The sequence below is a fragment of the Sphingobacterium sp. xlx-130 genome (genome assembly GCF_011007405.1).
In the GTDB taxonomy this organism is placed as follows: domain Bacteria; phylum Bacteroidota; class Bacteroidia; order Sphingobacteriales; family Sphingobacteriaceae; genus Sphingobacterium; species Sphingobacterium luzhongxinii.
The window spans coordinates 288358-519043 of the sequence record NZ_WFKN01000006.1 but is presented as its reverse complement, the minus strand read 5'-3'; the positions used below and the strand labels follow the sequence as shown (position 1 = coordinate 519043).

Here is a 230686-nt window from a genome sequence, read left to right as displayed (position 1 = left end):
ATGCTAATAGTTTTATGCATTTTCTATCCCCGATAACCGCTAATTTTTATCGCTCTAGGAATCAAAATATTGTGGTTCGAAGGCTGTTAAATAAAGAAAGAGGACCATTTAATTTACTGTTTCTTTTAGCTATACGCCTTCGAATCCCTACTTTTGTATATGAATAAGATTGAAGAGATTAATGCGTATATCCAAAATGAACGCGAACAACTATTAGCACATCCGTTATACTCCAAAATTAGTAGTATTAACGATTTACGTTTATTTACCGAAGTACACGTGTATGCCGTTTGGGATTTTATGTCTTTATTGAAAAGTTTACAAAGGCGCCTTACATGCACACAGGTACCCTGGGTAGCTTCAGAATATCCAAATACAAGATACCTTATTAATGAAATTGTGTTGGCCGAAGAATCGGACGAGTATATTGACGGAAGACGGTTAAGTCATTTTGAAATGTATTTGGATGCGATGATTTCAATGGGGGCAGATACCGCTGCTATCGATCAGTTCGTCACCCTTATCAAGCAAGGTGTACAGGTTCGAGAAGCTATAGGTGGACTGGAGGCTGATCCACGTATAAAAGCTTTTTTAGACTATACCTTTACTGTTATTTTTGATGGAGGAGATCACGAAGTTGCTGCTGCTTTTACTTTTGGCAGAGAAGATTTAATTCCAGGCATGTTTAGTGCTATACTCAAAGAAATCCAGGTTCGTTTTCCCGATACTGATTTGCAGAAATTTATCTATTATTTTGAACGTCATATCGAATTGGACGGCGATGAGCATGGGCCTCTTGCTATGCAGATGATCATGGAGCTAGCGGGGGAAGATGAAGCAAAATGGGATACCATAAAAAAGGTGTCAAAAGAGGCTTTAACAAAAAGAATAGCTTTGTGGGATGCCATTTACGATCGTATTGTAGGATGAAAAGTCGGTCGGAGACAACAAAACTTTCATGATTCCATTGAATCACCAACAGATATGAAAGTTCTTGGTGGCCTCTGAAAACATACACTTTCAGAAAAAAAGTAAAGGCAGCTTCGATAAGCAATTTATATATTCAGACCTGTAAAATAATAAACAAAAAATACTAATGGAGTTGAAATGCCCATTAGTATTTACATACACAAGTTATAGTATAGAACTTCACTATTTAATAGTAAATTCTGCAGTCACCAATATTTTCTGCTCAGGCTTACTCTTAAACCAAAGCTCTTTACATAACCTATATCTGCCAGCTTTTTTAAATTCATCATCTAATATGAATGGAATACCATATGGTTGTGAATTTTTCGATTTAGGCCTGACAACTCCAAGATAATCTGGCCATCCAAGATTTTCGAGTAAAGGCACATTCTGCCATCTTCCATTTACAAATCGTTCTATTGTAACCGGATCGCCAAAATACAATATTTCTTCCGTCTTATTCATTATTACACATTGTACTATCTTTTTATCCTCGGTTCGAAGTAGCACATTTGGTAATAGTTGCATCTCAATACTATCTGGACTATTATAGCCACCACCCGTTGCCTGTGTTTTATAAATGTTTAAATTTTCTGTAACTATAGCGGAGGGGTTAACGCTACTACTAGCGTAACTTGACTGAAATAATAGGGTAAAAAAAAACAAGAAATTTATTCGTGTAAACATATCTTAAAATTTAATCTGTAATTAATACCTAGCTAATCCAAAGGTAGTTAAAATATTGTCTGCTTTCCTATTTCTCTGTACTCCAAAACCTTCTATTAACGTGGTCAATTTTTGATTAGCCACTTCTTGTGGAGAGGCGAATTGGACGGCGATGAGCATGGGCCTCTTGCTATGCAGATGATCATGGAGCCAGCGGGGGAAGATGAAGCAAAATGGGATGCCATAAAAAAGGTGTCAAAAGAGGCTTTAACAAAAAGAATAGCTTTGTGGGATGCCATTTACGATCGTATTGTAGGATGAAAAGTCGGTCGGAGACAACAAAACTTTCATGATTCGATTGAATCACCAACAGAAATGAAAGTTCTTGGTGGCCTCTGAAAACATACACTTTCAGAAAAAAAGTAAAGGCAGCTTCGATAAGCAATTTATATATTCAGACCTGTAAAATAATAAACAAAAAATACTAATGGAGTTGAAATGCCCATTAGTATTTACATACACAAGTTATAGTATAGAACTTCACTATTTAATAGTAAATTCTGCAGTCACCAATATTTTCTGCTCAGGCTTACTCTTAAACCAAAGCTCTTTACATAACCTATATCTGCCAGCTTTTTTAAATTCATCATCTAATATGAATGGAATACCATATGGTTGTGAATTTTTCGATTTAGGCCTGACAACTCCAAGATAATCTGGCCATCCAAGATTTTCGAGTAAAGGCACATTCTGCCATCTTCCATTTACAAATCGTTCTATTGTAACCGGATCGCCAAAATACAATATTTCTTCCGTCTTATTCATTATTACACATTGTACTATCTTTTTATCCTCGGTTCGAAGTAGCACATTTGGTAATAGTTGCATCTCAATACTATCTGGACTATTATAGCCACCACCCGTTGCCTGTGTTTTATAAATGTTTAAATTTTCTGTAACTATAGCGGAGGGGTTAACGCTACTACTAGCGTAACTTGACTGAAATAATAGGGTAAAAAAAACCAAGAAATTTATTCGTGTAAACATATCTTAAAATTTAATCTGTAATTAATACCTAGCTAATCCAAAGGTAGTTAAAATATTGTCTGCTTTCGTAAAATAAGCTGTTTTTGTACTTCCAACTGTTTGAGAGCCAGTGTGTATTCCGACAGTCGGACGTGTACCTGTAGCACTGATGTAGGTGTAGACTATCCCACCACTGTCTCCTTTTGCACTCGTATATGTTGCTGTTGTCATATCTGTAATTATATTATTATTTAAAGGAGCTGGCCATGACGCATTAGTACTTAATATTACTCCTGAAGTATGATTCGTTACGTATCCTATTTTATTCACAACAGTTCCTGCTCCCGGTTGGCTTGTAGAAACAGATAATAAATCTGATGCCGTACCCCATAATAAATTTGACGCGGCATAAGCGGGATTAAAAATGGTAACAAACGCCGCATCAATCGTTCCTTCGATCTGGGTTTTATAACATCCACCTATGATAATCGAATTAGAATTTTCATAAAATGCGGCCTCAGCTTGACGTATTACATGCCCTGCCGTAACTACTCCTTCTTTTCCATCCGATATGCGCTTTGCTCTAAATCCGATTGATCCCACCTTTAAATAACTAGATATGGACTGTCCTGGTTGGAGGCTGGATTCAAACATAGGTTCACCTTCAGATTTTTTAAAAATTATAGCGGGAGAATTTAAAACGGAAGCCTTAAATTCATTTATTTTTGTTTCACCAATATCTTTTAGTTCCATCACAATTCTGTTTTCACTGTCCATTAATGAGAAAACACTGATATTCTCCACAATTGCTGATTTTATATTCTTAGCAGCAAATGCATTAAGCTGATTCATAATATCCGAAAGATATGCGTATGAATAATCAGCTACCTTAAATTCAAGTTTACTTTCTCCGACTGCTGAAATTACTCGTTGCATTCCAAGCTGCATATCTCCGAAGATATAGATTGTCAAGTTTCCTTCTTTGCTTATATAAGCCCCTCCATAGTACTCAGGATAATCCGGTACCTCTTTATTCAGTCTGTTTCTCTGTACTCCAAAACCTTCTATTAACTTGGTCAATTTTTGATTAGCCACTTCTTGTGGAGAGGCGTCTCCTTCTACAGCGAACATGGCAAAAGGTTTATTGTTCGCAAGTTTGTCACCAATACCGACTTTATTGAACTGAAATTCATCAAACTGACTTCTATCAGAACAAGCGTTCAATAATATTAAAGCCAAAAATGTCAATCTCACTAAGATTGCTTTTCTCATAATAAAATAGTTTAAATTTATAAATATAGAAATGTACCGTTTTTTTTGACGCTATGAAACGATTTAGTGTAAAAAGAAAATTACAAAGCGCTAAAAATCAGCGAAATATGTTGATGTTCGGGATTGTCAGCTGCATTTAAACTCCATCTGATCAATGATCTCATTTGGCAAGAATCCGCCTTATATGCCTCTTCAAAACAGCCCAGTGCAAAATAAAGTCTGTAAACTATTTTAAGGTCGCATCAGAGTTTGGCACCCCAAGTCTTGCTTCGAGCTGTACACGTCCTACCAAATAAAAGATCGTCGCTTTTTTGGTGGTTAGACTCCCCGTAAAAAAACTGATATCAGACGTTTAAGAACCAAAAGTTGATGCCTTTAGCGCTCGAACAAAAAATTATACTCTTGTTTTTATTAATCAAGTCCTTTTCATGATAAATAATCATACAAAAGAAACAGAAACGAATTAGTCTGTACAAGAAAATAGGTCCATGAATAATCACTGGTCTAACATTGTATTGCAATATTATTGATAAACAGCAAAAACTTTCAGAAAAAAAAAGGTTTTCAAACGGGGAGAATGAAAACCTTTATAACCAATTATAAACCTAAATTATGATAGCACAAATATAAGTGTAATCTGTACACTATGCAAGGGGATAGGAAGTTTTTTATCTGAAATGACACATCTTTGACATTTTATCTGTAAAAAATCTAAATAGATGAGGATAGCTACAAAATTCGTTTTTATATTTAAACACTTATATTGGGTATAAGGGCGAATTTGTTTGGGGTTGAAAGTTAACTTTAATTTTATTTTGATATATATGCGAATAGTATCACTCTTGATAATGATTTTGTTGGGGACAATATCCCTACAGGCACAAACCAACCGCTTGGTATTCCAAACGGATTTTGGAAATATTAAGGTACTACTTTACGATTTTACACCCCGGCACAGGGATTTGATTTTACAGTCTGTTGAGGACGGAGTCTATATGAAGTCTTTTTTTAATCGGGTTATAGCTGATTTTGTTGTGCAAGGTGGTGAGCATGATGTCGATATAGCCAATAGAGAGGGAGCTGATCCCTCTGGTGCAAAGCCTAGGTTAGGGCCCGAGTTCGACCAGAGAGCTTTTCATAAAGTTGGAGCATTAGGTGCTGGACGGGACGATAATCCCGCGAAAGCCTCATTTTTAAATCAGATTTATTTCGTGGTAGGCAGACCCGTCTTAGAGAAAGATTTGATTCAGCTGGAAGAAAAGAAAGGGCGTAAATATACGCCGGAGCAATGGGCCAGCTACCTTAAATTTGGAGGGCAGCCTCGGTTGGATGGAGATTATACTGTTTTTGGTGAAGTTTATGAAGGAATGGACGTGCTCCTCGAAATCAGTAAAGTCAAGACGGATAGTTTGGATTATCCAGTACTTCCCATTGAATTTAAGTTAATACGGCTAGATTAATTTTAATTCTCTAGCCACTCAATGCCACATCAAGAGCCATCATAATGATGAATCCGCCTATAAATCCCATGGTAGCCATATCTGAATTCTTATTTTGCTGTGCTTCCGGAATTACCTCTTCTACGACTACAAATATCATAGCCCCAGCTGCAAATGCCAATGCATAAGGTAAAATAGGCGTAAAGGCCGCCACGGCAATTGCTCCAGTAACCCCTGCAACTGGCTCGACAATAGCCGAAAGCTGTCCGTAAAAAAAGCTTTTTCGGCGGCTCATCCCCATCCGTCGCAATGGCATAGCAACGGCAATTCCCTCTGGAAAATTTTGTAATCCTATACCTATGGCTAGTGCTATTGCACCACCGATACTTGCGGCAGGAATACCAGCAGCGACACCACCAAATAATACCCCTACAGCCAATCCTTCTGGAATGTTATGTAAGGTGATGGCTAATACGAGCAGTGTTGTTTTTTGCCAGGGTGTCTTTATACCTTCTACTTGTTTAAAGTTGACATGTAAATGAGGTAATACTTTGTCCAAGACAAATAGAAATGCTGCTCCTGCCAAGAAGCCTAGTACGGCGGGCATTACTTTTGTAAAGCCTTCGCCATCACTCATATCGATAGCAGGTATAAGTAGACTCCATATACTGGCAGCTACCATTACTCCTCCTGTAAATCCGAGCATACCATCCATAAATTTCTTGTGGTTTCCTTTGAAGAAAAATACGAAAGCAGCACCTAAGGCGGTCAACAACCAGGTAAACATGGTCGCATAAAAGGCTGCCCAAATTGGATCAGTCTGCTCTAAAAATGAAATAATGGATTCAAACATGTCGGAAATTGCTTAACGTGAGCTAATTTATTTTATCAAAAGTAATAAGTTAGATTATTCTAACAAAATTATTCTCAACAAATATGTTTGCATACTCTAATAATTTGTAGATTTGTGTATGAACACGCCCATAGAGGAAAACTATCTGAAGGCTTTATTTATGTTGTCTGCAACAAAGGGAGAGGCTACGGTCAATGAGGTCAGTCGGTTTCTGGATATAAAAATGCCGACCGTAAACAGCATGATGAAGCGGCTTGCCGACAAGGGGTTTGTCATTCATGAAAATTATAAACCCCTGAAGTTGACTGACGAAGGGCGTTTACAGGCTGCATTGGTAATTCGGAAGCACCGTTTGACCGAGATGTATTTGGTCGAGAAAATGGGATTTGGATGGGACGAAGTACATCATATTGCAGAGCAGATAGAGCATATACACGCCCCCGATTTTTTCAATAAGATGGACGAACTTTTGGGATACCCTACCGTAGACCCCCATGGGTCTCCAATCCCTAACAAGGAGGGTAATGTCGCAGAAGCCCCATATTTAAAACTTAGTGAGTGTCAGGTGGGAGATGAGGTAGAATTGATGGCTGTCGGACAGTCGTCGTCGTCTCTTTTGAAATACCTTGATGCGCGTGAGCTAGGATTAGGGATAAGTATCCGCATCGAAGATATTGAGGATTTTGATAAGAGTATGCATGTGAGTTATTTGGGAAGAGTAGGCGTTATGTTGACTTCGTTGGTCTGTGATAGCCTCTTGGTGAGGAAAGGATAAAGGAGAGGAAAGGATAAAACACCCCATCACATAATTTTAAAATATTCCTTACTTTTAAGCTTCAACAAAGCTATTCTATGTCCGAATCCATTATTCAATCCAGTTTTTCAAGTTATGAAAAGACCGTTTTTTTATTGGCTTGACACCGTTTACCGTTGTGCTGGATTTTATGGTAATGCCCCCCTTAGGTGATATGCTTTTCAAAGCCGTGGATATCAGCGCTTCTTCTTTTGGGAATATTGTATCTGCATGTGCCTATAGTGCCGGTATATTTGGTTTGCTTATTGTCGGTTATGTAGGAGCCGTTTGTGTCGTTTTATCCTAGCTATTGATGGAGAAGGTTGATCGTTATGTAGCCGCAAAAAATAAGATCACAGCAAATTAGTATTTTTCCCTGCACTATTGAGGTTTAGATAGACAGGCTTTTTAACATTAAATCAACAATAGCTTCTGGTATTATCCATTAATAATAGATATGTTTGCCACTTTTGGCATATTGATAGGGTTTATTTCAGTATGTTTTATTCAAAAAAAGAATAAAAGGAAACATGATAGCAGATATTCAGGACAAGGAAGTTGAAGACTTATACCGAACAGGCATTATTCAGCAGACAGCATATTGGTCAGCAGTTAAGAAATTACAGGGATTGCAGTCCAAAGCTTTTAATTTTGAGACCAAGTTATCCGATTTGTATGTAGATACAACAGATACAGGTTATTTGATAGGCGATTTTTTAGTTATCATACAGGCGATAGATAAGGAACACTGTATTGCTTATGTACCTTACGGCCCAGAAGTGGAACCTTCTGAAGAAAATCAAGGTTATTTTCTAGAGCAACTTTCCGAGAGTCTGCGATCTTATCTACCGCAGAATTGTATCATGATTCGGTATGATTTATCTTGGGAATCTCATTGGGCAAAAGATGATGATTGTTACGATCTGCACGGCAACTGGTTGGGTGTGCCTGATAGACGTATTCAGGAAATGCGACTTAATTTCAATACAACGCATTGGAATCTACATAAAGCCAATACAGACATTCTACCATCAAATACCATATTCATGAATCTGAAGCGAGATGATGAAATGCTGCTTGCACGAATGAAGCCTAAGACGCGGTATAATATTAATCTTGCCGCACGAAAAGGCGTTCGTATTCAATCGCTAGGTTTAGAAAGTATAGATGTCTGGTACGATTTGTACCGACAAACGGCCGAGCGCAATAACTTTTTCCTTCACGATATTAATTATTTCAAGATCGTGCTTTCCGCACGGGCAAATGATACGCTATCGCCAGCGGATGTATATCTTTTGGTTGCTGAAGTTGATGAAACACCACTAGCGGCTATGTTCTTGGTCGTCGCCGCGAATAGAGGAACATACCTCTATGGGGCGTCGGCAACGGAGAATAGAAATTATATGGCAACCTATGCGTTGCAATGGCGAGCCATGCAAATTGCACGAGAACTGGGGTGTACCGAGTATGATTTTTTTGGAGTAGCTCCTCAGGCAGATCCCTCGCATCCACTTTATGGACTTTATAGGTTCAAGTCTGGATTTGGAGGGGATATTTATCACCGCTTAGGCTGTTGGGATTATCCACTTGATAAGCAAAAGTATCAATACTACATTTCAATGGAATTTAAAAATCAAAGCTATCACCTAAGTTGATTTTAAACTAGCTATAAAAAAAGCCTGTGACGTATAGTCACAGGCTTTTTTTATAGCGATAACTTTAGATACCTATCTAAGTTATGTTTCAACTGTTATTGATGTATAAAATTTGTCCAATCGCTACCTTCTTCGTAGTCCATTAATGGATCTGCCTGTGTGCCTGCTGACCATTGCCCTGCCAACATGCTCAAGTCCATTTGTATGTGCTGGCGGGTTATCTCGGTCATTTCATTGTTGAAACCGCGATGGTTAGAATGTACTACAAACTGGAAGCAGACTACACGTGCAATCATTCTCCCCAATGTAACCATCTGGCGTTGTTTAGTTTGATCCGGGAGGTTAATGTTCAAAGTACTACCGAATATTTCTGCTGCATCTTTTGTAAGCTCGTAGCTTTTTAGATAATCGAGCAGATTGCCGACTTTCGTTTTGCGCATCACCCGTACTACAGCATCAGCGACCTGCGAATAAAGCATTTCATTAGATCCTTCAAAAATTTGGAAGGGTCTACTGTCTACTACGCTTCGACCAGCGATATGATCTAGGCGATATCCATTTGCCCCGGCCAGCTGTAGTGCTATTTGAGCGGATTCCTGCATCAAATCAGTAACTAGTGCTTTCACACTATTGGCATCAACTGCATTACCAAACAAATCCTCGGCTATAGAACTAATGCTGCTACTGTAGGAGCACATGGCCGAGCATAAGGTGTAGGCCGCTTGGATACGTGATAATTGAAACTTTACAGCATCTATCTCACTCAATGGCTGTCCCGAAACGCGTCTTGTCTTACAGTGTAATAAAGACTCATCCAAAAGACGCTTTATGAATCCCATACCCATACCAGGAAATTGCAACCTGCTACGGTGCAACGTATCCAACATCAATTTGATACCCGTGCTTTCAGCTACCAACTTCTGTACAGCGGGGACTTTGATGTTAATATCATTCAGACCGTATGGAATGGCATAAAGACCTAGGTTATTAAATTTCCTTTGAACGATGATCTTTTGGTCTTCGATAGCGTTATCCGTTACAAAGAAATCAATATCTCTTGCTAATTCACCATTAGCCACAGTTTTCCGGGCAGTGACTAACCAAAAGTCAGCAGCACCCGTTAAGCCTTGCCAGTGCTTTTGTCCTTTGATGGTATAGGTGTCACCTTGCAGTTCATGGGCAGTGCGCATGCTCAAGGCATCACTGCCATAACCGGGTTCTGTAATCATCAAGCCGCCCATAGCTTTATCTTCTAAGAAACGTTTGAAGACGCTAGCGTGTAAAGATGGGTCAGCATATTTAGCAAAAGGCTCCAGGAATAAAGCGATATTAATACCAAACATGAGCGATAGCGATAGTGACTCATAAGATGCGGCGGATAATACGCCCAGACATTCCTTGACGTGCACGCCTCTGCCACCATGTTCTTCAGGAATAGCTACTGAAAGTGGGTTCATCGCCATGATCTCACTCAAAAATGTGGGAGGGAGCCCCCTAGACAAACTGATAGAATTATAATCATATTCAGTATTGAATAAACTAGACAACCGCTCCTTAAAGGATTTTATATACAGATTGAAATCTTGATGAACACCGATTTGTTCCGTTAGATTAAGCATAACAAACGTTTTTTAATTGAAACATTGAGTAAACAAATTTAAGGACAATCCTAGCACAAAACAAAACAATGTTCTTACGGGCATTGATAAGTATTGCTGCGTTAAATTTCCTTTAATCGTTTCCTTATTACAAAAATAGCGGATAATGTGTCGTGTTATGTGTCTTATCTCGTACCAATACTAGGACAAATCGTGCTTTTTTTATTTAGCATTATTTCGATATTCTGTTGGAGAGAGTCCAACTATCTTTTTAAAAACACGTGAAAAGTAAGAAGGATCAGAAAAATCCAATTCGTAACAGATATCCGAAATGCTCTTGTTGGATTCAAAAAGAAGTAATTGGCTATGCATAATACACACCTCGAGTATAAGCTCTTTAGACGAGCTATTGAAAACAGAAAAAACACATCGGTTTAAGTAGTTGGTCGAGACAGCAAGCTTGTCAGCATAAAAACCTATATGCTTATGTTTTTTAAAATTCTTGTGAACAAGATGTTTAAACCGCATCGCAATCTCTTGTTTTCTATTCAATAGCTTATTCGAAGAGGAAAGTTTAATTACTTTTAGAAGTACAGATTTTAACAGACTATCATTTAGCTCTTTATAGGGATGATCTGCATAGAGTTCTTTACGCAGAAGTTTACATAACTGATCGATATCTCGGCTATCTTCCGTTGATAAGTTGATCAGTGGCGAAATGCTAAATATGTTCAAAATTTCCTGGGCTCTGAAAATCGAAGTCATAGCCGCTTCATTGATCAGTATACAGTGTCCATTTACTGATTTATCAGCAGCCTTTACTGCAGAGATGTTGCCATAGCTACTGATAAGGATAGCAGGTGCCTTCACCATATATTCCTTAGGGCCGATCTGGTGTGTAAAATATCCCTCTGTGAGATGGACAAGTAGATTGTATCCTAAAAAAATAGGCGGAGTAGGAAACTTAATATAAGGAGCAATTTCGCTGAGGGGGAATATTTTGACCGGAAATTGTTGATGTTTTAAGTGTTCCTGACTACCTATCATGAAACGTTCTACAAATTCATCCGCATTAACTTGTTTTTCCATTTTTTAAAAAAACTGTTGTATGATTCATGCATACCGATAACTAAAATTAAAAAAACTTTGTGGCATATTCATAGGAAGACTACATATATAAGGTGTTATTCTCAGGAGGTGAGATATAATTTATTCCTATGTAAATAATTATCTTCGACGACCTCGCAAGTTCGGTTCGTTAAAGCCCATTCTTTAATTCATATGACTGGCATGCTGCATCGCGGTCATCAGTGGTTGTACATTTTTTTACATGGATATTTCATATATTAACCTTAACGTGCTAAAAAAGCGGTTAATTTGCGAATTGAATACATAACACAAGCATTGATGGACTATTTTAAGGATCTACTGGAATTATTACAACTTGAGCTGACATATGACAGACAGCAGCACCAATCGTTGCTTTTAGAGCGTGGAGTCAATGCACGTAAATCTTTGGGCGTTTCTTGGTATCCTATCCAGATTACGAATAGTGAATTGGGGCGAGGAGATTATCTTACCCTCACGATCCATAAAACCACTGACTTAGAAAATAGCCATAAGTTTAGGTTTGGTATGCCTGTTTCTCTGTTCTCGAACCACAATCCGCATGAAGATCGGATTTCAGGTACAATAGCTTTTGTTAGTCAGTATTTAATGCGTGTGTCTTTCCGCACGGATGATCTCCCCGAATGGAGTCGTAAGGGAAAACTGGGGATAGATCTCTTATTTGACGAAAATTCCTACCGGGAGATGACGGGTGCATTAGTGGAAGCCGAGTCTCGAGCCATAGATAAGGACAATGGACAGTTGATACGTCAACTTATAGGAATTGAACCTCTGCGTGTTGGTTCACAAAATACGTTTTACGAGAATACTGCCCTAAACCTCAGTCAAAACAGTGCTGTAAGACAGGTGTTGGCCGAGGGGCCGTTGACCATACTTCACGGTCCCCCAGGTACAGGCAAGACGACGACATTGATTAGCGCGATATATGAGCTAATACAACGTACAGGGCAGCAGGTACTCGTCGTTGCACCCAGCAATACAGCTGTAGATGTGTTGTCCGAAAGACTTGATTTAATAGGACTTAATGTGTTACGGATAGGCAATCCCGTAAAGATTTCCGATCATCTCATGGAGCTAACCTTGGATGAAAAAGCTAATAAGCATCCTGCTTATCGAGAAGTCAAGGTGCTGGGTAAACAAGCCAGAGCGTACACCGATATGGCTCATAAGTATAAGCGTAACTTTGGACGATCCGAATATGAACAACGTAAAGCTTTGTTAAATGAAGCCCGCAAAATACGAAAGGAAATTGACAGGATCCAAGATTACGTAACCGAAGATATATTAAACAAAGCCCAGGTAATTACAGCGACCTTGGTAGGAGCCAATAACCCCTATATTAAAGATCGGTATTACAAGACTGTTATTATCGATGAAGCTGCACAAGCACTAGAACCAGCTTGTTGGATTCCTATTTTAAAAGCCGACCACTTGATATTGGCTGGAGATCATTGTCAGTTGCCTCCTACGGTCAAGTCCAGTCAGGGGCGGAGTAACGCTCTGTTTCATACGTTGTTTGAGAAGTTAATCAAATTATACCCCGAAGCGGTTTCTTTCTTGGACACACAGTACCGTATGAATAGCCAGATAATGGCTTATCCATCTACTGTTTTATACCAGGGAATGTTAAAGGCAGCGCCGTCTGTGTCACAATGGACTTTACAGGGAGATTCCCAACCGATTATTTTCATCGATACAGCCGGGGCCGGATACGAAGAGTCTGAAGCAGATGATACCCTATTGAATAGGGAAGAGGCACTTTTTTTGAAAAGCCATCTTTCTGAACTATTGTCTCAATGCCGTGATCTGCATCGCGATGCTGTTTTACCGGACGTAGGTGTCATCACGCCCTATCGCGGTCAGGCCACCTTGCTGAAAGACATGTTGGCAGAAATCAATAATAAGGATTTCGGTAGCCTTCAAATCACTACCATAGATGGTTTTCAGGGACAAGAGAAAGATATTATTTATATAAGTCTTGTACGTAGTAATAGCGATCAAGCTATTGGTTTTCTATCCGATATTCGTCGTATGAATGTGGCCTTGACAAGAGCTAGAAAGAAGATTGTCGTGATAGGAGATAGTGCTACTATAGGGGCTCACCCTTTTTACAAGGGATTTTTAACATATGTTGAGTCAGTAGGAGGTTATCACAGTGTTTGGGAGTGGGGAAGCTTATAGATTTTTCTCTTTTCGGCGTAGGTATTTTTCTCTTTAGCCTCAGGTTCCTTGTCCATAGTTTTAGGGCAAGGAAGTCCAACTGTAAATATAGAACCTTTATTTGGTATGCTATTGATATGGACGATGCCGCCGTTTCTTTCGATGAGGTCTTTACACAATACTAATCCCAAGCCAGCCCCCGGTTCGTCCACTGTTCCAAGTGATTTGTGCTGTATGACATTAAATAGCAATACTGATTTCGAAGGGTTAATGCCCACTCCTTGGTCTTTAATGTGTATAAATTTGAAGTTTTGGTCCTTGGACGTGAAAATTTCGATTTCACCCGTGACATAACTGAATTTTATAGCATTACTGATCAAATTACGTAATATAATGATAAAGTGATCTTTATTTACAACAACATGCTCTTCGTTCGAAACATGTAGCGTTATCTTTAATTGCTTCATTATGGTTTGTTCTTCAAAACCATTTAAAATATTTTGGATGATAGGTTTGATCAACACCTTTGTAGGAGGGGTGGCGATGCCCTGTAGACTGCTACTTCCCCATTGCAAGAGATCATCCAACACTTGGTTTTGTTGAACGATTCGGAGGTGGAGCTGATGGATAAAATCAGCAGAAGTTTCGTTGTTTAGTACTTGGTCTCTCAAGGCTACAACCATAGTTTCCAGCGATGCAAAAGGACTTTTGATATCGTGGGCGATTATAGAAAATATCTTCTCATTATCCTTATTGATGGCTTGTAATGAGCGACGTTGATCTTCTATTTTCCTTATGTTTTTGTAAATGATCCTTAAAAAAAAATTTACAGAGGCTATAATGAATATAAGCGCACAGATTATGTTATAAAGAACACGAAGTAGGGGTACGGGTTTTTCAAGCGAATTGATGTTTGGGAAAAGATAGATTAATACTACAGCTAAAGTGACTGCTAGTCCAAAGATAATATGAATCCGACGCTCATCATAAAGAAGTGTTGAAGATATAAGTATACACACTAGAAAATATTCTGCCCCATTGTGATAGAGAACAGCTCCCAAAAAAAAGAAAATAAAGTTGCTTGTTAGGAGCATTAACTTGGCATGATTTGGTTTGCAGCGGTATTGAAGCAGCAGCACTGCAATATCACATAGCCCATTTGAAAAGTTAATCAATGCCAGTAGATAACGATGTTCGAAAAAGTTGGTAATCGAAAAGAGCATGGCAGGAAGAATACAGAACCATGCAATCATGTTCACCATCTGCGCTCTTTTGAACTCCATGTAGGACATAGACGGATCTGTACCGATATGCGTTAGCATTTCCCAATAATATAGGATACGTTTCATAGGTCTATATATTCAAGTGGCAAAATATGGATACAAAAGGATTATGTTTTCAAGATATTCTATTCACTGTATAATGTCAGATTAAAGGGAGTCTATTTCAGTTTTTTCTTAGCTCAGCCCATTTTTTATCAAATATAAGTAGCAAAATGTATTTTTAAAATTAAAAAAGATTAACCAATTTTTACCCGTCCAAAATTACGGAGCTATTTATCTCCGATACCCCCTCTATCACTTTCTGACCAAAAGTGGTGACTCATTTGTCCGGCCATCGAAAATTTCATTGGGCCGGATCATAGATTAGTTCTACAATCGGAGCAAGCCGATACGGCTTATTTTAGGGTTAGAAGCCAGGCCGTTAGGATTGCATCCTAACTCGCCTTCAGGTATTGCCAATCCCTGTTTAGCATAAAACCCTATCCAAAAATCGTCAAAATCACCTGTTTTAGGATTCTTAAAGGTCATAGGTTCCAAAACAAATAGTTCGACGTGCCTGAAAGCCCTTTCTACAAAATCCGAACAGTAATAGGTACTATCGTTCAGTTTATAGCTCCAGTTGTAAGGCTTCCCCAGCATTCGGTTTGCTTTTGTTATTGCCTCCGGGATAGCAGACCTATATTGGCTATCGATTCGATATATGACATACAGCTGCTCTCCACTCAGACTATCCAAAGGCTCTTTTACTGACCCTTTACGACTACTTGCGTGGAGAATGTACGGGATGCCTTCTGCTATTTCAATTAAACCTACATGATCAAAAGAGATGCTCTCCGATCGTTGTGTGACCCTATTGATCGCTCCGGAGAGATTTTCTGATTCAGCGCCGACAAAGAGAAGATCACCTTCAAAAATAGTCACTCCGTTATAGATTACACTGTCTTGCGCACGAAGCGTTAGTATGTTGAGTATGAATACGAGTAGAATCGTTATTTTTTTCATTTTATCTGCTAAAGGGTTAAATTAACTGCTACCTTTCTTCTTTACGGTAAAGCCTGTTCTTTTCAAGAATAGAGACAAGCATCGAGGAAGAAGCTTTGTATAGCGTCGTAAAAGTACGAAATTCCATAAGGAATAGAATGGTAGATAAAGGCTTTTATGAAGCAGAGTATTCTCAGCGGTAGTCACAAGTTTCATGTTTTAGCGGATAAATCGAGAACTTAGAATATTTTTTTTATAAATATATTGACCAAAATATTTTGATAACAGCAACTAAATACGGTTATTTATCCCTAAATTCAGATGGATTAACCTTTTTTAGTGTTTCTCTTAAATTATAATACACATGATTCGATCTAAAATAGTCGGTACAGGGGCCTATATTCCTACAGAGGTAATAGGGAATGAGGTTTTTTTAAACAATACATTCTATACCGATGAGCATACGCCGATCCAGCAGCCTGTGGAGACGATAATACGCAAGTTTAAGGCAATCACTGGGATAGAGCAGCGTCGATACGCACCCCTAGGTATTGCCGCTTCCGATATAGGTGCCTTTGCAGCAGAAGAAGCTATTAGACAATCGGGAATAGATCGCGAATCTATAGACCTGATTATTGTCGCACATAACTACGGAGAGATGAAATATCCCGGTGCTCCGCGCGATATGGTTCCATCGATAGCCTCACGTATAAAAAATAAACTGCGTATCCAAAATACGGCGTGCATTCCATATGATATCATATTTGGGTGTCCAGGTTGGGTACAGGGATTGATTCAGGCGGATATGGCGATCCGGTCTGGCGATGCGCAGATCTGTCTAGTAATAGGTGCAGAGACACTCTCGCGGGTACTGGATCCTACAGACCGGGATAGTATGATTTTTTCCGATGGTGCAGGAGCCTGTATCGTGAAGGCTACTGAGACAGGAAAATCAGGTATCATAAATACAGCTGTACGATCTGACACCGGATACGAAATTGATTATATCAGTTCGTCCAACAAAAATAGTGGAGAAACAGGAGAGCCGCAGTACATCAAGATGAAAGGAAGAAAGGTATATGAATATGCGCTCAAATATGTACCCCAGGCCATGAAAGATTGTTTCGACAAAAGTCGTGAAGCGATAGGTGATCTAAAGATGATTTTCCTGCATCAGGCCAATGACAAGATGGATGAAGCTATAGTCAAAAGATTTTTTGAACTCTATGGAATAGAAAGTCTTCCGGCAGATATCATGCCGATGAATATCGCACACATGGGTAATAGTTCGGTAGCCACGGTGCCGACACTACTACATCAGGTATTAAGCAAAGAGATCGATTCATTCACATTGAAGGAAGGCGACTTGATCCTATTTGCGTCTGTAGGTGCTGGAATGAACATCAATGCAGTAACCTATAGGTGGTAATGCGGGATTAAGCCTTAATTTCTAATCTTAAAAATGAGTGAGAAGCAACTTTGTAATCAAGAATTTCGACATTTTTTTCTTTCGTTTGTGCAGTTTTATGCGTCATTTCATTGTTATTGAACACCACATTGGTGTCTATGCTGAAATGAAAAAGGGGGAATTCGTCTAAAAAGGCAAACATAGTCTTTCAAACTTATGGGAATATCTGATGCTTATGTAACAGGTATTCCCATCCCCTGTAAATCACAAAAATAGGCCTAAGTATTCGACACCGCCTTCAATATCGAATACGCGCATGGTCGTTTTCGATATCTCTCGCCAATTTAAGGATATAGACTTCTTGCTGTATGCCAGGTTTCTCTTTTCAATTCAAACCAGTCCGTCATATCGCCTTCATAGTCAAATGTCTCTCTGAGATCAAACCCTAATTTAGACAGTACCCTTTTTGAATTCAGGTTTTTGGGATCGGTGATCGCATAAATAGAATCTATACTTAGCTTTTCAAATCCAAAACTTAGAATAGCTCTAGAAGATTCGGTAGCAAAACCCTTTCCCCAATGTTTTCTCTTAAAACGGTATCCAAGCTCATAAAAATTAGTTTGATTATTCAGTGGTCCTTCAAAATACTTTAATCCCGACCAACCGATACATTCATTTGTTATCTTATCTACAACAGCCCAGCGAGCAATCCCGTTTTTTTGATATTGTATTTTTAGCATGTTGATTACTTGAGTAATTTCGGATATTGAAGTTACGGGCCTATTCTCTAAATACAAATGAACTTCAGGATCAGAATCCATTTCAAATAAATCATTTGTGTCAATATGATCGAGCTCTCTCAAGAGAAGGCGTCCTGTTTCAATAATAATTTTCATAATTTAGTGTTTGATTACCCTATATAATAGCATTTTGAAAAGTAAATATAAAGAATTCTAACGTATCGTTCCCACTAGTAGAAGTTCATGGGGCCATGCACGCTTTTGATTTTTTTCTGTTCGTAATCAGACAGTTTTTACAATCGGCAAGTACATCCTGCCGCCGGTACCTAAATTATCCAGATACTCCCTTACAATAGGTATATCCGCCTCTGCCCAGTCATAGCGCAGCATCTCCGCCGCTTCTACCCATATGGCCTGTACATGCTCTGTAGCCTTTACAGTGCCGGACTTCAATTCACAGACGAATGGATATAGGCAGATCGAAAAGGTAGGGTAGTGGTGTTCTACAGGCGTCAATGCTTGGTCTATACCGATGTTGACACCCAGTTCCTCTCGCACCTCCCTACGCAGGCCATCTTCTAGTGATTCGTCCTTTTCGAGCTTTCCTCCCGGAAATTCCCATTTCAGCGGCAGCTTCATGCTGGCCGATCGTTGGCAGATCAGGACCTTACTTTTATGGACTATTATAGCACAGGTTACATGTAGCATATGCGCCTAAAGATAGAGAAAGTAAATAATAAAAAAATAGCTACAGATTGACAACTCGATATTTCCCCCCTTTCCTTGTGTTGAATTTGTAGCGATTGCCTTCCTTGTTTACTACAGCTTCAGCCCCTATAATTTTTGCCTTCTGTGGCATTATAATATCACATTCTTTTCCTCCATGAGATATGATTTCAACTTCTTTCAAATTTCCATTCTCCCATTGTATACACAGTTCAAAATTCCCACGGGCCTTTATGCCATTAATATTCCCCGTTTTCCAGGCAGTTGGTAGTGCCGGTAATATACGTATGAAGCCCTCGTGGCTCTGCACAAGCATTTCTATAATTCCTGCTGATACACCAAAGTTTGCGTCAATTTGGAAAGGAGGATGTCCGCTAAATAAATTAGAATACACCCCTCCACCAGGCCTACGCTTAACATTTTTTTTAGCTGCAGGCTCTATAAAGACGAATGATTTATTTAAAATGCTATAAGCACGGTCTCCGTCCTGCATTCTAGCCCACCAGTTTATCTTCCAGGCCATACTCCATCCGGTACTCACATCCCCTCGGTGCTCAAGAGTTTGTCTAGCCGCCTTTACCAAATCTGCATTATCATCATTGCTGATCTGTGAGCCTGGAAAAAGCCCAAACAGATGAGATATATGGCGGTGCGAATCGTTGGGATCGTCAAGATCTTCTGCCCATTCTTGAAGCTGCCCGTATCTGCCGATTTTGAAGGGGTAGAGCTTAGCCATTGATTTTTCAACTTTATTCCGGAATTCAACATCTACATTTAACTCCTTTGATGCAGAAATAATGGATTTAAAAAGCTCTCTGACGATAGAAATATCCATTGTTGTGGCTTTTCCTATACTATATTTCTTCCCTTCAAACGTGTATACGTTTTCGGGAGAAGTAGAAGGTGCTGTTACCAAAAAACCAGACTTTGGATCTTCCACAAGCCAGTTTAGCATAAATTGAGCAGCACCTTTCATCAAAGGATAAGCCTTTTCACGCAAGAAATGCTTGTCCTGCGTATAATTAAAATGTTCCCATAGGTGTAAGCTTAACCATGCACCACCCATCTGCCAGCAAAATGCCTGGGGATAATACGTTTTGTCGGCTTCAAAATGACCTACAGGCGATGTTTTTGCCCACAGGTCTGAATTATGATGTGCTACCCAACCTTCGTGTATACCATAATTTACCCGAGCAGTTTCTTTTCCGTTGATTGACAGTTCTTCGATAAACGATAGCAAAGGTTCATGACATTCGGACAGGTTTGTGTTTTCAGCCAACCAATAATTCATTTCTGTATTAATGTTAATCGTATAATTACTGCCCCAGGGAGGTTGTACTTTGTCATTCCATAGCCCTTGAAGGTTGGCGGGTCTACTGCCTGGTCTCGAACTAGAGATAAGCAGATAGCGTCCATATTGAAAAAATAAAGCCTGCAAGTGCAGATCAGATGGATCTTTTTCAAAGTTTCTAAGTCTACTATCTGTCATCAATTGCGCTTTCTGCGCAGGAGCTTCGAGGTAGAAGCTTACCCTGTCAAAAAGTTGCCGGAAATCTCTTGTGTGGTCATCAGTCAGCTTTCCTATTTTGTTTTTTAAAGCGTTGGTCATTTTTGCTTTAGCTTCGTTAGATGCTTTTTTATCCCCATTTTTTGGAAACCTGTTAAAACCATTAAAGTTCGTGCTTTCTGTCAAAACAAGAGTCACCTCATCGGCACCGATAACCTGGAGGAAGTCACTACCGACCTGAATCTTTCCCCCTTTATTACGGATAGCTAATCGAGCTTCAAATTCCAAGCCTTCATTGGGATCGTAAGTCACTTGTTCTGGAAAGTAAGTTCTATGGGCTACATATTTAGGTGCTTTTCCCTGCAGCAATAGCTGTTGCCCTTCTACATGGCTTGTAGCTTTCAGTTCGCTGCTCAATCTTGATTTAAAAGTTATTTTTCCTTTTTTGTTGGCTTTAAGGTGGATGACCAATGCTTTTGCCGGATGACTTACAAAAGCAGTTCTGGTATATTTAACCTGATCTATTGTATACGTTGTCGTGCTGATCGCCTTTTGAATATCCAATGTCCTTAGATAGTCCGTAGCCTTTTGTCCATCGTGTTCAAAATCTAACCATAAGTCTCCTAGCGGAAGGTACCTGGCAGAGTAAGGGCCCTGCATTTTACGCCATGTTTTTTCGGCTTGGTCAAATTTATTGTCAAATATTTGTTTGCGCAAGACGGGCAGGAGAGAGGCCGCTTCCGGATTATTGCCTGGTTCCGGATATCCAGACCATAAGGTATGGTCATTCAACTGGAATCTCTCTTGTTGCACACCACCAAATACCATTGCTCCTGTTTGACCATTTCCAAGAGGCAGTGCCTCTTCCCAGTATTCCGCTGGACGGTCATATTTTAGCAGCAGTTCAGTTGCGGACTGCGCCTGTAATCTTGGTATTTGAAAAAGACAAAGAGAAATAATTATAAAGCAGTACGATTTCATTATGGTATTCGATTAAATTTTAATTATAGCCAAGATTTTGGACGAGCATACGCTCGTAGTTTGTTTTAATTTCGCGGGTTGGCATAGGTACCCTATTCCAATGATTGTCAAAAACAACACTAAATGTTAAATGACAGCCATGCCATAAATTCTTAATTGCATTACATTCCATTTTAGAAATTACTAAGGTGACAAATTTATAATTCGGTCGCTTCAACGTATCGGACAAAGCTTTTTTTAAAATTAAAAAAAATGTAAGCCCTATTTGAAAGAATTTACGCAATCGATTTAGATAGATCTTATAAAATATTCTCCATTTGGACGATGAACTATGAAACTCTCCAAAGAGTCGATTTTATCACAGACAGACAGACAGACAGCATGTCAAAAGCTTTTATCCTAAATACCCTGATGACGAAATTAATTACCCTTCATTAGTTAAAAGAATTAATTTTGTATGAAATTTTATCATTATGGGAAGGCCAATTTATTCAATAGAGGACGACTCTCTATGCTGTCCGATTTGCGGAGCAACGGCGGAATGGGTATATTACGCTGATAGCAAACAAAAACTTGTCCAGCATTATATCTGTATGAATGATAGTTGTCAATACAGTTTTCTTATTGGAGCGGATTGAAAAAAAATCCAGGTGTAAACAGGCCTTCAATTTAGATTATAGGTCTATCTACTCTTAACTGCTGTAGTACGACTAAGGCTTATTACCCGTTCTTATTATTTTGATTCTGTTCATTTTTCATTGCGATTGTTCTATATTATCTCCGGAGCAGCATCCTTATCATTCGATTCTCTGATAGCAGAAGCTATTTCCTTCAAAGCTTCACTCTGCTCGCGTAGGGCAGAGGCATGTTCTCTCTTTACTGCGAGGTACCTCTCCAGTAATGCAGCCAACATCAGATACACAGCATAAATAATGAGCACTATTATGGCAGCCCAGACCAAGTACATTAAAATTGCAGTTATAATCATAATTGTGTTATTTATATTCCTAGTTTACCACGGCCACTTTTACCAAAGGCCCAATATGCCAGCATCCCTAAAAGATTTGTTATAAGAAGGAGCACAATCCATAAGGCTCTTTCACTGTCCTGTAATACGGGGTTTTTAATAGCGTGGTATATCGTGTAGATAAAGGTGCCGAACAGGGGAACCATAATAAAGAACTCTTGGAAACTGATGAAAAGTAAATTCATAATTTTAAGTCTGTTTTATGATTTGGTTTTTATATGTTTAATAGATAGTCATCACATCGTTTTCTGATATTGGCCCAATATACAATACACAGAAAAAAAGTATGTAGATATCAACTATTCAGCCTGATACCTTAAAGATACATAGAATTTTCTATTCGTACAAATTTATTTGCATGCAGTACACAGTGCGGCAGGCCGCAAGTTTATGATACAAGACCATCTCCATAATTCCTTGCAGACGAGGTATTTTGGAGAGCAGGAGGTCTATCTTATCCAGGCACCTATTTCATTCTTTGTTATTCATAGATGTTATTCCAGATAAAGTCTTGATCTAACTATATACTCAGTCTCTTTGATATAGCGCTCCATTATTAGTTTCGAATTCTTGAGTTCGTATTTGAATACCGCATTTTTACCATTGATATTTAAATGTATAGAATCCTTGGATACAGTATAGCTGCCGTCGCCTTCAGGTGACTTAAAAGCCCCATCGGGCAGAAACTGTACAGTCATGTTTTTGACCGAATCCAGCCTATCTTTGCCTCCGTCATAGGGCGTACGATCCATATTCAGGTAAGTTATCTGTTCGGCCACGAGCTGCCATTTTTTATGTAAAGGGTGCTTTAGGCTGTTGAACGAAAGAAAAACTATACTTGATAGGACGATTAAATAGCTGAATAACCTCATAGTAGCAAATTTAACATTTTAAGTTGTCGATTGCATCCAATAGCGCATTACCTGACAAAAAAATCCCTCGAGTGGGGAGCTTCAGGGATTTTTAACTAACCAATTATTAACCTAAATTATGAATACCTATATAACGTCAAAACACATGCCGATAGTATATCCGTTTCAAATAATACATAGACGTTACGACCGTTTATTTCCTGCTACCCTTTACAGCCGCGATTGCCCCTTACATCGTTAGCTTTTCTAACGCCGCCTCCCCCTTATACGTAGATGTGCAATTTGATATTGTAAGCTATGTTCCTTATCTTTAGGTACTACTAGTTTTTTTAACATACCATATTATGATTAAACCACTCTTACAGGACCTAAGGTATTCAATGGTTTATAAAGTTATCTTAGGGATATTGAATCTATTAATGCTTGCTATTATTATTTTTTTATGTACCAGGATATATTTTACACCCCTTGCATTTGACGCACCCATCACTATCCTTATCAGCCTACTCGGATTTTCTATCTTCCTTTATTATCGATTGACACAGTACAGTCGTTATGTCCTCCAGTGGCATGCTTCGCTCAGCGATCAGGGGATTTGTATTTTTGATCCAAGACTGGGTAGGCTAGATTATTATTGGGACACAGATTTTATTGGAATAGATTCATTTAATCTGCTTTTGGAAATTGGGCCCTATGGGCCACCCGAGCGAATGAACAGGACATACGGTGATTATAAGATCAGCAAGTGGTTGACAGGGCACAGGCAGATCGTGGATTCAAATGTCGCATTTGTAATTCAAAGGGACTTCAAGCACATCAAATTAGATGAGATAGACCAAACCCGATTAATAGATGAAGGCAAAAATACATATTACCGTTTTCTTAATACCAATAAGTGGAATATGCTTTTCTTCAAATTTTGTTTTTGTTACATCACTACCGCACTTTTGGTGTTTTATGTGCTTACTTTCGATATGTTTTATTTTAATCCTTCAATAGCATTAGCCATCTGTATTATGGTGAGTATACATTTGACCATCAGTTTTCAATATTGGAATTATGTGAGGTACATAAGTAGTTTAGCACTAATGGCGAGTAGCATTATTTCGGTAATAGCCTTTTCTTACATTATGTTTGATAATGTTCATTTTAAGAATGAAATGTTCTTTTTTATTTGGGGAATAATATTTGGCTTTATTTTGACCCTCAGTATATGCGTGTTCGTTTATTTCCATAGGCCGCTTGTGTTTGTTTTAGCGCCCAAGATTAGGTACGGCATTTTATTTAGCTGTTTTATACTCATTAGTTTATTTAGTGGAGCATTTCTAAAAGTCGGCAATATCGCATTTTCGGAACAGCCATACGTATGGGAGAAAGGTACAGCAGATTCCCCCCTTATGATTTTCATCTTCGTGGGAGAAGATCCTGATTACGTAAAATTTGACGACAAGGACTGGGGAAGTCATCATATGGGATTGTTTTTCCTGAATTGGGCAGAAATTGACCAAAGCACCCAACGTGTCGAGATCTTGACCTATAAAGGGCGGTTAGGTATCCCTTGGATGTATAAGAACTATTCCAAAGACGAAAAACATAAAGCGAAAGTTATAGCAGGCTCAGAATAAAACATAATTAGTGTACTGATATTATCCATTCCGCTAGTATGCATGGTCATGATGTTAACGAAGAGGTTACATCGCTAGTTATCTTCTATACATCTATTTCATCAAGTCCTCCTACTTGTAGTGCTCGTAGAATCTATTGCTGAATAGTACTGTAGGGTCATATTTTAGTTTCATACCAAAGAAACTGTCTGCCTGCGGATACGCTTTACGCATCTTTTCTCTGTCGATATGCAACCTATAAGGCAGGTAAAACGTTCCTTCATTTTTCAGGGCTGCATCCACAAGCTCATTAGTCAGCTCTTTCATTGCCTCTTCCTGTTCTTTTGTTTTCTTTTGATTGAACAGGATCACAAATCCATATACATCTTCTTTAGCATAGTTCAGGTAGCTGTCCCTATCCTCACGGACACCACGTATTGTGATATTTAATAGATCAATTGTAGACCGTTTTAAGATCGGTTTGATATCCTGTATAAAATGATTGAAGTGTCTTTCTGGAATAAAGTACTCCTGCAATAGATCTGTAGAAGCAGTATCTTTGTTTTCAATCAGCGATACATGATCATTTAAGAGTTCATTTCGGGTGTAGACAGTATTTTTAGAAATCTTATTCTTGCCCGTTTCCAGATCCCATCGCAGTCTCTTTCCGTATTCACTACCTACACTACCTCTAAATACCAGCCGCTGTGTTTCAGTGCTTTTCGTTTGTTGGAGAGCAGGTATATCCGTCTTTACTTCCTCAAAATAGTTAAGTGTAGCCTCTTCTAGAAAGTGTTTATCCGAGATCCGTAACCTTCCAAATACAAGATTTACATTTGGGTTATCAGACACATATTTCTTATAGGAGCTTACATAGTTGGCAGGAGATAGTCTGATATACTTATAGGTCAGTGCTGCATTGTCGACAACATGGAGCTTAACATCCAGTATTACACCAAACAAACCATATCCACCCAATACCAGCTTGAATAATTCCTGATTTTCGCTTCTGCTACAATTCAACACCTTACCGTCAGCCAGCATTATCGAAAAGGAGTGAACACTTTTCGATATAGGAGGTAGGTCTTTCTGCCAGCCATGTCCATTCACACTGATCGATCCTCCGATGGAGAAAGAGCTAAAAGCCTGCATTATCGCAATAGATTTACCATACCTGTCAAGATACTTCAGGGCATCCTCCCATAAAGCGCCAGAACCTATCGATAAGATGTTCTTCACTGTGTCAAGCTCCATATGCTTATAGGGGAGCATATTCAATAAGATACCATCAGGTGATATCGTGTGGCCTCCCATGCTATGTTTGGCGCCCGAGATCGAAATTTTTAAACCTTTCTCTCTAGCATATTTGAAGATGCCCTTAAGCTGCGCTTCAATTTGGTTTCTATCTGCCGGAATGGCAATAATAGTATCCATCTTTGTGAGATTCAACTGACTGGCATCATTAGTATATCCTCGCGGAATTTCGACTTTGGTTCCAGCTTCCTTCCACCTTGTTCTCAGTAGGTGAAAAGAAGGTATAGACAAGAAAAGTATCAAACAGACTGCCCCAATGAGCCAAAAGTATTTTGTTTTCATTACACTGCAAATTCAATTGTACAATATACCTTATTGTACCGTTTCTTTTATACCAAGACATAGAAAAGTTCTATTTTTCAGTGAATTTGTACCCCGTATAATACAAAAAAATCTCTGAGACGATACCTTTGGACATAAACTTCAGGATTTCGATTTATTGTAAGATGGTGGTTAATAAGATGGATATGCCAGAGATATAACTTCCTGCGTTTACAATAGAAATCTAATTACTTGTTAGCATCGTTTTTTTAGCGCAGTGTAAGAAGTCACTTTATCAGAATACGCCAAACGAAGCCATTTAAAAAGTAGCGATATGCAAATTTCTTTTTATAGACTGTTACACAATACCACTATGAATATTTAGATTAATATTAACATAATGTTAATATTTTATATTACCAATTTACTTTAATATTTGTTTTTTATGTTTGAGAAAATCTTATTCGACGTTCATTTGGATGTTTTGTTTTGGTGTAAATTTTAACTTTTTTTTTGTGCATGCGTTTTATTTACTACTATTACAGGCTTTTCTATGCTCATTTTGAAACCCATGACAATCCTCTTTTTAAGAGCATAGTTGCTATGGGGATGGCATTTGTTCTCATGCTAGGGATTGTTTATTCTATTATTGAATATTTGAATCCCGGCTCCATCAAGCATACTGAATATAGTAGGGGAGAAAAAACCATATATATCCTGTGTTTCTATTTCCTTTGGCATTACTCTTTGAAATACATTTTAATCCACTTTGCCAAAGTGGATCCTAACACTGGTGTGTCCAATTTATATAATTACACCCCATCTATCCGAGCCTCTAAATATAACATGGGGGTACATGCATTTCTAATTGCATTACTTCTTTTTTTGGGTTATTTAAGAGTTCAGTGATCCGGTATTTTGATTAGAAACCTTATGGACATTTTATTAAAACTTCTATTTTGTTTGCAGATAGTTATATTGTTGAGTAGTAAATCTGGTCCAAGAAAGCCCCATGCTGATGAGTATCTCTATTCGGTCATAGATACAGCAGGTCCGGTGGATCGGTATAGAGACAAGGCTATAAGTATGATTGAACCGTACTGTGTTTTCACTGCCAATAAATAGAAACTTTGAAGAATATATGAAAGGAACTATCTATCTGATACTATGTGTTTTTTTAAGTGCCACGAGTATTTTCTTAAGCTATTTATGGATATCAACGACAAAATACAAAGTTAACAACAAAGAATATGTACAGCTTTTTGGTTTGCCCTATGGACTGCAGTTTGCATACCATGATTACATTTACGGTGGGATAACTATATGTGATAAAGATGAGAAAATCATTTTGTCATCAGGAAAAAAAATAGGTATGGAACAGGTCGAGGTAAGGCAGTTGTTGTGCTATACTGTATTACCTCGGGAAAAAGTGCTTTTCAAATTCTTAGATGGGACTAATAAAATTCAATATTGTTCCATCAATAGATTTCATAGGGTGACTTATGAGCAAAATGAAAATTTGGGTAATTGTACGGACTTATTAAGTGTTTTGAGATGGATACGGTTTGAAATCTCGCCGCTAAGTACCCGCTATGCCCTGTTTACAGGGATTTTATCGATGATTTTAATGACAAATATTGTTTTGATTATAAGGCTTTTCTCAATGTTGAAGTATAAGCTAACGTTAAGGTCTTAAAAAGTAGATGCTTGTTGAAAAAGGGAAATATTTAGTTGCACAAAAAAAATCCCTGGAGCGGGGAGCTTCAGGGATTTTTAACTAACCAATTATTAACCTAAATTATGAATACTGTTATAACGTCAATTCCTATGCCGATAGTATATCCGATCGTCATAATAACATAAAGGTTACATTCGGATTATATTTTCTTCTATCAATATTCTATACTTGACGATACTTTTTTATCGAGTACCTCTGATGGATATAGCGGTAAAAAAAGCCCCCCGCAACATAACAGACAACATCCCAGATATCTGCCGTATGGTGATCCGTAGTTCGCGGCATGATATACTCAAATACGTAAGCGGTTAATACCGAGATCAACAGGATTTGAAATAGGGGATAGCGGTATGGTTTGGAAGTGCCCAGTATGCAAAGACTTACCGATTGCGCTACGTGGATAATCAGCGGTACGAATACAAAATCCGTCAACCAGTTGTTCAGAACCGGAATCGGGTGTCCGGAAACTCTTGTAAAACGGATCAAAAACCAACTGATACAATAGAATTGGAAATAACAGTCGTCCAATAGGTATACTAATGAACGAAAGAAACCGCGATAAGCATAGCTAAGCCGCCACATAATAGTAAGATTAAGAACATGTACCAACCAACCGCTTTCTGTTTCTTTTTAAGGGGCGAATCATTTGGATCCGGGGCAAATAAAGTTTCCCGTATTTCGTAAATGTTTCTCGATAACCAACTTCCTGAATTCTTAGCCATAACAACCATTATTTGTGGCAAAATTACAATATTTAAAACAACGTCTCGAAGATTTAACCCCACATTGATCACTCCATGCAGTCCATCTGCATGATCCCATTTGGTTGTTTGAATTTATTCTATTCCTCATTTATATATCCCTTCAATTCCTCTCTAAGTTGATAGTATCGCTCGAGTTCCCGTTGCAGGTCACTTTCTTCGGATATTGCTTTGTCTTCTGTAGGCAGTGGCGCATCAAATGATCCTTCGATGACTTCTAATGTGATCTTGTCGTCTAGAGATATATGATCAAAGTACCAGCTGACGTGTTCGGATGCATCAGAATCTAAACCTCCTATTGATAGCGTGCGACCTTCGCTTCCGCCTTCTCTGTGTACAAGAGACGTGATAGCCGTCAATACAAAGTTCTCTTTGTCAAAACCAGCTTTACAGATCTGCCTGCCATTGATTTTTACATTAATTCCCAGGTTGTTCATCTTTGATTTATCCATTGATGTAATCTTTGAGTTTTTCCTTTAGGTAATGGAATTCCTCCAGTTTGTATTGCAGTTTTTCTTCTGGCGATGTTGTACTTTTGTGACGTTCGATGGGCGGATCAAAAGAACTGTCGATCAGCTCAATTTCTATGGTATCTCCTAATTTGACATCAGTATTATACCAGCCCAGGTGATCATCTTCATCTGAATCCAAGCCACTCACATTAAAATTATAATATTCACTACCGTCGTTTCTGTGTACAAAAGTTACACATCCGGTTACCACGTAATTCTCTTTGTCAATTCCAGCGTTAGTTACTACTTTGTCGTTGAAGCTGACCTTCAAACCGTATGATTTATTCATGATTATTTAGTCTTTTCATATATAAAATGTTTTTTTAGACTTTACTGTTTCAGCTATTACGCGCAATTGAAAATTACTCACACAGCATTGTGTCAAAGTCTAGCTGCAATTGTGTCGTACCATCTTTATCAACCCGCACCCACTTGAAGCTTTTTAATGCATAGGCATTTCCCTTATCTAAAGTCACCCATTCATCAATTCCCCTGGCTCCGTTTCGGAGATCGTTATGTGTGCCTAGCCCCACAGGTGCGGTGTAGCTTCGGTCCTTAACGAGAAATTTGCAGCCACCTGCGTTTACAGCTTTATCGGCATCTGTTTGTGACAAATATCTCGACTTGGTGTAGTTGGGCAAGGTATTATGCACCATCATTGGAGACATAGACGTTGCACAAGAATTGAGCAGTATTATTACTGCTATGCAGCATATTTTTAAAAAATTCATAGCTTTTATATTTTTCTCCTGCACAGAAATATAGTAGATGGATATCAACTATTTGATGTGCCATCATTAAAGATAGCTATTACATTCTATTGCTACAAATGGATTTGAAAGATAAAAGTATCTCGACAGGATGCCCATTTAATTTTTTAGCTCTGTTGGAAGCTATGCTCTACAAAAAGGCAGACAATAAAAAATACCTTGAGCGGGGAGCTTCAGGTATTTTTAACTAACCAATTATTAACCTAAATTATGAATACTGATATAACGACAATTCCTATGCCGATAGTATATCCGATCGTCATAATAACATAAAGGTTACATTCGGATTATATTTTCTTGTATTAATAGAGGAGGAGCTAGATTAATTCCTATGTATCTTTAATATACTGCGCCTATTTCAATTTTTTGATAGCCTCACTCTGTAACTACCACCAATTGTTCTATAGTGGCATCGTCTCGCATATTTAACTTCGTTGAGGACTTCGTCGTTCCTTTCAGATCGGGGTTCGCTTCCCGCCATTCCTTGGCCGTAACGCCAAAAAGAGCCACGTTGAGCAGGTCTGCTTCTGTAGCATATACCAGACCTACCTGTTGTTTGGTGATCTGCTGTGGAATTAGATTTTCTCTAATAGCATCGGTGTGTATTTGATAGTTTACTTTTGCCAACGTACGTTGCAGACTCCAGTCTAATTTAAGACGGTCATTTTCTTCATCTTTGAGACATTGATATTCTTTGACTAGCAGCAGCTGAAATTTCGGGCTGATCCACATTCCAAAATGAAATGCAATGTCTTTATGTGCATAAGTTCCGCCATATCTTCCTGGCTTGGCTGTAATTCCAATTGCATTGGTTGCCTCAATCCAATTTTTCACAGACAAAACGAAATTATTACTTCCTGCGGAATTTTTAATTGTACCGAATTCGGTATAATTAAAATTGGGATTGTATAAGGCTTCCCATTCGCCAATATATTCAATAGTGCTTTTGAGTGTGAGCCATTTTATGATAATGGCTTCCTGCATTTGGCTCTTAGCCATATCAGTAAGTGAAATAAAATCATCTTGCTTTTGCGAGATGATACTTATTTCTTTACCTCCGATTTCTATTTTCTTATTCTTACTCATAATTTATCCCCGAATTTATAAATTGGTATGGTGTTTATTCACCATAATTACGTTGTCAATTAGCTAATCGAAAAGGTCTTATCGATTTACATCCACAGCCAGATCCATATCACGCAGGTATACTTCCCTCATATAGCCATCCCATTCCGGCTCATCCCGCATGATAACTCCGTATACACACATTCTAGCTTCTTCTGTAAGTGGGGGATAGCCTTCGGCTATAGCGTCTTCATCCAAGAATAAGCCGTTGCGGTCATTCCATGCCAGCCATTCGATTAGTTCGGTTCGGGACATGCTATTGACTTGTTCTAGTAACTTTTCGTCTTTCAGCTCTGATAACTGATACCGCCAATCCGAGTCCCGTTGTATTAAAGATTCGTTCATAACTTTAAGATTTACAAAACGAATATACTAAAAATATTAGTTTTGTGAAAATCTTACGGATACAATCTTTGGTATCCAGAATAGACGGTTGGATTTGATACGCTCGCGGTTGGTCTTCCAGTCGAAGCCATGCCAGAACTCCGCATCCACAAATATTGCCAGTTTATACTTTTTGATCACGATATCGGGACGGCCAGGGAGCGATTTGTCATGCAGGCGGAAGCGGATATTTTTAGACCATAGCGCTTTTCGGAGGAGCATCTCAGGTTTAGAGTTCTTGCCCTTGATACTAGACATATTATAGCTGCGCTGCTTCAAGGTATAGAAGCCAGCGGATTCCTCAAATCGAGGAACTATTATTTTATCATCCTCTTTATCGTAATCAGTCATATCACAAAGTTATCAATGTTAACTATACAAAATATCATATAAAGCCCAATTAAGTTAGGCGTAGCAGTTATTTAAAACTTTAAAAATTAATTTCAACCAAAAGTTGTACTTTGCTGCTCAAATTTATATTCAAAATAAGATGACGACTCTGTTTATTATTCTCATAATACTAGCAAGCGTAATACTTACATTCTTCGTTCTAATTCAAAATCCTAAAGGTGGTGGTTTGTCATCCGGATTTGCAGGAGGAGGAAGCTTTTTGCGCATTGTTCAAAAAAGCATATGGTGAGGATTAAGTAAAATATTATCAAAAATTAAAAGAAATGAAAAGAATCCGTGGCATACTATTATTGGCCGTAATTTTAGTAAGTAGCTGCAAGACTAAAAGCCATCTTGTAAACCTTGAGTATGAATACGACAATGGGGGAAATAGAGATACTGTAAATTTGCAGGTCGAAATGGGGAAAAAGAAAAAAAATAGAGAAAGAGACGTTAAGGTAGTACAAATATCCCCTGATTTGTATAGTATACAATATGGCATAGCAGCTAAGATTTACGGCGGCATTTATTTTACACATCCTATTACGCTACTTTCCGTATCAGAAACTGGTACATTTATCATAAAGCGGAATACAAAGTATAAAATGGGTAGTCAAAATTAACTCTTTCGTAGTCGAAATATCGTTTCCATAAGCTCCACCAAACTAACAGCAAAGCCCGTTATCTTAAAGAATTTATTGCTTTTCAACTGATCCGATCCGTGAAGTAACAGCTAATGGATCTTGCAGAAAGATATCCTACGCGAGGATTTCAGATCTATTACGGCAAAATACGCCTAGAAGGCATTGTGTGGAACCGAAAAAGGGTGCTCCGAGTTTATCGAAATATCAATCTTAAGCTTAGAACCAAACGCAAACGTCGCATTCCTTCTAGGATTAAAGAGAAACTCCAAGTCCCTGGTTCAATTAATGATACTTGGTCAATTGAGTTAGCTTCGCTGCTACTTCGTGGTTATGAGTGATTCGCTTGCGAATGGCCGAAGGTTTAGAGTGCTCAATGTCATGGATGATTATAATCGCGAATCATTGATAAATGAAGCGTTCTACTCCATCCCTGGCGTTAGACAAGTGCAACAATTAAAGGAATTGATTACATCTAGATCTAAACCCAAGCGTATAAGAACGGACAATGGCCCGGAATTTCTATCTAAAGTCTTTACAAATTTCTGTGCAGAAAATGGGATTGAACTGCACTATATACAACCGGGAAAACCAGCTCAAAATGCTTACATCGAGCGGTTAAATCGTACGTTCAGAGAAGATGTACTCGATGCATATCTATTTGGTTCTATAACAGAAGTTAATGCCATTGCTTATGAGTGGCAGATCGAATACAACAGTAATCATCCGCATAAGGCCCTAAATGGACTGAGTCCGTGGTTATACGCTAAAGAAGCTTTGGTATCTTGAAGCGTATTTTTATATTTATTCAATGTTTGAAAACGGGGAAGGCTTCATACCCACTGGCGCTTTTTTAATGTTAGAAGATAAGACTGCCAAAAGAAATTTATCCAGAATCTTTATGTATAAAAATAAAAAGCTCATTTGGTATTAATGAAAAAAGCTTTGACTAACACATTAAAGAGAAGATAGAATCACTTTTTAAACGATAAAAAGTCATAAATAAGTTATTTTATCAAATGCAAGCTTTCCTTGTTTTACTTGAGCTAGTTCCTTAGCACTATAACCAATAGTATGGAGAACATAGTTTGTACTGGCCAACTGTCTTTCTACTTCGCTTTCCCCAAAATCTTCATAATTCTTTTCTGCTATAACTCTTTTTTTTAGTTCATTTTCAATGTTTTCAATGTTCTTCTTCGGGAAAACAGAAAAAAGGTTCATAATACGCGTTCCGAAATATACTTCTGCTGGTCTAAGATTTTTAGAATCAAAATACAGGATTACAAAAATAACCTGTTTAGGATTTAGTTTTTCATCATCTATATTTTTTGGAATATTCGCTATCAAAATAGATGCAACCATCTCTTTATACGTTGTTTTTAGGATATTCGGATCATAACTATAATCTTTATCATTCTCTAAAAGTTTATTTGAACGTTTACCAATGGTTTTAAAATCCTGTCTTAGCTTTTTTTTAAGTGCCTCCAACTCTTTATCCTCCGATTTCTTATTTTTTGTATTTAGGGGGTTGTAAAAATATTTATAATCAGCACATGAAGTGCATAGGATAATAAGTAAGAGAAGTTGAAGAATTTTCATTATTGATAACAATTAGTGTTTTCTAAAAAGTGCTGTAGGTAAAGTTCCCTGTTTTGGTAAAGTTCCCTGTTTTTCAAACAACTTAAAATTATTAAATTAGTTTGTTAAACATTATGAAGAAGAGCAAATTTTCGGAACATCAGATTGTTAATATTCTCAAAGAATATGAGTCGGGGTAAAGCTACAAAGGATATTTGTAGAGAACATGGTATTTCAGCGCCTACTTTCTATCAATGGAAGCAGAAATATGGCGGTATGGACGCACAGCATCTTAAGGAGTTAAAGGCCCTTCAAGAAGAAAACGCTCGTCTAAAACGGATGTTTGCCGATTTGAGTTTGGATCACCGCATTTTAAAAGATATAATAGAAAACCGACTGTAAGGAGCTCATGAATACCTAAAATATAAATACTAATGAATAAAAAGCGCTAAAGCTCTGTGAACGTAAAGAGCTGGTTAATGGAGTGATAGAATAGCATGAAATCAGTATTCATAGAGCCTGTAAAATTGTCTGCATGAGTCGCAGTATGTACTACTATGCGTATAAAAAGGATGATAACGCTATTATTTCAAAGCTAATGGATCTTGCAGAAAGATATCCTACGCGAGGATTTCAGACCTATTACGGCAAAATACGCCTAGAAGGCATTGTGTGGAACCGAAAAAGGGTGCTCCGAGTTTATCGAAATATCAATCTTAAGCTCAGAACCAAACGCAAACGTCGCATTCCTTCTAGGATTAAAGAGAAACTCCAAGTCCCTGGTTCAATTAATGATACTTGGTCAATTGAGTTAGCTTCGCTGCTACTTCGTGGTTATGAGTGATTCGCTTGCGAATGGCCGAAGGTTTAGAGTGCTCAATGTCATGGATGATTATAATCGCGAATCATTGATAAATGAAGCGTTCTACTCCATCCCTGGCGTTAGACAAGTGCAACAATTAAAGGAATTGATTACATCTAGATCTAAACCCAAGCGTATAAGAACGGACAATGGCCCGGAATTTCTATCTAAAGTCTTTACAAATTTCTGTGCAGAAAATGGGATTGAACTGCACTATATACAACCGGGAAAACCAGCTCAAAATGCTTACATCGAGCGGTTAAATCGTACGTTCAGAGAAGATGTACTCGATGCATATCTATTTGGTTCTATAACAGAAGTTAATGCCATTGCTTATGAGTGGCAGATCGAATACAACAGTAATCATCCGCATAAGGCCCTAAATGGACTGAGTCCGTGGTTATACGCTAAAGAAGCTTTGGTATCTTGAAGCGTATTTTTATATTTATTCAATGTTTGAAAACGGGGAAGGCTTCATACCCACTGGCGCTTTTTTAATGTTAGAAGATAAGACTGCCAAAAGAAATTTATCCAGAATCTTTATGTATAAAAATAAAAAGCTCATTTGGTATTAATGAAAAAAGCTTTGACTAACACATTAAAGAGAAGATAGAATCACTTTTTAAACGATAAAAAGTCATAAATAAGTTATTTTATCAAATGCAAGCTTTCCTTGTTTTACTTGAGCTAGCTCCTTAGCTCTAAAAGCAGCAATATGTTGGACATAGTTTGTACTGGCCAACTGTCTTTCTACTTCGCTTTCCCCAAATGCTTCATAATTCTTTTCTGCTATAACTCTTTTTTTTAGTTCATTTTCAATGTTTTCAATGTTCTTCTTCGGGAAAACAGAAAAAAGGTTCATAATATGTGTCCCGAAATATACTTCTACCGGTCTAAGATTTTTAGAACTAAAATACAAGCGAACAAAAATAGTCTGTTTAGGATCTAGTTTTTCATCATCTATATTTTCAGGAATATTCGCTATCAAAATAGATGCAACCATCTCTTTATACGTTGTTTTTAGGATATTCGGATCATAGTCTTTATAACCTTCATTATTCTCTAAAAGTTTATTTGAACGTTTACCAATGATTTTAAAATCCTGTCTTTGTTGCTTTCTAAGCACCTCCAACACTTTATCCTCCGATTTCTTATTTTTTGCACTCAGTGGGTCATAAAAAACTCTATAATCAGCACATGAAGTACATAGGATAATAAGTAAGAGAAGTTGAACAATTTTCATTATTGATAACAATTAGTGTTTTCTAAAAAGTGCTGTATAGTTGTTGCTGGTAGGTATTATATTCTTAAATATAGATCTTCCGTGTATATTATCCGGTAATAAAAAGTTTGATTTCATGAGTCTAATATCCATAATATATTGCATATTATTACCTGTTCACTTCTACGGTTTCCATTAGCTTCCTTAACTATATTGTCTTTCTACATCAGCTCATAAATTATATTTCATTTATTTTCAAAAATTACGCAACAAAAAACGATTTCCGTGTATAATATCTTTAAATAGATATTAAATAATAATGAAACAACTACTTTACATTCATGGAATGGGGTCAGGCAGAGACTCCCGCAAGTACAAGCTTATTGAACAATCATTTCGCAGCACACACCATTGCACCTGTGCCGAGTGGCACAACGATACCGATATCAAGCTCTTTCTCTTTAACCTTTTCAAGCGTTATCTCGGGAGCAAAGAGCTGGTGATTATAGGAGATTCTACAGGCGGCAACTATGCCTGTCAGTTGCGTGACCTCTTGATCAGCAATTCGGTGAGCGTAAGACTTGTCTTGCTCAATCCCTTGTTGAATATAGCCAATCGTATCGCCGACCACCCATTCCCCGATACGTTGCGGGATAGCTTGGCGGCCATAGATCAGGTAGATCACTGCTTCCTATTACAAAGCTTATCCGATGAGGTGATCGATCAGACCAAGGTCAGGCTGGGAGAGCGTGTCGTGCAGCTCAAGGTCGATGATAGCCATCGACTCTTCAGCATTGGCGACTATGTACCTACTATAAAAGCCTATATTCACGATAACGAGGTGTTTGTATAGCCATATCGGCCACCTCGTTATTTTCTTTAACAATTACTAATCTCATGCTCCCTTTGGGGAGCTCAATTACATTTTATATGCGTATTATTTTAATCGTGATCACCATCTTTATAAGCGTGATCGGACAATACAGTTTTGCCCAAGATCTTAGTCTTGGCAATATTTACAATTATGTGAATAGCCGGGAGCAGTTGTCCAAAGAGCAAAAGACATTGCGAAAGGAACTTCGCGCCGAGGCAAAACAGAATACAGCTTCGCTTCAAGACAATCTAACCCAACTCAGAGATAAAGGGTATTTCAAATATATCCATAACAATGTCCAGAATGACAATGCAAAATATCTACTGGCTATAGATAGGAGGCTATTGGTATTGCAAGCTTCACTAGACTCTACCTTACTTACTCTGCAAAATTCCTCCTGGATCGACAGTTTGGATGTGCCCGTGCCACATCTGACATATTACGGGGACAAGGGGAGTAGCAGTCAGTACTACTCGAGCATTGATATACTCCGTCATTTCAGAAAGCGGTATACCTCCTTGGTTCAAAAGTATCCTCGCGATTTTGAACCTTTGTCTATCCAAACAAACGAGAAGTTTGCTTATACGATTCTCGATTTTTGGAAACCTACCGATGGAGATAACTTGAAAAAGTTAGAGCAGGCATTACTAGCAAGAGAAGAGGACTATAAAAAAAGCCAAATGGTTATTGCAGAGCATAGAGCCAAGGAAGCCGAGCGGTTGAAGAAAGAAGCCGAAGCAAGAGCCCAGATCGCAGAAGAGCAACGCTTGGCAGAAGAGAAGCAGCTCAACTTTGAGAAAAAGAGAGAGGCACAGATTGCGCAATTACCCTCAACCTCCGCGATCAAAGCAAAGTTTCGAAGCTACAAACATAAGACTGGGCATACTTTTGAGCTTTTTCCCGTAGGATTTACGCCAAAGCCCAATAAATCAACCTATGACAAGGTCCGGATGTTCGGTAAGGTATATACGGCCAGATATAGAGAGTATGACGCTAATGGGATTAATTCCCTAATCATAGAGTTTTACGACTCCGGTCATATCCTCAGTGTTACCGTATATAAGGGCGGAGGTTCCATCTATAGCGCCGAATACAGAGACGGTGCCAACAGGCCATATGCCGTATATACGAAGACTGCAGACGGCAAATACCACATCACATTCAAGAGAATCTACGATATGTACCTGGATAGGACTACAGAAACATATCGATACTATGCGGCTGAGGCCGATTATTATTATCCATAATGACTATTAGCTATGAAATATATCACAGATAATGGCAGACTATTTCCCAGATCTACCTCCACAACTTTCTCGTTTCCAAGAAGAGCTCGATCTGGTTGAGCACCATCGGCAGCTTCTTCAGTACATCCTGCGACCAGAATCGGAATACCGTATAGTCCATTTCCCGTAGGGCACGGTTTACCCGTTCATCCTTCTGCATATTGCGCTTATTCAGACAGAATAAACTGCGCTTCTTTCGTTTAAAAAACTACTTTTGCATCAAATATTTAAAATTATGAACCTACCTATTTACTCAATGGGAGAACAGCCCACATGCTGCCCGATTTGCGGAGCAAGGACGGAGTGGGGCTATTACGACATTAACAAACAGAAACCCACACAACATCACATCTGTACGGATGATAGCTGTCAGTACAGTTTTCTATCGATAGAGGAGGAGGCAGATTAAAGCTCCATCGCCCTTTTATGTTCCTCCCTCACCAAATCAACCAAAGACTGCGGGGCTAATACTTTCACCTGAGCACCCACCGACAATATCTCCATGATCAGATCCCGTGTCACGTATAAGTTCAAGCTGATACGAACCTCATCCGCGTTATCTACCAATATCTTCTGCGACTCATGTAGCGGCATAGATTTTATATAATTGCCTTGGAAGGACGAATACGATAGTACAATATTCTCCACCTCTTGATCTTCCGTAGCTAGTAATACACCAAAGCTATTCTTAAAATACAACTCTACATTCTTGGCAAAGCGGCTTGCCGGCTGCTTCTTACCAAAGTCCAGTTTAGACATCCTGTCCACAGCAAATACCCGCATGGCGTTTCTGTCCAAGTCTTGTCCTACCACGTACCAACGGTTCTTGGCCTCCTTGATAGCAAGCGGGAGCAATTTACGCTGTTCAGCCTCCGCCTCATAATACTTCTGATATTCAAATTTCAAGAGCAGGTTGTTACGTATAGCGTGAAATATTCCTGCCAGATGTTCCGTGCCCATCGGCCTTCTCCGTTCAAATAGCACCACGTTCGAACTATTGTCGCCCATGCGGAGCAGGTTCAGGATATCGAAAGCCTGCATAGATCGATCCACATGACCTTCATCTGCTTCAATATAATACCTTCTCGTACTGCGGTCACTTTTTATAGACACCCCATAGATCTCGAGAATATCATTTATATGACGTTGGAACGTACGCTGCACAAAGTCAAGCTTTAAATCCTGTATTTCCGATTCCCGTTTTAGGTAAGCATCTAGCTCCTTCCAAGTCAGTGGACTCCGTCGTAGCTTATTAATAATCAGGTTGTGCCGTATCAATGTTTCTTTCTCCGCCATACGCTTTTTTTTAATGGTATCATACAAATATATCACCTCATCACGACAATGTGTGTCGCTATCTCAAATAAAAAAAACATATGCAGCGCGACACAGGCCGTCGCTATGCCCGCCCATCTTTGTGGCATTATGAAAGAAAACCACATACCACACGAGCTCGATTTGCAGTCCTACTGCCTGTCAGGAGAAAAGAGAAAGATCAGCTTAGCAGAAGTAAGCATGATCAGAACTAGCGATTATGGCACTATCGCGAGCTCCAGATTCTTTGTTCATTATTTTGGTACGATGCCACACAGTGAAAAAAGATATGATTTAGATTGTTCGCAATGCCTGCCTTGGCTTTTACAACAGTTTAGTGGTCAGATCATCGACTGCCATTATGAAAAGTCCTTCGATGACGAGCAGCAAAGGATGACTTACGAAGTAGTATACCTATTCATCTCAGGAGGTCTTATGCTTATTATAGACTTTAATAGGAATAGCATCCACTTGTATTACCATAACTATCCACAGGAGCAGATCCATCAGCTATGGGACGCACTACAACAATTCCAGCGGGTAGAAAAATTCGATGATGCCAAAGTATCCTTTATGGTTCAGTACCGGAGCGGGCTCGATACCCAACGTATGGAGATCAAAAATACCGAAATAGATATCAGCCGTCATTACAATGACGATTTCGAGGCCGTAGACCAGCTTATACAGTCACGATTACGTTTAGAAAAAGATAAAGGCATCGTATTGCTTCACGGCAAGCCAGGTACCGGCAAGACCAGCTACATACGGCACCTCATACACCACATAGACAAAGAAGTCATTTTTGTACCCGTACAGTTGGCACAAGACCTAGCAGGCCCACAGTTGCTAACCTTTTTCATCGAGCATCCCAATTCCATTTTCGTTATCGAAGATGCCGAAAATCTGGTGATCGACCGCGAGGTGCAAGGCATGTCGGCAGTATCCGCACTGCTCAATTTTACCGACGGCTTACTGGCCGATAGTCTGGGTATACAGTTTGTCTGTACCTTCAATACCGATCTATCACGGGTCGACAAAGCCCTATTGCGCAAAGGTAGGCTCATCGCCCAGTACGAGTTCGGCCTATTGGCCAGAGACAAAGCGCAAGCCCTTTCCGATTCCCTCGGCTACGATACACACATCAGCGAAGCCATGTCGCTAGCAGCTATTTTCCATCAGGAGGAGCAGCCACAGCAGCGCACGAAAAGTAGCCACAGAGCCGTAGGATTTAAGATAGCTTAATGATAAGATATAGATCTATGTTAATGAACATAAAGTTTTATTTAGATAGTGCCGGGCTGCCTGATTTTGGACAGATACGTTACATCGGCATAGGTAGCGATGGTGTACAGATATGCCAGCTACTATATCAGGAATACCGAATCAACGAGTTGGCATATTTTCATCATACTGAGAATTATAGCCTTCCGCCCGATATACAATTTTTACCATTCCCCGCCACCGTACAGTGGCGGGTAGGAGATACTGCCTTTCCCTATATGGGAGAAGGGATGTCCTCTTTATTATTGCAGCTCAAAGAAGAAGGAGGCCTTAAATATAATATGGCATATATAGATGACGAATATCTCGCCAGACTTTTTGCAACGATGCACCCCGAAGCCGTTTTAGTAGGATTATGGGGTGAGCCTATGGTCAGCTATCTATTGAAGCAATCCTATACCCGCGCTTTTCGCTGGCTATTGCGTATCCCCTTTAGGTTTGAAGGATACGATGTCCTCTCTGATATAGATCGTCTACAGTTGTCCGAACAGTCTAATATTAGCCTTATAGACAGTCAGTCATTGGTACACGCCCAGCAGCCTGATGGTATGGCCCTCGACCAGGCATTCGATCTTGTACATCGCTATACCTGCCAACAGATGATGAATCTCGGCTAAAATATTTATAGAAATCAGAATTTCGACGACATACATTGACGCATAGGTATGGTACTTTCGCTAACAACAGATTAAAATTATGGAAACAAATACAAACCAACAAAACGAGAAGACAGCATCATACGGTCAGAGTACATATAGACCAAATCGAGCGGGGCAATGGATCAAGGGGATCCTTGTTATCACCGTATTTTTTATGCTTTCATTTCATTGTATGCCCGATCACGGGCATATCTTTCCAAAGCAACAGCTTTCTTTTACGAATACGTTTATAAGCCACTCAGAAATTGACAAATTGATAGAGCGGCACAACCAGGCTTCTGGATTTGAAAGAGCTCTGATTCGCCAGGAGTATTTACACCGAAAGTTTGTAGAGCTAGGTGTTATTTTCGAAAAAGGAGATGATGAATAGTTTTTGATATCAATATTATATTGTATAATTACGGGTTGCCGTAATACTTAAATTAATTAAAACCGATATTTATAATTTCTATTATCTAATCATTAAAAGAATCAAATTATGCCATTATTTATTTTAACATTAACACAGCGCAAAGCTGCAAATGGAGTTATTCTTGAAAAGGGGATGAGTGTAGAAGTCGTAGCTTTCCTTGAGTCTGACATCTATGCCAATGGAGGCGGAAAACTTGCTGACGCATTCATGCGGACGTATGGAATAGATATCAAACCCTTAGGTGGAGCTCAGAGTGTGAGGCCGTATCTTCAGGTTACTAAAGTGTGATCTATAGAGAGGTTGTCTTTTTCAATATCTTTTGATTTATTGTTTAATTTCAATTATACTTGCATCCGAACCGTTAGATATACAGCATCAATTATGTTTGATTTATTTTATGCCTAAAGATATTATATGAAAGATTTTATTTTCAGCGTAAGTTCAATATTTGAACCAATTTTTTTTAAAGAACTAGAAACTAGATTTTATTACATTGCAGCTTATCAAAGAGGGTATAAATGGAAATCTCAACATAAGAATGATCAAGTACCATTGTTATTACTCGACACCTATGATGCCTATGTTCAAAAGCAAAATGAATATTATATTCAATACATAACTGTTAAACAAACGTTGCTCCCCGGCGATGAAAGAATCCCTGTTTTAGAGGTCATAGATGGTCAGCAGCGTTTAACCACGATTAGTCTTTTGTATTACGTAGCAGAAAGGCATCTTGCAGAAAAAGGGAAAGAATTTACTTATGTCGAGTTATTTAAAGACAAAGTGAAATATCAACGACATATAGGTGTAGATATTTTTGCAGAGATTCTTGCTATTGAATATGATTCAGACCCTCGACTAGAAAAAAATCAAGACTATTACTATTTGTATCAAGCAAAAAAATGTATGCAAGCTTTTCTACAGACGTTGACTCTAGATGATGCTTTAAATTATCTTACATACTTTTCAAAACAAGTAAAGATTATCATCAACAAAGAAAGTAAGTTGACAAAAGCCGAAGAGGTGTTTTCTAATTTGAATGATAATAAAGTCGAGTTAACAGACGAGTTTCTTATCAAAGGCTTATTATTTACAAAGTCTACACGCAAAGAAAGTAAGCAGTCTAGTTTTAAGGAAATACAGGAACAAAGAGCCCGGATAGCTTTCAAATGGGATGAAATTGACACTTGGTTCTCTATTCCTGAGCATTATCAATTTTTCTTTGTTATTCCTGGTTTTAAAGGTGAGACAAATGATAGAGGACTTCTCCAGCTCTTGAGATTATTAGCACCTCTAAATCAAGAATCAGAAAGCCACATTGCTTCATTAGATAAATTTTTAAAGAACTTCCCTCAATTAGGCTCGAAAGATTATACGCACAAATATGAGTTATTCAATTTATATAACGATCGACTAAAAAAAGCTATTGATATAGAAAAAAAACTGATTGAATTAAATAATCTTAGCAACCGGCTTCAAGATTGGTACGGTGATAACTATATACATAATCTTTTGGGTTTTTATATTTATACAAAAGGAGAGCTGTCAGTAATAATTGAAAAAGGAAGAGAGGAACTTTTAAAACATTTACATAACCATGTCCTTAAAAGCATTACAGTAGGTGATGAAAGTGTAGAGAATCTAAATTATTTTGAAGATGGGAGTAAATTAAATGTTATTCTTTTAGCACTAAATGCTTTCCAGTTAAAAATTCAGGACAATGTGGTTGTTATTGATTCGTCATATCGCTTCAATTTCAATGAAATGAAGAGTAATAATTGGAGTATTGAACATATCTATCCGCAGAAACCGGATGTAAAAAATATAGTTGATTTTTTGGAATATCCAAACTGGTTTGAGAAGCGACTGTCAAAAGATAAGTATATGTTCATCCGTGAAGAAGCTGTACGGGTGGGGCAGTTGAGTGATGATGATGAAAAAACAATTCTGAAAGCGAGTAGAATTGATGTGCATGGTATAGGGAACCTTGCATTATTGGAAAAGGGGGCAAATAGTGCGCTTAGTAATAATATATTTCCAAGTAAACGAAGAATTCTTTTAGATAAAATTAATAGAGGGTCATTTGTGCCAAAACATACTATAGAAGTCATTTCAAAATTATTGTCTCCTGTCGAACATCATATGGAAAATGATGTAGTTCAATTTGATTCCGATCTATTAGATTGGAATGAAAAGGATTGTGAGGCGAATAAACAATGGATCGTAAATACATATACTAGTTTAGTAAAAGTTTTAGATAGTAAAATATAATATGAAGTCAGGAAGCTACAATTTGAAATCATTGCTTACTCATAATGAGATTGATCAGTTTATTATACCTGAACTTCAGCGAGACTATGTCTGGGGCGAACAGCAGGTTCAGGCCGTATGGGATTCTATTTTTAACAACTATGAACGTAAGTTGACAGAAGTCAATCAGTTTAAAATTAGCTATGTAAATAATTCGGAGCAATTTGAAGACTACCTATTAGATCATTTACAAGAGCAGGTAAATTTAGTGAAGTTTTCACAGAAGTTTGGATTTATATATGCATATCATGACAAGGAGTTTCCTGGGCGATTTTTTCTCATTGATGGACAGCAACGTTTGACAACATTTTTCTTGTTATTACTAGCTTTATATATAAAAGCTGGAAAAACAGAAGAATTTAGAAAGCTATACTTTCAAAATGAGATGCCCATCGTTGATTATAAAGTACGTGAATCTGCATACGATTTTCTCAGATTATTTTTGAGAGATGTACTTGCCGGAAGAGATTTTGAGCAAAATATCAACTACTTTCATCGTGCATACGAGAATGATGTCACAGTTTCAAATATAAAAAACAACTATAATCTTCTTCAAGAAAACGTCGAAAAAATTGCTTCCAATGTGGATGTAGTCAATATGATTGATTACATCGAAAACTACATTGAATTCAATTATTTCGATACCAATTTAAGTGAACAAGGGGAGAAATTATACTTATATATGAACAGCCGTGGCGAATCTTTATCATTTCAAGAAAGGCTTCGTGCTAAGATTATTCAGAAGAGTAGCGACAAGATTGAAGCGGGAAAGAAGTGGGAAGTTTGGCAAAACTATTTCTTCGAAAAAAGTAGTGAGCTTAAGAACGCAGATAGTGGGTTTGAGTGGTTTTTGTATATGGCCCTGATCGTTTATAAGAGCGAAAATAGCAAACTGCTTGATGAAGACATTGAAAAACCGTTGAATGATAGAGATGCTGAAGCGAAGTTTAAGATAGTTAGAAAACATAAGTCAGAACAAGAAGGTTGCCTGGATATTAAACTATTAGATCGATTATTTAATGCGCTTGAATTATATTATCAATCACCTTCGAAGGGGATATACCGCTATCAACCAAGTGATTTTTTGAAAGGTAAAACGACTATTATAACGTTATATAGAGTGTTATTGCCTGTATATTATCGTTATTTGTTTCCAGATGTGACTGAATCGATAGCTGAACAGTTTGATATGTTTATCTTGAATGAATCTCATACCCAGAGTGTAGGGAACAAGACCAGCGAAAATTTGGTCTGGGCTCTTGATTTTGTTAAGAGACTGACTCAGCCAGACGTTCTTGATCCAGTGAATAACATGGTTTTAAAAGACTTCCTAAATCAGTCTTTTGAACACGAATTTCAGAAGTTAACCTTGTTAAATGATGGAGGTACTAGTAATGGCTTAAAAACATTCTTATACACACTTTATAGTGACCTCGGTTATAATAAGTTTTTAGAAGGCCGGACGGATATTTTGTTCGAGATGGCTAAATATTGTAGTGAACAAAGTGGTGTTGAGGTAGACTTGCTATACAAGGTTAAGAAGGCTATAGCCCAGATTTTTGCCTTTGACGGTGAAAAATGGAATTTAAGGTCGCACGAATTGCGTCGTTATCTAATGACTTTTTATGATTTTAGTAATCAAGACGGCTATAGTCATTCTAGAGAGAGATGGACTTGGGTGCGGGATGATAGAACTTGGCTAAATCGGGTCTTAGCGTCAGAAGACTTCAAAGAAAAAGTATTAAGTTATTGGTTAGATAACAGTATTGACAATAGGGCAGATGATTACATTACAAGACTCTCTAGTTTATCAAAAATAAGTTGGGAGTATTATATCTGTCAGTATCCAACACTATTTGATATGTGCCGTGATTACTGCATTGCTTGGAGTCATGATAAATTTGCTAATAGCGTGTTGATGAAAGGTGTTGCTGCTTCATGGGCCGATATATACGTTGCATGCAAATTATTTACAGTAATATCAAAGGAGAAAAGCTATGAATTTTCTAATTATGGATTGAATGTTTGTTACATCGATTTGAAAAGTAAGGCTGGGAATATATTCCCAGCAGAGAGTGAAGATAGTACAGCAACAATAGAGCTACATTATAGAGAAGAGTTACGTTGGGATATTGCAGTTTACTACAGAAACGGTAATGTTCCCGAGATAATCAAGACACTAGGTTGGGTACATATGCATGAAGACACAAGTATTGCGAGGTTTGTCAAGATAGATTTCAGCTTTGATTACAGTAGTTCCCTTGATTTAGAATCAAACACATTAGCATTTTATGCTTACGTAGAGAAGTTAATTGGTGATTTAGGTCGAGAAGGTGTTATCTGATATTGTAAATAGTATTTATTTTCAAAAACTACGCAACAAAAAACGATTTCCGTGTATAATATCTTTAAATAGATATTAAATAATAATGAAACAACTACTTTACATTCATGGACTGGGATCAGGCAGAGACTCCCGCAAGTACAAGCTTATTGAACAGTCATTTCGCAGCACACACCATTGTACCTGTGCCGAGTGGAACAGCGATACCGATATCAAACTCTTTCTCTTTAACCTTTTCAAGCGTTATCTCGGGATCAAAGAGCTGGTGATTATAGGAGATTCTACAGGTGGCAACTATGCCTGTCAGTTGCGTGACCTCTTGATCAGCAATTCGGTGAGCGTAAGACTAGTCTTGCTCAATCCCTTGTTGAATATAGCCAATCGTATCGCCTACCACCCATTCCCCGATACGTTGCGGGATAGCTTGGCGGCCATAGATCAGGTAGATCACTGCTTCCTATTACAGAGCTTATACGATGAGGTGATCGATCAGACCAAGGTCAGGCTGGGGGAGCGTGTCGTACAGCTCAAGGTCGATGATAGTCATCGACTCTTCAGCATTGGCGACTATGTACCTACTATAAAAGCCTATATTCACGATAACGAGGTATTTGTATAGCCATATCGGCCACCTCGTTATTTTCTATAACAATTATTAATCTCATGCTCCCTTTGGGGAGCTCAATTACATTTTATATGCGTATTATTTTAATCGCGATCACCATCTTTATAAGCGTGATCGGACAATACAGTTTTGCCTAAGATCTTAGTCTTGGCAATATTTACAATTATGTGAATAGCCAGGAGCAGTTGTCCAAAAAGCAAAAGACATTGCGAAAGGAACTTCGCGCCGAGGCAAAACAGAATACAGCTTCGCTTCAAGACAATCTAACCCAACTCAGAGATAAAGGGTATTTCAAATATATCCATAACAATGTCCAGAATGACAATGCAAAATATCTACTGGCTATAGATAGGAGGCTATTGGCGTTACAGGCTTCACTAGACTCTACCTTACTTACTCTGCAAAATTCCTCCTGGATCGACAGTTTGGATGTGCCCGTGCCGCATCTGACATATTACGGGGACAAGGGGAGTAGCAGTCAGTACTACTCGAGCATGGATATACTCCGTCATTTCAGAAAGCGGTATACCTCCTTGGTTGAACAATACACCCGTCACTTTAATCCCTTGTCCAGCGAAACCAATGACAAGTTCTCCCTTACCATACTTGACTTTTGGAAACCTACCGATGGGGATAATTTGAAAAAGCTAGAGCAGGCATTATTAGCAAGAGAAGAAGACTATAAAAAAAGCCAAATAGTTATTGCAGAGCATAGAGCCAAGGAGGCCGAGCGGGTGAAGAAAGAAGCCGAAGCAAGAGCCCAGATCGCAGAAGAGCAACGCTTGGCCGAGGAGAAGCAGCTCAACTTTGAGAAAAAGAGAGAGGCACAGATTGCGCAATTACCCTCAACCTCCGCGATCAAAGCAAAGTTTCGAAGCTACAAACATAAGACTGGACATACCTTTGAGCTTTTCCCTATAGGATTTACGCCAAAGCTCAATAAATCGACCTATGACAAGGTCCGGATATTCGGTAAGGTATATACGGCCAGATATAGAGAGTATGACGCTAATGGGATTAATTCCCTAATCATAGAGTTTTACGACTCCGGTCATATCCTCAGTGTTACCGTATATAAGGGCGGAGGTTCCATCTATAGCGCCGAATACAGAGATGGCGCCAACAGGCCATATGCCGTGTATACGAAGACTGCAGACGGCAAATACCACATCACGTTCAAGAGAATCTACGACATGTATCTGGATAAGACTACAGAAACATATCGATACTATGCCGCAGAAGCCGATTATTACTATCCATAATGTTGAAATAAAGCAGGTTGAAAATTCAATTTGCTTTGTTACAACATTTCTTTTTCATAAGGAATATTGTTAGCAATACAGTATTCTTCTATTTCCGAATCATTCTCAAAAGTATGATCGCAATAGTTGTTGAATTCTTTTTCAGAAGCTGTATGATAACGCTCATCTGCTTCTAACAATCTTTCAGAGTATCCTATAAATCGACTGAATTCAGAATTCATGATACAAAGCTTATCTAGGGTTTTAAAATCAATATCCTTATAACGAGCGGGATAAAGTATTTTACTTAAATAAGGATTAGGAGTCAGTAAAATTACTCCGATTCCAAAAGATTGGTTAAGCCTGTCCAGTTCATCTTGCAAATTTTCGCCAATTTCAAACGCCACTAAATAACCGTAATTAGCCCAGCTTGAATTAGAAACAGCTTGAAAATAAGCTTGCTTTAATTCATTGTCTGTATTGATGACTCGTTTTAATTCATACGAGCGTAGTTTGAACGTATCTCCCTTGTTAATAGATTTTAGTAAGTTTTGACTGGCAGAGCTTTTGAGTTTTAAAAAGTCAATGCCTACCATGTCAGGATGAGTCCATACTTGATTATTGTCTTTCATGTTGGATTGTTCATGAAAAATTGTTTTAGTATAGATTCCTGAGGCTTTTAAAAAGCTTGCTAAGAGTTTGTGCAGGTTACGTTCTGAATAGCCGTTTATCTTGCTTTTAGTCCCTACATTCACTTGGTCTTCTAACTGATCGAGTTGGATTTGAGATTCATACTTTGTTAGGTAATATGCATAGGTGCCACCTTTTCTATTGATGCGTTTTACTCGAGCATCTCCCTTTCTTATAAAATTGCCTAATTCTGCAGATACAGTATCTTTAGGGGTTAATGCATTTTTAAAGTCATAATAGCCGTTATCTATAATGTGTTGCGTAACAGATGTATGATTTGTTAAAAATCGGATGTCTTCTAGACTCAATAATATCGCCTCCTTTATAGTCATAGTTTGCTTAATGATAGTAGCAAATATAATCAAATAAGAATAGAGATTATTCTAATCTAGTTTTAGATCAAAGCTTTAAAAACTTTATCTTTTATCAAGCAGCTAGCGGAACATTCATAGTTCGATTATTCGTTTTCAATTGTGCATGAAAAGCTCTATATTAGCCAATAATTGTCAAGTCAAATTTCAAAAGCAAAAGATTATGATTGGAGAGAAAATCCGGGAACTGCGAGAAGTGAATAATGTACTGCTCCGGCAGCTTGCTGCTCAGTTGGATATGGATACGGCCTTGTTGAGTAAGATGGAACGTGGTGATCGCGCGTTTAGGAAGGAAGATCTGTTGAAGATAGCTTCGATCTTTAAGGTTTCTGATCGGGAGTTACTGACTTTGTGGTTGGCGGATCGGGTGATTCGAACCATTGAGGCTGAATCAAATCAAAAGGAAGCTTTGGAGTTGGCGTTAAGGACTATTAAATAATCTATATCAATAGACGAAATGAGTGTAGAAAAAATGGATATGCAGTCACCAAATTTGGTGAATCAAAATATAGAGAAGTTGGCGGAATTGTTTCCAAATTGTGTAACGGAGAGTGCCGAGGGTAAAGCTATTGACTTTGATTTGTTGCGACAAGAGTTGAGCGATGCTGTCATCGAAGGCAATAAGGAACGTTATCGTTTGGAATGGCCAGGTAAGAAAGAGGCTATCGTTATGGCGAACGTTCCGACGACAAAGACATTGCGTCCTGTCCGTGAGGATTCGGTTGATTTTGATAATACGGAGAATATCTATATCGAGGGTGATAATCTAGAAGTGCTAAAGCTATTGCAGGAAAGTTATCTCGGTAAGGTGAAAATGATCTATATCGACCCTCCGTACAATACGGGTAAAGACTTTGTATATAAAGATAATTTTGCAAAGGAAGCGCAAGAGGAATTATTTGAAAGTGGTCAAAGAGATGAATACAATCAACGATTAGTTGTAAATCCTGAAACAGCAGGTCGCTATCATTCAGATTGGTTAAGCATGATGTATCCCAGATTAAAGTTAGCTCGAAACCTATTGACGGATGATGGTGTGATTTTTATTTCTATTGATGATAATGAGGTGCATAATCTTAGGAAGATTTGTGATGAAATTTTTGGAGAAGCTAATTTTGTAGGAAAAATTACTTGGAAACATACACAACAAAGTAAAAATGATGAAAGATTTTTTTCAAGGCAATCTAATTATAACATAGTCTATTCCAAAAGTATAAATTGTACAAAGAACTTTAAGTTTAATAGGACTGAAGAAGACAATAAAAATTATTCAAATCCGGACAATGATTCAAAAGGTGATTGGAGAACGGGAGATGTGAGAAGCCCTAACCCTAGACAAACTTTGAAATATTCAATTACGGCTCCAAATGGTAATATAATATTTTCTCCAGAAAATGGTTGGCGGTGGAGTGAGGAGACTCTAAAGTTGAAGATACAAACAGGAGAAATCGTTTTCAAGAAAGATTATTCAGGAATTATAAGGAAGATTTATTTATCTGATCAAGAAGGACGAACACCAGAAAATCTTTGGATTGGAAAGGAGTTTGGCACTACGAGAATGGCCAATAGCGAACTGAAAGAATTATTTGGCGAGAATGTACCTTTTGATACACCTAAACCAACTGGATTAATAAGTAAAATAATTGAATTATTTAGAGGAGAAGATGACTTTCTTGTATTAGATTTCTTTTCAGGTTCTGCTACCACTGCTCATGCTGTAATAAATCTTAATGCGGAAGAAAAAGAAAGTAAGCGAAAATACATTATGGTCCAACTCCCCGAAGCTACAGATGAAAAAAGCGAAGCCTATAAAGCTGGTTACAAAAACATCTGTGAAATAGGTAAAGAACGTATTCGACGTGCAGCTAACAAAATCAAGGAAGAGACTGGAGCTGATATCGACTATGGTTTCCGTGTGTATCGACTCGATGAAAGTAATATGCAGGATGTCTATTACAAACCACAGAACTACAGTCAGGCCAATCTTGATCTATTTGCAGATAATGTAAAATCCGATCGTACATCGGATGATCTCTTGGCTCAGGTGATGCTGGATTGGGGACTTCCTTTGAGTTTGAAAATTAAGCGTTTAGAAATATCCGGGAAAGAGGTATTTCGTGTAGCGGAGAATTCGCTTTATGCTTGCTTTGACAAGGGGATTAACGAAGATTTCGCTAAGGAACTATCGAAAGATAAGCCATTGCGTGTAGTGTTTAGAGATAGTGGATTTAGTGATGATACGGCTAAGGTGAATGTAAAGCAGTTATTGAAGCAGTTGAGTCCGGAAACGGAAATGAAAGTAATTTAACAATTGTTAATGGTCAGTTGTTAATGATGGATTATATAGTGAGTGAGATTAAAATGTACGCCTTATGAAAAGTGCAGTAGAATTGATACAACAGCTTAATTATACGGATGAGTGTAATTGGATTGAAGCTAAACGCGGTAGTTCTGTAGATCGTTCGATCTTAGAAAGTGTATGTGCCTATTCAAATGAACCTGGATTGGGCGGAGGATATATTGTACTTGGCGTAGAGCAAGAGGCGTTATCGTTGTTTCCTACCTATTACGCTTCGGGTGTAGAACAATCGGACAAAATACAATTGGATCTTAGTTCGCAGTGTGCTTCGATGTTCAATCAGCCAATAAGGCCTACCATAACTGTAGAGTCTGTAAATGGTAAAAATGTTATTGTAGCCTTTGTTCCTGAATTGCCGGACGGTCAAAAACCGGCTTATTTTCGAAATGAGAACTTGCCTCAAGGAGCTTATCGACGGATAGGTTCTTCGGATCAGCGCTGTACCGATGATGATTTGTTCGTATTCTTTAATAAGGAAGATAGTTTCGATAGTACTGTAGTGAAAGGCTCTTCAGTAGATGATATTAGTGAGGAAGCAATTGCTCTCTATAGACAGTTGCGTAGTAAGGTAAATGCTTTTGCTGAGGAGCTGCAATATGATGATGCCGATTTGCTTCATTCCTTAGGCTGTATCCGTAAAGAAAAAGGCGAGATTCGATTGACTTATGCCGGACTGTTGCTTTTTGGAAAAAGAGCTGCACATCGTCGGTTGTTGCCTATGGTACGTGTTGATTATGTACGGGTACCAGGCAATGAATGGATGGAAGACCCGGAGAATAGGTTTACCACGATTGATATGCGGGGTTCGCTCTTGGAAATGGTGCAGCGTGTGTTTAGCCAGATTACAGATGATCTTCCTAAAGGTTTTGTATTGCCGGAAGGAGAATTACAAGCGGAAAGTAATGGTTTGCCTACACGCGTGTTACGTGAGGCCATAGTGAATGCTTTGATCCATCGAACTTATAGAGAGAACCAACCTATACAGATTATTCGGTACGGAAATCGTATAGAGATTAAAAACCCGGGATTTTCTTTGAAGCCTGAGGATCATTTGGGCGAACCGGGATCCAAGAATCGTAACCCCTATGTAGCAGCGGTATTCCATGAGACCAACTTGGCCGAGACCAAGGGATCGGGAATACGGACGATGCGTGCTTTGATGGAGAAAGCAAATTTGATGTTGCCTACTTTTGAAAGTGACCATGGACGGAACCAGTTTACCGTACGCTTGCTGTTGCATCATTTTTTGGGAGTGGAAGATGTCAAGTGGTTATCCTCTTTTGCAGACTATAAATTAAATGAAGATCAAAAGCGTGCATTGATATTTACCCGTGAGGTTGGCGCTATCGATAATTCCTCTTATCGCCAGTTAAATGGTGTCGATATACTAAAAGCCAGTGTGGACCTTAGGGATATGCGTACTAAGGATTTATTGGATCAAAAAGGTAAAGGTCGTGCAACTTATTATGTTGTGGGTAAGAACCTATTGGTTAAAACTGAAAGCCTAATAGAGGATGTTGTTAAGACTGAAATTGAAGCTTTTAGTGCACCAGTTGATACTCTTAGTACACCAGTTCGAGACGCTAGTGCACCAGTTCAAGACGCTAGTGCACCAGTTCAAGATGCTAGTACACCAGTTCATGCCGAATATGCTAGCATTATGGCTCGTTTGGAAAAAAAGACTGCTGATAAGATAAACAATCTTCCGGTTCGCGTGTCTGATCCTTTGGTGATTGAAGAGGTTATCGCTGAGATATGTAGTACGGATCATTTTAAAGCATCTGAATTTGCATTGCTTCTGGGGCGTAGCGAGGATTATGTGAAGCGTAAGTTTTTAACACCAATGATTAATAGTAAAAAATTAAAGTATAAATATCCGGATATGGTGAATCATCCTGATCAAGCTTATATAACTGCAAAGACTGATAAATAATGAAATTACAATTTAAAGAACAGGATTTTCAGGTACAGGCGGTAAAAGCTGTGGTGGATTGTTTTCAAGGACAGGCTTTGAAAACGAATCGGTTTACACTGGAACGAAGTAAAGAGCTGATCCGTAAAGCGAAACTTGCCGCAAGTGGTGCTATACAGACGTCGGCCTTTGATCAGGAGGTTTTGGAAGATATCGGTTATCGCAATAGTGGTATTCAGCTATTGGATAACCAAATATTGAATAATATTCAAGAAGTACAACGAGAGCATCTGCTCAATGAGAGTGTGGGGATTGAACGTCCTAAAGGTGTTAAGCTGGGGTTTAATCTTACCATTGAGATGGAAACAGGTACGGGGAAAACCTATACCTATATCCGAACGATGTATGAACTGCATAAGCATTATGGTTGGAGCAAGTTTATTGTTATCGTACCCAGTATTGCTATTCGTGAGGGTGTTTATAAATCCTTTCAGGTGACACAAGATCATTTTCAGGAGCTTTATGGGCATAAGATTAATCCATTTATCTATAATTCGAAAATCCCAGAAGATATCGAGAGTTTTGCTTCGGATAGTCGCATATCGGTGATGATCATCAATACGCAGGCATTTAATGCCAGTGGTGCTGATGCTAGACGTATCTACATGGAGCTGGATCAGTTCGGTTCAAGAAGACCCATAGATATCATATCGCAGACTAGTCCAATTCTTATTATTGATGAACCCCAGTCTGTGGATGGTGATAAGACATTGAAGAGTATGCAGGATTTTAATCCGCTATTTACCCTTCGGTATTCTGCAACACATAAAGTAGAATACAATAAGATATTTCGACTGGATGCTTTGGATGCTTATCATAAAAAATTGGTTAAGAAGATCCAGGTGAAAGGTATTAACCTCAAAGGATCAACGGGAACTACAGGTTATTTGTATCTGGAACAGATAAGCTTGAGTACATCCAAACCACCGTTTGCTGTAGTGGAATTTGAGGAACGGTCTGGTGAAGGTGTAAAAAAAGTCCGTAGGAAATTGGCCGAAGGTGCGAATCTCTACGAACTATCGGGAAATCTACCTGTTTATAAGAACCATACCATTACGGAGATAAATGGTTATCTCAACAAGATCGTCGTGAATGGTGAAGATATCTACCCCGGAGATATTGTGAACGATAAGGATGAATTGGCTTTTCGTCGTATTCAAATCCGTGAGACGATCCTTTCTCACCTGCAGAAGGAGAAACAATTATTTGACAAGGGAGTCAAAGTGCTGAGTCTTTTCTTTATTGACTCGGTGGATAAATATCGCGTGTATGATGATGGTGGTGATACGGTGTTGGGTGAGTATGCTCAAATCTTTGAAGAGGAGTATAACAAGGTTCGTAATGACTTCCTGGACTTGTTTCAACAAGATTATAATGATTATCTAAAAGATACGGATCCTGGTCAGGTACATAAAGGTTATATGCTTAGCAGTTATTTTGACTACTTGCAACGTGACGGTGCAGATAAAATACATGATGGCTATTTCTCCCGTGATAAGAAAGGGAAATCTATCGATCCTACTGTAAAACGTGGTAAGGAAGATTCGGATGATATCTCGGCCTACGATCTGATCATGAAAGATAAAGAGCGCCTATTGAGCTTTGAGGAGCCTACGCGTTTTATCTTTTCGCACTCGGCACTGAAGGAAGGTTGGGATAATCCGAACGTGTTCCAAATCTGTGCATTAAAAAATTCGGATGATGGTGGCAGTCCAGTTCGGAAAAGACAGGAAGTGGGACGTGGTATGCGTTTGTGTGTGGATCGACGTGGTGTTCGCCAGGATTTTGAGTTGATTGGGGATCAAGTGCATGAAGTGAATAAATTGACGGTCATCGCTTCTGAGAGTTATGAGAATTTTGCTAAAGATCTACAGAAGGCGATTGCAGATACATTGGCGGATCGTCCGCAAAAGGCGGAGGTCGAATATTTTGTTGGTAAAACTATTACCAATGCCCAGGGTGAATCCAAACGATTGACGGAAGATGATGGTAAGCGGATTAACAAATTGCTTTATAAGCATGATGTAATTGATGATGATGATAAGATTACGGCTGAGGGTAGAGAGCTGATTGAAGAAGGGAAAGTTCCTTTTCCTGAGCATTTGGAAGTTTATAGAGAATCGCTGACTACTCTGTTAAAATCAATCTACACCGGCGAAGGTTTCAAACCGGAAGATGAACGCCAAACAGTGGTGTTGAATACCAATCCTAACTTCAAGAAAAAGGAGTTCCAGGCATTGTGGGACAAAATCAATCTGAAGACTGTTTATGAAGTTCGGTTTGACACAGAGAAGTTGGTCTACGAAAGTAAAACACTGATCAATGCTAGCTTGCATATCAGTAGTCGTGTCTATGAGGTTAAGACTGGTGAACTGGAGGACGGGACGAAAGAGCAAATGGAACAAGGTACATTGATCCGCGAATCTAAGCGTCAGTACCTGAAGCTGGATAATGACCTTTATACGAATACGCTGTATGATATTGTAGGTGAAATTGAGCAGAAGACACATTTGACCAGACGCACTATAGTCGATATCCTGAAAGCTATACGTGAAGAAAAGTTTTTGATGCTTCGTAAGAACCCGGAAGAATTTATTGCGAAGTGTAGTAAGCTGATCAATGAAGCAAAAGCAAAGTTGATCATCAATAATATCGTGTATCATAAGCTGGAGGATCGACACGATGCGAAAACAGTATTTACAAATGATAAATCTGCTTTGCGTAATTCGGATCTACTGAAGAAGCATATTTATGATTATTTGACCTCGGACTCAAAAATTGAAGCAGACTTTGCGGAGGCCTTGGAGAATAGTGTGGAGGTGATTGTATATGCTAAATTACCTAAAAGCTTCTACATCCCTACTCCAGTAGCTAATTATAGTCCGGACTGGGCAATCGTATTTGATAAAGATAAGGTTCGTCATATTTATTTTGTTGCAGAAACGAAGGGTTCTGATTCGGAAATGGATTTACGCGAAATCGAAAAGCTTAAGATACATTGTGCACAGGAACACTTTAAAGAGATAAGTGGTGGTATCGTGAAATTTGACACGGTGAGTAATTACGGTAAATTGTTAGATATAGTACAAGTGATATAATATATGGAGCTCATCGATAATGTAAGACATCGATTAGGTGATGATCTGCGTGAGAATATTCGTAAAGGAAGCCGGTTGAGTATAGCCGCTTCGTCATTTTCTATTTATGCATTTGAAGCATTACGTAAAGAATTGAACGGGATCGATGAGCTTCGCTTTATATTTAGTTCGCCTACATTTGTGGAAGAGGGCCTGAAAAAAGAGGTTCCTAAATTTTTCATTCCACACCTGTACAAAGAAGCCGATCTTTGTGGTGGTGAATTTGAGTTGCGCCTTAAAAATCAACTCAACCAACGTGCTATAGCTCGAGAATGTTCTAAATGGGTGCGTGAGAAAGTGACATTCAAGTCGAACAAACATTTTGACCAGCCACTTCATGGTATGATCCATGTACAGAATGATCAACAGGATTCGGTAAACTATGCTCATAATGGAAGTTTTACGACGTCTGACCTCGGCTTCACCCCTAAAAAGGGATTCCCAACTTTGATTCAAAAAACAACGTATCCAGATAGTGCTGCTTACTTGACTTGGTTTGACCAGGTTTGGAATAATGCGGACGATTTAAAGGTAGTGACTGATGAGGTGCAGCGCTATTTTGAAACAGCTTACAAAGAGAATAGTCCTGAGTTTATCTACTTCATTACGTTGTACAATATCTTTAATGACTTTTTGGAAGAGATTTCGCTGGATACTTTACCAAACGATCAGATTGGCTTTAAAGAAAGTTTGATTTGGAGCAAATTGTATAATTTTCAACAGGATGCGGTTATCGGTGCTATCAACAAGTTGGAGAAATATAGTGGTTGTATTCTAGCAGATAGCGTTGGACTAGGTAAAACATTTTCGGCGCTGGGTGTTATCAAATATTACGAGATGCGTAACAAGGATGTTCTTGTATTGTGTCCAAAAAAGCTGGAGGCAAACTGGAATACCTATAGGCAAAATGATAAAAATAATTTCTTAGCGTCAGATCGCTTTCGCTATGATGTACTCTTTCACACGGACTTGAGTCGTGATCGCGGAATGAGTAATGGACGGAATCTGGAAAACGTTAATTGGGGGAACTATGGTCTAATTGTGATTGATGAATCTCACAATTTTAGAAATAACAATCCTTATTCAGATCGTGAGAACAGGTATCAAAAATTGTTACGTAAGGTAATCAAAGAAGGTATTGAAACTAAAGTCCTGATGTTGTCTGCTACACCTGTAAATAATAGGTTTGCCGATTTGCGGAACCAATTGGCCCTAGCGTACGAGGGAGAAGCGGCTATTATCGATCAGAAGCTGGAAATAAAGAGTTCAATAGAACAGGTGTTCCGTAAAGCGCAGCAGGCATTTAATACCTGGAGTAAATTTGATGCCGGATACCGAACCACAGAAAAGCTCTTGGATATGCTCGATTTTGACTTCTTTGAAATATTAGACTCATTGACGATCGCTCGTTCGCGAAAGCATATCACAACCTATTACGATACATCTGCTATAGGTAAATTTCCGAGGCGTAATGAGCCATTGTCTATCCAAAGCCCCTTGACTAAAGATGGCCACGCGAGTTATGTAGAGATAGCTGAAGCTTTGACATTGCTGAATCTTTCAGTATATACTCCGCTAAACTACATTCTACATAGTAAATTGGAATTTTATCGCGATTTGTACGATAAAGACGTACGTGCAGGTGCTGGCCGCTTGTCGCAAAAAGATCGCGATAATAGTTTGCGGATTTTGATGCGGATAAATCTTTTGAAACGTTTGGAAAGTTCTGTCGATTCTTTTCGTATTACACTGGAAGGGATTATTCGTTTGATGGAACAAACTTTAAAGATCATAAAGGACGGCGTAAAATCGGACTACGAGGGTATTCAGGCAAAGATTGATGATGAAAACTTTGATTGGGATGCTGACTGGGGTGAAGAGGAACATTTTATTGGAAAGAAGATCAAAATTCATATCGCTGATATGGATTTGTACCAGTGGCAAGAGGATTTGCAGGATGATTTAAAGTTGCTGCAAGGTGTTTGGCAAAGTATCGAAAAGGTACGTGGTGAGGATGACTGCAAGTTGAGTCGGTTGATTGATTTGCTGGAGAAAAAGATCAATAATCCATTTAATGGTGGAAATAAGAAGGTCATCGTATTTACTGCTTTTGCAGATACAGCAAATTATCTCTATGAGCATTTGCATAGCTATTTTAGCGATAGGTACGGTATTCATACGGCTTTGATCACAGGATCTCGAAAGATAAGCACCGCAAGTAAAGTCCCTTCGGATATCAATCCTCTATTAACTTGTTTTTCTCCAAGATCGAAGGGGAAATCTTTAATTTACCCTGATCTGCTGGAAGAGATTGATATTTTAATTGCTACAGACTGTATTTCGGAGGGGCAGAATTTGCAGGATTGTGACTATTTGGTGAATTATGATATTCACTGGAATCCTGTGCGAATAATTCAACGCTTTGGTCGTATAGATCGTATAGGATCAATTAATGAATCTATTACTTTGGTGAACTTTTGGCCAGATGTTACGCTGGATGCATACATTAATTTAAAGCAAAAAGTGGAAAGTAAGATGTTAATTTCCAATATGGCCAGTACTGGTGATGATAATATTTTGAATGCGCGTGAACAGGATCTGGAATACCGTAAAATTCAACTTCAGAAATTGAAAGATGATGTTATTGATTTGGAGGATTTGCGGGAAGGGGTCGACATTACGGATCTTGGCCTAAATGATTTTAGAATTGATCTGTCTAATTTTTTCAAGTCGTATGGCAAATTGACCAATATTCCTGAAGGGCTGCATGCTGTTGTTCCGTTTGGAAGTTTGTTACCTCCTGGGACCATATTCGTGCTTAAGAATATTAATGCTTCCGTTAATATTAATAAGACTAACCGTTTGCATCCCTACTATTTAACATACATTGCTAATGATGGTGATTTACACCTTAGACATGTGGAGCCTAAGAAAATCTTGGACGCTATGCGGATGTTGTGCAAGGGAGTAGCAGAGCCATTAGTGGATCTTTGTAAAGTCTTGAGTGATGAGACTGACGAATATCATGCTATGGATAAGTATTCGCATTTGCTGAAGGATAGTATTCAATCGATTATTCATACGGAAGAAGAAAGTGATATTCAAAGTCTTTTCAGAGCTGGAGGGACTACTGCACTGACAGATAAAATTAAAGGGCTTGAAGATTTTCAGTTAATTACATTTTTGATCGTTAGGTAATGATAGATTTTTTTGATTTGCCTGACAGCTGCCATTATGGAAAGGTAATTCCGAAGAATTCTTTTGATAAATATGGGTCGGCTAAAGAAAAGAAGATGCTTACTGACCTGGTCGCTCGTATGTCCTGGACTCATAAATTGGCTCCCTATACGATAAATCTTCCTGGAAAGAATATTATTGAGCTTCAGGTGATTCATATCGAACTGAAACGTAAGGTGGATATTGATGAGATTCTATCTTTAGTTGATAAATATGCTCCTTATTCTATTGTGTTTGTTGTACAGTTTGGTGAGGAGGTGTATGTATCAGCTACTGTAAAGCACACTAATCCTAGTTTTTCGGATTGCTGTGTATTAGATTTGACTTTTAAATCTGATTGGATTTCTGTGGAAGATTTCAGATTTGTACTTAATCTATCGTATAACCTAGACTTTGTGTTTTTTGACTTGTGCAAGCAGCTTTCTCCGTTTGCATCTAGTGCTATAGATTCGTTGGAGGATCTGATAGCTAAGACTTCACTTTTTTTTAAGCTTGATAAAGAGGTTAAAAGATTGCGTGCTGCTGTTGCTAGCTGCAAGCAATTTAATAGAAAAGTGGAGTTAAATTTGGAGCTCAATCAGATACAGCAAGAAATTTCAAAATTGCTTTTTTAGATTCTTTGCACTAGTTGGTCAAATACTTTATGCAATTCGGTATTCACTATCGCTCCACAGCACATATGTCAGATCAGGTGTGGTTATTACAGCTGTTTTAATTATTTTAGTCATAATTGTTCATTTTCTATTACTAATCCAATTGAAGGAATGCACCGTCAGATCCGTAAAATAACGAAGTCGATAGGCTCAAACTAAATAAAGGCTTGTATGAAGTAGTCAAGACTTTATCTGACTATTAAGCATTCCTTATCAATATAGTAAGTCTGCTATTATTTTCTTAAATTTTTTTGTGATAAATCTTTAAATTCAATAACTCTTCCTTTAGGTTGCCATCCATATTTTATTTTACTAGAACCAAATGTATCAAAAGCATCTAGACAAAGTGAAGTAACTTCTTTTGCCATGTCAACGACTGGAGGTGGAACTATTGTTTTAATCACATATTCTACAGTTTTGCCTATAATCTTTGAATAGATGAATTTTATGATTTTATCTGACTTTTCGATAAGCTCATAATCTTGTGTTAGCAATTTGTTGAATTCGCCTACTATATTTTTATCATCGGAAAGTTCATGAATATGATTCCTAAATTCTTCTGTCGACTTATAAATTGCAAGCAACATATCATAGCTTATCTTTTTGTCCATATAAGCTCTTCCTGGGGAGTTTAAACCTTGTAATATATACTCTTCAAATGACTTAAGTTGATGATTAGAAGTTACATTTTTATTAAACAAATCGAAAGACATTTCTTTAAGAATAGATACGTTAATTGGATTTGATATTTCAGAATCAAGATCACTTGATATTAGCAAGTCGCCTTTGCTAACTCCAAAATTCAAAAGAAAATCACTAATATGAAATTCATAGCCACAAACCTTTTTAAAATATTCCTGAAAGCTGTTAAGATCCCCCTCATACCTTACGTTATACAAGTCTCTGTTAAGAAAAATCTTTCCATTTGATTCAAATTTTAGATTTATAGGAGCCTGATTAATGATTTCTTCAGACTTCGAATTTGTAAATACTCTAAAGTACTGATTAAGTTTTCTTTCGTTTTTTAAATCATTATATATACTATCTGTTAACTCTAAAGGGTATGAGTACTCTCTAAAGTATGGAATATGATGATTTGCGAACTGGTTGTTTATTGTGGAGTTTCTTACAAAAGCTCTATTATAATCATATAATATAGCTCGTAAAGTTTTACTTTTTGAGCTATATGTAGATAGGTAAATATCATTATCACCCACTATTCCTGGACCGAAAATATTTTCTTGATATAAAAGAATAACTCTACCTTGGTCTGATAATTCTCTAAGCAAATCGATACCTAAAACATGCAATAAGCGATGGACACTTGATGAGTTGGTCATTAGTATGACTTTCTTGTAAAGTAGAAGAGTGTCAAGAAAGTCTACAAAATCTTCTTTGGTCTCAAATTTGGAATTTATTGTAATTGAATCTAGCATATTCCTTAGGGAATTTGAATGTAATTATTCTTGTATTTAGATTATTATTAGTACCTAATACGCCCCCTTACTGGGTATGACATGTCTGACACCGCCTCGTGGATTTTCCATATCACCAGCGAATCGAGGTATCAGATGACAGTGAAAATGAAAGACCGTTTGGCCTGCAGTTTCACCGCAGTTCATACCGATGTTATAGCCATCTGGAGTAAACTCTTTTTCAATAAGTGATTTAGCCAGCATGATAGCATTATCTAGATCTGCCTTTTCATCAACAGTAAGCTCAAAATAATCCTTACGAAGTGATTTTGATATTATTAACGTATGTCCAGGACTTACAGGAAAGCCGTCTCTTATCAGAAAAAAATATCTAGTCAGACCAATATACCTGTCTTTACCGATCTCAAAAAATGTCTTAATACCCATAATTAAAAATTCCCCCGCAGCTCTATCTCTGGACTCCATTCGTGTTAGAGTAGGAGAGCGCGAGGTTATATTGTGTTTGCAGAAAGTTACGTCTTTTTTCTAATGTTTTACCTGTTTGGTTGATGATCGTTTCGGCCAATGGATGTTTACTTTCTATATAAAATTCATTACGATTGAATAATCGTTGCAGATACCTTCTATGAGGCACGCGTGCGCTTTTACTGCCGTTGACCTTTGGATCTGTCAATACAAGGTTCCCGACACCATTGATATTAGCTTCATAAGCAGTATGTGCTTTCTTGTTCAAATGAGGTAAGAAATGATCAACAGCACAGATGTTAGGATTGCCCTTGTTTACGAATATATCCTGAAAAGAGTAAAAGCACTTTCCTTTTTGATATCCGCTGAGGGAATCTCTCACCGAGGTGATATCAATGCGACGCATAAGACCATGATCTAAGTATAGTTCCTGTTTTAATGCATCATGTTTTACTTCTAGTAGGTTTGGGTTGATCTGTAGGTTCCAAGCAGTTTCGACGAGGTTTCATCGTGCATCCACCTCTTGATCTAAGTTCAAGAACTGTGTGGCTTCTTTCAATTGGAAGATACTATCCGTAAGAATAATCTCTTTCCTTCCCTCAGCATAATTCTTCTCATAGAAAGGATCATGTATTATTAGAAAGGATCATGTATTATACCACCATTGACATTCTGAAAAGCGTCAATCACATTAACGAATCCCAGTTTAACAGTCGCTTGCAATAATTGATCATGACTGATCTTACCATTTATATGGTCTCGACAAGTATTCAAAAACTTGCTCGAGGAAGAATTTCCTTGCTTGTCACTCTTTTTAAGATGCTCAATAATGTTTCTAGAAAAAGGATCAGCTAGTTCCTCTAAGCTCAATACACTACGTCCAGACTCCAAAAGCTCAATTATAGATTTGGCGAATGCAAACTTATAAGTAGCCGAGTTCTTACCAAAAAGGATAAGAGCTCGCCATTGAGATTCTAGTGTAGGATCATCTATTTGAAATTTAGTCAGCATAACGATTAAGTGCTTTGTGAATGATCAAGTATATTATCGAGTTCTTTCATCAAAACTTCTTTTACTCGAGGAATGACGCTTTTTGAAAGTGGGATACCCAGAATGAATATTTTATTTTGGGTGTTGTTTAATGAATTGTGGTAGTCGATATGTTTACATTCGACGACATTCGCTGGGTAACACAGAAAACCGTATTTTACAAGACCATTGCTGAAGGAATTATAGGCAAGGATCTGGTGTAAATCCTTACGGTGTTCTTCTTTTAGCTTATCACTTTGGTCGTATTTATTGAATAACTGTGCTTTGTATTTTGCATCAATAAATACATCGATCGTATCCTTTTTTAAGATCGCATCAGGTTCAAGTTGCTTTAATTCCCACGAGAATGACTTGGATTTGTTTGATCGAAATTTGAAGTTTGTAAATAGTTGCCCTCCCGATTCTTTTGCATATTCTTTAAATATATGTTGAACAAACTTTTCAAACACCTCGTTAAAGTCTACCCGCCACGCAATTGAATCAACTAATTGATGTTTTAAGACCCTATTTGCAATTGCTTTACATTCTTTTATCACCAGACTGTCTGCATGATGTATTTGTATTTCACTGGTCTTTTGCGGTTTGTGGAACTTCATTTTGCTGTTTATAAAATCTAATTTGGATCTTACAGCACTTTTGATTTTTATCGGAGTTGTGTTTGCCGATAGACTCTCCGAACAAATATCAAAGACATAGCGAATTTGAGCATATTCGGAATGCAGCTCCGTTAGCAGACTTTGCCTAACCGGATATTTTAACTTGTTCTCTACCTTGTATTCATTTTGGATGTATTTATTCCAATTGACCTGCCCCAGAGGTTCATCTTTTACGATCTCTTTATTCGTGAATTTCCGCCATGGGATCTTCACTAATTTTTCTAAAGCATGGATAAATTTAATCGCCTCCAAATAAAGTGGGGGACGGAAGTTTTTGCCTGATGCTAAGGGCAAAGAGTCTAAAAAATCAATTTTTAGATCAGTTTCCAGTAAGTTTATGATGTCAACGTACTCTTCAAATATATGCTTATTCGTAAATCGAGGGACGACCAAGAAGTCTCCGATCTGTTTTCCGGTATCGGAACTTCTCAAAGGAATTGCGCCAATGTAATGACTGCTTTGGAAACCAATTTCTACGTGCTGGTCATTACCTACAATGAATGGATTTACACCTAAAAAATCAAAGCTCTTTTGGTTATATGAAACAAATTTCTGAAGATATTGTCCCATCATTCTTTTATCTGCCGTCCTAAACCATTTTTTTTGAATAGCTGTCCCAGTTAACTTTGTCGAAGACTCAGTTAAACAAGGTATTTGATAAAATATGTCAAGATATTTATGCATTAATCCACCAAGCTTAGACTTATTCGATTCATAAAATATGTATTAAACTCTTCTTTAGCTGATCGCAATAGACCTTCCTGCAGATATTCCTTTATTAGTGGAAAGATTTCGTATTTGATTCTAGCGGTCATTTCCTCATCATTTGACGCAATAAAATATCCCTGTCCAGGTTGTAATGATAATTCATCACTGGATGCATACCAATTGAATATGCTGTCTATAGCGTTATAATCTTCGTTATAAAAGGAGTTAATGTCGTCTATTTCTGTTTCTTTTTTTGAGGATTTTCCACCTATGGGTTGAGGAGATACGGTGTACCATGCAAATCTACGTCTAAGTGCAAAATCAACAACAGCTAAACTTCTATCAGCCGTATTCATGGTGCCAATGACGTAAAAATTATTAGGAAGCTTATTAATCTTTAATCCAGGTGCGATTTCAATCTCAACATCACTGTCTTCCATCTTGTGCTCAAACAAATAAAATACAGGACCAAGAACATTAGCCAAATTGGCTCTATTAATTTCGTCGATAATCAACACTACATCGTCTTCTGTATTTAGTGCATGTTGAATAGCGTTATAAAAAATGCCGTATGCATCTTGATATAACAAAGTATTAGATGCAGTATTAGGTCTTAAGCCATATATAAAATCGGAGTAGCTAGTTTCTGCATGAAATTGCGTAAAGAAAACTTTAGCTCTTATTCCGTCGGCAAGCTTTTTTGCTAATCTAGTCTTGCCAGTGCCTGGGGGTCCTTGTAAGATCACAAATTTTCGGTCTGTCATCAGTTCAATAACTTCATCAAATTGATTTGACACATTTTTCTTTTCAAAAGCAGATAACGCAATTTCTACCGCTTTCCGATGTTCCTTATTATTAGGCCAATTTCTTAGTCTTGCGTAAGCAGCGGTAAATGCAGCAATCACTTTCTTTCCTTCCTCACTAGTAGGTTTATTCACTATTTCACAAACAGGTAGAAACTTAGTGTATCTTATAATTGTACTTTTTAAATGAGAAAGTTCTGGTTTACCTGTAAATGATTTTGGTAAGGATGTTTCAATATCTGTAAAATCTGATTTGCAGTAACCATTTTCTGATACCAAACTTTTGAACAATCTCCGTACACCTGGATATGTAGCAAGCTCATAATCATTTTTGAAACCTAAGGAACCTATCCCTAGACAAATAAGGTAAGATTTATCTTCTTTGTCTGGGAAAATAACTAATGAGAAATCATGGTATTGTCCGCTAGTACTTTCTTCGGGTTCAACGAAGCCAAAGTAAGCTCCGTTGTCATTAAGTGCGTCATCTCCAATGTTCTTTCTTTCTATGTAAGAATTTCCGTGCTCTTGGCCGACTTTTGCCCCAAATGATATTGCTAGGGCATTAATATAATCTCTAACTTCTTGTATCTTGCTCATTTGCGTAATTATTTCTTTTTTTTCTGTTGTTCAGCAAATCTGAGAAATCCCTGCTCATAGGTAAGTCCTTTGCAAGCAGGGGAGAATATGTAGTTGATCAATGAAATTGGATCAATATTTTGGCCATCTGCTTTATTAGCCAAGGTTGTTAAAGGTTGAATCGCTTTTTGTTTGTCTTTTATATCTATTGTTTTCTTTAGATGTGTATAAGCAAATTCCAGAGATTTACTTACTTCCGTATACTCTGGTTCTTTTTTCATCAAGTGAAACTCTTTGATAAGTTCACCTATGGTTTTTGAAGGTACATCAGATACTGGAGCATGTTTTGCAATATTAGATAACCCCACAATCTTTATCATGACACTATCTGCGCTTGTTACTCCTGCACACTTGTAAATAGCACGTTGGTACTTCTTTAGAATCGTTTCTCGATTCGAGTCTGTGATTTGGATCTTACTCAACTCTTCATACGATATTTCCTGTGCTTGTGCTGTCAAAGGTCTTATCATCATTAGCATGCCTAAGACAATTGCAAAGGGTAAAAAATAGGTCTTCATTACTGCCATCACTTCTTATCCAATACTATTGTCATCGGAAGCAAGTACGCTATCCGTTGTGGTTCTCCGTTAATCACTGCAACGCTCCAATTTTTGGCCGTAGACAATTGCTTTATGATCTGTTCATCTATTCCGTATCCCATACTATCCTTTACAGCTACTTTACTTAGGGAGCCGTCCAGCTCGACGACGAACGAATACTTGCCGGATAACTTCTTCTTACCCGCTTCCTTTCTAGTGGGGAGCTTAAGCTCTTTAGTAATACTTTCTGTAGCCGATTTGGGGTCAATCTGACTATATCCTGTCAAAGTGAGTAACAGTAGGCAGGTCAAAGACGAAATCTGTTTTATTTGATTCATGATTCTATATTAATTTTTAAAATATATCCCTAATTACCACCATCATATCAAACTGATAAACAATACAAACTCATAACCATTCATATCTATTTCTGGGGGAGCCTTCCATTTAAAAGCTGTAGCATATTCGTTTAGTATTTTTATAAAGTTTTTATTCAGTGAATTGCGATATCCAAATGCTTTGATATCAGTCAGCTGTCCTTCGTTTGATACTTTGAATTTCACCATTGCATCACCCAGCTTGAAAAGAGATCCCCCAGAAAAATCCAGGCTTAAGTTTTTGGCAAATAGTCCACAGATCTCATTTGCAAAATTCTGAAATCCACCTGCCGGTAGCATATTTGAAAAGTTTGTTTGGATCCCAATATAGGTGAGGTCTACAAATAACTTTCTCTCTGCGTTCATTACACCTGCTGTGGATGCCCCGTAAAGACCCTTAGGACTAATTGCTCTAAAATCTTCTGTGAATAAGAAAAGAGGGAGTTGGAATAGATAATTACTGGCAGTGTCGCCTTTGAGTAACTTTTCTCTATTCATACCACTTCGCTTCCTGTTGTAATCCGTAAGCGTTTTTATCAGGTTATCCTCTGTACCGTGACCTGTGTTTGATTTTGCAATAATAGATTCAATCTTGCTGTCATTCGTAAATAAGATATCCACTTGCATAATCGGATTGCTATTATTCCATTTCGAATCCTTAGGGAATTTCAAAATCCTCACGATATCCGATTTCAGCAACAGTGCATCCTCATTATAAGGTTGGATCTGATAGGTAGTGGCTGTACTAGTTTTTATTTGGCATTTCGCTACAACGCTAATACAAACTAGTAAAGGTATAATCGTGAAAAAATGCTTCATACCTATGGTTTCTTAACAACTTGCCAATAGCCTTTAATTCTGTAAGCCGCGAGATTGTCTATTGCATCGTAAATAAAATTCTGCTTAATATTTTCTCCAGCTTGATCTTGGTTGTAATCAAAGGTCAAATGGATCGCCTCTTTAGTCGTTTCTATCTTAAGATTTTTTTCGCTTAATGGCAGATCATCAGATATTTCAGGACTATGCTTAAAGAAAGTAATAGATTTAGAGTCTGGACTGATCGTATAAACTCTAGATTCATAAAGTGGGAGGGTGTCTACTTGTAGAAATCCATTGTAAGATCGATTAATCGATTCCACTTCCCTTTTGTATTCTTCTTCACTTAATGGCGGTAATTGATCGATGCTCTCTTTGATTAATTTCGCATAATATTGTTTTATTTTCTCTTTGCCAGAATCAGAATATGCAAAATAGAGCTTTACAGATTTAGCTTTTGTATCGAATGTAAACTCCGAAATGGATTGTGGGTCATAGAAGTTTCCATGCCTAACAGTAAGTTGATTGTTATTTCTGTCATAGTATTGCCCTACGAATTTGAAATTATATGTCCCATCTTCCGGAAATTTCAAATTAGAGTTTTCTATCACAGGTTCCGTCTTGTCACAGGAGGTAAGAAACACTGGCGATAAAGCTAGTCCTAGGTACAGTATAATTCTATCTAACGTCATTATTTGTTGTTTTTATTACCCTGCTCATAATCAATTTTAAACAGATGCGATTGCTGCTTATCTCTATTCAGTTTATCGTAACTATCTCTCGTAAACGCAAAGTACACCACATAGAACCATCCGAATATCCCGTGCAGTATCGCCCACATGATAGACTTGTTGCGATCCCACGAGGTAACAACAGCGATAATAGAACCAAGGCCTACGCCAGATTGCGTTACAGTTTTCGTGGTTGTGTTAACTACTTCTTGTCCAAAGATCATAGTGATCAATGACAAGAAAAATATCGTTGTTGCTAGTTTTTTCATATATCAAGATGTTTTACTTTCTTTCTTGCGTCTCCCTCAACCTCATCTTTATTTTTCGTCGAAGCTAGGGTATTACTCAGATGATTCTGCCTCTAGTAAAAGAAGTTTTGTTAACGTCCATTCTTTTTCCATATTATGAGTGCTTTAGTTATTTTTAATATTTCTCTTTTCTAAGTTTTTCCTATTAGCTACTGTTACCCAGTTTTTCCAATCATCGAACTTCTTATAGAGACCTACCGTGCTAATAAATTCTTCAATCACCTGATCTTTCATCTCAGGGTTTTCCCGACAGAATAGCAATAATCCACAAAGCTGCAGGGAAGTAGTTAAACAATGGTTTCTACTAGTAGCGTATGGAAGCATCTGTTCTGGAAACGAAGGAAGGTTACGTTCAGATAATGGTAATTCCCTGTAAGTATTGACTATAAGTATTCCTTTTGGCAATATTTCGTTTTCTGCAAAATGATTAGAAACCCATTTTTCCAATTGGGCCGCATGTTTTTCCGCAGCTGACTTCGTTTGTCCTTTTATTTCTACGACAATCTTTTGATCTTTCCAGTCCAATAGTAGGTCATCCCTGTTCGCTTCTGTATTGAGAACTTTGAATCCCAATTCCACAAACACCATTCTCACAGTGTTCTCTAGGGTTGATCCCGTGGATGTCCAAAGTTGTTTTAGTGGTAAAAAACTTGAAAGGCGAAGTTCAGTTTCTTCCCTTTTTTTTATCAAGTTTGTTATTTCATCATCAATCTTGACCAGCAATTCTCGTTCTTGCTTTTCTCCTGGTAAATTGTATGTCGCTGTCCATTCAGGTAGGCCTAAACCTTCTTCATCTCTTCTAACTTGTTTACAGAATTTATACAAGTCAGATAAAAATTCATCTTGCTCGAAATCTGCATCTTCATCGAAGTCAGGTAATAGTACGATATCCTTAGTGTAAAAACCAACTGACATCGCCTTCTTTGATTTGGCATTTCCAATACTGCTTCCTGGATGCTTTGAAAAACAAGCGCTGTAGGCAAAATTTTGAAAATATTTGCCAAAGAAGGCTGAAGATATATTTTCTTTATTGATTTCAATTTTTCTCCCCTCAGCCTTGACCTCGTCGATTTCAATTTCAAATAGAGAAGAAAAGGGGTGGTGGCCATGTAGCGCAAAATTTAAGTGGAAGAATTTGGGTGTAGAGCAAATAAAAACAATAGGTAAATTTTTAACAGCTATAAATTCTTTTAGATCTTTTACTCTTCGCTCAACATCATCAGGTCTACTATCTTTAAGTTCACTAGCCATTGTTTTTGTGTCAATGATAATGAAATCATATTCCAGCATGTTCTGATTGGACATAAAATCAAACCCATCTTCGTTTATAAAATACTCACCTATTTCTCCGATATGCAGTTCATCCATAATCTTACTCATTCCTTATTCCGCAACCAATCAATTCTTACTTTTATCCTCTTCAGATTTTCCTTTAATTTTCTTAATGCCTTCTCGTATTCTCTTTTGCCATGATTTTGGGTAGTCTTGTTATTTTGTAACAGTCACTACGTTCTTAAAATCCTCGACTGTATACCCATATCCCGGTCCCATTCCAAAATCAGTACTGTAAAATCCTAACGCGCGAATCTTATCTCTAATTTTCTTTTGCTCTTCCTTGCCTGCTTTCAGTTTGGCTTCTATTAAAGCGATTATTTTGGTCGCTTCTTCTGTTGTAAAGGTATCTTTGCCTTTCATGCTTTCTATCTTATCTTAAATTATCTCAGGTGGCGTTCCGTTCTTGTCGTTAGATTCACGGATTGCTGAAGCAATTTCTTTCAGCGCCTCGCTTTGTTGGAGCAGAGCAGAGGTGTGTTCTCGTTTCGCTACCAAATAGCGGTTTAATAAGATAGATAGGACTTTATATAGCCCGTAGAATAAAGCAGCTATTAATAACCCATAGAATAATGGGACTAGTATGAATAGTTCTTGTATACCCAAAAAAAGTAAGTTCATAATTTAAGTATCTATATAATTGTTCGTGTTTATTTCTTTTGTACTTTCTTAGGAAGTTCTAAGGATACGATCTCGTAATATTCTTCAGGTCTTCCTGCACTAGATTTTCTTACGCTATTACCAGTCTTCTTAACGTTGTTTTTGAGCTCGTTGGAAAAGAGTCCAGTGACACGAGTAGCTGAACCTATTTTTTCTTGAAGCTCTTTGGGGAGACTTTCGTAAACATTTGAGGGAAGAAATTCTTTCACACCAACAAATGTTGTAAGTGCTCTTAGGATTTCGTTTTTTAAATCGATCTTCTTGTAGTTTTTTGTTTCTGGAGGTCCAATTTCGCTTCTAAAAGCGATTCTTTCCTGAGTTGCTAGTGGAAGATTCTCTATTTTGGGTAACGCGAAATCAGGATCGCCAAATTGGTAGTACGTTAAGCCGAAAAGACCAGATACAGCATCTAGCTTTTTTAACGTAGGACCGTTGACGGCAGCTTTTGTGTCTTTTACAAAATCTGTTGTTCCTCCCAATAAATGCTTTATGTCAGCACTATACAGACCATAAAAGTTCATGTAATACTCGAGTGTTAAAATATATTGTTCGACGACATTTTTGCTACCAACCATTTATTGAAAATATTTTTATATTTTGTATATAATTGTTTATCTTTGTATTAGTTTGTTGAAATAGCGACACGTAGGGCAGAGGTAATACTCTGCTAGCAACGATGTTACTCTCGTCCAAAAACCGGTAAATGAACACGAGAGGACTGCGGTTCGCCAATTTCTACTGGAAATACTATCTTTACGAAATATTACCAGTAGGGGCAACCGTCTATAGGTCTTCTTGGGTTCAAGATACTGGTCTCGTGTAGGCCAGTTGACTGGTTTCTTAGCGGTTTCCAGGGCAAGAAGCAGGATGGTTTCCCCTATTGGTTTCAATCAACCTAGGCACCTTCATGCTTTCTGAGTCACATCGTTTCATAAACTTTTAAAATTATGATGAGACGATTAAAAACCACCACGCGAAACCACCCAGACCCGATCCAAGATCGAAGTCATCGGTTTTCCCTTTCGCTATTTATTAAGAACGTTCCTTGTGCGCCAGAGTAAAGTTGATATTCACGTATACAGAAAAAGGGGTAGGAGAGATTGCCACGTCGTATTTTATGCTGTAGGCAAAATACTCCTCGTAATGACGTTATAATCTAAAAAACGCCATTACCTGCTTTCTGCTTACCGATCCTTTTTACTGTGCATTACAATAAAAAGAAAGGCTTATCAGCATACTCTGAAACTAGACATTTTAAAGATAGCCATAACTTTCTATTGGTACAAATTTGTTTGTATTTTATGTTGTATTAATATGCAATATGTAGGTCGGTTCTTGTATTTTTCTTTTTGAAATGCCACGTAGCTAACGTTTAAACCAATTATAATCAAGATCGGTGGCATTCAAAAATCAATTTGATTTTTGAATCTGTAATAGCTATGTCTATTGCGATATTACCTTAAGAAATGACAAATTTTAATAGGGGTGGGAGAGGTATGTCCTCATCGCTCGAGCCGCGAGAGGCTCATACTTTCTTTCTTGATAAAGAAAGTATGCAAAGAAATCAAGGCGTTGAATGCTCGCCTAAATTTGGATTGAGAGTCCTAAAATCAAAATTCTTAACGGCTGTGCATCCAAAGGTCGTGTCTGTAGACGGATTAATAAGCTGCATTTTTAGAAGATGTACTGAATATACCTTACTTATCCAGTGCTTGCCCAAACTCAAATCCACTGATTTAGGCTAGCAAGTTCTATCATGAGCACAAGTCTTTTTGGATATCTTATTGGGTTTAGAGTACTCTATCTTTCAGAGATAGAGCACTTCAGCCATTGAATCTGATGAGATTCAAAAAGAAGCAAATAGAAATGCCCCTTAATATAACAACTACTAGTAATGTTATCAAACCTATGCTGTTTGGTTAAAGAATTTTTTTGAACATGTTTAGCGTCTACTTCAATCTGCTTTCCAGAATTGTTTTCACCTGTTCTACTGTAGGCGATACCGCTAATATTGTTCCATCCGTATCCACAAGAAAGAGACCACCACCAGAAGTTTCTATACCGTACTTTCGCCATATAAGCTGGTTGTCATCGAGTTCCAAAAGGTTAATCCAAGGATATCCGTCCATTTTGGCAGCTTGTTCAGCATTTTCTTTTTTTCTTTCCCTAGCGACGCCTACCACTTCAAATCCCTTGTCCTTATAAGCTTCATATATGGGGATCATATCTTTACCATGTTGTCTGCAGGGACCACACCATGATGCCCATAAGTTAATTAGTGCAATTTTTCCTTTTATTTTAGTTGAAATTTGGATCGGGTTATCCTCAAAATCCGGCGCGGTGAAGTCAATGTACTTACCACCGACTTTGATTATTTGCATTGATTTTATTAGATCATCTGCTCTTTGGGTGTAGGGGTGGTTGGGAAAAGCCGGCTTATAATTTTTATGGTACAAGGTAATAAGTTCTGGAATACTGATAGGAAGCGGACTTTCTGATGGGTATTGCGCCATTTTGAGAAGGCTAACTAGTTCTGTGTACGTTATTATGGTAGTTTGTTTACGTATTTGTTGCATTTTCCAGATGATTAAATCTCCAAAACGTTTTTTTTGAAGATTTACAATTTCGGTAGCGGCAGGGGTCAATAATCTTTCTTCTCTTTCCAAATGATCATACACAGTCATTAGGCTGTCTCTTAATTCTTTTTCTTTGATTGTATCCAGTTCTCGATATATCGAATAAGCTTCTTCTGTCAAGAATAGCTCTTCTTTTCTTAATTTTTCAGCTTCTTCATGCAATTGCTCAAATTCAAATTTTTCATCCTGTACTTTTTGATACTTGACGAAGTCTTGGTTAATAGTACCTCCTTCAAGTCGGTTCAACTTAAAGAGGTGCATAGGGTAAAGCGTGAGGTGAATCGTATCAGCTTCTGCAAAGAATGGAACAGGTTTCATTGCTCCCAGTTTTAATTCATCATCAAATGTCAAAGAATAAGTTTCAATCTCTTTTACAGTTAGTTTGTATTTAAATTGATTGTTTTCAATAGGGATTTTAATTCCTGATACGCGGAGGTCCTGTCCATCTTTTATTAAAATTAGCTCTTTGCTGTACGGCCGATCGATTACCGTTCCGAGAATTGTACACTGAAATGTTTTTTCTTGTGCCAAACAGTTGAGTGTGGTTACCATTAAAAGAATAAAGGAAAGATATTGTGATATGATCATTTGATAGTTGTTTTTCATTGTTTTTATTTGGTTAATAATTAGCTGTACTTAAAGACACTCCACCTTGGTTGGATATAATGGTGATATTGACCCCTCCGCTGGACATACTGACCTCTCTATCGAGTTAGTATCTCAGTCCAATTGATGACCTGACAATATTACTTCTTTTTTCTTAGACTTTCACCTTTTAGTTCAATCCGATATGAGCTATGTATCAGTCTATCAAGTATGGCATCTGCAATTGTATCTTCACCGATCACATCGTACCAGCTGGCCACGGGCAACTGACTGGCAATTATGGTCGATGCCTTTGTAATCTTCCCTTAAAACAGCTACGATTATTAATGTAGTTTTATAATTTAGGGTAATGAACAAAAGTAAGTTTAGCGAAATACAGATCATCCAGATTTTGAAAGGACAAGAGTCTGGACAATCTATTCCATAAAGCCGTATTCGGATTTGAGTATTAGTGGAATCAAGTAACGTAACAGTATCACCATCGGCGACTCTCACTACTTTTCCTATAATTTGAGTGAAAGAGATGAGGGGAACTAAAAATAAAAACGCAAAAAGAAGATTGTTCATTCTATTCCCATTTTGTTGGATGCAATAATTCTCTAATATCCACCTTTAAAAATTTTGCAATTTTATGAAGGTCTTCAAGTGGTGGTTGTCTATGATTGTTTGCCCATCTTGAAACTGTTTCTTCACTCTTTTCTACATATTTAGCAATATCTCTGTTGGATACTTTTTTTTCCTCTAGAACTTCAGCTAGTCGATTAATTTTGGTCATGATCAAATATTCCTTAAAATAGTTTGACGTTTAACGTCAAACTGTTATATTTGTATAAATTAAATAGCGAATTATACTATACAGTGTAACACTGTGTAAGAACGAGTCTCTCTATAGGAAATAAATCCGGCTTAAAACAATGACCCTAGAGAGTACAGTGGATCGTCTATTTATTACTGGAAATGCATATCTTTACAGCATATCCAGTAGGACGGTCCTTGCGCTTGTACTCCTGTGGGGTGAGTAATGGTTTACTATTACTCATTGGTTTTTTCCATTAAGCCGGATTTTCCACCCTAGCAGGAGGAGTAAGGACCGAAACCGCTGGGCCATACTACTTGCTTTAGAAGTTTCTCGTTCACATAAACTTTAAAAATTATGAGAACGAAAATTAAAACCAACAAAATCCGCCCAAGACCGATATTCCATCGGTCGTCATGGTATTCCCAATTCTTACACATAAAGAACGTACCGGCCTCGCCGGAGTAAACCTTGTCAAGTTATTACAGACAGAGGGGGGCAGTAATTACACTAATTACAAAAAGTGCCATCCTATATCAGACAAAGTCTAATAGGATTAAATACGCAATCAGCCCATCTAAAGTCTGTAATCCGACCTCTGTATATGAAAACAATTAGTCCATATAGGTCAAGAGAATCGGTTTATCTTATTGTTTCGCACCTTAAAGATAAGACAGATTTTATTGCCTACCAACTAAAATGCTTTGTATTTGATATTGTTTGTCAATATCGAGAGAGGTCGGTGTTTTATTTATTTCGTGAATGGATGGTATAAAAACCGATTATAAACCAAGAATAACCAATTAAATCCATTCAGAAATCACACTAGATTTTTGAATCTGTAATAGCTATGTCTATTGCATAATCCCTTAAAAAAATGAACATTCTTTTAAAGGCTGGGAGAGGTATTGCCTTTGGCCAAAGTGAACGAGTTAACATGTTAACAAGTTATCAAGACCTTTCCAGTCGCCCGATAGAACCAGATAAGTACGTGCTAGCATGTGCGAGATTCCTCCGCTACGGTCGGAATGACGGGAGGAAAATATGTAATAATTTATTAATGATTTTCTGTGTTTTGTTTAGTGGCCTTTTGGCTTCTCCTGCCTTCGGGCAGGAGGCCAATGGCTTAAATACTGTTATACCCGTCAGAGTGGGAGATAAGGTTCCGCCTGAATTCTGGACAAAGGAGCATATACTTTACAAAGATGGTGACACCATCACAATGACCTTAGAACATCTTCGTGGAAAACCATTTATTCTTGATTTCTGGGCTACATGGTGTGGAACCTGCATTCAAAACTTTAAAAAAATTTATGGCTTTAGAAAAGACGTATACAACAATATTGATATTGTGCTTGTCAATAGTGATTTGAAAAAAGATGATCTAAAGGGAATTGGAAAAGTATTGTCAGAATCGAACCACTTTCAAGGAGATCTGGGGCAGTCCATAGTCTTTGATACTTATTTGAAGCAGCTTTTCCCTCATCAGGCCATCCCTCGTTACATCTGGATAGACCATACCGATAGGGTTCAAGCGATTACTGGTTTTGACTTTGTGACGTTAGATCAAATTCAGAGATTGGTTAGACGTAGTAGAGGCCTTTATTGGTAGTATATGAATAGGTTATTTATAACAGTACTGCTGCTAAATCTATCAATGATAGGTTATGCACAAATGAAGTTGTCCGGTAAAGTAAAGGACAAAATGGGCAGGGGAGTGGATCATGCTACGGTTAACTATCTACAAGATATAACCAAGACAGACTCTTTAGGTTATTTTGAAATAAAGGTATCAGAGTCATCAGGAAGCATTACCATTCATAAGATAGGGTATCAGGATCAAACGGTTGGCTTTAATGCCGCTAATCTTGCTAATGGTATCATCGTGGAGCTGTCGACTATGTACGCGGAGATTGAAGAGGTGGTGATCAATAACGGCTATCAGTCCATAAATAAAGAGCGATCCGCAGGTTCGTTTTCGGTTATTTCCCGAGAGCAATTGGACGCTCGCCCATCAATTAACCTCATGGATCGTCTAGACGCTGTAGCTCCAGGATTACAGTTTGATAACCGTACGGGCGGTGCAAAAATCAATATCCGAGGTATTAATACCTTAACAGAAGGACTTATGGGACCATTGATTGTTGTTGATAATTTTCCGTTTGAAGGGTCTATGTCGGATATTAACCCAGAAGATGTGGAGTCGGTTACGCTTTTGAAAGATGCTACAGCAGCTTCGATATGGGGCTCCAGGGCGGGGAATGGGGTTATTGTCGTAACCACAAAAAAAGCAGCGGCTTTAGCCGGGAAAGCAAAGATTTCAGCCACGACCAATTTTAGGATGAAGGATAAACCGAATTTCTTTTATGAACCGACTATATCACCTCAGGATTTTATCGGGGTCGAAAAGATGCTTTACGAAAAAGGGTTTTATGATGATGTAATTAATGATTTAAGTAATAGACGTACTGTATTATCACCTGTAGTCGATTTACTTGTCCAGCATTCAAAATCAATAATTACACAAGAAGAGTTGGATAGCGCTTTAGCCGATCTAGGTAAAAATGATTATCGAAATGATTATCAGGATTATTTTTATAGAAATGCACTGGATCAGCAATACCATGTGCGCATGGAGAGCCCAGGCGTAAAGCGTAGCCACAGTACGGGGATAGGTTTCGACCATTCCAAGGCTCCGGTTATTACGAATAGTTCAAGTAGGATTTCGCTGTTGCACAACAGTACATTCCGGCCTTTAAATAATTTTAGTATAGGGGTAGATATTGGCTACACCTATGCCAATGCCAATACCGGTGGAAGCACTACACTTCAGAATGTATACCCTTATACGGATTTGGTTAAAGATGGGGTGGCTCAGGTAGTGCCTTATCAGTATAACCCGTCCTTTCTGGATACCGTAGGTAAAGGTCGGTTTTTGGATTGGAGATATAGGCCCTATGATGAGCTACGGGCCACCATGAATAAATCGAGCAGAAATCAATTGAATACTACCGTAAGGTTACGTTACGAACCCTTGCTAGGATTATCTACGCAGTTGGTTTACCGATTTGATAATACAGACGGGATTCTGCAAAATATGCGTACCCAAGAGAGTTATATGGTACGGGATTTAATAAACAGTTTTACGCAGGTGGATAAAAATGGAAAACTTACCTACCCCGTACCGTTAGGTGCTATTTTGGATCGGAGTTATACGGATGTATGGGCGCATAATTTGAGGGGACAGTTAAATTTTGATCGAAGCTATGGTTCTCATGGTATTTCCACCTTGTTGGGTGCGGAGCTGAGCCATCGGTCTAATTTTTCAAACGCTTATCGCTTGTACGGCTATAACGAAGATCTCTTGTTGAGTACACAGGTGGATTACCTTAAACCGTACCCATTATCTGGGAACTTAGGAGGGCAAGCCTATATACCGGACTATGTAGGTGATGAAGGAACTGTGACGCGCTTTGTGTCCTTGTTTTTCAATGGATCTTATCATTATAAGCATAAGTACATATTTAATGCCTCTATGCGACGTGATGGATCAAATCTATTTGGCGTAAAGACCAATGCAAGATGGAAGCCGCTATGGTCAACAGGAATAGCTTGGGTATTATCCAAAGAATCATTTTTAATACATAGCCCGTGGATAGATAATTTAAAACTTCGCTATACACTCGGTCATAGTGGCAATGCGGGAAGTGGAAATATCGCTGACCCTATTATGCAATATCTAGGTAATGCCATGTATACCAATTATCCATATGCCATGGTAACACAGCCTTCCAATCCAAATTTAAGATGGGAGGATGTACAGATGATGAATTACGGGTTGGATTTTGGATTTTGGAAAAGTCGTCTTTCCGGATCTATAGAATGGTATAATAAAATTTCTACCGATCTGATCTCTGCCGAACGGATAGACCCAACATCTGGATTTTCAACAGTAAGCCGTAATATAGGTGAAGTTAAAGGTAGAGGACTGGATATGGAGCTGAATACACGGTTCAGAGTTGGGAATGTAAACGTCCAGTCTGGCTTTGGTTATTCCTATGCGACGAATAAAGTCACGAAGTATGATGGTGTAGTCCAAGACGCCAGTTGGTACACAACCAATAAAGGGACTAATTTTGACCCTATAGTCGGGAAACCACTTTATCCAATGTTCTCTTATGCTTTTGAGGGGCTCGATGGGGCTAATGGTGATCCAATTGGTTTGTTGAATAAGCAACAATCAAAAGATTATAAGTCCATTTTGAAGGATTCCATCGGGAATATAAATTTTCATGGATCTGGATTGCCCACTTCGTATGGTTTTTTCAGGAGTACGCTTAACTGGCGAAACTGGTCGCTGTATTTTTCTATCTCCTATAAAATGGGGTATTATTACCAGACTTCTTCTATCGCCTACAATTCATTGTATTATGGTCGTTCTGGTCACTCTGATTATTATGACCGTTGGCAAAAGCCAGGTGATGAACAACGGACATCAGTTCCATCGCTCCAATACCCAGCTTCATCAGAAAGAGACCAGTTTTATTTGTACTCCGATGCAAATACCAGAAAAGGGGATTTGATCCGTATGCAGGATCTGCGCCTATCCTATAACTGGAAAAATATTTCGCTCAGTACATCTGTAAATAATCTGGGCTTACTTTGGACAGCGAATAAGGAGGGGCGAGATTCAGATTATTTAGGTATGCCACCTCAAAGAGTTTATAATCTAGGTTTAAAAATTAATTTCAATTAGCCATGACAAAATATGCATTATATAAAATGGGGAGTATCGCTCTTCTATTACTTTCTTCAGTCTTCTATGGCTGTGAAAAGTTCTTGGATGAAAAGAGTACGATGTCATTGATGTTACCAAAAACCTACGACGATCTGCAGGCTTTGATGGACAATAACGGTAGTGTTAATACAGGGATGGGACCAGGATTACTAGAAGTCGGTACCGATGATTACTATTTGCTTCCTACGGTTGCAAACAAGTTACAAACTGTGGATAAGGATCTGTACTTTTGGAATGAATTTCCGGGGTACACCACTTCAATTACGAATACCCAGTGGAAAAGACCGTACATTCCTGTTTTTGTTGGGAATACCGTGTTGGATTATGTAGATCGTATCAATGAAAAAAATCCATTGAAATATAATATGGTTAAAGGATCCGCTTTTTTTATTAAAAACTATGCATACCTCCTAATTGCACAGACGTTTGCTCCCCCATATAATTTAAGTGGTACGAATGAGGATCCTGGTATTCCATTAAAGATGAGCAGCGATGTGGCAGAAAAAACGATTAGAAGTACGGTAAAAGAGACCTATGAGCATATTGTAACAGATTTAAAGAAAGCAGTAACTTTACTGCCTGCAGATATCGATAGCAGAATGCGTCCTTCCAGACCGGCAGCATATGCAGCGTTATCTCGCACCTATCTTATTATGGGTAGGTATCAGGATGCCATGGAGAATGCTGAGCTCGCTTTAAAGGGTTATGATGTGTTAATAGATTATGCGAACTGTGATTCCAATGCGACTTTACCATTCAAGATACTTAATGAAGAAACTATATTTCATGCGGTTAGTGTGGGCTTAAAACCATTGAATCCATCTCGTGCAACTATTGATAAAGGATTATATAGTAGTTATCAAATTAACGACTATAGAAAGAAGTTATTCTTTAATAAACGAGCAGACGGCACCTATTCTTTCAAGGGAAGCTATACAGGTTTCAATATACAGAGCACCTTTATTGGCTTGACCGTCCCTGAGCTCTATTTGACACTAGCTGAATGCTATGCGAGATTAGGGAAGGTAAGGGAATCGGGGGAGGTGTTGACTAAGCTGTTGGTGAAAAGATATAAGTCTGGTTTTGTGATGCCTATTTTTGATAACAAAGAAGACCTTTTAGATTATGTCCTTTTAGAACGACGTAAAGAGATGTTGTTAAGAGGAGTGCGGTGGTCTGATCTAAGAAGATTGAATCAGGAACCACGACATGCAAAGGTGTTAGAAAGACAGGAAGTGGTCGGGAGCGACACGATTAAACATGTATTGAATATTGATGATAAACGGTATACTTACCTTATTCCTAACGAGATTATTGAATTTACGGGTATTCCCCAAAATCCAAGATAAAAGAAAATGCGGGCTAAGCCCGCATTTTACTATTCGCTTCGGAAAGCTTTTACTGCTTGATTTGTGTTTTCAGAAGTTAAAGCTTCTGATATTAAAATTTTAACAGTTTTACCTCCCGTGCCTGGTACCACATGATTCAAATCAGGGATACTTGAATTACTTGGATCTGCCGGAGCTGTAAGCATGCAAATGGTCTCTGGATTTGTATCACAATCCTGTGTCGCAAACAACGAATACTGTGAAGCATCCTGCGGATTGTTATTTGCTGGATTCGGAGCTCCATTAAAATACCAATCCTGATCGGCAAGGACTACTTTTGCAGTAGTATTTTCTTCTGATAATTGATGCGCACGAACCGAAAGGTAGGTGCCCGATGCAATGACGATGGCTGCCAAAGCCATTGCATAATTTTTGATGTTTTTTAGCATAACGCTATAGTTTGTTGTTTATAATTTCTTTCCATTTTTACCTCTGGAAAGATGAAGAGGGGTTTGTTATCCAGATCGACCTGCATTTTGGTTCGACGCCCCAAGTCGTATCTATTAGATAGTCGAAAAGGTCTTTTGGCCGACACGCCCTGCACCCAGTGGCCTAGCCACCGAGATTCGTTGTGGTACCTGTTATCAAGTTATCCTGTTATCAAGTTATCGTGTTAAAAAGTCCATCTTTAGCATTCGTATTGTTATCCTGTCTGAGTTGCTTTTTGTCAAATTTTGTAGATAGAAGATAGCCGGTAATACTGATGGCTAAGAAAAATAGATTGAACCAGAGGTGATTTGTCCAGCCCATCTGCGGTATCGCCAGTCCGCAACTGCAGGGAGGCTTGCCCCATACCTGGAGCAGAACCAGTGCGATATAGCCCGTGAAGAGTATCAGCTGTATGCTGGATAGCAGCAGACCCACCTTGCGAAAGCGCTCGGCTACCAACAAGATCGCCGTCACCAGCCCTAGAGCGGGCAGGCTATAGATCAATGACCAGGCGACGGTATAGCTTAGCGGTTGCTGCAGGATCCCTGATTTAAAAGCCTCATAATGCATAATCTTGTATAGACTGCTCGGTATCCATAGGGCCAGCAGCAGTACGACTAGGGTGTTAAGTAGGTAGGTGTTTGTTTTCATTTTGTTATCTAGTTATCGTGTGAACGGGTTATCAAGTTATTTTTCGTTTGCACTGATGTAGGCCAGTACTTCGTCTGCCGGTTGTGCCCGGGGTATGCTTCTCTTTACATCTTACAGGCATTGTTGCATATTTCAAAGGTAGCGCGAATACCGATGAAAGCCGGTGTCCTCATACGACCAGTTGCGTGTTATAATCCGACTTTTGTGCTGATTTAAAGCTTGTTATTAGCTTGTTTCGTTTTTATTTGTTAATTTACGATAACAAATTAAGCCTTAAGGTATGCGTTTCGAGGTCAATACATGGGTATGGGTGGCGCTTTCGAACAATCGGAAGCTGGCATTTGTATTGGCGGTACGTAAGCATACCGTTATGGTCAGGTACTACGATGTGATCGGGCATAAGCTCTCTGCCAATCGGGAGGTTTTCACCAAGCGTGTGGTACTGCCTGCAAACCTCGAACGGGAGCAGCTCGAAAAGCTGCCCTGCGGAAAGCGCCCCCTCGCCCTCAATAGGGCCAAGATGATCGTAGCCACCAATATGATCTTTAAAGATATCGAGCAGCGGCTCGAGCGCCGGGTATATTACTGCCACAGGTGCCGTGCCTTCCATACTACGGCACAGTTTAGACTGCCGATAGCATTCATGAAGACACTGGCCGAAAATCCCTATCAGAGTGATGGTTATGAAAATTACCTCAAGATAAGCCACCGCAAGCGGGTATGGTACTGGTGGCACCATACGTTGGGGGTTAAGGTTCCATTCGCCCTGTTCGAAAGGATCGTTGCCGAATATGGGCCTACACCCGAAAAGGCCATCGTCCGGATCAAACTGGATCCTTTGGCCTTTATGCATTTCATGATGCTCTTTCTGTATAAGGAGCGGCTCAAACGTAGTGCTACCGATGCCTAGTGTTGAGTAGGGATATAGGCACTGGGATACACCTTATGGTATTTCTTAAAAGCCTTCCGGAAAGCTGCGCTGTCACTGTAGCCCAATTGCTCAGCGATAGTGCTGACGGCTACTTTGTTCGATAAGAGTTGGACGGCACGTTCGTGCTTCAACCGGTAGATATAGTGGGCGAGGCCTTCTTTTTCAGTGCTTCGGTACGTACGGCCCAGATAATCCTTATCAACATAGAATCGATTGGCCAGCACGCTGATAGGCGGTACCGGCTGATTTTTAGCGATACGTTTTTGGATATAGTACTTTACAGCCTGTATCTTGTTCTGGATTGGTGATAATGAAGGGTCGTCCAAGGTCCGCATCTGTTCGACTAGATTGCTGACGGGGACATAGATCTGGCTATCCTGTAGGATATGCCGGCCGGGACAAAGGCCTAATAGGTAGTACAGCTCGGCTCGGTCCTGATCAGTTATGGCACTCGGTACAGACTGGTAGAGGGTATCCCTTGCTAATTCGTGCGGTAGTAACGCTGATCCTAGAGAGAGGTCCTCGGGATAACGGTCCAGCCAGCTCGCTGCCACATTGAAGCCGACGATCCAGTGGCGGCCCTGGCCCACCTCGATATCAAAATTTTCCTTCTGGCCGCGGATAAGATGTTTACGATCCTCGCTCAGCACGGGGATAGCCCCATGATCATCTTTCAGGCTATAGCCGCCTTTCAAGGCATACTGCCAGTGGATATCGGGATAGCTTACCTCTATAGGGATTTGTAGTTTCCGTTTTGTCTCGATCTCGATACTGTATAGGTATACATGCTTTGCATTGTACCATTGCATACTGTACCAGTTGTCTTTGTCGTACCAGCTGCGGCTCTGGGCATAGGCTATTGCAAAAGAGATATCTCTCGGTAGGCGGGACTCCGCTGTGGAATCGGGATTCAGGTCACCGAAATGTATATGGAAGCTGCGTATCATAAGCTGTTGATTTGGGGTGTATAATTGTTAATTTGCAAATAAAAGCCTTTAGGCCGCCGCTGTCAAGAGACAGGGGTGACACCATACAAGCGGTGAGGGCTTATCGCTGTGCTTAATCGATAGTGGTTGGCGTATTAAAGGCGTGACTAAGGGTGCAAAAAAAAATATATTTTCTTTCGTTCGTGGATTTTTAGAGGGCTTTCGTGGATTATTTCCATTTATAGATTTTTGTTTCCTAGTTTGGCGGTAAGATCTATAATTGTTGAGCGCTCAACTATGTTAAACTTTTAATAAAAATAACATGGTTAAATTAACTTTAAATCAGCAAGCAGACCTGATACAGGAAGTGATCAGGAAAACAAAACGTAATGCCCCCAAGGGCAACACAAAAATGAAGTCTACGGTAGACCGCATAAGGAGTAAGTCGTCCTTGTGCGATGTAATATTGCCTGGCATCGATCCCTTTTAGCGGATGGCAATGCGTATATCTGACACGGGGCGGGGCAAGCTGTCCCACCCCGTGTACGCGGCGCCGGATTGGAACGATGTGGAGGCACTCAATACCTACGCACTAATGTCGGCCAATCTGTCCAATTTTATGCCGCAGCTGCAATCGCATCAGGAGTTTTTCCAGCGATACCGTTATCAGCAGGTATTAAATGGGAATGATCTCTTACACTTTGAAAGGGATTATCCGTCGCCGGTAGAAGGATGGGATGCTGTGCTGGCGCTAGTGAAGGCCCATCGTGGCATTATTGCAACGTACCACTTTGGACCCTTTCAATTAATCAATTACTTGTTGATGCGGGCCAAGATCCCTTATGTGCTATTGGTGGCAGGGCAGGTGATAGCCGACTGGCGCGCCAAGTATCCACAGCTTTTGGCACGTATGGAGCTGGCCGCCCGACAGGGGGGATTTCAGCTCTTGGATGCCAATGATCCTGCCGCACTTAGAATGCTATACCGCTTGCTGGATAAGGGCTTCAGTCTATTGATCTATACCGATGGTGTAGAAGGGGTGGCGCATAATCGGGCGGCACGGATGACGCGTGTCAATTTTTTAGGACAGCAAATCTATGTGCCACGGGGTACGGCGACACTGGCTTATCGCTTTGGCTTACCGATCTATCCCTGCCTACTGTGGCGTGAGGGTGACCGTATTAGGGTGGAGGCGGCAGATACGATAACGGTGGCCGAGGGTGTAGACCCGCAACAGTATGCCCGCATGGTCGCAGATCAGTTATTTGCACTCTTGGCCAAATATGTCATGCACTGGCCCGAGCAGTGGACCAACTGGTCGGTATTGCACCGCTTTTTGTTACATAAACCGCCTATCGGTGTTGCTGCGGGTACAGTAGCGGATATGGAACGGCACTATGGATTGGTGCGCGTAGATAATAACCCCTATTTATTGGAAAAAAGGAATTACAAGATGTTTCCCTTGGATGAGGTAGGGTTTAAATTGTTGAAGAACAGTTGGTTTTGAATATTTTTTTTTGGATGATACACGAAATATTTATTAGCTTAAGGAATTTAACTAACCTAAAAGTGATGAATTCGAGTTATTTAGCCAAGAATGGGTTACGCCTTTTCGTACAGTTTGCACCTGCTTATGGTTTGATCACTTACTTGCTGAACCGTATACTGAAACCGGAGAACACGGTACCCACCGTACTGACGGGGCTGCTACTCCTGCTGTTGTGTATTGTATTCGGTGTCGCCCTGATCCAGCTCGTAGTTTATAGTTATACGAGGTGGAGCCGGTTGTGGATGTTGACGGTATGCTCTGTCGCGTTTATTGCAGTGCTCCTGTTTCTGCTGTATGTGCTGCTGCCGAATATCGGTTTTTTTGACTACCTGGAGGTCGATTCGACGATTACGATGACATCTTTTGCACAGTTGGTACTACGTTATACCAATGCCCTGGTGATGGCGGGTTTTATTTATTACCATATCAGCGCCCAATATCATCATGAACAGATGCTTCAGGCAAGGGAGGAGGCGCATCGGCAGGATATCAGGAATAGGGAGTTGCTGCATCAAAAGGAGGTGATGGCCAAGAACCTGGAGATCGCTTTTCTGACCGCGCAGATCAATCCGCATTTTTTGCACAATACGATAGCTGCGCTACAGGAAGAATGTATAGTGGATAATCCGCTCATGGCCGAGCAGCTGGCCAATCTATCGGATCTGATGCGCTACAAATTGGAGTGTACCGATGCGAATATAGCGACGATGCCGCACCGTACGGAAGTGGATGGACTTAAGAAATATTTAGCGATCATGCAGTGGCGATTTCCGCAGGCGGATATTCGGTTGTCCTGTACGGGAAGGGACAATGGGCAGCAGGTATTGCCTACGGTACTGCTGGTATTGGCCGAGAATATGTTTAAGCATGGACGCTTCCGGTACGGCAATTATCCCCTCAGCATTGTGGCTGAGCTAGGTGATGCCACCGTGACGTACCGCTTTAGGAACAAGATCGATCCGCAGAGTGAGCGGCGACAGGTGGAGGGGGTAGGTATTGCAAATATCGTACGTCGTCTGGATCTGGTCTATCCGCTGCGGTATGAGCTCAGGAGCTGGAGAGACGAAGAGGAATGCTACAACGTGTACTTGCAGATCAAACAAGAAGGCCATGGACAATAGAACGACAACATTTATTGTGGATGACGAGCCTCGGGCGATAGAGAGCCTGAGACGGCAGGTTGAAATGCGCGACGACCTCTATTTGGTGGGTACGGCCACGGATCCTTATGAGGCTGTCACGGAGATCGAGCGCGTGGATGCCGAGCTGGTATTTGTCGATATGAAGATGGAAGGGATGAGTGGCCTGGAGCTGATCAAGATGCTGGGGCCGGAGCGTACGTATATCTGCTATACAGCTTACAACGAGTATGGACCTCATCTATCTCCACTGGATGTGCCATATTACCTGCTAAAACCGACTAAAAAGGAACTTTTTGATACGATAGTGGACTTATGCCTTAGGAATATGTATATCAAAGAGCAGGGGAAAAATGCCATAGCTGACAAGGAGTTGCTAAAAGAGGGCCAACTGTTGGTGCATGTGCTCAATAAGAATGAGGACCGTAGTCTGCGCATTGAAGATATATGGGCACTGCGGGGCAAAGGCGATGATACCTGGATCTATTACCTAGAGGAATGCATTATAGGGGCAGGGCGGCTCCGCTTGTACGAGCAACGCTTGCCCAAGTCGCTATTTGTACGTACGCACCGCAGTTATCTGGTCAATAGGACGTGCGTCCTGTCGTACAGTAGGCCCAATCGGCTCCGCCTGCAGCAAAGCGGCTTACTGGACTACGTACGATTATCGGAACGCTACAAGCATAAATTGCTAAAAGAGCTTGATTTAAAGGATAAAAAGAATGATAAAAAAGGAAAACCAACATACTAGATTTTTGAAAATATTGGCGCTTGTGGATAGACCAACGGACGATGCTGCTCTGCAGGCCAACAGGATGCTTGATGTACTGGAGATTACGCGGAGCTACCTCATGGAATTTGCAGCCTATATCGCTGTGCAGCTGCAGCTCGTGGAAGAACGCCTGCTGATGCAGCAACATTACGAAGAGACGGCGCTGGATGCAACGCTGAAAAATCACTTTGATGCCGATCAACGCGGTTTTGTGCAGCAGTGGCTGCACTCCTTTGAACAGGTGGTATATCCCTCGGATGGAGAATGTCTGGTCAAGTTGTCTTCCAGAGAGATGCTGTACCTGGTACGGCTGATAAGGGATGCGGGGCTGTTGGAATTGACAGAATTGAAACATACATTTCGCTTTCTGAGCCGACATTTTTATACCAAACAACAGCGTAGACTCTCTACGGAGAGCTTGCGTAAGAAATATAGTCAGCTGGATAGGCCACTGATGGTACGGATGGAGCAGCACTTGCGGCACCTGCTGGATATCAATAGATACTACCTGCAGCGTCTGGAAAGTAGTGGAAGCTAGCACACTATGAATAATACTAATTTTATTATTAAACAGTTGTAATCATGAATTTACATGCACATTTTGGGAGGGTACAGCTCTCGTCCCCATGCTATGCGCTGGGGCAAAACATGTACGTTGAGATGCGCTGGATGCGCGAACAGATTATGGAGATATTGGAAGCGATTTATAAGTTGAGCGGGCGGCCCAAACCGCTCCTGCGGGACAACAGGTATGTAAAGGACAGGCTGGGGGTCTGTGATCGAACGATCAGGCGGTTTATTGAAAAGGGGGATCTGCGGGTGGCACAGACGATCAATAAGTTTAACTATTACCTCGCTGATGATGTCGAGAGACTGTACATGATGTACCGTTGCGGACGCTAATCTATACCGTTACAAAAGCTACCTCGAATCGATGGTAGCTTTTTTTTTCTACAACACCTACCTTTTACCTGACCACCGACCTACCTGGGGCTACTTAAACCGGGTGAATCCCCGATCAACTTCCGGTCGTTTCCCGATGCTGATGCGGTACTGACCGGGGATCCATCGGGGATCGATGCGGTAATGCTGCTCGTTATGGAGATAGAAGACTGGTGATGGAGTAGGCCCAATTAGGAGATCGGTAGCTTTTTCGATCTGTTTTTTTTTTTGCTGTGTGGCCGGTATCGGACTATTTTACGGTGGATAGCGGACAGATAGCGGTCAATCGATGTGTAGCTATATGTTTCTTTGGTATAGGTGATTATGTTTGTTTTGTCAAAGCAATGATATACCGGTATGAATGCTCTTTGGCTTAACAGATTTATTCATTTTTTTAAACAAAAACAAAAATGGGAAGAATACGACAGGGTGCAAATGGTGGATTCCGCGGGAAAGCGGGATCTGTAGTGGGCAGCAGCTGGAAAGGTATAGATTATATCAAAGGGCTGCCCAAGAAGAGCAGTAAGCCGCCTACAATGGCGCAATTGGAGACGCAGGCTAAGTTCAAACTGCTCATGCGGTTCCTGACTTCGGTCAATATGTTCCTGCAAGTGGGATTTGGCCATAAACAGAACAGTAAGAGTACGCCGGCAAATGTGGCGTTTCAGTTTAATCTCTTCAAGGCGATTGCTGGCGCCTATCCGAATTATACGCTGGACTATGCCAATATCAGCTTTTCGGATGGGGGCTTGTTTTCAGCAGGTACGGTGACGGCAGAATTTGATACGGACAAGATCAATGTGACCTGGGACGTTTCAGCTTCTAAAAGGTTAAACAAACTGGGGGATGACCAGCTTTTTATTCTGGCATACCATCCGCAGAAGAATGAGTTCCTGACAACTGATGATGTGCCTCTACGGGAAGATGGTACGGCTGTAATGGCGGTACCGCAACATCTGCGTCAAGGGGATATTCATGTCTGGTACTTTATGACGGATCGGACCGAAAAGCAGGTGTCGAATACGTCGTATCTGGGGCTGATCACGATCTAGGACCGATCGTGTGATTTTTATCTTTTAACCAATGGGAGCCAGGTTGCTGGTTCCCATTAACAGACCTATAGCAATGACTTACTCAAATATGGAAAGAAAGCAGAAAATAGTGTCAACGCGGCTCAGGTTTCTGTTGGCAGCGAAGGCGCTTCGGCCACTGTTACCGCTCTTAAAGGTGGGGTATAAAGAGAAATACCGCCGGGATAGGCGGGTGCGCCCGTTTAACCATGCGATGCAGCAGGTGCTCAAGAATGGCATCGTCGGGGAGTATCCGGATCTACAGGTGGACTATAGCCGCATATTGCTGAGTGATGGAAGCTACGATCGGCTGTCAGCCGTTGAGTTGTCTCGCGATGAATCTGGACTACAGATCAAGTATGCGATAGATGCTGCTGGAAAGGCCGATGATGTCGTGCTATGGACAGCGCTGTGTGTGGAAAAGGAGGAGGCACTGGCAGTGCAGGGCAAGCGATCGAACGGGACTCTGCAGTCGGCTGTACCTTCTCATCTGATTGAATGTCGGTTTCACCATTATATAACGGTATGTGACCGTGATTATAAGCGCTTTTCAAGGTCGCAGTATTTGGGGATGATTTAAGGATGGTTGTCCCGAATCTAATGATTAAACACTAAAAAATGACTACACTTTTAAACACACAACCTGCTTCACATCAAGGATGGAGGTGGGGAGAAAATTTTATCTTTTCAAATATTAAATATTACTTATTCAGATGGTTAGTGTTATTTACCTTGTTTTTATATTTAATAGGAAAAGCCTTGGTATTCGTAGATCCCGCAGTAGGAGTACTCGATCTGGGCGTCCTTACGGTGGCGATATTTGGCTTACTGGTTGGGGTCGCTGCGATATTGTGCAGCCTGTGGTTGCAGGAGCTGCTCTGGCAGCCGTTCAAAGTATTCCGCCAACACTTTAATAACCACTTTAATCAATTGACAGCATGGCAACAATGTATTCTTTATTTCTCGGTTTTCTTCTTGCTGCTCTATGCAGGGGTAATGTTGATGGGGGGAGTGTTGTAGGCTCGCTTAAGCCGCGAGTGGCTCATACTTTCTTGCTTGATCAAGAAAGTATGCAAAGAAATCAAGGCTTGGTTGCTCGGCTAAATTGTCTTCTTATTTCTGGCAATAAGACAAACTCACTTCGCTCGAACAAGTCTGATTGCTTATCAGAAATAATCGACAATTCTTTACGCCTTGCGCAACCTAGGCCGTTTTTTTGGGATAATACTAGTAGTACTTCCTTACAATTACTCAATTTATCGCCTGCAAAATTTTTGACAATTGCAGTGGGATGCAGAATCTTTGTGTCAAAAATTTTAAGCGATGAGTTTTTTGCTTCCTTTTTTGCGGAAAAAAAGGAAGAGCCCCGCCACGGCTTGAGTGGCATAAGAGGTAATCGTTCTGGCATGGAAGACAAAAGAAACTTAATAATAGTTATTGCTTCAAATGAGCTAGGCGTAAAAGAAGCTACTGGCCATAATGACGGCCCTCGCGTTGAACAATACCTCCGCTATACAAACCTCGGCCCCGGCTATGACTGGTGTGCGGCCTTTGTAAGCTGGGTATATGGACAGGCGGGACTTGTACAACCTCGCAACCCTTGGAGTCCTGCTCTATTTCCGAAGGCCCGAAGCTATAAGGATGAAGGGAAAATACAGAAAGCAGATCTCTTTGGCATCTACAGCGCTAAGCTAAAGCGTATCCATCACGTGGGACTGATCAAAGAAAAACAAGGACAGTACATACTCAGCATTGAAGGCAACAGTAATAACCGTGTCGAATCCAGACGTCGACATCAGAGAACTATACACAGCTATGCGGATTGGATTGATTGATAGTATTTAGATATTAGTGAAGCTTTTGACATTAGTAGTGGGAGGCACTACAATACAGTCAAACCGAGTCTACGAGCTCAGCGCAGCTAAAGGTTCGAGCGACGAGTTTTGGACACTTTTGCGGTCAAAAGTGTCACGCCTGTCCGGCATGGAGGACAACCTTTCTATAAATTTATTCAGCTATGAAAACCAAAATATTATATTTCCTGCTCCTCACAGTATGTTTCGGCTGCAAAGTAAACAAAGAAAAAAGCGAACGGCTGCAGGAAGACAGGCAGATGCAAAGCCGTCTGGAATCTACTACTTCTTGGATGCAGTTCCATAGTCAGGACAGCAGTTTACGCTATTGGTACTATAGGGGAGACAGCACGTTCTTCTTTCATCCTGATATCGGACTGTGGAGCCGTGCCGGTGAGTTACGCTATGGCGAGCAGCGTGCTGTACGGACACAGCTCGATGAAGGGGTACAGCGGTATGATAGCCTAACGGCGGAGCGTAGCAGCAAGCAGCGGGAGGCGCGCTTTAGAAAATACAGCGACCTGCTGTCCCACTGGCGCTGGCTATTGCTTGGCATTCCTCTGCTGCTAGGAATCTATTGGTACTGGCCAAAGAAATGAATTTTGACAGTAAATATTGGGTGTAAAAGCGAATTTATGTAGGTTTGTATCTGTAGACCGATTATCTGCAGCTTTGTAAGCGAAGCTGTAAGGACTGAAGAGCTAAAAATATCATAAATTAGAAATATGCCTGTTATTGGTAGTTCAGGAAAAATCAAGGCAATGATCAATTAAAATTATGTTTTGCAATGAAATATTATGGAAGAATCACTTTTTAACTATTTAGACACTATTGGTAAGTTTTCTGAAGAGGAAAAACTCGGTATTATGGAGTTGATCCAGCTCCGCTATTTTAAAAAAGGAGATACGGTGCTCGAGGTCGGAAAAAAAACCGAAGATAGTTATTTGGTAATAAAGGGGTGTCTCAGATCTTTTTACATCGTAGATGGAGAAGAAAAAACGACTGAATTTTTTACCGAAGAAGATATTATTACCCCCGTATGTATACGTGATAACGCTCCTTCAAAGTATAGCATAGCCTGCCTGGAGGATACGGTACTGTTGGTTTCTAATCCCCAGTTAGAAGCGATTGGTTATTCCAGATTTCCTCAATTTGAAATGTTGTGTAGGGTGGTGTCTGAAAAAGAGCTCAACAAAAAACAGCAGCAATTAGATTCGTTCAAGATATTGAATCCCGAAGATCGGTATAAAAAGTTTTTAATAGACCGCCCGCAACTGATACAACGTGTCCCTCAATACCAGATCGCGAGTTATCTGGGAATCACACCGCAGTCGCTCAGTAGGCTACGGAAGCGGATTGTCTTCGATAAATAGAAATTTCATCAACCGTCATTTATTAACTTAAGTGAACGGATTTTACTTTCATTTCAACGTAATATTGCGGTAATAGTAATAGCAAAATTAAATAGAGATGATGATGAGCTTTTCAAAAATTAAAATAGCCGCTGTGCTGTTTGGCCTGGTACTCCTGCAAATATCGACCAGCTGTAGCAAAGATGAGGAGCCGACAGGTTCTTCTAAAAAGGTAGTCTTTAAGGCCGAGGCGTCCTCGGGTGTTTTGGTCAACTTGGTGGTATATGGCTACGACAACAACCTGACTACTATTTCTAAAGCAAATGTCCAGACCTGGACTAGCCCGGAAATAACGGTACCTGCCAATACCTCTGTAGCTACCATCTCGGCCAATGCTATGGGCGTAAATGCTTCCTCTACCTTGAAAGTGAAGGTTTTTGTTGATGGGGTAGAAAAAAGGGAGAATACCAGTACCGGAACTGCCTTATCTGCAACAGCACAGGTGAATTTGAAATAGGTTTTTACTTGGGATATAACTTATACTGGCTATAGACAAATTGCAACGCGTACGCTCGAATTGAGTGCATAATGTAGTCGAATAGCACAGGAGAAAAATCGACCTTCGATCAGTCGTGGGCCGATTTTTTGCCATTAGCCCTGCTCAGCTCGGAGCGCGCTGTGATCAATGTCAATTGTAACATGTTTTACATCGTTTGCAATAGGATTCCTTTGGATCGTACTTCACTAGGCCGATAGCTGTAATGTTGTAAGAATAATTGGCTAAAATGATGTGGGTACTTAAAACCACAAGAGTAAGAGATCGTCTTGATATCGAGATCGGTATGTAACAATAGGTGCAAAGCGTATTTTAATCTGGACTTTCGGATATAACCGAATACGGTGTCTTCGTACCGCTCTTTAAAGGCCTTCTTAAGTTTAAACTCATTGATGCCAAAAGTCCGGCTTATTTTTTTAAGACTTAGTTCTTCGGCAAAATGGCTGTCCAGGTAAGATTTTACTTCAGACAGCGTGCGCAGATCTTGACTGTTCCAAAGACTTGCCTCAATAGTCTCTGTCCCTGCTGTAAAAACCGATAGAATAATCTCTATCGCTTTGCAGCGTATGTATTCTTCGGCGAATCGCCCATGATACGAATGATCTATAAGGTTACTGATCAGAACGCTCTGATCAACAGTTATGGGAATAGCTTTTTTGAAGAATGTCCATCCATTTTCTTGAAAATGTTCCCTGAGCTGGGGCTTTGTAAAGCCCTGTGCCCGGAGCAGATCAAGTAGAAAGTCAAAGTCGATATGTATGTCGAGTACGCTGCGTGAGGAGGGGTAGAAGATGCTACCCGCTGTGGGGGGCAGATAAATAAACTGTTGTTGGCCCGAACATATCGCTATCTCTGTACCACGCGTATCGGAAAATATAGAATGACCCGCTATTTCGAACTGAAACTTGATGAGGTCTTCGGGGTGGTCTATCAAAAGCCGAAAGGGCTTAAGGACAGTCCAGTCCTGATAGCATACCACAAATTGACCAAAGTGGTGATAGTACATGTCTCCTCGTACTACATTGTTGGATAGTGATTTACGTTTAAACCCTTTTTGAAATTCTTGTTGGGTATCCATGGAAAATACTGTTTTCAAAATAGTATCCCCATAAAACTCCCGCAAAGTGAGACTCTTCATTTTGTCCTTTTTTTGATTCTTATAATCCTTGATCTGTTATCGCTGGAGTAACAAAGTTAATACTTTTGCGCTTGTTATTTGTACTTATTCTAAATAAAAACAAGATGCTTTATAATTTATCGAAAATACAATGCATGCTATTGACGGTGGCATTATTGATCTTTGCTCCACTTTACGGACTTGCACAAAACCGGATAGCATTATCAGGTGAGGTGTATACGGCAGATGGTCGACCGTTGGCTTACGCAAATGTTAAATTGACGGGTACACCGTATACGGCACGTGTCGATGAACAGGGTAAATTCGCTATGCAGATACCCGAGGGTACTTATGTTTTGTTCGTCAGTTATGCCAACTATACCGTTACAGAGCAGGTCATCCATGCGAAAGGCCAATCGTCATTAGTCTTGCCCCGTATCGTGGTACCATCTAAGGCCAACGAACTGCGCGAAGTAGTGGTGTCCGATATTCAGAAAAATAAATTTGCACGTAAAGAAACGGACGACATTGCCAGAATGCCTTTGGCTAATCTACAAAATGCGCAGGCTTATTCCGTGATCAGTAAAGATTTTATGCAGGAGATAGCGGCAACAGATTACAACAGTGCCTTGTCGCATGTGCCGGGCGCAATCGTCACGACTGGGGTAAATGACAACGGGAATGGAATAAGCCTAAGAGGCTTTTCTAATAGTGGTACAGGAAATACCAATATGGTACGGAATGGCTTACCGATTAATTCCAGAGCCATATCAGAAATCTTCAACCTCGAGAAAGTGGAGGTGATTAAGGGACCTTCGGCGACCTTATTCGGGGCAGAGGTGACCTCCTACGGTGGTATTATAAATAATGTGACTAAGCGCCCTTACGAGTCTTTTCGGGGTGAGGTAAATTACATTACCGGGAGCTTCGGTATGAATAGACTGACTGCAGATATCAACACTCCGCTCAATAGTGACCGAACAGCATTGGGAAGGTTCAACGTGATGGGTACGCTTAATAATGGGTTTCAGAATGCGGGTAAAGTGACGGCCATGGGATTCGCGGCGAGTCTCGCTTTTAAGGCTGGAGAAAAAACTATTGTCCGATTCGATGCAGACGTGTATAACACGACCAAGCCATTGGTCGCTTACCTTCGGAATACGCATAAGTTGAGTTTTGCAAATCTTAAAGAATACGGGATGCCTTATGATCGTTCATTGACATCAAATGATATCACAACCAACCGGACAAATGTCAATATCAGCGCCGAAATAGAACATCAGCTATCGGAGAATTGGTCGTCGCGTACCTCTTATCTTTTTAATAATAGTGGGGATAAGGGATCTGTATTCATGGTGCCCATGGTGGTCGATGATACCCGTATCGAAAGACGCTATCGTATCTTTGATGACTATAACCTCAATTTTTCGGTTTTACAGCAGAACTTTAACGGTAACTATACCATTGCTGAGGTAAAGAATAAGGTGTTGCTCGGTGTCGATGCGACGCTTTATACGGAGAAAAACATGTTTATGGTACCTTATTTTGCTATATATGATACGGTGGGGGTGCATGATCAAGTTTGGAAGCCGCTAACACGGTCGGAAGTGGAAAACTCACGAGGAAAGCGTAGTTATGGGGATGGTGTGGACAATACGAAATACAATGTGGTTAGTGCATATTTTTCGAATGTGACCAACATAGCAGATCGGTTGTTTTTGATGCTGAGTGGGCGGGTCAATCGATTTCATCAAGGTAAACGGATGTCTTATTCTCCAGGACAACCCCAGGTCGTAGACGAACAGGGCAACATCGAACAAAAGGGAACGGATCCCTCATACCGGGAGGTGGAAGGCTATAACCAGGTTAACTTCTCGCCCAAGATAGGACTGGTATACCAGCCTATCAAAGACCAGGTTTCCCTATTCGCCAATTATATGAATGGATTTACAAATGTAGCGGCTTCTGACGGGCTTAGTGATCCAAATAATATAGACTCGGAGGTGATCAAGAAAAACTGGCGCCCCGAGGAAGCCAACCAACTAGAGGTAGGTACTAAGGTAGAACTGTTTAATCGACTGCTGAATGCCACGGTATCGTATTATGATATAAGGGTTAAGAATCGCCTGCGCGAAGTAATAGATTATGTCTACGTGCAGGACGGAACATTTAATTCTAAAGGTGTGGAGATCGATCTTATTGCAAATCCTGTCCGGGGTTGGAATATGATATTGGGCTATGGCTATAACGATAACAAGTACGTGAAAAGTGAAGACTATTCCCAAGGATTGCGTGATGCGCATTCGCCAAAACATATCGCTAACTTTTGGACATCGTATAAGTTTTTGGGAAGTGCTGCTAAAGGGCTGGGATTTGGAGCTGGAATGAATTATGTGGGCACGGCATTGATGGATTATGAGGATGATTTTGAAATACCTGCGTATACGGTAGTCAACGCTACGGCATTTTATGATCAACCGAAATACAGGGTTGGGCTTAAATTCAACAACATCGGAAATGTAAAGTATTGGGACATATTTGCAAGGCCTCAACGACCTTTTGAGTTCTTGGCAAATATATCGTTCAAGTTTTAAATCCAGTCAGAAAGATGAGTTATATACCTAAGAGAGTACCTAAGCCGGCGGCAGAAGAAATGCCGCCAAAAAAAGCAGGTAAAACTTGGTTTGCGAAGGTTAATGCTTGGCTACACCTGTGGCCAAGTATTGTATCAGGCCTGGTAGTTGTATTTGTATGCCTGACGGGAACATTGATTGTCTATTGTGACGAGATTTTGGAATGGAGTGCTGGGGATGCTCGGTACGTCGAAGTGCAGAATCAACAGAGCACATCGGATCAATTGATTCAAGCTATTCATGATTTTGATCCCGAGCTGGAACTGTCCGAGTTGGTGTATTTTAATGATCCGTATCGCAGTATCCGCGTGCGGGCTTTTCATAAGCAGACACATAAGCTTACTTTTCTATATGTAGATCCCTACAGTGCTAAGGTACTGAAGGCCGATACACTGGCTCATTTTTTTTATATCACGGCACACCTGCATTCTGCTTTGCTGGCGGGCCCGGTAGGCAGTTGGATTGTTTTAATAGCCACCGTTATTTTCTTTATCAGCTGTGTCACAGGGTTGGTTTTGTGGTGGCCCAAGCGCTGGACCAAGAAGACGGTGCAAGATAGCTTTACCATCAAGTGGAAAGCGCGATTTAAAAGGTTCAATTACGACCTGCACAATGTCTACGGCTTCTATTCGCTCCTGTTGTGCTTTGTATTGAGCCTTACGGGTATTATTATATTTTTCCATTCTTTGGGAGATCTTATTACCTCTGCTTTTGGTGGGGTAGATGAACATATTGAAGAGGTGTTGGGCGAATATCAACCTGATCGTCCCTCGCATGATATTAACGCTTTGGCCTATCATGCGTTGGCCGATCATCCAAAAGAAAAAAATGCAGCGATATGGGTGTATGCCTTGGACGAAGCGGGTGTATATGTGTTCCGTCTCGGTGTGACGGGACTGAAGAGTACCGAAGGACAAAAGCTTAGCGTATACGACCGATATACGGGCTTATCGTTGGCTGTACCCGCGCCCCAGCGTATACATGAGGAGGTCGAAAACGTGATATGGCAACTGCATATGGGCCAGTGGTGGGGGCAGTTCGGAAAGCTATCCACCTTTCTCGCAGGTATAGTGGCTACCTCATTACCGATCACGGGCTTTTTGATCTGGTGGGGCCGTCGGAAAAAGAAAATCAAGAAAAAAACAGTAAAGACGACCTTGTCTTAGTATTTATATTCATTTAAAGATAATATGATTTATTCAACTGCTATAATTACTACACTCCTTGTCCTTTGTACGGCCCTGGGGATCTATGCGCAGAGCGGGCTGCAAGGTTCTGTGCTTAATAGCTATAATCAGCCTATTTCTAAAACCAGTGTAACCGTTTTGTCCCAAACAACCGGGGAAAGCTATCAGACCTACAGTGACAATCAGGGCCTGTTCAGGATAGATCTCCCAAAAGGAAAGTATCTGTTGGATATTTATCATATGGGCTATCAGAGACACAAGGTATTGGTCGATGTACTACCGCGCATTTGCACCGTCCTCGGTACGGTACAGCTCGTGACGGAAAGTCAGCAATTGGAAGAAATTACGGTACAGGGAACAAGGAGACTTATCGAGCACAAGAACGATCGGACGGTGATCAACGTAGAGAATAGTATTCTGGCCACTGGAGCTACTGCGCTGGAACTACTAAAGCGAGCACCATCACTGCGGGTCGATGAGGCGGATAATATCCATATGAGAGGCAAATCGGATATTGGGATTATGATCAATGGTAAGCTTTCTTATCTATCGGACAAAGAGTTGACCAACATGCTAAAAAGTATGCCGTCGGAATCGATAAAAAGCATTGAGTTAATAAGTAGTCCTTCGGCAAAATTTGATGCCCAAGGGGTAGCTGGAATGATCAATATCGTCATGAAACAATCACCCTCCCAATCCATGTCTGGCAATGTGCATACCTTCGGCGGTGCAGGTAGGAAGGAACGTTACGGACTAGGTGCCACCCTTGGGGGGCAAAGAGATAGGTGGCGGTGGCAAGGGGCAATGGAATATGCGTACCGGGGGGAGGAGGAGTATCGAAACTTTGATCGGTTTTATACCGGAATAGAAGGAGGGAAGTCGCTTCAATACGCTATAACAGATGAGCCGCTGCGTACACAACAGGCAAGAGCAGGACTGGAATATGTGCCTACGGATAGAACGAGTATCGGTGTGCTCTGGACGGGCAATTTTGGTGTATATAAAAGTGCTAGTAAGGGGTATAACGATGTCTATGCGCTGACTGGCGATCGAACTGTACATACCCTTACAGATAATACAAATGATAGCCGTTGGCAAACGCATAATGTAGGGTTTAACCTAATACAAAAGATCGGAAAAAAAAGTGAACTGAGTGCGGATTGGGATATCCTGTACTCGACTTACAAAGCGGATCAGGTACTGCGTTCCTCCATTCAGAAATATAAAAATGGCAATTCCCAAGTTGAAGCACGTCGGAACGCGACCCCGTCAACAACAGGTCTGCAGGTGGCAAAGGTAGACTATCAGTACCGATGGAATGCGTCATTGACAGCGGAAGTCGGGGGGAAGAGCAGCTGGGTCAAATCCGACAATAATAGCCTATCGGACACCCTGAAGACTGAACAATGGGTAGCGGATTTACAGAATAGTAACCACTTTGTGTACAAAGAGCAGATTCATGCGGCCTATGCGAATTTAAACCTATCATTTGACCAATGGGGAATAAATGCAGGGGTACGTACGGAACATACCAAAGCGGATGGCGTGTTGAAAACGGATGGAACAACGCTGAACAAGGACTATATAAATTTTTTTCCAACTGTTTCAGTTCGATACGAGATGAATGACAAGAATCAGGTACAGTTGTCCTACAGTCGCCGGATTAATCGTCCAGATTACGAGGATCTTAACCCGTTTCGGTATTATGTGGATGCGTATGTCTATTGGGAAGGCAATCCACTATTGCAGCCTGAATTGGCCAATGCTTACGAACTGAAATATAGCTTTAACCGGGATCTGCTGTTTTCGTTTTACTATACGGATGTAAAGGATGTTATGACTTCTGTGCTGACACAGCTTCCTAATGAAAATAAAACTATACGTAGTGTGCATAATATTAAAGGCTTTCAAAATTATGGGGTCAATATGGATTATTCTTTTTTGTTAATGCCTTTCTGGTCTACCCAGTGGAATGTTAATGCCTTTGAAAACAACTATTTTGGTAGCTTTGGAGAAGAGCAGATAGCTAATCGGTTATGGTCTTATACGGTACAGACTAACCACAATTATCGTTTGCCCAAACGCTGGTCTGCCGAATGGACAGCTGCCTATGAGAGTCCACAGACCGATGGCGTCTTTCGCCAGAAAGCAAGTGGTTATGTGTCGTTAGGGCTGATGAAAAAAATGTTGGACGATAAGCTTAATCTGAAGTTAGCTGTGGATGATATATTTAAGACAAGCCTGTACCGTACTACTTCTTCCGTGGCGAATGTTGACATGGATCAGCGAATAGATTTGGATAGCCGTATATGGCGCATCAGTATTAATTATTCCTTCGGTAAAAATAGAAATGATAGGAAGATGAAAGATAATGAGCAACAACAGCGGGTGAGGGGGATGTAACTGTCTTTACTACCTTTGAGATCCTTACTTGCGGTAAGGGAAGTGACCGTATGCTCCGGAATACGACCTGTCTGATGTAACCCAGATGATTAGCCGCTACACCAATTTATAATTATCGCAACCGTGGTTACAGTAATGCTGGTTGCGATAATAAGGGTAGTTGTTCCTTCGCTGTCATGGGTAACCGTTCGGATATATCGGACTATTTTCAGTACGCGGAATAGCGGCCTTCTTACTTATACAGCAGCGCTTACTTACAAAGTCGCTGAGAATAGTGGTATGCAATGGTCGTGTTTTAAGAAATGTGTTGATTTTCTTGTTTTTACAAAAATTAGTTGTACCTTTGTGGTATTATAAGGCCCTGCCTACGCTCTTTCTGACTTTGTTAAGTTAACTCTTCACTTCTTTCAGTCCAGCTTTCTCAGATGCCATTTTAAGGTTATCAAGCATATATACAGCATTTGCTGAGTGGTATTGGATAAGTTATTTTAATTCCCCATATATTTCTGCTAACATGTGATACATGGTGTATACCAGCAATTTTTTGGTATAGTCTTGTGTTATTTATCCAGGCTTGATCGAGGATTTGCGATCTGTGGTTAGAAGATTGCTGAAACACGAAATAATAGCCTTAGATCTGCTTTTAAATGCAGATAACGCAATAGTCAAATAATTTTTTATCAATAATAGTTAATACAATGCAAGAAGGAATAGTAAAGTTCTTTAACGAAACAAAAGGTTTTGGTTTTATTACACCATCCAACGGTGGTGCTGATGTTTTCGTACACTCGACAGGTTTAGTAAGTCATATACGTGAAAATGATACGGTAACATTTGATGTAGAAAACGGCAAAAAGGGAATCAACGCAACGAATGTTCGCGTAGCAAGATAATTTGTTCATTTCATTTTTTTTACCTTCATGCGGCAGACGAAAGTCTGTCGCATTTTGTTTTGATTATCAGATATATAATCGTATATTTACCAATAGCAAGACTGTATATAAACTTAACCCCATTAGCAGGCTTGTTCCTTATGTCAGACGAATCGTTTTATACGCCTGGTCCCCAACAGTGAATTATCGTCTAGAAACGTCGACTACCCTCTGTATTATTACAATTTTTTTTAAACAAAAGTAATTAATCCATAATATCATGAGTAAAGATCAGAAAAAGCCAAAGAGTACAACCGAGAAAAAGCAATCATCTTACCAAAAGGAAAAGAATTCCTCCTCGAAAGAAACAACGACAAATTTTTTTGATAAAAAGAAAAAATAGTATTTTAAACCTAAGAGTATACAGCAATGATACAATTTGAGAAGATCACGCATGCGATATTACGTGTCCTTAAGGATAAGGGCTATAATGTACTGACATCGAATAATCGGCTTACAGACCCAGAAATCTATTGGTATCCGGAGCAGGTCATCAGTATAGCAAAATATCGTTTTAATCTAAATGATAGGGGGTACAAACACGCATTGGGGCATCCGGTAATCGTACGTATACAATATGCATTGGATAATATGAAAGATGATGAGCTGCACGGTATGGTATATACCACGTCCAGAGATGTGCTATTTGATTAAAAGTCAAAAGTTGTTGATTCGGAGTTATCCTAACCGGCAAACCTTTCGCATTCCAAAGCCTAATGCTTGGAAGTTGAAGATCAATGTCCTTTCCTTTTACAGGGTTAATTATTTTTTTTTTATTGCTGCTATTTTTTAATTGACAAACTCCGTTTTACAGTAATCAATTTTATAAGCACCGCTCTCGCGCACGAGGGTTACTTCATTTTGTGTTTTTATGCCCTCGCCGTAATCGATAAATACACGGTACAGCCCCGCTTTGATCTTGTTGATCTCTAATTCCTGGAGTTCGCCAATATCGCCATTACCTCTCCCGAATAGCCATATTTCGCGTGCCTCGATCGGATATATGTCGGTCCATTTCTCGCTGTATTTCTTTTCCGCTATAGGATATTCCTCATCAGTCAGGTTTGAAGCGCCATACAGTTCGGCGGATTCGGCTAGGAATTCCTGAAATCGCTTGGTACAGAGTTTTTCTTCTACATTGTATTGGGGGAAGTACTTGTCTGAACTTTTTGTTTTGAAGACGCTTTTTAACCATTCTAGCGCCTGATCAATAGGTTTGTCAGCGGCATTTTCTTTTTGAACGTCAGTAGTATGCTGCAGCTCTTTAGCCCGTGCGACATGGTCCGAAACAGCTGTTTTTTGCGCAGACGCATTGTTTTTCTGACCGCAGGCACTTATCAAAAAAGCGAATAGGTAGATGGGCAAATATTTTATGTACATAGTTATCGAAATAGATTCCAATATTAAAAACATTCGGAGACAAAAGCAATCCCTGTTATCGGCTATCTGATAGGCTATACCCTGAACAGATCTTAGACAAAAAGCCCTCTTGTCTGTCTTATTATTAGCAACTGATTTTTTATAATAAACACGAATGTTAAAAATGGACACGAAAAAACTGACTATTGCCGCGCTGGCACTGATAGGCACTGTAGCCTGCTGTACGTCTATCAATGAGGTAAAGGCACAAGAGATGGCAAAGACTGAGCAGATAACCCCGAAAGCGCTCAAAGAGCTGCAGAAAAAAGTGAGGAATAATGTTGATAGCGTAAGTTATCACATGGAGCTGATCGAGGCCATGGGAATAGAGAATCCGGCACTTTTCAGTCTTTATGAGGGTTGGATGAAGGAAAGGCCTACAAATGCTAACATTCCATTGGCCTTGGGGTCAACACTGGAAAAGCAGTACAGTTCGAAAGCTAAAACATATCTATTACGGGCTATCGCCATAAACCCGGACCTGAAAGAAGCCTATGAGGCCCTGTGGTCCGATGCTTCGCGCTGGGGTGAAGAGGACAAGAAGAGGGATTATTTAAAGAAAATTACGGAAATAGATCCGCAAGATGCCAGTTACGCATTTTACTATGCAAGCTCCTTCAAGAACGTCGATCGGGAGAAACACAAACAATTGAGTTTGGCTGTGGCGGATAGGTTTAATACGAGCGAGCGTGGCGCACAGGCATTGTACTGGCTGGCGCATCAGACACAGGATCTTCAGGAAAAAGAGGCAATATACGTGCGCCTAAAAAATGACTTTTCGCCTGCCGGATTTAACTGGTCGCTGAGTGGTATGACTGCATACAGCGACTTATTATTGCAACAGCAGCGCTATATGGAGGCTGCAGCACTCGCTGCGGAACTTTTTGAAATGACGAAGCAGGAAAATTGGCAGCGGAGTGCGGAGACGGCTTCCAGGTTTGCACAGTACAAACAGGCGCAGGGTTATAAGGAATGGGAGAAGGCCCTGGCGATATTGGACGGGATTAAAGTATCGCGCTACTCGTCTGCGTACAAATTGATTCCGGTGGCCAAGGCCGAAGTGTTGCACCAAAACGGACAGACGGATAAAGCGTTCGCTACATTGATGGAATGCTATGTGAAATCTCCATCACCGAAGATCAAGGAATCGCTCACAACTTATGGACATACCCTTGGTAAAGATAAAGGTGCGGTGCAGGCTGCTATATCCAACGCTCTGAAGACAAATGGTCGGGTAGCGACACCTTTTGAACTGAAAAACTATGCTGGAAGTAGCAACAGCTTGGCAGACTTTAAGGGAAAGGTAACATTTATTACCTACTGGTATCCGGGCTGTGGTCCGTGTAGAGGCGAGTTTCCGCACTTTGAGAACGTGGTGCGTAAGTTTGATAAGGACAAACTGGCTTATCTCGGTATTAATATCGTCTCTTCGCAAAATGACTACGTATTGCCATTCTTGAAGTCTACTGGCTACAGCTTTGTGCCTTTGGAAGATGTAAAAGGTAGGAATAAGGGAAATCTGGATAATAGGAGCGCAGCGCCGATGAACTTTCTGATCGATAAGCAGGGGAATCTGATCTTTGAAAATTTCAGAACCGATGCCGATAATGAGGACGAGCTGGAACTGATGATCAATGAAGTCAGTCTACTCTAATTGAAAAGGGACATCGCGAAGATGTCCCTTTTTGTTTTTTAATAGTTGTTTTGTACAATTATGCCTTGACTCGAGATAATCTCTGTCCGTGGAATAGGGACAGCAAATCGTCTGGAATCTTTGGATAATTGATACGTTTTGAGTGGTTGATCCCGCAGTACGGAGGATGCATTGTAAGGATAGAAGCTACGGCTCAGCAACACATCGTCGCCTGCATAGTCATTATTGTTGAAGCGGCGGATATCCGACCAGCGCTGTGTATAAGGCATCTCTCTGCGGCGCTCTTCGAGCACTTTCTTGATAGCATCTTCTTTGCTGCTGGCTTGAAGATTGACCCATACACCTGGCTTCATACGCTTGGCACGCAATGTGTTGACTGTCGCCATGGCTGCAGCTCCTTGATCTAACCGGGCCTGGCATTCGGCCTTGATCAGCGTCATCTCGGCTACAGTAGGCCCGGAAGGGACACGGTCTTTGTAGAAAAATACATATCCAGGCCAGTTGTATGCAGGTTTGGTCATACCTCTGTCGTAGGAGTAGCCTTCTACAAAGTGATATTCGTAGCGAAGATCGTTGGTCTTGTCATAAAGGTCGATAAGCTCTTGGCTCGGAATATACCACCAGCTTTCGTGATTCAGCATGCGGAAATACAAAAATTCTTTCCACTGTAACATATCGGTAAAATCACTTTGGTTGTCGTGAGTATATGGAAATTTGAGGGTTACCGTTTCGGCTTGCGGAGTACCTGTGTTGATATTGACAGTACTGCTGCGGCCGTAGCGCATATCGGTATTGTAATCGACGAAGGTACTGTACTCGGTCAATGCTTTATTGGCGAAATCGAGGGCTTTGTTGTAGTCATTGCGCACCAGGTAGTAACGGGCGGCAAAGCCATTAACAGCAGCCGTATTGGCCCGCCAGTGTCTCGCGCGGCCTTGCTGTACAAGAGGGACAGGCATTTTCTGTGCCTCCGCCAGGTCGGATTCGATCTGCGTATATACGGCATGCAGTGGCGCCCGTGCCGTGGGCTCTTCAAAAGAAGTCGTCAGCTTGATCGGCAGACCCAGCTCATTCTTGTTGGCTTCAGTATAGGGAAGGCAGTACGTGTTTACCAGTGCAAGATAGCTGTAGGCACGGATCAAGTGCGCATCTGCTTTCAAACGGTCCTTGTCGGCCTGGCTTCCGCTGACACGGCTTAGATTCTCCAGCACCATATTGGCATTGAAGATTTTTGTGTATTCATTTCTCCAGAAATTTTCGCGCGTATCGTCCTGTATATAATCGATGTCCCACAAGGCAAACTCTACAGCTGCCATAGAAAAAGAGCCTGGACGGGCATCGTAAATCTGCTTCGTGAAATTGTAATCATCGGTACTGTATATCGCTGTTCTGTTGCCCTCGGTATAGAAGGTGCTGTATCTATTGAGCAGTGCATCAAGCTGATCGGTCGTCGTGACGACCAGATCGGAAGATTTGGAAGGTTTTTCATCCAAAAACTTGTCGCAGCTACTGAAAGACAGTGCCCCGGAAATAAGTATAGCTAGGGTTAGTTTGCTCGTTTGGTTTATTGTAGTTTTCATCTTTCCTTATTAATTAAAATCCAACCTTCAATCCGAATGTAAAACGTGGGCGCGGCTTCATCGTACCCAAGCGGAATTCCGGGTCTTCGCCCGTATTATTGAACAATACGGTAAACAGGTCATTGCCCTGTATGTACACCATGGCATTGCTCTGTCTGAGAAGGTTCCACTTTTGCGTAGGTAGACGATAGCTGGCGTTGACCTCCTGCATACGGAGGTGTGAAGCGTTGGTTACCAGATAATCCATGTACGGATAGAATCTATTCCAGAAGTAGTAACGGGGCTCGATAGTATTTAATGGTAAGGGGACTATCGTATTCGGATCGCCATTCATGACTTCACCCAGTTTACTGTTCGGGAGTAGTCGGCCATATCCAACATCTGGATAATTGAATGTTTGTTTCATAAACTTATGGCCCAACTTACCCGTAAGAATAAATGAAAGATTCAGATCGTAGATCTGGAAGCTGTTGCTAAAGCCTAAGGTATAAGGTGCTACGCGTGTACCGGCGTGCAACAGGTAGTCGCGACCATCGCCAGGTGCCCAGGTGCCAAAACCGTAAAGCTCGCCATTGGATCCTTTGACCTTAGGTTGCTTATCGTGTACTCCCGCGTACTCAAATACCCATAACGAGTTGGCATCATAGCCCTCGATATAAGCACCAAAGTTCTGATTATATCCATAAAGTTCGTTTGCAGCATAGTTGGCTACGAAAAACTTATTGACCTTATTCTTGTTGTACGAAAAGTTGAAGCTACCGCGCCAGGTAATGTCTGACCCATGTAGCGGGAGTGTCGTACCCAACTCGAGCTCTATCCCGCGGTTGCTGATCTCGGCGTTGTTCAGCTTTTGGCTATTGGTGCCATTTACCGCGGGGATAGATAGCTGTGCAATGAGGTCTTTGCCCTGCTTGTTATACACATCGATCTTTCCATAGAGCTTGCCCTGCCATAAGGAATAGTCTATACCGGCATTCCAGGTAGCGGTACGCTCCCAACGTAGTGTAGGGTTGCCATAGCTGGTCACACGTGCAGTATATTCGTTGGTGTACACGTCTGGCGTGGTCGTAAGCCCCAACAACGGACGGAAGGAGGTCGAACGATCCACATTGCCGTTATACCCATAAGTAAGCCTTAGGTTTAGGCGGTCTAACCAAGTGTACTGTTGCATAAACTGTTCGCGACCGATCTGGTAGGAACCACCGATAGACCAGAATGGTGCGTAGCGGTACGAAGGATCGTCCGTAATCATATTAGAGGCATCGTTACGTATACTACCGGAGATGGTGTATCTATTGCGATAGGTATAGGCGGCATTGGCAAACATAGAGACAAAACGCTCGGTACGGTAAGTGAAAGAATTGGTGTAGCGGAAGGTCTGATTTTCGCCCATCCAGTTTTTGATGGGGCTGAATGTGCCTCCCGGTCCGTTCGGGTAGGTGCCTACGGTGAGGGTCTCTTCATTATAACCGTAAGATGGTGGGTTGTAAAATTGTTCGGATACGATGTTACTGATCTCACTGCCGGCCACGGCATTGATCTCATGGTCTAATCCGAAAGTCCTGTTGTAGTTGACTTGGTTACGGAAGATGTATGTGTTAACGGTGGTGCGTCCCCAATCTTTCGAATTATTGTAAGGCTGCTCAATTAAGCCTCCCTTAGGCAGATTGGGCGTAAAGGTGTTCTTCTTGTTGTCCCAGGCTGTCGCTTCGTTGACACGCTTACGTAAATAAAACGAACCTTCATTGTACAGGTAGCGATTTTCGGTGTTGAAGTGCTCGTACTGTAGCTTCGTATCAAAGGTTAGTCCCTTTAATGGTTTGAAGGTAAGACCTCCCATCAGGCGGGTATTCAGTTCCTTGGTACGGCGGTCGCGTTGGGAGATCTCCTGCGCGGGATTGTAGGTCCAATCGGCATAAGGAAATCTATCCATAGGTACAAAACGCTCCATGATAGGCCAGTAATACTGATGGATATTGGTGTACGAACCATCGGTATTGATTAGCATGTCGTATGGAGATAAACCCTCTATATCCGAAAGATTTACACCATTCTTCTTGAAGTTATTGTGCTGCAGCATGGTCGAAGCATGAACATCCAACCAAGGAAAGATGCCCGCTGTAGTCCGGTAGTTGAGCATGTAGCGGTCATTGGAAGTTTCCTTGAAGTTACTCTGATTGCGCTCATACAGCATGGAGGCCAGGTTGTTCATCTTGGCACTGCTCCCTTGGAGCGTGAGGTTGTATTGCTGGGTAACGGGATTAGCTAGTAATAGATCTTCGATCTGCTGGCGGTTGTCCAGTGTTTTCAATCGTTCTAGCTCGGCGTCACGCTCAGTTTCACTCCTATAGCCCAAATGATGCTCACTTAGGGCTATTAGTCCTTGGGACCATTGTTTTTCGTAATTAGATGCTAAAGAACCCGAATTTTCTGTGGCGCTCCATCTGTTGAAGGCTCGTTTTTCGTATTCGATGGTCTCGGCCGAAGAGGCTAAAGGATTAACGTAGGAAAGATCAAATTTCTTTCCGACCCGTGTGAAAGCCTGAAAATCTACTTTGAGCGGTGTCCCTTGTTTTGCCTTTTTGGTGACGATAACCACTACGCCGTTGGCGGCGCGTGCTCCCCATATAGAGGCCGCAGCGGCATCCTTCAATATGGTGATGCTCTCCACGTCATTGGGATTGATCGAACTGAAATCACCTTGTATGGCAAAGCCATCGACGACAACCAAGGGGTGCGCATTGGCGGTGAGATTGCCCTGTGCATCACGTATATTGAGGCTGGTCTGCCCGCGGATCTCAAAACGTGGATTGCCGTCTACGTCGAGTGTGGTCTGTACACCGGCAGTAGTGCCTATGATGCGCTGCGCAATATTAGTCGTGGGTTTTTCGATCTGCGCTTTGTCGATAAGACCGAAAGATCCGGTAGCGCGCTCCTTGTTCAGGGTCTGAAATCCGGTATTAACAACGACTTCTTCGACTTCCTGCTTGGTCAATCGCAGGGTGAGACTTTGCAGGTTGGACGCGGCCGAAACTTCGAGGTTGTCAAAGCCTAAGAAGCTGATGGCCAAGGTCGCATTGCGGTCTACACCGTTAAGCTGAAAGAAGCCTTTTTCGTCGGTAGAGGTGGAGATATTGCTCCCCTTGACGCGGACGGTCGCTTTTTGTAGCGGATTGCCTTGCTGGTCCCGCACATAACCCGAGACAGGGCGCTGTTGCTCTATTTCTTCTTCGAGAGAAGCTGTATTTGTCTTGCGCGGTGCAGCCAGCGGTACCAAGGATACGACTTTGCCTTTAATGACATAATCGAAAGGTTGGTCTTTAAATAATTTGTCCAACGTTTCCTTGAGGTTTCTATTATCAATAGACACAGATACGGGAGCAGCTTTCTTCAAATACGAACTTTTATAGATAAAAGAATAGCCACTCTGCTTTCTTATTTCTTTAAAGACATTTTCAAGAGCTGCCTTTTCCGTATGTATGCTTATCTTTTGGGCATACGAGTTGGCGGATAACTGCAAACTGGCTCCTAAAGTAAGGTAAGTTAACAGACGCATTTCTAGTGTGATTTTTGGTGATGCTAGTTTTTTCTTCCTAAAATTGGACAATAAAATATTGTACCATCTTTTAGTATAAGCATGATTATTCATACATTTGATGATTAGGTTATTTATTTAAAGTCAGTTGTAAATAAAAGTTAGCCTTTTACATTAGAGCAGGGATGTGTCCGCATCTCTGCTTTTTTAGGCTTTAGAAGTCTTTGTACTATTTTTTCTCCATATACTTCCTCCTGTATTTAGTGTTATCAATTGTTAGTCGTTTTATTTGTTGTTAGATACTGTTATGTTTTTTCCCTGACGCTTAAACTGTAATCCCAGATTGATCTCTAGTATATCCAGAAGTTCGTCCAGGGCTAGCGTGGTCTGGAGTTCGCCGTTAAACTTGATCCCTTTTGGTAAAGCACTGCTTTCAAAGGTGACATCATAGTTACGTTCGATCATCCGTATGATAGGCAATAGATCTTGATTGGAAAGGGCAATGATACCTTCCTTCCAAGCTATTGTTTCAGCAGCATTGACTTTGACGACCTGATTGCCGGTGGCCGAAGCAATGTATTGCTGATTGGGGCGGAGTAAGGTGGTGCTGGTCTCTTTAAGCTGCCTTACCGCCACCGCACCTTCTGCTAATGTAGTGGTACTTACGGCCTCGTCAAGATAGCTATTGACGTTAAACTTGGTGCCCAGTACTTTTATTTCTTGATTTGACGAGTGTACGATAAATGGTGTTTTACTATTGCCATGTTGGACTTTCACGACTTCAAAATAGGCCTCGCCTTCTAGCTTTACGGATCTGGAATCTTTACCAAATGCAGCAGGGTAGGTCAATGTGGTGCCCGAATTGAGCCATACATTAGAGCCATCGGGCAGGGTGAAGTTGAGCTTGCCTCCACGGGGAGTTTTTAAGGTAATGAACGGATTGGCATACAGGTTTTGCATCTGGGCACGGGCCAGTTTTTGTGCGGCCCCTGGTGCCCCGTCGAGTAATAGGGTGTCGCCCGAGGGTAGTATGGCGATAGCTTTGGTGACTGGAGCGGCTATGGGTTGTTGTGATGCCGTGATCGCTGCCCCCTCTTCTTCGCTTGTTTCCGTCGAATAGATGTAATAGAAGGCAGCAAAGCCGACGACGGCAAATACGGCAGCAACCTGTCTCCACGGGAACAACCGCTTTGGTGAACGTGCTTGATCCCGGATGGGCGACCATTGGCTTAGCCGGGATTCGGCTTCGGATTCTTGAAAGTCTTCTAGGGTATTGCGCTTTATAAAGTCATTGTAATACCGGTAGAGCAACTGTTTTTCAGCTGTCGTTGCCTGGCCGGATCGGTAGCGGTCTAATAATGTTTTGAATTCCTTTTTATTCATGTAAATATAAGCTGTAAAGCGCCACTATACGTACAAGACAGTTAAGTCTTGCAGGTGTCTAATAAAAAAATAAAAATTATGAAAATAGAAGTATAAAGATATACTTAAGGTTACTTTTTAGGATGAGAAGCGCATTGTAAATCTGTTGCCTTACGGTCTTGGTCGTGATATTAAGCTGTTCGCTGATCTCTTGATGAGATTTCTGCTCTTCGCGGCTCAAGAGAAATACTTCCTTCATCTTTTTGGGCAGTTTGTTGATCTTTTCAGCAAGTATCGCTGTAAGTTCTTTTTCGATGATATATTCGTCGACATCATTGCGCTGTACCGTCTGAAGTGCCTCGGTGTAGTCGTAAAACTTCTGCGTGATTTTTTGGTGGTCCAGCTGGTTTAAGATGATATGCCGTATCATACGGTGTAGATACGCCGAAAAATTGCTCGTGATATGCAGGCTTTCTCGCTTGTTCCAGAGTTTGGTAAAGACGTCCTGTGTGATATCCTGCGCTTTGTCATAGTCTTGGTAAAACAGATAGGCGTGCTTGTATGCAACGTTTCGATAGCGCTCGTAGAGTATAGAGAATGCCCGTTGATCCCCGGTCTTGGAAAGTTCAATAAGCTCGATATCTGTATACTTGTCGTAGGTACTCAATGAAATTTTCGGTAAAAGTTAGTGCTTCGCCATCAAATTTAAACGATATATACTCAAAAAACAAACCCTATTTTAAGTCAAGGTTAATAGGGGGGCGGCTTAGGGCAGTGGTAGAAGGCGCTTAAGAAGAGGAAGAGAGAAACTGCTGATAAGGTGACAGTGGGTAAGCATAAGTGCTTGCTGGATTGCTGTTTTTGTTTAGTTATGCTAAATATTTACACTTGGTTTTTAGGAACGTGCTTCCAGTCGTAAGTAACAATTGTTTAACAATTTATTTTTACTTTAGTTAAACATTAGATGTAATATTGTAGATGTAAAAGGTTTTTTGTGGTTTATTATTTAATATTTGTAAACATTATTTTAGTTTGTTACTTTAGTTTTTAAATACGGGAAAACACCGAATTAACCAGTAATACTAAACTTAAAAAAGCAAGGCTTATGGGAATATAAAAGTGTCTATATGCAAAAAAGGAGATGTTGGACCATCCCCTTATGTAAGGAATCAAAACTGTTCAAAAAAATTTTAATTAACCTTATTATTTCAAATATGAAGAATATTTCTTTCGTAAACAAGTTAAGGAGGAAATTGGCTCCGGTTTGTTTGCGGATAACAACAGGATCGCGTATGCTGTCACTGGCTTTAATGCTTTCAAATGCGGCAGCTTATGGCTCACCAACAATGAATCTGTACGGGCAATCGCTCTCGCAACAAGCCGAAATCTTGGCTAAGGGCAGAATTACAAACGGTAATACGCCTCTAAAAGGGGTATCCATATCGGTCGTGGGTAAGACATCAACAGGTATCGCATCCGATGCCGATGGCCGCTTTACGATACGTGTACCCAAGAATAGTGTCCTGCGTTTTACACTTATGGGACATGAATCTAGGGAAATGAAGGCGGACGAAAATATGCAGATCGAGCTCGTCGAGAAATCATCTATGCTCGAAGAGACGGTCGTAGTGGGCTATGGTACCCAAAAGAAAGTAAACTTGACAGGGGCCGTAGACCAGATAAGTGCTAAACAGTTGGAAAATAGACCTGTCACTAGCCTAGGTTCCGCCCTACAGGGGTTGATGCCGAACTTAAACATCACGAACCCCAGTGGTAATCCTACCGCCACAGCGAGCTTTAATATTCGCGGTACCACCTCGATAAATGGTGGTGGACCTTTGATTCTGGTAGATAATGTACCCCATACCGAAGCCGAACTCGCTCGCCTGAACCCCAATGATTTTGAGACGGTAACGATTTTGAAAGATGGTTCGTCTGCCGCGATTTATGGGGCCCGTGCTGCCTTCGGCGTGGTACTGATCACGACGAAATTTCCAAACTCGGACAAAACGCAGCTCAGCTTTGGCTACAACGCTTCGTTCAGGACGGTGGGTAAAATGCCGGAAGTGGTAACCGACCCACTCACCGTCATGGAGTATAAGAGATTAGCTGCCACACCGCTCTATGATTTATTCCCGGATGCCGTTCGTGAGTATGCTAAGCAGATTCAGAACGACCCAAGTCTACCAAGAGTGATCTTGGATCCGAATAATAAGTTGAACTACATGTATTATGGATCTACAGACTGGATGGAGGAGGGATATAATAAATCGGCCCCCACACACACCTTCAATCTGAGCCTGGGTAGAAAGTCCGAAAATATTTCTTACTTGTTTTCGGGTGAATACCTCAAACAGAATGGAATGATGAAATTCGGACAGGATATAATGAATCGGTACAATGCGCGCGGAAAGGTGGATATGAAAGTGACGGACTGGCTGGAAATTGGAAATAATACCCTGATCACGGCGCGCGACTTTGATTCACCGGTATTTATGGATGGCGACTTCTTTTGGAATGTGAATCGTACGAGCTCGCTCGATGTGCCTAAAAACCCGGATGGCAGCTGGACTTCGGCCGGAGCAGCACTGCTCGGCAGAATGCAAGACGGCGGACGTACAACGAGAAAAATTAATGAGTTTCAAACCAGTTTCAATGCCAAAGCATCGCTTATCAAGGATGTATGGGACGTAAATGCGGATGTTACTTTTCGTCGCTCGAGTTGGAATCTGAGCTCATTTGACTTACCTATCCCGTATAAGACCGGGCCGAATACGGAAATAAAATATGCGGGCCCCTCTACCTCCTATGCGACCAAGCAATATGAAAATAACAAGTACGATGTTTTCAATATATATACAAACTTTAAAAAGTCATGGGGAGACCATAACCTGAATACCTTGTTGGGCTATAATCAGGAATATCGTAAAAACGAAGTGACCTCGGCAACCCGTAATGACCTGTTGTCGATAGATCTACCGAGCTTACAGTTGGCCTCGGGAGCTACTTCGGCTACACAGTCGTTGGATGATTGGGCTGTACAAGGTGTATTCTATCGTATCGGATATGATTATAAAGGGCGCTACTTATTGGAATCTAATGGGCGTTATGATGGGTCGTCCAAGTTTCCGAATGGAGATCGATGGGGATTCTTCCCGTCTGCTTCGGCAGGATGGGTGGTGTCGGAAGAGCATTTTTTCGAACCGGCAAAGGAAATTGTCAATCTATTGAAGTTTAGAGCATCCTATGGGCAACTGGGCAATCAAAACGTGAGTAACTATTCCTTTTTGCCTACCATGGGCGCTGGAAAGATAGGCTGGATCCTGGGGAGCGAACGTCCCTTGGGGATTAACCCTCCCGGAGCGGTAATGAGTAGTTTTACCTGGGAGAAAGTAGCGACGACCAACTACGGTGCAGACCTGGTCTTGTTCAATAATAGATTGGACATTACAGCAGATATGTATACGCGTACGACCAAAGATATGCTGGTAGCAGGCAAGACGCTGCCAGGGGTTTTTGGTACCGGATCGCCCAAGATTAATGCCGGCGACCTGAAGACGGAGGGATGGGAGCTGCGTGTGGGATGGAAGGACAACTTTGACTTGGGTGGCTCTCCGTTCAATTACAGCGCGGCCTTCGTATTGTCCAACTATAAAGCTTCTATTACGAAATACGATAATCCGACCAACCTATTGAGTGACTATTATGTGGGGCAGCGTCTGGGGACGCTCTGGGGTTATACCTATGACGGTGTATTCGAGAACCAAGCTCAATTGGACGCCTTGAATATGGTGGATATAGGAAATGGAAACGTGGGCAACAATTCGTATATAGGGGATATCAAGTATAAGGATCTAAATGGCGATGGCCGTATCAACGCGGGTAAAAATACCTTGGACGATCATGGTGACCTGAGACCCGTGGGCAATTCCAGTCCGCAGTATCCTTTTAGTTTCGATCTTGCTGGCGAATGGCAGGGAATCAGTGCAAGGGTATACCTGCAAGGTATAGCAAAACGGGATTGGTATCCTGGAGGTGGATCTATCTATTTCTGGGGCATCTATGCACAACCATGGACCAACGTGACCAAACAGAATCTGGACCACTGGACACCGGAGAATCCTAACGGTTATTTCCCGGCGGTGAGGGCTTATGCTGCTGAGGTCAGCGGACGCTCGCTGGCGGCTACAAACGACCATTACCTACAGGATGTAAGCTATATGAGGGTAAAGAACATTACGCTGGGATATAGTTTGCCGCAAACATGGATCAAACGTTCCGGTTTAGGTAAGGTACAGTTTTATTTCTCTGGAGAAAATTTATTTGAAAAAACGAATCTTGATATGCCGTTGGATCCGGAAGGCTTTGGTGGCAATCTTTATCCGTTTCAACGTACTTATTCATTTGGCCTGAATCTAACATACTAAGAAACTTCAAAATGAAAAAATCAATATATTTATGTGGTGCCGTGATGGCACTATCGCTATCCGCATGTCAAAAAGATTTTTTGAACAGATTGCCGCAAACGGCAGTGACTTCTGAAAATTCGTTTCAGTCCCCGAAGGACCTGGAGATCTATACCAACACCATGTATGGCATGATAGGTCCTTCATACTCGGATGGTTTTTCGGATAATATCGCAGGCATGGCAGGAGCGTCTACGACCGACAATATGGTGCGGGGTAACCTGACTGTTGCCAATGCGGGGGGCTGGAACAATTGGGGTGATCTACGCCGTATCAACATCATGTTGGACAATGTACATAGGACCAAAGGTAATGCTGCCGATATCAATCATTTTGTAGGAATAGCAAAACTGTACCGTGCCAATTGGTATTATAACATGGTAAAGATATACGGCGATGTACCATGGTACGGTAAGGAAATCAAAGATAGTGATACAGAGGGGCTGATGAAAAAGCAGGATCCACGTACGCTGGTCGTAGATTCGATTATGGCGGATCTGGATTTTGCGGTCACGCATATCAAAGCCGCTGGTACAAATACACGTATTACCAAATGGGCAGCATTGAATCTCTTGTCCCGTATCGCACTATACGAAGGTAGTTACAGAAGGTACCATGAATATCTCGGTCTACAAGCGACGGCAGCGTCATTCTATAAAAAGTCGGCCGAAGCAGCACGACGGGTGATGGATGAGGGGGGCTTTGTGATCCATAATACGGGGAAGCTGGGGGAAGATTATAGAGCGCTGTTCTCGAACCCCAACCTTTCAGACAATAAGGAAGTCCTGTTCTTAAAAAAGAACAGCATGGGCGAGGGGGTGGGGAATAACTCGCATACGGTCTTTGACTATGAGTGGGCCATGAGTAAGGAGCTGATGGAAGAGTACTTAATGAAAGATGGAAGTCGATTTACCGATCAGCTTGGTAATGAAACGATGAAAATCACTCAACTGTTTAAAAATCGGGATCCTAGACTTGCTGAATTGATCATGGAGCCCGGGTTCAAAACAAACCCTAACCTTAATCTGCCCCACATACTGAAGCCTACCTATGGGGGTTATCTTCAGGTCAAGTTTTATCCGAGAGACCCGGAATTACGTAAAGGCTGGAATCTGAATTATACAGATCTACCGATTATGCGGTATGCGGAGACCCTGTTAAACTATGCGGAAGCAAAAGCTGAACTGGGCACATTAACACAGGAAGACTTGAATATAACTATCGCTAGATTAAGGGCTCGTGTCGGTATGCCGGCGTTGATACTAAATGCAGCAAATAGTAATGTCGATCCCCTGTTGGAAGCACGATATGCTAACGTAAAGCAGAATAAGGGTATAGTGCTTGAAATCAGAAGAGAGCGGAGAACGGAGCTCGCAGCAGAGGGATTCCGGCTGGACGACCTGAATAGATGGGGGGTAGGCCAGCTTCTGGCGCAGGCTCCTAAGGGAATGTATGTCGAAGCGCTCGGACTGATGGACGTAACAGGGGATGGTAATCCTGATATAGCGATTCTGGAAAAGAAAAGTGACGATAATGCCTGGGCTGTATTGCCTAAGGATCAAAGGGACAAGATCACTCCGCATTACCTAAGTGATGACGTGATCTATCTATCGGAGGGTAATAAAGGGCATATCATGTTTACCCGTGATAAGAAGCAACCGCGCAACTGGGAGGCTCCGATGTATTATTACCGCCCTATACCTATACAGCAGACGGTGTTAAATCCAAACCTGAGCCAGCCTTTTGGGTGGAAATAGTAGGGGATGCTGTTGAAATTTTAATTTTAAATCCCTGAATTTGTTTTTATCAGGGATTTTTTCTCTTTTGCGTTGGCAAATAGACAACAATTATAAAACAGATAGTGAATATACATATGAAATATATAGTGGCTCTGGGTCTGCTTTTTACTTTTACAAATTCCTTTGCGCAGATAAAAGGTCGGGTGTACGAGGATACCAACGGTAATTCGAAGTTTGATGCCAACGAAAGAACGCTGGATAAGGTGGTGGTTTCGAACGGCTATCAGGTGGTGTGTACCGATGCACAGGGAGAATTTAATATGGAAAACAACCCCGATGCTCGTTTTGTCTTTGTTAAAGCCCCGTCGGGCTTTAAAATGAGTAAGCAGCATTACTTGAAAATAGAGGGGCAGCAGACTACTTATAATTTGGGTGTGGTTGTAGATCCAAGTCAGCAAGTGGATAGACTTGATTTTATACAGATTACAGATACGGAGACAGCGCTATACGGTACCTGGGTAGATAATATTAAGCAGTATGCCCGTAATCAGGGTATTCCATTGATCATGCATACGGGTGATATCTGCTATGAGGAGGGGATGAAATTTCATGCGAGACAACTTAATAGTGGGTTGATGGGTACGGCAGTACATTATGCGGTAGGAAACCACGATCTGGTGAAGGGTAAGTATGGGGAGGAGCTGTTTGAACAATTGTTTGGACCGACGTATTATTCTTTTGAAAAGGGGCCTGTACACTTTGTGGTGACACCGATGTGGAGCGGCGATTATGCGCCGAGCTACAACAGAGATCAGGTAATCCGTTGGATGAAGAAGGATCTCTTGAATAAAGATCCAAACAAGGCATTGGTCTTGATAAATCATGATTTTTCGGTAGGGACCGACTTTGTCCTCAAGGGAAAGACCGAGGAGATAGATCTGAAAGCCTATGGACTAAAAGCATGGCTGTACGGGCACTGGCATAATAACTATAGTTTTGTAAACGCGGCTAACGGTGTACGTGTCATTTCGACCAACGCCCCGGATAAAGGAGGTATAGATCATTCGGTAGGCCAATTTCTACATGTCAGCATGGATAAAAACGGTGTACAGGATGTCCGCCCCATATATACCAACTTGAAGGAATACATCGTATTGGCGGATCCAATCATCGGGGCCAAAGAGGTGCAGATCAAGGCAAATATCTACGATAGTGAGCGGTGGGTCAATAGGGTGAAGCTTACAGGATATAACGCGAAGGGAAATAAAGTGGTCGAGAAGGATTTTGAAGGTAATGGTTCATGGACTTGGAGTATTGAGCTTCCTCTGAATAAGTCGAAAGAAATACATGAAGTATTGGTTGAGGTGATTTTTGGAGATGGTTCATCAACTATGCGTAAACATAAATTGGATCTCAAACAGCGGACCGTCATGAAGACATTATGGTCTAGCAATATAGGTGGTGGTATATGGAAGGTGAGTCCACTGCTGAACGAAGGTATGTTATATACGGCCACCTTTGATGACACGGGCGGAGGTAAGGCAAAGATCGTCGCTATGGATGTCAGGGATGGCTCGCTGCTGTGGGAGCTGCCTGTCAAGAATTCGATCAAGCAGAAATTACATATCTATAAGGATATACTGTTGGCTACGGATGTGGAGGGAACGGTCTATGCTATCGATGCCAAGAAGGGAACGTTAAAATGGACGAAGGCTTTGCGACAGATCGGCCTACCGAATTATGTAACGGGATCTGCATTGAAAGACGGTGTCTATTACGCTGGAGCCGGAAGTTTTCTCACGGCATTGAATGCGGAAAGCGGTGAAGTGGTCTGGAAGAATACGGATTGGAATGGAGGAGAAGCGATGCCGGGTGAGATGTTGGTTACAGAAGATCTCTTGATAACAGGGGCAAATTGGAATGCATTATTTGTCCATGATAGAGCATCAGGAAAGCTTCTTTGGAAAAAAAATGAGGACGGTCTTCGGTTTAGAAGCGGTGGTGTTGCTGTGGATGGCGATAGAATGTATCTCACGGGCTTGAATACGTTGTTTGTGTTGGATAAGTCCAAAGGTACTGTGTTGGCACAGCAAAAGCATGCTTTGGATTTTAAAGTGATGGGGGCTCCATTGATTAGGGGCAAACAGTTTGTTACCGGTACTTCAGACGCTGGTGTGTGTGGTTTTGATAGGGAGACACTGGAGGAAAAGTGGCGATTTGACACGCGCGATGCATTGATATTTACGTCTTCTTATTCCAATCCAAATACTGGTACACAAGTAGAGACCGTAGAGAGTGCCATCGTGCCTTACCAGAATGATTTTATTTTTGGAGCATCGGACGGTTATCTCTACAGATTGAGCGATACCGGAAAGCGAGTGGCGGAGAAGAGAATAGGAGCACCAGTATTGGCAGATCCTGCGCTGTTGGATAATTTGGTGTTTGTCGCTGATTTTTCAGGGACGGTACATTGTATACAGTTGGATTAGTTAAAAAGAAAGCCCGAATATGTCGGGCTTTCTTTTTATGATAGTCGGTTTGTCTCGTCTCGGGTTAATTTATATAAATAGCTAAATCGAATCCTTGTATTTTTTTTTGTAGTTTTTTTGTGCTAAAAAATAAGTTTTTATATTTGCGCATTATTTAAACTAAATCTAAATAAAATGTTTAAGGGTTTATACTTCAACCGTGCGGCAAGACAGAAGACTTATAGCTATATTTTTAGCATTGCGCTGGTGTTTATGCTTTTATCGGGGCATGGATATGCGCAGGTAAAGGTTTTCGTACACAGTGTAATACAAAAGCCCATTCAGGGTGCGACTGTATATTTGGGTGAAGATATTGTGGGGAGGACCGATAGAAATGGTCAGATTGATCTAGCAGTAACTGATAATCTGGTGCAACGTATCGGCGTACGGGGAATGGGTTTCAAGCCTTTTGAGAAAATAATAAATCTGGATACCGTACGATCGCCGCTTCAAATTGTAATAGAAGAGACCGATCAGCAACTGGAGGAAGTTGTTGTTACAGCGGGAAGACGACCTGAATTCGTATCGCAGGTGCCATCGTCGGTGAGTATCCTGAACCGACAGGATATTGAATCCCAAATGAATATTAATACCAATCTATCCAGTATTCTGGGAAATACAATACCTGGACTGGGGACATCGACCAATAAGGCGACCAATGCCGGGCAGACGCTGCGTGGACGGCCGATATTGGTTTTGATTGATGGTATACCTCAGTCTACTCCATTGATGAACGGGGTTCGTGATTTGAGGACAATAGATCCTAATGTGGTAGAGCGCATTGAAGTCATCAAAGGTGCGACTTCTATCTATGGCAATGGTTCGGGGGGAGGTATCATAAATTATATTACAAAAAACGCTAGTGGGAATCAGAAAATAGCTGGGCAGACCAGTATAGGTACTACTTTTAATCCTATTCATAGTGATGGCACCATGGGCTATCGGGTGTCGCAGTATTTTTCGGGTAGTGCAAACCGAAAATTGAGTTTCAATATCGGCGGTACTATGGATTATACCGGATTACAGCGGGATGGTGAGGGATTGCCGCTAGGACAGACCGATGGATTATCTAACTCATATCAGTACAATGCTTTTGTGAAGTTGGGCTATCAACTGGATGCGCATTCTTCTCTTAGCGGATTCTATAATTATTTCAATAGTACGCAGCATGCCAAATATGTGAGTCAGGCCGGAGTATATGGTGAATCGCCGACGATAGGAGTCCGTGGTGAAGAACCTGGTGAACCGGCGGGAACGCCATTCAATCATAATGCGATGCTGAGTTATTCCAAAGATAATGTGTTTGGAAATTCGCAATTGGATGTGACAGCTTACATAAACTCGTTCCAATCGATGAACAGGTATGTCAAGGAGTCTACATCCTGGTACGGACCGGGACAGACCATGATTAATTCTAGAAAGAAAGGTTTGCGTCTGAACATGAATACGCCGTTACAGCTGGGAAGTATTCCGACTGCGATCACCTATGGTATAGATCTGTTGAATGATATCACCTATCAGGACCTGACTGATGGCAGGGTGTATATACCGAATATGGATATGTCGAATATCGCTCCTTATGTGCAGTTAAAGGTAGATTTGTTGGAAAATATAATCTTTAAAGGCGGACTGCGATATGAGAATGCAACCGTACGGGTCAAAGATTATAATACGATAGCCACCAAGGCTGATGGCAGTGGTGGTATTTTTGTCACAGGCGGAAAGATACCTTATAAAGCGACGATGTTTAATGCTGGATTGCGGTACAATAAATATAACTTTTTCAATCCTTTCCTGAGCTTTTCGCAGGGTTTTGCTATCAATGAATTGGGGCGGATCCTGAGACGGGCTACTGAAAATACAATCGATAACCTCGAGACAGACCCTATTATCACGAATAATTATGAAGTAGGTTTTTCGAGTACGCAAGGGATATTCAACCTTTCGGCGGCGTATTATATCAGCACATCCAAATTAGGGGTTAATCTGGTAGATGTGGGAGGTTATCTGACTCCTCAGCGGGAACCGGAAGATGTGCATGGTTATGAAATCGCGCTGGATGCACGTCTGTCGCCACAATGGTCGGTAGGGGGAAGTTACGCTTATGTGGAAGGTGAAGCTAAATTTGATGATGGAAGTCAAGTCTACCTCAATGGTTCTCGTATTGCACCGGCTAAGGCAACGGGATACGTGTATTACAGACCCAATAATAAGCTAAATGTACAGCTATTCTGGGTGCATACCGGTGCGCGTGATCGCTTCGATATCAATCCCAAGAAAGGTCAATACAACAACAGTGAGGGGCCGGTAAAATCTGTCGATCTATTTAATCTTTCCTCTTCATACAGCGTCAATGCGCTATGGAATATAGGTATGGGGATAGAGAATCTATTGAATAAGACCTATTACCCTACAGTAAGCCAATATCGAGGACTTGACGTGGACTATGTAAGGGGCCCTGGAATGCAGGTGAGTTTGAATTTTTCGTATAAATTTTAGTCATGTTCAAGAGCTGGATACTGTGGCTCCATAAATGGCTGGGGCTGCTTAGCGGTATTGTTGTCGTAATCGTAAGCCTAACAGGCTGTATCTATGTGTTTCATGACGATTTGAAGAGCGTAGTATATCCGGCAAAATATTACATCACGGATAGTAGTAAAAATAAGCAAGTAGAACCTCTCCCGCTCAGTACACTGCTGGCTAAATCGGAGAAAGCATTAGGCGCGGGTAAAAAGGTGTCCCGTGTGGATCTGTACCCTGCTGCTGATAGAACCTGGGTGTTTCGGGCGATGGATCTGGACGAATCTAAACATGTGTTTTGGGATTATTATACCTATTACGATCGTGTGTTTATAAATCCGTACACAGGACAGGTACAGCAGATTGAAGATTCAAAAACTGAGTTTTTTCAGTTGGTACTCCAGACGCATATGAACCTTCTGCTTGGAAAGGCAATAGGAAAGCCCCTCGTAGCTTGGTCGACCATCCTATTTATTGTTTTGATCATCAGTGGAATACCGTTGTGGTGGCCTAAGAAGTGGAGGGGAAAGCCCCTTAGGAGGAGCCTATGGTTACGTTTCAAAGCAAAGAAAAAGCGGTTAAACTATGATTTACACAATGTTTTGGGCTTCCATACAGCGCTATTGGCGCTAATTTTATGCATTACAGGGCTTGTGTTCGCCTATCCTGGTTTTAAAGCAGCGTACGTCTCTTTTTTTAACGGTATATCTGTGAGTGATTCTGACAGGGAGACGGAGCTAGCTGAATTTCAACCTGTACCGCAGGTCTATGCCGCTAATATCGACAATGCACTATTATATAGTCTGAAACAACACCCGACAGCAGATATGATGTCTATACGGCTTCGCGGAGCAAAGGCCGAGATGGATGATATACAGATTCGGTTGAGCAAAGACAAAACGAGTGATTTTGTCTGGTATTACTTTGCGCGGTCCGACGGACAGATCGATAAAGTGTTAACGTCCGAAAGGATGAAAGCAGGGGATAAGTTGGCCAGTATGAATTTTGACCTCCATGTAGGGAGTATTGGCGGAATGGGGACTAAAATATTGGCTTTTGTGGTGTCTCTGATATGCGCTTCACTACCTATTACGGGATTTATTATCTGGATGAACAAGAAAACTAAATAGTCTCCGATTAGCGATTATCACTTTCTTCCTCTTTACCTTCCTCGATAAGCGTTTCTACTTCTTGCATTTCGCCATGATCTAGTTCGTCTACGCGCTGTTCTTGTTCGGCAGTGTGTGTGTCGATATGAAACGTGCAGGCCACTGGAAAATGATCAGATCCAACGTCAGGTAAGATGGTAAGCTGATCGATGAAGATTTGGGGACTGTGAAACAGTAGATCTAAAGGAACTCTGAATAACCAATATTTGGCATGGAATGTCGATAGTATGCCTCGTCCTATACGAGCATCAATGAGTTCGCTAGTCTTCCGAAATAATATCGAGCTCTTGGCCCAGGCGACATTGTTGAAATCACCTACGACAACTACTGGAAGCGAATGGTTTCGTACCTGCTTGGCTACACTCAACAGGTCGCCATCGCGCTCTTTCGAATTTTCCTCTTCGGTCGGACTAGGAGGAGGAGGATGTACTCCAAAGAATATAAACCGGTGGCCATCTTTGGTTTCTAGTTCGGCTTCTATACTAGGGATGTCGTCTGCTACAAAATAGTGTGTTTGGACCGAGATCAGTTTGAGACGGGTATATAGATGCATTCCGTAGGTATTGGCTAAAGTTACTTTTTGATGATTCGGATAGTCACTTTCTAGGACACGTAATGCGCGCTCCCAATGGGCATCGCTTTCCATCGTTAAGAAGAGGTCGGGAGCTTCTTTTTTGATAAGGTTGATAAATCGATCGTGTTTTTTGTTATACTGGTATACATTGCAAGAGATCACCTTGATGGGATCCGACGTTGAATCGGATTTTTGGACGGATGGAGTGCGCCAGAACTTGGTGTACCGCGCCAGTACATATGTATGATAGATTATAAGTGCGAGCTGACTGGATTGTATCACCCAGTACGAAAAGTCTTTTGTATGCATAATAGCCATCAACACAAATGCTGCGAGCTGCAATAGCAATAGTTGCAGTTTTAAGAACTCGGGAACACGGAATACCCAGTGTTGGTGTTGGATGAAAGGTAAGATGCTGAGAACGATGAGCAGACAGGAGATAATAGTAATGATCATATACGGCGCTTCTGTTTTTTTATTAAATACAGTTGAAGGAAATATTTTGTTTTGTAGAAAAGATGGATTTGTTGAGATTGTTGTTACGCTGTGTCCAGCATTTGAATCGGGACACAGCTTAATAACGCGGCTGCTCTTAACTGTGGTATATGTCGTAAAATATTTTTGACAGTTTTGAAGGGTTTTCTTTCCAGGCATCGTACATGTTTTTACCAATTTCATCAGGCACAATCTCCAGTTCGTCAGTCGCGACCTGCGTTAATATTTTTATGGCGACGCTATCCGGACTGGGCATATCCCAGTTACTGTCTTTATTCATATCCGTAGCAATAGCTCCAGGATTGACTGCTTGCACTATAACGCCCTTTTTTGCTAATTCTATACGCACAGATTGTGTGGCAGAGAAAAGTGCTGCCTTGGATGCTGCATATCCTGCAATTGTGGGCAAAGGAGAGTAAGCGGCAATAGAAACGATGTTTATTAGTCGAGCGGGCTTATTCTTTTCCAGAATAGGAGCGTAGGCCCGCATCATGTTTATGGTGCCAAAATAATTGACCTTCATATCATGATCCATACCAACAGGATCAGCCTCTAAGATAGTTCCTGGATTTAAGACACCGGCATTGTTTATCAATATTTCTGTATCTGAGGTTGCTGTTATGATTTGAGCAATAGCTTCGCTACTGGTAATATCTAAAGGGATTGGGAAAACTCGATGGTCATGGAATGTAGGCATCTGGTTCAAATCTCTTGATGTCGCGTATATTTTTTTTACGTCATTTTTTAATAGTGCCTTTACAAGTGATTTGCCAATACCTCTATTGGCTCCGGTGATGAGAACTACCTTGTCTTTAAAAATCTGCATATCTTTATATATTGATTAGCCAAAATTAGGACAAGGAACAGCACGAAAAAATCCGATAATTGCTGAATTCTATAGGCAGCTTCCAAAGAATCAGATCTTTTGTGGAAGCTGCTTTTATATTTTAAAGAATCTTCTGCGGGATTACTTTTTGATTACCAACGATTGTTTGACTTGGTTACGGTAAAAATCTATCGTTATCTGTGTATGGTATTCATCCCGTTTTATAATGGTCTTAAAATCTTTGACCGTGTGGACTGTTTCGCCTTGGCAGGCGACGATAACATCGCCTGTTCGCAAACCTCCTCGGTGTAATAGGGAGCTGTCTGCTAGTTTTACTATGCGTACTCCGGCTATGGTCGGTAAGCCGGCCGCAGACTGCTCGCCTAATGTTTCGACGGATTTAAATCGGCCTTCTTTCCAATCAAAATATTCACCGTCTTTATTCGATTTTTCCAATGTAATTTTTGGTATCTCTGGTTCGGCGGCTAGTGTACGCAGTCTTGGTGCGTTAACGCCAAAGTGGGACATATCAAAGTCTGTATATCCCCTTAGTGGGAAACCATCAAGACTAAAGTCGCCGGTAGAGGCATTCTTAAACTTGATGTTTTCCACAGCGATCGAATGCTGTTCTATGCCTTTTGCCTGATCCTTTTCCAGGTCTTTCCTATGGGTATAAAAATTGTAGTCTACTGTATCTCCCCAATAGTGGACCTGTATATCTTGATGGGGTTGCATTACGATATTATGACGAAACACATCGTGACTGTCCTTAAACCAAACATGTGGGTGAAACCCATTATTGACCATAATATTGTTGTATACCGTCCGGTAAAAACCTTCTCTAAGTTTTAGACCTCCGCTGAGGCACAGGTTATTGAAGATGCGGTAGTTGGAAGAACCGTCATCCAGGTCGATATCCCAACCGTGGTCGCATTGGAATCTATTATTGCGGATTAATGTGGTTTCTACAGCATCAAGTAAAATCCATTGGGGATGCTTCGCGACCAATGCATCCATTTGCGTTCTATTGGGATGCCAGAAGCGATCTCTGCCCCAAGAATTGAATGCGCCATGATCGCTGGTCTCCAGTACCGTATGAAAGACATCATTGAAGGCAATATCATGACCGCCCCAGGTGCCATCGCCGATATTTATACCTGCTCGAGGTACCTGATATATGGTGTTGTGAAAGACACGTATCGAGGAGGCCATCGCTATCTGGACACCTGCGACTTGCTTTTCGATCAGACCAATATAACGAATCAGGTTGCCATGGGCTTCACACTGCGCGGGATAGTTCGTTGTTTTAGGGCCGCTTAGGGTATCCATATCTTGTTCTGCAACAAATTTTTCATACCGGAAAGCGGGGGAACGCACAGCATCGGCTGAACCAACAAAGTTGATGGCACCAGCGCCTATGCGTTCGATAAGATTGTCGCGGATAACAACAGCTCTATTATAATTACTGATGAATACAGCATTGCCGCCAAGATCGGAAAAGTCTGAATCGGAAATGGTACACTTGGTGGTGCCTTCGAGCTTGATAGCCCCTTGGCGATATATGGTCCAGTCACTGCGGAGTAGCGGTTCTGCCGTCTTCATAAAAGTAGGAGCCGTATGGATAAAACGAATGCCTTGGATATTAATATCATGTACTGGATTAGATGCTGTTCCTAGAAGGGTTATAATATTTTCTAGTAAGGGTGCTTCAAATGTTTGTTGATTGGGATCCGTACCAGAGTCAGGAAGGTAGTACAACGTGGCTGTCTGTTCATCAAGATACCACTCAAGGACTGTGTCTAATTCTTCAAAAACATTTTCGACGTAGCGATAGGTATCATGCATCTTGCTAGGTCTATTGTTTTGGGTGCCACCTTCGAATATTAAGTTTCCCTTGGGGTCTTTGGAAAGGACGCGATAGTGGAAGCCGCCCCATCTTCCGGCGTGTAGGGCGTGAACGATAGCTCCCTTGGGATCTTTCCATGCTGAGGTTCGCTCGGGAGAAATCGCGTCTGCAGCATAGCCGTTAAAGGGTGCTACTTGGGCGTCAAAATTAGGGTAGCGAGCGCGGACGAGTCTGTTCCCATCGGCGAATAACTCTTGGAAATTAAGTTGTTTCGGTACCTTCGCTTTCCAAAGGCCATTCTCTAGCTTCTCCCATTGTAGCTCCAATAGTTTGGATCCACTTAAGGTAACATTTCGCGCTATAGCAGCACGGATAGTGAAGGGGGAACCCTCGGTTCCCGATATTTCGGGATAAATTTGGAGAGGTTTATCCAAATAATATTTCCCGTCCATAAGAACAAGCTCGATTGCACCGGTGAACCCCTCTTTTTTAAGCTTTGATACGGCATCTATTCCAGCTTGTGGACTGGCATAGGGCTTAGACTTGGTGCCGGGGTTACGGTCATTACCGGATAGGGATACATAGATCGTTTTGCTGTTGGCAGAAGGCTGTGCGAAGACTCGAATCGACAGATAATAATACCCCAGTAAAATAAATAGGGTGAATCGGATTACATTGGTTAAGGTATAGTACATCCTTAAATATAGGTTTTTTTAGATTAATGTTGGATATAGTAAGGAAAAATAAGCTAGAATCAGCGCGTTACGGAAGTTTTTTTTCTGTATGGATTGGATTGGGACATCCTAATTTTGGCGTACCTGTAGTACAAACATGAGCGGTTGATGATCGCTACTATCTCGTGTGGGAGTAACACGAGGAGGTATTTCCTGACGAAGTACCTCCTCGTGGTGTATTTAGTTAGTATGTATATGTTTCTATGGATTTGATCTGATTATTTCCTTCGGTAAATACCAGGGTAGGCTTGTAGCTATCGGCTTCTTCGGGCGACATATTAATGAATGCCAAGATATGAATAGTATCTCCCACCTTGGCATGTAGGGCTGCTCCGCCATTCATACAGACCTCTCCGCTACCTCTTTTGCCGGGTAGCACATAGGTCATAATCCGACTTCCACTTACGGCGTTGTTGATATATACCTGTTCGTATTTTTTAATTCCAGCAGCATCCAATAGATCTGCATCAATAGTGATCGAACCGTTATAGGCAACATTGGCCTCGGTTACTTTTACCGTGTGTATTTTTGATTTTAGTAAGGTTAATTCCATGTTATATTGCTTTTGATAATTTTTTTGTTGTAGGTGTATTCTGTCTTTTTTAATAAATACTTGATTTCGTTTTGAAGAATAGTAAAATGGAGACCATCCATCTGAGTGGTAATTTCAAACGGTTTTGCGAGGTCTAGGTTTTGTTGGGGGCATATGGTCGCTATCCGATTGATCAACACCCCTGAAGAAGTATAGCTTTCCACCCAATAGTGGGATTCGCTTATGCCATCGTTAAGAACCTGAAACCACATGCCTTCACCTATACCACCTAGCCATTGGGCATTTTCACGGAGATTGGGTGGGAGTGCCGGGCGATCTAATTGGCCATTGTCGGTGTCACACCCAAGCGTGGATATGTGCTTGCTTGATAAATTTTCCTTGAGCAATTGCCAATGAAAATTTAATGAACTGATCCTGCCCATTCTTTGTTGTTGGACCATACCCTCGTGGTAACAGTGAATGGTATTATTCGCTCCCGTATTGATGATGTTACTCATCGGGCTTGGTTTCAATGTTTCTGGAAAATTGATTTTTTTGATACGCCGATCTTTTGGATGCATCCCAGCAACAAGGACTTGGGCAACGAAACGTGAGCAACTGTTATTGCCTTTGGCAATAGCACCGTAGGGAATCGGACCATTGGTAACTAACTGATCGGCAAACTTTTTTGCGGAGACGTAGCAGATATCTGGTGCAAGCGTAAAAAAGAGCCGCCCTCCTCCATGTGTAGCTTCTTCCATAGCACTTAGTTCGGTCAATATCTCATCTATATTGGTAATCGCTTTGTGTGACTTATCAAATGTGGCGATACGGTCTATTTGAAGTCTGGGATCAAAGTGTTTGGATCGTGCGCGACCATCGCCACGTGGACTGACATAACGGCCAAAGTCATAATACTCGATGTTCCCTGTATTTTGGGAGATGAGAAGAATAGCAGCATGACCGACTTTGAAATTTAGATTTTTGACAATACCGCATTTTTTTAAAAATGCCATCCAACGTTCGTCTCCAAAAGCAGTCTGGTCTGGCCATGCCAAGGGTATGGCAAAGTCATTAAAACTTCTCATCATATTGTGCTAGCTCTTTTTTGAATGTCGGATATAGGCTGTTTAGGTAGCGGTCGCCATAGTCTGCAAATAATAAGACTATACGGTCGTCTGCATGTATCGGATGTTTCTCCGCATATCTTTCTAAGCCGCTGAGAACAGCTGCACTGGAAAAGCCAAGTAATATTTCTTCTTCTTCATAATAGGTGTTGGCCCAGCTTATACTTTCTGTTCGGCTCACCTGAAAGATTTCATCGATTACTTCTGGAGCGAATACAGTCGGAACGAATCTTCGACCTATACCATCTATTTTTTCCATAGTAGGCAGGGCTTTGGGAAGAGATCCATGACTTTTTAAATGGGATAGTATAGAACCGTTAGGTTCTATACCGCATATCTGTATGTTGTGGTTTTTTGTTTTTAGATATTTGCCTGTTCCTGATATAGTTCCGCCTGTACCTATACCGGCAAAAAAATGGGTGAGCTTGCCATTCGTCTGTTCCCATATCTCGGGGCCAGTAGTCTGGTAATGGGAAAGTGGATTCTGGGGGTTGTTGTACTGGTCTGTAAAGTAGCAGTTTGGAGTGCTTTGGGCATATACAGAGGCTTGGTATTGGGTTGACCCCTTGTCAGATAGGCCATTTGAATTGTCACAAGCTATTACAGTAGCTCCCAGTCTGCGCAATAGGCTAAGCTTTTCGCGTGCACAATCCTTGCTGACGTAAATACGGCAGCCGTAACCGAGTTGCTGTGCGAATTGGGCTAGACCTATTCCCGTATTGCCGCTGCTGGCCTCCACGAGTGTATCACCTTGCTGGAGGAGACCAAGCTCGATAGCCTGTTGGATCATATACCAGGCAGGGCGGTCTTTCGAAGTTTTGTTAATGTTATAGAACTCTTTCTTTATAAATATACTACAGGCGTATTTTTCGGAGAGGTATGGGCATAGTTGTAGTGGTGTATTTCCTATTTTCGTAGTATCCAAATGGTATGATTTTAAAGTTTATTTATTGTTTATATAACGATATAATGACGTATTGTATTGTGTTTATTACCCTTTTTTATAAGTTTTAACAGTTCAACGAGGTAAAAGTTTGCTGCAAAGAGGCAATAGATAGTTTTTAAAGTTTTTTATGAACTATTTGCCCTTATGGTTGGTTATGGAGATGAGACAACTGTAAAAACTATGAAGAAAACGAAGAAGATCTTTACGGCGCATTTTACGATATTGAAAAATGCGGTGTTGGGATTTATGAATGAATCGGCTTTAAAATACAGTGCTTCACTGGCTTATTATACGGTTTTTTCTGTAGGGCCTATCCTTGTTTTAATGATCGCATTGGCAGGGATTTTTTTTGGTGAAGAAGCTATACAAGGTAAGGTGTTTTCCGAGTTACGAGGTCTGATCGGTAGTAGTGTGGCATTGCAGGTACAGGATATTATTAAAAATCTTTCTCTTTCGGGCAAGTCGAATATGGCGCTTACCATCAGTGTCGTGACGCTTTTGATTGGTGCTACTACGGTATTTGGAGATATCCAAAACTCGATAAATAACATATGGCATGTACGCCCTAAGGTGAAGAAAGGTTGGTTGAAAATTATAAAAGACCGCCTACTTTCTTCGTCTTTGGTGATAGGCCTGGGTTTCTTGCTGGTAGTTACGCTAATCGTAAATGGCATTATAATAGCTTTGACAGATCGATTGCAGCGATTTTTTCCGGACACTTCGGTGCAATTGTTTAATGGGATAAATTTTTTACTGTCCTTTGGCATTATCTTTTTTATGTTCTGCATCATTTTTAAGGTACTTCCTGATGTCAATATCAAATGGCGAACAGTACGGTCGGGAGCACTGTTTACCGCGGTTCTGTTTGTAATCGGGCATTTTTTGATCGGTCTGTATATCGGAAATTCAGGCACCGAAAGCACCTATGGAACAGCTAGTGCTATTGTACTAATCCTGTTATGGGTATACTATACCTCGGCGATACTCTATTTTGGAGCTGTCTATACACGGGAATATGCGATCCATAAAGGCACGCCGATACAGCCCTCTGAGTTTGCGGTGTATGTTGAAGTCAAGGAGGTGGAGAAGGAGGTTAATGTAGTGCCGCCTGCTCCGTTGACAGAGCAGGAAAAGGCAATGGGCAAACGCACCAAATAGCTGTTTTTTCGCTGTTAAAGCTTGTAGGATACGCTAAAAAGACATGTTTTGGGATAATAGAGTGCTTTCCTTCACTAGATGGTTTTTAAATTTTATGATAAAAGTGCTTCCTTGTCCAAGTTCACTTTCAATCTTAATCTCTGCATGTAGACGGTCAGCAATACGCTTTACGATAGATAGGCCGATTCCCGAACCTTCAAAGCCGCTGGAATTGGACATACGTTTGAATATTTCAAATATATTTTCAACTTCATCTGCAGGGATGCCAATCCCGTTATCTGTAATACGGTATATAACATCGTCTTTAGTGAAATGACTGTTTATGCACACTTGCGGATATTCGGTCTTACTGCTATACTTGACGGCATTGGCCAGTACATTTAAAAAAAGTTGATACAATAGAGTTTTTTCTCCAACGATCGGATGCAGTTGTCCTATTTGAACATCCAGATCTGGGCAGTAATAGCGTTCTTTACTTTCGGCGATGATCTTATAGATGAAGGGTTCTGGATGTATGGTGTCATATTCAAAGTCAAAGGTCTTGGCTTTTGAGAATTCAAATACCCGTTGCATCATATTTGTCATCAGGTCTACAGCCTCCAGGATATTGGTGCTTACCTTTTTAAGAAACTCTTGTGGTAGGTTGTCTCGCTGCTGAATCACCTGTGCCGCCAGCTTTATGGAAGACAAAGGATTTTTTAGGTCGTGACTGAGCGTGTAGCTATAGGTGTCTAGTGTATTATTGACTTCTACGAGTCTTTCATTCAGCTCTTGTATTTCAGAAACTCTTTTCATGACAGCGTCCTGTACGATGTATCGCATACGGCGCATAAATAACAGTTCTCTTTTTTTCCATGGCGTAGCATGTCCTTTTACTTTCCGCTTCCAGGCCTCGAATGATGTTCGTGGGGAAGGGTATTGTACTTTCCCCCTTGGTTTGTCCACAGGAGTTTTTTTAGGATTTCCAGCCCAGGTTTCTTCAATCTCTATTTCTTTACGAAACCAATAGAGACTAAATTTTGGTTCACGCAATATGACGACTTTTGCCACACCTGGAAATGTCTCTTCGTACGCCTGATCCGCTAACGTAAAATTATGGTATGCAAGCAGTTCTTTTTGACTACGTTGATTGATAGCGAATTGAATTTCTCTAAAATGCTGAAGGATAGGTGATTCACCATATAGATAAACACCATCAGGGTGTTGAATTGCCAAGCCTTGTGCCGATACCATATTGCAGAGGGAAGGAGCACTGTCGGCCAGGACTTCGAGTATTTTGCGATTGACCAAGAGCTTTTCTTTCAACTCTAACTCCAAGGATTTGATCTTTTTATTGTATTGTAGGTCTATTTCTCGTTGATGTGCGAGATGTCGATTTACGGCATATTGAGCCAAGAAGACGCACAGGTGACGCTGTGCCAGATCGACCATTTTAGGATTTCGGTGTTGACAGGTTATGAGTCCCCACAGTTGACCGTCCATAAGTACGGAAAAGCTGGCACTGGCACGTACCTGCGCATGACGAAGGTACTGGAGGTGGGTGGGCGACAAGGCGCGGATACTGGATTTACTTAAATCTAGGGGATCAGTCTCCTTGCTTAATAAAGAGTACGTTGGAGCATCAACATCTACTGTATGACGGGCTATAAAATGGGTGTACAATTCACGGGCCTGTTTGGGAATATCAGACTCGGGATACTTGTAGCCTAGTAGCGAAGTCATGTCGGGGGCGGTCTTTTCGGCAATGACCTGTCCGCTGCCATCATCCATAAATTTATACAGCATGACTCGGTCAAAATTGATCACCGTACTGATGCTGGAACAGAGTGCAAACCAAAGCTCATCTCCTGCAGCGTCCAAATGCCGCGCATGGGAATATAGTTTGGTATTACTTGACTTGCGTGTATTAATTTGCTCGAACTCAAAGTAAATTTTATGCTCAAGTTGATAAATACTCCAATGAAAGTCTCTCTCGTTTATTTTTATTTCTGAAACTTGTCTATATAATGGGTCTTCTTCAAATTTAGAAAAGAAAGTGGATAGGGTAGCGGGATCCAGTTTACTAATTGTCCAGAAGTCATTCAGGGGGCTCCCTAATAAATCACCCGCAGATAGGTTGAGCCAATCTCCAAAGTTATCACTGATGGCTATACACTGTAGGGCATAATCAAACACCACCAAATAACCAAACCCCTGAATCTGGCCACAAAGATGAATTGGTTCATCTTCGCACTGCAACCATGCTTTACCCATAAATAAACGTTCAAGGTATAAATATAACTTTATGAAGTCACTTCTCAAAGTTTTGAACGACTGTTCTAACGGTAAGGGTATAAATACGGGGGAAGAAAAAAAAATACGGTTTAGATAAATCTACCGTATAAAGCTGACATATTTTATGTATTTACCATTCCTTTTTTTATCATTTCTAACATTGGGGGGGATGGATTCTTAAAGGTAGGTGCTTGCTCAACAAGACTTCCGACCCCTTTTTTGTTGATTTTAAAGGTAAGATCCATTTCGGTGGTAAATAACACTACGCTGCTGAACGGGTTTCGAATATAGTCGCTTAGTACGGTAAATACTTCTTCTTTGGTATGGAAATGTTCAATCTCTTCTGTTTTGTAGCAAAAGGTTAACGCGAAATCGTAACCTCCAGCATCTAAAAGATGAAGTCGTACATAAATGTTCTTTAACTCCGTATTACCTATCGTTTTGGCGAATGTCAATTTGGCAAATGTTCCTTGTTTGATACTTGATTTTATGTGTTCACAAAATTCGTTAAATACAATTTGATAGGGCATTTTAATAAAGTTTGAACGGCTAAATTACAAGAAGTAGTCGATAAGCACGAGTTTTTTTATTATTAATTGCCTCCGTCCGCCCATCACGCATCTGTAGATGTAAACCTATCTTCTATACCATCGATTTTAAAGGCAGAATACGTTGTTTCTATAGGTTCTGTAGCTGTGCCCTTAACGGCGATATAGTATGCCTGCTGGAAATGGTATTAAAAGGCCGTTACTTCTTTGCTTCGTAGCGGTTCTACTTACGCGGAGAAAAGGAATTTTAATAGTTTTGCTTTTTGAACGCTGTCGGTGTAGTGCCGGTATGGCGTTTAAAGTATTTAGCAAAATTAGATTTATCCGAGAAGCCAAGTTCAAAAGCTACTTCGGATATGGAACAGGTTGTATAAAACAATAACCGCTTCGCTTCTTTGATAATATATTCTGCCAGAAGTGCAGATGCTGTGCGATTTGCGTTCTTTTTACAGACTGCGTTGAGATTCTGTGGGCTGGTGTTAAGTTTGACTGCATAATAAGCCACGTGGTTAATTACCTTTGCCTCACTATTCAACAGCGCATAGAATCGGTCGTATATGTTTTTAGTGGTGGCTTTAGCTTCATTTGAAGAGTCTACATGTTCTAATACCTTGGCCAGGAATGCTTTGAACAATCCCTCTTGGCAGGTTTTGTTACCTTCATTGACGAGTATACGCAATAAGGTTTCAAAGATCGCTCCCTGTTTAAAATATAGTGTATCATATTGACTGATGATGCCCACTAATCTATTGATTTCAAAATCAGCACTCTGCATCACAAAAGAATCCTTTATAAGGATAACAAAGCCTTTTACAGGATTGACCAATTCCCAATGGTGTACATTGTCTTTTCTGATGACTAAAAGACAGGGGGGCTTGACGGTAGATTCGCGACCGTCAATCACATGTATACCCGAAGTGGACGAAAGGAAGACCAGTTCCAGATAGCCATTATGCCTATGCGGTTGGGTGATGTTTTTTGAACGGTCAAATTCAACGATCTTGATATGCCTTCGATCCTTGATTTTGTCTTTTACGATAATCTGTTTGTCAGCGTTCATAACTTACAATTATACAATAATCAAAATTAATAATAACCCATAATTAATGATCTTTCTATTTGTCTATAACTATAAATGGTAACTCTGGCAAAATAAATTAATAAATTAAAATCTTAGGCTGGCGTGCAGTGTGATTTTTTTACCATCATATCCCGGGAGAAATAGGTAAGTGTTTTTCTTCTTTTTTATACGATCTTCGAACAGCGGGAGTACCCAATACGATATTTTAGTACTTAAAATACCGATTCCAGCTCCCATGGCGACATCAGAAAACCAATGCTTGTTATTGTACATTCTAAAAAAGCCTGTTCCTGTGGCTACAGCATATCCGGCTATTCCGTACCAGATCGATTGATGCCGGTATTCTTGCCACAATAATTCGGCTCCTACAAACGCGGTTGCAGTGTGTCCAGAGGGAAATGAGTTATTAGCGGAGCTGTCTGGTCGCCATACGGTGCTTGTAGATTTTATGGTTATTACGGTGGTAGCCATAATAGCATTTGACAAGGCGGCTCGAAATAAGCGTTGTTTCAGGTTGTGCTTTGCCTTGATGCCTAAGGCATCAAGTGCAAATACACTGGCGGTACCGGCATATTGGCTGAAATCATCTATGGCGATTTTTTCGTCGATATTTTCCTGAAACTCGTTTCTGATTTCGTTGTTCTTCCCGATAAGATAGGGGCTTTCAAGACCCACGATGCCGTAGCCTATAAGTACTGATGGTACGATCAATTGTTTATAGTATTTTTTTTTCGGGCTTTTGGCCGTCTTGATGGTATCCGTGGCGCTAACTGTTGCTGACTGAGCTTTCAGTACGATGGGCAACAAAAGCCAGATAAATAATAAAAAGACTGTTTGTGGTCGGTTTAAGTTTGCCATACCATAGGTTTTGTTTTCACTGACTAAATATAGAAATAAAGAAGTGTTTTATAGCTTTTTTCTGAAAGTTTAGGTGTGCAGAGGCCATCAAGAACTTTTTTCATAACATTTTACTTTACTGTTAGCATTCAAGAGCTCACCCGATACAATCGGGTTGGGTTCATCGCTGTTGGTGATTCAATGTAATCATAGAAGATGCCCCCTCCGGAGTGATGGATGCATTGATTATCGCCTTAATTCAAGAGGTGAAAAAGCAGAACTTGAGCTATCTTAACATGGGGATGGCTGCTATGTCCGGTATCGAAGATCCGAAGGGGTTTTCAGAGTGGGCGATAAAATTTGCTTATGAGAAGTTACCTCAGTTCAAGCATTATCAAGGGCTTTACGAGTTTAAAGACAAGTTTTCGCCAAAATGGAGTCCTAAATATATGATATATGAAAATCATTACGATCTAGCATCATTACCATTGGTGATCAATAAGATTACCAAACGGTAGTTTTATACGGGGGGATAAGACAGCTCGACATTTTTCGCGTATTATTCGGTTGGTGGGATCACTGGCTCGTTACCATGGGTGTATATATTTCGTTTGTGAAGGGTTTTATAACAGGGGAGATGTAAGCTGCTGAAAAAACAAACGAATTGAAAAACGATTGTGAGGTAGAGTTGTTCTATGTCCGAAACAACACTTAAAAATCGACATTAGTTAGTGCGTTGAAACCTAACTAACAGGTTAGGTTAATAAGGAATTTAGTGTGTGTGAATGAAGGTGGTGTTTCAGTAATGAAACATCGCCTTCTCTTGTTTAATCAACTCGTATGATCAATTTAGAGGATATTATCGGCCGCGATTCAGAAGTGTTTTTTCTCATAGAAATCGCTATACGCACAGTGATCATGTTTGTGCTTATTCTTACCATACTTCGTTTGTCTGGCCGGCGCGGTGTTCGACAGTTAACTGTTTTTGAAGTTGCCATCATCATTAGTCTAGGCTCGGCAGCAGGTGATCCTATGTTTCAGGGTGATATCCCCATCGTACATGCTGTCATTGTCTTTATATGTGTGATCCTGGTATATAAATCGGTAACCTGGCTTGCGGTTCGATCTCAAAAAGTAACCTATCTGCTGGAGGGCAAGGTGTTGCCGGTGGTGAAAGACGGTGTGTTTGATATGAAGCATGAGAATGATAACGACTTTTCAAAAATGGAGTTTTTCTCTGAACTCCGAAATCTGAACGTCGAGCATCTTGGACAAGTGCGCGAAGGAGTGCTGGAGGTAGACGGTACACTGAGCATACTTTTTTATGCCGATGAAGAAGTGCGGTATGGATTACCGTTGTTCCCCTCGAGCTACAAGAAAGTTGATGTAACTCAAAATGAGGGGCCTTTTGCTTGTATGTATTGTGGCCTTGTAGTGCCTGCATTAAATAGTGCATTGCCAAAGTGCAGAAGTTGTGGAAAGGATGATTGGACCATAGCCATTAATACAAAGAGACACAGTTAATAGGGGAGACGACACGTGTTTGTACGTGATCTCAGGCAAATAATACGCTTTTTGATTGGACTTATCAACCGACACCAGACAACGTTGTTCAAGTATCGATCACCGGCTAATAAAGCCTTAAATTTTATCATATTATGGCAACAACAATGAAAACTTCAACAAAAACTTCCACCACAGGCGCTAAAGCAGAAGCAGGAGTAAAGGTGTCGTCTACCTCTAATAACCCGAAGAAAGAAACTGACAAGGGCGCTACAACCGCAAAGTTGAAAGCGAAGGCTGATGCAGCAAAGGATCTGCAAGATCTGTTTGAGGATGGTCTTAAGGATATTTTATGGGCTGAAAAGGCACTATTGAAAGCTCTTCCTAAGATGGAGAAAAATGCTACTTCAGCAAAATTGAAAAGGGCTATAACCCAGCATATCCAAGAGACCGAAGTACATGTGCAACGTCTTGAAGCGTGTTTTGAAAGTATCGGTAAGAAGGCGAAGACAGAGAAATGCGACGCCATGGAAGGTCTGATCGAGGAAGGGGAAAGCATTATGGGGGAGACCCAGTCTGGACCAGTACGTGACGCTGGAATTATCTCGGCCGCGCAAAAGGTAGAACATTACGAAATCGCTACATATGGTACGCTCGCCGCTTTTGCCAAAGTCTTAGAACATGAAGAGGCGCTCAAATTATTATTGCAAACCTTGAAAGAAGAGAAGAAATGTGACGAGCTATTGACGAGTATAGCGGATACTAACCTCAATTCGAAAGCAGAGTAGAGGCTAGCAGTGACAGGCTGCCCAACACGGAATAATATGTTCTTCTATATTTTATATACGGTAAATAATAGGCTCGATTCTAGGGCAGCCTATTTTAAATTTTGTGCAGCTATGGAACAGGCTGTTATCAATAGAAATATCAAAATAATTAAAAGCGTGGAGGCGCCCAATAAACTAACACATACGGAAGTGGTATTCGGCGAGTATAGCGATGATGAAGAGGTTTTGAAGGCCTTAAAGGAGTTGGAGTACAGGTATTCGGAGAGTCCCATCTATGAGAGGTTGCATGGACTCGAAGATCATCTTTCGATAAGTTTTAGACATAGGTATTCGCAGGAGGTCGTCAGGTACGCGACCGAAGATTGATTTACAATAACTTAGTTTTCACCTTATCCGGGAAGAAGAGACGAACCAGTGTGCCTTTTGCTTCTGTACTGGACACATTAATATTACCTCCGTAGCGTTCGATAATGCGTTTTGCCAGGCACAGGCCGATACCTGTACCTTGATGTTCTGTGGTGTTGCTGGCTCTACTAAAAATGCGGAATATTTTTGTCAACTCGGATTCTGGAATACCGATTCCATTGTCTTTTATGAAGTATGCCACGCCTTTGTCCGTTTGTTCGCTATAGATATCGATTTGAGCCTGATCAACATGAGACGTATATTTGACCGCATTGCCGATAATGTTTATAAAGATCTGATAAATGGCGCCGATATTGCCATAGATAGGCAAGAGATGACCTAGTCGGACGTTGCCTTGAAAAGAAGGATGCAATATCTTGATTTCTTGGCACCATGTTGGTATTTTGGCCGTCACACAATGTACTTCCTGAACGTTTGCAATAGAACGGGCTGCACTAAGTTGTACTGTTTGGTTGATGATATTTTCGACATTGTCGATCGCCTGTGAAATTACTTCAAACCATTGCAGATTATCCGGAGCTTGCTGATCCTTTCGGCGTCTGAGGTAACCTATGCCCATTTTTGCAATGGACAAAGGATTTTTTACATCATGCGAAAGAGTATATGTTAACGTTTCTAAATCACTATTGAATGATAATTGTTCTTTTTGGATCTGGAGTTGACTATTTGTCTCGACGCGTGTAGTCACATCTGTAGCTGTATGTAGTATAGCATAGGTATCTCCCGATTCATCCAGCAGTGCCTTATATTCGAAGTCGAAATAACGGAGGTGTTTGTCCGCCCCGTCGACAATAACTGCCGGAGTATCTGTAGCACGGTAGGTGATACCACTATGCCATACTTTTTCGAGTATGCTCTCAAAACCTTCTACGCGGAAGCTAGGAAACACTTCCCCAAATCTCTTGCCCAGAATATTTTTTGGGACACACCACATAGCCAGCATTGCTTCATTAACGAATACTATACGCAAGTCTGGATTGTCATAGATAGCACAGGCCAAAGGTGAGTGTTCTAGAACCTGTAGCAAATCCAGATCATATTGTAGCATAGTACGAAGATAAAGTGATAAGATGACCATATTTTACATAAATCATGCCACAATACATAAACTTTTAATTAATATTAGTATTAAAACATATTATAAATGAGTGTTATAACGCTTTGTTTTGCTATTCAGTTCGTTGACTGCAACATAGGCTTTTCGGCTCCGGCATTCAGCTACTTTTGCTGCGGATTACCTTTAGCGCCATGGCAGTTGCCATTCCGCCTAATACATACCAAGTTACCGTTAAGCATTCGGTCAGGAATGTTTTGGTCACAGGCCTTTCGTCCAGATTTAGCTTTTTACTAAGCGATAGGGTGCCTAGCCCTACTGTCAGTCCATGCAAAGCACCCGCTAGTAGTAGATTTTTCGATTTATATTCGCCGATCATCCGGTAGGACAATGTATTTGTGACCAGGTTGAATGTTGTTGTTGTATTTTCGATCACTTGTTCTGATGGCAACGTCAGACCTACAGACCTTATGGCTTTGGTGACACCTTCTTTACCGACCTCATCTATTTTTGGGGCGTTTTTTATTGTTTTCTTTGCCAGGCCGTGTATTGCATTTAACACGATGGCTCCGATGGCTCCCGCAATTAAGTTTTGTGTATTTGCATTCATGTCGTTATAATTTTTGATACATTTTTAAAACAGTTTTTTCGAACGAAAGTTCATTGTCTATTATTAGTTTTAAACAATAAGTCGGGTCGCTTGTTAGCATTAGGTATAGTTTATAAATACCCGATAAAATATGTCCTTATTGACGGTCAACGAAAATGGCTTATATTGTAAACGAGGTGATTTTTATATCGACCCTTGGAGACCTGTAAAAACAGCATTGATCACGCATGGTCACAGTGATCATATGCGGTGGGGGATGCAGCATTATATCTGTCACCATGATACAGTACCGATTTTAAAGCTCAGGCTAGGTGGAGAACAATCGGTGCAAGGGGTAGATTATCAAGAGTGCTTCGAACTCAACGGAGTGACCGTATCTTTTCATCCGGCGGGTCATATCATAGGCTCGGCACAGATCCGATTGTTGTATGCAGATGAAGTGTGGGTGTTTACTGGCGATTACAAGCTTGAACACGATGGGGTAAGTGTACCCTTTGAACAGCTTGCTTGTGATCATTTTATTTCAGAATGTACATTTGGATTACCTATTTATCAGTTTCCCAACTCGCAAAAAGTGTACGCTGATATTAATTCATGGTGGAAATTAAATAGTGAAACTGGTTACAATACAGTGTTATATGGGTATTCACTGGGTAAAGCACAGAATATACTCGCACACCTGGATCAATCTTTGGGAGATATCTACTTGCATGGAGCAGTAGCAAATGTGAATGATGCCCTTTCGGATATCGGCTACAACTTCCCGGGGACGCGGCTGTCGTCCGCCATTGATCGGAGCAAGATGGAAGGAGCTTTAATTATAGCCCCGCCATCCGCTAATGGTAGTCCATGGACAAGGAAGTTGAAGCCCTATCGTCAAGCCATGTGTAGTGGCTGGATGCAGTTACGTGGGGCTCGAAGACGCAGATCGATGGACAAAGGTTTCCCGCTATCTGATCATTGCGACTGGAATCAACTCAATCAAGCGGTAAAAAATACCGGAGCTTCTCATATTTATCTGACGCATGGTTACGAAGCCAGTTTTGCGCGTTGGGCGACTGAACATTATGGGATGCGTTCTTCGGTATTGCAGACTCTTTATAGTGATGACATGGAGGGAGAGGAATGAATTTTGTAACCCTATTCGAACGGATCGATTCTACGACGAAAACTTCTGAAAAGGTACTGGCTATCGTTGAATATCTGCAATCCGCAGCGGAGGCTGAAAAGCTTCTTGCCGTATCGGTGCTTATGGGGTATAAGCCTAAGCGTCCTGTAAAAACCACAGATCTGAGATTATGGATTGCCGAATCGACGAGCATCCCCTTATGGTTGTTGGAAGAATCGTACTATGTCGTGGGGGATCTTGCAGAAACCTTGGCCTTGGTATTACCTCAGGATAGACATACCATAGAATTTAAATTATTTTCCATCTTGCAAGATATTATCGCTATGGATGGGTATTTACCAGCTCAGCAACGTGCTATTTTAGAAAAATACTGGTCTGGCTTGACCGGAACAAGCCTGTTTTTGTTCAATAAATTGCTCACCGGTAATTTCCGTGTGGGGGTGTCCAGAAAGTTGGTTATCAGAGCGCTGTCTAATTATCTGGCTATGGAGGAAGCTGTTGTTGAGCATCGGATGATGGGCCGTTGGGATCCTTTTCAGGAGAGTTTTACCACCTTATTCCATCAGGAAATTTTAAAAGATAAACATTTTTTGCCTTACCCGTTTTTTTTGGCTTATCCTGTAGAACTTTCATTTTTCGATAGTGCCGTTATCAGCGACTGGATCATCGAACCCAAGCTGGATGGTATCCGTGGACAGATAATCATTCGTCAGGACGAGGTTTTTATTTGGAGTCGCGGGGAAGATTTAATGACTGACAAGTTTGTTGAATTTCAGGAACTCCAGTGCATTCTGCCTAATGGTACTGTACTCGACGGTGAAATAATCCCTTGGAAGGATGGCCGACCATTGGATTTTCAGAGGATGCAGACGCGTATAGCTCGGAAGAATATTACTAAACGTAGCCTCGATGAAGTACCGTTAGTAATGGTCTGTTACGATATTTTGGAATGGAAGGGAAAGGATCTCCGTGGTAAGCCTCTTATGGAAAGACGAAAACTGTTAGCGGAAATCCTTTCTAGATATCCTGTATATAATATATTAAGACTGTCTGAGATCAAGCACTTTACTAGCTGGGACGAAGCTGCGTCTTTTCGAGCGGATGCCCGGCAGCACAACGCGGAAGGGCTGATGCTTAAACATAAAGAAAGTGTTTATGAGGTGGGCCGCAAACGGGGTAATTGGTGGAAATGGAAGACAGACCCTATGTCGGTTGATGGTGTGTTGATCTATGCCCAATCCGGGCACGGCAGAAGAGCCAATCTGTATACCGACTATACATTTGCTGTTTGGGATGAAGGTACATTGGTTCCTTTTGCAAAGGCATATTCAGGATTAACGGATAAAGAGTTGCTTCAGATCGATTATTGGATAAAGCGTAATACCATCGAAAAATTTGGACCTGTACGTCGTGTCAAACCGGAATTGGTATTCGAATTAGCGTTTGAGGGAATAAATCACAGCGCTCGACACAAGTCGGGTATTGCACTCCGATTTCCACGCATTGCGAGGTGGAGGCAGGATAAGACCGCCCAAGAGGCAAATACGAAACAGGATTTATTAACTTTGATACAGTCTTTCGATGAATCAACTCGCTGAAGTATGGTTTTTTAATCAGGGCTGGCAACCTCATGATTTTCAGAAAGAGACCTGGGCTGCTATTGCCCGAGGCAAATCTGGCCTGCTGAATGCGCCCACAGGATTTGGCAAAACCTTCGCATTATGGTTTGGTATATTGCAGCACTATTACGGAAATGATCGGTTCCTGAAAAAGAAGGCGAAATTTAAAGCTGATAAATTACATACACTATGGGTAACTCCTTTACGGGCGTTATCCAAAGAGATCCATAAGGCCACATCAGCTGTGAATGCTGATCTGGATCTGGACTACAAAGTTGAACTGCGTACCGGCGATACCTCAACTTTGAATCGTCAGAAACAGCGGAAATCTCCACCACAGGCCCTAATAACCACGCCGGAAAGCGTACATCTTATTTTGGCTTCCAAAGGTGCGGTAGACTATTTTAAACACTTAGAGTTTATTGTGGTGGACGAATGGCATGAATTGCTGGGAAGCAAACGTGGGGTACTCGTAGAATTAGCCCTGAGTCGTCTTAAGGCGATCAATCCGCACCTCAAGATATGGGGGGTGTCTGCGACCATAGGTAACCTGAAAGAAGCACAGGAAATACTGTTGGGAAAGCAACATAGGGGAGTAATGGTTCGTGCGGCTATAAAAAAGGAGATGTCGATAGAGACTGTCTTGCCCGATAGCTTGGAAAAATTTCCCTGGGCCGGTCATTTGGGTATAAAGCTTTTGGACAAAGTGGTCGATATTGTCAAGCGCTATCGTACCACCTTGATATTTACCAATACGCGCTCGCAGTCGGAGATCTGGTACCAGCAGATTATCACACACTATCCGGAGTTTGCGGGGGTGTTGGCGATCCATCATGGCTCACTGAGTGAGGATATCAGGCATTGGGTCGAACAGGCCCTGCATGAGGGGAGGTTGAAAGCGGTGGTTTGTACCAGCAGCTTGGATCTAGGCGTTGATTTTCGCCCAGTGGATTGCGTAATACAGATAGGCTCCCCTAAAGGGATAGCCCGTTTTTTGCAACGTGCCGGACGATCAGGACATCGGCCTTATGATACTTCGTATATTTACTATGTGCCTACCAATTCTTTAGAGATTATCGAAGGCGATTCTTTAAAGTATGCAGTAGCAAACCATATTGTAGAGCAGCGTATTCCTTACGTTCGCAGTTTTGATGTACTGCTACAATACCTCACTACTTTGTCTGTAGGCGACGGCTTTGATGCAGAGATGATTTATAACGAACTGAAGCTTACACACTGTTACGCGGAAATCAGTAAGGAAGAGTTTGGCCAGTGTATGGCTATGCTTATTCATGGCGGTAGGTCCTTGTCGGCCTATCCCGATTTTCATCGACTCGTATTGGATGCTGGGCTGTATAAGGTCGAAAGCCGTAAATTAGCGATGCGACACCGGTTAAGTGTGGGGGCTATTGTTTCCGATCTGATGCTACGTGTGAAGTTTATGTCAGGTAAGTATCTTGGTAGTATTGAAGAGTCCTTTATCTCCAGATTGAAGCCAGGTGATGTATTTTGGTTTTCCGGTCGTCAGTTGGAGCTTATCCACGTTCGTAATATAGAAGCAATCGTAAAGCCGAGCACCCGCAAGACCGGAGTAGTACCTTCTTGGATGGGAGGGCGTTTTTCGATATCACCGGATTTGGGGATTGCGATTCGACACAGCTTTAGCCATATTCACAAAAAATCCGGAAAGAGTTCGGAGATTAAATTTTTAACTCCCTTATTTAAGGAGCAGGAACGACGTTCGGGATTACCGCAGGAGGACGAACTTTTAGTAGAATACGTCCATACCAGATATGGCTATCATCTTTTTGTCTATCCGTTTGATGGCAAGTTGGTCCACGAAGGACTGGCTCAGGTATTGGCCTATCGTATAGGAAAGCTACAGCCTGTGACTTTTAGTATCGCTAGCAACGAATACGGCTTTGAGTTATTATCGGCCACACCATTTTCTGTCGATCTGGACTTAATGACCCAATTGCTGTCACCTAAAGAACTTCACCAAGATATTACATCGGGTATTAATGTACAAGAGATGGCCCGTAGACGTTTTAGGGACATCGCAGGAATTGCAGGTCTGGTATTTCAAGGGTACCCAGGAAAGCAGATGAAGAGCAAACATTTACAGGCAAATGCGGGGTTGTTTTTTTCGGTCTTTGCGGATTACGATCCAGATAATTTACTATTGCGCCAAGCCTATGATGAGGTCTTTGATTTTCAATTGGAAGAGGGGCGCATGCAACGTGCTTTTGAACGTATAAGTACCCACAAGATTATTTTGACCTTTCCGGATAAGTTAACCCCTTTTGCCTTTCCTATATTTTCAGAATCCTTTCGCGAGAGATATAGCAATGAAGATTGGCAAAGCCGACTGGATCGTTTAAAATTACAACTAACAGGGAGGTTAGAACAATGACAAAGCAAATAGAATGGGAAGGCATAAGTTTGGTTTTATTAGCAGAGAAAGTGTTATATATTCCAGCATATCATACCGTGGTACTTTCGGACTGGCATCTGGGTAAATTGGGACATTTTAGGCAGGAAGGCTTTTTTGTGCCGCCGATGCAATTGCAGGAGGAGTTTGATCGCCTCACACGTATACTGCAGCGTCTTCAAGTGCAGCAGGTAGTATTTTTGGGAGACCTCTTTCATTCGACCTGGAACAGAGAGTGGGATGAATTCCTGATGTATTTACAACAGTTTAAGGAGATGGCATTTATTCTTACCAAAGGTAACCACGATATTCTTTCAGAAGCCGTATTGCACCAGGCCCCCCTTCAAGTAGTGGACTATTTAGCGCTTGGAGATCGCATTATTTTATCGCACGAACCTTGGCCCGATATACCTGCCCATATCTTGAATATAGTGGGGCATCTCCATCCGGGTATACAGATTCAGGGCCGTGGCAGGCAGGTATTTCGTCTACCTTGTTTTGTTCTACAGGATAATGTTTTTATACTTCCGGCTTTTGGTCGCTGGACAGGACTACAAATTCAAAAGGATAGGGGGGCTAGCCGACTATTTGCTATCGTCGGCAACGGGGTTATAGCGATGTTTTGAACTTTTATTGATACTGTGTGCATGCAACAAAAATGATTGATATGGCACTTTTAGAAGTAAAAAGAAAAAAGGCTTTGTCTTGGTGATAGGGTTATTGTTAATACTGGTCGTACGGGTTTTATTAATTATGTGGATAAGGGTAGATAATACTCATTCTCCTAATGATAAAATGGCTAGAGACACCTACTCGGAAAGCCTTTTATAACCGAACTGTTTGTCGTCAAGATGCATTTTTATTCCACTGTACGTGTATTGGGCTGCGTGAAGGGTCTGATTCGTTTCGTTCTGAACCTGTGCATGTTCTATTGTGGAGCTCGGACGATTGATTCTGCTAAAGTAGGCCAAATTTTGCCAAGGAAGAATTTTCCGGAACCGCGGTTTAGCAATGCAATGTGTTTTTTACTTATTAGGGAAGTTTATTGTGACTGTAGTTCCTTGATTCAGAGCGCTCTCGATCGTTAGCGAGCCACCTAACATTTTTACCAATTGATGTACCAATGTTAGCCCTATACCAGCACCGGGATACGTCAATGCATTTTTACCTTTGTAAAAGGCATTTTTTATCATATTTAATTCCCCTGATGGTATACCTATGCCATTATCTGTAACTTGGTATATGATTACGCCTTCCTGCTGGTAGCTCGAGATTGTAATATGAGGATCTTTCACTTTGCTAAATTTGACGGAGTTGTCTATAATATGGAAAAAAATCTGTATTAACGTCGCTTTTTCGCCGTAGACAGGAATCAGTTCAGCTATTTCTAACGTACAGTGGAAATTATTATTAAGACTTTTACTGTCTTCGAACAATTTTTGCAGGAGAGGATGTATTGCGACCTGTTCTTTTATAATGGTAATATGTTTGGATCGCATAAAGGCGACGGTTTTATTAATTAGACTTTCCATGTTGTCCAAACCCGCCTTTATATTTAATATACAGGCAATTTGAGTCTCTTTAGACATGTCGGGCTTTCTTTGCAATAATTGAGCACTCAATTTAGCTACTGATAATGGATTTCTAAGATCATGAGAAAGGGTGTAAGTGATCATTTCCAATTCATTATTCGCTGTGATTAACATCTGTTTTGTCCTTGCTTCTTCTTTAGCTCTGATAATCACAGCCTTGGTTATCATCTTATCAAGGCTGCGGATAAAAGAGAGATCTTCGTCGTCCCAAAAGGGAGCAGTATCTATGATCTCGGTTTCTTTCAGCTGGAAGTCCCATTTACTTTTTACTTGTTTATCCTCATCCACGGGGTCGCATATTTCCATCAGCGATGTTTTGCTTTCATTCCTAAACCATAGTATAGAATGATCTTTCTCATCGGCAACCTGTAAGGCCGCAACTCCCGCGATGGGGAGTGGTGCACTAAAAAGATGCTTTCGTTTGAGCCTGAAATTATTATCTTTAAAAATTTTTTTTCCGAACTGCTTTATTAAATCAATGGTTTGATTGATTTGTACGTTGGAGGGGGTGCTTCCATACGTATGGATCACACCATGATGATAAATAGCTGCGCCATCTGCTTTTGCTAGTTTTGATATATTCTCGATATGCTGCACTAAACAATAATTAAGCGATCGGCCATCCGTAATATTGTCGTCAAATACCTTTTTTGTTTCTTTAATAATCTTGTCAAATTCAATTCCTTTCTTCTGCAAAATTTCATCGTGACGTACTGAGGCATTTTGTACTAAGAGCTGGCAAAGCATCCTTTTTTGGTAGTCGATTTGCTTTGAATTTCGGTTCAGGCATACGACGATTCCCCACAGACATTTATTTATTATTATGGGAATTGTGAAGGTAGATTTTGCAGAGGTTACACTCGAAAACTTAGGCTGTTGGGGTAAAGGCAAGTATTCAATGGGTATAGCCTGTACAGCTTCCTTACAAAAGATACGTTGTTGACGTCTTTCAATGTCGGGTATATACATCAACTCATTCTTTAAAAAGAAGTCATACATTGCAGGCGAGATAAAGCTTTTTGAAAACAATTTGTCTATGTATGCAAACTCTTTATCTGTTGTTGCTATTACGCGGCTCGTCCGGTCTTCAAAGATCTGCCCTACTATGACATTGTCTGACTCTGTTATCCGCTGTATATTTTCTAGGAGTTCACACCATATGGAGGACTGTGTTTCAGTGTCAATTGGTGTGAAATCATTCATTTCGGAAGAAAATATAATTTCCGATACTTTCTCTTCTATCCAAATGAAAAGCTGCTCGGCTGTTTTATGAACCTGTAGGTAGTAAGCACGTATATCGTCTTTTATAACAAAAGTTCTTCCACTGTCACTGATTTTTGATGGGTCACTTAATAAAGCGGAAAGCTCATGTAAAGATGAAAAACGACTCTTTAAAAAAACTTCGAGTTCACTCCCGATGATACAATCAATGTCTCTTCGGTTGCACGACAGGTTTTCGCTAACAGCTACTATTTTTTTCTGAAGATCTGTTATGATAAACTGCCCATGCGCTTTCACCGCCAATGGATGTAGGGAATTAGAACTCACTGAGTTTTTTTCAGTCATTTGATAGGGGTGTAGTTTGAATGTAAGGTATACCTATTTTATTGCAATACCAAATAGATCTTTCTTGTCTTTTTTTTGTAGGGGGCTAAATCAACCTTCCTTATCTAAGGCTTAAGTAGATTAGAAATGGTGAGCCTTATTTCGTGTTTAATGGTTTGCGTCTAAGGAGTTGCCATCTTCTTTGAGCGTGTGTAGGCTAGTGTCATCTTGATCTCCTTCACAAGGCGGCGCTATATCCTCATCGTCTATTTCTTTTTTACCTGCATCATTTTCTGGGGGCACAGCTAGCTCTTCCTTGAGTGGGTCAGCGTCGACAAGATCCGAATCACGTAGACTTTTAGATGGATTATTCCGATATACATCGTTTGTGCCGCCTATATCCAGGTATTGATTATCGCCATCATATTTGTCGTCCTCCTTCCCAAAGGGATAATCGTCATCGGGCGTTACTGGTATTACACTAAATACGATAAGTCCCTGGTTGTATCTAGTGATTTTCGTATCTATATTTCTCATTGTTCCTCCTATTTAATCATGCTGATATTTCTACTAACGGCCAAGAGGGATTAAGCTTGTGTTTTTTAGATGGAAATTGTTTTAAACGTTTTCGGATTATCGCTGTTCTAACAGCGAGCAATCTATCTGTAGCTGATCTGATTACATCGTACAGGCTGCTATTGTTGTTCGTGTTATCCATAGCTGGATTAATAGTATGTGGTGTTTCTATAGCGAAACACCACTTTTTTAATCCTCGTGATTATCGACCTTGTTCGGGTTGGGAGGGAGTGGATTGGTATCTTTCTCTGGACGTTTGGCCGTATTACTTTCAACTGCTGTTTTAGGCTTACGATCTCGGTACTCTTTTTCATTTTCTTCTGGGGTTGTTGTTGATTTTTGCTTTTTCATGTTTTAATCGATTTAATGTATATTTAACGCATATGGCCTAGACCTTCGATTAAGGCTTTCCACAGGGGGAACGAAGCGCCCATCTTTGCGCCTAGACCTACCATAAAATTTCTGAAATTGTCCATCAACAAGCTATTGTCCGTATTGATCACTTCATTGCGACCGGCATAACGAAAAAAAACATGCTTGTCTTTTTGTTCCATCTGAATGGACGAGGTGGCTAAACGCTTGAAAAAATGTGCTGTGTCGTTATTCTCACCTGTAGGATCTGCACTTGGCCTTAACGTGATGCAGATATGCCGACCTTCATTAATAGATTCTTCATTGATAGACTCTACGCGTACCCAGTCATACCCATTGGCCGATGGGAGGCCCGGTCCTGGTATATCTATCTGTATATAATCGCCCTGTTGTACAAGGCGGTCCAGTTCCAGTCCTTGTTCATCTTTTATTTTAAATACGGTCGATGGGGTTCCTGAGATATCATCCCAATGATTGACATCCAACAGTTTGATCTTGGCTTTTTCAAAAAGCTGTTCCGCTTCGTTGGTACTGGAAAAATCTAAGCTTTTAAAGTAATCGAAAGACCTACCTTCGATATGTTCTGGAATTTGCTCTGCCATAATTGTATTGATTTTGGGTACTTAGGAGTTTAACAGTTCGGTATGTATCTGGTTGTGGTACAAAATACCCGATTTTGGATATAAAGTACGCTTTGCGCTCGGGGTAAATACGCTTCCGCGGGTCGTCACGCCCTGTTTTTAAAAACCTTCGGGACAGTCGATTGTTCTGCTGTTATGAAATATGGAAATGGCGAAGCTTACGACATACATCAAGAAAAGGGATTTTGGTATTACGGATGAACCGAAAGGAGCTTCTTCACGCTCAAAAAATAGAAGTGCGCGTAAACTGCGATTTGTGGTACAGCGGCATCATGCGTCGCGGCTACATTATGATTTTAGACTTGAGTTGGATGGTGTGTTAAAGAGCTGGGCGATACCTAAAGGACCTTCCTTATATCCCAAAGACAAACGATTGGCCATGCAGGTCGAAGACCATCCGGTAGATTACGCTACGTTTGAAGGGAGTATACCCAAAGGTAATTACGGGGCGGGGACGGTCCACATTTTTGATTCGGGCTATTACGAGTTTTCAGAAGCAAAGGATGAAGCCGAATTTTTGAGGAATTGGCGCAGAGGAGCTTTGAAGTTTAAACTGTTTGGCCATATTCTGCGTGGTGAATTTGCATTGGTACAGATGAAAGGAGATGGCAAGGCTTGGCTATTGATCAAACATCAGGATAAGTACTCGACGGATACGCCATATAATAGTGAAGACCGCGTAGCGGAGCGTATTAAAGAGGCAGGTGTCGTTTTTAAGGAACAGCCACCACCTAAGCCTATGCTTACCAAGGTGGTCGATCTGCTCCCCAAAGAAGGAGATTGGCTGTATGAAAAGAAGTATGACGGCTTTCGGATACTGGCAGTACGATCTGCAAAGGGGGTGCAGCTTTATTCGCGCAGTAGAAAAAGCATGAATCATTTATTTCCATCGATTGTCGGAGAGCTATTAGCACTGGATAGGGAAGTGAGTCTTGATGGTGAAGTCGTGATCGAAGACAAGCAGGGCCGTCCATATTTTCAACTCATCGCTAGGGGTGAGCCCATCCCAGGCGCCTTGCAGCTCCGTTATTATGTATTTGACATCCTGCACTTGGAAAATGAGATACTTACCAATTACAGCTTGGTGCAACGTAAAGATTTGCTAAGACTATTGCTAAAACGTCTGAAACGTAGTAAGCTGATCAAGCTAGCGGAGGAATTACACGGCGACGTAGCAACCTTAAGGCAAAAGGCAGAGCAGCACAATTGGGAGGGTATCATTGCTAAAGAAAAGGAAAGTCGCTATTTCGAAGGAGTACGTAGTAAACAGTGGCTAAAGTATAAATTGAAATGTAGCCAAGAGGCTATCATCTGTGGCTACACTACACCACAACGGAGCAGATCGTATTTTGGTGCACTGGTCTTGGGAATGTATGAGAAGGGATTATTGACGTATATCGGTAATTGCGGGACGGGATTTGACGAAGTATCCCTGAAGACGATCTATAAGCGTATGGAAAGTATAGCAAATGATAGAAAACCCTTCCCACAAGGAGTAAAGGTGGCTAAGGAAAAGGAGGTGACTTGGTTGGTCCCTAAGCTTATCTGTGAGGTGTATTATTCCGAATGGACATTGGATAGGCGTTTACGGCATCCTGTGTTTAAGATGTTACGTACAGATAAGGAGGCTTTAGAAATCGAATCAGAAGAATTACATATGGAAATTAAAGACGAGAGTATTACTATTGGAAGCAAGACGGTACAACTTACCAATCTAGATAAAGTGTATTGGCCACAGGACAATTATATTAAGGGGCAGATGATCGCTTACTACGAGGAGATGGCAGATCATATTTTGCCTTATCTGAAGGATAAACCGATCTCATTACATCGCTTTCCTAACGGCATTGATGCCGAGAGTTTTTTTCAGAAAGACGTCGACCCCGATAAAATTCCGGATTGGGTAAAAACAGTGCCTATCCATGCGGAAAGTACAGGTAAGGAGATTGATTATATTATATGCAATGATAAAGCCACCTTATTGTATATAGCCAATCTAGGCTCCATCGAGATAAACCCATGGCTAGCTACTTACAAGAAACCAGAAAATCCAGATTTCGCAGTACTGGATTTAGATCCTAACGGAGCCGATTTTGAGGAGGTAATCCGCGTGGCGCTGCTCGCTAAGGAATTTCTAGATAAAATGGGGGCGCCTTCTTTTGTCAAAACATCGGGTTCTACCGGATTACACATTTATCTCAATGTTGCTAAAAAATATGACTACGATATCGTACGCGATTTTGTTCAGCTATTGGCCGAAACCTTGCATGAGCGGTGCCGGGAGACCACAAGCGTAGTGCGCGATCCTAAAAAGCGTAAGGGAATGATCTATCTAGATTTTTTGCAGAACAGAAGAGGACAGACTATGGCTGCTCCCTATTCTTTAAGACCCAAGCCTGGGGCTACTGTGAGTGCACCACTGAATTGGGATGAGGTTCGTCCCGGACTTGATACCAAAAGCTTTACGATAAAGAGTATGTTAAAGCGGGTGAAAGAAGTTAAGAACCCATGGGCAGAAATCTGGAGTAAACCTGTCGATATTAAAAAATCGTTGAAGCGATTAGGCTAGACTGGCCTTCAGTTTCTCCAATAGGTCTGTAGACTTGGTGTGTTCGACGTGGATTTTACGTATAGATGTATGCTTACCCTTGGCCTTCTGCTTGATAATTTTTAGAAGATCGGCTGTATATTCATTTTTATAAGACGAGATATCGAAGGTTTGTGCATGTTGATTTATCAATTGTAAAGCCATGTCTATTTCTTTCTTTTTCATTTTTGTATTACTAGGGATTTTTAGTTCGTCAGGACTACGTATCTCTTCTTCAAAGCGCAATTTGTTCAAGAGCAATAGATTGCTGTAAGGCTTGATCAAGGCGAGAATCTCGGCACTACGCATCACAAAAGATCCCAAACCCGCTGTCTTGCTTTTCTCGAGCGCTTTAAGGAGCAGCTGATACGCCTTTTCGCCCCCTTTGGCGGGTTCTAAGTAATAGGGAGTTTCAAAATATATGCTGTCTATTTCTTCTATTTTGACAAAGGAGTGTAAGTTTATCATTTTATTCTTCTCTGGGCTCGCCTCTTCAAAGTCGGCGTCTTCCAACACAATATACTTGTCTTTTTTTAGCAGGTATCCTTTGACGATATTGTCCCAACTCACTTCTTTGCCCGTATTCTTATTGACACGTTTGTACTTTATATTGGATTGGTCCATGCGGTCTAGCATATCTAGATCTAGGCTACTGCTCTGTGTAGCGCTATAGATCTTTATAGGGATATTGACCAAACCAAAGCCGATCGCTCCTGTCCATATTGCTCTCATGATGATTGTCCTTTTAAATAGTATCTGATTAAACAAGTAAAAGGCGGATTAGTGTACATGATCCGCCTCCTAGGGCTACATATAGTGTGAGAACTGCTTTTGTAGACTCTTCCGTATCAGAAAAATACGTGACTTTATCGTTCCTTCCGGAAGGCCGTATAGTTCGGACAATTCTTTGTATTTATACCCCTGCACATGATATTCAAACATTTCTTTGTGTTCGGCAGGGAGTCGCTTTAGGGCGTGCTCCACGTCCTTTAATACCAAGCTCTTTTCTACAGTATTCTCGGTAAATGGTTCATGGCAACCTAGATCGTGCAGTTCGGAAACTTTATTACTTTCATAAAGATGCCTATGTTTGCGATTTCGGTAATGGTTAATATAGATGTTTTTCATAATAACAAACAACCAGGATATTACCCGTGGATTATGAAAAAACTGATCTACGTATTTTAATGCACGCATAAGTGTCTCTTGGACTAAGTCCTGAATGTCTTCTGGGTCATTGGTAAACTTGTAGGCAAGGCTTTTCAATACCGAACGGTATTCAATAAGCTGTAGGTTCAAATCTTTGTTTTCCATGTTGAAGTTATTTTTAGATGTACTAAGCCTGTTACAAAAAATATGCAAGATGCCGTGATTTTCAATAATTTGGGTATTCGCCACCTTAGAAAGGATATATATACTTAGATTGGGTGAAAATACGCTGGTTTTTTGCTGGCTTATTTCGGCAAGTAGGTGTTTAACAGGTTTATAGATGTTGTAAGTACGCGTTGTATTTGATTCAAAAGATAGTGTTGAACAAATTCTCGAGATAATTGTTAACTTGAAAAGTCTATTAATGAAAATGGGTTGTTATGAATATTGAGGTTTGGGCATTATTATTTTTATTTATTATTCCGATGCCCCGTTCTGAGGCACAAAGCGATCCGCGAGAAAACGACGTACTGCGCTCAATTGTATTTATGCGCACGGAGGGATTGGGTATGATTGATCTTCTGCATTCTCACAGTCATAATAAAGAAATAAAGGCTTTATGTCTCCGCATGAAATCGTATTATAAGGAGACACAGTCTGAAGCTGTTGAATTGTGTAGGGGTAAGGATTTACAACTTTCAGAAAAGGATGTAGATGTATTGTTGGATCGGTTGAAAAAGGGCTTTGAAAATTACAACGTCGATCGAGAAAGCGATTACTTGCAATTATTTGAAGAGCATGTCAATAAAAGCATACAGCTATATGCAGAGCTCGTCCAAGAACACCGTTGGGAGAATATAACACATTTTTCCTTTACTGCACTGCCGGAACTCTTTAATTTACAGCAGGAGATACGCAAGATAATGAAACGATAATGTGAAAGTATGAGCTACTCATAAAGACGTTAATAGTAAATAACAGCAGTGTCTGTTTGCTGTTGAAACTAACGAAGTAGCGAAGCCAATCGTATTAATACGTTGGAAAGGTAGGATACTATCCCTTTTTTATTGAAATGCACCCTTTTTGTATTCGGACTGTAAATAAGGTAGTTACTACGTAAAGCTACATCTGCTAGGATAGAAAGCGACCAGAGAATTTCGGATTCATAAGAAGTTAAAATCTATTGTGTATTGTTTGATGCGATCTATATCGTAGGTGTCAATGTCTCTATCTTGGCATTACGGCTCAGGCTTTTATTCTTATCCGCTGTTCAAGGATTTTATTAATACATTATTCCTAAAAAAGTAAAATTTTATTGAACGTTTTTGTAGGACAGCTGTTCTATCTATAACAACAATTAAAATTTACATTAATAAAGGAGAAACATTATGAGCGAATTAACTTGGAAAGGACGTTGGAACGAACTTAAAGGAAAAGTGAAACAAAAGTACGCGGATCTTACAGATGATGATCTATTGTACGCAGAAGGTAAGGAAGATGAATTATTGGGAAGACTGCAGAAAAAAACAGGTAAGACCAAAGATGAAGTAGAAAGTTGGTTGAATGATTTGTAATGGCTCTGGTTATTGGCTGAACGCTTCTATTAGCATCTATTATTAGAATGGGTATAAGCGGTATACCGACGAGTGGTGTTTCTATGGAAGCACCACTTGTTATGAAGAAGCGTATTTCGTTGATACAGCGAATAATTGAATGTGTAAAATTATTTTCTATATGGGTATGCAGTTCAAAAAGGTCACGCACTCACTTTTAAATGAATTAAAGCAGAAAGGTTATAACGCCTTAACGTCGAATAATGAGCTTTCGGATCTACAGATCTACTGGTATCCCGAAGAGGTAAGTAATGTAAATCAATATATCGTTAAACTAACAAATAGAGGGTACGTTGCACCATTAAATCAACCTATGATCTTATGGATCCAAGATGCAATAGATAACCTGAGTGAGTACGAATTGGCGGGTATTGTGTTTATAACCGATTAGATTTTCTGTTATGAAAAAGATAATTCCTCGTGTATTTCATGCCTGTATCGATTATTCTCTTGTTTCTTTGTTGCTTGCAGGACCTTCCATATTTATAAGTAATTATGGGGTTAGCGCTAAATGCGTAAGTTTATTTATTGGCGTATTTCTGGCATTAATGAATCTTTTTACTGCATATGAAGGTGGTATTATCCGTTTGGTAAATATAAGGATACATTTATTAATCGAAAAGCTTGCAGGTATTTTCCTGATAATCTCACCATGGCTTTTCGATTTCAGTGGGCAAACATTTCTATTTCATGTTTTTGCAGGACTAGTATTATTTGGAATAGGTGTATTCACCCATGTAGATACTCCTTCCGAGCTTTCCCCAAGCTAGAGCCTTTACGGCTTTTTTTTGTTGATGGGGTACTACCTTTGTCAAAAACCGTGTCTTAACTTTTTATTATAACAATTTGTCTTTTGTTGGATTTTATCTCCCTACATCAATAACTGTAATATGTTTTTACGGACTTCTATAGTCATTGGTTCTCGTAATGGAAGCATCAGTTCATCATCAATATGCATATAGGAACCCGCGTAGTCGATATTTACGATTTGGGTTTTAAGAGTTTTGAAGGGAAAGACAGATGTTTTACCTTTTAGGAGTTTCTGGATATAAGCAGCAAAATCTTCGTGCTGTTCTTCTTTCACAATAACAATGTCTAATAAGCCATCATCAATCACAGCTTCTGGAGCTAAGAGAAGATTTGGACCGATATAGGGTATATTTTTTGAATGAACGTTTGATTCGTCTATTTGTTCTCGTTGTATAAAATATTTATTGGTAGAAAGCATTTATGGTTTCTAAAGGAACTGATACTTTTAAAAAAATATGAGAATATTGATCACTAACGATGATGGTATATATAGCCCAGGAATTGCAGCCCTTGCAAGAGTTGCTATGAAGTTTGGAGAGGTAAAAATAATCTAGTATCTATCACGCCGCTACGTCTCGATTTGACAGACGAAAAGACCCTGAAAGAAAAGTTAATAATGCAGTCCAACTGACCGCCTGTCTTTGCCTTCATTATCAAAGTTTTGGTCGCTTAGATATCTATAGTTAAATAATCAATCAAATTCCTTCCCGAACAAAGTTCCAGGAGATTATTTAAGCATTTTCTAATGATAATAGCCAGTATACGCTGGCTTTTTTTGTAAAGGAGAATGGGATGAAAGCTCATGATACAGGAAAATTAACTTGCACGCATGTTGTTTGATTTACCTCTCTTTATTTGTAGAATACCCCTATAAACTTTGGCTTTGTCCCATAATTTTCTTTGAGAAATGGTCTTTGTAACTCCAGCTTTTGAAATAGATAATAGTACACGGGATCTGTGAGACCTACACATTTTTATTACTTTTTAAAAAAAAGTAATAAAAAAGGAAATCCAATTAGACGTAGAGTTCGTATATGAGGAGGAAAGACATTTATAAACAATAAAAGCAATAGTTATGAACAAGACAATCTCAAATGAAAGCCTTAAAGAGGAAATTATTCCTAAAACAGGCGAGTCGCTTCAGCGAAGAAATTTTCTTAAGCTAGCGGGTGCTGGAGTAGCTGGTATGGCATTAATGGGTATGTATAGTTGCAAAAGGGATGATGATACCCCAGATATGGTTGGGAATGGATACTACATGGGGAGTGGCGATATAGCTATACTCAATTATGCATATGCATTAGAGCAATTGGAAGCCGCCTTTTATATTGAAGTGGCGAATAAACCGTACACTGGAATTTCGGATTGGGAGAAGACACTGTTTACGGATATTCGAAATCACGAAGTAGCTCATCGTGAGTTTTTTAAAGCTGCATTAGGTAAAAGTGCTATAGCTAATTTAGAATTTAACTTTTCAAGCGTAAATTTCTCCTCTAGAGACAGTGTATTGGCAGCAGCCAAAGCGTTTGAAGACTTAGGTGTAGCTGCTTATAATGGTGCAGGCTGGCTCATCAAAAACGAAGCCTATTTATTATTGGCCGGTAAGATCGTATCCGTAGAGGCGAGACATGCGGCATTGGTCAGAGATCTGATCGAAAATGGCTCCTTTGCAAATCAGGAAGTGGTGGACAGTAATGGACTTGATGTTGCCAAGAGTCCTACTGTGGTGCTACAGGCAGCAGCACCATATATAAAAACCAAGATAGACGCAAAAGATCTTCCTACCTATTAGTCACATTAAAATATAATAATCATGAATTTGTTCGACATATTTGATCAAGTAACGCAGGTAGACCCTGAGTTCAACGAACGTGTGAGCCCACGTAGAGCGGCTATCCGTAATATGATGTCTTTTGGTAAAAAGGTTGGTATTGCTGCCATGCCTTTTGTGTTGAATGATTTGTTTAAGCGGGCGTATGGGCAGACCCCCACGGATGTAAACGGTGTATTAAATTATGCACTTACCCTAGAATATTTGGAAGCTGAATATTACACTTTAGGCACTGCTGCGTCGAACCTAGTTCCTTCAGGCAAGCCTATGGATGCAATTACAACCATACGGAATCACGAAGTGGCCCATGTCAATTTTTTAAAACAGGTACTAGGTAGTAATGCGGTATCCAAACCAACATTTGATTTTACTGCAGGAGGTACATTTGCTAACGTCTTTACCAATTACGACACCTTTCTAGCATTGGCGCAAGCCTTTGAAGATACAGGCGTACGTGCCTATAAGGGGCAGGCTGGTATATTAAAGGGAAATAAAGTGGTGCTTACCGCTGCATTGCAGATTCATTCCGTGGAGGCTAGACACGCATCGCATATCCGGCAGATGCGTCGGGCTAGAGGAGGTGCTGCATCGATGCAAAAACCTTGGATTACCGGAGCAAATGACTCGGGAATAGGATCCGTAGTGGATGCGGTGTATGACGGAGAAGAGAATAAAGTGCAAGGAGGAGTGGATATAACGGGCCTTAATGGAGTGACGGGCAAATTGTCGCTCGATATGGCCACACAATCTTTTGATGAACCATTAACTGCTACTGCAGTATTGGATATCGCAAAGTTATTTATAAAAAGTTAGTTTAATTGTTTTTTTTAAATCCCCTAAATCCATCTCTATGAGGTGGATTTTTTGTATTATATATTGCCGATGACATACATTTCAGTCAAGGTGGGCTGAGGGGTGCCCCCTTCTTTTTCTAGTGTTATTGCAAAAGCCTGGGCTTGCTCTATATTGCGCATGCGTACTAGTACTTCATTGTTTTGACTAGGTATTACGCCTGCATCCACTGGGACTCCATCTACTAATGCCCATAGCTGGTACTGTTTTCCTTTAGGTGCTTTAGGTAAGGACGCAGCGGAAAGATATACGGTAGATTCTTGGCTATCCCATAATACAAATGCTCTTAGTGAAGGATGAGATTCTACACCATTTAAAGTTACGGTATGTACGCTTGGACGATTTAATAATGCCCATTTTCGTTCGGATTCCAGTAGTTTTAGTTCGGTCTCCCGTTGGTTATTAGCTATTTCGACTAGTGTGCTACCCAATTTTTCGGTACGTTGATAGAGGTAGAGGTTACCTAGTAGGCTAAGGGCCAATACAACAGAAGCAGCTACAAAATAGCGTGTAGGCGGTGTGCTTTCTTGCTTTTCGGAGGTCTTAAATTCTGCTGCGGCGATATCCTTATCGTCGTCAGATATCTCAACGTTTTTAGACCTAACTTCTACTTCCTGTATTTTATCCCATACAGATTGTTTTAAGTTAGCTTCAGGATATATTGCTTGAGTTGTCGCTAGATCTTCCAGCAGCACTTGAGCCTCTCGTATTGCAAGTTGTACCTCGGGGTGTTTGAGGCGTATGCACTCCAAGACACTCACCTCTTCTTCTGAAGCGAGTCCCATTACATACGATTCAATAATGCCAGACGATATGTACTCTTTTATATCCACAATTATCTGTACTCTTTTAAAACAAACTTTAATTGCATTAACGCCGCTCTTACGCGAGTCTTGACCGTACCTAGAGGTATACTTAGCTCTTCTGCTATTTCCTGTTGCGTGTACCCTTCGTAATAGGCCATTTTAATCAGTATCTGCCATTCCGGTTTTAATTTATCAATCACGGAATTGATTCCTATATGTCCTAATTGCTCTTCCATATCTGTCCTGACAAAACTAACTTTTTCTTCACTATTTACGATATCTTGGAGCGATTGGTTTTTTTGATCGTTACGGATACGCTTAGATTTAATATAGTCTATAGCTGTGTTGCGAGCTATATTCAACATCCAGGTGTATAATCTTCCTTTTTCCCGGTCAAATTGATAGCCATGAGTCCATATTTTGACGAAGGTATCCTGCAGCACTTCGTCTGCATAATTTTTGTCTGTCACTACACGTAATATTACGCCGTAGAGAGCTCCCGCATAATTGTCATAAAGATAATGAAATGCACGTTGATCCTTTTTTTGTAAAAGGTCAATCAGATCATCTTCAGACAAGTAGTTTATTGGGCTCAAGGGTAATTATTTCATCAAAAATAGTAAAAAAAATGAGAATAGGACTGAATTTGTTTTAATCGTGCGTGCCTAGGCAATGTAACTCGTCCAAAGTACTCAAGAACAGTATGTATGTCCGAATATAGGCTAGTTACTAAATTAAAGTAATATAGTATATATTTGTACTTGTTTTTCTGATTTAGTTTTTTCTTGAGATATGGAGTATCTGTTATATAGAGAGCAACAATTATCTTGTGATGTTGATACAGCTTGGAATTTTTTTTCTAATCCACATAATTTAGCAAATATTACCCCTATTAAAATGCAATTTGAGGTATTGTCCAAAAACCTTGAAGAGTCTATCTATGAAGGTATGCAGATCGATTATAGGGTGGTTCCGATATTCGGGATACCGATGCGTTGGAGAACTCGTATAACGCATGTTGATACAAAAAAAAGTTTTGTAGATTTTCAAGAAAGGGGACCGTACAAACTTTGGGAACACACTCATCAATTTATCCCCAACGGCGATGGGGTGCTTATGAAAGATAGTGTACGGTATATATTGCCTACGGGAATTTTTGGTCAATTGGCACATGAGCTGTTTGTGAAAAAGAAGCTAAATGAAATATTTGATTATCGATACCAGGTTTTAGAATCAAAGTTCAACAGCCTACAATAAGTTTATTGGTATGAAGTATAGTTTAATGAAAGATGTTATCGGACTTTTAGAGAAGTTTGAAGTGGAATCTTTAGCGGATGGCTATCCTCAAAATATACAAGGTTTTCAACGTTGGATCTCGGACAAGTCTCCCAATCACGGTATCGAAGTGGAGCCTATTTGGCTTGGTAAGGAAAAGGGAAGAAGTGCAGAAAGCGCTATAAGTACCTTATTGGTACATATGAATCGTTATGCAAAGAGCTATTCAAAATCAGCTATAGCAGGTTCTTCTTTTTCTACCCAGGAAGAGTTTATTTATCTGATAAATTTACAAGCCTTTGGAGCAATGAGCAAAATGGAGCTTATAAAAAAGAATATACATGAGAAGCCTGTAGGGATGCAGATTATCAATCGTTTAATCAATCAGGGCTGGGTGAGTCAAAGGGAATCCAGTACCGACAGAAGAAGAAAAGTGATTATGATTACTGAAGAGGGGGGACGTGTATTAAATCATCAGATGGACCGGATCAGACAAGCAACACATATTGTGACAGGTAATTTGACGAAAACAGAGAAAATGGATTTAATTAAGCTTTTGAGCAAACTTAATGATTTTCACCATGCTTTATACAGGCAAAGCTTAAATAGTGACTCATTACTTGATATTGCCTACCAAACTTATAAAGAAGCGCAAGCCTCATCCGTTTAGTATGAATCAATAAGATATTCTGAAAATGCTTAAAAGGATTTAAATAATATGTTTGTCGACTTTTCTACTGTTCTAGGTTTTCAGTACATTAAGTACTTTATTATCTACTAGCTTGTGCAAAAGAAGGAAATCTTTTATCTGTGTTTTTAGTTTGCTGGAAGCAATGGAATCCCAGTGTTCTATGATCTGATTGGTATCTTGTTGGATATCTTTGTTGTAATTGAGTATGGCAGGAGCGTTTTGTTGGATGGTAAGCCTCAGGAAGTGAATTTCTGGATCCCCATAACGCTTTTTCAGGGCGGCATCTATCAGCTTTTTTCCATCTTTGAAGCTGTTGAGTTTGGATATCGGGGTGCTTAGGTGATCTGCCCATACCATTAGATAAGCGCCATGATAGGCCATCTCTAAAGGATTAGTAGCTTTTGTATCTTGCAGTTGTTCGATTTCGGCCTTACAAACATTTTTATCCTTTACGGCCAATGGATAATTTTGGCGTAAACGCTCGATATTGGATTGTAAGACCATGCTGCTGCTGGTAAGTAGACCAAGTCCATAGTAAATTGCTGTATTCATAGTGATATGATTTAATTTTCTGGTTTCCTATGCGGACTACCTACCTACCTATTTCGATTCTATATAACCTTTTTGTCGGAAGGAAAAGGATAAATAACAACGGAAGCTACGGAAAGAAATTCACTTTAGCAATATTGCAAACTCTCGGACTAACATTGTTTTTTCAAGGAAGATCATCGTACATGATCTTATATAAATTGTCGCAGGACTTTTATTTGCATCAATACGATCGACACAAGTCTGTCCTACCCGAATATAAATTCTTTGGACGGAGCAATGTCTTCTGATTTAGTATTTCCAGTTTTTCTTCTAGTTCGCGTTGTTGTTCGTGAGAAGAAGGCTTCATATGTGTCCCACAGGCCCAGGTTCGATGAGGGATACGCGAATGTATTAAGTATTGATTTCTTTTCGTAGGGCTTCGGTAAATCCTTGTATACCTGATTTGGTAGTACAGTATCCGTTACGTTTTCGTTCCGGGTTATCGGTACTCATTTTTATAGTGATTTCTTGCGCTTCTATAGATGTATAATTTGTCGATCAGGAAAAGCCGATAGCGGCGGTATGTCATGGGCCTGCAGCTTTGTTTGCTATGGAAGTGGGTAGACCCGGATATCTCAACTTAAGACGCCTTACTTCATTTACCAATATGGAAGAGTCGATCGTGATGCGCAAAGATAATATTCCGTATGAGCTCGAAACCAGGCTCGTGGAAAATGGCGCAGATTTTAGTCATGCTGTCGTACCTTTTATGGCCCATGTGGTGTTGGACGAAAACCTCATTACAGGACAGAATCCCATGTCTGCTGCACCAACGGCTAGAACACTGATTGAATTGATCCGTTTTCCGAAGCCGCTTTGATAGATCTTATTAACTATTCTTTAAAAATAAAATAATAGAACAACAGCGTTGTATTGACCAATACGGAGAATGCGTTGGATAAGATAATAGGCCATTCGGATTTTATGAATCCATACAATACCCATAAAGATACTCCCGCCAGTAATACGACTATCATAACAGGAGATAATGTCTGTACGTCTCTTTCTTTTATGACTTTGATAAGTTGGGGCAGCATAGATAGGGAGGTTAGTATTCCCGCCGTGATACCGATTAGCATTTCCATAAGTAAATAGTTTGTTAATATACCTAGACCATCAAGCTGCTGCTCGATGGTCTTTTACGGTTAGATAATCTGAGAGTTGTCTTCTTTCATCGGATCGGTACCAGGCTGAACGGTTGGATCCCGATCGATATTGTCCCGATCTTGGTCCGGTTCCAGATAAGGGGTATCGATCTCACGGTCGGTGTCGGGTTCTATTTCATCAATATCGGGTACGGGCGCTTCCATAGGATCCATGTCGGGCTGTTCGGTCGGTTCATTTTCCTTTATTTCATCGATCTCCGGTGTCTCCCGTTCTAATGGATATACATCGGGTTGTTCTGGAGGTAAGTTCTCTACGCCTTTCCGGTCTGGAGACAGTTCCGTGGATTCTTCTGTTTTTTGAGAAGAATAAGGTGCAGCATCATCTTCGCCCGGCATGCCTGGATTATTGCCCACTAAACTAATCGCTACGATGAGACCTGGTCGCATGGTAACTTCATTTGCTTGCTCTTTCATGTTTTCTAGTATTAAATGTTTGCTGTGTGAACGCTTGGATAATGCATTGGTTGCCGGATTAAATACTGAAAAGAGTAAGCAAAATACCTGAATATGAGTTGGGAGCTATGCAAATGTAAATATCTATGGATATGTGCGGAATCTGCTGTAGCTACTTTAAGGATCCTAGATGGACTGCGGGCGCGATTTCCTCAAGCACAGGTGTATGTCAGCGTGACGGGACTTGCTTATGAGACGGAGAATCCCAAACAAAAACGTCCGATAGGTACCGTATACTATGCATTTAGACTGGAAGACAGTACCGTCATCTATAAAAGAAAATTTAAGGGAAATGCCGCTGAAATAATTGTAAAAACCTGTAACGGTATATTGTCTGATCTATCAAAATGGCTGGCGGCTAAGGCGAAAGAAAAAAAAACAGTAGTCTAATCGAAAACTAAATACGGTAAAGGATGGTTATAATTTAAATAAATCATATCATGTCCTTACAAGTAGTCCGTAAAAACATATACTTCAAGCCCGATTCGAAAAGGGTGCTTGCGCGATATTTCAACCTTAGCGTGGAGCGTACAACAAAAATTGTATACCGAATTTTAAAGAGTTCTAAGCAGCAAAAGACGGATATGCTCAATCAGCTTCTACGCAACTTTTCTAAGCGGCATCGAAGCGTACTTGACATCTGGGAACGGAATTTTCAACGTACCGCAGGTAGGTTATTGGAGGATAAGTTACGTGATCGGGAGTATTCGGATCAGGAGCGCTTATTAATTGGAGCCTATTTTACGATGGAATATTCGGTAGAAGCAGCGGCATTTTTCAATCCCTCAATCGTAGAGTCTCCAGATCAGACCCAGTTGAGAGATGGAGAAAAACGGATCATCCTCAGCTTTAGGGCCACTGGCGAAGGACATGTATCTTCTATCGTGTTTAGATCTGCAATAATCGATCGTGATTTAAAGATTCATGTCGAAGAGGTGGGGGGATTGTTGGAGAAGCCCAAGCAGGTAAAAAGTCACCGTTATCAGAAAGCAGATTTTTTGGATAAACTGTTGCAGATTCATGATCCGGTAAAGGAAATGTTGGATAAAATTGAGGGTAAGATGGCGCCCAGTTTTACCTATGAAGAGTTGCGCCAATATATTACAGAAATCCAACAGGAGAATAAGCTGGATATCGAAGGACAGAACTTAATGACACATATATTATGGCTAGCTTCTTCGCATTATGAAATGACCTATTCATTGGATTCTTCATTGTCCGAACGGGTTATCTTTCCCATTTCGGACACGGAGAAAAACGGTATCGAAGACGCACGTTTTGTACGATTTATCAATGAAAGAGGAAGGCCGATTTATTATGCAACTTATACAGCGTATGATGGTCTTACAATCTTACCTAAATTGCTTTCCACAAAGGATTTTGTGCATTTTAAAGTGCAGCCGATCAATGGGAAGATTGCCAACAAAGGTGCAGCACTATTCCCGCGAAAAGTACACGGCAAATATGCGATGCTGTGCAGAGTGGATGGTGAAAGCAACTATATCGCTTTTTCGGACGATCTGATAAACTGGCATCAGGAAGTAACATTGCTCAAGGAGCCCGAATTCCCATGGGAGTATGTACAGTTAGGCAATTGTGGCTCGCCCATAGAGACGTCCAAAGGTTGGTTGGTATTGACCCACAGTGTAGGCCCTATGCGGGAATATACCTTGGGAGCGATTCTTTTAGACCTGGAGGATCCGACCAAAATAGTAGGCAAACTCAATCAGCCTTTGCTCTATCCCAATACGGAGGAACGTGAAGGCTACGTTCCTAATGTGGTATATTCCTGCGGGCAACTCATTCACAAAGGGCATCTGGTGATTCCCTACGCCATGTCTGATCATGCTTCGACCTATGCCACGATATGCCTAGATGACTTGTTGGATGCGCTTACGGATTGTTAACGGCTAATCTTCAAGATTATAACAAACATATAGGTAAGCCTGCCAAAAGCTAATGCTACTCTCTGCCCCTTGATTGAGATTTAGCCCGAATCGTTCTAAGCCATCGCAACATCCCTTAGTGACAGCGTCGTACAAGGGTATACCGAGTTCATTTTTTCCGAAAAACCATTGTAGGCTTTGGATCATACGCTGTTTATACCTGCTGTTGCCATATAGTCTGAACAGCTCTTTGTACATAAGTATAGTCGATGGAACCTCTATCGGTTGCTGGGCAAATATACTACGTTTGCTTCCCCGCACATACCAACTTTCATTGCCAATGGTGGAGAGATACCCTTTTTCGAATATCAGGCCTTCGAGGAATGCTGCTGTCTGTCGGCCTATCGTAATCATGGACTCCTGCTTCAGTAGTATGCCACTACGTAATACTGCTAAAGGAATAACAGCATTATCATAGGCAAGTATCTGCTCATACCAATTCCAATCGGGACTGTGACTGCCCTTGTATTCGTCCAATAAATAATAGTTGAGTTGCTTTATATAGAGTAAAATCTTATCGTCCGAGCGGTTGGAAGCATGGTAGTGCTGTAACCCCAAAAGCGTGTAACTAACCGCCCTTACAGATTTTAGGGCGACACAGTGGGGCAAGGCCTTGTGCAGTATCTCTTCAGCAAGGAAGACCAGTTCAGAATCCTGGGTATAGCGGAGAAAGTGACCTAAGGCCCATAAGGTACGCCCGTAGCTATCTTCTGTTCCATACTCATCTAAAAATTGATGATCAAAGGAAAGTAGATTGCGGAATCTGCCGCAGTCTCTCTGCATATAGTGGATGTAAGCAAGATAGGTATAGGCCAGGTCTTTAAATTCGCAGGACGGATGTGCCTGAGTGGACAAGGTAGTCAATAATAAGGCCCTAGCCGTGTCATCCAGGCAATAACCGTGTCTGTAATTAGGTATGCTGTAGGTTGCATGCTGCACGATAGATACCTGATTTGTCATTCGTCGGATATGAGAGAGATCAAAAGGAGGAAGCTCCGGAATAATCTCTTGTAAGACCCCAAATTCGAAAAGTGAGTCGACTGTATTTACTTCTTGTTTCATCGCTTATTACTTAAGAGGACAATTTATGAGTAGAGGTACGTAACAGATTGTTGATAGTGTGTTTTGCACTGCTGCGGGGTAATGTCATAGCCACAGGTACATCTTTTGTTACTATACGTTGGAGAAGTTTGGACTGTAGTTTGCCTACCTTGCTCCAGCTCATGGATGCACCATAACGGGCAGCATTGTACCGGTACTTAGCTAATAGTTGTGGCTCCTCTAAAAGAGCACGGATAATCAAGCTGAGGGCATTACTGTCTTTAAAGTCGAACAACAGACCTCGGTCGTCTTTTAAGAGATCCTTGGCATACCAGTATGGCGTAGATACCACGGCGGCACCTGCACCAATCGCGAAGGAAAGCGTACCGCTGCTGATCTGATTCTCGTTCGGGTATGGGGTAACATAAATGTCACAGGCGCTAAGGTACTGTGTTAGCAGCTTTTCGGAGGCAAACTCGTTTATAAAGTGCACCTTTTCGGAAATACCCAATTCTTGTGCTTTTGCCAGTAAGTATTCGCGGTAAGCTTCGCCCGCGTCCCGTAATATATTGGGATGTGTGCTACCTAAAATAATATAAACAAAATCATCATGTGGTACAGCGGCTACTGCTTCAATAGCTGTCTCGAACCCCTTGCTCGGGCCCAAAAAACCGAAGCTGAACATAACCTTTTTGCCCGCGAGGCCAAGTTGTTGCTTGGCCTCGCTTTGATTGTAGGCAAAATAAGGTACACCATGAGGAATAAGTTCTATTTTTCGCGGAGTGATGTGGTAGATGCGTTTGAGCATTTCTACGGCAGTGTCGGTCATGACGGTAATACTCTGGCTGTACTCGGAGAGTTGTTGGAGTACGCGAAGTTCTGTAGGGCTAGGGTATTGGAGCACCGTATGAAAATTCGTAATTACAGGTATGGAAAGTTCTTGCACAAAATTCACGATGTAATTGCCACTCTCACCGCCAAATATGCCGTACTCGTGCTGGATTATTACCGCATCAAAAGCCGTATTGATCTGTTTGGCAGCCTGTAGATAGCTGGCAATTTTGTTTTTTTCAATACTAATGAATACTTCGGATGGAAAGAAATCTTCGCTACCATCCGAGATGGCTATGATAGCCGGCGCTAAAGAAGCGTCTTGCTGTAAGGATTTGAATAAATCCTGCGTAAATGTAGCAATACCGCACTGCCTAGGTGGGTATGTTCCGATAATGGCGATATTCATAGTGACTTTGTTTTTCGTTTCTATTATAAAGAACAGAAAATGAACGACTATGTTGTTGCAAAAAGGGCGAAAATATAAAATGCCGTATTAAATCTTTACTATCCGTATAAATACTTCGCTTGTGATACAGTCGCTATGGGGATATGCTACGCCACTGCGCTCATCGACATGCAGATCTCCGCGCATTCACGGCATAGGCGAGCGCATTCACGGCAATGTTCCATCCCATGAGCGGCATGCTGCTCGCATTCTTCGGCACAGGCGGTGCAGATATTCGCGCATAATTCGCACAAGGCATGACGGTTGTTGCTGTCCAGTTGCATCAACTCTGCAGTCGCTTTACAGACGGTAGCACACTCGAGGTTCATTAGAATACAATCGCGCAACATTTCGATTTCGGACTCATTAAGGCAGGCTGACGCACATTGCATAGTGGCGCTCGCGCAGGCTAAGCATTTCTCGATACATTCTTGCATTTTCTCTTTCATGATCTTGTGATTTATCGTTTAAAAAATAAATAGCTAACGATCAACGAACACATAAAAACGTATTTGGTTTAAAAGGAGTGTAAGTAATATAACATGGAGGGTGGAAAAGGAGCGGTAATCGGCATCTCGCACAGGAGATCCATATGTTGCACCAAGGCACAATTGATCGTCTTGTTGCTGGCTAAGGATTGTTTTAGGATATTGTCGGCGGTTATAAGCTGTTGATTGTGTTCGATCAGATCTTGTTTGAAGAGATTTTCAAATTTATTCATGGCGCTTTCTACGATAAAAGTACAGCGTTTGTGTTGCTGCAAATCCACTTTCTTGGGCTTTGAGTGCTGTACGATGACTAAGCCCCAGAATTCATTCTCTAGGTAAAGTGGAAAGAACAAGGCCGATGATACGCCTAAAGTCTTAAGATAAATTTGATGTAATCGGGGAGGAGGAGCGAGCTGGCTGCATAATAAATGTATATGGGGTTCTAGGCTGTATAGTTTTTGATTGACTTGTTCTCAATCAGGTATGTAGCGGTAGGATAGGTTTTTGTAATAAGCTATAGCTGCGTTAGGTAAGAAAGTTTCGGCAAACTCCTTGCCGATAAAATCGGCTTTAGAAGTCTTTTGATGTTCTGCAATAACTTGACTATGGCAGGTCTCCTGAATCTGAAGAACAAATACCCGCTCGAATTTGAGCAACTTGTACAACGCCTTGCACAGAAAATGCCAATTGTTGGTACAGATCTCGTCAAAAAGAGAGCCTAGCTCATTCATGCGGGAGACCGAAATGTGCTTGTGATGCTGCTCTTCCCATTCGATGTATACCCGGCCTTTGCTTAGACTGAGTTTGAAATAATAGCGGTTGTAGTTTATTCTTTTAGAAAATACTTGGCTTGGGATTCTTTTTTCCAGTAGGGCTTGCACGGTATGTGAAAATTTATTGCAATCGCCCATCCAAAGCGACTTAAAGAAATCTTCCAAAGGTAGACCTAAAATGGTCTGTGTGTTTGATTTAGTAAAAAGGCCTACAGACTCACTTACCGCGATAATGGTTAGACTGGTATCCGTAATGATCAAATTGTCAATGGTTTGTAAGGATGCCTCCACAATCTGTCCATCGGTATTTTTCATAAAATAGAATCCTTCTTTTTTATTCCTAGAAATCTTACTAGAATTAACGTGTTTTTTGATAAATATTGTGTTAATAGGTTTGATGTTATTTGTTTATTCAATTGTGAATAGGTTTTGCGCTATACATCACGACAAAAACGGTAAATAAAAAATACGGATGTAAAAAGTACAACAAACATAGATGAATTCTTTTAAGGAGTACCATTCAAAAATTAGATATTAATTTATTTTTCGTAATGTTTTACGTATTTAAACGTCGCAATTGGGTGTTATTACGTTAATTGAGGTTTAATCTTAACAAATAAGCAACTGATCTGTTCACTTAAAGAAACAAAATAGCAAAGCGTATGAAAGCGATTTATTTTTTTGGATTGGGTATCACTGTATTGTTGCTTTCGGCATGCGGTCCTTCTAAAAAGGAAAAAGCAGTAGGGCCAGGCCCTGTGACGGAATCCGATAAAACAAGGTACAATATCAATCCGAATGATGAAGTAAGGTATGGCATACCGGATACTGTAGATAGGGATAGCGTTAAAAAAAGGTAATGAATCAGGTGTGAAAGTTTATCCAATGTAACTTGTTGCTTGGATAAGCTGCATGAGCTTTTTTTGTATGCGGCGTCCGTGGATGGACGATCAGGAGCTTTGGAGATCCGCTTTATCCAATTGTCTAATTTTCCTTGGAGGTAATTTTCCTGGATATAGGGGGGATGGTACAGACACTGCTTGCGAAGGCGTGCATCGATCCCCGTAGCTTGAATGTGGCCATTGGCCGTAACGCATAACTATACTTGCTGCCAAGCAGGAGGAATCACCAATGCCTGGATACGGGCCAACGTCTGGGCTTTTTGGGTAAGACTGCTGTTTTGATCGAGGTATTTAAAGTGCTTTCCATGACGCACACGTTGATAGCATTTTCCTTAGCACGAAACATAACGAAGCCCTGCTTCGTGCAAGGCTTCTGAATCCGGTGTTATATGATCTATTGTCGGCATAACTAATGGTTACGAATAGCGTCAATCAATTTGGCTTTGGTCATATCATGTCGTCGCTTAATCCTGATCTTTTTTGCTTCGTATAATAGTTCGACTTTTGTACGTTCGCCCATAGGGCTACTTTTTCCTACTTTTCTACCGATATCGGGCTGCTTTTTCTTTACTAGCTCCAACTCGAGGTATTGCCTCATACTTGGCATCGTCTTTAATCTGTTTTCCATGATTCTTTGCCATACTTTTTGATTTTTCTTTTGAATCGTCACTATCAACATTGATCATCGCAATAATCAAGCTTCTCATTTGGCCTGTCGTAATTTTCAAATCTTGTATATTCATAATAGTATGTTGAGTTGTTTGCTTATACCACTTCAAAAAATAGACCAAAATTATGCGGAAGACTACCTATTTGGATCCGGAATCTACGTGTTCGCTACAAGTATTTACCCCTTTAGCTGCGTATAAAATGTATCATTCGTACGGGCCATCAAAGAATGTTGGATTATCTAATTTGATAGCGATGCGGTATGCGGCATTGACAAGACCGACATGGCTGTAAGCTTGCGGGAAATTACCCCACTGACTGCCGTCTTGGTCGTCTACATCTTCGCTGAATAGCATGAGGTGGTTACTAAATGATAAGAGTTGCTTAAAGACTTCTTGGGCTTCATCCAAACGACCGACACAAGCTAAAGCTTCTACATACCAAAACGCACATACCAGAAATGTAGATTTGGGGCGACCAAAATCATCTTTATGCAGGTAACGGTAAAAAAGGCCTTGCTCACCCTTTAAAACTTTTTCGAGCTCGATTAAGTGTTCTTTCGCTTTGGGTAAACTGGGGTCTAAATACCCCATCATGATCAACTGTAGGGTAGACGCATCGAGATCGGAGTTGTCTTGCGCATTGGTATATACCTTTCGTTGCGCATCGTAACAACTTTCAATATGCTGTATAGCGCGCTCACGTATAGTATTGGCCTGAGTCGATATATCTTCCAGTCCATATTGGCGGGCTATTTTTAGCGCTGCTGTAGCGCCTGCCCACTGGAAAAGATTGGAGTAGCAATGCCTTTTTTCCATGTTTCGGAATTCCCATATGCCAGCATCCTTTTCATCTATGGTAAGTTCCATTTTTTGAAGGATGAAGCGGGTCCATTGAGCCGCAAATCCAGTGTTCTGATGACGAAAGCGATGGTCGGTGAAAAGTGGGAGTAAAGCGATCATAGCCTGTCCATATACATCATTTTGAATATGCTCATAGGCTTGATTACCGATGCGGATGGGGGTGTTTCCCATATAGCCGTTAAGAAAATCTAATGTTTTTTCCTCTAGTTTGGATTGCCCAAGGATCCCGTATAAGGGTTGTAACCTTCCTACATCGGATTGGGTGATATTGGCGATGTAAGAAGCATATTTTTCCATTTCTTCAAAATGACCGATGTGACTTAAAGCAGTGAGTACATAGTAGCTGTCGCGAACCCAGCAGAATCGGTAGTCCCAATTTCGACCTGCACCGGGGTGTTCTGGTAAGCTAGTGGTACTGGCTGCAATGATAGCCCCGGTGTCTTCATATTGATGTAGTTTTAAGGCGAGAGCGGATCGTATTACTTCCTTTTGGTAAAAGGACGGTATGGAAGCATTTTTTACCCAGCGATGCCAGTATTGACGTGTCCGCGTCAAAAATTCTTCGGCCGTACGTTCGATAGGGGCCTCAAAAGGATAGCCAAATGTAAGAATTAGGTAAACGGGTTTGTTAATTAAGTAAGCAATATCGTCGAAGAAATGGCTTGTAGGCATATTTGTAACAAGACGTATTTTAACATCGCCACATTCAAACTGAACATGGTTGCTACCTCTATTTTTTTGAAAAGAAGATTTTCCATAGTGGTATTTTGGATCGCAGACTACACGTACTTTGGGATGTCCTGATATGGGCTCTATCTTACGGATCAACATAAGTGGTTTGTAATAACGCTCGTACTGTTCAAAGCGTGGTGCATAGTCGGTAATCCGGTAGCTTCCTTCGGCACTCTCAACGGTGGTACACAGTATATTGGTGTTTTCTAGATAGTACTGGCTTGAATGTTTAATGCCGCTGGGTGGTGTAACACTAAATCGACCTCCTTTGTGTTCGTCCAAAAGAGTGCCGAATACAAAGGAATCTTCGAAAGATGGCCAGCATAACCAATTGATATTGCTGTCTTTGCCCACATGGGCTATGTAAGCACAATTTCCAATTATTCCGCTATTGTAAATATGTTTTTGTGTTGTCATTGGATGTGTTTATAGATTGTTCTAATGATTTTGTAGTTTGTGGAGTCAACTGTTGCAGTAGCTTAATTACGTCTTCTTGGTTTTCGATGTAGTAACGTGCTAAGGTCTGCTTATTACCTACCTTGATGGTAACTGCCCAGTCTGGCAGTTCGTAAAACATATCCTCATCGGTAGAATCGTCACCAATGGCAAAGATAAAATCGGGCTTGTGGTGTGCTACAACTTCTAGAGCAGATTTTCCTTTGTTCAGGCTATTTATTTTGATTTCAATTACCTTGTCACCCATGAGCAGCTGTAGGTCATATTGCGGTAGAAGGTATCGAAGCGCATCAGCAAGTTCTTGGGCACGCATCATACCTAGTCCGGTATGCACCTTGCGGTAGTGCCATGCCAACGAATAGTTTTTCTCTTCTATTGTAGAGCCAGGAGTTCGGTCGGTAAATTTGGCCATAATGCGTCTCACAGGAGGTTTCCAATTGGTAGGCATACTGGGTTTATCGCGCCATAGACCATCTGGTACGTTGCTCCAGGCTCCGTGTTCACCGATAAGATAGTAGCCTTTGTCTCCAAACCATTTATTGAGATCGGAATGCTGCCGTCCGCTTATTATAGTGATCTGGTTGGCTTCATCGCTCTGAAGGTTAGCCAGTAACTCCATTACCTGAGCGGTAGGTTTAGCTGCACTGGCTTCATTTTTAAATCCGACTAAAGTACCGTCATAGTCCAAAAAAAATAGACGCCGACTGGCTTGTTGAAACTTATCGGTCAACTTTTTGAGTGTAGCGCCCTGCATTTTACGACTAGCCAATGCCTTCTGTTCGCTTTTTACCTCGTGCAACCTTACGAAAAATAATTTTACCCAATGTGAGATATTGAATTTTTTAACAATTGCTACGTTGCTCCGCATGCGTTGCTGTCGTTCCATTCTGGGCATATAGATCGCGAGATGCATCGCTTGCATAATGTCTTCTATAGCGTTCGGGTTGATTTGTATAGTCTCAGGTAGTTCCTTCGCTGCACCTGCAAATTCGCTTAAGATAAGCACTCCATTGTGATCTTGTGCTTTGCTGGCAATGTATTCTTTGCAAACCAAATTCATTCCATCCCGGAGGGATGTGACCAAACAAATATCGGCCGCCACATAGAGCGCCGAAATATCTTCAATAGGCAATGAGTTGTAGAAGTAAGTAATCGGCGTCCACTCATCCGAACCATAAACGGCGTTGATGTGTCCGACCATACGATCTATTTCATCTCGAAGTAGCTTGTACTGAGGCACGTTGTCTCGCGAAGGAACGACTAACATATATAACACCACCTTATTGCGCAGCTCGGGATAATGTTGTAATAGACCTTCGTAGGCAGATAAACGCTCTGAAATCCCTTTGCTGTAATCTAAGCGGTCGATCGATAAAATCAATCTATGCTTCTGGTATTGTTCTTTAAGCATTTGTACCTTGGTCAAAACAATATCGGATCGGGACAGCTGTTCAAACTTATCGAAATCTATCCCCATGGGGAAGACTTCTACTTGTATACGGTGGTCACGACAGCGTACACTACTATTCTTAGATGAAAGGCCCAAGATATTCAAACAAGAATTTAGAAAGTGCTGGGCATCATGATAGGTATGGAAGGCTATTAAATCTGCACCTAACAGACCTTTTAAAAGTTCATTTCGCCAAGGGATACAACGAAATATTTCGTCTGCAGGAAAGGGTATATGTTGAAAATAGCCTATCGTCAAATCATTTCGTTGTTGACGGAGTAATTGTGGTAGTAACATGAGCTGGTAATCGTGTACCCACAATTCGTCTTTGGAAGTAATGTTTTGATTTAAGATAATTTCACAGAACTGCTGATTTACTTTTTGGTAAGCAAGCCAATAGGATTTGTCGAATACCGCGTAGGATAAGCGATAGTGGCAAATAGGCCATAGTATCTCATTGGAAAAACCTTCGTAATATCCTTCTAGATCTTCTGAACTAAGAAAAACGGGAATAAGATTAAGTTTGGCAAGCTCCGTACGAATTAACTGTTCTTCACTTTCATTTTCGGGAATGTAGCCAGGCCAACCTACCCATACATTACTACCGGTTTTGTAATAAGATCCCAACCCCGTTGCTAAGCCCCCTTCACTCGGTATAAAATGTAATTTATTCGTACGTTTTTCAATACGTATAGGTAATCGATTGGAAATAATTATGGTTCTTTTTTTTTGCATAAAAGGTAAGGTAACAGGTCGTAGACCTATATGATCGGAAGAATAGACTATGTCCAGGTATTAGTAGCGCGCTATACTAGCTGCACCTTCTGTTAGTAGGAAATCTCCAGGGTGTATAATATGTATTTTTGCGCCGGTTTTATGAGCCAGTATAGCTAATCTGTTTAAGATGTCTTTACTGCTTTGTGGATCTGGTTTGACAGCGCGTTCCTCCAAAAAGACATTCCCGTATATTTTTCTACTTTTACCCAATAAAAGATGCTCTGCACGGGCATCCATCACTTGTTTGACAACTTGTCTTAGCTGATCTGTTGCAAGATTTTCAGCTTTTGCTTTTTTGAACAATTGCACAATTTCTGCCGATTCGTGCGAATGTCGATCATCTATGATCTGTTTTACAGCATCAAGTAATTCGGCATTGGAAGCTGTAGTTGCGGATAGTTCAATATGCTCATGTTGTAATTTTGGATTTTTTGATATCTTCTTGAAAAGGTTTAGATTTTCGGAGATGGTGGCTAGATATAAAGGAAGATCATAGGGTTTACTGTAATACTCGTATATCGTATTGTCTACTATTCGGAAAAAGCGCTGATTATCAATATCTTTTTCATCGGTTATCTCCATATAGCCATGTATGGTCGTTGAACCTCTGGAAGCCGTGTGCAGGTGATTGTCAGTAAGATCATAGCCCAGTGCTTCTTGCATCGAGCGCGGTATCTCTGGAGATAGTACAATCTCCTCTATGCCGTAATAATTGCCTTGATACATCCGTACGGTATTTTTTCCTAACGCCAGTACCTGATAGGGAGCTAGTTTTTGAATCAGATCTATGAGCGGTACTACATAGAAAACCTCGTCCAGCTGATAAAAGGCATCACTGCAGGCCGGTAGGTAAACAATTTCGTAAAGTCCTCTCGACGATAAAAAGAAGCCTATACAACCTTCGTGTCCTTTGAATAGTTCTGTATCATCTGCCTTTTTTTCTAGAGTAGATAAGAGTGAAGATACTTCGATATTGTCGATGTTTGAAGATCTGATTTCTTTGATTAGGTTTTTCAACTGAAGAATATTACTACTGACATCCGCTACTTCTCGGCCTACAGGGATATACACCGTAAGGCAAATTGATGCTTCTTCATCAATAAGTTGTTGAAATAGGGTCGTGTCTAATGTTCTCATGAGCATAAATTTTTAGATGTTTGATTTATTGTAGTAATATAAAAACGTTATAAAGAATGTGAAAGTTTACAACAAGCATTAATTAACCTCTAAATAGGTATTTACTACGGTTAACGAATAGAGGTAAATACCCGTATATGTATTTTGGTCTGACTATGTCAGACATGTATTGTTCATAGGTAACTTTTTTAGAGACAGATTATGGATTGAAAACAGATAACTATGAAAGCAGAAGATAACAACCCGATCCATAAATTTGCTCAACCACCATTTGATAGGCAGCCTCAGCCTATCAAATGGTGTGACTGGCAAGATGAACCCTAGACCCGACCATGGTGAAGAAAGATATCAAGGTTAAGGGGTATTGACCGATAAGACGGTGATTATTACAGGAGGCGATTCGGGAATAGGAAAGGCTGTAGCTATCGCTATTGCCCGTGAGGGAGCCGATATTGTGATATGCTATAAAGAAGAAATAGAAGATGTAGCGCCTGTATATGTTATATTGGCTTCGGAAGCTGCTTCTTATATATCGGGTGCTACTGTGCCTATAACAGGAGGAAGGGCGACTATATAATAAAAAAGTGTGCTCCTTCAATCTGAAGAAACACACTTCGAAATCAGCAGTGACTTAATAATTAAGCGGTGTAGCCTTTTAGATCTTCTTTGAGCAATTTGCGCGCCATATGTATTCGTGTCTTTACTGTTCCTTCAGGCACCTGCAAATGATCAGCTATCTCATTGTATTTGTATCCTTCTACAAACATGGTAAAAGCTTCGTAGTTGGAGGCAGGTAGTTTGGAAAGTGCTCCTTGAATATCTTCCATTACAAATTTTGACTCTCCTCTGTTAAAAGACTTACTTTCGAAGTGTGGTACGTTTTGGAGCTCGGACTCTATGGCTCTAAATTTGACTTGTCTGCGGTATTTATTGATATAGATATTCTTCATTATGGTATATAGCCAAGCTATAAGTTTGGGATTGTGAATGAATTTATCTAATGATTTCAGCGAACGGATAAATGTCTCCTGAACAAGTTCTTCTTTTTCATATGGATCACTGGTGAATTTCTGAGCGATGCTATTGAGAATAGGACTGTTCTCTAAAATTGTTAAGTTTAATTCTGCTGTTCTCATATCGATATTCTTTTAAGTTGTAACTGTTGTTGTGTTCATTGGGTTACATCAAATATGGTGCAGAATTATGGCCTAAACAGATTTTGTTGGCGTAGCTATGGTACCCGCGTGTAAAATACCTGTAATGCTTTTAAGGTGTCTTTTTTTTCTTAATATACTGTTTATTAGTATTTTGTGTTGTTTTTCGATTTTAAGAATTCTCCATCAAGTTAATTATCTTTTGAAAGATAAGAGGTGTAAAAACCGTATTTGTGCCAACAAGTTTAGGTGGAAATAATTTTTGCTACGTATAAACCGCAAAAAAAAAGTGTATAATGGGTATTAAACAGGAGATAATGGGTTTGATTTTTGCTTCAAAACGGTAATACCTCAACATTTTATCATTTTATTAGTAATCGTGTAATTTTAATAATTGGATGGCAATAAATAAAAAGCAAGAAGAACAGGAACTTTTCGAACGGTCGAAATTAATGCTTAATAATTCGCCGAATGAAGTTTTTGTAATAAAGGAGGTATTTCCACACGGCGCCTGGGGAAGGATGCTACTGAATAATGCGTACGAGATTATTGAAGCAGATAGACAGCTGGCAGACAGGGTAGGACATGCAGATGGGCATGACATGACGGGCTTTTCCCTTTTTAAGTTTTTTAGTACTAAGGAGAAAGTACGGTTAAACCATTTTTTTAAGAATTCCAATCCAGACTATCTTTCCGTGCTATCTTACATCCAACTTTCTAAAGGTGGGAAGGGAAAGGGCTGGGTAAGCCTGTATTCTAAAAAAGTAAATATAAGTAAGGAAGAAGTGGGGTATAGTGTGGTTCTTTTGGATGAGGTCGATAGTTTTGCTACGCTCACCACGGATAAGTTTGATACACTGTATCGTTCCTTTTTTGACATGTACGAAGCAGAGTTAGCCCAGATCGGCTTGACATTACGAGACGATATCGCTCAAGAGCTCTATGGATTGCGGGTAAGCATGCAGAATTTTATACTCACGCACGGTTATGAAAGTGAAATAACAGCTTTAAAAAAGCGACTAAACGATACCATACGTAAGATTACCGAACTTTCGAACGATCTATTGCCTAATGTATTTGTAAATATGGGATTTTTGCCCGCTATGGAAGATATGGTATTTGCTGTAAAGCGATTGGGGTATGATCTTCGTTATAAGATCGATCCCCGCATTAAAGATAAGTCACCAGAGTTTCAGTTTTGCTGTTATCGGGTAGTGCAGTCTTTATTGCAGAGCTGGAAAGAAAATGTTTTGCCGTATGAAGCTTCGCTTACAATCGCTGTAAAGGGAAATAAAATAAATATTAATTTGAGTGAATCCAGACGCGCATTGAATAGCAGTGCTCATCACTATCCAGAAGCCCTGTTACATAATGTCCGTAATCGTATTGCGCTATACGATGGTGCTATGGAGGTAAATCGAGTTTTAGAAAATAGTCAGTTAAAAATAACCATGTATAATTAAGGTCATTATATGATTAAGATAATTTTAGTAGAGGACCACCTGGTGGTACGTAATGGAATTAAGTTATTATTAGACACACAAGAGAATGTACAAGTGATCGCCGAAGCCAATAACGGCCAAGAAGCGATTGCTTATTTGGAGCAGAATGTTATTCCGGATATTATTATTACGGATATCAATATGCCGGGAATGGATGGTATTCAGCTTACTGAAAAATTGGTCGAACAGTATCCAAAAGTGAAAGTTATCGTATTATCCATGTTGAACAATACGCAGAACGTATCGCAGGCGTTTGAAAAGGGTGCAAAGGGTTATTTGGTCAAGAATGTAAGTTATGATGAACTCTTATTTGCTATTAACCATATTTCTAATGGCGGGCGTTACCTTTGTGAAGAGCTGGCTATGCTTTTACTCGAACGGGTGATGGCACAGGAGTCTGGTTTTGCGAGTTATGAAAAAGATACCTCCACGACTGATGTGGAATTGAGCGAAAGAGAACTAGAGGTATTGCAACTGATTAGTGAAGGATACACAAACGTAGAAATAGCGGACAAGCTATTTTTAAGTAAACGAACGGTTGAAGGGCATCGGCAGAATCTCATTGAAAAAGCAGGGGTTAAAAATTCCGCTTCATTAATAAAATATGCAGTTATAAATAGGCTCGTAGATTGAAAGAGGAATGCCGTCACATCGAGATGGCATTCCTCTTTCAATCTACGAATTCATATTGTCGCGCAAATCTCGAATATGGTCATGGGCTTGTAATTGTAGGTTGGCTTGACTCTGAATGATGGATAGCATATTTAACGGAGCTAGCTGCGATTGTTCAATAACGTCCTGATAAACTTTCTTAAATTCATCTTCGCCACGCTCACAGCTTTCTAATATTGCTTTTGCTGTATAAGGGGCTATTGCGGATTTTATTTCCATCCAAGTCCTGAATAATTTACCGCTGGTTTTAGTTTCATCTGTTGGTTTATCGCCTTCCCGAAATACAAGAGGAATTAAGTCATTTTTAAATTGGATCGATTGATCTCTGTATTTTTCGAATGTAGCTTGCAAACCGTAGTTGCCGTCCGTAGGAAGTAATGAAATGGCTTTTTCATAGCCTTCAATACGATCGTTGTTGATCTCTATCAACTGATTTAGCAAACCTGCTGTTTCTTGATGTACGTTTTTCATGTCTTTATATTTTTTACTCTAGAGGACAGTCGTATGGAAATATAGTTGGGAAGATATTCAAAATAGGGTATAAACACTAGGGTGTAAACGAGAAAAACCGCAATAAGTATGTTGCAGTTACTAGATAAAAAAAGAAGGGACTAAATGCAAACTAAAATAGCTTAAAGCTGTTCAACAAGTAATATCACAACTAAAAAATGTTTTAGTCATGGAAAAAAACGTTATACCAGAGCACGAGAATGGAATACCGGAAGTAGTCAAAAATGAACCCGATGACAAGCCAGCGGGGCAGGGGATCATCTGGGCGATTGTAATTGCTGTAGTCGTGTTGGCCATTATCTATTTTGTGTTTTTTAAAAAAGATCCTAGGGTTTAAGCTTCTTACTGTATGGATTTAAAATCTTCGGAACCTTTCTGGCTAGTAAAGAACGGTTTGATGTATTCTTACCCCTCGCTAAGAGAAGATATTGAATGCGATGTGCTTATCGTGGGTGGGGGGATTACGGGTGCATTGATAGCTCACCAATGTATTTCCGACGGATACAATACGGTGTTAATTGACAAGCGCGAGATCGGCAACGGAAGTTCGTCGGCGACTACCTCAATGCTTCAATACGAGATCGATGTGCCTTTGCATCGGCTCAGCGAGATGATTGGTAGAGAAAAAGCCGAAGCGAGTTATAAAGCCTGCTCGTCTGCCATCGATAGATTAGGCGAAATTGCTGTTGAGATTAAATCAAAAGCGGGCTTTGTTAAGAAGGAATCACTCTACCTAGCGACAAGGAAAAAGGATGTTGTTCGATTAAGAAAAGAGCTGGATGCAAGAGCCGAAGCAGGCTTTGAGGTTTCGTGGTTAGATATGGAAGCAATAACGCAGCGCTTCGGTTTAAAAAGGGGGTATGGTGGTATTCTTTCTGCCCAGGGAGCTAGTGTTGACGCATTTTGCCTCCTGCATGAACTGTTGGTTTACAATCAAAATCGTGGGTTACGTATATTCGATAAGACCCAACTTTTAGCGGTGTCTTCTGGTAAAAAGCAAAGTAGATGTAAATTAAATACAGGTGCTATGATTAGGACGGAAAAAGTGGTGTACTGTACCGGTTATGAAAGTCAAGGCTTGATTAAAGAAAAATTTGTTGATTTATTAAGCACCTATGCTATAGTATCTGAAATAGATGAGGCTGCCTGTAAGAAGGTGAAAGATCTATTGATATGGACTACGGATGAGCCCTATCTCTATATGCGCTGTACAGATGATGGCCGAATGTTGATTGGTGGCGGGGATGAGGAGTTTCAAGACCCGGTTCGACGGGACGCGTTGTTGAATAAAAAAGCCGATCGGCTACATAGGAGCTTCGGCCAATTGTTCCCTGAGCGTACATTTTACACAGATTTTTCCTGGACCGGAACATTTGGAGAGACCAAGGATGGGTTGCCCTATATTGGGACACATAAGGATTTTAAAGACACTTACTTCGTATTGGGTTTTGGGGGGAATGGGATCACGTTTTCAATTGTCGGCATGGAAATGTTATCTCTCTGGTTGAAGAATAGAATCCACCCTTTAGAACGGCTTTTTGCCTTCGGAAGGTAAAAATCGTATAACTTATCGTTTAAAACCATTGCATTTTGCGATGGTTTTTTCGTTAATGTTTTAATTCAAAACAAATGGGCACTACAATTTGTATAGACTATAGCCAACTGATATTAGACAAATGTAATCGTGTATTACCTTATGAAAAGAACATACATTTACCTTGCTTTTCTGTTTGTGGTTTTCTGCGCTATGCCTGGTTTAAACTATAGTCAGGTGCCAGATAGCACTTGGGGAAAAACGTCCGAAAAACACCCTTCATTTAAGTTTAAAGGCTTATTCCAAGCGAGATATGTTGTCAGTGCAAATGATGATGTTGATGTTTCTGGTCTGCACCATGAGGATCATTCCGGAACAAGCAATTCATTTTTACTCAAATATATGCGTGCACAGGTACAAGCTAAAATAAGTAAGCGAACTGAAGTCATCGCACTTGTTAATCTGGCAGACTTTAAAAATGATCCTAAGGCTCGTGTATTGGAAAATGCTTATTTGAAATATACATTTAGTCCTCAAATTGCTGTTACAGTGGGGCAGTTCAGACCCTGGTTTGGAATTGAGGAAACATATCCCGTAGATATCATAAAGTCCTTGGATTGGTCTAATCAGTACTTCGAATTCGGCAAGCTGGGGTGGACTAGCTTCCAGATTGGTGCATCAATTGGAGGGACGTTTCATCTCGGAAAGTTACCCTTTCAGTACGCGATATCTGCAGTCAATGGGAACGGTAAAAATCAAGTTTCCGACAATGATAACGGCAAACAGTATATGACTAGGATGGTATTTGGGTTATCCAAGAAGTACGCATTGAATATTGGGCTCAACGGTGGTGTAGGAGAGGTGGCTAGAAAGAATGTATACGCTTGGGGAGCAGATATCGTGGCCAACGTAGCCTTGGCGCCAAAGTGGTCTCTTGATTTGCAACTGGAGGGCAAACAAGCGTCCAATCATGCAATGTATACAGCTTTACCTGATGGAGAGAGGCCTATGAGCATTAATGAATTTTTAGTGCGTGGCGTTTATTTCCTACCTAACCTTCGTTATGAAATCAAGCATAAGAATCTATCGTCTATCGAAGCTTCGTGCCGTTATGAATACCTGGACCGAAATTTTAGCCAAAATTCGAACCCGAGACAGACCATCACACCGATGTTGGGATTGGAGTTCTTAAAAGATTATGGTGCACGCATACAGATAGGGATGCAAATGGATCGATATAAGACACAGCTATCAAATACAACGACCTATAACGGCAACTTATTTATTGTACAGGTACAGAGTAGACTTTAATTGAAAATCAAAGGGATACGCCAGCTGGCGGATTGTGAAATAATCATACGCATATGAAAGAAATTAGTATTAAAAAGATAGGTATTACTTTTTTAATTGCTTTAGCACTATGGTTTATACCCACGCCAGACGGTGTGAGTCCTGAGGCGTGGCACTTATTTGCCATATTCGCGGCTACTATCCTCGGTATTATATTAAAAGCCGCACCGATGGGAACGATGTGTATGATGGCGATTGGCTTTACGGCGTTGACACAGGTTCTTGCTCCTGGCGATGCCAGTGGCTCTATCGTCAAGTCGTTGAGTGGCTTTGGTGATAAGGTGATTTGGCTGATTGGTATATCTTTTTTTATCGCTAGGGGTTTTATTAAAACGGGACTAGGTAACCGCATCGCTTTTCTTTTTATCAAAATTTTTGGTAAGAGCTCCTTGGGCCTAGCCTATGGGCTGGGATTGGCAGATATGTGTCTGGCACCGGCCATTCCGAGTAATACCGCTCGTGGAGGAGGTATCATCTATCCGATCATGAAATCCATGGCTATGAGTTTTGGCTCTGTACCGGAGGATCCGACTACCCACAGGAAGTTAGGTTCTTTTTTGACGCTCAATAGCTATTACATGAACCTCATTACCTCATCTATGTTTTTAACCGGGACTGCGAGCAATCCGATGTGTCAGAAATTTGCTGCGAATCTGGGCGTTGATATTTCCTGGATGTCATGGGCAATCGCTGGATTTATCCCTGGGCTAGCAGCTTTTTTTATTGTTCCGCTGGTACTTTATAAACTCTATCCACCAGAGTTAAAAAAAACGGGTGGCGCAGCAAAAATGGCGACAGAGAAGCTGAATGAAATGGGACCTATTAAAGTTAACGAATGGTTGATGTTGTTAGCATTTTTTATTTTATTGGCTTTGTGGATTTTTGGAGCGTCATTATCTATTGATGCGACAACTACGGCGTTTATCGGCCTGACGTTACTACTTTTGACCTCTGTATTGACATGGGAAGATGTGAAAGCAGAGAAAGGGGCCTGGGATACGATAGTGTGGTTTGCGGTACTGGTAATGATGGCGAGCTCGCTCAATGAGTTAGGATTTATTGCATGGTTCAGTGATATCGTTAAAGTACAGATAGGTGGCTTGAATTGGATGGTAGCATTTCCGGTGATTATTCTGGTTTATTTTTTCAGCCATTACATATTTGCGAGTGCGACCGCACACGTAGCCGCTATGTATGCTGCCTTGCTGGGTGTGGGTATTTCTCTAGGAATCCCGCCGATGCTATTGGCTATGATGCTTGGTTTTATGGGCTCTATCTACGGTGTCTTGACACACTACGGGCATGGACCTGCTCCTGTGTATTTTGGTAGTGGTTACGTAGAGCTCAAGGCTTGGTGGTTAAGAGGATTAGAGATAGGTATTCTACTTTTGATTATCTACATGGTTGTGGGTGGGTTATGGATGAAAGTAATTGGTTATTATTAAAATTATACTGCGATGTTGACAACACTATCTCGTAAAATGCTGCTGTGCCTGACTGGACTATTTTTAGCTTTCTTTTTAACAATACACCTGTTGGGTAATTTACAGTTATTTATGCCCGAAGAGGAGGCACGCCTTCAGTTCAACTGGTATTCTAATTTTTTGTCGGGTAATGCATTGATAAAAATTGTTTCCTATGTCTTATATCTGAGTATTATCCTGCATGTTGCCGATGCTTTGATCGTGACGATGAAGAACAATAAATCATCAAAACGATATCAAAAAGATGAGAGAGGTCGAGCAAGCAAGTGGTATAGCCGTAATATGGGGATACTCGGTTCGATTGTATTAATTTTTCTCGTTATTCACTTCAAAAATTTCTGGTATGTATATAAGTTTGGGGAACTACCCTTAGATAGCAATGGTCATCGGGATCTTTACCTGTTGGTAGTGACTACCTTTCAGGAGTGGTGGTATGTGGTTATCTATGTGCTGTCGATGATTGCACTTTGCTATCATCTTATTCACGGCTTACATAGCGCTTTTAGAACACTGGGATTGTTTCATCCAAAATACATGCGATGGCTCAAGATAGCGGGGGAGATCTATGCCGTTTTAATTTGTGTGGGTTTTGCGATGATGCCCATTTATATATATATCACTAAGAGTTAAACTTAAGATCAAAGCTTATGAACTTAGATGCAAAAATTCCCGAGGGGGCATTGGAACATAAATGGGATAATTTTAAGAAGAAGGCAAAGCTGGTCAATCCAGCGAATCGCAAGAAATTAGATGTGATTGTCGTGGGAACCGGCTTGGCAGGAAGTTCGATAGCTGCTTCATTGGCTGAGATGGGTTACCAGGTCAAAGCTTTCTGCTTTCAGGATAGCCCAAGGCGGGCACATTCTGTGGCCGCGCAAGGAGGCGTAAATGCTGCTAAAAACTATAAAAATGATGGTGACAGCGTATATCGGATGTTTGTCGATACTTTAAAGGGGGGAGACTTTAGAGCGCGGGAAGCTAATGTATATCGTATGGCCGAGTGTTCGCTAAATTTGATTGATCAAGCGGTAGCCCAGGGAGTACCCTTTGGTAGGGAATATGGTGGTTATTTGAATAATAGATCTTTCGGAGGTGTGCAGGTGAGCCGTACGTTTTATGCCCGGGGACAGACGGGGCAGCAGTTGTTGTTAGGGGCGTATCAAGCATTAATGCGGCAAGTTGGAAAGGGAGCTGTGAAGCTCTATTCTCGGCATGAAATGTTGGATCTGGTTCTAATTGATGGAAAGGCTAGGGGTATTATTGTACGAAATCTAGATACAGGTGAGCTGGAAAGGCACGCGGCTCATACCGTGGTACTGGCTACCGGAGGGTATGGAAAGATATATTATCTATCTACACTGGCTATGGGCTGTAATGGTTCGGCTATCTGGCGTGCCCACAAAAAGGGCGCGCTCATGGCGAGCCCCAGTTGGATACAGATACATCCTACATCGCTGCCCCAATCGGGCGATTATCAATCGAAATTGACGTTGATGTCCGAATCGTTACGTAACGATGGCCGGATTTGGGTTCCTACGAAAGAGGATGAAACCAGGAGCCCGAATGATATTCCCGAGGAAGAAAGAGATTACTATTTGGAAAGAAGATATCCCGCATTCGGAAATCTTGCCCCTCGCGATATTTCTTCGCGGGCAGCAAAGGAACGTATTGACGCTGGATTTGGGATCGGACCCTTGAAAAATGCCGTGTACCTGGACTTTGCAAAGGCTATTCGCGAACAGGGACGAGAGAAGATCGAGGAGAAGTATGGTAATCTATTTGACATGTACCTTAAAATAACAGGCTTTGACGCTTATGAAGAGCCTATGATGATTTCTCCATCTGCCCATTTCTCGATGGGTGGATTGTGGGTTGACTATGAGTTGATGACCACTATACCGGGGCTTTTTGCTCTTGGTGAGGCTAATTTTGCTGATCATGGCGCTAACAGATTGGGGGCCAATTCGTTACTTCAGGCTTCGGTGGATGGCTATTTTATTGCGCCTTATACCATAGCTAATTATCTTTCGGGAGATATACATACTGGGAAGATTGACGTATATCATCCAGAATTTGAAAGGACTCAATCCGACGTAGAGCGTAATCTTAAGCGTCTTGTAGCTATTAATGGCAATAAAACGGTTGATTATTATCATAAAACGTTGGGAAAGATTCTGTATGATTATTGCGGTTTAGCGCGTAATGCAGAGGGCTTGAACTGGGCAATCACGGAAATTCGCAAGTTGCGCGAGGACTTTTATAGAAATGTAAAAGTGTCTGGAACGGCAGAAACCATGAACAGTGAATTGGAAAAAGCCGGTCGTGTAGCCGATTATCTGGAAATAGGAGAATTGATGTGTTTTGATGCATTGACCCGGAATGAATCATGTGGCGCCCATTTTCGCGAAGAATATCAGACGCCCGAGGGGGAAGCTATGCGTAATGATCAGGAATTTCAATTTATATCGGCATGGGAATGGACTGGAGCGGATAGAGACCCTGTACTGCACAAGGAGGAACTTAGTTTTGAAGTGGTAAAACCTATAGTCCGTAGTTACAAATAGGAGAAGGATAGTTTATAGAACCTTACGATTGATCGGAAATAAGTTTCTAATGGTTGTTTAAAAAAATAGATACATATGATATTAAATCTTAAAGTTTGGCGACAAAAGGATCGGGAATCTACAGGACGATTGGTGGATTATGTTTTGAAAAATTTAAATCCGCACATGTCATTTTTAGAAATGCTTGATACACTTAATGAAGAGCTGGTTTTGAGAGGGGAAGACCCGGTTGAATTTGATCACGATTGTAGAGAGGGAATATGTGGACAGTGTGGAGTGATGATCAATGGTATCGCGCACGGTCCATTGAAGAATACAACAACTTGCCAATTACATCTCCGCTCATTTAAAGAGAATGACACTATCGTTATAGAACCTTTCAGATCAGCCGCCTTTCCTGTAAAAAGAGACTTAAGGGTGGATCGAACTTCGTTTGATCGCATTATTTCAAGTGGAGGGTTTGTTTCTATAAATACAGGACAAGCGCCCGATGCGCACGCGCTACCGGTAACGCATCAAGTCACCGAGGAAGCTTTTGATGCAGCAGCTTGCATCGGTTGCGGAGCCTGCGTGGCAACTTGTAAGAACGGAAGTGCCGCATTGTTTACCTCCGCTAAAATAAACCATTTGGCTCTGTTGCCGCAAGGTAAGGAAGAGCGACAGGAGCGTGTCCTTCGGATGGTCAAACAGATGGATAGAGAAGAGTTTGGACATTGTTCGAATACCGAAGCTTGTGAAGTTGAATGCCCACAGGGGGTATCGGTGTTAAATATAGCGCGGATGAATTACGAATACAATCGGGCATTGTTGAGACGAAAGTAAAAACAACCTATTAACATACGAAAAAGACGAAAGCGGAGAATCGCCCTCGTCTTTATTTTGTAGTGTCCCAACGCTATGAATACCACAAATTGTATTAAACAGTATAATTTTAAAAATCTAAATCAATCCAAATTATTCTAGATGTAGTTGTTAAAATAAAGGTTTTCAAACGGGGAGAATGAAAACCTTTAATAACCAATTATAAACCTAAATTATGATGTCACAAATATAGTGTATTAATAACACTAAGTGAAATTTAATTCACTTTTTTTATTGGTTGTAGTATACGCTGTTTAGCTAATTTATCGTTTGCAATCTGCAGTCCAAGCTTTACCGTCTTTGGTATATATAATATCCAGATCCGAAGCGGTAACTGTTATCGTTCCAATCCCATTGTCACTGAAAAGAATTGTGTTGTTGTCTCCTTTTTCCATTATGATGTTTCCCAACGTAGGTATTCCATTGGAAAAGTTGAAAGCGTACTTGTCACCGATTTTTGTGACGGTTACTGAACCGTTGGTACGCGCCACATCAGTGTCACTATCATTGGTGCTGTTAAATGAAACAGTACCTTCATATTTTCCTACAAAAAGATCGTTGTCTGCAGGATCATCATCTTTGCTGCAGGCAGAGAATGTGAACAATGTGATTGTGACAAAGAATAAGCTCAAGATTTTAAAAGTTGTTTTCATACAAATAAATTTTAGTTTTATAAAAATATGTCATTGAAATATGACAATAGCGATGCCAATCGTCAGCTTCGATACTTTGTTAACAAAAATTAACGAGATTTTATTGTAATTCGATATCGTATAGTTTATCTGAATTCATCTTACCGCAAAGTGGGACTCTTGGACTTAGTGGTATAAGTGGAGGAATAGTAGAAATGGAACTTCGCGATTAATGACTGTTTTTGGGGCGTACGGCTGGGAAGACGAGACACCTATAATATCAGGAAGAAAAGGCCTAAAATCTAGTAGGAAGGCACCTCTATTGACGAGTATAAAACTGTTGCGGATCTTTATTAAAGTCACGCTGATCACATAATCACTGCGGTATAATAAACGGATAGGAAGCTGGATTGTAAAAGGAGCTTACCTTTAAAATTAGTTGCAGCCCACATCTCCATTTATAGATACATGGGCTACACAGTTTTATTTTATTTCGATCATTTTATTTGGATCTTTTGTCTCTTTAATCTCACGCTCAACAGTGATTTTAATAATCGAAAGTAAAACCAAAGCCACTGCAAGAATAGCAATAAAAGGAAAAATAATTGCGATAACCAATGCGAAAATCAAAGGGATATTTATCCATTGCTTTCCAGACTTGGAGGATACGCTGATCTTGGAATCCTGTATTGTGGTGAATACTTTTTGAAAACCGCTTGTGATGTTTTCGTTATTGAAGTCGAATGTTGTTTTAGTTGCCATGTTATTTGTTGTTTTACTTGTTTGTATAGTCCAAAGGTAGTATGGCTGGCCGGATTGGTATAGCATAAATAGGTTAGTTTGGGCGGATGCTCGGTGAAAGTATAAAATGAGTCGGTAAAGAGGCATCGGATTATTGCGTAAAAATTAGTAACTTCGAGTAATTTAACAATATAGATATTTCAATACATTGAGATTTGATGAATTTGGCTTCATTCCTACATTGGAAGAGGGGCTTGATACTATGGGGTTTGTAGAAGCTACACCCATTCAAGAACAGACCATACCGGTCATATTACGCGACGAAGATTTAATCGCCTGTGCTCAGACTGGAACGGGCAAAACCGCGGCTTACTTATTGCCTATTTTGCATAAAAATGGACAGGAGCCTCAAGAGCGTGTAGATACGATCGTACTGGTTCCTACGCGGGAATTAGCTTTGCAGATCGATCAACAGGTGATGGGTCTGGGATATTTTACGGGGACTACATCAATTTCTATATATGGTGGAGGTGATGGTATGGGCTACGAGCAACAAAAAAGAGCAATTCGTGAAGGTGTTAATATTATCGTTGCTACACCAGGCCGGTTAATTAGTCATATGGCCTCTGGCAAATTTGATTTCAGCGGGTTGAAACATTTAGTGCTCGATGAAGCAGACACTATGTTAGATATGGGATTTTATGACGATATTGTACGTATTATCAGTTATTTACCTCAGAAACGACAAACGCTTTTATTTTCTGCTACAATGCCTCCTAAAATCAGAGGACTAGCTAAAAAGATATTGCACAACCCTATAGAGATAAATATTGCTATTTCGAAACCATCAGAAGGGATTGACCAGCACGCCTACCTGGTGTACGATGAGTATAAAATCGATCTGATCCGCTATATCCTCAAAGATCCTAAGTATTCCAGTGTGATTGTTTTCGCTTCTAAGAAGGAGATCGTGAAAACACTCACGAAAGAATTGATAAAAAGCGGAGTTGCGGCCGAAGGCTTTCACTCGGATCTTGAGCAGTCGGAACGTGAAGATATTATGAGTCGTTTTCGCGCCAAAAAGCTAAATGTACTGGTTGGTACAGATGTTATTTCTCGGGGTATAGATATCGTAGGTATTAGTTTGGTTGTCAATTATGATGTACCTCCGGATCCAGAAGACTACGTGCACCGTGTGGGACGTACCGCTCGCGCGGCAACTACCGGTACTGCTATTACCTTTATTAATGTGAAGGATCAAGGTAAATTTGCATTGATTGAAAAATTGGTCGAATACGAAATTGCCAAAGTGCCTTTGCCAGAAGGGTTTGCTGCAGGACCTGAGTATACCCCGAAATTGAAGAGCAATAACAGAAATAAGCGAAAACCATTTAATAGAAACAAAAAATTTAATCAACAAAAAAAGGCTTCGTCGTAATGATCTCATTTGCTAACGCCAAGATCAACTTGGGACTATTGGTTACCGAAAAAAGAGCAGACGGTTATCACAATATCGAAACGGTGTTTTTCCCTATTAAACTCTATGATGTGTTAGAGCTTACACCGTCTGAAAGCACAGTTTTTCAGTCGAGTGGATTGACTATCCCTGAGCAGGGAGACAATCTTTGTGAAAAAGCGTATCGTATATTGCAACAGGACTACGAACTGAAGCCAGTTCATATTCAGCTCTTAAAAAACATCCCAATAGGCGCCGGGTTAGGTGGTGGTTCATCGGATGCGGCGCAGGTTCTGAAAATGCTAAATGATTATAATGCGTTGGGGCTAACTACAGAACAGTTAGCACATTATGCCGAAAGATTGGGGGCAGATTGCCCTTTCTTTTTGGCGAACAAACCCGTGTATGCTTCTGGGATCGGAACTACATTTGAGCCCATAGAATTAGATCTTTCTAATCACTTTATTGCCGTAGTAAAGCCGGAAATACACATATCGACGGCAGAGGCCTATGGGCATGTCATACCACAATTGCCCAAAGTAGATTTAAGAAGAGCAATCCAGTTGCCGATGCAGGAGTGGAAGTTTCATCTGGTCAATGATTTTGAACTCGGCATATTTGAAAGGTACCCACAAGTAGCACTAATCAAGTATGAGTTGTACCAGAGGGGAGCTATTTACGCAGCTATGTCCGGCTCTGGATCAGCAGTGTATGGCATTTTTCCAGAACAGGTGAACCTTGATGAGCTGAGTGAGATGGGCAAAGTATACTACCCTGTAGATCTTTCGTGCTAGTAAGTCAATTCGTTATTGTATTATTCTCAGTAAGGTGGAGACTAAATTGGTTTCATTAATAGGCTTATTTATGATGCCGTCAAAATGATATTTTTGATTCGATTTAGCTTCTAAGAGCATATTCTCCGCTGTACAGGCCAAAACTTTTGTTGCGACCTTGGTATCATCAGATTTGACATGGTTTAGGATATCCCAACCATTGAGTCCCGGCATGAGTAGATCGGTGATAACAATATCTACTGAGTTGGATCTGATATAATTCCAAGCTTGGATGCTGTTATCAAATAAATGAACATTTTGGCTCGATTTGAACAGTTGCTGTACAAAGAAAAGCCCAATACGACTATCATCTATAAATACGATTTTAAGATCGGAAGGGAGATCGGAAATAGATAGAACTCGGCTCTCTTTCTCTTGAACCCGACTCTTTTCGATTGGTAATGTGAAAGTGAACTGCGTTCCTTTGCCAGCTTCGCTTGTAAAGGAAATTGAACCTTTTATCTGTTCACATAATAATTTGGATATATACAAACCTAATCCAAAACCTCCGGCTTTATTTTTATTATCCGCAACATAATATTTTCTAAATATTTGATCTTTTTTGCCGTCAGGAATGCCTACCCCGGTGTCTATGACCTGTATAACAACCTTTTGCTTATCGTTGCTTTTTTTTACACTGGTAATGATGCGAATGGTTCCCTTTTGGGTGTATTTTATGGCGTTAGATAACAAATTGGATAGCACCTGCTTGAAACGGAATGCATTGCTCCAGATAAGCAACGAAGGGTTGATATTATTTTCTAAGCGAAGTTCTAGATTTTTAACTTCGGCTTGATATTGATGTAGACTAACTGTGTCTCCCACTAGTTTGTGTGGCGAGAAGTAATCAAACTTGATTTCCAAGGCCCCCGACTCTAACTTACTAAGGCTTAAAATATCATTTATGGTCGTATTGATAACCGCAATATCGTTATCTACAGTCTGAATTATTTCTTTATCTATTGTTTTAGCGGTGTTATTATTTTTCAGAAGATTCACGATTCCCTGTAACGATACCAGGGGCGAACGTATCTCATGACTGATGTTTGCAAGTATATTAGTCTTCTCTTCTGCTATTTTTGAAGCATACTCTTTTTCCTTAAGTAACTTTCGTTCGTATGAAGCGACTTCATATTGATAATATATTAGAAAGAAAATCATCAATAACATAATAGATAATGAGATAATTAATTGGCTTCTAAAGTTTTCGGAATTTTCTTTGTATAATATGAAATCCTCTTCTTCTGCTTTTCGAATTTCGTCGAGTTCTATCTGTCTTAAATTCTCTATTCCGGCTTTTAAATTATTCAAGAGCGTGTAGTTCGAAAGTATAAGGTCTTTTTCGGCACTTTGAAGTTTTAGTAATATAGCACGTAGATCGCGAAGATTATTCCTATATATCCTCTCATTGGTTGAAATCAGGTGGTCGATGTTGCGTTGTACGAGGTCTACCTGATTTAAATTCAACACCTCATTGGTACTTTGATTGACTAGTGTGTCGTTTTTTGCTTTAAATATTCTGTTGAAAAGTCCTTCTTTTTTTCGTACAACAGTATCCTTCTCTTGCTTTATTTTTAACGTGTCTCGAAGGATTTGGCTAATGACGGAATCAGACTGCGTGATACGCGGCTTCTGCGAGATCCTTTTTTTTTGTGCTGTCAGTGCGAGCAAAGAGTCTTGGGCATAATATACGATATCATCTACCTGTTTTTTCAAGTAGGCGTATTGCAATGCTAGATTACTTTGTGTCACACCATTTGGGTCGACTTTGACGGGGTTGCTTTCCATAGGTAGGGCAGCCAAAGAGTCAACTACTATTTTAATTGTGTCCAGTTTACTACGGTAGCCTTGGAAATCATTCTCATCAAAATTTATTGTGTATAGGCGGAATAGATTGTCAGCTTCGGTAAATGTAGAAAACAATTTATACAGTGCAGGAGATTGTAGTTGTCCTGAAGAATATGCCGCATTTAATCTATTTTCAACCTTCTTGTATTGTAGATACTGATAGAAAAATATCGAACTTAATATTGCAAATGATAGAACAAGGCTGAATAATACTATTCTCCTTAAAGTTAAATTTGATTTATCTGGCACGAACCTAGTATTTTTTGCAGTATATTAATGTGTTGTGATTAAAACATTAATATACTGTGTGTTAATTCCTTTTTTTTGTTTGTGCAAATGTAAGAAAATTAACCAAAGAATTTAATGTTACTGATTGTATTTGTGCAAATATGAAATATTTTTTACATATAAAATGGATTTTGCAAACGAATTAAAGATGTCGTTTTTTTTAGAATTTAATGGTGAAGAAAGAAGATTTTTTTCTCCTAGACAGAAATGCGGCAATAATTCAATAAAAAAGGAACATCAGTTCCTTTTTTATTTTATCCTTTACGTAGGTATTTTGTTAGAATTACGATAGTTTGACCTTCAATTTTACCTTCAATTTGTTCCGTATTATCAGGTACTAATCGGATGTTTTTGACAACAGTTCCGAGTTTTGCATTTAAGGAAGAGCCCTTGACATCCAATGTTTTGATCAATACAACGGTATCACCTTCATACAGACGTGTGCCGTTGGAATCTTGGTGAAAATCGACTGTACCATCTTGTTCGTGGTCTCCCGTTTTTTTTGCCCATTCCAGATTTTTATCATCAAGATAAAGAATATCCAGATTATCAGCCGCCCAACCTTCGTTTCTTAATCTGCTAAGCATGCGCCAGGCAACAACCTGTACGGGTGCGTGTTCGGACCACATCGTGTCTGATAAAATTTTCCAGTGATGGGCGTCTAATTGTTCTCTTTTTTCTATTTGTGATTTACATAGTTCACAGATCCAGATACAGTTTTCTAAGCTTGCGTTTGAAGTAGGGGGGACCTCGTATTTAGAAAGGTCTGAATTGCTTGTACAAAGCTCACATTGGTTTCCGCTTCTTTCGGCTAATAAGTTCTCTAAAGTCATACTGCAAAGATACACAATTTTTCGCTTTTGTTTTTTTGTTAGATTGAACGGGAATAGTTAAAGCAAGACCAAGGAGGTCGGGGAATGACTTATCAAAAAGACAGATTTCATTGGTTTCTTTTGGCAGAGATTTTGTACTATTAACAAGAAATTATTGACTTAAATTAATAAAGCTATGAAATGGCAAGGCGGTAAACAAAGTGACAATTTTGAGGATAGAAGAGGTATGTCCTCAAGAGGTAAAGTGGCAATAGGTGGCATAGGAGGCGTTATCATTCTGTTAATCGGACTTTTTATGGGAGGTGATCCAGGCCAGCTATTGCAACAGATAGCGACGCAACAGGAGACCACAAGTGGTGAACCTCGAGAACTGAGTGTTGAAGAGCAAGAATTGACGGAATTTTCGAGGATAGTGCTGCAAAGTACGGAAGACGTTTGGGGGAAACTATTTAGAGAGCAAGCGAATAGTGAATACCTTCCAACCACTTTGAGGGTGTATGATAAAACGACAGATACTGACGGTTGTGGTGTGGGGCAGTCTGCTTACGGACCATTTTATTGTCCCACAGATCAGAGTATCTATATCGACCTGACATTTAATGACGAACTTCGAGAACGATTTGGTGCTAAAGGAGAATTTGCACTGGCTTACGTGATTGCACATGAAGTCGGGCACCATATACAGAATATTCTAGGTGTACTGCAAAAGACAAATGCCTTGCGCGCGAAGATAAGTGAGCAGGAGTACAATAAGATTTCTGTAATGACAGAACTACAAGCTGATTTTTATGCTGGTGTATGGGCGCACTATGTCAATGAAAACTCAGATGTTAAATTGACCTACGAAGATATTGTCGATGGAATGCGTGCAGCAGCAGCAGTAGGAGATGACCACATACAAAAACAAGCCCAAGGACATGCTAATCCAGAGTCGTTTACACACGGTACCTCTGAACAAAGAGCCTATTGGTTTAAGAAAGGTTATGACACCGGAGACCTAAAAGCCGGAGACACGTTTAATGCCCCTAGTTTGAAGTAGTTTATTGTACTAAAAGATTACAGCCGCGGATATCAGAATTGTCAAAACGACCTAAGATTTCAAAAGATTGATCGACGTGGATCTTTCCAAGATCTTGGGTAGCAACAAAAGAACAGGAGTAATAATTTGCCAGATCAATGACATTTATTGCGCCGGTTTTTTTGTTTTCCAAGAGACTTAAGGGGTCGTTGGTATCCCGGATTAGGATCTTCATCCAAGGGGGAGTATAAAATAAACCATCTCCATAAGAATAGCCTTGGGACAACAACTCGGTCATCCCATACTCTGAGTGTATAGCCTGAACACCAAATCCTTTTTTTAACAATTGATGCAATTCTTCCCGTACCATCTCTTTGCGCTTGCCTTTCATCCCGCCGGTCTCCATGACAATCAGTTCAGGAAAATTGATGCTGTAGTTATCTATAAAGTCGAGTAGGGCATAAGTCACACCTATAAGTATCGTTTTTTTGCCTTTATGCTGTAGATTTTCTAACGTATAGTACAGTTCTTGATGATTGTATAGAAAATAGCCGCTTTCCGGTTTTTCGGAGGACTGGATAAGGTCATCTACCATGTAGATTAACGAAGACCCGTCACGCTCTAAATAGGAGGGTAGTAGGGCCAGAATAGTCATATTTTGTATGTCACCATAGAAAAGTTTAAAGGTATTTCTGTAACTTTCAACGTACCATTTTAAGTCGGGTACATGGTGCTTACTGCTGGTCATCCCTGTAGTACCGGAGCTGATGAATGTTAGCTCTGGAGATAGGCCGTCTGCCAATACCGATTGTGTTTTGAAAAATTGTATTGGTAAGAAAGGGATCTGCCTGTATTCAGTTATACTGTGTGTATCAATTCTTAGTGCTTTTAGGTAGTCCCGGTAAACAGGTGTATGCTGTGCCTGATAACGAAAGATTTCTAAAGCGGCTCTGTTGAACTCTAACGCTGTCTGTATATTGAAAACCTGATCCCTATTTATCATAGGTACAAACTTAAAGCAAAAAAATGAAGTTTTTAAGAGTTTTCCTTGGTTCTAATCAAGGAAAACTCTTAAAAATAGCTATAACATACCACCATCTACAGGTAATACCTGTCCTGTGACATAAGACGATAAGTCGGATGCCAGAAAAAGACAAGCATTAGCAACATCTTCAGGTTCGCCCCCACGTTTTAATGGAATACCAGCTTCCCAACCCGCAACCACTTTTGGGTCTAAGATCTCTGTCATCTCTGTACGGATAAATCCCGGCGCTATTACATTTGCGCGGATGTTTCTAGAGCCAAGTTCTTTAGCAACAGACTTTGTAAATCCAATAATACCAGCTTTTGAAGCCGCATAATTTGCTTGTCCGGCATTACCCTGTACGCCAACTACCGAAGACATATTAATAAACGACCCTTTTCTATTCTTCATCATTACTTTAGAGGCCGCCTTCGTGATATTAAAGATAGACTTAAGGTTGATGTTTATAACATCGTCCCAGCTTTCTTCGGTCATACGCATTAACAAACCGTCTTTGGTAATCCCTGCGTTATTAACCACGATGTCCAACGTCCCAAATTCGCTCACGATATCATTGATCAGGTTTTCCGCCTCATCAAATTTAGAAGCGTCCGACCGGTACCCTTTTACTTTTGCTCCGAATGCCTGTAATTCATTTTCTAGTGCTAGACCCTTTTCTACAGAAGATAGGTAGGTAAATGCGACATTTGCGCCATGCTGTGCAAAAACTTCAGCAATCTTACGTCCTATTCCTTTTGATGCCCCTGTGACTAAAGCTACTTTTCCTTCAAGTAATTTCATATGTATATAATTATTTCATGAGCTTGGAAGCTCGGTTTATTTTTTCTGTCAAAAGGAATATCCGCAAATTATGATTATTCGAGATGCGTAACCAAATATTACACCGATATTTCATATACAAACTTTTCGTTTTTTACTGTTGAGGCACAAAAATAAGTAAATTTTAAGATAGTACTAAGTTTATTAAATGTTGACGATAATTTTTAATTTTTGAAACTATTCAATTTTGATTTGATAAAAGGTAATGGAAATGAGAGAATTTTGACAAATTCATTCGTGATAAACGAATACGAATGTTAATTTTGCAACAATTTAAACAAGTCATGGGCAAGAAAAAACAAAATACTGAAGTTGACGTCGTTCTGATCGGTGGTGGTATCATGAGTGCTACTCTTGGAACATTAATCAATGAGTTAAATCCAGATATCGATATTGAAATCATCGAGCGTTTGGATATTGTTGCAGCAGAGAGTTCGGATGCATGGAATAATGCTGGTACTGGTCACTCTGCCTTGTGTGAGTTGAATTATACGCCCGAGCAAGCAGATGGATCTGTAAAAGTAGACAAAGCAATAAAGATAGCAGAGCAGTTTGAGGTGTCCAAGCAGTTCTGGGCATATTTGGTAGAGAAAGGAATCGTTAAAAATCCGAGCCACTTTATCCGTAAAGTGCCTCATATGAGTGCTGTGTTTGGAGAGAACGATGTTCGTTTTTTAAAGACTCGATTTGAGACTATGGAAAAAGAAACGCTCTTTAAAGGCATGGAGTACACCGAAGACAAATCTGTGCTTAAAGAATGGATTCCATTGATGATGGAGGGACGTGCTGCCAATGAACCTATGGCTGCCACTAAGATGGATATCGGAACAGATGTAAACTTTGGTGCGCTAACTCGGGATTTGATTGCTTACTTGGATAAAAAGGAAAACATTAGGCTTGCTTTGCAGCAAGAGGTTAAAGACATTGAACGGGAAGATGATGGTCGTTGGGAGATTGAAGTTAAAGATCTCAAAACAGGTGAGAAGCGGGAGATCAAAGCTAAATTTGTATTTATTGGCGCCGGAGGACATTCCTTGTTGCTTTTAGAAAAATCTGGAATTCCAGAAGCAAAAGGATACGGCGGTTTTCCTGTCGGAGGACAATGGCTGCGTTGCAAAAACGAAGAGATAATAAAACAGCATCATGCTAAAGTATATGGTAAAGCGTCTGTAGGGGCTCCTCCAATGTCAGTACCGCATTTGGATACGCGTTATATTGATGGTAAACAGGCATTACTTTTTGGTCCTTATGCTGGATTTTCAACAAAGTTCCTAAAACAGGGCTCGTATTTTGATTTGCCGGCTTCTATAAAACTATCTAATATTAAGCCAATGTTGTCGGCTGGATTAGACAATCTTCCATTGACAAAATATCTGATTACGGAGGTCATGAAAAAGCCAAAGGATAAATTGGATGCTTTGAAACAATTTATGCCTACAGCCCGTATGGAAGACTGGGGGATAGAGAAGGCTGGACAACGTGTACAGGTGATTAAGAAAGACCCGAAACACGGTGGTATATTGGAATTCGGAACTGAAGTAGTCTCTAGTGCAGATGGTTCTATTGCAGCCTTGCTTGGTGCTTCGCCGGGTGCTTCTACTTCCGTAGAAATCATGATTCAACTATTAAAACGTTGCTTTCCGGAACGTGCAAAATCTGATGAATACAGAAAGAAGCTTCGAGAGATGATACCTTCTTGGGGACAGTCTCTTAACAACAATGCCGAATTGTGTGCAGAAATGCGTAAGCACACACATCGTGTATTGAAATTGGATTAGATAATAAAATAATTATGGGGTGCAGGTTCCGTATTCATGCGGAACCGAGCTGAGATTATACCCAATCCTGCGTTCAGTAGGAGGAACCTGATCCAGATAATGCTGGCGTAGGGATTAATTTTGCTCTTCTATCAAAGCATACCCATAAATAGTGTTCTTGATTACATTGTTTAATGGAAAATATTATCGAAAATATTAGTAGTGCATTTCAGCAAACTTCTTGGTTAGAACGATTCTCGGTACTTTGTGGTGTCGCGCAGGTATTGCTTTCTAAAAATAATAAAGTGTCTAATTATTTCTTCGGAATCATGGGCATTATATCGGGTATGTATGTACTGTTTGGAGTTAAATTGTATGCTGAGATTGCCTTAAATATGTATTACCTAGTTATGAGCATCTATGGATGGTGGTATTGGTCTAATAATAAGGATGCGCGAGAACAACCTATCACTAATTGCACAAAGAGAGATTGGAGTATTGTCGCGATAATTAGCGTGCTTGGATTTATTTTATTGTTTTTAGTGCTTGAGCATATTACAGACTCCGATGTTCCCGCTTGGGACGCCTGGGTATCTGCCACTGCTTGGGCCGGGATGTGGCTTTTGGCCAAACGAAAGGTAGAAAATTGGCTGCTACTTAACGTTAGTAACCTGTTTGCGATACCGTTGTTAATACATAAAGAGCTCTATCTTTTTGCAGCCCTTACTACTTTTTTATTTATTGTCGCTATCTTCGGCTATTTTAATTGGCGAAAGCTCATGAAGTTTTCGTAAACGAAGGGCTACTCGTAAGTGTAATAGAATCTGCTACGAATTTAATATTTAAAAAAATGATGATCTGTGAAAATGCTATACAGGTGATAAGAGATAATCAGTTGGCATCTATAGAAGCGAAGACTTTGGTAGACGGTCAACTCGGCTTGATCTACGAAAATAACTGGTTTAATATATGGGTGCCTACTTCCCTGGGTGGATTGGAACTGAATTTACAAGATGGTTTGACATTATTGGAAGAACTAGCTTATTGGGATGGTGGTATGGCTTGGACGGTGACGCTATGTGCTGGAGCAAATATGTTTGCGGGGTACTTGAACAAAGGACTGACCACAAAAATATTTGCAGATCCAAAGGTTTGTTTTGGTGGTTCGGGACGTGCTTCGGGAAGAGCTGTGTGGGACGGCGAGTACTTTACACTTACTGGGTTTTGGCGCTTTGCAACTGGTGCGCCTCATTTAAGCCATTTTACATTAAATAGCTTTGTTTTTGATGGTGAAGAGCCAAGACTGGATGATTTGGGAGAACAGGTTGTATTTTCATTCCTAGTACCGCGGGACAAAGTACTTGTACATTATGATTGGGATTCGTTCGGTTTGGCTTGCACCGCAAGCCATAGCTTCTCGTTGGACCATGTTGCTATAGAGCCGAATTATGCATTTCAGATCAAACCTGAGCATCGTACAGTAGATACAGCATTGTATCGGATTCCTTTTATGCCTTTTGCAGAGTTGACACTTCTTGTCAACTACTTAGGAATGTATAGAAGGTATCTGGATTTGGTCGAAAAGTACTTTTTCGAAAAATCTAAAGTAGAGAGTTGGCTATCAAAACATGGAAAAGAGTATTTTAGAAACATAGACACCCTTAGGCTTCAGCTTGAATCAGATAGAAATAAAATAAGTCTACTCGCTGATCTATTATGGCGCGGATCTAAGCAATCAACGATAACAACAACACTTTTAGAGGATATAGCTTGTTCATCTAGACAGATGGTAAAAGACATTCGGGAAGAAACGACACGTTTGTTCCCATTGTTGGGCATTAGTGCGGCACAAAACGGCACAGAGCTAAATACGATTTTTAGAAATATATTTACAGCGACACAGCATAGCCTTTTGAACATTTAACCGTCACTAGCAGTCAAACTGCATAATGCCTTCATAGGCTTGTGGACTACCAGATAATATGATGAGTAGACGCATCTCTTCATAATCCCTCGGGCTGGAAAAGATAAAGTCTAATTGTTTATCCCTGTCCAGGTCTCCAATAAATTTTAATTCGGTGGCCGTATCGTTATAAGATGTTTGGTTGATTAACGTACGAATGAGTTTGCCCTCGCGATACAATTTTAGGGTATAGTTGGTATTTGGGTTATTCCGTTCTTCATCTTTATAGAATCGGATACCTGAAGCCTGTAGCTGATACTTTTGATCTTGATACGTAAATTGGAATGGCTCTCCTGGTTCAATGATCGACTTTGTAAAAGCGATACTGTCTACAGTACCTTTTTGTATGGTAGGTATATTGAAGAATACTAAAACATCTTCTTTGGGTACAATCGTCTCCGTCGGAAGGCCTGAACAGGGTTCCTCATCTTCATTTTCGATGTGGTAAAGCGCAGAAGTTACTGCATAAGAACCGTCTTTTAAGTGTAATTCAAGCCAGTTCTTGTTGATAATCTTTGATACGGGATCTCCCCATACACGATAACGAACAGGCATTAATACATGCCCTTCGATAATCGAGTCTGAGGAGATCGGAATCTTGTGGGGCACTATAGATGTTGCAATACTATCACTTTGGACGATTATACCGACGCCAACCGAATCGTTTGTCCTCGTTTTTTGGGTCTCGCTCGCCTTTTGTTGACAGGCGGAAATAAGAACCATGAACAGAAAGCAATAGCCGTATTTTATCATATACCTATATCTAATGTAATGCGCTGGCGATAATGTCAAAAGCTTCCAAACGCTTTGCATCGTCAAAGATATAATTTGTTGTCATTATTTCATGGGCTTTGTGTTGATTTGCAAAATCAAGCACCTCCTTTTTGATGATCGATTCTGTACCGATAAAAGTGCAGCTAACCATGCGGTTTACAGCTTCTTCTATTTCAGGTATTCCATGATAAATGGGTTTGTCAGTAGGAGGAGATAGAGGTTTTCTTAAATTGGTCAATATCCCTGCGAACATATTGAACAAGCTAGTTGACAAGACATGCGCCTCAGTCTCCGTCGATGCAGCCACAATGTTGACACAAATAATAAAATAGGGTTCTTTTAGGGTCGGCGAAGGCTTGAAGTTGCTGTAGTATATTGCAGAAGCCTGCTCTAACATTGCTGGAGCAAAATGGGCTGCAAATGCGTAGGGGAGTCCAAGTTCAGCTGCTAAGTAAGCACTATCTGTGCTAGAACCGAGGATATAAATTGGCACATCGAGACCTTCGCCTGGAAATGCCCGGACTTTTGCATCAACATTGTTTTCATCCAGATAACGTTGAAGTTCTAAGATATCGTCTTTAAAGTAGAACGAAGTATTAAGGTTGTTTCGACGTAACGCCATTGCGGTGAGTTGATCGGTGCCTGGTGCTCTCCCCAGACCTAAATCTATTCTACCGGGATAGATACTTTCCAATGTGCCAAACTGTTCGGCCACCACCAAAGGGGTATGATTAGGCAACATGATACCTCCCGACCCAACCCGTATTCGTGATGTTTTGCCCGCGATATGACCAACAAGTACTGCGGTGGCCGAACTGGCAATATGCTGCATGTTGTGGTGTTCGGCCAGCCATATGCGATGATAACCTAAACGTTCTATATGTTGGGCACCGATGACGGCTCTCTTGATAGCTTCCGATGCATTGCTGTTTTTACAGATGGTTGCTAACTCTAGCACAGAAATTTTTAGTTTTTCCATAACTTAAAGATACAAGGAATGAAAAAAGGATCTGTAATGCTTTTGTCTTTTATTAAACCTTATGTCCATGTATGACAATCGGATTACCTAAATAGTCCGTGGTAAAGAAAAGATACTCGATACCACCATCTTTGATTTTAAACTTTTTCTTAATTTCTTCAACCTTCATCGGGAAGTTTTTTGAAGCCACATTCGCCTTGTCAATGGACTGTCTTTTCTTAAAAGCGGATAGGGTAAATACTGATTTTATAAGAAATGTCCTTCCCGTAAAATCTTCCTGGAAATCGGAAGAAGTGTACAGATGGGAGTGTGTATGTATTTTGAAAAGGTTGAATCGCTTGGCTACGGTTTTGAAAGCGCCGGCCTTCGTAACGCAAACATCAGGATCATATAGATAAGTTAGCGGCTGTGAAGTCCGTATTAAAGTCTGTCTCTCTTCCTCTAAAGTGAAATTAAGCGTCTGGATTTGATCTAGAAATAATCTTATCGCTGCAAGTCTAGGCTCGCCCGTATAATTAGCATCTTGAATAAATAATAACTCTTTACACTCTCCATCTACACTTATAATATAGATGAGCTTGACATGCTTTAATTTTTGTAATGCAGTGCTGATATCCAGTAACGGAGATACCTTACAGATGATGAACCTTGACTTCTCAAAGAACATATCTTGGGTGGCGATGATGTTAGGCTCGCAATCTTCCAGTAGAAAAACTTTAGAATTATTGATCCTTCTTGAGGGATCGATCATGATATAATCTAATGAATTATTATCCTGATTTCTGACGAATTCTACGCCGTCGGTTGCGATACAGACCAAATTGGGAACTCCTAGTACAGCGGCGTTATGCTTGACGATCTGTGATAATCTCTCATTAAGTTCGCAATGCACGACGATTTCCGCCTCCTGTGCCATATAGCAGCTGTCGACACCGAAACCGCCAGTAACATCCACAACTTTGCTTCCCTTCTTGATGAGCGTCTGTTTGATCAATGCGGTGTGTTCAGAAGAGCATTGTTCGATGTTTATCTTGTGCGGATAATATATATTAGAAGAGAAAGCCCAGGTCGGAAGTTTCCGTACTGCACGCTGCCAGCCATCGATCTGAGCAGCAATTTCCGAAGAACTTACTGCATTAAACGGACTTTTCTTTAAAGCCATGCTACTCGGTGATTGCTCCCGGTTAGCTTTAATAAAGGCCTGTACTTCTTTATCCAGTATATGGTTATTCATCAATATTTTTCACTAACATCTGACAAGTATAACTGTCCTTAAGTTCGCGAATTATTTCCTTATTTACTAGTACGCGGTCGATTGTCTGTTGATTATAATAACGAATGGTGATCAATTCAAGACCCCGTTCTACAGAGACTTTGTATCTTTTTTCTAACTCCGCCAGCAAAGTTTCGATGTTCTGACCAGTACTGTCTATAGCAACCGAAAAGCTGATCGCACTGTTGTGCATCATGTTAACCTTAATACGATATTGGTGAAAAAGATTAAAGATATGACTCAGGTTATCTTCCACAATAAAGGAGAAGTCACGCGGTTGTATACTGATGAAGGTCTGATTTACCTTAAATATAAACGAAGGAACAGGAAGTGTCTGATTTGTTGTTCTGATCTTCGTCCCCGGGCTTTCCGGATCTAAGAACGATCTTACATTAAGTGTGATCTTCTTGTTTTGTAATGGCTTGATAGTCTTGGGATGTATTACCGTGGCTCCGTAATAGGTTAACTCAATTGCGTCAGTATAAGACAATTCCGGAATCAGTTCAGTTTTTTCAAACCATTTTGGGTCGGCATTTAAAACTCCAGGTACATCTTTCCATATGGTAATATCTTCCGCATTAAGGCAAGAGGCAAAAATTGCAGCTGAATAATCGGATCCTTCTCTTCCTAACGTTGTTGTAAAGTTTTCAGAAGTAGACCCGATGAAACCTTGAGTCACAATCAAATTATTGTCCAGGATTTCAGGTAGATCCCTTCTTATTTTGTCTTCCGTTAAATCCCAGTTAACTTGAGCTTCGCGATAGGTGTTGTCGGTTTGGATATAATTTCGTGCATCAATCCATTTTGTAGGGATACCGATATGCAAGCAGTACGCTGCAAGTATTTTAGAAGATACCAATTCTCCGACAGATACTATCTGGTCAAAAAGATAATCATAGGTATCCTGAGGCTCTTCTTCTAAAATCCATTCAATCTCCACAAAACAATTATTAATTTCATCAAATGCCGGATGATTTGCATCCTCAAACAAGTCCTTAAGAATATTAAAATGATCTTTTTTTATTTCCGCTAATAATGCAAATGTATCCTTTTCCTGATAGTAGTAGGCCTGTGTAAGTTCTTCCAGTTTGTTTGTCGTTTTGTTAATAGCGGAGACTACGACAAGTAATTCAGAAGACTTGTATCTCGACAATATGGAAGTTACATTTTTTATGTTATCGGCACTTTTTACAGATGCGCCACCAAATTTAAAAACCTGCATTAATGTATTATATATATTAATAGTGACGGTTGATTGAAGCTATTTATTGTTGAATATTATCTATATACCTTTTGCCCCGTTCATTTAAAATATCCGAAATATCATCATAAGGCAACTCAATGACAGTAATACCTTCTGAGTAGGGTTTGATCTCATATTCATTATAGTAGATAATCAACCTATCTTTTGTGAGCCCAAAGTTATCATTTAATGCGAATATTCCATCTTCAAAGAAAAAATCTTTAATCAGCGAGCTGGTATCAGAAAGGCTTTCCTGTTTACGGAATTTAGCCTCGGCTTTCTTGGTCAGCACTTTCAAACCGCCCGTTACAATTATTTCCCCCAGGCTCAATTTTTTGAGACGATCGGTATCAAAAACAGTGAAAATAGTTACATGATTACCATGGGCTCCTCCCGTATATTCTTGAATAGATGTTTGTAATGTCAGGAAAAGCGGTGTATTAAGAATGATCTGACTCTGTAACTTTTTATACCATGCTGAATGTATAGCCGTAGTGCTGCTCTCTTCAACAAATTCGTTGTATCCATTTAAGAATGAAATAGCAGCATCATCCGCGTTATTCTCCCTGTCTATAAAGATAGCTTCTTGTAGCGCTTTGTCGATTTCCTTATCTGCAAAAATAGGGTAGGTGATCTGATAATATGCCGTGTCAATATGTGTTGAATCCCCAACGAAATAGGAACTTATTTCCCGTTTGGTTTGGTACGAATAATTGACAGTATCTGTTGTCGCTAGTTCAGGCAAATTGACTGACGATTTACTTTTCGTTCGTTCGTTGGCACAGGAGAGTGCGACAAAAATAAATATAAACAGTATCCCGCTGCGCATTATTCTCTAAAGCTTAAACTTACATTGATCCATTCTCCATCTAATGAAGCATTGTACGACTCGTAGAATTTTATAGCTGGAGTATTCCAATCTAAAACTTGCCACATCATTCCCGAAAAGTCATTTGTCTTGGCATACTCGATAGTTCGGTCCAAAAGCTGTTTTCCTATTCCTTGACCTCGGTACGGCTGGTGAACAATAAGATCTTCCAAGTAAAGTCTTCTTCCTTTCCAAGTAGAGTAGCGAATATAATACAAAGATAATCCGACAATCTTATCTTGATCTGTGGCGACAAATGCCCCCCATACCGGATTTGCTCCAAATCCCGCATCTTCAAATTCCTCCATACTGACGGTAACAGCATCGGGCTCCTTTTCAAATATAGCTAGCTCCTTGATCAGTTCCATCATAGCAGAACAATCATCTCTGTGCGCTACACGTACAACAATTCCCATTTACTTTGCCTTAAAGTGTTTGATTACCCGCTTTCCAAAAAGACTACTGCCCAGTCTAACCATATTACTACCTTGCTCTATCGCGAGTTTATAGTCCGAAGACATTCCCATAGATAACGTGTCAAAGTTATCATCCTTACGGTAGTAGCTCACTTTGATACCATCGAAGAGCATTTTAAGTTCGTAAAACTCTTCCTTAATCTCTTTCTCTTTGTCGGTATTGGTTGCTATACCCATTAAGCCGCGTATACGAACATTTTTCATAGCCTTAAAATCACTGCTTTCGAGAAGTTCAATCACCTCAGGGTGATCCAGACCGAACTTGGTATCCTCCTGGGCGATATCTACCTGAAGCAGGCAGTCTATAATACGAGCATGCTTGGCAGCATGCTTATTGATTTCAGCGAGTAGTTTTAATGAATCTACGGCTTGGATCATATCAATAAATGGAGCGATATATTTCACTTTATTTGTCTGTAGATGTCCTACCAGGTGCCATTGTATGTCCTTGGGTAGTTTTTCTTGCTTCTCAACAAGCTCTTGAACCATATTTTCACCAAATATCCGCTGGCCGGCATTGTATGCTTCTTGTATATCTTCTATAGACTTGGTCTTAGAAATCGCTACCAATGTCACACCTATCGGATTTAATTCATGTTGTGCTTCCTGAATATTTGCAGTTATGTCCATTATTCGAAAATTATTTTTGGAGATATGATTTACAAAGGTACCTATTACAAAGGCATTTTGTAAATTTGTACAAATTTAAACAATGCAGCGCGTAAATTTCATCATTATTCTATTGTTTTTTTTGCTTGCCAGCTGTGGTAAGCAGAAGCCAAAGGGAGTCTTATCCGAAAAGGATATGACAGAGCTGATGGCAGAAGTGTCGTTGATAGATGCTTACTTGAATACATTACCTATAGATAGCGGCCGCAAGGTAATGCCGGTATTTTATGAGAATGCATTTAAGAAATTCAAGTTAGATTCTGCGGGGTTCATAAAAAATTTAGATTACTATTTGGGTAGTCCGGTTTTAACGGAGAAGATATATACCAGTATCGGCAAGACGCTTACGGCAAAGGATATGGAATATCATCGTATAGATTCTGTACAGAATGCCGTTGTTCAAGATAGCATTCGTAATGCCATGCGCCTCCAGCGACATACAGAAATGATGAAAAATATGATTCTTAATGTACATAGGGACAGTACAGCGTATACCTATTCACAGTACGGTACAGATTTTCTCTCTAAGGCGGAACTCAACCTCAATGCTTACGGCATTCAAGTGCCTGCTATAGCTCCGACAGTGCCTACTACGCCACAGCGTTTAGATAGTCCGCAGGAACAGATTCCGGTCGAAGAAAGACTGGAAACGGTGACTCCTGCAGCTATGTCCGATACATCGAATGTAAAGAAAGTGCTGCGAAAATCTACTAATTAATGATTTACCCTGAGAATGCGATAGAAAAACTAGGCTTTACGGAAATTCGTAACCTGGTAAAAGAAAAATGCCTGAGTGAAGCTGGGCGACTGATGGTTGACAAAATACAACCACAAGTGAAGATGGATCAGATTGATCGCTTTTTGAAGCAAACCAATGAGTTCAAAAATTTATTGCTGCATGACGCACCTTTGCCGGTGGATCATATCTATGCGATTAAACCATTAGCTGAAAAGGCTAAGTTGGAAGGTGCCTTTTTAAGCGAAGAAGAGTTTTACCGTATTCTACTGTCTCTACGGACGGTGTATGCGATCATAAAATATTTTAATGATAGAGCTGGACAGTATGCGCACCTTGAATTGCTATTTGAACATCTTCCAATAGAAAAATCTATTGTCCGATCGATAGAGCAGGTACTGGATGATCGGGGTAAACTGAAAGACAACGCCTCTAGATTGCTATTGGATCTGACACAACAGATTGCAAAAAGCGAACAAGAAGCTCGCAAACGATTGGAGAGCGTCTTCAAACAAGCGCAGGCTCAAGGATGGACGGCAGACGGTAACCTGACCATTCGGGACGGTCGAATGTGTATCCCTATTCTTGCGGAGAATAAAAGAAAAGTTAAAGGATTAATTCACGACGAATCAGCTACTGGACAAACTGCTTATATTGAACCAGAAGAGGTGTTTCACCTTAATAATAAAGTAAGAGATCTGGAATTTGAACGTAGGAGAGAGGTAATTCGTATTTTGACAGATCTGACAACCGAACTCCGGCCTCATGTACCGTTGTTATTAGCATACCATGGGTTATTAACCAAACTGGATTTTGTTCGCGCAAAGGCACTATTTGCTCTCGATATACAGGCTAATATGCCTATACTATCCAAAGAAGCGGGGATCAACTTAGTACAGGCAAAGCATCCTCTGTTATTCTTGAATTCGCTTAAGGATAGTAGCCATTCGGTGGTACCCTTAAACATTAAGATCGACGATACCGATCGGATTATCTTAGTGTCAGGTCCCAATGCAGGAGGCAAATCGGTCTGTATGAAGACTGTAGGTCTATTGCAGCTGATGCTCCAATCCGGCCTTCTTATTCCAGCCGATGAAACTTCATCTTTAGGCGTATTTAAGCAGATTTTTGCAGATATCGGAGACGATCAGTCTATAGAGAGTGATCTAAGTACTTATAGTGCACATCTTTCGAAGATGAAACACTTTTCTACCTTCGCTAACGCGCGTACTTTAATTTTGATTGACGAATTTGGTACAGGAACTGACCCCCAATTTGGTGGTCCTATTGCAGAGGCCGTATTGGAGCAATTGAATAAAAAGCAGGTAAGAGGAGTTGTTACGACACACTATTCGAACTTAAAGCTTTTTGCAAGCCATACGGCAGGACTGGAAAACGCATCCATGTTATTCGATAATCAGCAGATGAAACCGCTATACATACTGCAGGTGGGCAAACCAGGTAGTTCTTATGCTTTCGAGATTGCAGAAAAAATCGGACTTTCGAAAGAGATTTTAGAGTCGGCAAAGCAGAAAATTGGTGTACAACAGAAGAAAGTAGACACACTGTTGGTTGATCTCGAGCGGGATAAAAAGGAGGTGTTCGATACGAAAGTTGCCGTAAATAAACGAGAGAAGGAACTGATCGAACTAAAAGAGAAGTATTTGAGCCTCCAAGAACATATCGACGAGAATAAGAAAGAGATACTTCGTAAAGCCAAAGAAGAAGCTAAAGTGATTCTTAAGGATGCGAATCGTTTGGTTGAAAATACCATTTCTGAGATTCGTTCTGTTAAGGCCGACAAGGAGAAAACAAAGGAAATTCGTTCTAAGCTCAATGCGTCTTTAGATAAGCATAGTGTTCCTTTAGAAAAGAAACCTACAACAAGCAAAGTAGACAAAAAAGAGGCTGATATTTTTACTGTCGGGGACTGGATACGTATTGATGACTCCGGTTCTGAGGGAGAAATTATAGAGATCACGAAAAACAATAGTTTAATTGTCGCTTTAGGAGAGCTTCGTACTGTGGTTAAAATGAACAGAGTAAGTAAGCTAAGAAGTAAGGAAAAGTCTAAGGCCATAAAGAGAAGCTCTGGAGTTTCTACAGGATCTGCTGCAGACTTTCACCCAGAGGTTGATGTCAGAGGCATGCGTACCGAAGATGCGCTTCATAAAATCGAACTTGTTCTGGATCGGGCAGTGATGATCGGCTACCCATCGTTGAAGATTGTACACGGAAAGGGAGATGGCATCTTACGAAAGTTTATTAGGGACTACCTTAGAAAATATAATCATGTGAGCCGATTTGAGGATGAGCATGCGGATCGGGGAGGTGATGGCATAACATATGCTTATATTGGATAGACATGAGGTCCTTGTTTTGAATAGTGAAAATTGTTGGACAAGTGACACAATTATATTGTATATAAAATGCAATTTATCTAAGTTTGGATATAATAAGTAATTAGAACGTCTATGTGGTGTTTTTTTAAATGTTTTTCATTTATTACAGGGATGACACTATGTTTTCTCGTAGCGTGTAACTCTTCCAATACGGCGACAGATGTGAGTACTGTAGCTGGTGATTATTTGTTTCAGTCGGAAAAGGATACCATCTCATTATCATTGAAGCAGGAGAAAGATTCTGTATATGGCGATTTAAAATACGCTTTTTCAGGTAAGGATAAAAATATCGGTAAGATTAGTGGCTCTTTGAAAGATAGTGTAATTATTGCAGAATACGATTTCATCTCTGAAGGAGTTCCTTCTGTGCGCCAGATAGTATTCAAGCTTACCGATGAAGGTCTGATCGAGGGATACGGCGCGATAGAGGAAAGCGAAGGAAAAATGATCTTCAGTGATAAAAGCAACCTGAGTTTCGATCACGGCATGGTATTGAAGAAACAATAAATCTACTTATCCTACTTCTTTAAACTGTGACGGGGTCATTCCGGTTTTCTTTTTAAAAAATTTGGAAAAATCAGCGTGATCGTAAAATCCCAGTCGGTATACGATATCCTTCATAGGAAGATCGGAGACCTTTAGCAACCTTTTCGATTCCAGAATTAACCTTTCCTTTATCAAAGAAGATGCCGGACTGTTTAGTGTCTTTTTACAGATAATGTTTAGGTAGTTGGGTGTAATGTTAAGTTTTTCAGCATAAAATGACACCAATCGTTCCGCCGCAAAATGTTGATTAATTAAAGTTAAGAATCTAGAAAGTATGGGTGTTGCATTGTATTTTTCAAAATCTTTAAACTCTTTCTCGACAGACTTACTCAATAGTAAAGAAATGAGTTTAATCCGGGTCTGTACGATATCCCAGGATATCTCTTTTTCGACGATCTCTTGTTGTATTGCCTTAAATTCGTAAAGCATGGATTGGTAGGCAGACTGTGAGATCTCAAACACCGGGCGTGTCTGGTAGTAATACGATGTCGCAAACTGTAGGGATGGCATAAAGTTTTCAAACCATTGACGACTTATCATCAACTGGTATCCCATGCTTTTTTCTTGGATTTGCCATGCGTGAACCTGTCCTGGAAATAGTAGATGTACTTGCCTGTTTCCGATAGCATATTCTTTAAAATCAATAATATGTTTCCCTTCACCTTTTTCAAACAGCATAATGATAAAAAAATCATGCTTGTGTGGAGATTCGATCAGACGTTCGCCATGCAACTCATGGTACAATAGGTGATCACCGGTGTAGACAGTCTTACTAAATTCCTGAAGGCCCAACACCGGAAAGAAATCTGAGGCTTGACGCATGTTTCAAAGTTTTTATAAAAATATAAAACTTAGCGGCCTTTTTGCTGCCCGAGGAAAGAAATATTTCTCTCGGTAGCAAAAGACGCTAGATAGTGTGTAATAAATGTCTTATTTTCAGGCTAATGTTTTAATTACCTTAATAGATTGACTATATAATGAAAGCCTCGCGCTTCAGCGTGCTGCAAAGGCGTACGCCCCTCTTTATCGGGAATATTTAGTTTTGATCCAGCTTCTTTCAAAATACGGACTATTTGTTGGTATTTCTCGCTGCCATCACCGAGAATGACAGCTTCCATCAATGCCGTCCAGCCTAGACGATTGACATGGTCTATAGGGAAGTTTTTAGTATTCGCCAGTACACGGACTGTCTCGACATGGCCTCTTTCGCAGGCAGGGATCAGGGCCGTTCCGTTGTATCTATTGAAAACATCAAACTTAGCTCCGTTTGCTAGGAATAATTGCACAAGTTCAGTTTGTCCTGTAGCGCCTGCATAAAGAAAAGGACTATCGAGGTTCGAAGCTTGCAGGTTGACATCGGCGCCATACTTTAGCAGTAGCTCTGCTAGAGGCCGTTGTTTATTGTTAGTTGCGATTAATAGTAGCGATCGTCCACTTTCATCTTTGGAATTTGCATCGGCACCTTTGGTTAAAGCAGCTTGTACAGCGGGTAGATCTGCATTATTTACAGCTGTAAGAATATCAGATTGTTGCATTTTATTATCATTTAATGGATGCTCGGGTTGTTTGGACTGGCAAGAAGCTGTCGATATAACAAATGCGAGTAAGAGAATTACTGTTTTCATATTGTTTCCTGTTTAGTAAACAATATGACCATTATACACGAGCGATTTAACCTCCGAGATCCGGGATACGGCTTCCGCAGAGCAACTGGCGTCGATCAGGACGAAATTGGCTTTATCACCAACATTTGGCCATCGTTGCTGACCTTTATCATCTAACGGGACGATACCTACAGTAGCGAGCTTTAATGCTCGGGATAATGCATATTCAGACGAATAACCATACAACTGCGCGGCTAGATTTGCCTTTTGCAAGACACTTCCACTTCCAAAGGTATTCCAGTGGTCTACAATACTGTCATTGCCTAACATGACTTCAACACCATATTTTAGTAGGGTAGGGATAGGCATTACCAGTCCACCGAAGGGGACTGTTGTCACAATTCCAATTTTTGACTCAGCTAGTTTTTCAGCCATTTCCTCTTGTTTTGTTTTGTCGATACGCCCTAAAATGAAGGTATGACTTAAATAAGTTTTACCTTTCAATGCCGGGTTTTCATTGACTTTATCGATAAGGTATTCGACCGTTTTCAATCCAGACTCACCAGATTCATGCAAGTGTATATCGATACCCTTTGCGTGGTCCAGCGCCAATTGTACTGTAAAATCGATTGTTCTTTCTATCGCTCCGTCAATGCTGTATGGATCCACACCTCCGATAAAGTCGATATCCATTTTAGCCGCTTCTTTTAGGTACGGAACAGAATCTGTATAAAATACGCCATGTTGAGGAAAAGCGACAAGCTGGGCTCCGAAGCCCATTTTTTTATTTTCTAATGCCTTTTGAAGGTTTGTTAGCGACTCTAGTTTCGAGGTAGGCTCTATATTGACATGACTTCGTGCGAAGGAGGTACCTTTTGATTGAAGTAGTTCAATTAACTTTTCTGCTTTAAAAGTTGAATTCTTCAATAGCTCAGGAAGCATCTGTTGTTCCATAGTAATCATGCCTTTAACACCACCACTGCCCCGTCTTACCGCTTGCCAGCGCTCACCGTAATACGTTTTGTCCAGATGAATGTGCATATCCTTGAATGAAGGAAGCATAAGAAGACCTTTGGCGTCGATGGCAGCAGAGTCTATGTGGTTCGGACCTATCTTCGTGATTTGACCGTTTTCTATTTCGACGGAGAAAAGAGCTGTTTTTGTCGCTATTACATCGTTACCGTCGTATTCGAAGCCAGTTTCCAGTCTGACGTTTTTTAAGCTTAACTTGTTTTTCATGGTCTGAAATTCTTTTTTTTGAAAACCTGCCGCCGTCAAGCCGTTAGATCCTAGCGACATAGCTGCTACTGCTAGAGCGGAGTTTCGGATAAAATTTTTACGTGATATATGGTCCATATGCTTTGTTCTTTTTTCTGAAAGTGTCAGCCTTAAAATACATTAAGATCTTTCGCAGAATTTTTATGATACTTTTGAAATTCAAGCACTCCTCCGATAAAATGCGGGGTTGGCTCATGCTTGTTGGTGACCTCAACGAATCATGCAAGTTATAGTCAAAGTTACGATAAAGACTCCATTCAGTTACAGGGAGTTTTATAACAACATCTGTATGATTTATTTATTCTAGAGGTAGATAGTGTAGTTGTAGGGTCAAAAAAAAGGTACAGCGATGTTGAAAACTAGACTTTTTATTTTAAGTGTTTTTTTAATTTTCTTTCTATTTTGCAGCCATACGAAAACCGAGCTTGTGGCCTCCCATCACGAGACAGGGAATGTCTCTAAACAAGAAGATGAGGTACAACAATATTTAGAAGATGACATTTGAAGATTTACAACAGTTATTTTATCAGGGAGAACTCGATTTATTAATAGAACAGGGCGAGGCGCATATCGAAGCGAATCCTTCCGATCTAGAGAGTATTATACTACTCGCTGTCGCCTATCATGATCGGGTTTATGAAAAGGGGCATGAAGCTGTTTACGACGCAATACAAGAGCGCTTAATACCCTATTTTCGAAAGGTATTACAAGTACATCCGGACCATCAAATAGCGCTTTACAACATTCTTGATTATCCCTTAGGAAATCAGTTCAATTTGTTACAAGTGGGCCGTATCAAACAGCACATCACATCGGATAATAAAACAGAGTTTCTGGGCTATGCTGACCGATTGATTGCTGATGCATCAAATGCGGTGTACGGCTATGACAGTAAGGTTAAGATCTACGAGTCATTAGAGGATTATACATCTTTAATCGAGACTATAGATCTCGCTATTACCTATTGTCAGGAGGCATTTGCTTTTAATCGAGAGCTGAGGGATAGAAATACTTCTATTTTCTGGATGAAGAAAGTGTACGTATTGGATCATACCAAAATGATTTCACAACAGGAACTAATTTCCATTATAAAAGAGGGGATAGATCGATTTGTGAGTAGAACAGAATATAACTATACCGATTTGGCTGAGATGGCATTTGAAGCCGAAGCAATTGATCTTGGGTTAACGATCCTGTTGAAGTTAATCAAAGGGGACAACACCAGTTCAGCAACTCAGGAGAAGCTTGTATTGTGGCATCAAAGGTTCGATGTTTTAATCAAAAATGGATATAATAATCCCAGAGTCTTTTACTACCAGCTTATTATAGAACGGAGTTATCCCGATAGGGTTGGAGTTGCTGCTGATTTTTACTACAACCACGCATTGTCTCTCATCGGGTTGTTTCCGGAGAACTTCGCTGGATATCATTTTGCGGGCACCTATCTTTTTGAACAGGGTCGACACGAAGAAGCACTTCCGTTATTGGAACAAGCTGTGTATCTAGGCGCTAGTGCTACTGCATGGCGCAGAAAAGTGATAGCTGCCTACTTAACGGATGGTCAAACACGAAGCGATATACCAGAATTTAGGGATCTGCCACGCGAGTTATATAACGATGCGATAGAATTGGATGATTTCATCATGGAAGTTGAATTAGAGCCTGATCGGACAGCATTACGCAGGTTGAGCTTAGCACTCTATGAACAAGCACATGAAGCCTTTCGTCGTTATTTTGAAGATAACAAATATAAAAGCGATTATTTCGGTGGCATTCACAATAGGGCAATGAATTGTAATAACCTAGCGATTGTCCAAGCTTACTTCGAAGATTATGGGGCAGCAGCTCTCACAGCAGCCGAAGGCTTAGTATATTCAGAGTTTGAAGAACTTCACCATACCCTGATTGACGCTTTGCGTAGGGGGCAGGATTTTGTAGGATTACAGCAAGCATTGCGCATCTATTTTGCGAATTATAATGCCGAAGAGGTTTCTTTTTACAAGCACGTACAGCATCTAGCCAGTCAGATAGAAGCCGATTACGAATTAGGAACTTCCGAGGATATACAATCCGAGGCTGAGCAGACGTTATATATGATTTATGATCACCATCTACAAAGCCCTGTAATCAGCGATTATGACTTTCGGGATTTCGAAGCAGCAAAGAATATTATTGAAGGAATAATCTATAGATTAATGGAAGATGAACCTATAGAGGATCGCATACGTTATTACGAGAATACGGCAGAACGTTATCCAGATGAAGCACATGCCTATTATGTGCTGATGCAATACTATAATGTAATTGAAGATTATGCTCGTATTAATCAAGCTGCAAAGTCTTACTTAGAGAAAAAGCGAGATTTTCTGTTGAACGACTTTGACCGTGCAAAAACTATATATATGATAGTCAAAACGGATTATTTCACAGAGCGGTTCATCGAAGCAAGAAGACTATTTGCTCAAGAAGATGCCAACCTGCAAGGTATTATGGAACCAGAAGACTATATCCTTTGGCTTGGGTACGGAATAAAAATAAGTGGAAAGTTGAAAGATAAAGATCAAGTTATGCTATTATGTAACCGTTTAGACACGATTTATACAGAACAGGGATGGTCTTACGACCAAGAACTAGAGGATGCCTATCTTGTCAAAGCGCTAAGCTCCTATGAGGCAGGAGCTATCAAAGAAGCGCATGCTATATTGGATTATATCTGTTCATTCGACGATCATTCAGAATTAGCTCAAACCTATAAAAGGACTTGGCGAAAACCAGGATTCTTTGCTAAACTTGGGTTTTAATCGCTTAATTTTTATACTCCTGTATACTACTATGCATAGTATACAGGAGCTAACGCGATCATTCTTAATAGATATATTGAAAAAATATAAACGTCTGAATAACATTTTTTAATAACATCTTATTTAAGTAAAATTAAAAAATAGTTACAGCAGTCTTGTCTCGTATTTATTTATTATTACGTTATAATTATTAGATTTGAGCAATATTGAACGTGTTAAGTGTTGTAGAAAATAATAAGATGGACCAAATGGTTTTGGATTTCCAAGCCGGTAAGCCTGAGGCATACCAGGCTGTGTTCCATCTTTTCTACCAGCCGTTATGTTTATTTCTCACCAAAATGGGATTAGATAGTTTCGTTGTCGAAGAGATTGTTCACGATAATTTCCTAAAGCTTTGGAACAAAAGTGGCGATTTTTTTGAACTTGGCAGTCTTCGGTCGTTCCTCTACGTTAGCTGTAAAAATGCTGCGCTTAATTTATTGGATAAAGAGAAGCGGCTACGTGTCAAGGAAGAAAGCTATAAGTATAGCCAAGAGTGGGTTGATCTTCCGGTCACCCAGCAAATTATTTACACAGAGACTATACAAGAGTTGCATGCTGCCATTGACAGACTTCCAGATCAATGTCAAAAGGTTATACACTTGTTGTTTGTGGAAGGGTATACACCTCAAGAAGTCGCGGATCAATTGGAGGTTAGCACGAGTACAGTGTACAATCAGAAAATGCGTGGTGTTCAGTTACTTCGGAGTATCTTAAACAAAGATCAATTGTTTGTTTTTATGCTTCTTTTTGCAGATGTAATTCATTCGTCTGTAAAATAAAGCTGTTGATCACTAGTGTTTTATGTTTTTCTTTAGAGAATCTTTAGAGATTTTAATCCCTCTTTCTGTTATATAGTTGATTATGGATAGATACTCTCATCATATTGCCCAGATTTTAGTGACAGCTCATTTTTCGGAGTGGACTGCGCAAGAAAAAGCATTAATAAGAGATTGGTTGTCCGAGGATGAGCGGAATCAAGAGGTATTAGACGCTGTCTTACGCAAAGAGGATGTGTCAAAGGATCTAAAATTGCTACAATCTTTCGACACAGCGCATGCTTGGGACAAGCATAAGGCCTTGATAGCTATAGGTTCGCATCCAGAAATCAGAAGTAACACATATAATAAAAAGTTCATCTTCTATTTAGCGGCATCTATAGCTGTAGTGGTAGGCATGGTGTTTTTTAGCATTCAAAAAAGAGTTACAGATCAAGAACATTCTATGACTTCTATTCACCCTGGAGCGAATCAAGCTACATTAAAACTAGCGGATGGTACAGTTGTTCCTTTAAGCACCGGAGAGGATGGCGTTTTGATGGACAATGGACTTACTTATGAAGACGGTGTCAAGGTTGCTGGTGTTGAAAACATTAATTTTTCTTCCTTTGAGATAACTACTCCACGGGGTGGACAGTATCGGATGACCCTACCCGATGGCAGCAAGGTATGGCTTAATGCGGATACCAGATTAGCTTATCGGGAAGATACCTACGAAAGAGTTGTTGATATGGATGGAGAAGCCTATTTCGAAGTAAAGCGAAAATTGAAAAGTGACAAAAATCCAAATGGTGAATTAAAGCCGTTTTACGTAAAGACCAGCAAACAAGAAATCGCCGTATTGGGAACTCATTTTAATGTTAAGTCTTACAAAGAAGATGCGAAAAGCTATACCACGTTGGTTGAAGGGGCTGTCCGTGTACGTACGGATAAAAAAGAGCTTATGTTGATCCCCGGAGAACAGGGAGTAGTTCAGAATAATTCCTTAGATAAAACTCCTGTAGATGTATCTACTGTTTTGGCATGGAAGGAAGGGAGTTTTGTTTTCAATTCGGAGCGTTTGGATGAAATTCTGAAACAAGTGGGGCGTTGGTACGATGTTGACTTTATCATTGAAGATAATAAGTTGAAAGGAGAAAGGTTTGAAGCGATGGTACCACGTTTTGGGCAGTTGGAAGAGCTCCTTGATCTTTTGCGTAAGACTGGTAAGATTAAATTTAAATATGATGACAGAAAGGTGTATGTAAGCGAAAAATAAAAATAAATGGAAGGGTAGAAGCGATTGCGGCGCCTCTACCCGAAGGCCTAAAACTGTAATACAACAATTTTTTTTAAAAACCTAATCAAATGTATGAAAATTATGGACAAGATAACCGTGTCTCGACAGGTTATTTTGCTGGATTAAAACGATTTGTCTGCTATCAACTGATAAGGGGTAGTAGGACATGGAGGAGACAAATTATGCGTGTGTCATTGACTTCTATTTTTATGACTTTCTGTATGATGCAGCTATCTGCTAGTGGCATCGCACAGCAAGTGACACTGAAAGCCAAGTCAACATCTGTTCGTCAGGTCTTTATGGCGATCAACAAACAGACAGGCTACCATTATGTATGGTCTGCCCGTGATGTGGATCCGAATACCAAAATTTCGGTCGATATCGTACAAAAGCCACTAGATCAGGCTTTGGTTTCTATTTTGAACAATTTGGATTTAGGTTATGAAATCGATAATAAAACTATCGTAATCAAAGAGAAATCCAGAGTGATTTCGAGTAATACCGCAAATCGTGTTACGGCTTTGGACGATGTCCAACAAAAGCAGGTATCCGGACGAATTGTAGATGCGCAGGGCAAACCAGTCCGCGGTGTCAGTATCCGTGTGAAAGGAACAGAATTGGGTACTGTGACCGATGAAAAAGGTTATTTTAAGTTTACGCAGACGGTTGACGCGGGTCAAAAGTTAGAGTGTTCTTGTTTAGGCTATAAACCTATGGAGTTAACAGCATCTACCAATATGGGGACGATTGTGCTGCAGAATTTGAGTGCTGAGGTCGAGGCCGTAGATGTCGTTGTCAATACGGGGTACCAAAAAATCAGTAAAGAACGCGCTGCAGGTTCATTTTCTCAGGTTACGGCCAAAGATATGGAGGGCAGGTTGCAGACCAGCTTTTTGGAAAGAGCGGAAGGTTTATTGCCAGGGATGAGCCTCAATTTGAATACTTCATTACTTAATCCTCAGAATAAAAATAATTCCGTAGGGATTGAAGTTCGTGGAAGAGCGACACTTAACGCGGAAGCAGCTCCCTTGATTGTTGTTGACGGCATGCCTTATCAAGGAGATCTGACGGCGCTAAACCCAAACGATATCGAAACGATGACTGTATTAAAAGATGCTTCGGCAGCCTCTATCTACGGAGTACGTTCTTCCAATGGGGTTATTGTCATTACGACAAAAATGGGGAAAGAAGGGCCTGCTAGGATCGATTATGCTAACACGTTATCTTTTAAAGGATTGCCTAGTAAAAAGTACCAGAACCAAATGAGTTCGGCAGAACTCGTAGATTTCCAAAGGCAAATGTTTGGGTACAATTCGACGAACTATTCGTCGATACAAAAAGAGAGATATATGAACGATGTATACCTGATATTGCACGAGCATAAGGCAGGTATGCTATCTGATGAAGAATTGGAGAGTAAGCTAGATGTGTACCGTAATAGAAGCCGCTGGAATCATATGGATGAGTTTTTGAACGGTACCATAATGGACCAACAGCACAATCTATCCCTTTCAGGTGGTACTGATCGTTATAAATACAGCTATTCGTTAAACTATACGCAGCCTGGTGATTATAACAAAGGACGTCCAGTGAATAAGGGGGTCGGTTTTAATGTCAAAAATAATGTAAAACTGACCGATTGGATGAATGTGAACCTAAATGTATTGGGTAAAAATCAGAAACAAAATGGTGATATCGGTTTCAATTATTATGACAACTATGTAGGTGGTAGAGCATCTTATTTTATGCTTCGCAATGCGGATGGCTCGCCAACACATTGGTACGGTGATAAGTCACAGTTTGAAATAGACCGGCTAAATAGTCTGGGACTAGAGGATGAGAGTTATATGCCTATTGAACATGTTAATAAAACCCATGTCAATTTCTTTAACAAATACCTCAATATCAACGTCGGGGCAAACTTTAAGTTAATGAAAGGCTTAACTTTTGACTTGATGTACCAGACAGAGCGCACAGAAGGTTACAACGCTACTACCTACGCGAAAGACAACAATACGGTTACTAGGCAAATTAATGATGCTACGCAGATTGATAAAGATGGAATTATTAAGCGTAACGTGCCACAAGGTGCGCAGTTGTCAGAGCGTCGCAATGACATTAATTCGTATACCTTACGTGGACAGTTGAATTACGAAAATACCTTTGGAGATAAGCACGACATCAATGTGATAGCCGGTGCAGAGCGACGTCAGATTAATAGTCGCTTTACCGATCTCTACAAATACGGCTATGACCCGAGTTCTTTAGTGTACAAAGGTATTAACGAGGACTTATTTGGAGTCAATTTAAAAAATACAGAGTCTTTGTTCGGAAATTACACACTAGAGAAAAAGGAAAAAGGTTTCGAGGATCTCTTGGATCGTTTTGTTTCGTTCTATGCTAACGGGTCTTATACCTACAATCGTAATTTAACCTTGTCAGCTAGTATACGAATGGATCAATCCAACCTCTTTGGTACGGATGTCAAGAGTCAATATAAACCATTATGGTCAGTTGGGGCTTTATATAAATTACCTACGTTCGAGCAAGATTGGCTGGACCGCTTGGCAGTACGTATGACTTATGGTGTAAATGGTAACGTACCTAAAGGTAATGGCCCATATCTCATATCTCAGGTCAATTCACGATTGAATTACTTTACAGGAGAAATGCAGGCTACTATTACATCTCCACCCAACCCTTATTTACGGTGGGAGCGTACAGATATTTTCAATTTTGGTATAGATGTTTCAGTATTTAATCGATTGACAGCCTCAGTAGATATCTATAACAAAAGTACAGCTGATTTGTTAGGACCTACAGCAGTAGACCCTACTTTAGGATGGTCTGTCGTGAACATGAATTACGGTAATATGCGCAACCGCGGGATCGAGGTAGCCTTGAATGCAAAAGTAATACAGTATGATAATTTTAGATGGAATTCTACATTCAATTTTAGCTACAATCAAAATGAAATAACAAATCTTTATACCCAGCAGAGTACGCCTTACAGCTACTATAATACCGTACAGGAGCGTGTAGGTAAGCCAATAGGTAGTTTGTACAGTATTGATTATGAAGGTCTTGATGCTACTGGAGCGCCGCAAGCCCGTAAGGCGGATGGCACACTAGTCAAGACAACACAGCAGTTGAGTGTGGATGATTTGATTTACAATGGTACGACTATTCCTCCGTATAGTGTAGCTTTCCGAAATGGTTTTGACTATAAAGATTTCTCTTTAAACTTTATGTTTGTTTTCAATGGCGGTCATGTGATGCGTTCGGTACGACCAGAGCCTTTGACGAAGTACCCGATGTTAAATTATACCGCCAACTTTGATAGGCTTTGGTTGAACTACTGGAGAAACCCTGGTGACGAAGTGGATGCCGATATCGCTCCGCGTTACATGGCTGGTGCTTCTAACACGGTAACAGATATTTACTCTGCAGGCGATCGATTTGTGGAACGTGCAGACTATATTAAGTTACGTGATATCTCGTTAAGCTATAATTTACCGGCCAAGTTAGTAGAAAAAACACCATTGCGTTATGTTCGTGTTACTGGTCAAGTAATGAATGCGTGGCGTTGGGCAGCTAATAAGCACAATATCGATCCAGAAGTATGGTTCGGTTATGGAAGCACTCCTAGCAATCTTCGCCTTCCGGAGGGATACCGCCCGCCAAGTTCTCCCTCAAGAGGTGTTTTGGCTCCAATAACTTACAGTTTCGGTGTATCGGTTGGTTTATAATTCATTTAATTATCAAAAAACATGAAGAAAGTATTTTCTATAGCTTTAATAGCTTCTATATTCCTTTCAAGTTGTAACTCTTATCTGGACGTGAAGCCTAAAGGGTTTACGATACCAGAATTGCTCAATGACTATCAGTTACTTTTGAATGATCAAGGTCTGATACGTGCCTCGCCAGTATTTTCTAACTACATAACAGACAACATTTTGTCAGGCACTAGGGTCGACGTGAATAGAGGAGCAAGCTTTGACTATTATTCGACATTCCAAAAGCGTTTGTACACTTTTGAACATGGTCCGATATTCGAAGATGGGCAGTATGAGATTTATTGGGAAACTGCATATTCTCATATTTTTACGTTCAATGTAATTATAAATAACGTACTAGCTGCCAAGGATGGTAAGGAGTCCGAAAAGAAACGAGTGTGGGCAGAAGCGAAAGTAGGTAGAGCTTTTGAGTATTTATCTTTAGTCAATATCTATAGCAAGCATTATGATACAGCTACAGCAGATACGGATTTAGGTGTACCTTTGGTACTTACTGAAGATATTACAAAGAGCTATGAGCGTGTATCAGTAGCAAAGATTTACGAATTGGTACGACGTGATTTAGAAGACGCTTTACCTCACCTTGCAACCCATTCAAATAACAAGTACCAAGCCCTAAAGTCTGTTGGATATGGGTTTCTAAGTAGAATGGCTCTATATCAGGGGGATTTTAAAGCGGCCTTGGAAAATGCCAGCGAAGCACTGAAGCTGAACGATTATTTGGAAGATTATAATCTGTATACGACCAAGGAAAAGTCTACTTGGGGAAGGGTACATCTAAAAACAGATGTAGACGAAGAATTTCCAGAAATCAGAGATAATAATGAGGTTCTTTGGGGACGAATGGGGACAGCATCAAACGGATCATTAAATACAGAGGTCTATGCTTCAAATGACTTGATAGATACTTACAAGCGTAACTTGGATGCAGATGCTAAGGACATGCGGTACGAATTATTCTTCTGTCGTGACAGTGCTTCCTTTGGAGCAAATGTAATCCGCTTTCCTGGTCGGGTGCTGTGGGCCCCATGGATAGATTTCAACACTGGGTTCGGAACACCTGAGCTGTACCTGATCGCAGCGGAAGCAGAAGCTCGTATTGGCTCTACAGCAGAAGCATTGCGTTTGATTAACACGTTAAGAGATAAACGTATTGAAAACAATAAGCATATTACCGGTTTGAACAAAGCCCAGACTTTACAGCTAGTTTTGGACGAACGTAATAGGGAAATGCCATTAATCGCGAGTACGCGATTGATTGATTTAAAGCGCTTACACAAGACAGGCGACTTAACCAAGGACATAGTCCATTATGTAGAAGGAAAGGAATTCCGGATGTCATCAGGTGATGCACGAATGATCCTTCCTGTTGCCCCAAAGGCATTGGATATTAACCCCACCATGCCGCAATACGAAAGATAAATCCAAAGGCGTATTACTTTGCAGATCGAGCAACGGTAATGCGCCTTTAAATATTTTAGAAAGCAAATTAATACCTATGAACCGTATTATATTTAGTTTAGTTTTCTTTGTGGCTTGTACATTTGTACAGGCCCAAGAAGCTATCCATTTTAAGAAAATAAGCCTTTCTGAGGCTAAAGCACAAGCGAAGGCAAGTGGCAAGTTGATATTTGTCGATGGTTATACCTCTTGGTGTGCACCCTGCAAATGGATGGAAGGCAATGTCTTCAATCAGGTCGATGCGGCAAAGTTTTACAATGACAATTTTATCAATATCAAATTTGACTGTGAGGTAGGAGAGGGGATTGATGTGGCCAAGCAGTACAATATCCGTAGTTTTCCGACTTATCTATTTTTGGATACGGAAGGCGAGTTAATGTATCGCTCGCAGTCCCGAATGGAAATGCAGGAATTTATCGCCGAGGGCAAGCGTGCGTTAGATCCTAACTTTCAGATTCCGACTATTCGTGCCCGTTATAAGGCTGGTGAGCGAAGCCCGAACTTTTTAGCCGCTTATATTACTACTATGACCAAGGTGGATCCCGTTTCGACAGAGGAAGCTAAAAGTGCTTTGGATGGAATTGCCGATCCTTCATTCTTAAAGTCAGAAGCAGGCTGGAGCATCATTGAGCTATTTGGTCAGAGTCCAAAGGATAAGTATGGCAAATTCTTTATGGACAACCGTCCATATTTCAAAGGCATACTTTCTGCGGAGGTATTTGAGAAAAAAGAAGCTCATCTGATGAAATATGCGATGTATGATTATATCCGTACTAAGGATGAAGCACAGTTTAAAGAAGGTCTAGCTTATTTTTCAAGTAAAACGGACGAAGCAAGTCAAGTCGATGCAGCGATGTTTAAGGTTGAATGGATAGCAGCTCATGGCACTGATAAGGAATTTATCGATTACACAAATCACTTGCGCAAAGGTCTGTTTAAGCAGGAAGACGAGCGGTTAAGTTTTATCGCTCGACGCTATTCGGGCAAGTATGGAACAAGTAAAGAGCCTTCTGCAAAAGTACTGAAGCAATCTTATGTATTGGCAAAGCAAGCCGTAGCTCTAAATGAGAATTCTTATTCCAATCAAGGTACTTTTGCAGAGATCTGTATCACCTTGAAAAAGAAAAAAGAAGCTGTAAAAGCAGCTGAAGCGGCACGCGCTTTGGCAGAGCTAGAGACCTCTAAAATTGTAAAGATAGCTGATGCGCTTTTAGCTAGAGCACAGGCATTGTAACGTATATGAAAAAGATGAAAGCAATGAAAAATATCCTTTGGACTCTATTGTTGGGCGGCATAGCCATAGGGCAGATACAAGCGCAAGAATTTGATTTCACGATTAAGTTAAAACCAGGTAAAGACGTACCGAAAACGGCAAAGGTATTCGTTCGTTACTTTGTTGATAGACAATTGGTCTTGGATTCGGTGGTGTTCAATGGTAAAGCACAGCGGTATACCAACAAGTTGAACGAAGCAACGCTAGTGAATCTCTACTATTCTCCGGAGGGCGATTCTTTTTTCAGTCGCAACAGGGCCAAAAGATTAGACAAAGTAGATCTATATGTCGATAAAGGAACCACCACAATAAGTTTTGGAAAGGAGATTGCTCAGGCGCAGATTAAAGGATCTACAATTCAGACCGCATTTGCACATTACAGGAGTTTTATGCAGCCAATAGATGTTCAGATAGATAAACTGATGGCACAAAGATCTACACTCTTTGGAATGAAGGAAGAGGGAAAAGTAGAGCTTGAAAACGTGAATCTAGCTTTAGCGCAGATCGAAGAAGAAAAAGCAAAGGCCAAAGAAGTGTATATCAAACAAAACCCCAATTCTTATTTTAGCCTTCTTGCGCTGAAAGAATTAGCTGGGTATGATATTGATACCGACTTTATAGAGCCTTTGTTTTTAAGCTTGTCTCCTCAGTTGCAGGCAGGTCAAGAAGGGCAATTACTTGCCTCAGAAATTGCTATCGCTAAGCTCGTAGGCGTGGGCAAACAAGCCCCCTTATTCAGTCAACCCGATACGAAAGGCAATATCGTGAAGTTGGAGGATTTTAAAGGTCAGTATGTATTGGTCGATTTTTGGGCCTCTTGGTGTGGCCCTTGCCGGGCAGACAACCCTAATCTGGTAAAAGCATACCATGCATTTAAGGATAAAAATTTCACTATCCTGGGAGTATCACTGGATAAGGAAGGCAAGAAGCAGGATTGGCTCAATGCGATCGAGAAAGACGGTTTACCTTGGCAGCAGGTCAGTGATCTTACGGGCTGGAAGTCGGAGGTGGCTGCGTTGTATGGTATCAAGGCAATCCCACAGAATTTTCTCATAGACCCCAATGGAAAGATTGTCGCCAAGAATCTCCACGGTAATAGTCTAGAAAATAAGCTTAAGGAATTGTTGTAGTACAGACTACTATTCCATTTGGGGACTCAACACGAGTCCCCATTTTTATTAGACCGAAATACCGAAGTCCTCAAGTATTTTTAATAGTTAACTTCACCTTCCTCAAATTCAATTTTATTGGCGCCTAAGATTCTGGTTCGTGTGAGTGATTTAACCGGTACACCTAATTCAAGTAGAAGTTTATGACCCCGCTGAACTAATTTTTCAATGATAATGTCCATTCCCAGCAAATGAGCACCGGTCTTTTGCACTAGATCATATATCCCCATTGCTGCGCTGTAATTAGCCAAAAAGTCATCGATAAATACCACCAAGTCTACACTCAAAGCTTCAAATAGCTTTTATAGGTACAATACCTTAGGATAACAAATCACGTCTAAATTGTTTGTTATCTTGAGTTTTCAAGAATAAAAACATATATTTGACAAAAATAGAAAAACATAATAAAATGTCTTTTCTTTCCGTATAAATACCATATCGCAATTTTGTTTCTCCTACCCGAGAGAAGCCTTGTACAGCTAGCAAGTGGCAGTACATAGATTGGATATGGGAAAAATTAAGTTTCAGTTTTTTACTTTTTTACAAGCGACAATATTGTTTCATCGGTATATTTTAGCCGATGGATACACTATTTACATTATTCTTTTGAAATGAATATTTATCCGGAAAACTTCGAACAAAAAATAGATTTCGATACCATTAGACAGTACCTCAAAGACTACTGTTTAAGCCCATTGGGCATGGAGAAAGTAGATTCCATGACCTTTGCCACAGATTTTAAAGAGATTTCTAACGCACTGATATGCACCAGTGAATTATTAGAGATTATCGCTAGCAAGGAGAGCTTCCCTGCAGATTTCTTTCTAGATATTCGCGTGTCATTGCGGCAGATTGAGAAAGACAGTACCGCTTGGCTATCCGAAAAAGAAATCCCTCTTTTGGCAGACTCGTTAGAGACTATAATACAGATAGTAGATTTCTTAAATAAAGAAGACAATGAAGAAAGAGGATTAAAATACCCTACACTCAACAAGCTATCAAAGTTGATCAAGACGTTTCCTGCTGTAGTGCAAAAAGCTAATTTTATCTTAGATAAATCCAATCAGATAAAAGATAACGCCTCCAAAAGGCTATCAACTATCCGCAAAGGTAAGGTAGAAGCAGAAAAAGATATCATAAAAGCTATGGCTACTGCATTAAGGCAAGCCCAGACACAGGGAATTGTAGACCGCGACGTTCAGGCTGATTTCCGTGGGGGGCATTACCTTATCCCAGTTACTGCAACAAACAAAAAGAAGATTAAAGGTATCGTCCGCGACAGTTCAGGAAGTGGTCGCACATTTTTTATCGAACCGGAAGCGGTTGTTCAAGCATCGATTCGACTCCGAGAGTTAGAAAATGAGGAACGACGTGAAGTCTTACACATATTGACCGAATTTGCCAATTTCATACGACCGGATATCACAGATATTTTGAATTCCTATGACTTTATGGCGATGATTGATTTCATTCGTGCCAAAGCGTTGTTTGCAAGCAGAATCAAAGCAACAATGCCCCTGATCGAAAACAAACAACAGGTTGATTGGTCAAGAGCAATTCATCCTTTATTAGAGATCACCCTACGTCAACAGAATATGCAGACCCATCCGTTGGATATACGACTTACGCGTGAAGATAGGATTTTGGTAGTCTCTGGAGTGAATGCTGGCGGAAAATCACTCTGTCTGAAGACCGTAGCGTTGTTACAGTACATGCTCCAATGTGGCTTATTGATTCCCGTAGACCCTAGGTCCAAAGCAGGGGTATTCCAACACCTTTTCATGGATATAGGCGACGGACAAAGTGTAGTGAACAGTTTAAGCACATATACCTCACATTTACGTAATATGAAGTTTTTTGTTGAAAATCATAACGATAAAACACTGATGCTCATCGATGAATTTGGGGGAGGTACCGAGCCACAGATAGGTGGGGCTATAGCCGAAACATTACTCGATCGTTTCAATAGTAAAAAAAGCTTTGGTTTGATCACCACCCATTTCCAAAACCTCAAACACTTTGCTTACAGGACCGCAGGTATTGTTAATGGTGCGATGCTGTACGATTCGGAAAATAACCGACCGATGTACAAGTTATCGATCGGCACACCGGGTAGTTCATTTGCGATCGAGGTAGCTAGACGGATCGGCTTGGAAGAGACTATTATCGTTGACGCTTCCAACAAAATAGGAAAAGAGTTTGTCAATATGGACGAATTTTTACAAGCCATATCACAGGATAAGTTATACTGGGAGAGTAAGCGGAAAGAGTTAACAGCAGATAAATCCTACAAAGAATCAATTGCTTCACCAACCCTCCTTCCGCTAGCACAAGTAGATTCACCCAAGCACGCGAATGTCACTTTAAGTGTAGGAGACAAAGTATGTATGGTAGATCAGACGGCGATAGGGGTCATCTTAGATATATCAGGACGTCGTGCTACAGTCGCTTTCGGTACGTTGGAAACGAAAATAGCATTGGATAGATTACAGACTGTCCGCTAGCAGTACAATTTAGGCTGTGCAGATAGGATCTGCACAGCTTTTCGTTATTAGCTCTTGTATATATAAGTAAATTAATCCAAGAGATATTTTAGTCTTTCCAAAATA

215 protein-coding genes, 4 pseudogenes and 1 riboswitch are annotated in these 230686 nt (G+C 40.5%); of the genes and pseudogenes, 112 read left to right on the top strand and 107 right to left on the bottom strand.

All coding sequences use genetic code 11. The features are described from left to right. Positions 1-159 precede the first annotated feature (159 nt). Positions 160-930, top strand: a complete 771-nt coding sequence (locus G7B18_RS13770; RefSeq protein WP_164112409.1) for a DUF3050 domain-containing protein — start codon at positions 160-162, stop codon at positions 928-930. A gap of 222 nt (positions 931-1152) precedes the next feature. Here G7B18_RS13770 and G7B18_RS13765 read toward each other — a convergent pair whose 3' ends face one another. After that, on the bottom strand, positions 1153-1656 hold the full coding sequence (locus G7B18_RS13765; protein ID WP_164123123.1) for an immunoglobulin-like domain-containing protein: 504 nt from the start codon (positions 1654-1656) through the stop codon (positions 1153-1155). Between the two features lie 111 nt (positions 1657-1767). Between G7B18_RS13765 and G7B18_RS13760 the strand changes: the two genes are divergently transcribed. Beyond that, positions 1768-1956, top strand: a complete 189-nt coding sequence (locus G7B18_RS13760) for a DUF3050 domain-containing protein (protein ID WP_240452863.1) — start codon at positions 1768-1770, stop codon at positions 1954-1956. A gap of 222 nt (positions 1957-2178) precedes the next feature. Here G7B18_RS13760 and G7B18_RS13755 read toward each other — a convergent pair whose 3' ends face one another. Both G7B18_RS13755 and G7B18_RS13750 read right to left on the bottom strand, forming a co-directional pair. Then, positions 2179-2682, bottom strand: a complete 504-nt coding sequence (locus G7B18_RS13755; RefSeq protein WP_164123122.1) for an immunoglobulin-like domain-containing protein — start codon at positions 2680-2682, stop codon at positions 2179-2181. A 21-nt stretch (positions 2683-2703) separates the two neighbouring features. Then, positions 2704-3933, bottom strand: coding sequence for a S1 family peptidase (locus G7B18_RS13750; protein WP_164123120.1), 1230 nt, complete (start codon positions 3931-3933; stop codon positions 2704-2706). Positions 3934-4757: 824 nt separating this feature from the next. Between G7B18_RS13750 and G7B18_RS13745 the strand changes: the two genes are divergently transcribed. Next, positions 4758-5393: a peptidylprolyl isomerase gene (locus G7B18_RS13745; RefSeq protein ID WP_240452862.1), complete on the top strand. Its 636-nt coding sequence runs from the start codon at positions 4758-4760 to the stop codon at positions 5391-5393. Positions 5394-5403: 10 nt separating this feature from the next. On the opposite strand, the gene G7B18_RS13740 is transcribed toward G7B18_RS13745, so the two are convergent. Then, a complete protein-coding gene (locus G7B18_RS13740; protein ID WP_164112404.1) occupies positions 5404-6225 on the bottom strand; it encodes a ZIP family metal transporter in 822 nt (273 codons plus the stop codon). Positions 6226-6343: 118 nt separating this feature from the next. Between G7B18_RS13740 and G7B18_RS13735 the strand changes: the two genes are divergently transcribed. The 3 genes from G7B18_RS13735 (at position 6344) to G7B18_RS13725 (ending at position 8673) form a co-directional block, all read left to right on the top strand. Continuing rightward, positions 6344-7000 carry a metal-dependent transcriptional regulator gene (locus tag G7B18_RS13735; RefSeq protein ID WP_164112403.1) on the top strand — a complete coding sequence of 219 codons (657 nt, stop codon included), beginning with the start codon at positions 6344-6346 and terminating at the stop codon, positions 6998-7000. A gap of 175 nt (positions 7001-7175) precedes the next feature. Continuing rightward, complete coding sequence (locus G7B18_RS13730; RefSeq protein ID WP_164123118.1) at positions 7176-7325, top strand: hypothetical protein; 150 nt, start codon at positions 7176-7178, stop codon at positions 7323-7325. Positions 7326-7548: 223 nt separating this feature from the next. Then, positions 7549-8673: a lipid II:glycine glycyltransferase FemX gene (locus G7B18_RS13725; RefSeq protein ID WP_164112401.1), complete on the top strand. Its 1125-nt coding sequence runs from the start codon at positions 7549-7551 to the stop codon at positions 8671-8673. A 95-nt stretch (positions 8674-8768) separates the two neighbouring features. On the opposite strand, the gene G7B18_RS13720 is transcribed toward G7B18_RS13725, so the two are convergent. After that, complete coding sequence (locus tag G7B18_RS13720) at positions 8769-10292, bottom strand: acyl-CoA dehydrogenase family protein (RefSeq protein WP_164123116.1); 1524 nt, start codon at positions 10290-10292, stop codon at positions 8769-8771. 201 nt (positions 10293-10493) lie between these two features. Next, a complete protein-coding gene (locus G7B18_RS13715) occupies positions 10494-11360 on the bottom strand; it encodes a helix-turn-helix domain-containing protein (protein WP_164112399.1) in 867 nt (288 codons plus the stop codon). A 318-nt stretch (positions 11361-11678) separates the two neighbouring features. Here G7B18_RS13715 and G7B18_RS13710 point away from each other — a divergent pair, with 318 nt between their 5' ends. After that, on the top strand, positions 11679-13580 hold the full coding sequence (locus tag G7B18_RS13710) for an AAA domain-containing protein (RefSeq protein ID WP_164123114.1): 1902 nt from the start codon (positions 11679-11681) through the stop codon (positions 13578-13580). On the opposite strand, the gene G7B18_RS13705 is transcribed toward G7B18_RS13710, so the two are convergent. Both G7B18_RS13705 and G7B18_RS13700 read right to left on the bottom strand, forming a co-directional pair. Next, positions 13550-14908, bottom strand: a complete 1359-nt coding sequence (locus G7B18_RS13705) for a sensor histidine kinase (RefSeq protein WP_164123113.1) — start codon at positions 14906-14908, stop codon at positions 13550-13552. The two genes, G7B18_RS13710 and G7B18_RS13705, sit on opposite strands and share 31 nt — an antisense overlap. Positions 14909-15211: 303 nt before the next feature. Beyond that, complete coding sequence (locus G7B18_RS13700) at positions 15212-15844, bottom strand: YiiX/YebB-like N1pC/P60 family cysteine hydrolase (RefSeq protein ID WP_205601718.1); 633 nt, start codon at positions 15842-15844, stop codon at positions 15212-15214. 343 nt (positions 15845-16187) lie between these two features. Here G7B18_RS13700 and G7B18_RS13695 point away from each other — a divergent pair, with 343 nt between their 5' ends. Then, on the top strand, positions 16188-17252 hold the full coding sequence (locus G7B18_RS13695; protein WP_164112396.1) for a 3-oxoacyl-ACP synthase III family protein: 1065 nt from the start codon (positions 16188-16190) through the stop codon (positions 17250-17252). Positions 17253-17575: 323 nt separating this feature from the next. Here the strand turns inward: G7B18_RS13695 and G7B18_RS13690 are convergent, their stop codons facing one another. The 6 genes from G7B18_RS13690 to G7B18_RS13665 form a co-directional block, all read right to left on the bottom strand. Next, positions 17576-18127, bottom strand: coding sequence for a GNAT family N-acetyltransferase (locus tag G7B18_RS13690; RefSeq protein ID WP_164123112.1), 552 nt, complete (start codon positions 18125-18127; stop codon positions 17576-17578). Positions 18128-18253: 126 nt separating this feature from the next. Next, a complete protein-coding gene (locus tag G7B18_RS13685) occupies positions 18254-18679 on the bottom strand; it encodes a (deoxy)nucleoside triphosphate pyrophosphohydrolase (protein ID WP_164123111.1) in 426 nt (141 codons plus the stop codon). 40 nt (positions 18680-18719) lie between these two features. Beyond that, positions 18720-21185, bottom strand: coding sequence for a glycosyl hydrolase family 95 catalytic domain-containing protein (locus tag G7B18_RS13680; protein WP_164123109.1), 2466 nt, complete (start codon positions 21183-21185; stop codon positions 18720-18722). Positions 21186-21954: 769 nt separating this feature from the next. Beyond that, complete coding sequence (locus tag G7B18_RS13675) at positions 21955-22173, bottom strand: hypothetical protein (protein ID WP_164112392.1); 219 nt, start codon at positions 22171-22173, stop codon at positions 21955-21957. 11 nt (positions 22174-22184) lie between these two features. Beyond that, positions 22185-22397, bottom strand: coding sequence for a PLDc N-terminal domain-containing protein (locus tag G7B18_RS13670; protein WP_164112391.1), 213 nt, complete (start codon positions 22395-22397; stop codon positions 22185-22187). A gap of 309 nt (positions 22398-22706) precedes the next feature. Continuing rightward, complete coding sequence (locus G7B18_RS13665) at positions 22707-23084, bottom strand: hypothetical protein (protein ID WP_164123107.1); 378 nt, start codon at positions 23082-23084, stop codon at positions 22707-22709. A gap of 344 nt (positions 23085-23428) precedes the next feature. Here G7B18_RS13665 and G7B18_RS13660 point away from each other — a divergent pair, with 344 nt between their 5' ends. Continuing rightward, positions 23429-24709, top strand: coding sequence for a hypothetical protein (locus tag G7B18_RS13660; RefSeq protein ID WP_164112389.1), 1281 nt, complete (start codon positions 23429-23431; stop codon positions 24707-24709). 111 nt (positions 24710-24820) lie between these two features. Here the strand turns inward: G7B18_RS13660 and G7B18_RS13655 are convergent, their stop codons facing one another. Beyond that, positions 24821-26284, bottom strand: coding sequence for an FAD-binding oxidoreductase (locus G7B18_RS13655; RefSeq protein WP_164112388.1), 1464 nt, complete (start codon positions 26282-26284; stop codon positions 24821-24823). Between the two features lie 942 nt (positions 26285-27226). Here G7B18_RS13655 and G7B18_RS13650 point away from each other — a divergent pair. Beyond that, positions 27227-27388 carry a hypothetical protein gene (locus G7B18_RS13650; protein ID WP_164112387.1) on the top strand — a complete coding sequence of 54 codons (162 nt, stop codon included), beginning with the start codon at positions 27227-27229 and terminating at the stop codon, positions 27386-27388. Between the two features lie 16 nt (positions 27389-27404). Next, on the top strand, positions 27405-27959 hold the full coding sequence (locus G7B18_RS13645; protein ID WP_164123105.1) for a hypothetical protein: 555 nt from the start codon (positions 27405-27407) through the stop codon (positions 27957-27959). A 204-nt stretch (positions 27960-28163) separates the two neighbouring features. Here the strand turns inward: G7B18_RS13645 and G7B18_RS13640 are convergent, their stop codons facing one another. From G7B18_RS13640 to G7B18_RS13610, 7 genes are all read right to left on the bottom strand, one after another. After that, complete coding sequence (locus G7B18_RS13640) at positions 28164-28583, bottom strand: hypothetical protein (RefSeq protein WP_164112385.1); 420 nt, start codon at positions 28581-28583, stop codon at positions 28164-28166. A gap of 259 nt (positions 28584-28842) precedes the next feature. After that, complete coding sequence (locus G7B18_RS13635) at positions 28843-29214, bottom strand: hypothetical protein (RefSeq protein WP_164123103.1); 372 nt, start codon at positions 29212-29214, stop codon at positions 28843-28845. Next, positions 29207-29563, bottom strand: a complete 357-nt coding sequence (locus G7B18_RS13630) for a hypothetical protein (RefSeq protein WP_164112383.1) — start codon at positions 29561-29563, stop codon at positions 29207-29209. Before G7B18_RS13630 ends, G7B18_RS13635 begins: the two co-directional genes overlap by 8 nt. Before the next feature lie 73 nt (positions 29564-29636). Then, positions 29637-30005: a hypothetical protein gene (locus tag G7B18_RS13625; RefSeq protein ID WP_164112382.1), complete on the bottom strand. Its 369-nt coding sequence runs from the start codon at positions 30003-30005 to the stop codon at positions 29637-29639. Positions 30006-30419: 414 nt separating this feature from the next. Continuing rightward, positions 30420-31130, bottom strand: coding sequence for a KilA-N domain-containing protein (locus G7B18_RS13620; protein ID WP_164123102.1), 711 nt, complete (start codon positions 31128-31130; stop codon positions 30420-30422). Positions 31131-31208: 78 nt separating this feature from the next. Continuing rightward, entirely contained in the window at positions 31209-31514 is a 306-nt protein-coding gene (locus tag G7B18_RS13615) for a hypothetical protein (protein WP_164123100.1), read from the bottom strand. 36 nt (positions 31515-31550) lie between these two features. Further along, entirely contained in the window at positions 31551-31904 is a 354-nt protein-coding gene (locus tag G7B18_RS13610) for a very short patch repair endonuclease (RefSeq protein WP_164123098.1), read from the bottom strand. Positions 31905-32043: 139 nt separating this feature from the next. Between G7B18_RS13610 and secG the strand changes: the two genes are divergently transcribed. From secG to G7B18_RS13595, 3 genes are all read left to right on the top strand, one after another. After that, positions 32044-32193 carry a preprotein translocase subunit SecG gene (secG, locus tag G7B18_RS13605; protein ID WP_164123096.1) on the top strand — a complete coding sequence of 50 codons (150 nt, stop codon included), beginning with the start codon at positions 32044-32046 and terminating at the stop codon, positions 32191-32193. 34 nt (positions 32194-32227) lie between these two features. Then, positions 32228-32566 carry a hypothetical protein gene (locus G7B18_RS13600; RefSeq protein WP_164112377.1) on the top strand — a complete coding sequence of 113 codons (339 nt, stop codon included), beginning with the start codon at positions 32228-32230 and terminating at the stop codon, positions 32564-32566. A gap of 351 nt (positions 32567-32917) precedes the next feature. Continuing rightward, positions 32918-33373, top strand: coding sequence for an integrase core domain-containing protein (locus G7B18_RS13595; RefSeq protein WP_164123090.1), 456 nt, complete (start codon positions 32918-32920; stop codon positions 33371-33373). 207 nt (positions 33374-33580) lie between these two features. Here the strand turns inward: G7B18_RS13595 and G7B18_RS13590 are convergent, their stop codons facing one another. After that, entirely contained in the window at positions 33581-34183 is a 603-nt protein-coding gene (locus G7B18_RS13590) for a hypothetical protein (protein WP_164123093.1), read from the bottom strand. 113 nt (positions 34184-34296) lie between these two features. On the opposite strand from G7B18_RS13590, the pseudogene G7B18_RS13585 reads away from it, so the two are divergent. From G7B18_RS13585 to G7B18_RS13575, 3 genes and pseudogenes are all read left to right on the top strand, one after another. Continuing rightward, a pseudogene (locus G7B18_RS13585) lies at positions 34297-34558 on the top strand (transposase); the annotation flags it as partial. A 139-nt stretch (positions 34559-34697) separates the two neighbouring features. Next, the gene (locus G7B18_RS13580; protein ID WP_164123092.1) at positions 34698-35006 is read left to right on the top strand and encodes a hypothetical protein; all 309 of its coding nucleotides are present in this window, start codon (positions 34698-34700) and stop codon (positions 35004-35006) included. Further along, positions 34999-35454: an integrase core domain-containing protein gene (locus tag G7B18_RS13575; protein WP_164123090.1), complete on the top strand. Its 456-nt coding sequence runs from the start codon at positions 34999-35001 to the stop codon at positions 35452-35454. The genes G7B18_RS13580 and G7B18_RS13575 overlap by 8 nt, the downstream gene beginning before the upstream one ends. A 207-nt stretch (positions 35455-35661) precedes the next feature. Here G7B18_RS13575 and G7B18_RS13570 read toward each other — a convergent pair whose 3' ends face one another. Beyond that, entirely contained in the window at positions 35662-36267 is a 606-nt protein-coding gene (locus tag G7B18_RS13570; RefSeq protein WP_164123088.1) for a hypothetical protein, read from the bottom strand. A gap of 298 nt (positions 36268-36565) precedes the next feature. On the opposite strand from G7B18_RS13570, the gene G7B18_RS13565 reads away from it, so the two are divergent. Continuing rightward, positions 36566-37099: a YqiA/YcfP family alpha/beta fold hydrolase gene (locus tag G7B18_RS13565; protein WP_262886626.1), complete on the top strand. Its 534-nt coding sequence runs from the start codon at positions 36566-36568 to the stop codon at positions 37097-37099. Positions 37100-37176: 77 nt separating this feature from the next. Next, the gene (locus G7B18_RS13560; RefSeq protein ID WP_164123084.1) at positions 37177-38367 is read left to right on the top strand and encodes a hypothetical protein; all 1191 of its coding nucleotides are present in this window, start codon (positions 37177-37179) and stop codon (positions 38365-38367) included. A gap of 52 nt (positions 38368-38419) precedes the next feature. Here the strand turns inward: G7B18_RS13560 and G7B18_RS19425 are convergent, their stop codons facing one another. Continuing rightward, entirely contained in the window at positions 38420-38566 is a 147-nt protein-coding gene (locus G7B18_RS19425; RefSeq protein WP_164123082.1) for a DUF559 domain-containing protein, read from the bottom strand. Between the two features lie 75 nt (positions 38567-38641). On the opposite strand from G7B18_RS19425, the gene G7B18_RS13550 reads away from it, so the two are divergent. Then, positions 38642-38815 carry a hypothetical protein gene (locus G7B18_RS13550; RefSeq protein ID WP_164123080.1) on the top strand — a complete coding sequence of 58 codons (174 nt, stop codon included), beginning with the start codon at positions 38642-38644 and terminating at the stop codon, positions 38813-38815. Here the strand turns inward: G7B18_RS13550 and G7B18_RS13545 are convergent. Then, a complete protein-coding gene (locus G7B18_RS13545; protein ID WP_164123078.1) occupies positions 38812-39702 on the bottom strand; it encodes a helix-turn-helix transcriptional regulator in 891 nt (296 codons plus the stop codon). The genes G7B18_RS13550 and G7B18_RS13545 overlap by 4 nt on opposite strands. A gap of 129 nt (positions 39703-39831) precedes the next feature. On the opposite strand from G7B18_RS13545, the gene G7B18_RS13535 reads away from it, so the two are divergent. The 8 genes from G7B18_RS13535 to G7B18_RS13500 all read left to right on the top strand — a co-directional run bounded on the left by G7B18_RS13535 (position 39832) and on the right by G7B18_RS13500 (position 48613). Next, positions 39832-40962 carry an AAA family ATPase gene (locus tag G7B18_RS13535; protein ID WP_205601717.1) on the top strand — a complete coding sequence of 377 codons (1131 nt, stop codon included), beginning with the start codon at positions 39832-39834 and terminating at the stop codon, positions 40960-40962. Positions 40963-40985: 23 nt separating this feature from the next. After that, on the top strand, positions 40986-41618 hold the full coding sequence (locus G7B18_RS13530) for a hypothetical protein (RefSeq protein WP_164123072.1): 633 nt from the start codon (positions 40986-40988) through the stop codon (positions 41616-41618). A gap of 79 nt (positions 41619-41697) precedes the next feature. Next, positions 41698-42030: a hypothetical protein gene (locus tag G7B18_RS13525; protein ID WP_164123070.1), complete on the top strand. Its 333-nt coding sequence runs from the start codon at positions 41698-41700 to the stop codon at positions 42028-42030. A 108-nt stretch (positions 42031-42138) separates the two neighbouring features. Beyond that, positions 42139-42360, top strand: coding sequence for a DUF6140 family protein (locus G7B18_RS13520; protein WP_164123069.1), 222 nt, complete (start codon positions 42139-42141; stop codon positions 42358-42360). Positions 42361-42486: 126 nt separating this feature from the next. Continuing rightward, the gene (locus G7B18_RS13515) at positions 42487-44343 is read left to right on the top strand and encodes a DUF262 domain-containing protein (RefSeq protein ID WP_164123067.1); all 1857 of its coding nucleotides are present in this window, start codon (positions 42487-42489) and stop codon (positions 44341-44343) included. Between the two features lies 1 nt (position 44344). Continuing rightward, entirely contained in the window at positions 44345-46726 is a 2382-nt protein-coding gene (locus tag G7B18_RS13510; protein WP_164123065.1) for a DUF262 domain-containing protein, read from the top strand. 85 nt (positions 46727-46811) lie between these two features. Next, positions 46812-47345, top strand: a complete 534-nt coding sequence (locus tag G7B18_RS13505; RefSeq protein WP_164123063.1) for a YqiA/YcfP family alpha/beta fold hydrolase — start codon at positions 46812-46814, stop codon at positions 47343-47345. Between the two features lie 173 nt (positions 47346-47518). Beyond that, positions 47519-48613 carry a hypothetical protein gene (locus G7B18_RS13500; RefSeq protein ID WP_164123061.1) on the top strand — a complete coding sequence of 365 codons (1095 nt, stop codon included), beginning with the start codon at positions 47519-47521 and terminating at the stop codon, positions 48611-48613. A 38-nt stretch (positions 48614-48651) separates the two neighbouring features. Here G7B18_RS13500 and G7B18_RS13495 read toward each other — a convergent pair whose 3' ends face one another. Then, positions 48652-49614 carry a hypothetical protein gene (locus tag G7B18_RS13495; protein ID WP_164123059.1) on the bottom strand — a complete coding sequence of 321 codons (963 nt, stop codon included), beginning with the start codon at positions 49612-49614 and terminating at the stop codon, positions 48652-48654. A 202-nt stretch (positions 49615-49816) separates the two neighbouring features. Here G7B18_RS13495 and G7B18_RS13490 point away from each other — a divergent pair, with 202 nt between their 5' ends. The 6 genes from G7B18_RS13490 to G7B18_RS13465 all read left to right on the top strand — a co-directional run bounded on the left by G7B18_RS13490 (position 49817) and on the right by G7B18_RS13465 (position 60972). After that, on the top strand, positions 49817-50092 hold the full coding sequence (locus G7B18_RS13490) for a helix-turn-helix domain-containing protein (protein WP_205601716.1): 276 nt from the start codon (positions 49817-49819) through the stop codon (positions 50090-50092). 18 nt (positions 50093-50110) lie between these two features. After that, positions 50111-51961 carry a site-specific DNA-methyltransferase gene (locus tag G7B18_RS13485; RefSeq protein WP_164123057.1) on the top strand — a complete coding sequence of 617 codons (1851 nt, stop codon included), beginning with the start codon at positions 50111-50113 and terminating at the stop codon, positions 51959-51961. A gap of 64 nt (positions 51962-52025) precedes the next feature. Beyond that, positions 52026-53945: an ATP-binding protein gene (locus tag G7B18_RS13480; RefSeq protein WP_164123055.1), complete on the top strand. Its 1920-nt coding sequence runs from the start codon at positions 52026-52028 to the stop codon at positions 53943-53945. After that, positions 53945-57082 (top strand): type III restriction-modification system endonuclease, encoded by a 3138-nt coding sequence (locus G7B18_RS13475; protein WP_164123054.1) that lies wholly within the window; start codon positions 53945-53947, stop codon positions 57080-57082. The genes G7B18_RS13480 and G7B18_RS13475 overlap by 1 nt, the downstream gene beginning before the upstream one ends. Positions 57083-57085: 3 nt before the next feature. Then, on the top strand, positions 57086-60319 hold the full coding sequence (locus G7B18_RS13470) for a helicase-related protein (RefSeq protein ID WP_164123051.1): 3234 nt from the start codon (positions 57086-57088) through the stop codon (positions 60317-60319). Then, positions 60319-60972, top strand: coding sequence for a DUF4391 domain-containing protein (locus tag G7B18_RS13465; RefSeq protein WP_164123049.1), 654 nt, complete (start codon positions 60319-60321; stop codon positions 60970-60972). The genes G7B18_RS13470 and G7B18_RS13465 overlap by 1 nt, the downstream gene beginning before the upstream one ends. Positions 60973-61244: 272 nt before the next feature. Here G7B18_RS13465 and G7B18_RS13460 read toward each other — a convergent pair whose 3' ends face one another. From G7B18_RS13460 to G7B18_RS13380, 18 genes and pseudogenes are all read right to left on the bottom strand, one after another. After that, a complete protein-coding gene (locus tag G7B18_RS13460; RefSeq protein WP_164123047.1) occupies positions 61245-62351 on the bottom strand; it encodes a hypothetical protein in 1107 nt (368 codons plus the stop codon). 150 nt (positions 62352-62501) lie between these two features. Beyond that, entirely contained in the window at positions 62502-62873 is a 372-nt protein-coding gene (locus G7B18_RS13455) for an HIT family protein (RefSeq protein ID WP_205601715.1), read from the bottom strand. A gap of 22 nt (positions 62874-62895) precedes the next feature. After that, complete coding sequence (locus tag G7B18_RS18960) at positions 62896-63318, bottom strand: HNH endonuclease domain-containing protein (RefSeq protein ID WP_205601714.1); 423 nt, start codon at positions 63316-63318, stop codon at positions 62896-62898. A gap of 230 nt (positions 63319-63548) precedes the next feature. Then, entirely contained in the window at positions 63549-63923 is a 375-nt protein-coding gene (locus tag G7B18_RS18955; RefSeq protein ID WP_205601713.1) for a hypothetical protein, read from the bottom strand. 5 nt (positions 63924-63928) lie between these two features. Continuing rightward, positions 63929-65191: a hypothetical protein gene (locus G7B18_RS13445; RefSeq protein ID WP_205601712.1), complete on the bottom strand. Its 1263-nt coding sequence runs from the start codon at positions 65189-65191 to the stop codon at positions 63929-63931. 110 nt (positions 65192-65301) lie between these two features. Then, a complete protein-coding gene (locus G7B18_RS13440; RefSeq protein WP_164123043.1) occupies positions 65302-66726 on the bottom strand; it encodes an McrB family protein in 1425 nt (474 codons plus the stop codon). An 8-nt stretch (positions 66727-66734) separates the two neighbouring features. Continuing rightward, positions 66735-67283 carry a hypothetical protein gene (locus G7B18_RS13435; protein WP_205601711.1) on the bottom strand — a complete coding sequence of 183 codons (549 nt, stop codon included), beginning with the start codon at positions 67281-67283 and terminating at the stop codon, positions 66735-66737. Positions 67284-67291: 8 nt separating this feature from the next. Continuing rightward, entirely contained in the window at positions 67292-67642 is a 351-nt protein-coding gene (locus G7B18_RS13430; protein WP_164123039.1) for an energy transducer TonB, read from the bottom strand. A gap of 42 nt (positions 67643-67684) precedes the next feature. Continuing rightward, a complete protein-coding gene (locus tag G7B18_RS13425; protein ID WP_164123037.1) occupies positions 67685-68500 on the bottom strand; it encodes a hypothetical protein in 816 nt (271 codons plus the stop codon). 2 nt (positions 68501-68502) lie between these two features. After that, the gene (locus tag G7B18_RS13420; RefSeq protein WP_164123035.1) at positions 68503-69189 is read right to left on the bottom strand and encodes a hypothetical protein; all 687 of its coding nucleotides are present in this window, start codon (positions 69187-69189) and stop codon (positions 68503-68505) included. Further along, positions 69189-69497, bottom strand: coding sequence for a hypothetical protein (locus tag G7B18_RS13415; RefSeq protein WP_205601710.1), 309 nt, complete (start codon positions 69495-69497; stop codon positions 69189-69191). The genes G7B18_RS13420 and G7B18_RS13415 overlap by 1 nt, the downstream gene beginning before the upstream one ends. A 144-nt stretch (positions 69498-69641) precedes the next feature. After that, positions 69642-70916, bottom strand: coding sequence for a hypothetical protein (locus G7B18_RS13410; RefSeq protein WP_164123033.1), 1275 nt, complete (start codon positions 70914-70916; stop codon positions 69642-69644). A 108-nt stretch (positions 70917-71024) separates the two neighbouring features. Further along, positions 71025-71231: a hypothetical protein gene (locus tag G7B18_RS13405; protein WP_164123031.1), complete on the bottom strand. Its 207-nt coding sequence runs from the start codon at positions 71229-71231 to the stop codon at positions 71025-71027. A gap of 15 nt (positions 71232-71246) precedes the next feature. Continuing rightward, the gene (locus G7B18_RS13400; RefSeq protein ID WP_164123030.1) at positions 71247-71489 is read right to left on the bottom strand and encodes a hypothetical protein; all 243 of its coding nucleotides are present in this window, start codon (positions 71487-71489) and stop codon (positions 71247-71249) included. A 29-nt stretch (positions 71490-71518) separates the two neighbouring features. Next, complete coding sequence (locus tag G7B18_RS13395; protein ID WP_164123028.1) at positions 71519-72103, bottom strand: hypothetical protein; 585 nt, start codon at positions 72101-72103, stop codon at positions 71519-71521. A 1374-nt stretch (positions 72104-73477) separates the two neighbouring features. Further along, positions 73478-74770: a TlpA disulfide reductase family protein gene (locus G7B18_RS13390; protein WP_164123026.1), complete on the bottom strand. Its 1293-nt coding sequence runs from the start codon at positions 74768-74770 to the stop codon at positions 73478-73480. 140 nt (positions 74771-74910) lie between these two features. Then, positions 74911-75057 (bottom strand): annotated as a pseudogene (locus tag G7B18_RS13385) (ATP-binding protein); the annotation flags it as partial. Positions 75058-75338: 281 nt separating this feature from the next. After that, positions 75339-75545 (bottom strand): helix-turn-helix transcriptional regulator, encoded by a 207-nt coding sequence (locus G7B18_RS13380; RefSeq protein ID WP_164123023.1) that lies wholly within the window; start codon positions 75543-75545, stop codon positions 75339-75341. Positions 75546-76443: 898 nt separating this feature from the next. On the opposite strand from G7B18_RS13380, the gene G7B18_RS13375 reads away from it, so the two are divergent. The 3 genes from G7B18_RS13375 to G7B18_RS13365 are packed head-to-tail and all read left to right on the top strand — an operon-like array spanning position 76444 to position 81713. Next, positions 76444-77178, top strand: coding sequence for a redoxin family protein (locus G7B18_RS13375; RefSeq protein ID WP_164123021.1), 735 nt, complete (start codon positions 76444-76446; stop codon positions 77176-77178). A gap of 3 nt (positions 77179-77181) precedes the next feature. After that, positions 77182-80322: a SusC/RagA family TonB-linked outer membrane protein gene (locus G7B18_RS13370; protein WP_164123019.1), complete on the top strand. Its 3141-nt coding sequence runs from the start codon at positions 77182-77184 to the stop codon at positions 80320-80322. A 2-nt stretch (positions 80323-80324) separates the two neighbouring features. Beyond that, a complete protein-coding gene (locus G7B18_RS13365) occupies positions 80325-81713 on the top strand; it encodes a RagB/SusD family nutrient uptake outer membrane protein (protein WP_164123017.1) in 1389 nt (462 codons plus the stop codon). Between the two features lie 29 nt (positions 81714-81742). Here G7B18_RS13365 and G7B18_RS13360 read toward each other — a convergent pair whose 3' ends face one another. Both G7B18_RS13360 and G7B18_RS13355 read right to left on the bottom strand, forming a co-directional pair. Then, positions 81743-82141 (bottom strand): hypothetical protein, encoded by a 399-nt coding sequence (locus G7B18_RS13360; protein WP_164123015.1) that lies wholly within the window; start codon positions 82139-82141, stop codon positions 81743-81745. Positions 82142-82352: 211 nt separating this feature from the next. Further along, positions 82353-82832 (bottom strand): MauE/DoxX family redox-associated membrane protein, encoded by a 480-nt coding sequence (locus G7B18_RS13355; protein WP_164123013.1) that lies wholly within the window; start codon positions 82830-82832, stop codon positions 82353-82355. A gap of 520 nt (positions 82833-83352) precedes the next feature. On the opposite strand from G7B18_RS13355, the gene G7B18_RS13350 reads away from it, so the two are divergent. After that, positions 83353-83742, top strand: a complete 390-nt coding sequence (locus G7B18_RS13350; RefSeq protein ID WP_164123011.1) for a hypothetical protein — start codon at positions 83353-83355, stop codon at positions 83740-83742. Here the strand turns inward: G7B18_RS13350 and G7B18_RS13345 are convergent. After that, complete coding sequence (locus tag G7B18_RS13345) at positions 83739-84710, bottom strand: helix-turn-helix domain-containing protein (RefSeq protein ID WP_164123009.1); 972 nt, start codon at positions 84708-84710, stop codon at positions 83739-83741. The genes G7B18_RS13350 and G7B18_RS13345 overlap by 4 nt on opposite strands. 301 nt (positions 84711-85011) lie before the next feature. Between G7B18_RS13345 and G7B18_RS13340 the strand changes: the two genes are divergently transcribed. The 13 genes from G7B18_RS13340 (at position 85012) to G7B18_RS13280 (ending at position 93883) form a co-directional block, all read left to right on the top strand. After that, on the top strand, positions 85012-85179 hold the full coding sequence (locus G7B18_RS13340) for a hypothetical protein (protein ID WP_164123007.1): 168 nt from the start codon (positions 85012-85014) through the stop codon (positions 85177-85179). Positions 85180-85182: 3 nt separating this feature from the next. After that, positions 85183-86196 carry a hypothetical protein gene (locus G7B18_RS13335; RefSeq protein ID WP_164123005.1) on the top strand — a complete coding sequence of 338 codons (1014 nt, stop codon included), beginning with the start codon at positions 85183-85185 and terminating at the stop codon, positions 86194-86196. Positions 86197-86261: 65 nt separating this feature from the next. Further along, positions 86262-87359 (top strand): sensor histidine kinase, encoded by a 1098-nt coding sequence (locus G7B18_RS13330; protein ID WP_164123003.1) that lies wholly within the window; start codon positions 86262-86264, stop codon positions 87357-87359. Continuing rightward, the gene (locus G7B18_RS13325; RefSeq protein WP_164123001.1) at positions 87349-88128 is read left to right on the top strand and encodes a LytR/AlgR family response regulator transcription factor; all 780 of its coding nucleotides are present in this window, start codon (positions 87349-87351) and stop codon (positions 88126-88128) included. Before G7B18_RS13330 ends, G7B18_RS13325 begins: the two co-directional genes overlap by 11 nt. Then, a complete protein-coding gene (locus tag G7B18_RS13320) occupies positions 88100-88687 on the top strand; it encodes a hypothetical protein (RefSeq protein ID WP_164122999.1) in 588 nt (195 codons plus the stop codon). The genes G7B18_RS13325 and G7B18_RS13320 overlap by 29 nt, the downstream gene beginning before the upstream one ends. Positions 88688-88818: 131 nt before the next feature. After that, positions 88819-89052 (top strand): MerR family transcriptional regulator, encoded by a 234-nt coding sequence (locus tag G7B18_RS13315; RefSeq protein ID WP_164122997.1) that lies wholly within the window; start codon positions 88819-88821, stop codon positions 89050-89052. 449 nt (positions 89053-89501) lie between these two features. Further along, the gene (locus tag G7B18_RS13310; protein WP_164122994.1) at positions 89502-90143 is read left to right on the top strand and encodes a DUF6266 family protein; all 642 of its coding nucleotides are present in this window, start codon (positions 89502-89504) and stop codon (positions 90141-90143) included. A 31-nt stretch (positions 90144-90174) separates the two neighbouring features. After that, the gene (locus G7B18_RS13305; RefSeq protein ID WP_164112348.1) at positions 90175-90741 is read left to right on the top strand and encodes a DUF6266 family protein; all 567 of its coding nucleotides are present in this window, start codon (positions 90175-90177) and stop codon (positions 90739-90741) included. A gap of 38 nt (positions 90742-90779) precedes the next feature. Further along, the gene (locus G7B18_RS13300; RefSeq protein ID WP_164122992.1) at positions 90780-91181 is read left to right on the top strand and encodes a hypothetical protein; all 402 of its coding nucleotides are present in this window, start codon (positions 90780-90782) and stop codon (positions 91179-91181) included. A 284-nt stretch (positions 91182-91465) separates the two neighbouring features. Then, the gene (locus tag G7B18_RS13295; RefSeq protein ID WP_240452861.1) at positions 91466-91996 is read left to right on the top strand and encodes a C40 family peptidase; all 531 of its coding nucleotides are present in this window, start codon (positions 91466-91468) and stop codon (positions 91994-91996) included. Between the two features lie 182 nt (positions 91997-92178). Next, positions 92179-92613 (top strand): hypothetical protein, encoded by a 435-nt coding sequence (locus G7B18_RS13290; protein WP_164122990.1) that lies wholly within the window; start codon positions 92179-92181, stop codon positions 92611-92613. A 198-nt stretch (positions 92614-92811) separates the two neighbouring features. Beyond that, positions 92812-93387 (top strand): Crp/Fnr family transcriptional regulator, encoded by a 576-nt coding sequence (locus G7B18_RS13285; RefSeq protein WP_164112345.1) that lies wholly within the window; start codon positions 92812-92814, stop codon positions 93385-93387. 97 nt (positions 93388-93484) lie between these two features. Beyond that, complete coding sequence (locus G7B18_RS13280; protein WP_205600245.1) at positions 93485-93883, top strand: hypothetical protein; 399 nt, start codon at positions 93485-93487, stop codon at positions 93881-93883. Positions 93884-94070: 187 nt separating this feature from the next. Here G7B18_RS13280 and G7B18_RS13275 read toward each other — a convergent pair whose 3' ends face one another. After that, on the bottom strand, positions 94071-95060 hold the full coding sequence (locus G7B18_RS13275) for a helix-turn-helix domain-containing protein (protein WP_164122988.1): 990 nt from the start codon (positions 95058-95060) through the stop codon (positions 94071-94073). 104 nt (positions 95061-95164) lie between these two features. Here G7B18_RS13275 and G7B18_RS13270 point away from each other — a divergent pair, with 104 nt between their 5' ends. The 5 genes from G7B18_RS13270 (at position 95165) to G7B18_RS13250 (ending at position 102848) form a co-directional block, all read left to right on the top strand. Then, entirely contained in the window at positions 95165-97633 is a 2469-nt protein-coding gene (locus tag G7B18_RS13270; protein ID WP_164112343.1) for a TonB-dependent siderophore receptor, read from the top strand. A 14-nt stretch (positions 97634-97647) separates the two neighbouring features. Continuing rightward, on the top strand, positions 97648-98838 hold the full coding sequence (locus G7B18_RS13265; RefSeq protein ID WP_164112342.1) for a PepSY-associated TM helix domain-containing protein: 1191 nt from the start codon (positions 97648-97650) through the stop codon (positions 98836-98838). A 24-nt stretch (positions 98839-98862) separates the two neighbouring features. After that, positions 98863-101262, top strand: a complete 2400-nt coding sequence (locus G7B18_RS13260) for a TonB-dependent receptor (protein WP_164122986.1) — start codon at positions 98863-98865, stop codon at positions 101260-101262. 698 nt (positions 101263-101960) lie between these two features. Further along, a complete protein-coding gene (locus G7B18_RS13255; protein ID WP_079640669.1) occupies positions 101961-102155 on the top strand; it encodes a cold-shock protein in 195 nt (64 codons plus the stop codon). A 408-nt stretch (positions 102156-102563) separates the two neighbouring features. Next, complete coding sequence (locus tag G7B18_RS13250) at positions 102564-102848, top strand: hypothetical protein (protein ID WP_164112340.1); 285 nt, start codon at positions 102564-102566, stop codon at positions 102846-102848. Positions 102849-102983: 135 nt separating this feature from the next. On the opposite strand, the gene G7B18_RS13245 is transcribed toward G7B18_RS13250, so the two are convergent. Further along, positions 102984-103574 (bottom strand): hypothetical protein, encoded by a 591-nt coding sequence (locus G7B18_RS13245; protein WP_240452860.1) that lies wholly within the window; start codon positions 103572-103574, stop codon positions 102984-102986. A gap of 163 nt (positions 103575-103737) precedes the next feature. Here G7B18_RS13245 and G7B18_RS13240 point away from each other — a divergent pair, with 163 nt between their 5' ends. Continuing rightward, entirely contained in the window at positions 103738-105267 is a 1530-nt protein-coding gene (locus G7B18_RS13240; RefSeq protein ID WP_164122984.1) for a TlpA disulfide reductase family protein, read from the top strand. Between the two features lie 38 nt (positions 105268-105305). Here the strand turns inward: G7B18_RS13240 and G7B18_RS13235 are convergent, their stop codons facing one another. From G7B18_RS13235 to G7B18_RS13220, 4 genes are all read right to left on the bottom strand, one after another. Continuing rightward, the gene (locus tag G7B18_RS13235; protein ID WP_164122981.1) at positions 105306-106847 is read right to left on the bottom strand and encodes a RagB/SusD family nutrient uptake outer membrane protein; all 1542 of its coding nucleotides are present in this window, start codon (positions 106845-106847) and stop codon (positions 105306-105308) included. 13 nt (positions 106848-106860) lie between these two features. Next, positions 106861-110496, bottom strand: coding sequence for a SusC/RagA family TonB-linked outer membrane protein (locus tag G7B18_RS13230; protein ID WP_164122979.1), 3636 nt, complete (start codon positions 110494-110496; stop codon positions 106861-106863). A gap of 171 nt (positions 110497-110667) precedes the next feature. Continuing rightward, positions 110668-111765: a FecR family protein gene (locus G7B18_RS13225; protein WP_164112336.1), complete on the bottom strand. Its 1098-nt coding sequence runs from the start codon at positions 111763-111765 to the stop codon at positions 110668-110670. A 76-nt stretch (positions 111766-111841) separates the two neighbouring features. Beyond that, entirely contained in the window at positions 111842-112411 is a 570-nt protein-coding gene (locus tag G7B18_RS13220) for an RNA polymerase sigma factor (protein ID WP_164112335.1), read from the bottom strand. A 547-nt stretch (positions 112412-112958) separates the two neighbouring features. Between G7B18_RS13220 and G7B18_RS13215 the strand changes: the two genes are divergently transcribed. The 5 genes from G7B18_RS13215 (at position 112959) to G7B18_RS13195 (ending at position 124127) form a co-directional block, all read left to right on the top strand. Next, positions 112959-116171: a SusC/RagA family TonB-linked outer membrane protein gene (locus tag G7B18_RS13215; RefSeq protein ID WP_164122977.1), complete on the top strand. Its 3213-nt coding sequence runs from the start codon at positions 112959-112961 to the stop codon at positions 116169-116171. An 11-nt stretch (positions 116172-116182) separates the two neighbouring features. Next, positions 116183-117967: a RagB/SusD family nutrient uptake outer membrane protein gene (locus tag G7B18_RS13210; RefSeq protein ID WP_164122975.1), complete on the top strand. Its 1785-nt coding sequence runs from the start codon at positions 116183-116185 to the stop codon at positions 117965-117967. A gap of 116 nt (positions 117968-118083) precedes the next feature. Further along, positions 118084-120438 carry a PQQ-binding-like beta-propeller repeat protein gene (locus G7B18_RS13205; protein ID WP_164122973.1) on the top strand — a complete coding sequence of 785 codons (2355 nt, stop codon included), beginning with the start codon at positions 118084-118086 and terminating at the stop codon, positions 120436-120438. 174 nt (positions 120439-120612) lie between these two features. Beyond that, positions 120613-122976 carry a TonB-dependent receptor gene (locus G7B18_RS13200; protein WP_240452859.1) on the top strand — a complete coding sequence of 788 codons (2364 nt, stop codon included), beginning with the start codon at positions 120613-120615 and terminating at the stop codon, positions 122974-122976. Positions 122977-122978: 2 nt separating this feature from the next. Beyond that, positions 122979-124127, top strand: a complete 1149-nt coding sequence (locus G7B18_RS13195) for a PepSY-associated TM helix domain-containing protein (RefSeq protein WP_164122971.1) — start codon at positions 122979-122981, stop codon at positions 124125-124127. A gap of 7 nt (positions 124128-124134) precedes the next feature. On the opposite strand, the gene G7B18_RS13190 is transcribed toward G7B18_RS13195, so the two are convergent. From G7B18_RS13190 to G7B18_RS13165, 6 genes are all read right to left on the bottom strand, one after another. Further along, on the bottom strand, positions 124135-125196 hold the full coding sequence (locus G7B18_RS13190; protein WP_164112330.1) for an endonuclease/exonuclease/phosphatase family protein: 1062 nt from the start codon (positions 125194-125196) through the stop codon (positions 124135-124137). Between the two features lie 136 nt (positions 125197-125332). Beyond that, a complete protein-coding gene (locus G7B18_RS13185) occupies positions 125333-126061 on the bottom strand; it encodes an SDR family NAD(P)-dependent oxidoreductase (protein WP_164122969.1) in 729 nt (242 codons plus the stop codon). Between the two features lie 141 nt (positions 126062-126202). Next, positions 126203-128602 carry a PDZ domain-containing protein gene (locus tag G7B18_RS13180; protein WP_164122967.1) on the bottom strand — a complete coding sequence of 800 codons (2400 nt, stop codon included), beginning with the start codon at positions 128600-128602 and terminating at the stop codon, positions 126203-126205. A 223-nt stretch (positions 128603-128825) separates the two neighbouring features. Beyond that, positions 128826-129194 (bottom strand): aspartate 1-decarboxylase, encoded by a 369-nt coding sequence (panD, locus tag G7B18_RS13175; protein ID WP_164112327.1) that lies wholly within the window; start codon positions 129192-129194, stop codon positions 128826-128828. Then, the gene (locus G7B18_RS13170) at positions 129185-130264 is read right to left on the bottom strand and encodes a DUF6695 family protein (protein WP_164112326.1); all 1080 of its coding nucleotides are present in this window, start codon (positions 130262-130264) and stop codon (positions 129185-129187) included. The genes panD and G7B18_RS13170 overlap by 10 nt, the downstream gene beginning before the upstream one ends. Continuing rightward, the gene (locus G7B18_RS13165) at positions 130248-131225 is read right to left on the bottom strand and encodes a PLP-dependent cysteine synthase family protein (protein ID WP_164112325.1); all 978 of its coding nucleotides are present in this window, start codon (positions 131223-131225) and stop codon (positions 130248-130250) included. The genes G7B18_RS13170 and G7B18_RS13165 overlap by 17 nt, the downstream gene beginning before the upstream one ends. A gap of 201 nt (positions 131226-131426) precedes the next feature. Between G7B18_RS13165 and G7B18_RS13160 the strand changes: the two genes are divergently transcribed. Beyond that, positions 131427-132404: a YihY/virulence factor BrkB family protein gene (locus tag G7B18_RS13160; protein ID WP_164112324.1), complete on the top strand. Its 978-nt coding sequence runs from the start codon at positions 131427-131429 to the stop codon at positions 132402-132404. A 33-nt stretch (positions 132405-132437) separates the two neighbouring features. On the opposite strand, the gene G7B18_RS13155 is transcribed toward G7B18_RS13160, so the two are convergent. From G7B18_RS13155 to G7B18_RS13140, 4 genes are all read right to left on the bottom strand, one after another. After that, on the bottom strand, positions 132438-134657 hold the full coding sequence (locus G7B18_RS13155) for an ATP-binding protein (protein ID WP_164122965.1): 2220 nt from the start codon (positions 134655-134657) through the stop codon (positions 132438-132440). A gap of 143 nt (positions 134658-134800) precedes the next feature. Further along, positions 134801-135208 carry a hypothetical protein gene (locus G7B18_RS13150; protein WP_164112322.1) on the bottom strand — a complete coding sequence of 136 codons (408 nt, stop codon included), beginning with the start codon at positions 135206-135208 and terminating at the stop codon, positions 134801-134803. Positions 135209-135473: 265 nt separating this feature from the next. Next, positions 135474-136286, bottom strand: coding sequence for a helix-turn-helix domain-containing protein (locus G7B18_RS13145; RefSeq protein WP_164122963.1), 813 nt, complete (start codon positions 136284-136286; stop codon positions 135474-135476). 105 nt (positions 136287-136391) lie between these two features. Further along, the gene (locus tag G7B18_RS13140; RefSeq protein ID WP_164122961.1) at positions 136392-137165 is read right to left on the bottom strand and encodes a phosphatase PAP2 family protein; all 774 of its coding nucleotides are present in this window, start codon (positions 137163-137165) and stop codon (positions 136392-136394) included. Between the two features lie 185 nt (positions 137166-137350). Here G7B18_RS13140 and G7B18_RS13135 point away from each other — a divergent pair, with 185 nt between their 5' ends. From G7B18_RS13135 to G7B18_RS13120, 4 genes are all read left to right on the top strand, one after another. Then, entirely contained in the window at positions 137351-137662 is a 312-nt protein-coding gene (locus G7B18_RS13135; protein WP_317164374.1) for a phosphatidylglycerol lysyltransferase domain-containing protein, read from the top strand. Positions 137663-137984: 322 nt separating this feature from the next. After that, complete coding sequence (locus G7B18_RS13130; RefSeq protein WP_164122958.1) at positions 137985-138668, top strand: DUF421 domain-containing protein; 684 nt, start codon at positions 137985-137987, stop codon at positions 138666-138668. Between the two features lie 134 nt (positions 138669-138802). Then, positions 138803-139435, top strand: coding sequence for a ferritin-like domain-containing protein (locus G7B18_RS13125; protein ID WP_164122957.1), 633 nt, complete (start codon positions 138803-138805; stop codon positions 139433-139435). Between the two features lie 111 nt (positions 139436-139546). Continuing rightward, on the top strand, positions 139547-139801 hold the full coding sequence (locus G7B18_RS13120; protein WP_164112315.1) for a hypothetical protein: 255 nt from the start codon (positions 139547-139549) through the stop codon (positions 139799-139801). 1 nt (position 139802) lies between these two features. Here the strand turns inward: G7B18_RS13120 and G7B18_RS13115 are convergent, their stop codons facing one another. Both G7B18_RS13115 and G7B18_RS13110 read right to left on the bottom strand, forming a co-directional pair. Further along, positions 139803-140939 (bottom strand): sensor histidine kinase, encoded by a 1137-nt coding sequence (locus tag G7B18_RS13115; RefSeq protein ID WP_164122956.1) that lies wholly within the window; start codon positions 140937-140939, stop codon positions 139803-139805. A 136-nt stretch (positions 140940-141075) separates the two neighbouring features. Further along, on the bottom strand, positions 141076-141525 hold the full coding sequence (locus tag G7B18_RS13110) for a hypothetical protein (RefSeq protein WP_164112313.1): 450 nt from the start codon (positions 141523-141525) through the stop codon (positions 141076-141078). Between the two features lie 130 nt (positions 141526-141655). On the opposite strand from G7B18_RS13110, the gene G7B18_RS13105 reads away from it, so the two are divergent. Genes G7B18_RS13105 through pdeM form a run of 4 tightly spaced genes read left to right on the top strand, consistent with a single transcriptional unit; the run spans position 141656 to position 147330 of the window. Next, the gene (locus G7B18_RS13105; protein ID WP_164122954.1) at positions 141656-142654 is read left to right on the top strand and encodes a ligase-associated DNA damage response exonuclease; all 999 of its coding nucleotides are present in this window, start codon (positions 141656-141658) and stop codon (positions 142652-142654) included. After that, positions 142651-144252: an ATP-dependent DNA ligase gene (locus G7B18_RS13100; protein WP_164122951.1), complete on the top strand. Its 1602-nt coding sequence runs from the start codon at positions 142651-142653 to the stop codon at positions 144250-144252. The genes G7B18_RS13105 and G7B18_RS13100 overlap by 4 nt, the downstream gene beginning before the upstream one ends. Then, complete coding sequence (locus tag G7B18_RS13095; protein WP_164122949.1) at positions 144236-146686, top strand: ligase-associated DNA damage response DEXH box helicase; 2451 nt, start codon at positions 144236-144238, stop codon at positions 146684-146686. The genes G7B18_RS13100 and G7B18_RS13095 overlap by 17 nt, the downstream gene beginning before the upstream one ends. Beyond that, positions 146683-147330, top strand: coding sequence for a ligase-associated DNA damage response endonuclease PdeM (gene pdeM / locus G7B18_RS13090; protein WP_164122947.1), 648 nt, complete (start codon positions 146683-146685; stop codon positions 147328-147330). Before G7B18_RS13095 ends, pdeM begins: the two co-directional genes overlap by 4 nt. A gap of 399 nt (positions 147331-147729) precedes the next feature. On the opposite strand, the gene G7B18_RS13085 is transcribed toward pdeM, so the two are convergent. The 4 genes from G7B18_RS13085 to G7B18_RS13070 all read right to left on the bottom strand — a co-directional run bounded on the left by G7B18_RS13085 (position 147730) and on the right by G7B18_RS13070 (position 151391). Continuing rightward, entirely contained in the window at positions 147730-149862 is a 2133-nt protein-coding gene (locus G7B18_RS13085) for an ATP-binding protein (protein WP_164122946.1), read from the bottom strand. Positions 149863-150009: 147 nt separating this feature from the next. Beyond that, on the bottom strand, positions 150010-150378 hold the full coding sequence (locus G7B18_RS13080) for a hypothetical protein (RefSeq protein WP_164122944.1): 369 nt from the start codon (positions 150376-150378) through the stop codon (positions 150010-150012). Positions 150379-150606: 228 nt separating this feature from the next. Next, positions 150607-150768 (bottom strand): hypothetical protein, encoded by a 162-nt coding sequence (locus G7B18_RS13075; protein WP_164122941.1) that lies wholly within the window; start codon positions 150766-150768, stop codon positions 150607-150609. Positions 150769-150791: 23 nt separating this feature from the next. Further along, a complete protein-coding gene (locus G7B18_RS13070; protein WP_164122940.1) occupies positions 150792-151391 on the bottom strand; it encodes a hypothetical protein in 600 nt (199 codons plus the stop codon). Positions 151392-151578: 187 nt separating this feature from the next. Here G7B18_RS13070 and ligD point away from each other — a divergent pair, with 187 nt between their 5' ends. Further along, positions 151579-153999, top strand: a complete 2421-nt coding sequence (gene ligD / locus G7B18_RS13065; protein WP_164123170.1) for a DNA ligase D — start codon at positions 151579-151581, stop codon at positions 153997-153999. Here the strand turns inward: ligD and G7B18_RS13060 are convergent. Both G7B18_RS13060 and G7B18_RS13055 read right to left on the bottom strand, forming a co-directional pair. Further along, positions 153991-154749, bottom strand: coding sequence for a Ku protein (locus G7B18_RS13060; protein WP_164122938.1), 759 nt, complete (start codon positions 154747-154749; stop codon positions 153991-153993). The genes ligD and G7B18_RS13060 overlap by 9 nt on opposite strands. Positions 154750-154824: 75 nt before the next feature. Next, positions 154825-155331, bottom strand: coding sequence for an RNA polymerase sigma factor (locus tag G7B18_RS13055; RefSeq protein WP_164122936.1), 507 nt, complete (start codon positions 155329-155331; stop codon positions 154825-154827). A 275-nt stretch (positions 155332-155606) separates the two neighbouring features. On the opposite strand from G7B18_RS13055, the gene G7B18_RS13050 reads away from it, so the two are divergent. The 4 genes from G7B18_RS13050 to G7B18_RS13035 all read left to right on the top strand — a co-directional run bounded on the left by G7B18_RS13050 (position 155607) and on the right by G7B18_RS13035 (position 157549). Then, a complete protein-coding gene (locus G7B18_RS13050) occupies positions 155607-156101 on the top strand; it encodes a hypothetical protein (protein WP_164122934.1) in 495 nt (164 codons plus the stop codon). A gap of 453 nt (positions 156102-156554) precedes the next feature. Further along, positions 156555-156740: a CsbD family protein gene (locus tag G7B18_RS13045; RefSeq protein WP_079640579.1), complete on the top strand. Its 186-nt coding sequence runs from the start codon at positions 156555-156557 to the stop codon at positions 156738-156740. A gap of 166 nt (positions 156741-156906) precedes the next feature. Beyond that, positions 156907-157170, top strand: coding sequence for a hypothetical protein (locus G7B18_RS13040; RefSeq protein WP_164122933.1), 264 nt, complete (start codon positions 156907-156909; stop codon positions 157168-157170). Positions 157171-157180: 10 nt separating this feature from the next. Then, positions 157181-157549, top strand: a complete 369-nt coding sequence (locus G7B18_RS13035) for an SPW repeat protein (RefSeq protein WP_164122931.1) — start codon at positions 157181-157183, stop codon at positions 157547-157549. A gap of 101 nt (positions 157550-157650) precedes the next feature. On the opposite strand, the gene G7B18_RS13030 is transcribed toward G7B18_RS13035, so the two are convergent. Continuing rightward, positions 157651-158007, bottom strand: a complete 357-nt coding sequence (locus G7B18_RS13030) for a hypothetical protein (protein ID WP_164122929.1) — start codon at positions 158005-158007, stop codon at positions 157651-157653. Between the two features lie 37 nt (positions 158008-158044). On the opposite strand from G7B18_RS13030, the pseudogene G7B18_RS13025 reads away from it, so the two are divergent. From G7B18_RS13025 to G7B18_RS13015, 3 genes and pseudogenes are all read left to right on the top strand, one after another. Further along, positions 158045-158140, top strand: a pseudogene (locus tag G7B18_RS13025) (5'/3'-nucleotidase SurE); the annotation flags it as partial. 524 nt (positions 158141-158664) lie between these two features. Then, positions 158665-159381 (top strand): ferritin-like domain-containing protein, encoded by a 717-nt coding sequence (locus tag G7B18_RS13020; protein ID WP_164122927.1) that lies wholly within the window; start codon positions 158665-158667, stop codon positions 159379-159381. A gap of 21 nt (positions 159382-159402) precedes the next feature. Then, positions 159403-160233, top strand: coding sequence for a ferritin-like domain-containing protein (locus G7B18_RS13015; RefSeq protein ID WP_164122925.1), 831 nt, complete (start codon positions 159403-159405; stop codon positions 160231-160233). A gap of 56 nt (positions 160234-160289) precedes the next feature. On the opposite strand, the gene G7B18_RS13010 is transcribed toward G7B18_RS13015, so the two are convergent. Beyond that, positions 160290-161105 (bottom strand): anti-sigma factor domain-containing protein, encoded by an 816-nt coding sequence (locus tag G7B18_RS13010; RefSeq protein WP_164122923.1) that lies wholly within the window; start codon positions 161103-161105, stop codon positions 160290-160292. 2 nt (positions 161106-161107) lie between these two features. Further along, complete coding sequence (locus G7B18_RS13005) at positions 161108-161674, bottom strand: RNA polymerase sigma factor (protein ID WP_164122921.1); 567 nt, start codon at positions 161672-161674, stop codon at positions 161108-161110. Positions 161675-161870: 196 nt separating this feature from the next. On the opposite strand from G7B18_RS13005, the gene G7B18_RS13000 reads away from it, so the two are divergent. Both G7B18_RS13000 and G7B18_RS12995 read left to right on the top strand, forming a co-directional pair. Continuing rightward, positions 161871-162335 carry an SRPBCC family protein gene (locus G7B18_RS13000; RefSeq protein ID WP_164122919.1) on the top strand — a complete coding sequence of 155 codons (465 nt, stop codon included), beginning with the start codon at positions 161871-161873 and terminating at the stop codon, positions 162333-162335. Between the two features lie 10 nt (positions 162336-162345). After that, complete coding sequence (locus tag G7B18_RS12995; RefSeq protein ID WP_164122917.1) at positions 162346-163023, top strand: MarR family winged helix-turn-helix transcriptional regulator; 678 nt, start codon at positions 162346-162348, stop codon at positions 163021-163023. Between the two features lie 72 nt (positions 163024-163095). Here the strand turns inward: G7B18_RS12995 and G7B18_RS12990 are convergent, their stop codons facing one another. After that, positions 163096-163596, bottom strand: coding sequence for a hypothetical protein (locus G7B18_RS12990; RefSeq protein WP_164122915.1), 501 nt, complete (start codon positions 163594-163596; stop codon positions 163096-163098). Between the two features lie 541 nt (positions 163597-164137). Between G7B18_RS12990 and G7B18_RS12985 the strand changes: the two are divergent. Next, positions 164138-164455, top strand: a pseudogene (locus G7B18_RS12985) (DJ-1/PfpI family protein); the annotation flags it as partial. A gap of 13 nt (positions 164456-164468) precedes the next feature. Here G7B18_RS12985 and G7B18_RS12980 read toward each other — a convergent pair. Both G7B18_RS12980 and G7B18_RS12975 read right to left on the bottom strand, forming a co-directional pair. After that, positions 164469-164720, bottom strand: coding sequence for a SemiSWEET transporter (locus G7B18_RS12980; RefSeq protein ID WP_164122913.1), 252 nt, complete (start codon positions 164718-164720; stop codon positions 164469-164471). 60 nt (positions 164721-164780) lie between these two features. Then, positions 164781-165215: a hypothetical protein gene (locus tag G7B18_RS12975; protein WP_164122911.1), complete on the bottom strand. Its 435-nt coding sequence runs from the start codon at positions 165213-165215 to the stop codon at positions 164781-164783. Positions 165216-165308: 93 nt separating this feature from the next. Between G7B18_RS12975 and G7B18_RS12970 the strand changes: the two genes are divergently transcribed. Both G7B18_RS12970 and G7B18_RS12965 read left to right on the top strand, forming a co-directional pair. Further along, on the top strand, positions 165309-165644 hold the full coding sequence (locus G7B18_RS12970) for a CinA family protein (protein ID WP_164122909.1): 336 nt from the start codon (positions 165309-165311) through the stop codon (positions 165642-165644). Between the two features lie 50 nt (positions 165645-165694). Continuing rightward, a complete protein-coding gene (locus G7B18_RS12965) occupies positions 165695-167161 on the top strand; it encodes a glycoside hydrolase family 130 protein (protein ID WP_164122907.1) in 1467 nt (488 codons plus the stop codon). A 3-nt stretch (positions 167162-167164) separates the two neighbouring features. Here the strand turns inward: G7B18_RS12965 and G7B18_RS12960 are convergent, their stop codons facing one another. The 5 genes from G7B18_RS12960 to G7B18_RS12940 form a co-directional block, all read right to left on the bottom strand. Next, a complete protein-coding gene (locus tag G7B18_RS12960) occupies positions 167165-168262 on the bottom strand; it encodes a hypothetical protein (protein ID WP_164122905.1) in 1098 nt (365 codons plus the stop codon). A gap of 10 nt (positions 168263-168272) precedes the next feature. Next, positions 168273-169481, bottom strand: a complete 1209-nt coding sequence (locus G7B18_RS12955) for a glycosyltransferase family 4 protein (protein ID WP_164122903.1) — start codon at positions 169479-169481, stop codon at positions 168273-168275. 146 nt (positions 169482-169627) lie between these two features. After that, positions 169628-169705, bottom strand: a complete 78-nt coding sequence (locus tag G7B18_RS19135) for a four-helix bundle copper-binding protein (RefSeq protein WP_240452864.1) — start codon at positions 169703-169705, stop codon at positions 169628-169630. A 332-nt stretch (positions 169706-170037) separates the two neighbouring features. After that, complete coding sequence (locus G7B18_RS12945) at positions 170038-170241, bottom strand: hypothetical protein (protein ID WP_164122901.1); 204 nt, start codon at positions 170239-170241, stop codon at positions 170038-170040. A 240-nt stretch (positions 170242-170481) separates the two neighbouring features. Beyond that, positions 170482-171096, bottom strand: coding sequence for a hypothetical protein (locus G7B18_RS12940; RefSeq protein ID WP_164122899.1), 615 nt, complete (start codon positions 171094-171096; stop codon positions 170482-170484). 347 nt (positions 171097-171443) lie between these two features. Here G7B18_RS12940 and G7B18_RS12935 point away from each other — a divergent pair, with 347 nt between their 5' ends. Further along, on the top strand, positions 171444-171641 hold the full coding sequence (locus tag G7B18_RS12935; protein WP_164122631.1) for a hypothetical protein: 198 nt from the start codon (positions 171444-171446) through the stop codon (positions 171639-171641). A 239-nt stretch (positions 171642-171880) separates the two neighbouring features. Here the strand turns inward: G7B18_RS12935 and G7B18_RS19420 are convergent, their stop codons facing one another. The 5 genes from G7B18_RS19420 to G7B18_RS12910 form a co-directional block, all read right to left on the bottom strand. Further along, positions 171881-171997: a hypothetical protein gene (locus tag G7B18_RS19420; RefSeq protein WP_370659333.1), complete on the bottom strand. Its 117-nt coding sequence runs from the start codon at positions 171995-171997 to the stop codon at positions 171881-171883. A 95-nt stretch (positions 171998-172092) separates the two neighbouring features. Beyond that, the gene (locus G7B18_RS12925) at positions 172093-172311 is read right to left on the bottom strand and encodes a hypothetical protein (protein WP_240452856.1); all 219 of its coding nucleotides are present in this window, start codon (positions 172309-172311) and stop codon (positions 172093-172095) included. Positions 172312-172558: 247 nt separating this feature from the next. After that, a complete protein-coding gene (locus G7B18_RS12920) occupies positions 172559-174364 on the bottom strand; it encodes a glycoside hydrolase family 15 protein (RefSeq protein ID WP_164122897.1) in 1806 nt (601 codons plus the stop codon). Continuing rightward, positions 174336-176588 (bottom strand): bifunctional alpha,alpha-trehalose-phosphate synthase (UDP-forming)/trehalose-phosphatase, encoded by a 2253-nt coding sequence (locus G7B18_RS12915; RefSeq protein WP_164122895.1) that lies wholly within the window; start codon positions 176586-176588, stop codon positions 174336-174338. The genes G7B18_RS12920 and G7B18_RS12915 overlap by 29 nt, the downstream gene beginning before the upstream one ends. Before the next feature lie 60 nt (positions 176589-176648). After that, positions 176649-177767, bottom strand: a complete 1119-nt coding sequence (locus G7B18_RS12910; protein WP_164122893.1) for a hypothetical protein — start codon at positions 177765-177767, stop codon at positions 176649-176651. A 364-nt stretch (positions 177768-178131) separates the two neighbouring features. Between G7B18_RS12910 and G7B18_RS19235 the strand changes: the two genes are divergently transcribed. Continuing rightward, a complete protein-coding gene (locus G7B18_RS19235; protein WP_262886625.1) occupies positions 178132-178344 on the top strand; it encodes an SDR family NAD(P)-dependent oxidoreductase in 213 nt (70 codons plus the stop codon). Between the two features lie 61 nt (positions 178345-178405). Here the strand turns inward: G7B18_RS19235 and G7B18_RS12900 are convergent, their stop codons facing one another. Then, positions 178406-178903 carry an RNA polymerase sigma factor gene (locus G7B18_RS12900; RefSeq protein WP_164122891.1) on the bottom strand — a complete coding sequence of 166 codons (498 nt, stop codon included), beginning with the start codon at positions 178901-178903 and terminating at the stop codon, positions 178406-178408. A 416-nt stretch (positions 178904-179319) separates the two neighbouring features. On the opposite strand from G7B18_RS12900, the gene G7B18_RS12895 reads away from it, so the two are divergent. Further along, on the top strand, positions 179320-180384 hold the full coding sequence (locus G7B18_RS12895; protein WP_164122889.1) for a hypothetical protein: 1065 nt from the start codon (positions 179320-179322) through the stop codon (positions 180382-180384). Positions 180385-180393: 9 nt separating this feature from the next. Next, entirely contained in the window at positions 180394-181056 is a 663-nt protein-coding gene (locus tag G7B18_RS12890) for a response regulator transcription factor (protein ID WP_164122887.1), read from the top strand. Between the two features lie 42 nt (positions 181057-181098). Here the strand turns inward: G7B18_RS12890 and G7B18_RS12885 are convergent, their stop codons facing one another. Then, positions 181099-181566: a PA2169 family four-helix-bundle protein gene (locus tag G7B18_RS12885; RefSeq protein WP_164122885.1), complete on the bottom strand. Its 468-nt coding sequence runs from the start codon at positions 181564-181566 to the stop codon at positions 181099-181101. Positions 181567-181774: 208 nt separating this feature from the next. On the opposite strand from G7B18_RS12885, the gene G7B18_RS12880 reads away from it, so the two are divergent. The 7 genes from G7B18_RS12880 (at position 181775) to G7B18_RS12850 (ending at position 189359) form a co-directional block, all read left to right on the top strand. After that, a complete protein-coding gene (locus G7B18_RS12880; protein ID WP_164112110.1) occupies positions 181775-181942 on the top strand; it encodes a hypothetical protein in 168 nt (55 codons plus the stop codon). A 12-nt stretch (positions 181943-181954) separates the two neighbouring features. After that, positions 181955-183160 carry an NAD(P)/FAD-dependent oxidoreductase gene (locus G7B18_RS12875; RefSeq protein ID WP_164122883.1) on the top strand — a complete coding sequence of 402 codons (1206 nt, stop codon included), beginning with the start codon at positions 181955-181957 and terminating at the stop codon, positions 183158-183160. Between the two features lie 141 nt (positions 183161-183301). Continuing rightward, a complete protein-coding gene (locus G7B18_RS12870; protein ID WP_164122880.1) occupies positions 183302-184450 on the top strand; it encodes a porin in 1149 nt (382 codons plus the stop codon). Positions 184451-184503: 53 nt separating this feature from the next. Beyond that, entirely contained in the window at positions 184504-185934 is a 1431-nt protein-coding gene (locus G7B18_RS12865) for an anion permease (RefSeq protein ID WP_164112113.1), read from the top strand. Between the two features lie 12 nt (positions 185935-185946). Beyond that, positions 185947-186603 carry a succinate dehydrogenase cytochrome b subunit gene (locus G7B18_RS12860; RefSeq protein WP_164112114.1) on the top strand — a complete coding sequence of 219 codons (657 nt, stop codon included), beginning with the start codon at positions 185947-185949 and terminating at the stop codon, positions 186601-186603. Positions 186604-186620: 17 nt separating this feature from the next. Continuing rightward, on the top strand, positions 186621-188537 hold the full coding sequence (locus tag G7B18_RS12855; RefSeq protein ID WP_164122878.1) for a fumarate reductase/succinate dehydrogenase flavoprotein subunit: 1917 nt from the start codon (positions 186621-186623) through the stop codon (positions 188535-188537). A gap of 75 nt (positions 188538-188612) precedes the next feature. Next, positions 188613-189359, top strand: coding sequence for a succinate dehydrogenase/fumarate reductase iron-sulfur subunit (locus G7B18_RS12850; RefSeq protein WP_164112116.1), 747 nt, complete (start codon positions 188613-188615; stop codon positions 189357-189359). A gap of 302 nt (positions 189360-189661) precedes the next feature. Here G7B18_RS12850 and G7B18_RS12845 read toward each other — a convergent pair whose 3' ends face one another. Both G7B18_RS12845 and G7B18_RS12840 read right to left on the bottom strand, forming a co-directional pair. After that, positions 189662-190051: a hypothetical protein gene (locus tag G7B18_RS12845; RefSeq protein WP_164112117.1), complete on the bottom strand. Its 390-nt coding sequence runs from the start codon at positions 190049-190051 to the stop codon at positions 189662-189664. Positions 190052-190513: 462 nt separating this feature from the next. Beyond that, positions 190514-190792: a DUF4342 domain-containing protein gene (locus G7B18_RS12840; protein ID WP_164112118.1), complete on the bottom strand. Its 279-nt coding sequence runs from the start codon at positions 190790-190792 to the stop codon at positions 190514-190516. Between the two features lie 187 nt (positions 190793-190979). Between G7B18_RS12840 and G7B18_RS12835 the strand changes: the two genes are divergently transcribed. Both G7B18_RS12835 and ispE read left to right on the top strand, forming a co-directional pair. Further along, positions 190980-192209 (top strand): DEAD/DEAH box helicase, encoded by a 1230-nt coding sequence (locus tag G7B18_RS12835; RefSeq protein ID WP_164112119.1) that lies wholly within the window; start codon positions 190980-190982, stop codon positions 192207-192209. After that, positions 192209-193021, top strand: coding sequence for a 4-(cytidine 5'-diphospho)-2-C-methyl-D-erythritol kinase (ispE, locus tag G7B18_RS12830; RefSeq protein WP_164112120.1), 813 nt, complete (start codon positions 192209-192211; stop codon positions 193019-193021). The genes G7B18_RS12835 and ispE overlap by 1 nt, the downstream gene beginning before the upstream one ends. A 12-nt stretch (positions 193022-193033) precedes the next feature. On the opposite strand, the gene G7B18_RS12825 is transcribed toward ispE, so the two are convergent. Together G7B18_RS12825 and G7B18_RS12820 are read right to left on the bottom strand one after the other, a co-directional pair. Beyond that, positions 193034-195157 carry a hybrid sensor histidine kinase/response regulator gene (locus G7B18_RS12825; RefSeq protein ID WP_164112121.1) on the bottom strand — a complete coding sequence of 708 codons (2124 nt, stop codon included), beginning with the start codon at positions 195155-195157 and terminating at the stop codon, positions 193034-193036. A gap of 293 nt (positions 195158-195450) precedes the next feature. Then, positions 195451-196029: a PhnA domain-containing protein gene (locus tag G7B18_RS12820; RefSeq protein ID WP_164112122.1), complete on the bottom strand. Its 579-nt coding sequence runs from the start codon at positions 196027-196029 to the stop codon at positions 195451-195453. Positions 196030-196204: 175 nt separating this feature from the next. Here G7B18_RS12820 and G7B18_RS12815 point away from each other — a divergent pair, with 175 nt between their 5' ends. Next, positions 196205-197068, top strand: coding sequence for a neutral zinc metallopeptidase (locus tag G7B18_RS12815; protein WP_164112123.1), 864 nt, complete (start codon positions 196205-196207; stop codon positions 197066-197068). A 1-nt stretch (position 197069) separates the two neighbouring features. On the opposite strand, the gene G7B18_RS12810 is transcribed toward G7B18_RS12815, so the two are convergent. Both G7B18_RS12810 and fabG read right to left on the bottom strand, forming a co-directional pair. Beyond that, on the bottom strand, positions 197070-198050 hold the full coding sequence (locus G7B18_RS12810; protein ID WP_164112124.1) for an acyl transferase: 981 nt from the start codon (positions 198048-198050) through the stop codon (positions 197070-197072). A 78-nt stretch (positions 198051-198128) separates the two neighbouring features. Beyond that, positions 198129-198872, bottom strand: a complete 744-nt coding sequence (gene fabG / locus G7B18_RS12805) for a 3-oxoacyl-[acyl-carrier-protein] reductase (RefSeq protein ID WP_164112125.1) — start codon at positions 198870-198872, stop codon at positions 198129-198131. A 293-nt stretch (positions 198873-199165) separates the two neighbouring features. Here fabG and G7B18_RS12800 point away from each other — a divergent pair, with 293 nt between their 5' ends. From G7B18_RS12800 to G7B18_RS12790, 3 genes are all read left to right on the top strand, one after another. Further along, positions 199166-200689 (top strand): malate:quinone oxidoreductase, encoded by a 1524-nt coding sequence (locus G7B18_RS12800; protein WP_164112126.1) that lies wholly within the window; start codon positions 199166-199168, stop codon positions 200687-200689. Between the two features lie 5 nt (positions 200690-200694). After that, positions 200695-200821, top strand: a riboswitch (TPP riboswitch). Positions 200822-200862: 41 nt separating this feature from the next. After that, the gene (pnuC, locus tag G7B18_RS12795) at positions 200863-201462 is read left to right on the top strand and encodes a nicotinamide riboside transporter PnuC (protein ID WP_164122876.1); all 600 of its coding nucleotides are present in this window, start codon (positions 200863-200865) and stop codon (positions 201460-201462) included. Positions 201463-201518: 56 nt separating this feature from the next. Next, positions 201519-202592 carry an acyl-CoA dehydrogenase gene (locus tag G7B18_RS12790; protein WP_164122874.1) on the top strand — a complete coding sequence of 358 codons (1074 nt, stop codon included), beginning with the start codon at positions 201519-201521 and terminating at the stop codon, positions 202590-202592. 6 nt (positions 202593-202598) lie between these two features. Here the strand turns inward: G7B18_RS12790 and G7B18_RS12785 are convergent, their stop codons facing one another. Genes G7B18_RS12785 through G7B18_RS12755 form a run of 7 tightly spaced genes read right to left on the bottom strand, consistent with a single transcriptional unit; the run spans position 202599 to position 208874 of the window. Continuing rightward, on the bottom strand, positions 202599-203384 hold the full coding sequence (locus tag G7B18_RS12785) for a hypothetical protein (protein WP_164112129.1): 786 nt from the start codon (positions 203382-203384) through the stop codon (positions 202599-202601). Positions 203385-203394: 10 nt separating this feature from the next. Further along, positions 203395-204384, bottom strand: a complete 990-nt coding sequence (locus tag G7B18_RS12780) for an LLM class flavin-dependent oxidoreductase (protein WP_164112130.1) — start codon at positions 204382-204384, stop codon at positions 203395-203397. A 52-nt stretch (positions 204385-204436) separates the two neighbouring features. Next, a complete protein-coding gene (locus tag G7B18_RS12775; RefSeq protein WP_164112131.1) occupies positions 204437-205618 on the bottom strand; it encodes a THUMP-like domain-containing protein in 1182 nt (393 codons plus the stop codon). Continuing rightward, positions 205611-206879, bottom strand: a complete 1269-nt coding sequence (locus tag G7B18_RS12770; protein WP_164112132.1) for an aspartate kinase — start codon at positions 206877-206879, stop codon at positions 205611-205613. Before G7B18_RS12770 ends, G7B18_RS12775 begins: the two co-directional genes overlap by 8 nt. A gap of 43 nt (positions 206880-206922) precedes the next feature. Beyond that, positions 206923-207729 carry a DUF3298 and DUF4163 domain-containing protein gene (locus G7B18_RS12765; RefSeq protein ID WP_164122872.1) on the bottom strand — a complete coding sequence of 269 codons (807 nt, stop codon included), beginning with the start codon at positions 207727-207729 and terminating at the stop codon, positions 206923-206925. Then, the gene (locus G7B18_RS12760) at positions 207729-208184 is read right to left on the bottom strand and encodes a GNAT family N-acetyltransferase (RefSeq protein WP_164112134.1); all 456 of its coding nucleotides are present in this window, start codon (positions 208182-208184) and stop codon (positions 207729-207731) included. The genes G7B18_RS12765 and G7B18_RS12760 overlap by 1 nt, the downstream gene beginning before the upstream one ends. Next, positions 208185-208874 (bottom strand): YggS family pyridoxal phosphate-dependent enzyme, encoded by a 690-nt coding sequence (locus G7B18_RS12755; protein ID WP_164112135.1) that lies wholly within the window; start codon positions 208872-208874, stop codon positions 208185-208187. An 82-nt stretch (positions 208875-208956) separates the two neighbouring features. Between G7B18_RS12755 and G7B18_RS12750 the strand changes: the two genes are divergently transcribed. The 3 genes from G7B18_RS12750 to G7B18_RS12740 all read left to right on the top strand — a co-directional run bounded on the left by G7B18_RS12750 (position 208957) and on the right by G7B18_RS12740 (position 212558). Then, on the top strand, positions 208957-209631 hold the full coding sequence (locus G7B18_RS12750) for a DUF4296 domain-containing protein (RefSeq protein ID WP_164122870.1): 675 nt from the start codon (positions 208957-208959) through the stop codon (positions 209629-209631). Beyond that, positions 209631-212012, top strand: coding sequence for an endonuclease MutS2 (locus G7B18_RS12745; protein ID WP_164122868.1), 2382 nt, complete (start codon positions 209631-209633; stop codon positions 212010-212012). The genes G7B18_RS12750 and G7B18_RS12745 overlap by 1 nt, the downstream gene beginning before the upstream one ends. A 150-nt stretch (positions 212013-212162) precedes the next feature. Then, positions 212163-212558 carry a hypothetical protein gene (locus G7B18_RS12740; protein ID WP_164112138.1) on the top strand — a complete coding sequence of 132 codons (396 nt, stop codon included), beginning with the start codon at positions 212163-212165 and terminating at the stop codon, positions 212556-212558. A 6-nt stretch (positions 212559-212564) separates the two neighbouring features. Here the strand turns inward: G7B18_RS12740 and G7B18_RS12735 are convergent, their stop codons facing one another. The 3 genes from G7B18_RS12735 to G7B18_RS12725 all read right to left on the bottom strand — a co-directional run bounded on the left by G7B18_RS12735 (position 212565) and on the right by G7B18_RS12725 (position 215557). Continuing rightward, a complete protein-coding gene (locus G7B18_RS12735; protein ID WP_164112139.1) occupies positions 212565-213419 on the bottom strand; it encodes a helix-turn-helix domain-containing protein in 855 nt (284 codons plus the stop codon). Between the two features lie 131 nt (positions 213420-213550). Further along, positions 213551-214222, bottom strand: a complete 672-nt coding sequence (locus G7B18_RS12730) for an ankyrin repeat domain-containing protein (RefSeq protein ID WP_164112140.1) — start codon at positions 214220-214222, stop codon at positions 213551-213553. A 12-nt stretch (positions 214223-214234) separates the two neighbouring features. Next, a complete protein-coding gene (locus G7B18_RS12725; protein ID WP_164122866.1) occupies positions 214235-215557 on the bottom strand; it encodes an amidohydrolase in 1323 nt (440 codons plus the stop codon). 416 nt (positions 215558-215973) lie between these two features. Here G7B18_RS12725 and G7B18_RS12720 point away from each other — a divergent pair, with 416 nt between their 5' ends. The 7 genes from G7B18_RS12720 (at position 215974) to G7B18_RS19125 (ending at position 228038) form a co-directional block, all read left to right on the top strand. Beyond that, positions 215974-218280, top strand: a complete 2307-nt coding sequence (locus G7B18_RS12720) for a hypothetical protein (protein ID WP_164122864.1) — start codon at positions 215974-215976, stop codon at positions 218278-218280. Positions 218281-218519: 239 nt separating this feature from the next. Then, on the top strand, positions 218520-219101 hold the full coding sequence (locus tag G7B18_RS12715; protein ID WP_164112143.1) for an RNA polymerase sigma factor: 582 nt from the start codon (positions 218520-218522) through the stop codon (positions 219099-219101). Between the two features lie 82 nt (positions 219102-219183). After that, entirely contained in the window at positions 219184-220356 is a 1173-nt protein-coding gene (locus tag G7B18_RS12710; RefSeq protein ID WP_164112144.1) for a FecR family protein, read from the top strand. A gap of 89 nt (positions 220357-220445) precedes the next feature. Next, a complete protein-coding gene (locus G7B18_RS12705; protein WP_164112145.1) occupies positions 220446-224126 on the top strand; it encodes a SusC/RagA family TonB-linked outer membrane protein in 3681 nt (1226 codons plus the stop codon). Positions 224127-224147: 21 nt separating this feature from the next. Then, entirely contained in the window at positions 224148-225596 is a 1449-nt protein-coding gene (locus G7B18_RS12700; protein WP_164112146.1) for a RagB/SusD family nutrient uptake outer membrane protein, read from the top strand. Between the two features lie 76 nt (positions 225597-225672). Next, complete coding sequence (locus G7B18_RS12695) at positions 225673-226869, top strand: thioredoxin family protein (RefSeq protein ID WP_164122863.1); 1197 nt, start codon at positions 225673-225675, stop codon at positions 226867-226869. 23 nt (positions 226870-226892) lie between these two features. After that, the gene (locus tag G7B18_RS19125) at positions 226893-228038 is read left to right on the top strand and encodes a TlpA disulfide reductase family protein (protein WP_164112148.1); all 1146 of its coding nucleotides are present in this window, start codon (positions 226893-226895) and stop codon (positions 228036-228038) included. Between the two features lie 80 nt (positions 228039-228118). On the opposite strand, the gene G7B18_RS12685 is transcribed toward G7B18_RS19125, so the two are convergent. Then, positions 228119-228364 (bottom strand): hypothetical protein, encoded by a 246-nt coding sequence (locus G7B18_RS12685; protein WP_164122859.1) that lies wholly within the window; start codon positions 228362-228364, stop codon positions 228119-228121. Between the two features lie 324 nt (positions 228365-228688). Here G7B18_RS12685 and G7B18_RS12680 point away from each other — a divergent pair, with 324 nt between their 5' ends. Continuing rightward, on the top strand, positions 228689-230581 hold the full coding sequence (locus tag G7B18_RS12680) for an endonuclease MutS2 (protein WP_164122857.1): 1893 nt from the start codon (positions 228689-228691) through the stop codon (positions 230579-230581). The last annotated feature ends 105 nt before the right edge of the window (positions 230582-230686 follow it).

Coding starts and splice junctions, on each gene's coding strand:
- G7B18_RS13770 (WP_164112409.1), top strand. CDS start 160: ATGAATAAGATTGAAGAGATTAATGCGTATATCCAAAATGAACGCGAA.
- G7B18_RS13765 (WP_164123123.1), bottom strand. CDS start 1,656: ATGTTTACACGAATAAATTTCTTGTTTTTTTTTACCCTATTATTTCAG.
- G7B18_RS13755 (WP_164123122.1), bottom strand. CDS start 2,682: ATGTTTACACGAATAAATTTCTTGGTTTTTTTTACCCTATTATTTCAG.
- G7B18_RS13750 (WP_164123120.1), bottom strand. CDS start 3,933: ATGAGAAAAGCAATCTTAGTGAGATTGACATTTTTGGCTTTAATATTA.
- G7B18_RS13745 (WP_240452862.1), top strand. CDS start 4,758: ATGCGAATAGTATCACTCTTGATAATGATTTTGTTGGGGACAATATCC.
- G7B18_RS13740 (WP_164112404.1), bottom strand. CDS start 6,225: ATGTTTGAATCCATTATTTCATTTTTAGAGCAGACTGATCCAATTTGG.
- G7B18_RS13735 (WP_164112403.1), top strand. CDS start 6,344: ATGAACACGCCCATAGAGGAAAACTATCTGAAGGCTTTATTTATGTTG.
- G7B18_RS13730 (WP_164123118.1), top strand. CDS start 7,176: ATGCCCCCCTTAGGTGATATGCTTTTCAAAGCCGTGGATATCAGCGCT.
- G7B18_RS13725 (WP_164112401.1), top strand. CDS start 7,549: ATGATAGCAGATATTCAGGACAAGGAAGTTGAAGACTTATACCGAACA.
- G7B18_RS13720 (WP_164123116.1), bottom strand. CDS start 10,292: ATGCTTAATCTAACGGAACAAATCGGTGTTCATCAAGATTTCAATCTG.
- G7B18_RS13715 (WP_164112399.1), bottom strand. CDS start 11,360: ATGGAAAAACAAGTTAATGCGGATGAATTTGTAGAACGTTTCATGATA.
- G7B18_RS13710 (WP_164123114.1), top strand. CDS start 11,679: ATGGACTATTTTAAGGATCTACTGGAATTATTACAACTTGAGCTGACA.
- G7B18_RS13705 (WP_164123113.1), bottom strand. CDS start 14,908: ATGAAACGTATCCTATATTATTGGGAAATGCTAACGCATATCGGTACA.
- G7B18_RS13700 (WP_205601718.1), bottom strand. CDS start 15,844: ATGAAAAAAATAACGATTCTACTCGTATTCATACTCAACATACTAACG.
- G7B18_RS13695 (WP_164112396.1), top strand. CDS start 16,188: ATGATTCGATCTAAAATAGTCGGTACAGGGGCCTATATTCCTACAGAG.
- G7B18_RS13690 (WP_164123112.1), bottom strand. CDS start 18,127: ATGAAAATTATTATTGAAACAGGACGCCTTCTCTTGAGAGAGCTCGAT.
- G7B18_RS13685 (WP_164123111.1), bottom strand. CDS start 18,679: ATGCTACATGTAACCTGTGCTATAATAGTCCATAAAAGTAAGGTCCTG.
- G7B18_RS13680 (WP_164123109.1), bottom strand. CDS start 21,185: ATGAAATCGTACTGCTTTATAATTATTTCTCTTTGTCTTTTTCAAATA.
- G7B18_RS13675 (WP_164112392.1), bottom strand. CDS start 22,173: ATGATTATAACTGCAATTTTAATGTACTTGGTCTGGGCTGCCATAATA.
- G7B18_RS13670 (WP_164112391.1), bottom strand. CDS start 22,397: ATGAATTTACTTTTCATCAGTTTCCAAGAGTTCTTTATTATGGTTCCC.
- G7B18_RS13665 (WP_164123107.1), bottom strand. CDS start 23,084: ATGAGGTTATTCAGCTATTTAATCGTCCTATCAAGTATAGTTTTTCTT.
- G7B18_RS13660 (WP_164112389.1), top strand. CDS start 23,429: ATGATTAAACCACTCTTACAGGACCTAAGGTATTCAATGGTTTATAAA.
- G7B18_RS13655 (WP_164112388.1), bottom strand. CDS start 26,284: ATGAAAACAAAATACTTTTGGCTCATTGGGGCAGTCTGTTTGATACTT.
- G7B18_RS13645 (WP_164123105.1), top strand. CDS start 27,405: ATGAAAGGAACTATCTATCTGATACTATGTGTTTTTTTAAGTGCCACG.
- G7B18_RS13640 (WP_164112385.1), bottom strand. CDS start 28,583: ATGTGGCGGCTTAGCTATGCTTATCGCGGTTTCTTTCGTTCATTAGTA.
- G7B18_RS13635 (WP_164123103.1), bottom strand. CDS start 29,214: ATGGATAAATCAAAGATGAACAACCTGGGAATTAATGTAAAAATCAAT.
- G7B18_RS13630 (WP_164112383.1), bottom strand. CDS start 29,563: ATGAATAAATCATACGGTTTGAAGGTCAGCTTCAACGACAAAGTAGTA.
- G7B18_RS13625 (WP_164112382.1), bottom strand. CDS start 30,005: ATGAATTTTTTAAAAATATGCTGCATAGCAGTAATAATACTGCTCAAT.
- G7B18_RS13620 (WP_164123102.1), bottom strand. CDS start 31,130: ATGAGTAAGAATAAGAAAATAGAAATCGGAGGTAAAGAAATAAGTATC.
- G7B18_RS13615 (WP_164123100.1), bottom strand. CDS start 31,514: ATGAACGAATCTTTAATACAACGGGACTCGGATTGGCGGTATCAGTTA.
- G7B18_RS13610 (WP_164123098.1), bottom strand. CDS start 31,904: ATGACTGATTACGATAAAGAGGATGATAAAATAATAGTTCCTCGATTT.
- secG (WP_164123096.1), top strand. CDS start 32,044: ATGACGACTCTGTTTATTATTCTCATAATACTAGCAAGCGTAATACTT.
- G7B18_RS13600 (WP_164112377.1), top strand. CDS start 32,228: ATGAAAAGAATCCGTGGCATACTATTATTGGCCGTAATTTTAGTAAGT.
- G7B18_RS13595 (WP_164123090.1), top strand. CDS start 32,918: ATGAGTGATTCGCTTGCGAATGGCCGAAGGTTTAGAGTGCTCAATGTC.
- G7B18_RS13590 (WP_164123093.1), bottom strand. CDS start 34,183: ATGAAAATTCTTCAACTTCTCTTACTTATTATCCTATGCACTTCATGT.
- G7B18_RS13580 (WP_164123092.1), top strand. CDS start 34,698: ATGAGTCGCAGTATGTACTACTATGCGTATAAAAAGGATGATAACGCT.
- G7B18_RS13575 (WP_164123090.1), top strand. CDS start 34,999: ATGAGTGATTCGCTTGCGAATGGCCGAAGGTTTAGAGTGCTCAATGTC.
- G7B18_RS13570 (WP_164123088.1), bottom strand. CDS start 36,267: ATGAAAATTGTTCAACTTCTCTTACTTATTATCCTATGTACTTCATGT.
- G7B18_RS13565 (WP_262886626.1), top strand. CDS start 36,566: ATGAAACAACTACTTTACATTCATGGAATGGGGTCAGGCAGAGACTCC.
- G7B18_RS13560 (WP_164123084.1), top strand. CDS start 37,177: ATGCGTATTATTTTAATCGTGATCACCATCTTTATAAGCGTGATCGGA.
- G7B18_RS19425 (WP_164123082.1), bottom strand. CDS start 38,566: ATGCAGAAGGATGAACGGGTAAACCGTGCCCTACGGGAAATGGACTAT.
- G7B18_RS13550 (WP_164123080.1), top strand. CDS start 38,642: ATGAACCTACCTATTTACTCAATGGGAGAACAGCCCACATGCTGCCCG.
- G7B18_RS13545 (WP_164123078.1), bottom strand. CDS start 39,702: ATGGCGGAGAAAGAAACATTGATACGGCACAACCTGATTATTAATAAG.
- G7B18_RS13535 (WP_205601717.1), top strand. CDS start 39,832: ATGAAAGAAAACCACATACCACACGAGCTCGATTTGCAGTCCTACTGC.
- G7B18_RS13530 (WP_164123072.1), top strand. CDS start 40,986: ATGAACATAAAGTTTTATTTAGATAGTGCCGGGCTGCCTGATTTTGGA.
- G7B18_RS13525 (WP_164123070.1), top strand. CDS start 41,698: ATGGAAACAAATACAAACCAACAAAACGAGAAGACAGCATCATACGGT.
- G7B18_RS13520 (WP_164123069.1), top strand. CDS start 42,139: ATGCCATTATTTATTTTAACATTAACACAGCGCAAAGCTGCAAATGGA.
- G7B18_RS13515 (WP_164123067.1), top strand. CDS start 42,487: ATGAAAGATTTTATTTTCAGCGTAAGTTCAATATTTGAACCAATTTTT.
- G7B18_RS13510 (WP_164123065.1), top strand. CDS start 44,345: ATGAAGTCAGGAAGCTACAATTTGAAATCATTGCTTACTCATAATGAG.
- G7B18_RS13505 (WP_164123063.1), top strand. CDS start 46,812: ATGAAACAACTACTTTACATTCATGGACTGGGATCAGGCAGAGACTCC.
- G7B18_RS13495 (WP_164123059.1), bottom strand. CDS start 49,614: ATGACTATAAAGGAGGCGATATTATTGAGTCTAGAAGACATCCGATTT.
- G7B18_RS13490 (WP_205601716.1), top strand. CDS start 49,817: ATGATTGGAGAGAAAATCCGGGAACTGCGAGAAGTGAATAATGTACTG.
- G7B18_RS13485 (WP_164123057.1), top strand. CDS start 50,111: ATGAGTGTAGAAAAAATGGATATGCAGTCACCAAATTTGGTGAATCAA.
- G7B18_RS13480 (WP_164123055.1), top strand. CDS start 52,026: ATGAAAAGTGCAGTAGAATTGATACAACAGCTTAATTATACGGATGAG.
- G7B18_RS13475 (WP_164123054.1), top strand. CDS start 53,945: ATGAAATTACAATTTAAAGAACAGGATTTTCAGGTACAGGCGGTAAAA.
- G7B18_RS13470 (WP_164123051.1), top strand. CDS start 57,086: ATGGAGCTCATCGATAATGTAAGACATCGATTAGGTGATGATCTGCGT.
- G7B18_RS13465 (WP_164123049.1), top strand. CDS start 60,319: ATGATAGATTTTTTTGATTTGCCTGACAGCTGCCATTATGGAAAGGTA.
- G7B18_RS13460 (WP_164123047.1), bottom strand. CDS start 62,351: ATGACCAACTCATCAAGTGTCCATCGCTTATTGCATGTTTTAGGTATC.
- G7B18_RS13455 (WP_205601715.1), bottom strand. CDS start 62,873: ATGGGTATTAAGACATTTTTTGAGATCGGTAAAGACAGGTATATTGGT.
- G7B18_RS18960 (WP_205601714.1), bottom strand. CDS start 63,318: ATGCGTCGCATTGATATCACCTCGGTGAGAGATTCCCTCAGCGGATAT.
- G7B18_RS18955 (WP_205601713.1), bottom strand. CDS start 63,923: ATGCTGACTAAATTTCAAATAGATGATCCTACACTAGAATCTCAATGG.
- G7B18_RS13445 (WP_205601712.1), bottom strand. CDS start 65,191: ATGATGGGACAATATCTTCAGAAATTTGTTTCATATAACCAAAAGAGC.
- G7B18_RS13440 (WP_164123043.1), bottom strand. CDS start 66,726: ATGAGCAAGATACAAGAAGTTAGAGATTATATTAATGCCCTAGCAATA.
- G7B18_RS13435 (WP_205601711.1), bottom strand. CDS start 67,283: ATGAAGACCTATTTTTTACCCTTTGCAATTGTCTTAGGCATGCTAATG.
- G7B18_RS13430 (WP_164123039.1), bottom strand. CDS start 67,642: ATGAATCAAATAAAACAGATTTCGTCTTTGACCTGCCTACTGTTACTC.
- G7B18_RS13425 (WP_164123037.1), bottom strand. CDS start 68,500: ATGAAGCATTTTTTCACGATTATACCTTTACTAGTTTGTATTAGCGTT.
- G7B18_RS13420 (WP_164123035.1), bottom strand. CDS start 69,189: ATGACGTTAGATAGAATTATACTGTACCTAGGACTAGCTTTATCGCCA.
- G7B18_RS13415 (WP_205601710.1), bottom strand. CDS start 69,497: ATGAAAAAACTAGCAACAACGATATTTTTCTTGTCATTGATCACTATG.
- G7B18_RS13410 (WP_164123033.1), bottom strand. CDS start 70,916: ATGAGTAAGATTATGGATGAACTGCATATCGGAGAAATAGGTGAGTAT.
- G7B18_RS13405 (WP_164123031.1), bottom strand. CDS start 71,231: ATGAAAGGCAAAGATACCTTTACAACAGAAGAAGCGACCAAAATAATC.
- G7B18_RS13400 (WP_164123030.1), bottom strand. CDS start 71,489: ATGAACTTACTTTTTTTGGGTATACAAGAACTATTCATACTAGTCCCA.
- G7B18_RS13395 (WP_164123028.1), bottom strand. CDS start 72,103: ATGGTTGGTAGCAAAAATGTCGTCGAACAATATATTTTAACACTCGAG.
- G7B18_RS13390 (WP_164123026.1), bottom strand. CDS start 74,770: ATGAAAAACAACTATCAAATGATCATATCACAATATCTTTCCTTTATT.
- G7B18_RS13380 (WP_164123023.1), bottom strand. CDS start 75,545: ATGACCAAAATTAATCGACTAGCTGAAGTTCTAGAGGAAAAAAAAGTA.
- G7B18_RS13375 (WP_164123021.1), top strand. CDS start 76,444: ATGAACATTCTTTTAAAGGCTGGGAGAGGTATTGCCTTTGGCCAAAGT.
- G7B18_RS13370 (WP_164123019.1), top strand. CDS start 77,182: ATGAATAGGTTATTTATAACAGTACTGCTGCTAAATCTATCAATGATA.
- G7B18_RS13365 (WP_164123017.1), top strand. CDS start 80,325: ATGACAAAATATGCATTATATAAAATGGGGAGTATCGCTCTTCTATTA.
- G7B18_RS13360 (WP_164123015.1), bottom strand. CDS start 82,141: ATGCTAAAAAACATCAAAAATTATGCAATGGCTTTGGCAGCCATCGTC.
- G7B18_RS13355 (WP_164123013.1), bottom strand. CDS start 82,832: ATGAAAACAAACACCTACCTACTTAACACCCTAGTCGTACTGCTGCTG.
- G7B18_RS13350 (WP_164123011.1), top strand. CDS start 83,353: ATGATCGTAGCCACCAATATGATCTTTAAAGATATCGAGCAGCGGCTC.
- G7B18_RS13345 (WP_164123009.1), bottom strand. CDS start 84,710: ATGATACGCAGCTTCCATATACATTTCGGTGACCTGAATCCCGATTCC.
- G7B18_RS13340 (WP_164123007.1), top strand. CDS start 85,012: ATGGTTAAATTAACTTTAAATCAGCAAGCAGACCTGATACAGGAAGTG.
- G7B18_RS13335 (WP_164123005.1), top strand. CDS start 85,183: ATGGCAATGCGTATATCTGACACGGGGCGGGGCAAGCTGTCCCACCCC.
- G7B18_RS13330 (WP_164123003.1), top strand. CDS start 86,262: ATGAATTCGAGTTATTTAGCCAAGAATGGGTTACGCCTTTTCGTACAG.
- G7B18_RS13325 (WP_164123001.1), top strand. CDS start 87,349: ATGGACAATAGAACGACAACATTTATTGTGGATGACGAGCCTCGGGCG.
- G7B18_RS13320 (WP_164122999.1), top strand. CDS start 88,100: ATGATAAAAAAGGAAAACCAACATACTAGATTTTTGAAAATATTGGCG.
- G7B18_RS13315 (WP_164122997.1), top strand. CDS start 88,819: ATGCGCGAACAGATTATGGAGATATTGGAAGCGATTTATAAGTTGAGC.
- G7B18_RS13310 (WP_164122994.1), top strand. CDS start 89,502: ATGGGAAGAATACGACAGGGTGCAAATGGTGGATTCCGCGGGAAAGCG.
- G7B18_RS13305 (WP_164112348.1), top strand. CDS start 90,175: ATGGGAGCCAGGTTGCTGGTTCCCATTAACAGACCTATAGCAATGACT.
- G7B18_RS13300 (WP_164122992.1), top strand. CDS start 90,780: ATGACTACACTTTTAAACACACAACCTGCTTCACATCAAGGATGGAGG.
- G7B18_RS13290 (WP_164122990.1), top strand. CDS start 92,179: ATGAAAACCAAAATATTATATTTCCTGCTCCTCACAGTATGTTTCGGC.
- G7B18_RS13285 (WP_164112345.1), top strand. CDS start 92,812: ATGGAAGAATCACTTTTTAACTATTTAGACACTATTGGTAAGTTTTCT.
- G7B18_RS13280 (WP_205600245.1), top strand. CDS start 93,485: ATGATGATGAGCTTTTCAAAAATTAAAATAGCCGCTGTGCTGTTTGGC.
- G7B18_RS13275 (WP_164122988.1), bottom strand. CDS start 95,060: ATGAAGAGTCTCACTTTGCGGGAGTTTTATGGGGATACTATTTTGAAA.
- G7B18_RS13270 (WP_164112343.1), top strand. CDS start 95,165: ATGCTTTATAATTTATCGAAAATACAATGCATGCTATTGACGGTGGCA.
- G7B18_RS13265 (WP_164112342.1), top strand. CDS start 97,648: ATGAGTTATATACCTAAGAGAGTACCTAAGCCGGCGGCAGAAGAAATG.
- G7B18_RS13260 (WP_164122986.1), top strand. CDS start 98,863: ATGATTTATTCAACTGCTATAATTACTACACTCCTTGTCCTTTGTACG.
- G7B18_RS13255 (WP_079640669.1), top strand. CDS start 101,961: ATGCAAGAAGGAATAGTAAAGTTCTTTAACGAAACAAAAGGTTTTGGT.
- G7B18_RS13250 (WP_164112340.1), top strand. CDS start 102,564: ATGATACAATTTGAGAAGATCACGCATGCGATATTACGTGTCCTTAAG.
- G7B18_RS13245 (WP_240452860.1), bottom strand. CDS start 103,574: ATGTACATAAAATATTTGCCCATCTACCTATTCGCTTTTTTGATAAGT.
- G7B18_RS13240 (WP_164122984.1), top strand. CDS start 103,738: ATGGACACGAAAAAACTGACTATTGCCGCGCTGGCACTGATAGGCACT.
- G7B18_RS13235 (WP_164122981.1), bottom strand. CDS start 106,847: ATGAAAACTACAATAAACCAAACGAGCAAACTAACCCTAGCTATACTT.
- G7B18_RS13230 (WP_164122979.1), bottom strand. CDS start 110,496: ATGAATAATCATGCTTATACTAAAAGATGGTACAATATTTTATTGTCC.
- G7B18_RS13225 (WP_164112336.1), bottom strand. CDS start 111,765: ATGAATAAAAAGGAATTCAAAACATTATTAGACCGCTACCGATCCGGC.
- G7B18_RS13215 (WP_164122977.1), top strand. CDS start 112,959: ATGAAGAATATTTCTTTCGTAAACAAGTTAAGGAGGAAATTGGCTCCG.
- G7B18_RS13210 (WP_164122975.1), top strand. CDS start 116,183: ATGAAAAAATCAATATATTTATGTGGTGCCGTGATGGCACTATCGCTA.
- G7B18_RS13205 (WP_164122973.1), top strand. CDS start 118,084: ATGAAATATATAGTGGCTCTGGGTCTGCTTTTTACTTTTACAAATTCC.
- G7B18_RS13200 (WP_240452859.1), top strand. CDS start 120,613: ATGTTTAAGGGTTTATACTTCAACCGTGCGGCAAGACAGAAGACTTAT.
- G7B18_RS13195 (WP_164122971.1), top strand. CDS start 122,979: ATGTTCAAGAGCTGGATACTGTGGCTCCATAAATGGCTGGGGCTGCTT.
- G7B18_RS13190 (WP_164112330.1), bottom strand. CDS start 125,196: ATGATCATTACTATTATCTCCTGTCTGCTCATCGTTCTCAGCATCTTA.
- G7B18_RS13185 (WP_164122969.1), bottom strand. CDS start 126,061: ATGCAGATTTTTAAAGACAAGGTAGTTCTCATCACCGGAGCCAATAGA.
- G7B18_RS13180 (WP_164122967.1), bottom strand. CDS start 128,602: ATGTACTATACCTTAACCAATGTAATCCGATTCACCCTATTTATTTTA.
- panD (WP_164112327.1), bottom strand. CDS start 129,194: ATGGAATTAACCTTACTAAAATCAAAAATACACACGGTAAAAGTAACC.
- G7B18_RS13170 (WP_164112326.1), bottom strand. CDS start 130,264: ATGATGAGAAGTTTTAATGACTTTGCCATACCCTTGGCATGGCCAGAC.
- G7B18_RS13160 (WP_164112324.1), top strand. CDS start 131,427: ATGAAGAAAACGAAGAAGATCTTTACGGCGCATTTTACGATATTGAAA.
- G7B18_RS13155 (WP_164122965.1), bottom strand. CDS start 134,657: ATGGGTAAAGCATGGTTGCAGTGCGAAGATGAACCAATTCATCTTTGT.
- G7B18_RS13150 (WP_164112322.1), bottom strand. CDS start 135,208: ATGCCCTATCAAATTGTATTTAACGAATTTTGTGAACACATAAAATCA.
- G7B18_RS13145 (WP_164122963.1), bottom strand. CDS start 136,286: ATGAACGCTGACAAACAGATTATCGTAAAAGACAAAATCAAGGATCGA.
- G7B18_RS13140 (WP_164122961.1), bottom strand. CDS start 137,165: ATGGCAAACTTAAACCGACCACAAACAGTCTTTTTATTATTTATCTGG.
- G7B18_RS13130 (WP_164122958.1), top strand. CDS start 137,985: ATGATCAATTTAGAGGATATTATCGGCCGCGATTCAGAAGTGTTTTTT.
- G7B18_RS13125 (WP_164122957.1), top strand. CDS start 138,803: ATGGCAACAACAATGAAAACTTCAACAAAAACTTCCACCACAGGCGCT.
- G7B18_RS13120 (WP_164112315.1), top strand. CDS start 139,547: ATGGAACAGGCTGTTATCAATAGAAATATCAAAATAATTAAAAGCGTG.
- G7B18_RS13115 (WP_164122956.1), bottom strand. CDS start 140,939: ATGGTCATCTTATCACTTTATCTTCGTACTATGCTACAATATGATCTG.
- G7B18_RS13110 (WP_164112313.1), bottom strand. CDS start 141,525: ATGAATGCAAATACACAAAACTTAATTGCGGGAGCCATCGGAGCCATC.
- G7B18_RS13105 (WP_164122954.1), top strand. CDS start 141,656: ATGTCCTTATTGACGGTCAACGAAAATGGCTTATATTGTAAACGAGGT.
- G7B18_RS13100 (WP_164122951.1), top strand. CDS start 142,651: ATGAATTTTGTAACCCTATTCGAACGGATCGATTCTACGACGAAAACT.
- G7B18_RS13095 (WP_164122949.1), top strand. CDS start 144,236: ATGAATCAACTCGCTGAAGTATGGTTTTTTAATCAGGGCTGGCAACCT.
- pdeM (WP_164122947.1), top strand. CDS start 146,683: ATGACAAAGCAAATAGAATGGGAAGGCATAAGTTTGGTTTTATTAGCA.
- G7B18_RS13085 (WP_164122946.1), bottom strand. CDS start 149,862: ATGACTGAAAAAAACTCAGTGAGTTCTAATTCCCTACATCCATTGGCG.
- G7B18_RS13080 (WP_164122944.1), bottom strand. CDS start 150,378: ATGAGAAATATAGATACGAAAATCACTAGATACAACCAGGGACTTATC.
- G7B18_RS13075 (WP_164122941.1), bottom strand. CDS start 150,768: ATGAAAAAGCAAAAATCAACAACAACCCCAGAAGAAAATGAAAAAGAG.
- G7B18_RS13070 (WP_164122940.1), bottom strand. CDS start 151,391: ATGGCAGAGCAAATTCCAGAACATATCGAAGGTAGGTCTTTCGATTAC.
- ligD (WP_164123170.1), top strand. CDS start 151,579: ATGGCGAAGCTTACGACATACATCAAGAAAAGGGATTTTGGTATTACG.
- G7B18_RS13060 (WP_164122938.1), bottom strand. CDS start 154,749: ATGAGAGCAATATGGACAGGAGCGATCGGCTTTGGTTTGGTCAATATC.
- G7B18_RS13055 (WP_164122936.1), bottom strand. CDS start 155,331: ATGGAAAACAAAGATTTGAACCTACAGCTTATTGAATACCGTTCGGTA.
- G7B18_RS13050 (WP_164122934.1), top strand. CDS start 155,607: ATGAATATTGAGGTTTGGGCATTATTATTTTTATTTATTATTCCGATG.
- G7B18_RS13045 (WP_079640579.1), top strand. CDS start 156,555: ATGAGCGAATTAACTTGGAAAGGACGTTGGAACGAACTTAAAGGAAAA.
- G7B18_RS13040 (WP_164122933.1), top strand. CDS start 156,907: ATGCAGTTCAAAAAGGTCACGCACTCACTTTTAAATGAATTAAAGCAG.
- G7B18_RS13035 (WP_164122931.1), top strand. CDS start 157,181: ATGAAAAAGATAATTCCTCGTGTATTTCATGCCTGTATCGATTATTCT.
- G7B18_RS13030 (WP_164122929.1), bottom strand. CDS start 158,007: ATGCTTTCTACCAATAAATATTTTATACAACGAGAACAAATAGACGAA.
- G7B18_RS13020 (WP_164122927.1), top strand. CDS start 158,665: ATGAACAAGACAATCTCAAATGAAAGCCTTAAAGAGGAAATTATTCCT.
- G7B18_RS13015 (WP_164122925.1), top strand. CDS start 159,403: ATGAATTTGTTCGACATATTTGATCAAGTAACGCAGGTAGACCCTGAG.
- G7B18_RS13000 (WP_164122919.1), top strand. CDS start 161,871: ATGGAGTATCTGTTATATAGAGAGCAACAATTATCTTGTGATGTTGAT.
- G7B18_RS12995 (WP_164122917.1), top strand. CDS start 162,346: ATGAAGTATAGTTTAATGAAAGATGTTATCGGACTTTTAGAGAAGTTT.
- G7B18_RS12990 (WP_164122915.1), bottom strand. CDS start 163,596: ATGAATACAGCAATTTACTATGGACTTGGTCTACTTACCAGCAGCAGC.
- G7B18_RS12980 (WP_164122913.1), bottom strand. CDS start 164,720: ATGGAAATGCTAATCGGTATCACGGCGGGAATACTAACCTCCCTATCT.
- G7B18_RS12975 (WP_164122911.1), bottom strand. CDS start 165,215: ATGAAAGAGCAAGCAAATGAAGTTACCATGCGACCAGGTCTCATCGTA.
- G7B18_RS12970 (WP_164122909.1), top strand. CDS start 165,309: ATGAGTTGGGAGCTATGCAAATGTAAATATCTATGGATATGTGCGGAA.
- G7B18_RS12965 (WP_164122907.1), top strand. CDS start 165,695: ATGTCCTTACAAGTAGTCCGTAAAAACATATACTTCAAGCCCGATTCG.
- G7B18_RS12960 (WP_164122905.1), bottom strand. CDS start 168,262: ATGAAACAAGAAGTAAATACAGTCGACTCACTTTTCGAATTTGGGGTC.
- G7B18_RS12955 (WP_164122903.1), bottom strand. CDS start 169,481: ATGAATATCGCCATTATCGGAACATACCCACCTAGGCAGTGCGGTATT.
- G7B18_RS19135 (WP_240452864.1), bottom strand. CDS start 169,705: ATGGAACATTGCCGTGAATGCGCTCGCCTATGCCGTGAATGCGCGGAG.
- G7B18_RS12945 (WP_164122901.1), bottom strand. CDS start 170,241: ATGAATAAATTTGAAAATCTCTTCAAACAAGATCTGATCGAACACAAT.
- G7B18_RS12940 (WP_164122899.1), bottom strand. CDS start 171,096: ATGAAAAATACCGATGGACAGATTGTGGAGGCATCCTTACAAACCATT.
- G7B18_RS12935 (WP_164122631.1), top strand. CDS start 171,444: ATGAAAGCGATTTATTTTTTTGGATTGGGTATCACTGTATTGTTGCTT.
- G7B18_RS12925 (WP_240452856.1), bottom strand. CDS start 172,311: ATGGAAAACAGATTAAAGACGATGCCAAGTATGAGGCAATACCTCGAG.
- G7B18_RS12920 (WP_164122897.1), bottom strand. CDS start 174,364: ATGACAACACAAAAACATATTTACAATAGCGGAATAATTGGAAATTGT.
- G7B18_RS12915 (WP_164122895.1), bottom strand. CDS start 176,588: ATGCAAAAAAAAAGAACCATAATTATTTCCAATCGATTACCTATACGT.
- G7B18_RS12910 (WP_164122893.1), bottom strand. CDS start 177,767: ATGAGAACATTAGACACGACCCTATTTCAACAACTTATTGATGAAGAA.
- G7B18_RS12900 (WP_164122891.1), bottom strand. CDS start 178,903: ATGAGAACAGCAGAATTAAACTTAACAATTTTAGAGAACAGTCCTATT.
- G7B18_RS12895 (WP_164122889.1), top strand. CDS start 179,320: ATGGCAATAAATAAAAAGCAAGAAGAACAGGAACTTTTCGAACGGTCG.
- G7B18_RS12890 (WP_164122887.1), top strand. CDS start 180,394: ATGATTAAGATAATTTTAGTAGAGGACCACCTGGTGGTACGTAATGGA.
- G7B18_RS12885 (WP_164122885.1), bottom strand. CDS start 181,566: ATGAAAAACGTACATCAAGAAACAGCAGGTTTGCTAAATCAGTTGATA.
- G7B18_RS12880 (WP_164112110.1), top strand. CDS start 181,775: ATGGAAAAAAACGTTATACCAGAGCACGAGAATGGAATACCGGAAGTA.
- G7B18_RS12875 (WP_164122883.1), top strand. CDS start 181,955: ATGGATTTAAAATCTTCGGAACCTTTCTGGCTAGTAAAGAACGGTTTG.
- G7B18_RS12870 (WP_164122880.1), top strand. CDS start 183,302: ATGAAAAGAACATACATTTACCTTGCTTTTCTGTTTGTGGTTTTCTGC.
- G7B18_RS12865 (WP_164112113.1), top strand. CDS start 184,504: ATGAAAGAAATTAGTATTAAAAAGATAGGTATTACTTTTTTAATTGCT.
- G7B18_RS12860 (WP_164112114.1), top strand. CDS start 185,947: ATGTTGACAACACTATCTCGTAAAATGCTGCTGTGCCTGACTGGACTA.
- G7B18_RS12855 (WP_164122878.1), top strand. CDS start 186,621: ATGAACTTAGATGCAAAAATTCCCGAGGGGGCATTGGAACATAAATGG.
- G7B18_RS12850 (WP_164112116.1), top strand. CDS start 188,613: ATGATATTAAATCTTAAAGTTTGGCGACAAAAGGATCGGGAATCTACA.
- G7B18_RS12845 (WP_164112117.1), bottom strand. CDS start 190,051: ATGAAAACAACTTTTAAAATCTTGAGCTTATTCTTTGTCACAATCACA.
- G7B18_RS12840 (WP_164112118.1), bottom strand. CDS start 190,792: ATGGCAACTAAAACAACATTCGACTTCAATAACGAAAACATCACAAGC.
- ispE (WP_164112120.1), top strand. CDS start 192,209: ATGATCTCATTTGCTAACGCCAAGATCAACTTGGGACTATTGGTTACC.
- G7B18_RS12820 (WP_164112122.1), bottom strand. CDS start 196,029: ATGACTTTAGAGAACTTATTAGCCGAAAGAAGCGGAAACCAATGTGAG.
- G7B18_RS12815 (WP_164112123.1), top strand. CDS start 196,205: ATGAAATGGCAAGGCGGTAAACAAAGTGACAATTTTGAGGATAGAAGA.
- G7B18_RS12810 (WP_164112124.1), bottom strand. CDS start 198,050: ATGATAAATAGGGATCAGGTTTTCAATATACAGACAGCGTTAGAGTTC.
- fabG (WP_164112125.1), bottom strand. CDS start 198,872: ATGAAATTACTTGAAGGAAAAGTAGCTTTAGTCACAGGGGCATCAAAA.
- G7B18_RS12800 (WP_164112126.1), top strand. CDS start 199,166: ATGTTAATTTTGCAACAATTTAAACAAGTCATGGGCAAGAAAAAACAA.
- pnuC (WP_164122876.1), top strand. CDS start 200,863: ATGGAAAATATTATCGAAAATATTAGTAGTGCATTTCAGCAAACTTCT.
- G7B18_RS12790 (WP_164122874.1), top strand. CDS start 201,519: ATGATGATCTGTGAAAATGCTATACAGGTGATAAGAGATAATCAGTTG.
- G7B18_RS12785 (WP_164112129.1), bottom strand. CDS start 203,384: ATGATAAAATACGGCTATTGCTTTCTGTTCATGGTTCTTATTTCCGCC.
- G7B18_RS12780 (WP_164112130.1), bottom strand. CDS start 204,384: ATGGAAAAACTAAAAATTTCTGTGCTAGAGTTAGCAACCATCTGTAAA.
- G7B18_RS12775 (WP_164112131.1), bottom strand. CDS start 205,618: ATGAATAACCATATACTGGATAAAGAAGTACAGGCCTTTATTAAAGCT.
- G7B18_RS12770 (WP_164112132.1), bottom strand. CDS start 206,879: ATGCAGGTTTTTAAATTTGGTGGCGCATCTGTAAAAAGTGCCGATAAC.
- G7B18_RS12765 (WP_164122872.1), bottom strand. CDS start 207,729: ATGCGCAGCGGGATACTGTTTATATTTATTTTTGTCGCACTCTCCTGT.
- G7B18_RS12760 (WP_164112134.1), bottom strand. CDS start 208,184: ATGGGAATTGTTGTACGTGTAGCGCACAGAGATGATTGTTCTGCTATG.
- G7B18_RS12755 (WP_164112135.1), bottom strand. CDS start 208,874: ATGGACATAACTGCAAATATTCAGGAAGCACAACATGAATTAAATCCG.
- G7B18_RS12750 (WP_164122870.1), top strand. CDS start 208,957: ATGCAGCGCGTAAATTTCATCATTATTCTATTGTTTTTTTTGCTTGCC.
- G7B18_RS12745 (WP_164122868.1), top strand. CDS start 209,631: ATGATTTACCCTGAGAATGCGATAGAAAAACTAGGCTTTACGGAAATT.
- G7B18_RS12740 (WP_164112138.1), top strand. CDS start 212,163: ATGACACTATGTTTTCTCGTAGCGTGTAACTCTTCCAATACGGCGACA.
- G7B18_RS12735 (WP_164112139.1), bottom strand. CDS start 213,419: ATGCGTCAAGCCTCAGATTTCTTTCCGGTGTTGGGCCTTCAGGAATTT.
- G7B18_RS12730 (WP_164112140.1), bottom strand. CDS start 214,222: ATGAAAACAGTAATTCTCTTACTCGCATTTGTTATATCGACAGCTTCT.
- G7B18_RS12725 (WP_164122866.1), bottom strand. CDS start 215,557: ATGGACCATATATCACGTAAAAATTTTATCCGAAACTCCGCTCTAGCA.
- G7B18_RS12720 (WP_164122864.1), top strand. CDS start 215,974: ATGACATTTGAAGATTTACAACAGTTATTTTATCAGGGAGAACTCGAT.
- G7B18_RS12715 (WP_164112143.1), top strand. CDS start 218,520: ATGGACCAAATGGTTTTGGATTTCCAAGCCGGTAAGCCTGAGGCATAC.
- G7B18_RS12710 (WP_164112144.1), top strand. CDS start 219,184: ATGGATAGATACTCTCATCATATTGCCCAGATTTTAGTGACAGCTCAT.
- G7B18_RS12705 (WP_164112145.1), top strand. CDS start 220,446: ATGTATGAAAATTATGGACAAGATAACCGTGTCTCGACAGGTTATTTT.
- G7B18_RS12700 (WP_164112146.1), top strand. CDS start 224,148: ATGAAGAAAGTATTTTCTATAGCTTTAATAGCTTCTATATTCCTTTCA.
- G7B18_RS12695 (WP_164122863.1), top strand. CDS start 225,673: ATGAACCGTATTATATTTAGTTTAGTTTTCTTTGTGGCTTGTACATTT.
- G7B18_RS19125 (WP_164112148.1), top strand. CDS start 226,893: ATGAAAAATATCCTTTGGACTCTATTGTTGGGCGGCATAGCCATAGGG.
- G7B18_RS12680 (WP_164122857.1), top strand. CDS start 228,689: ATGAATATTTATCCGGAAAACTTCGAACAAAAAATAGATTTCGATACC.